This window comes from Streptomyces sp. LARHCF249 (assembly GCF_052871255.1).
Map to the genome: position 1 here is coordinate 706,028 of NZ_JBIXJQ010000001.1, position 222,176 is coordinate 928,203.

Consider the following 222,176-nt stretch of genomic DNA (forward strand, 5'->3'; position numbering starts at 1 on the left):
GTGCTGCCCCGTGCCGTGCCGCGGGGCTGGACCGAGCTGGTCTGCCGGCAGTTGGGCTGGTCCGGGGTGGAGGTGTACGACGGTCTGCTCGAGGGCGGTTCCGGCTGCCTGTCGGATGCCGTACGGGCACGGCCGGCGCTGGCCGCGCTGCTGACCGGGGCCGGGCTGCCGCTCGTACCGTGGGGGCGGACGCGGGCGTTCGGGGTGCTGGCCGGGCGGCCGTGGCGGGCCGGGGAGCTGCGGTACGAGTCCAAGTCGGCGGCGCACGGTCTGTTCGCCAGGATCCTGTCGGGCGGCGGACACCCCGGGATCGTGCTGCCCGCGCAGTGGCGGGCCGGCTCCCGGCGGGCGGCGGTCCGGCTCGTCGCGGCCCGGGCGAAGGCGGGCGAGAGCACCGTACTGAAATCGGAGCACGGGGTGGGGGGTTCGGGCACCACGGTGCTCACCCCCGCGGGAGTCCGGGCCGCGGGTGGGGCCCACGCCGTGCTGAGGCGGCTGCCGCGCGGGCCGCTGCTGGTGGAGGAGTTCGTCGGGAGCCGGGGCGGCGGCCCGGCGCAGGACGGCGGCGCGCGGGACCTCACGTACGACGGCTTCGTGGACGGCGAGGGCCGGTTGCACGAGGCCGGCGCGGGGCTCATGGACGTGCGGGACGGCTGCTACCGGGGTGCGACGGTGGGCCCGGGGGCGGTGCCCGGGTGGGCGCTGGAGCCGCTGCTGGCCTTCGGGGAGGCGGTCGGCCGGGAGCTGGCGTCCGCGGGCTACCGGGGCTGGTTCGACGTGGACTTCGTCACCGACGGCGCGGGGCGGCTCGCTCCGACCGAGACGAACCTGCGGCTGACCGGGCCGTCGATCGCCTTCATGGTGGCGGCCCGGCTCGACGCGCTGCGGGGCGCCGGCCACCTCGTACGGGTCGTCGACCGGGTGGAGCTCGGCGCACGGCTGCCGGACGCCCAGCTGGACGAACTGTGCGATGCCCTGGCGGAGGGCTGCGCGGAGCTCGGGGCGGTGTTCGTCCCCGCGATCCCGACGGCCGCGTTCGACCCGCAGCCGTGGCTCGGCGTGCTGGTGGCCGCGCGCAGCCCGGAGGTGCTGGACGCGGCCGAGGCACTGGTGCGGGCGCGGGCCCTGGCGGTCGGGGCGGAGTTCGGCGCCGCGCCGGAGCCGGATCAGTCGTCGGTGTCGAAGTGGGAGGCCGGCCTGCGGGCGACGTAGAAGGCCACGATGGCGGCCGCGATCATCAGCGGGATGTTGAAGGTGTAGACGAGCCCGGCCTGGCGCGGCCAGTCCTGTTTGGCCGCCAGCCGGTAGAGGTTGTCCTGCGGCCACCACGCCACCAGCAGGTACACCACGGCCAGGTGGGCCGCGGTGGTCAGGCCCCGGCCCCGGCCGTGGGCCCGCATCCGGGAGCGTCCCGAGAAGAGGAACATCACCCCGAGACCGAAGGCCACGCACTCGAAGAGGTAGAGGACGCCGAAGAGAAGCGCCCACGGGGCCGGCACCCCGGTGAGGTCGGTCGATCCGGGCCAGATGAAATGGGTGAGCACCCGCGCGACACCGCCCAGCACCAGCGCCCCGCAGCCGATGCCGAGCACGGTGAAGACCGCAACGTCCGCGGCCCCGGCCGCGGGCACGTGCGTGCCGCCGCCCTTGGCCGATCGCGCGGTGGGATGTGCGTCGCGCACCGGTTGCGGCCGTTGCGGCAGACCCGCCCGGTCCTCCTGGCCGGCCCGGCCGCGGGGCAGGGTCCGCAGCCGCACCACGGCGCGCGGCCGGTCCTCGGGGGGCAGCTTGCCGGCCAGGTGCGCGCGGAGCTCGTCGATGTCCGGCAGGCCGGAGCCCGGGGGCCATGACGGGTCGGCGGCCGGCGGGGAGGCGTAGGCGACCAGGCGCGGAACTCCCTGGAAGCCGGGCACCGCCGCCACCATCACCGATCCGATGCCCTCGTGGCCGCGGATCACCGATTCCAGCGGATGCGGGTCGAGGGTGCGCCCGTCGACGGTGATGCGGTCGCGGATCCGGCCGCCGAACTCCAGCAGCCCGTCGTCGCGCAGCCGCGCGAGGTCGCCGGTGGGGATCGCGTCGCCGCCGTCGGGCGGGGTGAGGCGGACCTCCCCGTCGCGGAGGTCGACGCGGCAGCCCGGGAAGGGAGTTCCGATGAGGGAGAACCCCTCCGGGTCGTCGACCGGGCCGGGCAGCTGCGGCAGCTCGAACCAGGTGCCGGTGCCCGCGGTCTCGGTGAGCCCGTAGACGTTGAGCACCCGGACGCCGGTCCGCAGCCGGTCCTGCAGGGCGGCCTGTTCGTCGAGGTAGAGCCGGGCGCCCGTGACGACGAGCAGCCGCAGCGAACGCAGCTGCGGGTCGGCTTCGCGGCGGGCCCGGGGTACGGCCGGCTGTGCGGCGGCGGTCGGCCCGGGGTCGCGCAGGAGCAGCCGGCTCGCGCCGACCGGGTCGGTGTGTACGACGGTGACCTGCTCGGACTCGATCGCGCGGCGGAGCGCGGCGGGCTTCCAGGGGGCCTGCTCGGGCAGTACGAGGGACCCGCCCGAGCACAGGGCCCGGGTCCAGCCCGCCGCGAACGCGGTGAGGGCCGATCCGGCGGTGATCAGGTGGCGGTCCTCCGCAGTCGGCCGGACCACCCCCGCCCAGCTGTCGTGGGCGGCGAGCAGGCGGGCGTGGCTGACGGGCACGGCGCGCGGTACCGCTCCCCCGGTGAAGAGGAACGCCGCGGTCCGTCCTTCCGCCGTGCGGGCGGGCGCAGAGGTGGGCCGACCGGCGATGTCCGTCGCTTCCGCCCCGAGGCGGATCACCCGCAGGCCGCTGCCGTCGTCGAGGCGGGCCTGGTGCGCGGCGTGCGTGAGCACCGCGAACGGCGGGGCGGCGGCCAGCTGCTGCCGCCCGGTGCGCGGCTCGTCGACGTCGAGGACGGTGTAGGTCCCGCCGGCTTTGAGAACGGCCAGGACCGCGACGAGGAGTTCGGCCTGGCGGTCGGTCCCGATCGCCACGAGGCCGCCCACGGGCAGCCCGGCGCCCTGCAGGTGGTGTGCCAACTGATTGGCCCGGGCGTCGAGCTGCCCGTAGGTGAGGCTCTCCGGGCCGGCTGTGACGGCGCGGGCGGCGGGTGTGTCCCGGGCCCACTGCTCGAAGCGGTGCAGGACGGTGTCGGTGGTGTGCTGACCGGAGCGTACGGACTCGGATCCCTGCGTCATGGACCGATGATGCCACCGGGCACCGACAGCGGCTGCGGGACGCGGATTTCCTTCGCTCGAGCCCGAGTTGACCCGCGTCGGAGCGGACCGCCCGCATGCTTGACCTCGACTTCGGTTGAGGTCCTAACGTTCTGGCCATGGACATGGAAGTCACCGCCTGGACCTCGCTGCACAGTGCGATCAACGCCCAGGAGGACCGCCGCCCGGTCTCCCGGGCCAGCCTGCGCCGGGTCGCCGCCTTCGCCCGCCCGCACCGCCGCGGGCTCACCCTCTTCCTGCTGCTCAGCGTCGTCACGGCGCTGCTCGCGGTGGCAACGCCGGTGCTCGCCAGCCGGATCGTCGACGCCATCGTGGGCGGACGGGACAGCGGCACCGTCACCCGGCTCGCCCTCCTCATCGCGCTGATCGCGGTGGCCGAGGCGGGTCTGGGGCTGCTGACCCGCCGGCTCTCCGCCACCCTCGGCGAGGGGCTGATCCTGGATCTGCGGACGGCGGTCTTCGACCACGTGCAGCGGATGCCGGTCGCCTTCTTCACCCGGACCCGGACCGGGGCCCTGGTCAGCCGGCTCAACAACGATGTGATCGGCGCGCAGCGTGCGTTCAGCAACACCCTGTCCGGGGTGGTCGCCAACACCGTGACCCTGCTCCTGACCCTCGTCGTGATGCTGAGCATCTCCTGGCAGATCACCCTGCTGGCGCTGGTTCTGCTGCCGGTGTTCGTGCTGCCGGCCCGCCGGATGGGGGCGCGGATGGCGGCCATGCAGCGCGAGGCCGCGGCGCTGAACGCCGCGATGGGCACCCAGATGACCGAGCGGTTCTCCGCGCCCGGCGCGACGCTCGTCAAGCTGTTCGGCCGGCCGGCCGACGAGTCCGCGGAGTTCGCGGCCCGCGCGGCGCGGGTGCGGGACATCGGGATCCGCACGGCGATGGCCCAGTCCGCCTTCATCACCGCCCTCACCCTGGTCTCGGCCCTGGCCCTCGCCCTCGTCTACGGGCTGGGCGGGTACTACGCCCTGCGCGGTACCTTGGACGCCGGTTCCGTCGTGGCCCTCGCCCTGCTGCTGACCCGGCTCTACGCCCCGCTGACCGCGCTCGCCGGTGCCCGCGTCGAGGTGATGAGCGCGCTGGTGAGCTTCGAGCGGGTCTTTGAGATCCTCGACCTGAAGCCGCTCATCACGCAGAAGCCGGACGCCCGCACGGTGCCGGACGGGCCGGTGGCCGTGGAGTTCGACCGGGTCTCCTTCGGCTACCCGTCCCCCGACAAGGTCTCGCTCGCCTCCCTGGAGGAGGTCGCCACCCTCGACGCCCGGGGCGGGACGCAGGTCCTGCACGAGGTCTCCTTCCGCGCCGAACCCGGCCGGATGATCGCCCTGGTCGGCTCGTCCGGCGCCGGCAAGTCGACCATCGCGCAGCTGCTGCCGCGGCTGTACGACGCCGACGCGGGCGCGGTCCGCCTCGGCGGGGTCGACGTACGGGACCTGACGGCGGATTCGATCCGCGAGACGCTCGGCATGGTCACCCAGGACGGGCACCTCTTCCACGAGTCGGTACGGGCCAACCTGCTGCTGGCCCGGCCGGAGGCCTCCGAGGAGGAGATCTGGGAGGCCCTGCGCCGCTCCCGGCTGGACGGCCTCGTGGCCTCGCTGCCGGACGGGCTGGACACGGTCGTCGGCGAGCGCGGCTACCGCCTGTCGGGCGGGGAGCGGCAACGGCTGACGATCGCGCGGCTGTTGCTGGCCCGGCAGCGGGTGGTGATCCTCGACGAGGCCACCGCGCACCTGGACTCCACCTCCGAGGCGGCGGTGCAGGAGGCACTGGGCGAGGCCCTGGCGGGCCGGACCGCGGTGGTGATCGCGCACCGGCTGTCGACCGTACAGGCGGCCGATCTGATCCTGGTGGTCGAGGACGGGCGGATCGCGGAACGGGGTACGCACGCCGAACTGCTGGCGGCGGGCGGCCGGTACGAGGAGCTGTACCGCACCCAGTTCGCGACGGGGGACACGCCCGCCGACGTGTCGCCGGACGGTGCGACGACCGCCTCTGGAGCATGATGCCGGTATGGACATCAAACTGGAGCTGGTCGCCGTGCCCGTCACCGATGTCGACCGGGCCAAGGCCTTCTACGAGAAGATCGGCTTCAACGCCGACCACGACCACACCGTCGGCGACGACGTCCGCTTCGTGCAGCTGACCCCGCCCGGGTCGGCCTGTTCGATCGCGATCGGCAAGGGACTGACCAGGATGGCCCCCGGTTCCCTGGACAACATGCAGGTCGTCGTCGCCGACATCGAGGAGGCGTACGAGGACCTGCGCGGCCGCGGTGTCGAGGTGACGGAGATCCAGGACCTGCCCTGGGGCTCCTTCGTCTACTTCTCCGACCCCGACGGCAACGGCTGGGCGGTCCAGCAGACCACGCCGCGCACGACCGCGCACTGACGCGCGTCGCGGACCGCGAGGCGATGGGTCTCGGGTCCGCGGTGCCGGCGAGCGTCCGCCCGCGCTCGCGGCGGGGTCAGCTCTCCGCGGCGGCGTGGTGGTGGTCGAGCTCCCACGCGTGGTGCTTGAACTCGTGGCGGAAGTCGGCGTGGTCCTCCCACTGGCGGGCGATGCCGCGCAGCACGTCCCAGTTGTGCTCCACCGACTGGTCGATGACGCGGCGCATGGCCGGGTCCGCCGACTCCCGCTGCGCGATGAGGCCCTTGATGGCGGAGGCCTCCAGGACGGCGTTGCGCAGCGCGCGCAGCGCACGGGAGGTGTCGTCCATCCCGAAGCCGTACTCGCTGCCCGTCTCCGCGTCGAACAGCGGGGTGAGCCGCGCCTCGATGAAGGCGGTGATCCGCTCGAAGTGCTGCACGTCCATCGGGGCTTCCTCTCCTGCCGGGCCACCACGTGTCCCCGGCGTCTCCAGTGTGCTTCTGCTGCTCACGGGCATTATCCCGCAGCGACTTTCCGATGATCTACGTTGGTGGTCCGCCGTGAGGAAGGAATGGGCCCCGTGGACGACAGTGCCCGGCTGACGGAGCGTTTCGAGGAGCACCGATCTCATCTCAGAGCGGTGGCCTACCGGATGCTCGGCTCGCTCAGCGAGGCCGACGACGCCGTTCAGGAGGCGTGGCTGCGCCTGGACCGCTCCGACACCGGTGACGTCGAGAACCTGGGCGGGTGGCTGACCACCGTGGTGGCACGCGTCTGCCTGAACATGCTGCGTGCGCGCGGGTCCCGGCGCGAGGACTCCCTGGACGCGTATCCCACCGACCCGGCGGCCTCCCGCGAGGACGCGGTCGACCCCGAGCAGGAGGCCGTGCTGGCCGACTCGGTGGGGCTGGCGCTGCTGGTCGTGCTCGACAGACTGGCGCCGGCCGAGCGGCTCGCGTTCGTCCTGCACGACCTGTTCGCCGTGCCCTTCGAGGACATAGCCCCGATGCTCGACCGCTCCCCTGCCGCCACCCGGCAGCTCGCGAGCCGCGCCCGCCGCCGCGTCAAAGGGGTTCCGCTGGTGCCCGAAGCCGATCTGTCCCGCCAGCGCCGCGTGGTCGACGCCTTCCTCGCCGCCACCCGCGCCGGGAACTTCGAAGCGCTCGTCGCGCTGCTCCACCCCGACGTGGTGCTCCGGGCCGACAAGGCCGTCGTACCCAGCCCCGCTCCCCTCCTCATCAGCGGCGCGGTCACCGTCGCCCGGGGTGCGATGGCCGCCATGCAGCGGGCGCAGGCCACCCGGCCCGCTCTGGTCAACGGCGTGGCGGGCCTGGCGATGGCCCCGCTGGGACGGCTGTTCCTGGTCCTCGGCTTCACGATCGAGGACGGCCTGATCACCGGGATCGACGTGATCGCCGAACCGGATCGGCTGCTCGAGCTCGATCTCGCCGTTCTGGAGGCCTGAGCCGGCCCCCGGCCCGGCGGCCCCTACGGGGCGAGGACGTCCAGCTCCTCGAGGGCGCCCACGGCGATCTGCCGGGTCAGCGCCTCGGCGCGCGCCGCGTCGCCCTCCCGTACCGCCTCGGCCACCTGTACGTGCAGGGTGACGGCCGCCGGGTCGGGATCGTGGAACATCACCGCGTGCTCGGTCCGGCCGGTCAGCACCTCTGCGACGACGTCGCCGAGGCGGGCGAACATCTCGTTGCCGGAGGCGTTCAGCACGACGCGGTGGAAGGCGATGTCGTGCCGCAGGTAGCCGTCGAGCTGGTGGCCGCGCGAGGTGCGGACCATGCCGAGGGCCGCTTCGGTCAGCTCGGCGCACTGATCGGGCGTGGCCCGGGCCGCCGCGAGCCCGGCCGCGACCGGCTCGATCGCGGAACGCAGCACGGTGAGCGAGCGCAGCTGTCGGGGCCGGTCGGTGCCGGCCAGCCGCCAGCGGATGACGCGCGGGTCGTAGACGTTCCACTCCTCGGTGGGGCGCACGGTGACCCCGACCCGTCGGCGCGACTCGACCAGGCTCATCGACTCAAGCACTCGGACGACCTCGCGCACCACCGTGCGGGAGGCCTCGAAGCGCTCGGCGATCTCGTCCGTACGGAGCACGCTGCCGGGCGGGTACTCCCCCGCCGTGATCGCGAGCCCGAGGGTGTCCAGTACGTGGGAGTGGAGCCCCTGTCCAGGACTGCCTTCGGTGGTCATGGCGTAAGCGTACGGTGACGCCCCGGCGAACAAAAGGTGCGATGTTTTGCCGCCCACCCCTTGAATAAGTAGTACTTAATAGGCTTCAGTGGTGCCCACACGGACCGATGTCGACGAGGACAGCGAGGTACGACGTGAGCTCCCAGCGCGTCATTGTGGTGATGGGCGTTGCGGGCACGGGCAAGACGACCGTGGGCCGGCTGCTCGCCGAGGCCCTGGCCCTTCCGTACGCGGAGGGCGACGCGTTCCACCCCGCGGCCAACGTCGCCAAGATGTCGGCCGGCACCCCGCTGGACGACGCCGACCGGTGGCCCTGGCTCGACGCCATCGGCGACTGGATTCGGGACCGGGCGGGGACCGGCGGCAGCGGCGGCGTGGTCGCGGCCTCGGCGCTCAAGCGCTCCTACCGCGACCGGCTGCGGACCGCGGCTCCCGCGGCGGTCTTCGTCCACCTGACCGGTGAACGCCCGCTGATCGAGCGGCGGATGGCGGCCCGCACCGGCCACTTCATGCCCGCCGCCCTGCTGGATTCCCAGTTCGCCACCCTGGAACCCCTCCAGGCGGACGAACGCGGCCTCGTCGTGGACGTGTCCGGCTCCCCGGAAGACATCGCCGAACGGGCGCTGGCCGCCCTGCGCCGGCTCCCCACCCCCGAGAACTAACGAAGGAAGCCCCACCGTGACCGGTCTCAGCGTCGAGACACTGGCAGCGGCCGGCACCGGACCGATCACCTCGGCCGGTAACACCCAGCTGGGCATCGCCGTCCTGGCGGGCATCGCCGTCATCGTCCTGCTCATCGCCCGCCTCAAGCTGCACGCCTTCCTGGCGCTGACGGTCGGCTCGCTCGCCCTCGGGGCGTTCGCGGGCGCACCGTTGGCCAAGACCATCACCAGCTTCACCGCCGGGCTCGGCTCGACGGTCGCGGGCGTGGGCGTCCTCATCGCCCTCGGTGCGATCCTCGGCAAACTGCTGGCGGACTCGGGCGGCGCCGACGAGATCGTCGACACGATCCTGGCCAGGGCCAAGGGCCGGGCCATGCCGTGGGCCATGGTGCTGATCGCCTCGGTGATCGGGCTGCCGCTCTTCTTCGAGGTCGGCATCGTGCTGCTGATCCCGGTGGTGCTGCTGGTGGCCAAGCGGGGCAACTACTCCCTGATGCGGATCGGCATACCGGCGCTGGCCGGCCTGTCCGTGATGCACGGCCTGATCCCGCCGCACCCCGGGCCGCTCGTCGCCATCGACGCGCTGCACGCGAACCTGGGCGTCACCCTCGGGCTCGGTGTGCTCGTGGCGATCCCGACCGTGATCATCTCCGGCCCGCTGTTCGCCCGGTACGCGGCACGGTGGGTGGACATCCCGGCGCCGGAGCACATGATTGCGCAGCGGCCCTCGGCGGATCCGGAGCACCGCCCCCGGTTCGGGGCGACCGTCTTCACCGTGCTGCTGCCGGTGGTGCTGATGCTGCTCAAGGCCTTGGTCGACATCGTGGTCAACGACCCGGCCAACGCGGTGCAGCGCGTCACCGACGTCGCGGGCTCCCCGCTGATCGCACTGCTGGCGGCGGTGCTGGTGGGCATGTTCACCCTGGGCCGGGCGGCCGGCTTCAGCAGGGCGCGGCTGTCGACGACGGTCGAGAAGTCGCTGGCTCCGATCGCCGGCATCCTGCTGATCGTCGGCGCGGGCGGCGGCTTCAAGCAGACCCTGATCGACGTGGGCGTCGGCCAGACGATCCTGGACCTGTCGAAGGACTGGGCCGTCCCGACCCTCCTGCTGGCCTGGCTGATCGCCGTGGCCATCCGCCTCGCCACGGGTTCCGCGACGGTGGCGACGATCTCGGCGGCCGGCCTGGTGGCCCCGCTCGCCGCGGGCATGTCCACCACCCAGACCGCGCTGCTGGTCCTGGCCATCGGGGCGGGCTCGCTGTTCTTCAGCCACGTCAACGACGCCGGGTTCTGGCTGGTCAAGGAGTACTTCGGGATGACCGTCGGGCAGACCCTGAAGACGTGGTCGGTGATGGAGACCGTCATCTCGGTGGTCGGCCTGGGCTTCGTCCTGCTGTTGTCGCTGGTGCTGTAGGGCCTTCTCCTACGGGTCAGGCGGCTCGGCCCGGCAGGCACTCCTCGCCGAGCTGGGCCGCCGCCAGGGTGAAGCCGTTCGCCGCGGTGGCGCAGCGGCCGGCGAGGACCGCGACCTCGGCGCGCAGGGCGTCGTCCTGCGGGACCCGCCAGGCGGGTGCGGCCATCGTCGCCCGCAGCCGTACCGCGTGGGACCGGAGCGCGGAGGCGTGGCCGCGCAGGCTGCCCGGCCGGTGCGGGTGCCGGTACGGGTCCGGGCCGGGCGGCTGGACCGCCCGCAGCCGGCGGGGCGCGGGCCGCGGTGGCCGCGCCGCGTCCCCGGCGGTTCCCCCGTCCGGGAGGCCGCCGGCGGGCAGACCGGGCCCGCGGTCGCAGAACGCCCGGAAGGCGGCGCCCAGCCCGAGGAGCGGTGCGGCGGGCACGGCCCGGCCGGTGGCGATCTGCCAGCCCGCGTGGTCGTTGAACGGGTTGGCGTCGGTCAGCGCGTGCCAGGCCAGGATGTCGGCGAAGGCCGGGGTCAGCAGTGAGAAGGCGTGCTCGGCGCCCCGGTCGCGCACGATGCCGCGGAACAGGCTGACGGCCTCGGCCTGTCGGCCTTGCGCGACGGCCCCGAGGACGGCCGCCGCGCCGGGATCCCGCAGGAGCTCCGGGCGACGGGCCTGCGCGGCCCGGATCCGGGCCCTGAGCCCGCACACGGCGACGCTGATCGCCAGATTCTCGCGTCCCGTCAGCGTCCCCGCCAGCCGCCCGGCCCGCGCCGCGACGCCCCGGCCGCGCGGCGCCCAGCCGAGGCCCGCCGGGTCGGTGAGGGTCCGCAGCAGGGTGCGCCAGCCGTGCCGGCGCAGACCTCCGCGGGTGAGTGCGGTGGCGGGCAGGCGGGCGCCGAGGGCCAGCCCGGAGGCGTAGCCGGCGGCCTCGCCGACCGCGTCGGCGGCCTGGGCGAGTTCACGGCACAGGTCGTCGAGCAGGTCGAGGTCCGTGGTGTCGGGCGCGGAGGTCACGGCGTCGGGCATGGGGGTCCTCGCGTGGTCAGCGGCGGTGACATCGGCTTCACCGTACGTCGCTCCCGCGGCCCCCGCGCTCCGAGCGCCAGGCCACTAGGCCGTGGCGAAGGCGGCGTCCCGGAAGGCGGAGCGGAGGGCGGTGGGGCAGCCGGGCGAGAGGGTCGGCAGGATCAGCGCCCAGCGGTGGCGGCCCGGACAGACCCACAGGGCCGGACCGGTGGCCGCCGGGGCGGGGTGGGCCCAGACGCCGTGCGGGGCCGGGTGCCACAGGAGGCCGCGGGCAGGGGTGAGTTCACCGGTGCGGATGCGCAGGGACTGGGCCGTCCAGGCGCGGCTGATGCCCGTCGGGCCGTCCGTGTCGGCCGGGGCCAGCAGGTGGCTCAGGAAGCGGACGAGGTCGGCGAGGGGCGCGTGCAGGGTGCCGTCGGCGAACCGGATGCGGGTCATGCCCAGGGGGTGCCAGACCCGGGCCGCGGCGAGTTCCGCGAGCGGGCTGCCCGAGAGGTGCTCGGCGAGACGGGTGAGGGCGGCGGTCCCGTCGGCGTGGGTGAGCAGGTGGTGGGCGGTGGTGCCGGCGGGGGTCCCGGCGGCGGCCTCGACCCCGTAGGCGGCGAGCGGCGTGTGCAGCCGCAGCGCGCCCTCTTCGACGAGGCTGCCGACGGCGGGCCACAGCGCGAGGACCGCGGCGAGGGCGCCGACGTCGAAGACCGCGTCGTCGCCGGCGTGCGACACCGCGTGCGCGCCGTCGGGGCCGCCCACGGCCCAGACCGCCCCGGGGTCGGCGGAGCCCACGAGGGCCCGGATGTCGTCGGCCTGGTCGCTCAGGAGCGTCATGGTCGGTCAGGCTAGCGAGCCCGGCGCGGCTTCCCCGGCGCGTCGGTACGGAGTCGGGGCTCCCCCACCCGAATGCGCCCGCCCGCACCCGCCGCGGAGGCGGGACGCCCTGGAGCGCCCCGCCCCGCGAGTCGTGCGGTCAGCTCTGGTCGGGACGGTCGGTCACCCGGAGGGTGTTGAGCAGGGGCTTGCCGAACCCGGTGTGCGTGACGAAGCGGACGTTGAGCACCCCGTCCGTCACCTTGACCGTGTACGTACGGGTCAGGGCCGTGTACGTGCCCGCCTCCAGGGAGATGTCCAGGGAGGGCAGGACCTGCACGCCCTCGGCCAGTACGTCGAAGACGCGCTTGTTCGGCCGGGTGGACGAGAGCTCGGCGAAGCCCAGTTCCACCGTGTACGTGCCGTTCGGCACGTTGTCGAAGCGGTACTCGTACATGCCCTCGCGCGCGTTGCGGAACAGCCGCTGGTCGTCCGTGCCGGCGATGGTGCGGCTGGTGGTCCGGGCGGAGGTGCTGCCCTGGTAGCCGTACGAGCCCGCCGTGTACTTGCGGTCCGGGGACCAGCCGTCGCCCAGGACGTCCGTGCCCGCGGAGTCGGAGCCCGCGTCCAGGGCGACCTGGTAGCGCGGGACGACGACCTTGACCGGGACGGTCAGGACCGGGGTCCGGCCGCTGGCCGACGTGATGGTCAGGTTCGCGGTCAGGACTGACCCCGGGGTCAGTCCGGTCGTGTCCACCGCGAGGGTGAGCGGGGTCCTGCCACCCGTCGGAAGGTTCCCGGTCCCCGGTGTGGCCGTCAGCCAGGCCGCGTCCTCGGCGACCGTGAAGGCCGTGCCGAGGCCCGGGTTGGTCAGGTCCAGGGTCCGGGTCCGCTGCTGGTCCGCCGGGAGGACGACCTCGACGGCGGGCTTGGACGCGGTCACCCGGCCGGTGCGCAGCGACCGGGTCACCGTCGTGACGTCGGCCGCCTTGACGTCGACGGTCGCCTGCCCGGCCTCGTACTGCGGCGCGGACAGCGAGACGGCCCGCGAGCCGGACGGGCTCTGGACCACGTAGCCGCCGTCCGCCGCCGTGGTGGCCGATACGGCCGCGTCGCCCGTGCCGACGGTCACCGTGGCACCCGCCACGCCGTTGCCGTCGTTGGCGTCGAGCACCCGGCCCGCCACCACACCGCTCTTGGTGGTGCGGAAGGAGATGCCCAGGCCGTCGGTGATGACGGGGGTGTTGAAGGAGTACCTGAAGGCATCGGTGCCGGTCGCGTTCTCCACGCCGACCGTGGCCGTGGAGCCGCCCTTGATGCCGTTGCCGCCGGTGCCCTTGTAGGCGTAGGAGACGCTGCCGTCCTCACCGATGGACGCCGAGAAGGAGAACCTGTCGGCCTGCGCCGACCAGTGGGACACCTGGCGCCACTCGATGACGTAGCTGCGGTGCGGGGCGGTGCCGGTGACGGCCGTGAAGACACCGGAACCGGTGCCCGCCGCGCCGACGACCAGGTCGTCCCAGAAGGGGTAGAGGGCCGCGTTCGGGGTGGCCGTGCTCGGCAGGTCGCCGTTGATGTCTGCGGTGTTGTTGCCGCCGAAGCTGACGGTGCCGTTGGTCCCGATCCAGGCCTGCGCGTACGTCTTGCCGTACAGCGGCAGCGGGAAGGGGAGGTCGACGCGCTCGGTGGTGTTGTCGCCGGTCAGCGCGAGCTGCCGGCTGCCCGCGGGGTACGGGCGGTCGCCGGCGGTGGCGCAGGCGTAGCCGTAGCCGTCGGTGCGCTCGGGCAGGTTGACCGTGACGGTGGCGTCGCCCGCGACGGTGGCCTTGGCGGTACCGCCGGTGACGCAGCGGGAGGAGTGGGCGGCCCGCACGTCGTAGGTGCCGTGGGGCAGGGTGACCTCGAAGCGGCCCTGCGCGTCGGTGGTCGCGGTCACGGGGGTGTCCGCGATGGTGACGGAGGCTCCCGCGGCGGGGCCGGAGGCGGCGGTGACGGTTCCGCTGAGCTTGCCGGAGGCGGCCTGTACGAGGGTGAAGTCGCCGGTGGCGGTGGCGTTCTCGGTGACCGCGACCGTCGCCGCCTGCGGCCCGTAGCCGAACTTGGCGGCGGTCAGGCTGTAGTCGCCCACCGACAGGGCGGCGAACCTGTACGTGCCGTCGGCCGCGGTGGTCGTCGTACGGTCGATCGGTCCGTCGGCGGTGACCGTGGCCCCGGCGACGGGCGCGCCGTCGGAGCGGACGGTGCCGGCGAGTGCGCCGATCGCGCCGCGCGGGGCGCCGTTCACGGCGGCGAGGGCGTCGAGCCTGCCCTCGCCGAAGACGTTGTTGTCGGCGGCGTTGCCGCCGCACTGGGCGCTGTCGGTGTCCTGTGCGGTGCCGTCGAGCAGGGCTTCGGTCTGCGCGATGTCGCCTTCGAGGGCGGGCGCGGCGGACCAGAGCAGGGCCACGGTGGCCGCGGTGTGCGGCGAGGCCATGGAGGTGCCGGAGAAGGCCTCGTAGGCGCCGCCGGGGACGGAGGAGCGTACGTTCACGCCCGGGGCGGCGATGTTCGGCTTGATGACGCCGCCGGGGCCCGCGCCGCGCGAGGAGAACGACGCGATCGCGTTGTTGATGTCGAAGGCGCCGGAGCTGTAGGAGCTCGCGTAGTCGCCGGGCGAGCCGCTGGTGGCGCAGCTCGGCCCGGAGTTGCCGTTGGAGAAGGCCGGGAAGATGCCGGCGGCCCGCCAGGTGTCGACGATCTGCTGGTACCAGTCGTCGTGCGCGGCGCTGCCCCAGGAGTTGTTGACGACGTGCGGGGCGAGGTCGGGTCGCGGGTTCTGGCCGTTCTGGTCGGTGGGGGCGACGATCCACTGGCCGGAGGCGAGCAGCGAGGCCTCGGAGCAGGAGTTGGTCTCGCAGCCCTTGGCGGCGATCCACTTGGCGCCCGGGGCGACACCGATCTTGTTGGCGCCGCCGTCGTCGCCGACCATCGTGCCCATGGTGTGGGTGCCGTGGTCGTTGTTGTCGCAGGGGGCGGCCGCGGCGCAGACTCCGGCGGGGTCGAACCAGTTGTAGGCGTGGGTGTAGGTGCCGTCCGCGTTCTTGCCCCGGTACTGGTTGTTCACTGCGGGGTGGGTGTGGTCCACCCCGCTGTCGATGTTGGCGACGACTATGCCCTCGCCGCGCACTCCGGCCTGCTCCCAGACCTGGGGAGCCTTGACGCGGTCGACGTTCCACTCGACGGCGTCGGCCGCGGCCTGCTCGCGCCGGCCCTCGGCGGGCTTGGGCAGGTCGACCTTGTCGTCGGCGTCGATGCGGGACACCTCGGGACGCTGCGCGAGGGTGCCGGCGAGCTTCTCGCTGCCGACGACGCGGACGGCGTTCACGATCCAGTACGAGGTGTACTCGGCCTTGGCGCCTTCGAGGGCCTTGACCACCTCGGCCTGGCTGCGCGCGGCGTGCTCCTGCTTGGTCCGGAGCACGGTCTCGGCCTTGGCGGCGCGGGTCTGCTGCTTCCCCGCGGCGGTGAGGTCGGCGGCGCTGTCGAGGTAGACCCAGAAGACTGCCTTGTCGGAGCCGTCGAGCTGGGCGCGGAGCTTGGGTTCGATCTTGCGTTCGGCCGCCCCGGAGGCGGGGCCGCCCGCTCGGGGGTCCGCCTCCGGGGCGGCCGCGGCGACGCCCGCGCCGAGGGGGAGGAGCAGGACCGAGGTGAGGGCGGCGAGCGCCGCGCGTAAGGATCGCCTGTTGCGTTGGGCCACGTGTTGTCTCCTCGTACGCCGTGTGCAGGTTGTGCGGGAAGAGGGTGCGTGATGTGTGTGATGTGCGCGGGTCATGGTGATTGAGCGACATGTCCATTACAAGAGCGCCTATTGAGCCGTTCAGCCGTTCCCCGGACCCGGCACCCGCCCGGTGGCCCCCCGCGTCCCGGCGGGCCAGCCTGGAGTCATGACCACACCCGCCCGGCCGGCCGAGCCCGGTGTCCCGCTCGCGTCCGCGCGGGGCCGCTGGATCCTGCTCACCACCGTGCTCGGGTCGAGCATGGCCCTGCTGGACTCGACGGTGGTCAACGTCGCCCTCCCCCGGATCGGCCGGGACCTCGACGCCGACCTCGCCGTCCTCCAGTGGACGGTCAACGCCTATCTGCTGACCCTGGCCGGGCTGATCCTGGTCGGCGGGGCGCTCGGCGACCGCTTCGGGCGCCGGCGGATCTTCGTACTCGGCGTGGTGTGGTTCGCGGTGGGCTCGCTGCTCTGCGGCATCGCGCCGAACGCCGCCGTGCTGGTGGCGGCCAGGGCCCTCCAGGGCATCGGCGGGGCGCTGCTGACCCCCGGTTCACTCGCCCTGATCCAGGGCTCGATCCGGGCGGAGGACCGGGCCAGGGCGGTGGGCCTGTGGTCGGGGCTGGGAGGGGTGGGGGCCGCCGTGGGGCCGTTCCTCGGCGGCTGGCTGGTGGACGGGCCCGGCTGGCGCTGGGTGTTCCTGCTGAACGTGCCGCTGGCCGCACTGTGCGTCCCGGTGGCACTGCGGCACGTACCGGAATCGCGCGATCCGCAGGCGCACGGGCGGTTCGACGTGGCCGGTGCGGTGCTGGGGGCGGCCTCGCTGGCGCTGCTCACGTACGCGCTGATCGAGGCCCGGTCCGCCACGGCGCCGGTGGTGGCCGCGGCCGTGGGCGGCGTACTGCTCGGCGGCGCGTTCGTCCAGGTCGAGCGGCGGCGGGCGGACCCGATGCTGCCGCCGGAGATCTTCGCCTCCCGGCAGTTCACGGCCGTCAATCTGGTCACCCTGTGCGTGTACGCGGCCCTCGGCGGGTTCTTCTTCCTCGTCGTGCTCCAGCTCCAGGTGGTGTCCGGATACTCCGCACTGGCATCCGGGGCTGCGATGCTGCCGACCACCGCGCTGATGCTGCTGCTGTCGGCCCGCTCCGGGGAGCTCGGGGAGCGGATCGGGCCGCGGATCCCGCTCACGGTCGGGCCGCTGGTGTGCGCGGCCGGGACGCTTCTGATGCTGCGGGTGGGGCCGGATGCCTCGTACGCGCAGGACGTGCTGCCTGCGATGGCCGTGATGGGCCTGGGCTTGGTGATCCTGGTGGCGCCGCTGACGTCGACCGTGCTGGCCTCGGTGGACCCGGGCCGGGCGGGGCTGGCCAGTGGGATCAACAACGCCGCGGCGCGGGCGGCCGGGCTGCTCGCGGTGGCGGCGCTGCCGCTGCTGTCCGGGATGGCCCCGGAGTCGTACCGCTCGGCGACCCAGTTCGACACCGCCTTCGGGCGGGCCATGCTCTGGTGCGCGGGGACGTTCGCGGCGGGCGCCGTCGTGGCGTGGGCGACCGTGCGGTCCCCCGCGCCCGGGGCCTGCCACCCGGAATGCCAGACCCACTGCGCAGTGGCCGCCCCGCCGCTCGAACCGCCGAGGGAGGCCGGCGAAAGGCCTGCGGGAGGGCACAGGGGAGGAGAGGGCAACCTTGACTGAAAATTCAGTCAGTGCGAGAGTCTGTACCTCCCCTCCCCCTCCTTCGGAGGCCCGCATGGAACCCAGCCGCAGAACGGCCCTGCGCTCCGCGGACGCGGCGGCCGCCGGGCGGATCAGCGTGCCGCCCGACGACGTGCGGCACGTACGCACCTGGATGGCCTGGCCCTCCAAGCGCGCGATCTGGGGCCGCGACCTCGCCGGAGTGCAGCAGGACATCGCCCTGATCGCCCGCACCGTCGCCCGCTACGAGCCGGTGCTGATGTGCGCGGCCGACGAGAGCACGGCCGCCGCAGCCCGGGCCCGCTGCGGCTCCGCCGTCACCGTCCTGTCCTCGGTCCCGGTCGACGACCTCTGGATGCGGGACACCGGCGCGGTCTTCCGCCGCGACGGCACCGGGGCGGTGGACGCGATCGGCCTGAACTTCAACGGCTGGGGCGGCAAGCAGGCCCACCGCAAGGACGCCGAAGTGGCCCGGCTGCTCGCGGCGCACGAGTCCCTGCCCTTCACGGCGGCCGATCTCGTGGGCGAGGGCGGCGCCGTGGAGACCGACGGCGACGGGACCCTGATGGCCACCGAGAGCAGCCTGGTCAACAAGAACCGCAATCCCGGGCTGGACCGGGCCCAGATCGAGGCCCGGGTGCTCGCCGCCTACGGCGCGGACAAGATGATCTGGACGCCCGGGATCAAGGGGCAGGACACCACCGACGACCACATCGACGTCACCTCCCGGTTCGTGCGGCCCGGCGTGGTGATGGTCCAGGTTCCGCCCGCGGACCGCACCGACATCTGGGCGAAGGACGCCCGCGAACAGCTCGCCGTCCTCTCCGCCGCCACCGACGCCAGGGGCCGCCGGCTCCAGGTCATCCGGGTGGACGGGCCGCGGACCCTGCGCTCCGACCACCCCGGCTTCGTGGACTCGTACCTGAACTTCCACCTCGTCAACGGCGCCGTGATCACCTCCCGGTTCGGGGACGAGGCCACGGACGCGGGAGCCCGGCAGGCGCTGGCCGCGGCCTTCCCCGGCCGCGCCGTCGTGCAGCTCGACGTGGACCGGCTGATGGGCGGCGGCGGGGGCATCCACTGTTCGACCATGCAGCAGCCGGCCCCGACGTGATGTACCACCATGTGACGTGACGCCATGTGCTGGAGCGCGACGGCAGATCTGACGGCGGGCACGGTCATCACCGCCGTCGGAGTCGTGTGCGCGGCGCGCACCGCGCGCGCCCGGCGGACCCGCGACCTGCCCGTCGCCGCGCTCCCGCTGCTGCTGGGCGCGCACCAGCTGGTCGAGGCCGCCGTGTGGAGCTCGGGCGGCGGCTGCTCGGCGGCCGCGACGGCCTGGGCCGTGATCGCCCTGCCGCTACTGGCCGTCTGGGTGCCGTTCGGGGTGCTGGTCGCGGCCGGGCCCGGGACCCGGCGCCGCCTGTGGGGGCCGCCGGCCGTCGGCCTCGCCACCGGCGCCGTCCTCTCGTACGGCCTCGCGACCCGGCCGGTGACCGCGGAACTCCGCGGCCACACGGTCGGCTACGGCGTGGACGTGCCGTACGCGCCGCTCGTCGTCGCGGGCTACCTCTTCGCCACGCTCGGCGCCCTGCTGCTCGCGGGCGACCGGCGGCTTCGGCTGCTCGGGGCCCTGCTGGCCGCGGGCGCCGCGGTCTGCGCGGCTTTGTGGAGGCTGGAATTCGCCTCCACCTGGTGCGCGTTCGCCGCGGTCGCGTCCTTGCTGGTCCTGGGCTGGGTACGGCGCCCCGGGGCCGCGGATTCTGCGGCACGACCGGCTTGAAGGCACGAAGTTACCTCGAGGTATCTAGTGACTTCACACGCGCCTAGCAGTAGAACTCGTTCCCATTCAACCGAGAGTGAGGAACGTCACATGAGCGCCAATGGCGTGCCCAGACACGGTCCCAACGGTTTCTCCCGTCGCGGATTCCTCGCGAGAACAGGTTCTATTTTGGGGGCTGTGGCCCTCTCCGCGCAAGTCACCTCCGCTCATGCGGCACAGGCCGCCGCCACCGCAGCCGCCATCGACGACGGGGCCCGCGTCCCGGTTCTGGTGATCGGCACCGGGTACGGCGGATCCGTCGCCGCCCTGCGCCTGGCCCAGGCCGGCGTCGACGTCCACATGGTGGAGATGGGCATGGCCTGGGACACCCCGGGCAGCGACGGCAAGATCTTCGCCCACACGACCAATCCCGACTACCGCTCGTACTGGCTGCGCACCAAGACCAAGGCGCCGCTCAGCAACTTCCTCGGATTCCCGATCGACAAGGCGGTCCCCAAGTACACGGGCATCCTCGACGCCGAGGAAATGGGCGGGATCATCGTCTACCAGGGCCGCGGGGTCGGCGGCGGCTCGCTCGTCAACGGCGGCATGGCCGTCACCCCCAGGCGGGCGAACTTCAGTGCCGTCCTGCCCTCGGTGAACGCCGACGAGATGTACAACACCTACTACCCGCGCGCGAACGCCGGGCTCGGGGTGGGCCTCATCGACCCGGCCTGGTTCGACACCGTCGCCTGCTACCAGTACGCCCGCGTCGGCCGCAAGCACGCCCAGCGCTCCGGATTCCCCTTCGTCTTCGTCCCCGACGTGTACGACTGGGACTACATGAAGCAGGAGGCGGCCGGCACCGTCCCCAAGTCCGCCGTGGACGGCGAGATCCTCTACGGCAACAACTACGGCAAGAAGTCGCTCCAGCAGACCTACATCGCGGCCGCCAAGGCCACCGGCAGGGTCTCCATCTCCCCCCTGCACCAGGTCACCTCCGTCGCCCCCGCCTCCGGCGGCGGCTACACGGTCACCATGAACCAGCTGACCACCGACGGCACCGTCTCGGCCACCAAGACCGTGACCTGCGACCGGGTGTTCTTCGCCGCCGGCAGCGTCGGCACCAGCAAGCTGCTCGTGAAGCTCAAGGCCACCGGCGTCCTGCCCCTCCTCAACGACGAGATCGGCAAGGGCTGGGGCGACAACGGCAACGTCATGTGCGGCCGCGCCAACCACATGTGGGACCCGACCGGAAAGGTACAGGCCGCCATCCCCTGCGGCGGCATCGACAACTGGGACGCGGGAGGCGCCTTCGCCGAGGTGGCGCCGCTCCCGACCGGGATCGAGACGTACGCCTCCTTCTACCTCTCCATCACCAAGAACCCGCACCGCGCCCGGTTCTCCTGGAACGCGGCGGCGGGCAAGGTCGAACTCGACTGGCAGACGGCGTGGAAGCAGCCGTCCATCGACATGGCCAAGACCATCTTCGACAAGATCAACTCGAAGGAGGGGACGATCTACCGGACGGACCTCTTCGGCACCAACAAGATCTGGGGCGACCACCTCACCTACCACCCGCTCGGCGGCGCGGTGCTGAACAAGGCCACCGACAACTACGGCCGCCTGCACGGCTACACCGGCCTGTACGTGATCGACGGCGCGCTGATCCCCGGCAACACCAGCGTCAACCCGTTCGTCACCATCACGGCCCTCGCGGAACGGAACATCGAGAAGATCATCGCCACCGACCTGTAGCCCCGTACGTACGCACGACCGCCAGGTCCGTACGCACGACGGCCAGGTCCGCTACGCACGACCGCCGGGGCCGATCGGAATCACCGAGCGGCCCCGGACCCGTGTCAGTGACCCGGCAGCATGCAGACGCTGTCCAGGCCGAGCACGTGGTTGAGCCGGCCGAAGGCCAGCCAGGACCCGATGCTCATGGTCAGCTCCACGATCTCGAGCTGGCTGTAGTGCGCCGTCATCCGGTCCCAGAACTCGTCGTCGAGTCCGTGGTGGTCGAGGGTGTACCGCTCGGCGTACTCCGCCGCCAGCCGGGTGCGGTCGTCGAAGCGGTCGGTGGTGCGCCATTCTGTGACGGCGTCGGAGAACTCCTCCTCGACCTTCTCCCCCTCCCGTTCGGTGCGCCAGTCCAGGCAGAAGACGCAGCCGTTGATCTGCGCGACGCGCAGCCGGGCGGCCTCGAACTCGCGGAGCCCCAGGGTGGTGTGGGCGTACACGGACAGCGAGAAGTTGGCGGCGGCCATGCCGATGCCGGGGACCATGTCGCCCCACACGTACTCGATCGGGTGCTGGCCTTCGGGAATGTCGATCCTCATGACTGCTTCCTTCCGAGTTTGCCGATGGCGGGGCGCAGCGGGACGTCGAGGGCGTCGTAGAGCCCGGGTTCCGCCGCGCTGAGCCAGTCGATGGCACTCACCAGGCGCCCGACGGCGGTGGCGTTGCCGCCCGCCGATCGGTTCTCGCCCTCGTCGGTGGCCTCGACGGTGACCTCGATGCGCGGGCGGCCCTCGATGACGACCCGGTGGGCGCCGTCACCGCCGTCGGGCGGGGTGGGCCAGTCCGGGGCGCACGAGGCGTGGATACGGGTCACGTGCTCGATGACGATGCGGGGTTCCCCCTCGACGATGCCCTGTACCTCGAAGCGGATCGCTCCCTGGGTGCCGGCCTCGAACGCGCCCATCGTCCGGGTGGTCACGGTGGTGTCGAGGGGCCGCCGGTCCACCGTCTCGCGTATCTCGTCCAGCTCCACTCCGAGGGCACGGGCCATCATGCGTATCTGCCCGCCCCAGACCATGGCCGGGACCGAGGGCATGAGCATCATCGGCTCGTAGTCCATGGGCTGGCCCATGCCGACGAGGTAGCGGACGGAGTCCGGCTGGTCGTAGGTGGAGTAGTCGAAGATCTCCTGGCAGCGGATCGCGTCGATCGTGGTGCCGAGGCCGCTGAGCAGGAGCGGGAGGACGTCGTTGCCCCAGCCCGGGTCGACGCCGGAGGCGAAGAGCGAGCCGCCGCCCTCCGCGATGGCCGCCAGCACCGGATCCCGGAACTCCGGCGGTGCGCTGCGGTGGTCGTAGAGCGGGTACAGCGCGGGGCTGACGACCACCGCGCCGGAGCGGATCGCCCGGGTGATGTCGGCGAGGGCGTCGTCGGGCCGGACGTCACCGGACGCGGCGTACACCACGGCCCGGGGCCGGGCGGCCAGTACGGCTTCGATGTCGTCGGTGGCCTCGACGCCCAACAGGCGGCCGAGCCCGCCCAGTTCACCCGCGTCGCGGCCGACCTTGGCTGGATTGTGGACGATGACTGCGGAGAGCTTCAGCGCGGGATGGGCCTCGACGGCACGGATGGCCAAACGGCCGACGTTGCCGGTACCCCAGACAACCGTGGAAATCATGCGCGGAGGGTAGCCACAGGACCTGCACGTTTCCAGAGCCGTGCGGCCCCGGTCGTGCGGCCGGGAGCTCCGCGCCCGACGGCGTCACTGGTTCTCGGCGCCCAGGACGAAGAGGAGGTAGACGAAGAAGGCGAAGAGGTGGCCCACGAACAGGTAGGCGACCAGCCGGATCACCAGGCTCCGCGGGAACTTGCTCTCGATGCGTGCCCGCACGGAGGCGGCGGGCTTCTCTGCCTGTGACATGGGTACGGCTCCTCGGTTAGCGGTGATGAGTGGTGGTGGTGGCGCCGCCGCCCAGGCACAGCCCGGCAAGGCTGCTCTGCAGCAGGGTGTGGACGAACAGCAGGTCCGCTCCGCCGGCGTCGGCCCCCGCGATGCGGTGCGGGGTCAGCGAGTCGAAGTGCGCGCTGTCGCCGGGTTCCAGGAGGTGCTCGGCCTCCCCCAGGTGCAGGCGCAGCCGCCCGCCCAGTACGTACAGCCACTCCTCGCCGGGATGGACGCGGACCAGCTCGCCCGGGCCGCGGCCCTGCGGGACGTGCACGCGCAGGGCCTGCATCCCGCGCCCGGAGCCGCCCGCCTGCCAGTACGTCCATCCGTCGGCCTCGCGGGCGCCCGGACCGCCGGCCCGTACGATGGGGTCGGCGACGGCCGGGCTCTCGCCGAGCAGCTCGGAGACGGTCGTCCCGTAGGTCCGGGCGAGCGCGAGCAGCAGCGGCAGCGAGGGTTGGCGCCGGCCGGTCTCCAGGCGGGACAGGTGCGCGGGAGAGAGTCTGGCCCGCGCGGCGGCGGCTTCCAGGGTGAGCCCGGCTCGGCGGCGCAGGTCGCGTAGTTGCGGGGCCACGGCGGGCAGCTCGTCGCCCGCTTCCTCGGGGGCAAGACCGGGGTTCATGCCCCGATTGAGCCAGAGTCTTGCCTGCCTGGCAATCCGCTTTGCCTCTGAGGCAAAATCCTGTGCCGAGTCACCCGCCGCTGCCGCCTTCCAGCACCGTTTCCACCGTGTCGGCCTGCTCCGCGCTCTTGTCGGGGCGGTGTCTGAGCACCCGCGCGAAGCGCAGTGCTACCCCGGCCGGATAGCGGGAGGAGCGCTGCAGGCCGTCGTAGGCGATCTCGACCACCAACTCGGGCCGCACCCGCACGGTGAAGCCGTCGTCCGAGGTCGCCAGCGCGGTCAGCGCCTGCGTCTGCCAGCGCAGCATCTCGTCGGTGAGCCCCTTGAAGGTCTTGCCGAGCATCGCGTACGTGCCGTCGCCCGCCCGCGCCCCCAGATGCAGGTTGGACAGCAGCCCGGTGCGCCGCCCGTGGCCCCATTCGGCGGCCAGCACGACCAGGTCCAGGGTGTGCACCGGTTTCACCTTGAGCCAGTTCTTGCCGCGCCGGCCCGCCGCGTAGGCGGAGTCGAGGCCCTTGACCATCACCCCCTCGTGGCCGCGGCGCAGGGTCTCGGCCCAGAACTCCTGCGCCTGCGCACCCTGCGCCACCGGGTCCTCCACCTCGAGGCGCCGGACCCGGGCGCTCTCCGGCACCAGCGCGGCGAGGGTCCGGTACCGCTCGCGGACCGGGAGGTCGAGCAGGACGTCCGGCCCGGCGGCCAGGACGTCGAAGAAGTAGGGGACCACCGGGAGCGTGCGCCGGGCGGCCGCTACGTCGACGCGGGAGCCGACCCGGCTCGCGATCTCCTGGAAGGGGACCGGGCGGCCGTCGCCGGCCCGGCCGATGACCTCTCCGTCGAGGATGAACCGCTCCCCCGGCAGCGACCTGGCCAGGTCGGCCACCTCCGGCAGCCGGCCGGTGATCTCGTCCAGGGAGCGCGTGTACACCCGCACCTCGTCGCCCTCCCGGTGGACCTGGACCCGGATCCCGTCGAGCTTCTCCTCCACGGCGCAGGGCCCGAGCGCGGCCAGGGCCTCGGCGACCGATTTCGCGGTGCTCGCCAGCATGGGCTGTACGGGCTGCCCGACACGCAGGGTGAAGCCGGCGAGCGCCGCCGCGCCCCCGGCCAGGACGGCCGCCGCCACCCGGGGCAGCGAGCCGTCCAGCATCACCGCCCGGCGCAGGTCGGCGGCCGGTACCCCGGCGGCCGCGGCCACGCCCTCCAGGGCGACCGCGTCGAGCGCGCCCTGGCGCACCTCCCCGGACAGCAGGCTGCGCAGGAACCGCTGCTCGGCCCCGGTGGCCGCGCCCAGCAGTCCGTCGAGGATCCGGCGCCGCCCGGCCTGCGATCCCGCGCCCGCGACGGCGGCCAGCTCGGTCACCGCGTCGTCCACCGCCCGGACGGTGAGGGTGGGCTCCGGCGCGGGTGCCACGTCCTGTCCGAGGGCGCGCCAGCCGATGCCCGGCCGTCCTTGCGGGAGGCGCCCGGCGAGGTACGAGATGACCAGCGCGGCCTCCTCCGGGGACGTGGCGGCGAACAGCTCCGCGAGCAGGGCGGTCTTCCGGGACCGGGCGGAGGTGTCGGCGACCTCCCGGGACACGCGCGCGACCTCGGCCAGCAGCATGCGGCCATCCTCGCGCCGGACGGGGCTCCCCGCAGGTCGGGATCCGGCCTCCCGGCATACCGCGGGCGCGGTACACGGGGCGGACGGTGTACTCCTGCGGAAGGTGGGGACATCCCCCTGGGGACGCTCGGGTGCGGGGCGCCTGGCGATTAGGGTTCCCATATGAAGCTCCGACTGCCCAGGCGCCGCCGGGTCCGCCTGCTCGCCGGCGCCGCCGCCCTCGCCGTCGTCGCGGGAGCCGGGCCCTCGCTCGTGTCGGCCGCGGCCGGGGAGACTCCGGCCGTGCACCGCGAGGACCGCGTGGTGGACATGCCCGGCGCCGCGATCGACACCTCCTACTTCACCGCGGACGAAGGCTCGGGCAACGGCTCGGGCAACGGCTCCGAGGGGAAGAAACGTCCCGCTGTGCTCCTCGGACACGGTTTCGGCGGCAGCAAGGAGGACGTGCGCGCCCACGCCGAGCAGCTGGCCCGCGACGGGTACGCCGTCCTGACCTGGTCGGCGCGCGGCTTCGGCCGCTCCGGCGGCCGGATCGGGCTGAACGACCCCGAGTACGAGGTCAAGGACGTGTCCCGGCTCATCGACTGGCTCGCCACCCGGCCCGAGGTACGGCTCGACGCGGAGGGCGACCCGCGCGTCGGCGTGGCCGGCGCCTCCTACGGCGGGGCGGCCGCACTGCTCGCCGCCGGGTACGACCGGCGTGTGGACGCCATTGCCCCGCAGATCACCTACTGGAACCTGGCCGACTCCCTCTTCCCGAACGGGGTCTTCAAGAAGCTCTGGGCCGGGATCTTCTTCACCACCGGCTCCTCGGGCGGCATGCAGCCCGCGCAGCAGGGCCCGCAGGCGGGCGATCCGCTCGCCGCCCCCGGCTGCGGGCGCTTCCAGCCCGAGCTCTGCGCGATGTACGAGCGGGTCGCGGTGTCCGGGAAGCCCGACGCCGAGGCCCGGGCGCTGCTGGAGCAGCGCAGCCCGTCGGCCGTCGGCGCCCGGATCAAGGTGCCGACCCTGATCATGCAGGGGCAGGACGACTCCCTCTTCCCGCTGGACCAGGCCGATGCCATGGCCAAGGCCATCGCGGCGAACGGCGCGCCCGTCTCGGTGGACTGGGCGGCCGGCGGGCACGACGGCGGCATGCGCGAAGCCGACCGGACCGCGGCCCGTACGGCGGCCTGGTTCGAGCGGTACCTCCAGGGCGACGAGGCCGCCGACACCGGCCCGGCCTTCCGGGTCTCGCGCTCCGGCGGCATCGACTCGACCGACGGCCAGGTGCAGCTGCGCGGCGCGAGCGGTGAGCAGTACCCCGGACTGGCTTCGGACCCCAAGGAGTTCGCCCTCACCGGGCGCGAGCAGAGCTTCGCCAATCCGGCCGGCGGCGCGCCTCCCGCGCTGTCCTCACTGCCGGGCATCGGCGGGCAGCTCGCCGCCTTCGGAGCCGGACTCTCGCTGGACTTCCCGGGGCAGAACGCCCGGTTCGAGTCGCAGCCGCTGGCCCAGGAGGTACGGATCACCGGGGCGCCGACCGTCACCCTGAAGGTGAGGTCGACGGCCGCGGACGGTTCGGCCGTGCTGTTCGGCAAGGTGTACGACGTCGGCCCGGACGGCCGCCAGCAGGTGCTCCCGAGTCAGCTGGTGGCCCCGGTCCGGGTGGAGAACGCCCAGCAGGAGACGGCCGTCGAGCTGCGGCTGCCGGCGATCGACCACGCCGTCGAGGCGGGGCACCGGCTGCGGCTGGTGGTCGCCGCGACCGACCTGGGCTACGCGAGCCCGGCGGCGCCGGCCACCTACACGGTCTCGGCGCAGGGACCCCTCTCCGTGCCCGTCGCGTCGGGCGTACGGACCGCCTCGGCCGGGCTGCCCGCCTGGACGTGGGGGCTGCCGCTGGGCGCGGCGGCGCTGGCCGCGGCGCTGCTGGGGATCCGCAGGACCGGCCGGGGCAGTGCGGGGGCGGGGATGCGGGGACCGCAGCCGGACCCGGCGCTGGCCGGCGTACCGCTGGAAATCACCGGGCTGACGAAGCGCTACGCGAAGGCGGAGGACCGGTACGCGGTGCGGGACCTGTCGTTCCGGGTGGAGAAGGGGCAGGTGCTGGGGCTGCTCGGGCCCAACGGCGCCGGGAAGACCACCACCCTGCGGATGCTGATGGGGCTGATCTCGCCGGACGCCGGGGAGATCCGGGTGTTCGGGCACGCGGTGCGGGCCGGGGCGCCGGTGCTGTCGCGGGTCGGGGCCTTCGTGGAGGGCGCGGGTTTCCTGCCGCACCTGACGGGCCGGGCGAACCTGGAGCTGTACTGGCAGGCCACCGGCCGCCCGGCCGAGGACGCGCACCTGGCGGAGGCCCTGGAGATCGCCGGGCTCGGCGACGCGCTGGAGCGCGCGGTGCGCACGTACTCGCAGGGCATGCGGCAGCGGCTCGCGATCGCCCAGGCCATGCTCGGGATGCCGGATCTGCTGATCCTCGACGAGCCGACGAACGGTCTGGACCCGCCGCAGATCCGGGAGATGCGGGACGTGATGATCCGCTACGCGGCGGGCGGACGGACGGTCATCGTCTCCAGCCACCTCTTGTCGGAGGTGGAGCAGTCCTGTACGCACCTGGTGGTCATGGACCGCGGCAGGCTGGTGCAGGCGGGAGAGGTCGCGGAGATCACCGGCGGCGGGGACACCCTGCTGGTGTCGCTGGCGGGTCCGGTGGAGGCGGTGGTCGTCGAGAAGGTGGCGGCTCTGGAGGGAGTGGGTTCCGTGGTGGCCGCCGATGACGGGCTCCTCGTACGGCTCGAAGGCGTGACGGCCGCCGGGCTGATCGCCGAACTCGTGCGGCTGGAGGTGCCGGTGAGCGGAGTCGGGCCGCACCGGCGGCTCGAGGACGCGTTCCTGACCCTGATCGGAGGTGCGGCATGAGCGCCGTACAGGAGGTGGCCCCGGGCTACCACGCCGGCCGTACGCTGCCGCTGCGCGTGGAGGCGCTGCGCCAGTGGCGCAGGCGGCGGACGCTGGTGATGTTCGGGGTGCTGGCCGCGCTGCCGTTCATCATGCTCATCGCCTTCGCGGTGGGCGGCGGACCGGACGGCCCCGGCGGGGGCAGCGGACGGATCACTCTGATCGACACGGCGACGGCCTCGGGCGCGAACTTCGCGGCGACCTGCCTGTTCGTGTCGGCGGGCTTCCTGCTGGTGGTTCCGGTGGCGCTGTTCTGCGGGGACACGGTGGCGTCGGAGGCGAGCTGGTCCTCGCTGCGCTATCTGCTGGCCTCGCCGGTGCCGCGGGCACGGCTGCTGTGGAGCAAGCTGGTGGTGGCGCTCGGGTTCAGTCTGGCGGCGATGGTGCTGCTGCCGGTGGTGGCGCTGGCGGCGGGCACGGCCGCGTACGGCTGGGGGCCGCTGAAGCTCCCGACGGGCGGTGCGCTGGCCGCCGGGGACACCGTGCCGCGGCTCGCGCTGGCGGTCGCCTTCGTCTTCGTGTCGCAGCTGGTGACGGCGGGGCTGGCGTTCTGGCTGTCCACCCGGACGGACGCGCCGCTGGGCGCGGTGGGCGGCGCGGTCGGGCTGACGATCGTGGGGAACGTGCTGGACGCGGTCACGGCGCTGGGGTCGTGGCGCGAGTTCCTGCCGGCGCACTGGCAGTTCGCGTGGGCGGACGCGCTGCAGCCGCAGCTGGAGTGGGGCGGGATGGTCAAGGGGGCGGCGGTGTCGGTGTCGTACGCGCTGGTGCTGTTCGCCCTCGCCTTCCGGGGGTTCTCCCGCAAGGACATCACGTCCTGAGCGGGAGAACCCCGGCGGGTCACGGCAGGACGCGGACGGGTGAGCCGTCGAGGAACGCGGCGACGTCCTCGACGGCTTCGCCGTAGTACGTGGCGTAGTTGGCCCGCGTGACGACCGGGGACCAGTCGGCGAGCGAGGTCGCGGCCTCCTGGTAGTCGTCGAGGACCGCGCAGCGCAGCGTGCGCGTCACGCCGGGACGCCCGGCGCCACGGCGTCGATCGCGGCGAGCAGTTCGGCGTCCAGCGGGCGGTCGGCGACGGCCGCGTTGGCCCGTACCTGTTCGGCGGAGGTGGCTCCGGCGATGACGGAAGCACAGCCGGGCTGGGCGGCGAGCCAGCCGATGGCCAGTTCGAGGACGGTGCGGTCGTGCTTCTCGGCGAGGGAGGCCAGGGCTTCGACCACGTCCAGCCGTTCCTCCGTGAGGTACGCGTCGCGGCCTTCGAGGCGGGAACCGGGCGGGACGGGTGCGCCCCGGCGGATCTTGCCGGTGAGCAGGCCGTTGGCGAGCGGGAAGTACGGGAGCACGCCGACGCCGAAGTGCCGGGCGGCCGGGACCAGCTCGCGCTCGGCCGACCGCTCCAGCAGCGACCACTGGTTCTGCGCGGAGACGAAGGGCGCCGAGCCGGTCTCGCGGGCGACGTGGGCGGCTTCGGCGAGCTGCCAGCCGGCGAGGTTGGAGTGGCCGATGTAGCGGACCTTGCCCTCGGCGACGAGCTCGGTGAGCGCGGCGAGGGTCTCCGCGATCGGGGTGGCCGGGTCGGGGCTGTGCAGCTGGTACAGGTCGATGTGGTCGGTGCGCAGGCGGCGCAGGGACTCCTCGACCGCCCGCCGGATGTAGGCGCGGCCGCCGCGGGACCCGGCGGCGGGCCCGTACTTCATGTCCATGCCCGCGTAGCCGAACTTGGAGGCGAGCACGACCTGGTCCCGGCGGCCCTTGAGGGCCTGCCCGAGGTGGTTCTCGGAGCCGCCGAGGCCGCCGTAGATGTCGGCGGTGTCGAGGAGGGTGATGCCCGCGTCGAGCGCGGCGTCGACGACGGCGCGGGTGGCCTGGGCGTCGAGGCGGCCGCCGAAGTTGTTGCAGCCGAGCCCGACGGCGGACACCTGCAGACCCGAACTGCCCAGGGAGAGATAGCGCATGCGATTCGTGCCTCCGCACTCGTGCGATGCCTGACCGGCCGTCGGATCAGTCTAGAAGCCGCCCGGCGCGGCCGGCGCGGGAGGGCGGTCACCCGGGCGCGCGGCCAACGCGGACGTGCGGCCGGCGCGGGGTTCGGCTGGCTCAGGCGTGCGGCTAACTCAGGCGTGCGGCTCCCGCCGACGGGGATGCCGCCGTGATGCGGGGCGGCGCGTGGCCCGCCCGCCGGAAGGCGTCCGTCACGGCGCGCGTCACCGCGGGTTCGGCGGCCGCGTCGATCAGGGCGAGGGCCGAGCCGCCGAAGCCGCCGCCGGTCATCCGGGAACCGTAGGCCCCGGCCGCGTCGGCCGTGGCCACCGCCAGGTCGAGCTCCGGGCAGGAGACCTCGTAGTCGTCGCGCAGCGAGAGGTGCCCCTCGGTGAGCAGCGGGCCGGTCTCGCGCAGCCGCCCGGCGCGCAGCAACTCCTCGATCCGCAGGACCCGTTCGTTCTCGGTGACGACGTGCCGGACCCGTTTGCGGGCGACCGGGTCGTCGAGGCGGCTCAGCGCCCGCTCGAGCCCCTCGTACGGGAGGTCGCGGAGCGCGGGTAGGCCGAGGGTCGCGGCCGCCCGGTGGCAGGAGGCCAGGCGCTGCGCGTAGGCCCCGTCGGCCAGGGCGTGCTTGACCCGGGTGTCGATGACAAGGAGGCGCAGGCCCGCGGCCGCGCAGTCGAAGGGGATGTGGCGCTGTTCGAGGCTGCGGGTGTCCAGGTGGAGGGCGTGGCCGTCGGTCGCGCACGCCGAGGCCATCTGGTCCATGACCCCGCAGGGGACGCCGACGTACGCGTTCTCGGCGCGCCGGGCGGACGCCGCCAGTTCGGGGCGGGTGAGCGGAAGTCCGTACAGGTCGGCCAGGGCCAGAGCGGTGGCCACCTCCAGGGCGGCGGAGGAGGACAGGCCGGCGCCGGTCGGCACGTCGGACCGTACGTGCAGATCGGCGCCCCTGACCGGAAGATCAGCCTCCCGCAGGGCCCAGAACACCCCGGCCGGATATGCCGCCCAGCTCTCGGCGCCCTGCGGAGGGTGCGCCGGATCCAGTGCGGCGAGGTCGAGGGTCACCACACCGGCCGGGGTGTCGGCGGAGTGGAGCCTGAGGATCCCGTCAGTTCGCGGGGCGGCGGCCACCTCGGTGCGCTGCGGGAGGGCGAAGGGCAGCGCGAAGCCGTCGTTGTAGTCGGTGTGCTCGCCGATCAGGTTGACCCGGCCGGGCGCCGCCCAGACCCCCTCGGGCGGGTAACCGTACAACGCGTGGAATTCCTGGGCCGTCCCGGTCAAGGGGTCGCCACCTGCCTCAGCCGCGCGGCCGCGTCCTCGGGCCGGACGTCGTTCATGTAGGCCTCCATCCCGGATTCGGTCCCGGCGAGGTACTTCAGTTTGTCCGCGGTGCGCCGGACCGTGAACAGCTCCAGGTGGAGCGCGAAGTCCTCGCGGCCCTCGCCGAGCGGGGCCTGGTGCCAGGCGGAGATGTACGGGGTCGGGTCGGTACGGCCGAAGAGCCGGTCGAAGCGGCGCAGCAGCTCGAGGTAGATCCGGGGGAACTCGGCGCGGGCCGCGTCGCCCAGCGCGGGCAGGTCGGGGACCCGGTGGTGCGGGTAGAGGTGGACCTCGTACGGCCAGCGCGCCGCGTACGGCACGAAGGCGGTCCAGTGCTCTCCGGTGAGGACGGTCCGCGAGCCGTCGGCGCGTTCGGCGGCCAGCACCTCCTCGAAGAGGTTGCCGCCGGTGCGCGCCCGGTGCGCGGCGACGGTGGCGAGCATCCGGGTGGTGCGCGGGGTGACGAACGGGAAGGCGTAGATCTGGCCGTGCGGGTGCGCGAGGGTGACGCCGATCTCGGTGCCCCGGTTCTCGAAGCAGTAGACCTGGCGGACGCCTTCGCGGACGGAGAGTTCGGCGGTGCGGTCGGTCCATGCGGCCAGCACCAGCGCGGCGCGCTCCTCGTCGAGCTCGGCGAAGGAGGTGCGGTGGTCGGGGGTGAAGCAGATGACCTCGCAGCGGCCGGTGTCGCCGGCGAGGGAGGGGAAGCGGTTCTCGAAGACGGCCACCTCGTAGTCGGGGGCCGGGATCTCGCTCGCGCGTCCTTCGGTGGAGGGGCACAGCGGGCAGGCGTCGGCGGGTGGGTGGTAGGTGCGGCCCTGGCGGTGCGAGGCGATGACGACGCTGTCGCCGAGCAGCGGATCGCGCCGTACCTCGGAGGTGCTCGCGGTGGCCGCCCCGAGCGGGCGGGTGTCGGGGACGGCGCGGGCCGCGCCGTCGTTGGTGTCGTAGTAGAGGATCTCGCGGCCGTCGGCCAGGCGGGTGCTCGTGCGCTTCACGTGAGGATCCTCTCTCACTGGAGGGTGACGACCGTGCGGCGGCCGAGGTCGGGCCGGTCGCGCAGCGGCAGTTCGGTGCCGGGGCGCTCCAGTTCGAGGACGACGATCTCGTTCCCGCCCGTGTTCCACAGGGGGCCGGGGGCGTAGAGGGTGCGCTGGGGGCCGCGCGGGGTGTCGTGGTGGCCGAGGAGGAAGCCGTTCAGCCAGACCAGGCCGGTCCCCCAGCCGGACATGTCCACGAAGGCGTCGGCCGGTGCGCCGGTGAGCTGGTGGGTGAAGCGGTGGAAGACGGGCCGGCCTTCCTCGGAGTCGCCGGGCGCTTCGGCGGCGAAGTCGAGTCCGGTGAGGTCGGTGAGCGGCAGTGGGCGGATCTCCCACTCGAACAGCTGCTGGTGGCCGTGGCGTACGCCGCGCCAGATGCCCTTGCGGTCGTCGAGGAGCGGACCGTAGTTGACCCGGCCCTGCGCCCTGACGAGGACGTCGAGGACCAGGCCGGCCTCGCCGACGGGCAGGTCCAGTCCCTCGTCGGGGGCGTTGCGGTCGAGTACGCCCAGCGGCACTCCGTCGGCGAAGAGGTACGCGCGGTCGCCGAGGCCGTCGATCTTCACGGGCATGGCGGGGCGCGGGCCGGTGATCGTGGTCCGGTAGTGGATCATTCCGTGGCTCTGGCCGAGGCGTTCCATGGGCTCGGGAGCCGGGCGCAGCACCGGCGGCCCGCCGAGCAGGTCGAGGGCCGTCAGCAGCGGCGCGCGGCCCGCCGGGGTGGCGAGGGCGGGGGTGATCCGCGGTGGCGGCTCGGGCAGGGGGGCGTCGGGCAGCGGGACGTACCTGCCTATGACCTCGCGGAACGCATGGAACTTGGCGGTGAGTTCGCCGGCTTCGCCGATGGGCGCGTCGTAGTCGTAGCTGGTGACGGTGGGCTGGTAGCCGGCTTCCCCCGGGCGGGACCCGGTGTGGTTGGCGCCGGCCCAGAAGCCGAAGTTGGTGCCGCCGTGGGCCATGTAGAGGTTGACGGAGGCGCCGGTGGCGAGGAGTTCGTCGAGGGACGCGGCGGCGTCCTCGACGGCGCGGACGTGGTGGTCCTCGCCCCAGTGGTCGAACCAGCCGATCCAGAACTCCATCGCGGCGAGCGGGCCGGTCTGCTGGTAGCGGCGCAGGACGTCGAGCCGCTCGGCGGGCCGGGCGCCGAAGGTGGCGGTGGCGAGGCGGCCGGGGACCGTGCCGCCCTGGAGCATGGCGTCCTCGGGGCCGTCGGCGGTGAACAGCAGGCAGTCCACGCCGCGTTCGACGAGGGCCTGCTCCACGTGGGCGCGGTAGCGGCTGTCGTTGCCGTACGAGCCGTACTCGTTCTCGATCTGTACGGCGACGACCGGGCCGCCGCGGCTCGCGAGGAGGGGCAGCAGTTCGGGGACGACCAGGTCGAACCAGCCGTCCGCCTCGGCCTCGAAGCGGGGGTCGGAGCAGCGCAGGCGGAGGTCGTCGACGGCGAGGAGGCGGGCGGGCAGGCCGCCGAAGTCCCACTCGGCGCAGATGTAGGGGCCGGGGCGGACGATGGCGTCGAGGCCGAGGTCCCGGGCGGTGCGCAGGAAGCGGCCGAGGTCGCGCGGGCCGGTGAAATCGGCCTTGCCGGGGGCGGTCTCGTGGAAGTTCCAGGGGACGTACGTGTCCACGGTGTTCGCGCCCATCGCGCGCAGCCGCTTCAGCCGGTCCTCCCACAGGTCCGGGTGGACCCGGAAGTAGTGCAGGGCCCCCGAGACGATGCGGTGGGGGCGGTCTGCGCGCCGGAATCCGTCCTGGTCGTGCGTGAGCATGCGCTGACTCCCGAGAGAGGGTCGTGATGCCGTGAGGTGCGGGACTCCGCCGAATATATGAACGCTCCGACCGCGCCGTCAATGACAAGTTGATCGGAATCGATCGAATCGATCGGTTCGATTGCCTATGATGGCGCTGACGGAACGGCAGACCGCAGGGGGACCCCTTGAGACCACACGTAGACCAGCGTCAGGCACAGGTGCTCGCCCTCGTCCGGGCGCGGGGCAGTGTGCGCGTCGCGGAGCTGGCCCAGGAGCTGGGCGTCTCCCCCGTCACGCTGCGGCGGGACATCGAGGCGATGGCGGCGCGGGGCGAGATCCAGCGGATGCACGGGGTGATCAGCCGGGTGGAGGCCGGATCGGCGCCGGCGGCCGGGCGGGCGGGTGCGGGCGAGGCCGGGGCCTCGGCCTCGGCCGCCGCCGGTCCCGGGTATGCGGCCGGTGGCGGCGAGGGGCTCGTGATCGGGATGGTGGTCCCCACGACCGAGTACTACTACGCCGATGTCGTACGGGGGGCCCGCGCGGCCGTGGAGGCCCGCGGCGCGCGGCTGACGGTGGGCCTGACCCGCTACCTGCCGGGTGAGGACCGCACCCAGGCGGACCGGCTGCTGTCCACCGGGGCGCACGGACTGCTGCTGACCCCGAACTGGGAGGCCGGGTCGCCCGGGCCCGGGGAGGGGGGCTGGACGGTGGAACTCCCCGTTCCGACCGTCCTGGTGGAGCGGTGGGCGCCGCCGGGGCATCCGGCGGCGGCGCTGGACCGGGTGGCCTCCGACCACGCGCACGGCGCGGCCCGGGCGGTGCAGCACCTCGTGGGGCTGGGGCACCGGAGGATCGCGCTGGCCAGCCGGACCACGCCGACCACGGCGCGGCTGCGGGCCGGGTACGAGGCCGCCGTGGCCGCGCTCGGGCTGGAAAGCGCGCCGCCGTGGCCGCCGGCCGGGCCGGGCCCGCTTTCGGACGCGGACGCGTTCGCCCGGACCCTGGAGTACCTGTGCGACGCGGTGACGGCGGGCGGGGTGACCGCGGCGCTGATCCACAGCGACACCGATGCGATCATGCTGATCCCGCGGCTCCAGGCGCGGGGTGTGCGGGTGCCCGAGGACCTGGCGGTGATCACGTACGACGACGAGGTCGCCGGGATGGCCGACGTACCGCTGTCTGCGGTGGCGCCGGCCAAGCGGGAGGTGGGCACCCGGGCGGCTGAGCTGCTGCTGGACCGGCTGCTGGACCAGCGGTCGGGCAAGAACCCGCAGGACAGCCCCCGGCAGCACCTGGAACTGCTGCCGCGGCTGACCATCCGCACCTAGTGCTGTGGCGCGCTGAGCCGAGGCGCGGCGCGCTGATGCCGAACCGATCACTTCGATCGGGTTGCCCATGCGGGCTCGCATGTGGGCCGGGATGGCGGGCCTCGGACCCGGGGCGCTCCCGCCGCCCCCTGCCTGGCCCCGGCCGAGGTGTTTCCGGCCCTGGCTCAATAGCTCCTGGACTGGGCCCCGCGCACGGCGCAGACTGCGGTGAGCGTTCGCACGGGGGGTGGGGCGCACAGCGAGGGGGGACGGCTCGGTGCTGCGCATTCACTTCACCGCCGAGGACCTGGCCCGGACCCGGGTGGCCGCCACGATCGGCGCGGCCGCGGAGACCATGTACGGCCTGAGGCTGCTGCGTGACTGCGCCACCGCCGCCCTGCCCTTTCACCCTTGGAGGGCGACGGTGCGCGGGCGGCTGGGTGCGAGCGCGCGCCCGTTCACGAGCCTGCTGGCCGTCAACGGCCCGGACATCGACCTGACGACGCTGATGGGTGACACGCCGTCCATCGAGGAAGGGATCGACAACCTGATGCGGGCATCGCCCGCCCGATTGCGGACCGAGCTCGATCACATCGCCTTCCATCCCTCGCAGTTGTCGTGGGCCCGGAGCCTGGCGGAGGGCGGTCTCGAAACCCGCCGGCACTTCGCCGAAGGGCTCGCGGCCTGCAACGAGGCGATCGTCGCTCCCTACTGGAGCAGCGCGAGATCCCATGTGGAGGGAGTACGGGCGGCCTTCGCACGGACCATGCTCGACGGCGGGGTCGAACGCCTTCTGGAGGGGATGTGCGTCCCGCTGGTGCGGTGGCGGGCGCCCGTGCTGGAGGTGCGGTACCACCGGCATGTCGACGTCCGGCTCGCAGGACGCGGTCTCGTCATCGCGCCGACGGTCTTCCTGTGGCGGGACCCGGCGCTGCTGTGGGACCCGCAGGACGAGGCCTCGACGCCCACGCTCGCCCTTCCCACGATCGGTGACGCCAAGGCGGGCGCCGCGCTGTGGGGTGCTGCCGAGGCCGCCGACCGGTCGCTGGGCGCACTGCTGGGGCGCACCCGGGCCGCCGCGCTGAAGGTGGCCACCGAAGGGTGCAGCACCACCGAGCTGGCGCGGCGCCTCAACCTCTCGGTCGCGGCGGCCAGCGAGCATGCGACGGTACTGCGCAACGCCAACCTGATCACCACCAGCCGACGCGGCAAATCCGTGGTGCACACCATCACCCCGTTGGGCACGGAGCTCCTGGGAAGCCCGCCGGCCGAACACGGGTGATCTCGTGAGCAGTCTCGGGGGGCGGGGGAATCACCGCGTCGATCCGGCACGGCCTCCCTGGACCGTCTCTTCCGGACCGCGGCCCGCCACCAGTTGGGCCAGGTACTCGCGGCCTGTCGCGAGCTGACCGGGCAGCTCGGCCGCCTCGGGGTACCAGCGTTTCTCGTACTCCCAGCAGAGCCAGCCGTCGACCGGTGCGGCGGTCACGGCTTCCGCCACCGCCTCGGCCAGCGGCAGCACTCCGGCGCCGAGGCCGAGCGGGGTGAGTTCCTGCGCCGAGGCCACGTCCTTCACCTGTACGTAGCCCAGGTGCGCGGCCAGGGCCTGCCGCGACCGCTGCGGCGTCTCGCCCCCGAGCCAGGTGTGCAGTACGTCCCACAGCGCGCCCGCGCCCGGGTGCGCGACCCGGTCCAGCACCCGGGCGGCGGCGACCCCGGTCCGATGGGAGTCATGGGTCTCCAGCAGGATCCGCACAGCGTGCCGCTCGGCGAAGGGCGCCGCTGCGCGCAGTCTGCGTACGGCGTTGGCATCGGCGGCCGCCGCGGGCAGGTCGCGGCCGCCGGGGAAGACCCGTACGTACGGGGCTTCGAGGTCGGCGGCGAGCCGGACCAGCGCGCGCAGTTCGGCGAGGACCGGCTCGTCGGGACCGGCCGCGGCCACCGCGGCGTAGCCCGCGACTGCGAGGACGGCGACCCCGGCGGCGGTGAGGGTGCGCCGGCCGGCGGCGCGCTCGGCTGCGGGGCTGTCGGGGTGCAGGGGCTCCTCGGGATGGGCGCGCAGTTCCAGGCCGTCGAAGCCGTGGGCGGCGGCGAGGGCGGCGCTGCGTCCGAGGGGGGTTCCGGGCAGGCCGAGCGTCGAGAAGGCGTACTTCACGGGCGGCTCCCCATCGCCGGGGCGGGTCCGGTGGAGGCGCGCACCATCAGCTCGGTGGGAAGGGTGGTGATCCCGCCCGGAGGCAGCGGTCGGCGGCCGGTGACCAGTTGGGCGGCGAGTGCGCCCGCCTCGCGCAGGGGCACCCGGACGGTGGTGAGGGCCGGGGCGGTGTCCACGCAGAACGGCAGGTCGTCGAAACCGGCGACGGACACGTCCTCGGGAATCCGCAGTCCCGCCTCGCGCAGGGCGGCGGCGACGCCGGTGGCGACGGTGTCGTTCGCCGCTGCGACTGCGGTGAAGGGTGCCCCGCGGCGCAGGAGTTCGCGGGTGGCGTCGTAGCCGGCGGAGCGTTCGAAGGCGGCGTGCACGGTCAGTTCGGCGCAGGCCTCCGGGAGGCGGGGGTCGTGCCGCAGCAGGGCGGCGCGATGTCCGGCGAGCCGCTCGCGGGTGGTGCTCAGTCCGGGCGGGCCGGCGACGGAGGCGATGCGCCGGTGCCCGAGTGCCAGCAGGTGCTCGGCGAGGCGGAAGGCACCGCCGTGGTCGTCGAACGTCACGGTGGCGACGGGCAGTTCGGCGGGCATTCCGGTGGCCATTGGGGCGGGCGTTGGCGTGGGCAGGGGCAGCGGGGGCCGCCCGCACAGGACCACGGGCGCGCCGGTCGCGGCTATCCGGGCGACGCGGGCGGCGAGGGCGGCGGTGTGCTCGGGGTCCTCCGGGGCGCCGCCGGTCAGGACGACTCCGCCGGCTCGCTGGCCCTCCAGCAGGGCGAGGTAGGCCAGTTCGGCCGCGGGGTCCCCTTCGGTGTTGCAGACGACCGCGAGGCGGCGGGCGCCTCCCCGCCCGGCGGGCGCCAGGGCGCTCTGCAGGGATCCGGCGAGGATCCCGAAGAAGCTGTCGGCGACGTCGTGGACGAGGACGCCGACGAGGTCGGAGGTGGCGGCCGCGAGCGCGCGGGCGGGCCCGTTGGCGATGTAGCCGAGTTCTTCGACGGCCTGCTCCACGCGGGTACGGGTGCCGCCGGCCACCGGATATCCGCCGTTGAGCACGCGCGAGACCGTGGCGGGCGACACCCCCGCGCGCGCCGCGACCTCGGCCAGGGTCACCGCCATGCCGCACCATCCCTTCTTTCCGTTCCCGGGTCATCGTCTCATTCGGTGTGTGGATCTCCATACTCCCAGATTGGGAAAGCGCTTTCTATCACTCGTAAGAGTGTTGCGCTGGCGGTGATCGCGGTTCTAGCCTGAACGGAGTGAAAGCGCTTTCTATCGTTCCATCGCTCTTCATCGAACGGGGAGGACACCGTGGACCGCAGGACCATCAAGATCGCCATGAACGGCGTGACCGGGCGCATGGGCTACCGCCAGCACCTGGTCAGGTCGCTGCTCGCGCTGCGTGAGCAGGGCGGGCTTCCGCTGGGGGACGGCACGGTGCTGTGGCCCGAGCCGGTGCTCGTGGGGCGCCGGGAGCCGGCCCTGAGGGAGATCGCCGCACGGCACGGCCTGGAACACGTCAGCACCGACCTGGAGGAGGTGCTGGCCGATCCGGAGGTCGAGATCTACTTCGACGCCCAGGTCACCAGCGCCCGTGAGACGGCGGTCCGGCAGGCCATAGCGGCCGGCAAGCACGTGTACTGCGAGAAGCCGACCGCCCTGACCTTCGACTCCTCCCTCGAGCTGGCGCGGCTGGCCGCGGCCGCCGGGATCAAGCACGGCGTGGTGCAGGACAAGCTGTTCCTTCCCGGGCTGCTGAAGCTGAGGCGGCTGATCGCGGGCGGTTTCTTCGGCGAGATCCTCTCCGTGCGCGGTGAGTTCGGGTACTGGGTCTTCGAGGGTGACTGGCAGCCCGCGCAGCGGCCCTCGTGGAACTACCGCGCGCAGGACGGCGGGGGCATCGTCGCCGACATGTTCCCGCACTGGGAGTACCTGCTGCACGAGCTGTTCGGCCGGATCCGCACCGTGCAGGCCCTCACCCGGACCCACATCGGCCGCAGATGGGACGAGGAGGGCAAGCCGTACGAGGCGACGGCCGATGACGCCGCGTACGGAGTCTTCGAGCTGGAGGGCGGCACGGTCGCCCAGATCAACTCCTCGTGGGCGGTAAGGGTGCACCGCGACGAGCTGGTGGAGTTCCAGGTGGACGGTACGCACGGGTCGGCCGTCGCCGGGCTGCGGGGCTGCCGCATCCAGCATCGCGGGGCGACGCCGAAGCCCGTGTGGAATCCGGATCTGCCGCAGACCGAGCCGTTCCGCTCCCAGTGGCAGGAGGTGCCGGACAACGCCCCCGCCGACAACGGCTTCAAGGCCCAGTGGGAGCTCTTCCTGCGCCATGTCGTCCTCGACGAACCCTGGCAGTGGGATCTGCTGGCCGGGGCGCGCGGAGTGCAGCTCGCCGATCTCGGCCTGCGCTCCTCGGCGGAGGGGCGGCGGCTGCCGGTGCCGGAGGTGGTCCTGTGAGCATCCGGCTCCCTTCCACGGACGGCGGATACCGCCTGCACCGGCCGAACACCGAACCCTTCGCACCGCTCACCTGCGGTCCGGCCCGCAGCCGCAGGTTCTACTCGGCCGCGCACGTGGTCGCCGACCCGCAGACCCCGCCGGGCGCGGCAGGGTCCGGGGTGGACTGGGACGCGACGCTGGCCTTCCGCCGCCGGCTGTGGGCACAAGGGCTCGGGGTCGCCGAGGCCATGGACACGGCGCAGCGCGGAATGGGCCTGGACTGGCCGGCCGCCGCGGAGCTGATCCGGCGCTCGGCGGCGGAAGCCAGGGCCGTCGGCGGCCGGATCGTCTGCGGGGCTGGCACCGACCAACTCGCTCCGGGTCAGGCGCACTCACTGGCGGCGATCACCGCCGCGTATGAGGAACAGCTCGCGCACGTCGAGGCCTGCGGGGCCGGCTCCGTCCTGATGGCCTCGCGAGCGCTGGCCGCCACGGCCCGTGGCCCCGAGGACTACCTGGAGGTGTACGGGGGCCTGCTCCGGCAGAGCGCGCGGCCGGTCGTACTGCACTGGCTGGGGCCGATGTTCGATCCGGCGCTGGTCGGCTACTGGGGTCACGACGACCTCGACGCGGCCACGGAGGTCTTTCTGAGGATCATCGCCGACTGTCCGGAGAAGGTGGACGGGATCAAGGTCTCGCTGCTGGACGCGGAGCGGGAGGTGGACATCCGGCGGCGGCTGCCGGCCGGTGTGCGCTGCTACACGGGAGACGACTACCACTACCCGGAACTGATCGCAGGCGACGGCGAGTTGGCCAGTGACGCGCTGCTGGGCATCTTCGACCCGATCGCCCCCATAGCGGCGCGGGCGGCGCTGGCCCTGGACCGGGGGGATGGCGCGGGCTTCCGGGAGCTGCTGGATCCGACGGTCCCGCTGTCGAGACATCTCTTCGCCCCGCCGACCCGCTTCTACAAGACCGGGGTGGTCCTGCTGGCCTGGCTGGCCGGGTACCAGGAGCAGTTCCGGATGGTCGGCGGGCTGGAGACGGCGCGTCCCCTGGCCCATCTGGCCACCGCCTACGAAGTAGCCGACGGGCTGGGGCTGTTCCCCGATCCCGAGCGCGCCGAGGACCGGATGCGCGGACTGCTCGCGCTGCACGGGGTGGCGTCGTGAAGCCGGCACCGGCCCCGGCGCGGCTCAGCGTCAACCAGGAGACGATCCGCCAGTGGTCGCTGCCCGAGCTGGTCGCAGGGTGCACGGCGGCGGGGGTGGGCGCGGTCGGGCTGTGGCGCGATCCGGTCCGGGAGTTCGGGGTGCGGGAGACGGCGAAGCTGGTCGCCGGGGCGGGGCTGCGGGTCAGCTCTCTGTGCCGGGGCGGCTTCTTCACCGCGGCCGATCCGGCCGGACGGGCGGCCGCGCTCGACGACAACCGCCGGGCCGTGGAGGAAGCGGCCGAACTGGGCGCGGACACCCTGGTCCTGGTCTCGGGCGGGCTGCCCTCGGGCGACCGGGACCTGGTGGGCGCGCGCGGGCGGATCGCCGGGATCCTCGGCGAGCTGGCACCGTGGGCCGCCGCGCACGGGATACGGCTGGGGATCGAGCCGCTGCATCCGATGTTCGCCTCGGACCGCTGCGTGGTCTCCACGCTCGGCCAGGCCCTGGACCTGGCCGAGCAGTTCCCCGCTGAGCAGGTGGGGGTGGTGGCCGACTCCTATCACCTGTGGTGGGATGAGCGGCTGCCGGCCGATCTGCTGCGGGCGGGCGAGGGCGGGCGCATCGTGTCCGTCCAGGTGGCCGACTGGGTGACGCCGCTTCCCGAAGGCGTGCTGCTCGGGCGCGGACAGCTGGGCGACGGCTCCATCGATCTGCGGGGCTTTCGCGAGCTGGCCGACGCGGCCGGATATCGGGGGGCGGTGGAGGTCGAGATCTTCAGCCCGGGCCTGTGGGCCCGGGACGGCACGGACGTGCTCCGGGAGGTGATCGACCGCTACCGCGAGCACGTCGACTGAAGGGTGGGCCGCTGGGGCGGGTCGGTTCTCTTGGCCGTACTTCCTCCCGATGTCCAGCGTTCCCCGGGCCGGGAGGAGGCCGGCTCCGACGACGTCGAGGACCGCCTGGAGGCGGTGTACCGGGGGCATGAGCGCGGGCGGCCCCTCGGCGCGCTGGGCCGGAACCCGGTGGACTTCACCCGCCGGGGCTGTTTACGATCGTGGTCGCGGCATCGCGTGTCGGTCACCGGCTGGGTGAGGCATGGAGGTCGCCGCGAAGTGCCTTTCGGAGGCATTCACCCATGTCAGTCGCACTGAACCACACGATCATCCACTCCCGTGACAACCGGGAGTCCGCCGAATTCCTGGCGCACGTCCTCGGTCTGCAGGTCGGGACCGAGTGGGGCCCCTTCATTCCGGTCGAGACCGCCAACGGCGTCACCCTGGACTTCGCGACCATCCCGGCCGGGTCCATCACGCCGCAGCACTACGCGTTCCTCCTCTCCGAGGAGGAGTTCGACGCGGCCTTCGAGAAGATCCGGGCCGCGGGGGTCGCGTACTACGCCGACCCGCACGGGAAGCACCCCGGCGAGATCAACCACAACGACGGGGGCCGGGGCGTGTACTTCACGGACCCGGCCGGGCACGGGATGGAGATCATCACCCGCCCGTACGGGTACCAGGAGGACGGGACCGCGTAACCAGGGACGGTTCGGCGACCATCCGGTCCATGACGGCGGGCGGCAGTGCGGGATTCCGCACGGCCGCCCCTGCCGTCTCCACGCCGCCGAGCAGCCCTACCAGTACCGGGACGGGCAGCCGCGGGCGCTGCGCGGCGTACGCCCGTACGCCGCTGTCCGGATCGCCGAGGAGCCGTACCGCGGAGTCCGCGGACACCCGGGGGCGGGTCGCGGCGCGCCTGCGTGTCGGCCTTCGGGTAACTTCCCGTTCTTGGAGCCACGGAGCCTTCTTACTGCCCCTGGTCCGTGAGCTCTTCACCGGTAGCGATTGAGCGGCTCGGCCGCGTATGTGCCGTCGGACAGCACTGCGTCGGTCAGCTCGAACCGTTCGCGGCTGCGGAGCCACGGACGGTGGTGCTGTCGGGTTGGACGGCTCGGCTCCGGCGGAGCCAGGCCCACGCGGCGGCCGCCGCCAGCACGGTGAGGCCGCCCAGGGTTTCCGCGGTCCAGCCGGTGAGTACGTCGCTGAGCATGTCGGTGTCCTTCTTCTACATCGTGAGGAGAGGCGGAGCATGAGGAGACGTCAGAGCTTGCGTCGCGTCCTGGGCCGGCACAGTGCGGGACCGGGGGGGGTTGGCCCCGCAACCCTTGCGGGTCGGTGCTCCGTACGCCCTCCGGGACTTGCAGTGAGCGCACTCTTGGGTGTGCTTCCTTCAGCCGGTCCGCGAGGGAGAGACTCCGTCGACCGCGCCATGGCCGCCGTCGCCGTCGCGCACCAGGCCGCCGGCCTCGTCGCCCAGCCGAACCGGACCGGAGCCCGTCTCGTGCTGCGCGGCTAGGAGGCTGAGCTGAAGGCGGCCAAGGACCCGCGGGGCAAGAGTCGCGAGGCCGCTGCCGCGACCCCGCGCGTGCTGCGGCAGATGATCGCCGTGCAGGCCGGTGTCCTGCGCGCGCTCGCCGCGGGCGGCTTTCGGGTAGCGACCGGCGGTCCCAGGCAGGACCCGCTGGCGGAGCGGAGGCGCCCGGGTGCGGGTTGAGCTTCGGGAAGGAGAGTGCAGGAGCGAAAGCCTGACGTGCTGGACAGCCGATTCCGGATGCCCGAGAAACCCCCTTGCACAATGGTCAAGAAGTGTTGACCATTGGTGCATGCCCACCGATGATCTTCCTGAGACGTTCCACGTCACCACTGACGAGCAGCTGCGCGCCGTCTCCAATCTCACGCGTCACCGGATCATGGCCGTGCTCCGCTTCGAGCCCGCGACGATCACGCAGATCGCCGAGCGGGTGGGCCTGGCGAAGGGGAGTTCCAGCTATCACGTACGCCTGCTGGAGCGGGCCGGCCTGGTGAAGGTGGTACGGACGCGGAAGGTCCGGGGGGTCACCGAGCGGTACTACGCGATGGCCGCGCGGGCGCTCGTGCTGCCGGATCCGGGCGAGGGGGGGCCGGATGTGCTGATGCGCCATGCGGTGGCGGATCTGGAGGCGTCGCCGGTGGATGGCGAGCGGCACGTACGGATGGCGCATCTGCGGCTCACCGAGGAGCAGTTCGCGGAGCTGGGGGCGCGGTTGCAGGCTCTGGCGGACGAGTACCGGGAGCTGTCCGATCCGTCGCTGCCGGACGCGTCACTCGTCTTCGCACTGTTCCACCCGTCACCGCGCGAGCAGGCCGAGGGGGGCGCCAAGTGACCTCAGGCGTTCGGAAGTTGCCGACCGGGTTCGGACGGCTGTGGACTGCGCAGACGGTGTCCTCGCTCGGTGACGGGGTGACGCATGCCGCGCTGCCGCTGCTCGCGCTGACGTTGACGCGGGATCCGATGGCGCTCGCCGTCGTCACGGCCGCCGGGACGCTGCCGTGGCTGCTGTTCGGGGTCCTCGGCGGTGCGCTGGTGGACCGCTGGGACCGCCGCCGCACGATGTGGGTCGCGGACACGGCTCGTGCGGTGCTGCTCGCGATACCCGCGGCGGCGGCCGTGCTCGACGTGCTGAGCATTCCGCTGCTCGCGGCCGTCGCCTTCCTGCTCGGCCTCGGCGGACTCTTCTTCGATACGGCCGCCACGGCCTATCTCCCTGACCTGCTCGGCCGCGACCCCGCGCTCCTGGAGCGCGCCAACTCCCGCTTGCGCGGCGCCCAGACCGCCATGTCCGGGTTCGCGGGGCCGCCCGCGGGCAGTGCGCTGCTCGCGCTCGGACGGGCGGTTCCGCTGCTCGCCGACGCGGTGTCGTTCATGATCTCCGCGCTACTCGTACGTACGCTGCCCGCCATGCCCCGGCCCGTGCCGGAGGTCCGCGAGTCGCTGCTCCGGCAGGCGCGGGCCGGGGCCTCGTACGTCTTCCGGGACCGGTTGCTGCTCGGGCTCGCGCTGCGTCCGGCGGTCGGGAACGTCGCCTTCCTGGCGGTGGAGACCGTCCTCGCCCTCTTCGCGCACGACCGCCTCGGCATCGACACCTACGGCTTCGGCCTGCTCCTCACGGCGGAGGCCACCGGCGGTCTGCTCGGTGCAGGCATCGCCTCGTACCTTGGCCGACGACTCGGCACGGGCACCGCACTGACCTGCACTGCCGCTGTCGAAGGGCTTGCCATCCTGGGCCTTGCCGCTGCCCCGAACCCGTACGTGGCCGGGCTCGCTCTCGCCGTCTGCGGAGCGGCCATGGGCGCCACGATGGTGCTCGGGCCCTCCCTCCGGCAGGCGATCGTCCCGGCCCACCTCATGGGCCGGGTCGCCTCCACCTCCCGGATGCTGGCCATGTGCGCCGCCCCCATCGGGGCCTTCCTCGGCGGCTGGCTGGCCACCGCGTACGACATCCGCACCCCGCTCTACGCCGCCGCCGTACTCCTCCTGGCGATGACGGCCATCACGGCATCCATGACCAGCAACCGCCGGGTCGAAGCGGCGCTGCGTGCCGCCGCCCCGGCCGGTGATCCACAGCGTGCCCTTTAGGGCACCGAGAGGTCGCTGAGCCAGGCGGGTGTCCCACAGCCGCCTGCTGACGGCCTCCCCGTACCGCGGCCCGGCCCACTCGTCACTGCTTCCCCGCGTGTTCCCCATCCGAGTGGAGGTAGACGACGTTCGGCGCGCCCGTGTCCGGGTGGATTCCGATGCGGGTGCGCACCCCGTACACCTCGGCCAGCAGCTCCTCGGTCAGTACCGCGGCGGGCGGGCCCTCGGCCACCACCCGGCCGCCGTCCAGCACGTACAGCCGGTCGCAGAAGGCGGCGGCGAGGTTGAGGTCGTGCAGGACCAGCAGGCCGGTGGCGGGCAGGGCGCGGACCAGGCCGAGGATCTCCAGCTGGTAGCGGATGTCCAGGTGGTTCGTCGGCTCGTCGAGGGCGAGCAGGCCGGGATCCTGGACGAGGGCGCGGGCCACCAGCGCGCGCTGGCGTTCGCCGCCGGAGAGCTCGTCGAAGCGGCGCGCGGCGAAGGCGCCCGCACCGACGGTCTGAAGGGCCTCGGCCACCCGCCGGACGTCATCCGGGCCGTCCTGCTCCCAGAAGCGCTTGTGCGGGCTGCGCCCCATGGCGACGACCTCGCGGACGGTCAGCCCGAAGGTGCCGCTCGCGTCCTGGGGGACGACCGCCACGCGCCGCGCCCGGTCCTTGACCGTGAGCGCGCCCGCGTCGGCGCCGTCCAGCAGGACCCGGCCGGCGGTGGGCCGCAGGGTGCCGTAGACGCAGCGCAGCAGGGTGGTCTTGCCGCTGCCGTTGGGGCCGACCACGCCGACCGTCTCGCCGGGACGGGCGGTGAGCTCGACACCGTGCAGCAGCGTGTGCCCCTCGGTCTCGTAACGCACGCCCTGGACGGCGAGTTCCAGCGCCGTCGAATGCGTCCGCGTCCGCGTCTGCGCCTGCGCCTGCGCCTGCGCCGCGTTCCCGGTCATCCGGTCATCCCCTCGGTGCGGGTGGAGCGCCGCAGCATCCACAGGAAGAACGGCCCGCCGACGAGGGCGGTGACCACGCCGACCGGGATCTCCTCGGGCGCCGCGGCCGTACGGGCGACCAGGTCGGCCAGTGTCAGGAACACCGCGCCGCCCAGCGCGGCCACCGGCAGCAGCGCCCGGTGCCCGGCGCCGACGACCATCCGGGCGGCGTGCGGAATCATCAGCCCGACGAACCCGATCGCCCCGCTGTAGGCCACGAGTACGCCGATGACGAGGGAGGTGAGGACGAACGCGGCGGCCCGGAAGCGCCCGGTGTCCAGGCCGAGGGTGTGCGCGCCCTCCTCGCCCGCGAGCAGCAGGTCGAGCGGCCGGGCTAGGGCGACGAGCAGGCCGGTGCCCGCGAGCAGGGCGACGGCGGGCAGGGCCAGTTCCTCCCAGCGGGCCCCGCCGAGCCCGCCGAGCGTCCAGAAGAGGACGGAGCGGACCTGGTCGGGGTGCGCGGCGAGCACCAGGACGAGGCTGGTGAGGGCGGACAGGATGTACTGGACGGCGACCCCGGCGAGGATCAGCCGGCCGGTGGTCATGGCTCCCCCGCGCCGGGCCATGGCGTAGACGGCGGCGAGCGCGCCCAGCGACCCGGCGAACGCGGCGGACGGCACGCCGAGCCGGCCCAGGAAACCGGCCGTGCCCGCCGCCCCCGCGACACCGGTGCCCGCGCCGAAGACGATGACGAGGACGGCCCCCGCCGAGGCCCCGGACGAGGCTCCGAGCAGGAAGGGGTCGGCGAGCTGGTTGCGCACGAGGGCCTGGAGCACGGTGCCCGCCACGGCGAGCCCGGCGCCGACGACGGCCCCGAGGAGCACCCTCGGCATCCGGACGTCCCACACGATGGAGGCGAACGCCCCGGTGCGCCTCTCGCCCGTCAGGCCGCCGAGCACGATGTCGATGACCTGGCCGGGCGCGATCCGTACCGGCCCCAGGGCCAGCCCGGCGACGGCGGACGCCGCCAGCAGGGCTGCGAGGAGGACGAGGACGGCCGGGGTCCGGCGCCGGCTCACGCGGCGTCGGGGTGCAGCTGGCGGCCCAGTGACTCGACGGCGTCGGCGACGCGCACGCCGAGGACGGCCGAGGAGAGCGGAAGGACGACGAACCGCTGGTTCTTGATCGCGGGAACCTGGGCGAGGGCCGGGTCGTTCAACAGGCGCTGCTTCTTGGCTTCGACGGTGGTGCTGCCGTAGTCGTAGATGAGGACGACCTCGGGCTTGCGCTCGATGACCTTCTCCCACGACACGTCGCCGAAGGTGTCCTTGAGGTCGGCGAAGACGTTCGTCCCGCCGGAGAGCGAGACGATCTCGTTGCCGATGCCGTCGCCCCCGGCGGTGTAGGCGGAGGCCTCGCCGGAGTCGTAGACGAAGACGGACGGCCGGGGCTTTTCCTTCACCCGGGCGGTCACGGTGTCGATGCGGCGCTGCTCGTCCTCGATGAGCTTCGTGCCGCGCTCGGGCACGCCGAAGGTCCGCGCCACTTCGGTGATCTCGGTCTTGAGCTGGTCGAGGCCGACCGGGCCTCCGGCGCAGTTCTCGACGTTGAGCCGGGAGTTGATGCCGGTCTTGGCCAGCCCCTCACGGTCGCGGCCCTGCCCCTTGTCGAAGGCGCTGGAGTAGCCCCCGTAGACGAAGTCGGGGTTGGCGCCGAGCAGGATCTCCTTGGAGGGGTACCCCTTGGCCAGCACCTTGATCCTGTCGTATGCGGGCCGGTAGGCGGGCAGCACGGCGTCGTCGAGGTAGGCGGAACCGGCGATCCGGTCCTCCAGGCCGAGGGCGAGCAGCACCTCGGTGGCGTGCTGGTTCATGGTCACGGCGCGCTGCGGCGGTGCCTGGTAGGTGCTGCTCACGCCGCAGTTGGTGACGGTGTACGGGAACCCGGGCGCCTCGGCGGACGATCCCGCGGCCTTGGCCTGCCGTTCGGCGGGGGAGCCGGCGCAGGCGGCCAGGGGTATCAGGAACGCGAGGGGGGTGAGCGCGCGCAGGACGGCGCGGGCGCGGTGACGCGACATGGCAGAGCCTCTCCGGGGGATCCGCGTCCCCTGGTCGACGTGAAGGAGCGAGCAGAGGCGGTGCGTCAGTGTCTGACTCCCGGCCTTCCCCGCGGGGAGGGCCGGTCACAGTGGCGGGACCGCACCGGAATCGCACCGGTTTCCTGTCCTGCACCGCCTTGGTAACGCGGCCCAGTCTGCCAGAGTGGATCTTCCTGGGTGGCGGGACCCCCGGGCCGGGGAGGATCGTGGACAGGGTGATCGGTGGATCAGCGGGTGCCCCCGCGCCCCGGCGCTCCCTGCGCGGCGCGCCGGCCGCGCTGGCGCTCGTGCTCGTGCTCGCGCTCCTCGGCCTGGCGCTGCTGGGCGCGGCCCCCGGCGGGTCGGGGGAGACGGTCTCCCTGGCGGGGAACGAGCCCGGCCAGCGGCTCGACGTCACCCTGGTCCAGGTGGTGGACCCGGCGAGCCCGGCCGATCCGGAGGGCCCGGCTGCCGACGCGTCGACCCGGCTGCTGGCCGTCCGGTTCCGCCTGGAGAACACCGGTACCGCCGTGTACAAGGACTCCCCCGCACCGTCCGCGCACGTGCTGGACACGGCCGGGAAGCGGTTCGCCGGGCTCAACAGCCCGACGACGGCCGGGGCCTCCTTCCCGGACACCGTCACCCTCAGCCCCGGCGGATCGGCCGAGGGCTTCGTCACCTTCAGGCTTCCGGAGGACGCCGCCCCGGCGGCCGTCCAGTTCGCCCTGAACGGCGGCCTGGCCGACGACGTCGGCCAGTGGAGCCTTCCGTAACCCCCGTAACACCCGTGCCACCCGTGCCACCTCGTGCACCCCGTAACACCACCCGTGGCAGGCGGGTTTCCGCCGCCCCCTTGACCGCTCTGGTCCAGACCAATAGTTTCCGGCATGCACCGCGCACGCGCTCACGCCCCGCTCCCGCATCCGCAAAGGAAGCCCATGCGCCGCAGCATGCTCGGCAGGCTGGCCGTCGCCGCCTGCTCCCTCTCCCTGCTGACCGCCTTCGCACCCGCCGCCGGCGCGGCGCGGGACGAGGCGGCGGGCGGTCACCACCGCTCGTACAAGAAGGTCGGCTACTTCACCCAATGGGGCGTCTACGGACGGGACTTCCAGGTCCAGGACCTGGAGAAGAACGGCTCCGCCGGCAAGCTCACCCACATCAACTACGCCTTCGGCAACGTCAGCGCCGAGGGCAAGTGCTTCACCGGGAACGTGCCCGGCGAGGCCGACGCCTGGGCCGACTACGTCCGCCCGCTCGACGCCGAGAACTCCGTGGACGGGGTCGCCGACACCTGGGAGCAGCCGCTCGCCGGCAACTTCAACCAGCTCCGCGAGCTCAAGGCCAAGCACCCGGGCCTCAAGGTGCTGATCTCCCTGGGGGGTTGGAGCTGGTCCACGCACTTCTCGGACGCCGCGCTGACCCCGGCCTCCCGCAAGGCGCTCGTCGAGTCGTGCATCGACCTCTACATCAAGGGCAACCTGCCGCAGGACGGCGCCCGCGGGGGCGCGGGCGCGGCCGCCGGGGTGTTCGACGGGATCGACCTCGACTGGGAGTGGCCCGGCTCCGCCGGTGACACGGACACGAAGTTCCGGCCCGAGGACAAGCGCAACTTCGCCGAGCTGGTCAAGGAGTTCCGCACACAGCTCGACGCGTACGAGCGCAGCCGGAACCGGCCGTCGCCGTACGAGCTGACGGCCTTCGTCCCGACCGCGCCCGCCAAGATCGACGCGGGCTTCGACGTCCGCCGGATCATGCGCGACCTCGACTTCGTGACCCTCCAGGGCTACGACTTCCACGTCTCCGGCGAGCCCACGACGGCCCAGCAGTCCGCGCTCTACGCCCGGGGCGACTTCAGCGTGGACGGCACGGTCGACGCCTGGCGGCGGCGCGGCGCGCCCGCGCACAAGCTGGTGATGGGCATGCCGTTCTACGGGCAGGGATGGACGGGCGTCAGCGGCGGCGGGGACGGCATGGGGCAGCCGGCCACCGGACCGGCGCCGGCCACCTGGTCGGCGGGGTACGAGGACTACAAGGCGCTGAAGAAGCTGGCCGGCTCCGGGACCTACCAGATCCACCGGGACCGGCGCGGCGGGCACGCCTGGCTCTTCGACGGCACCACCCTGTGGACGTACGACGACCCGCAGGTGCTGCGGACCAAGACCGGCTACATCCGCGAACACGGCCTCGGCGGCGCGATGTTCTGGTCGCTGGACGCGGACACCGCCGACGGCGAGCTGTTGACGGCCGTGGACCGGGGCCTGCGGGGCCGCTGACCCGGGTCTGCGGGCCCGCACTGACCGGCGCCGCCGGGCCGCGACTTCGGATCCGGCCCGGCGGCGCCCTCCAGGTGCGCCGCCCCGCGTGCGTCCGCCGCGCCGGCTCAGCGGGGAGACGCGCCGATCCGTACGCGGTCGCTGTCGTGGTCGGAGAGGAACGACGCCAGCTCACTCCCTTCCTCGGCGACGGCGGCGCGGTCGCCCCGGGAGAAGCGGCGCAGCGGGGTCACACTCACGGTGCCGTCCGTCACGCTCCAGGTCGCGGCGACCCGGCCGTCGACCAGGACGACGCGGGCGCCGGCGACCGACAGGCCGCGGTGGGCGTCGTCGATGATCCGGGTGCGGTCGTGGTAGCCGAGGAGCGCGTTGTCGAACGCCGGCAGGAAGCGCACCGGGGCGGGGGTGTCGGGGTCGGGGCGCGGCGCGTCCGGGAGGTCCAGCAGTTCCCGTCCCCGCTCGTCGCGGAAGGAGGCGAGCTCCTCGCGGAGCGCGGCGACGGCGGCCGGCAGTCCGGCGAGGCCGCACCAGGCACGCAGGTCGGCCGTGGCGGCCGGGCCGTAGGCGGCCAGGTAGCGCCGTACGAGCGCCCGGCCGACCGGATCGGAGCCGTCCGGGCACGGCGGATCGATCTCGCGGCCCAGCCAGGAGGAGAGCAGTACGTTGCGCACGCCCGCCCGCGTCCGCCACAGCCCGCGCGGCGGCAGCTGCGCCACCGGGAGGAGGGCGGCGATCAGCATCTCCCCCAGGGCCCGCGTCCCCGGCGCCGGCCAGCGCCCGGCGAGGGCCCGCGCGAGCTCGGTCATCGAGCGCGGCTCGCCGTCGGCCATCACCGCCCGGCCCGCCGCGGCGAGTTCCTCGAGGTCCGTCCCGGCGAGCTCGCGGCGGTAGGTTCCGAGCACCCGCTGACGCAGCATGCTGTCGTGGCGGGCCCGCCAGGCCAGGGCGTCCTGCGCGGTGACGAGGTGGACGGTGCGGCGCATCAGATGGGTCCGCACCACCCGCCGCCCGACCAGGTGGTCCGAGAGCTCGGCCGGGTCGAACGCCCGCAGCCGCGACCAGAGCCCGGTGAACGGCTCCTGCGGTTCCTGCGCCTGCAGACCGCCGAGGTGCGCGACGGCGTCGAGGACCGGTACGCCGGCGCGCTCGAGCAGCAGCTGCCGGGCGAGCGTCGCGCGGCCCAGCGCCCGGGAGTCGAGAACGGTCATCGGGTCCTTCCGGTGGTTCGTGTGGTCCGGCACGGGCCCGACCCTCGCAAGAGAAGCGGACAGGATGTGACCGCTTCTCGGGGCAGCATGGAGTCATGCAGAAAACCTCAGCGCGACTGCTGTCGCTGCTCTCGCTCCTCCAGGCGCGCCGTGACTGGCCGGGGGCGCTGCTGGCCGAGCGGCTGGACGTCAGCCCGCGCACCGTCCGCCGTGACGTCGACCGGCTGCGCGAACTCGGCTATCCCGTCGTGGCCTTCAAGGGGCCCGACGGCGGGTACCGGCTCGAGGCGGGCGCCGAGCTGCCGCCGCTGCTGTTCGACGACGAACAGGCCGTGGCCCTCGCCGTGGCCCTCCAGGTCGCGGCCGCCACCGGCGCCGGCATCGAGGAAGCCGCGGCGCGGGCGCTGGCCACGGTCCGCCAGGTCATGCCCGCCCGGCTGCGCCGCCGCATCGACACCCTTCGGTTCACCGCCGTCGAGCGCGCCACGACCCGCCCGGACCCGCAGGCCGACAGCGGCGTGCTCATGGCGCTCAGCGCCGCCGTCCACGCCCGCGAGGAGCTGCGCTTCGACTACGCCTCCGTCCCCGTCTCCCCGCCGGGAGCGGACGATGCCCCCGCCCCGCTGCCGCCGCGCCGGGCACAGCCCCACCACCTCGTCACCTGGGGCGGGCGCTGGTACCTCGTCGCGTGGGACCTCGACCGCGAGGACTGGCGTACGTTCCGCGCCGACCGGATCACCCCGCGCACCCCCACCGGGCCGCGTTTCGCACCGCGCGAACTGCCCGGAGGGGACGTGGCCGCCTTCGTGACCAGCCGGTTCCAGGGCTCCGACGGCTACGGCGGCGACCGGGCCTGCCGCGGCGAGGTGATCCTCGACCTCTCCGCCGCCGACGTGTCCCGCTACGCGCACGACGGGGTGGTCGAGGAGCTCGGCCCGGACCGCTGCCGGCTCGTCCTGGGCTCCTGGTCGTGGCCCGGTCTGGCCGCCACCATCGGCCGGTTCGACGCCGACGTCGAGGTCATCGGCCCGCCCGAGCTCAAGGACGCCTTCGCGCGCCTGGCCCGCCGCTTCGCCGCCGCCGCCGCGACCGGCTGATGCCCGCTGCGGGGCCGCTCACCAGGCCCTATACCCTGCGCGGATGACCTCAGAAACGATCACCGCGGCCGCCGCGGGCACCTGGCGACTGGGTGACCTGGCCATCAATCGGCTCGGCTTCGGCGCGATGCGGCTCACCCACCTCGCCGACGGCTCCCCCAGCGACCGCGAGCGGGTGACCGGCGTGCTGCGCCGGGCCGTCGAGCTCGGCGTGAACCACATCGACACCGCCGCCTTCTACTTCTCCCCGCTGCGCTCCGCCAACGAGCTGATCAACCGGGCGCTGGCCCCGTACGCCGACGACCTCGTCATCACCACCAAGGTCGGGCCGGGCCGCGACGCCGCCGGGCAGTGGTGGTGGGCCGAGCCCGGGCAGTTGCGGGGGCAGGTGGAGGAGAACCTCCGCCAGCTGGGCCGCGACCACCTCGACGTGGTCAACCTCCGCGTCCCGCGCCGGGAGACGACCGGGTCGGTCGCCGAGCACTTCGGGGCGCTCGCCGAGCTCCGCACGGCCGGTCTGATCCGGCACCTGGGCATCTCCAACGCCCGCCCCGACCACCTGGCGCAGGCGCAGGCCATCGCGCCGGTGGTGTGCGTGCAGAACCCGTACGGGATCGGCTCCCCGGCCGAGGACCACGCCTTCCTGGACGCGTGCGGGGAGCAGGGCATCGCCTTCGTGCCGTTCTTCGCGATCGCCGGCGCCGGCAAGGAGGCGGGGGCGAGCGCCGAGGACAGCGCAGAGGTACGCGCCCTGGCCGAGGCCCACGGGGTGTCGGCGGCCCAGCTGCGCCTGGCGTGGACGCTGAGCCGCGGTCCGCACGTCCTGGCGATCCCGGGCACGGGGAACCCGGACCACCTCGTCGAGAACGTCGCCGCCGGCTCCCTGCGCCTCACCGCCGAGGAGGTCGCGCTCCTCACCGCCGGGTGACCCGGCGGTGCCGCGCCGCCAGCGCCGCCGTCTCCGCGAAGGCGGGGACGCGCCCGGTGCCGCCTCGGCCGGACACGGAGAGGGAGGCGGCCGCCGCACCGTAGGCCACGGCGTCTGCGAGTCCGTCGCCGAGGGCGAGCCGGGCGGTGGCGGTGCCCGTGAAGCAGTCGCCCGCGCCGGTCGCGTCGACCGGCGCGGGGTTCTGGGGCACCGGCTGGTACCGGGCGCCCGCGCCGTCGTCCAGCAGCAGTCGGCCGGCGCCCGCGGTGACCGCGACGGTACGGGCGCCCAGCGCGCGGCAGCGGGCGGCGGCGGTGCCCGGGTCGTCGGTGTCCACGAGGGCGAGGGCGTCGGCCGGGCAGGAGGTCTTGAGCAGCCCGGTCAGCGGGGCGATCCGGGCGAGCAGGTCCCGGGCCCGGTCGCGGCCGGTCAGCCGGGGGCGGAAGTTGGGGTCGTACGAGAGGTGCCCGCCGGCCGCGTGCACCAGGTGCGCGGCGGCCAGCACTGCGTCGTGGCTGCTCGGTGACAGGGCGCCCGTGATGCCGCTGGTGATCAGCGCGGTGGAGGCGGTGAGCAGCGCGCGCCAGGACTCGATGTGAGCGGGCGCGAGGGCGGAACCGGCGCTGTGGGCGCGCCAGTAGACGAAGTCCCGGTCGCCGTCGGTGTCGGCGGACAGCAGGTAGGCGCCGTTGGGCCGTGGGGCGCGGCGTACGTGGGAGACGTCCACGCCGAGTGCGGCGGCGCGCCGCAGCAGCGGGGTGCTGAGCGCGTCGTCGCCGACGACGGCGAGCAGGGCGGTCCGGGCACCGGCTGCCGCGGCGGCCGCCGCCGCGTTCAGCGCGTCGCCGGAGTAGGAGATGCGGGCCGGGGTGCCGTCGGCGACCTCGCTCAGCGGGGTTGCGGCGTGGATCTCGACGAGCACCTCGCCGAGCACGAGGACGTCGTAGACGGGGGCCGTCACGGCCGGGGCTCCGGCTCGGCGCAGTCGCCGCGGCCGCAGCACGGACCGGCCAGCGCGGCGAATACGGCGGCCAGTTCGGCCGGGTCGGCGGGCAGCCCGCTGCCGATGCCGACGGCGCCGGCCCCCGCGGCCAACCACTGGGGGACCTCGCCGGGCGGGATGCCACCGGTCGGGATGATCAGCCCCTCGGGAAGTACGGCCTTGAGGGAGCGGATGAACCCCGGGCCCCCGACGTGGGCGGGAAACACCTTGGCGGCGCCCGCGGCCCGGACGGCGGAGGCGATCTCGCCGGGGGTGAACCCGCCCTCGATGAAGACGGCTTCGCGGCGCGCGGCGACCTCGCGGACCTCCGGGGCGGGGTGGGGGGAGAGCAGGAAGCCGGCGCCCGCGTCCAGGGCGGTCTCGGCCTGCTCGGCGGTGGTCACGGTGCCGACTCCGACGAGGGCGGGGCGGCCGCGCGCGTCGGTGAGCGGGGCGGTGCGGGTGACGGCGGCCGCCCAGCCGGGGGTGGAGGTGGTCAGCTCGACCGCACGGCATCCGGCGGCCAGCAGGGCGGCGGTGTGTTCCGCGGCCTCGTCGGCGTCGGCGTTGCGCAGCACCGGCAGCAGGCGCTGGGCGGCTATCACCGCGTACGGGTGGCAGGACAAGGACCCTCCCGTTTGTTCCACGTAGTGGAACGGCATATTGTGTAGCGGAACCATGTGGTCTAGACCCTACACAGTCCGGGAGTTGTCGTGTCAACGGATGGGTCCCCGGAGCCCGGGGAGGGCGGCGCGCCGCGCGGAGGGCGGAGCTCCGCCGCGGGATCGGCACTGGAGAAGTCCCTGCGCATCCTGGAGGCGGTGACGGCGCCCGGCGGGCCGCACCGGCTCGCCGAGGTGACGGCGGCGGCCGCAGTGCCCAAGTCCAGCACCTTCCGGATCCTCGCCTCGCTGGCCGAGCAGGGCTTCGTGCGCCAGGACGGCGACGGCCGGTACGGGGTGGGACCGCGGCTGCGCGGGCTGTCCGCCCTGGTCGGCGGCGGGGAGCCGGCGAGCATCGGGCGGATCCTGGACGAGCTGCGCCAGGCGACCGGCGGCCAGACCGTCCATCTCGCCCTGCACAGCGGGCAGACGATCACATACATCCGGAAGCTGGAGAGCGAGCAGCCCTTCCGGACGGCCTCCCGGGTCGGCATGCACATGCCGCTGCACACCACCGCGATCGGCAAGAGCGTCCTGGCGCACCTGCCCGAGGCGGAGGTGCGGGAGTTGATCGCCGCCACCGGGCTGCCGGTTCGGACTCCGCGGACGGTCACGAGCGCGCAGGCGCTGTACGCGCAGCTGGCGGAGGTCCGCGCCCGCGGCTTCGCCCTCGATGACGAGGAGAACGAGGCGACCATCCGCTGCATCGGCGCGGCGGTCCTCGGCCCGGGCGGCCGGCCGGTCGGCGGGGTGAGCATCACCACCGTCACCTTCCTGGTCGGCCGCGAGGAGGTCGAGTCGTTCGCGCCCGCTCTGCGGGCGGCCACGGAGGCGCTGGCTCCGCTGCTGTGAGCGGAGCCGGCGCCTTCGCGGATCAGCGCCCGGCCGCCTCGACGGCCGACGCCGACGCCGACGCCGACGCGGCCGGCGCGCCCGGCCCGGGTCGCGCCCCGGAGCCGCGCCGCAGGGCGAGGGCCGCTCCCGCCGCGACCGCGACGGCCAGCCCGGCCGCCGCGCCCAGGGTCACCCCGTCCGGCGCGGTGAGCGCCTGCCCCCGCAGGGCCTGCCAGGCGGTCAGGGCCACCAGTCCCGCGTACCCCGCCGCCGCGACCAGGACGAGGCGCGTGCGCACGGCCGGGACGGCCGCCCAGCCGTACCGCCGGGCCGCGAAGGTCAGCGCCAGCGCCAGCAGCGGCAGCGCCTGGAGGGCGTGCATCCCGGCGAAGTGGGCGATCCGCAGATCGCCCCCGGTGGCGGCCCAGCCGGTGACCGGCAGGTGCGGTCCGCCGTCCGGGACGCCGACGCTGTGCGCGCCGACCGTGTCGGTGATCTGCGCGGCGAGCTGCGCCTCGGTGGGCTGGACCATCAGGAAGCCGATCGCGAGTCCGGCGAGCGCGACGACCGAACCCGTCCGAATGGCCCACGCGGTGGCCCGGTCGGCGAGCGGCTGGCGCCACAGCACCACCGCCATCAGCAGGGCGGCCAGCCACAGCACGACGACCGTCGCCCCCATCACGGCGAACAGGCCGCTGTCGAAGGGGGTTTCCTGGTTGAAGTGGCTGCGCTTGCCCCGCACCACCTGGCCCACGATCACGGCCATCTCGATGGCGCTCGCCGCCGCGATCACCGCGCCCGCCCACCAGCCCGCCCGGCGGCCGCGCGTGAGCAGCGAGTACATCCACGCCAGCGTCAGCCCGTAGACGGCGAACGAGACCGAGAACTTGAACGGCTTGTGCCAGATCGGGGATCCGACCAGCACCCGGTCGTCCACGATCAGCCCCACCCCCGAGACCAGCGCGAGCACTCCCATGGCCGCCGCGAAGACGAACAGCGGCCGATGCCATCCTTCGATGTGGTTCCGCATCCTGCACCCCCCATAATGGATACCGGCACTACCCGCTATCCGATAGTGCCACTGTCCATAATCCAGCCCGCCCGCGCAAGCCCCGGGCCCCACCGAAAGAGAGAATTCACTTTGCGCATGGGAGAGTTGAGCCGGACCGCCGGCGTACCGGTGCCCACCATCAAGTTCTATCTCCGCGAAGGCCTGCTGCCCGCCGGTGAGTTGACCAGCCCCAATCAGGCCCGATACGGCGAACAGCACGTCCGCAGACTGCACTTGATCCGCGCCCTCACCGATGTCGGCGGACTGCCGCTCGCCTCCGTCGGCAAGGTGGTGGAGGCTCTGGCGGACCTCGACCGCCCCCTGCACGACCTGCTGGGCGACGCCGCCGGCACCGTCCGCCCCGCCGACCCGCCGGAGGTCGACCCGGCGAACGGCGCGCAGGCGCGCGCCCTGGTCGAGGAGCTGATCACGCGGCGCGGCTGGCAGGTACCGCTCGGCGACCCGTCCGCGCTGGCGCTCACCGCCGCCGCGTCCTCCCTGTTGGCGGTGGGGCAGGGGGACTATCTGGACTACCTTGACGAGTTCGCCGCGGCCGCGGAGCGGATCGCAGCCGCCGACCTGGCCTTCGTCGGGCGCCGGACGCAGCGGGAGGACATGGTGGAGCGGGTGGTGGTGGGCACCGTACTGGGGGATGCGATGCTGGCTGCGCTGCGGCGGCTCGCCCAGACCGACGCCTCGGCGCGGCGCTACCCCCTTCCGCCCGCAGCGGATGCCGGGAAATCATTTTCCGGATAAGTGTTATCGAGGCCCCTTTCGACGGTCTCCCAGACATTGGGCATCATCGACCGCCGGTACGGACAGGGAACATCACATGAGCACTCAGCACACGGCAGCGCTGGTGGCAGCGGCGCGCGCGGGCGATCCCCGCGCGCAGGACGAACTCGTCGGCACCCACCTGCCGCTCGTCTACAACATCGTCGGCCGGGCCCTGAACGGGTCCTGCGACGTGGACGACGTGGTGCAGGACACGATGCTGCGGGCCCTGGACGGGCTCGGCGGGCTGCGCGCGGACGAGAGCTTCCGGTCCTGGCTGGTGGCGATCGCGATGAACCGGATACGGGCGTACTGGCAGGCCCTGCAGAGCGGCTACGGCGAGAGCACGCTGGAGGCGGCCGGCGAGGTCGCCGACCCGGGGGCCGACTTCGTCGACCTGACGGTCGTCCGCCTCAACCTTGCGGGTCAGCGGCGCGAGACGGCCCGCGCCACGCGCTGGCTGGAGCCCGACGACCGGGCGCTGCTGTCGCTGTGGTGGCTGGAGTGCGCCGGGGAGCTCACCCGGGCGGAGGTGGCCTCCGCGCTGGAGCTGTCCCCGCAGCACGCGGCGGTACGGGTGCAGCGGATGAAGGCGCAGCTGGAGGCGGCCCGGGTGGTGGTGCGCGCCCTGGACACCCAGCCGGTGTGCGAGGAGCTGCGGGGGCTGCTGGCGGGCTGGGACGGCCGGCCCTCGGCGCTGTGGCGCAAGCGAATAGCCCGCCATGCGCGGGACTGCGTACGCTGCTCCGGCCTGTGGAGCGGCCTGGTTCCGGCGGAGGGGCTGCTGGCCGGGCTGGCGCTGGTGCCCGTCTCCGCGGCCCTGCTGGCCGGGATACGCGCGACCGGTGCGGCCGACTTCGACCTCGCGGGCGCCGCCTTCGCCGCCGGCGAGGGCGCCGGCACGGGCCCGGGCTTCGCCGACACGGCGGCCCAGGCGCACCTCGCCCCGGACGTGGCGACGGCGGGCGGCGGTCGCGGCGCGCTGCGCAGGCGCAAGCAGAACCGGCGCCGGGTGATCGGCGGAGCGGTCCTCGCGGCCTGTGTCGCGGGCGGCGGCCTGGTGTACCTCGGCACGCTCCCCGGTTCCGGCGACACGAAGACGGGCGACGCCGCCGCCCCGGCCCCGCTGGCCGCACTCTCGGCCTCCGAGTCCGCGCTCCCCTCGGAGCCGCCCTCGCCGTCCGCCTCCGCCTCCGCCTCGCCCTCCGCGTCCCCGTCGCCGACGCCGTCGGCCTCCGCCTCGCCGACCCCGGCCGCGAGCCCGACCCCGGCACCGAGCCGCAGCAGCTCCCCGAGCCCGAAGCCCCCGGCGCCGGCCCCCGCCCCGCCGGGCATGGCGGGTCAGGTCCTGGCCCTGGTCAACTCCGAGCGGGCGGCGGCGGGCTGCGCTCCGCTGAAGGAGGACGCGCAGCTGCGCGCGGCCGCCCAGGGCCACTCCGAGGACATGGCGCGGCGGGACTTCTTCTCGCACACCAGCCCGGAGGGAACGGACCCGGGCCAGCGGACCACGGCCGCCGGATACCGCTGGTCGACGTACGGGGAGAACATCGCGAAGGGCCAGCAGTCGGCCCAGTCGGTCATGGACGCCTGGATGAAGAGCCCGGGCCACCGCGCGAACATCCTCAACTGCTCCTTCAAGGACCTCGGCGTCGGCATCCACCAGGGCTCGGGCGGTCCCTGGTGGACGCAGAACTTCGGCGCGAAGTAGCCGGCCCGCGAGTGCGGTTCAGGACTGGATGCCGCGCAGCTTCTGCGGGTTGATGACGAAGCGCAGCGCGGTGATCCGGCCTTCGGCCGCCTCGAAGGTGGCCGCGCCGAAGTTCACGCCGCCGACGGCCAGCAGCAGTCCGGCCTCGCCGTTGATCTCGGCGATGCGCATCTCCACGCCCTGGGCCTCGGGTTTGGCCAGGACGCCCAGGAGCCAGCGCGCGACGTGGTCGGGTCCGCGCAGGGGGCGGCGGGCGGCCGAGACGACACCGCCGCCGTCCGACCAGGAGACGACGTCGGGGGCGAGGAGCGTGAGCACCTCGCCCAGGTCCCCGCCGGCGCAGGCCGCGAGGAACTTCTCGGCGACCTCGCGCTGTTGGGAGGCGCCCGCGGTGAACCGCGGGCGGCGGGCCTGTACGTGCTCGCGGGCCCGGTGCGCGGACTGGCGGACGGCGGCCTCCGACTTCCCGACGACCTCGGCGATCTCCGCGTAGGAGTACCCGAACACCTCGCGGAGCACGAACACCGCGCGCTCGACCGGGGTGAGGGTTTCCAGCACGACCAGGACCGCCATCGAGACGGTGTCGGCCAATTCGGCCCCCTCGGCGACGTCGGGCGAGGTCAGGAGGGGCTCGGGGAGCCACGGGCCGACGTAGGCCTCGCGGACCGCCTGGGCCGACGTCAGCCGGTTCAGGCTCAGGTTGGTGACGGTGCGCACCAGATAGGCCTTGGGGTGCTGCACGGCCGTCCGGTCCGTCCGGTTCCAGGCGAGCCAGGCGTCCTGCACGATGTCCTCGGCGTCGGCGACGCTGCCGAGCATCCGGTAGGCAGTGCCGAAGAGCAGTCGCCGGTTCTCCTCGAACGTGTCGGTCATGGGTCCCACCGTCGCATTCGAACGCCAGTTGATCAAGAACTGGTTTCCTGCCCGTGAGACAAAGCAGCCCCGCCGGATGTGACACCCGTGTTCCGCGATGCGCACCCCCGATGCATCAAAGTGGAGGCAGGATAGGAGCTGGAGCAGTATCGGCTGATCACGAGGGTGAGCGAGACACATGGCGAGGAAGGACCTTCGTCCGCACCAGCGCGAGGCCGTCGATGCCGTGGTGCGGGCGCTGGAGGTGCCCGCCGGGGGCCGGGTGCCCGAGCGCGGGCTGCGCACCCAGGTGATCATGGCCACCGGTTCGGGGAAGTCCCTGGTCGCCGTCCGCTCGGCGGAGGAACTGCGGGCCGGGAGGGTGCTGGTGCTGGTTCCCTCCCTGGACCTGCTGGTGCAGACCGTCACCGCCTGGCGGGAGGGCGGCCGCGCCGGGCGGTCGCTGGCCGTGTGCTCCCTGCGCGCCGAGGACGCGGGCGTACCGACCACCACCGATCCGGCCGAACTGGCCCGCTGGGGCGGCCCGCCCGCGGACCGGGCGACGGTGTTCGCGACGTACGCCTCGCTGGGCCTGGGCACCATCGAGCGCGCCCATCTCGCAGGGCTGCCGGGCTGGGACCTGGTCGTGGTCGACGAGGCGCACCGGACCTCCGGGCGGATCGGCAAACCCTGGGCGGTGGTGCACGACAACGCGCGGATCCCCGCCGTGCGGCGGCTCTACCTGACGGCCACGCCCCGCGTCTGGCAGGACGGCGAGGAAGAGGAGGCGGAGGCGGAGGCCGGGGGAGGTACCCGGGGGCGCGGCGAGCTGGTGGCGTCCATGGAGGACGATCCGCGGGGGCCGTTCGGCGCGCGCTGCTACACGCTCTCGCTGTCCGAGGCCATCGACCGCGGGATCTGCGCCCCCTACCGGGTGGTGTGCGTGGACGTGACCGACCCGCAGTTCCGGGCGGCCGTGCTGCTGGGCCGCGACGGCCGCTCGGACGCGGTGCGCGGGGCCCGGCTGGCGGCCCTGCAGACCGCGCTGGTGAAGGCGGCCGCCCAGGAGGGGTTCCGGCGGACGCTCGTCTTCCACCACCTCACCAAGGAGGCCGAGGCCTTCGCGGCCGGGCTCCCGGCCGTGGCGGAGCGGCTGCGGCTCAGCGCCGGCAAGGGCAGCGGCGGCCCCCGGCCGGCGTATCCCCGCACCGTGTGGGCGGACTGGCTGTCGGGGCAGCACTCCGCCGCCCGACGGCGGCAGGTGCTGGACGCGTTTTCGGACGGCCGGGTCGCCGAGAAGGCCTTCCTCGGCAGTGTCCGCGTGCTCGGCGAGGGCGTGGACACCAAGGAGTGCGACTCCGTCTACTGGGCCGACGTACGGGGCTCCATGCCCGACCTGGTGCAGGCGGTCGGGCGGGCGCTGCGGATCCGGCCCGGGGAGGGGAAGGTCGCCTCCCTGGTGGTCCCCGTGCTGCTGGAACCGGGTGAGACGCCCGAGGCGATGCTCACCTCGCGGGCGTACGGGGACCTGGCGCGGCTGCTGGAGGCGCTGCGGGCACACGACGCGCGCCTGGTGGAGGCACTGGCCCAGCCGCAGGCGTCGAGCCGGACCGCGGCCCCGGCGGCCGGCTCCGGCGCGCAGGAGCTGCTGAACTTCTCCACGCCCCGGGATCCGGCGCTGCTGGCCGCCTTCGTACGGCTGCGCGTGCTGCATCCGGAGCACGCGCACTGGCGGCGCGGGGTCGAGGCCGCCCGGATCTACGCCGCCACGGCCGGGGACCTCAGGGTGCCGTTCGGCTTCAAGGTGCCGGCGGACGACGGGGCGTGGCCGCCGGGGCTGGCCCGGTTCCCGCTCGGCCAGTGGATCGCGGACGCGCGGCGCACGTACCGCCGGGGCGCGCTCGGCCGGGAGCGGGCGGCCGTGCTCGACGAACTCGGCATGGTGTGGAGCCACTTCGACGTGGCCTTCGAGGAGGGGCTCGCGGCGGCCCGCGGCTGGGCCGCGGAGCACGGCCACCTGCTGCCGCCGGCGGACGCCACGTGGCGGGGCGCTCCGGTCGGGATCTGGGTGAAGAACCAGCGGGCGGCGGCCCGCCGCGCGGGGCCCGGGGGCCTGTCGGAGGAGCGCCGGGAGGCCCTGGAGGCGGTCGACGCCTCCTGGTGCCCCGCCTGGGAGATCTCCTGGCAGCGCGCCTTCCACCTGACCCGCGTCCACCTGGACGCGGGCGGCCGCCTCCCGCTCGCCCCCGGCGAGGTGGTGGTCCAGGGCGAGGACCTGGGCGGCTGGGTGCGCGCGCAGCGACTGAACTGGGAGCGCCTGTCATGGGCGCAGCGCTGGCTGCTGGAGCACACGCTCGGTGTGACGCGGGCGCCGGAGGACGAGCGCCCGAGGCCGCGCCGCAGCCACGCCGAGGCGTGGGCGGACCACCTGGAGGCGGCCGAGCAGTTCCACCTGCGCGAGAAGCACCTGCGGGTGCCCCGTACGCACGTGGAGCTGTACGGCGACCAGGAGTACCGGCTGGGTGCCTGGATCGCCAACCAGCGCTCCCGCGCGGCCTCGCTCACCCCCGAGCGGGTTGCCGCCCTGACCGCCCTCGGCATGCGCTGGTCGGCGAAACCGGCTCAGTGATGGAAGCCGGACCGCGGCTCGGCGGCCGGGGCGGACGGGGGTACGGCCTTCAGGTGCTCCACGGCGCGGCGCAGGTCGGCGACGAGCAGGGCGATCTGATCGCGGGTCACCCCGTGCCGGACGAGGACCCGCTGGATGACGGTGTCGTCCCGGTCGGCCGGCAGCGGGTACGAGGGCACCTGCCAGCCGCGCATCCGCAGCCGGTCGGAGAGGTCGTAGAGGCTGAAGCCCGCTCCGGCCGGGTCGGTGAGCGTGTAGGAGACGGCGGGGAGGGCGCCGCGGCCGTCGTAGAGGAGGGTGAACGGGCCCATCCCGGCGATCTCGGCGGCCAGGTACCGGGCGGTGTCGGCGCAGGCCTGCTGCACACGGCGGTAGCCGCCCCGGCCCAGTCGAAGGAACAGGTAGTACTGGGCGACGACCTCGCCGCCCGGGCGGGAGAAGTTGAGCGCGAAGGTCGGCATGTCACCGCCCAGGTAGTCCACGTCGAAGACGAGGTCCGCGGGGAGCAGGTCGGCGGTGCGCCAGACGATCCAGCCGACGCCGAGGGGCGCGAGGCCGTACTTGTGGCCCGAGGTGTTGACGGAGGCGACGCGCGGCAGCCGGAAGTCCCAGACCACGTCGGGGTGGAGGAAGGGGGCGACGAAGCCGCCGCTCGCGGCGTCCACGTGGATGGGCACGTCCCAGCCGTGCTCGGCCTGGATGCGGTCGAGTTCGGCGGCGATGTCGGCGACGGGTTCGTAGTCGCACGTGTAGGTGACACCGAGGATGGCGACGACGCCGATGGTGTTCTCGTCGACGTACGCGGCGAGCTGGTGGGGCCGCAGACCGGTGGCGCCCTGCTCCAGGGGGACCTGGCGCAGCTCGACGTCGAAGTAGCGGGCGAACTTCTCCCAGCAGATCTGGACCGGGCCGCACACCAGGTTGGGGCGGTCCGCGGGAAGGCCCTGCGCGCGGCGGCGGGCGCGCCAGCGCCATTTGAGGGCGAGTCCGCCGAGCATGGCGGCCTCGCTGGAGCCGGTGGTGGAGCAGCCGGTCGCGGCGGCGCCGACGGGGGCGTTCCACAGGTCGGCCAGGATGTTGACGCAGCGCGCCTCGATCTCGGCGGTCTGCGGGTACTCGTCCTTGTCGATCATGTTCTTGTCGAGGCAGTCGTTCATCAGGCGGTGGACGCCGTCGTCGGACCAGGTGGTGCAGAAGGTGGCCAGGTTCTGCGCGGCGTTCCCGTCCAACAGGAGTTCGTTGCGGATGAGTTCGTAGACGACCTCGGTGGGCGCGTGGTCTTCGGGCATCCGGTACTTGGGGAGGATCTGGCCGCTCAGCGCGGACGCGAACACGTCCGTGTCGGCGTCGGGTGCATGCGCGTCCTTCGTCTCATGAAGAGCCATATCGGCACTATAGGTGAGTAACAGACATATCCACCCGAGGTCACGCCACACCTTCCGGCCGACTCGGCAGTGTGACCCCCTCCACAGCCGGCCCGCGGAACAGAAGAAATTACCGCCGAGTAGCATCGACACGACAGAACTTCCCGTCGAAGTCGCCACACTCGGCCCCGACCGGAAGAACGTGCGATTCGTTCTAAACCAAACTTATCCACTGATGTCCGGATAGTGGTCAACTGCCGCTGCTGCCCTGGTAGTTCTTCGGTCATGAACAAGATCACCCGTCGGCAGGCCTTGGGCACCACTGCCGGCGCACTCACCGTCCTCGGCCTGGCGGGCGCCACCGCGCACGCCGCCGCCACCGACTCCCGGGCCGCCGCCCCCGCCGGCACGGTCGACGAGGTGTACAAGGGCCGACGCATCCGGATAACCCCCGGTACGGGAGGCGGCCATCACGGCGGCCACCACTCCCCCGGTCTGCCCACCGTCCGGATAGACGGCCGCGAACTGCACGTGATGCGGAACGCCGACGGCACCTGGATCAGCGTGGTCAACCACTACGAGACCTTTGCCGACCCGGCCTCGCTGGCCCGCGCCGCCGTGCGCGAGCTCCAGGGCGCCGTGCTCGCCCCGTTCGCCCCGATGGGAGGCACGGCATGACCGTCCGCAAGAACCAGGCCGCGCTCACTGCCGAGGAGAAGCGCGCCTTCACCAACGCGCTTCTGGAGCTGAAGCGCACCGGCCGCTACGACCGCTTCGTCACCACCCACAACGGCTTCATCATGAGCGACACCGACGCGGGCGACCGGGTGGGGCACCGCTCCCCCTCCTTCCTGCCCTGGCACCGCCGGTTTCTTCTCGAGTTCGAGGCTGCTCTGCAGGAGGTTGACGCGAAGGTCACGCTCCCGTACTGGGACTGGACGGCCGACCGCACCGCCCGCTCCTCCCTCTGGGCCGCCGACTTCCTCGGCGGCACCGGCCGGGCCCGCGACGGCCAGGTCCTCGACGGACCCTTCGCCTACGCGACGGGCAAGTGGAACATAACCGTACGGGTGGACGGGCGCGCCTACCTGCGCCGGGCGCTGGGCCAGGGCGTCGCCGAGCTGCCGACCAAGGCGGAGGTGGACGCCGTCCTCGCCATGCCGGTGTACGACGCGGCCCCCTGGAACAGCTCCTCCAGCGGTTTCCGCAACAACCTGGAGGGCTGGCGGGGCGCCAACCTGCACAACCGGGTGCACGTGTGGGTCGGCGGGCAGATGGGCACCGGGGTCTCCCCCAACGACCCGGTGTTCTGGATGCACCACGCCTTCGTGGACAAGCTGTGGGCCGACTGGCAGGCCCGCCACCCGCAGTCCACGTACCTGCCCGCGGCCGGCACCCCGAACGTCGTGGACCTGGGGGACACGATGCGGCCGTGGAACGACGTGACCCCGGCGGACCTTCTGGACCACCGGAAGTTCTACACGTTCGACACCGAGCCGGTCGCCGCCGCCAGCCAGCGGTAGTGCAGTTCGGGGCGGCCGACCTGGCCGTACCGGGGGGTGCGGTCCGCGCGGCCGGTGTCGACCAGGTGCTCCAGGTAGCGGCGGGCGGTGATCCGGGAGATCCCGGCCGCCTCGGCCGTCCCCGCCGCCGTCAGCCCCTCGGGGGCCGACCGCAGCAGCGCGGCGACCCGGTCCAGGGTCGGCGCGCTCAGCCCCTTGGGGAGCTCCGCCGGGCGCGGAGCGCGCAGGGCGGCCATCGCCCGGTCCACGTCGTCCTGGCCGGCCGCCTCGCCCGCCGTCGCGCGGAACTCGGCGTAGCGCAGGAGCCGTTCGCGCAGGGTCGGGAAGGCGAAGGGCTTCAGCACGTACTGGACCACGCCGAGCGAGACGCTCTCGCGGACCACGGCAAGGTCCCGCGCCGAGGTCACCACGATCACGTCGACGGGGTGCCCGGCGGCCCGCAGCCCGCGCGCGAAGCGCAGGCCGTGCCCGTCGGGCAGGGTCAGGTCGAGCAGCAGCAGGTCGACGCGCGTCCGCTCCAGGGCTCGGGTGGCCTCGGCGAGCGAGTGCACGGTACCGACCGCGGTGAAGCCCGGAACCCGGCCCACGTAGAGCGCGTGCGCGTCGGCGGCGACCGGGTCGTCCTCGACGATCAGGACCCGCACCCCGGACCCGCTCACGGTGTCCCGCCCGAGGCGGGGCCGGGACCCGCGGGCTCGCGCGCGCCGCCGGCCGGACGGCCGAGGCCCGGCGGGCGCTCCGGGTACGGTGCGCCGCGGCCTGGCGCCGCGGCCGCCTCCCCCTGCCCCGGCACGGGCGCCGGCAGCCGTACGGTGAACTCGGCCCCGCCGGACGGGCCCGAGGCGGCCTCCGCCGTGCCGCCGTGGCGCTGCGCCACCTGCCGTACGAGGGCCAGGCCCAGGCCGCGGTCCTCGCCCTTGCCGGACCAGCCGCGCCGGAACACGTCCACCCCCTCCGGGAGGCCGGGTCCGGTGTCCGCCACCCGCAGCAGCAGTCCTTCCCCGTCGCGGCGCACGGTGACCGCGATCCGGCCGCCCGGGACGCCGGTGAGCGCGTCCATGGCGTTGTCCACGAGGTTGCCGACCACGGTGACCAGGTCCCGGGCCGACGGGGTCCCGGGCCCGCCGTCGATGGCCGTGCTGTCGGGGGTGACCAGCAGCTCGACGCCCCGCTCGTGCGCCTGGGCGGCCTTGCCGAGCAGCAGCGCGACGAGCACCGGCTCTCCGACGGCGGTGACCACCTCGTCGGTGAGGGCCTGCGCCAGCTCCAGTTCCGCGGTGGCGAACTCGACCGCCTCGTCCGCCCGGCCGAGCTCGATCAGCGAGACCACCGTGTGCAGCCGGTTCGCCGCCTCGTGCGCCTGGGAGCGCAGGGCCTGGGTGAACCCGCGTTCGTGATCCAACTCCCCGGCCAGCAGCTGGAGTTCGGTGTGGTCGCGCAAGGTGACCACGGTGCCCCGGCGACCGCCGCCCGCGACGGGCGAGCTGTTGACGACGAGCAGCCGGTCGGCGGTCAGGTGCACCTCGTCGACCCGCGGCCGGTCGGCGAGCAGCGCCCCGGTGAGCGGCGCGGGCAGCCCCAGGTCGGCGACGCCGGTTCCGGTCACCGCGCCCCGCAGGCCCAGCAGTTCGCGCCCCGCGTCGTTGACGAGGGTGATCCTGCGCTGGCCGTCGAGCATCAGCAGCCCCTCGCGCACACCGTGCAGGGCCGCCTGGTGGTAGTCGTACATCCGGCTGAGCTCGGCCGCGTTCATCCCGTGGGTGTGGCGGCGCAGCCGGGCGTTGACGATGTAGGTGCCCGCTCCGCCGAGGGCGAGGGCCGCGGCCGCGACCCAGACGAGGGCGGTGAGCTGCTCGGCGAGGCGCGCGCTGACCGCCCGGACGGTGATCCCGGCGCTGACCATGCCGACCACGCGCCCGTCGTCCGTCAGCGGGGTGACCACCCGGATCGAGGGCCCGAGGGTGCCGGTGTAGGTCTCGCTGAAGGTCCGGCCGCGCAGGGCGGGGCCGGTATTGCCCATGAAGGGCTCGCCGATCCGGCGCGGGTCGGGGTGGGTCCAGCGCCGCCCCGCCGGGTCCATGATCGTCACGAAGTCCACGCCCGCGTCGACGCGCACCCGCTCCGCGTACGGCTGCAGCCGGGCCGTGGGATCGCTGCCGCGCACGGCCTCCCGTACGGCCTCCAGGACCGACGGGGAGTCGGCGACCGCGCGGGCCACGGCCCCGGCCTGGCGCCGGGCCGCGTCCTCGGCCTGGCCGCGGGCGGTGGCGTAGGCGAAAACGGCGCACCCGGCCACGACCACGGCGACCAGCAGCACCTGCATGGCGAAGAGCTGGCCGGCGAGGCTGCGCGGCGGCCGGGGCAAACGGAACATGTCGCTCAGTGTGCACCGGCTCGTGAACTCAATGAACGCAAGGGTGACCGGGGTCACAACGGCGCGCGATGGTCCTCCCGGAACGTTTTCACCACCAGGAGGCATCGTGGCCGCCACGCGCGACAGAACGCACTATCTCTACATCGCGGTGATCGCCGCGGTGCTCCTCGGCATCGCCGTCGGCTTCGCCGCACCCGGCGTGGCCGTGGAGCTCAAGCCGCTGGGCACCGGCTTCGTGAACCTCATCAAGATGATGATCTCGCCCGTGATCTTCTGCACGATCGTGCTGGGCATCGGCTCGGTCCGCAAGGCCGCCAAGGTGGGGGCGGTGGGCGGGCTCGCGCTGGGCTACTTCATGGTGATGTCCACCGTGGCCCTCGCCATCGGCCTGCTGGTCGGCAACCTGCTGGACCCGGGCAGCGGGCTCCACCTGACCGAGGCGGCCAAGTCCGCCGGAGAGGCCCAGGCCAAGGCCGGCGGGGCGAAGACCACGCCGGAGTTCCTGCTGGGGATCATCCCGACCACGCTGGTGTCCGCCTTCACCGGCGGCGAGGTGCTCCAGACGCTGCTGGTGGCGCTGCTGTGCGGGTTCGCGCTCCAGGCCATGGGCACGGCGGGCGAGCCCGTGCTGCGCGGGATCGGACATGTACAGAAGCTGGTGTTCCGGATCCTGGCGATGATCATGTGGGTGGCCCCGGTGGGCGCCTTCGGGGCGATCGCGGCGGTGGTCGGGGCGACCGGCATCGACGCGCTGAAATCGCTCGCCGTCATCATGATCGGCTTCTACGCGACCTGCCTGATCTTCGTGTTCGTGGTGCTGGGCACGCTGCTGCGGGTGTGCACGGGGGTCAGCGTGTTCTCCCTGCTGCGGTACCTGGGGCGGGAGTTCCTGCTGATCCTCTCCACCTCCTCCTCGGAGTCCGCGCTGCCGCGGCTCATCGCGAAGATGGAGCACCTGGGGGTGTCCCGGCCGGTCACCGGCATCACGGTGCCGACCGGGTACTCCTTCAACCTGGACGGGACCGCGATCTACCTGACGATGGCCTCGCTGTTCGTCGCGGAGGCGATGGGCCAGCCGCTGGCGCTGGGCGAGCAGATCTCCCTGCTGCTGTTCATGGTCATCGCCTCGAAGGGCGCGGCCGGGGTGACCGGCGCGGGCCTGGCCACGCTCGCCGGCGGACTCCAGTCGCACCGGCCGGAACTGGTGGACGGGGTCGGCCTCATCGTCGGCATCGACCGGTTCATGAGCGAGGCGCGGGCGCTGACCAACTTCGCGGGGAACGCGGTCGCGACCGTTCTCATCGGGACGTGGACCAAGGAGTTCGACCGCGGACGGGCCACCGAGGTGCTCGCCGGGCGGCTGCCGTTCGACGAGACCACGCTGGTCGACGACGCGCCCCGCGAGCCGGCGGGCGTCCCGTCCCAGCCGGAAGGCGCCAAGGACGGCGTACCGGTGTAGCCGGTGGGCCCACTCGGGCCGGCCGGGCAGGGCTCGCCCCCACGGTGCCCAGCCCGGTCGGCCCCGACTTCTCCTGTTATAGGCGCTTTTCGGCCACAGGCCGAAGAACGCGCGTGCGGTAAAAGGTACTTCCGTACCAGGGCACGCGTCTGACATCTTGCGTTCGACCACTTGTTTCGTACGACCCGTAGGTGCCACCCGCACCGCCGGGTCTTCGGAGGACGCATTGATACCCCACATATCCAGCCGACCTCGACGTGCCCTCGTGCTGGCCGCAACCCTCGGTGCCGCACTGACCTTCGGGGCCCCCGCCGCACTCGCCGGCACCGACCCCGTCTCTCCCTCCGGCCCCGCCTCCGCCCCGGCGGCCGCGGCGGCTCCGCAGGCCGCGGCCCCGACTTCCCAGAGTGCGACCTGGGTTGCCGGCACCCGCGCCTACTTCGTGATCACCACGCCCGGTGACACCTCGGCGGTCCGCGCCGCAGTCGCCTCCAACGGCGGCTCGGTCTTCGCGTCCTACGACGCGATCGGCGTCATCGTCGCCCACTCGGCCTCCGGCACCTTCGCCGCCACCATGCGCGGCGTGAGCGGGGTCCAGCAGGTCGGCGCCACCCGCACCTCGGACGTGCCGGCGGACGCCTACAACCCGGCGCTGCCCGCCAACCCGGCGCAGTCCACCACCCCGACGGGCGAGCCGGTCCGCGCCGACATGACCCAGATCAAGGCCGACCAGGCCTGGGCCGTCACCACCGGCTCCGCCACCGTCAAGGTCGGCATCCTGGACACCGGTGTGGACGACCAGCACCAGGACCTGGCGCCGAACTTCAACGCGGCTGACTCCGCGTCCTGCGCGTACGGCAAGGCGGACACCCGCGCCGGCGCCTGGCGCGACGTCGGCACCCACGGCACGCACGTGGCCGGTACGGTCGCGGCGGCCAAGAACGGCAAGGGCGTCATCGGCGTGGCCCCGGGCGTGAAGATCTCCTCGGTGCGCATCGCCGAGCCGGGCTCCTCGCTCTTCTTCGCCGAGAACACCGTCTGCGGGTTCATGTGGGCCGGTGACCACGGCTTCAAGGTCACCAACAACAGCTACTACACCGACCCGTGGCAGTTCAACTGCCCGGACAACGCCGACCAGGCCGCGATCATCGAGGGCGTCAAGCGCGCCCAGGAGTACGCGGAGAGCAAGGGCTCGCTCCAGGTCGCGGCGGCCGGCAACTCCAACCTGGACCTGGCCAACAAGACGACCGACACCGAGAGCCCGAACGACTCGACGCCGGTCACCCGCACCATCACCAACGCCTGCCTGGACATCCCGACCGAACTCCCGGGCGTGGTCACGGTGTCGGCGATGGGCACCACCGCGAAGGCCTCGTACTCCAACTACGGTCTGAACGTCATCGACGTGACGGCCCCCGGCGGCGACGCGACCGGCATCTACAGCACCCTGCCCGGTGGCAAGTACGGCAGCATGAGCGGTACCTCGATGGCCTCCCCGCACGTGGCCGGTGTGGCCGCCCTGCTGGCGAGCACCAACCCGGGCATCACCCCGGCGCAGCTGCGCGACAAGCTGGCCGTCCAGGCCAACGACGTCGCCTGCCCGTCGGACACCCGGTGCAAGGGCACCACGACGAAGAACGGCTTCTTCGGCGAGGGCCAGGTCGACGCGCTCAAGGCCGTCGGCAGCACCCCGCCGCCCGGCAAGTACTTCGAGAACCTCGGTGACGTCGCCATCGGCGACAACACCACCGTGGAGAGCCCCGTCACCGTCAGCGGGGTGACGGGCAACGCCCCGGCCACCCTCAAGGTGGGCGTGAACATCGTGCACACCTACATCGGTGACCTGAAGGTCGACCTGATCGCGCCGGACGGCACCGTGTACACGCTCCACAACCGGTCCGGCGGCAGCGCCGACAACATCAACCAGGCCTACACCGTCAACGCCTCCTCCGAGGTCGCGAACGGCACCTGGAAGCTCCGGGTGAACGACAACGCCGGCGGCGACATCGGCAAGATCGACGCCTGGAACCTCACCTTCTAGTTCCTTCCGCCGCGGGGCCCCCGGGAGCACGCGCTCCCGGGGGCCCTTGCCGTTTCACCGGGTCCGCAGCACGCAGTCCCCGCAGAAGCCGCCGCCGGGCACCCGGTAGTAGAGGCAGCAGCTGCGCCGTACGAAGGCCACCCCGAGCCCTTCCTCGTGGACGAAGGTGCCCGTCCCGGCGAGGGCCCCGCCGTCGGCCAGCAGGGCCGCCGCCAGCTCCACGGCCGCGGCGCCGGGCACCCGGTCGACCAGCACCCGCAGGGCCCCGACCAGTCCCGAGGCGGTGTTGCCCCGCAGGACCTTCGGCGACACCCCGAACCCCTCGCGGACGGCGGCGTCGAGCAGTTCCAGGTGGCCGAGCACGTTCTCGCCGAGCGCCTCGGCCGGCAGCTCCTGCGGCTCGGGCAGCCACAGTTCGAGCGATCCCGCACCGGGCAGCCGCCACCACACCCGGTCGGCCGCGAGATCCGGCACCCGCCCGGCCAGCGCCGCGCAGCCCAGCCCGATCGACCAGAGCCGCGCCGCGATGCCGAACTGGGCGGTCGAGGCGGCCACCCGGCCCGGCCCGCTGCGGTTGCGCCGCCCCACCTCGGCGACGTAGGTCGCGAGCTGCTCCCCGTACAGCACGGTCAGCGGCCGGAAGCCGGGGCCGGGCGGCGGCTCCTTGCCGTACGCCACGGTGAAGAAGGGCCCCACGGACCCCAGTTGCCTCAGTACGTCGTCCACGTCGGTCACCGTATCCGCAGCCGGGGCCTCACCCCGGCTGTACGAGGGCCCCCGCGGGCCCGTCCTGCTGCCGGACCGCCCCGGCCCGGCGCACCGCCGGGCCCATCCCGTACGAGGCGGCCAGCAGGATCGCGCCGAGCAGCAGCCACCCCGGGATCTTCCACACCAGGAGCAGCCAGGTCAGCACCAGCGGACCGGCGGTCCTGGCCACCGGGACCCCGGTACCGAAGAACCCCTGGTACTGGCCGATCCGGTCCGCGGGAGCCAGCGAGAAGCCGATCTGCCAGGACCCGGCGGACTGCCGCATCTCGGCGTCCGCCTGGAGCACCGCGCCCACGACCAGCAGCGCGGCGGCCGCCCAGGCCGGGCCGGGCAGCGCGGAGACCGCGAACACCGCACACGAGGCGGCCATGACCAGCCCCGACACCCGCACCGCCCGCCGGGCGCTGTCCAGGTCCGTGACCGGCCGGGCCATGCGCACCTGGAAGAGCATCACGGCGACGGTGTTCAGCACGAACAGCGCCGACACCAGCCAGCCGGGGGCGTGGGTGCGCTCCGCGATCCACAGCGGGATGGCCAGGCTGAGCAGCGGCATCCGCAGCAGCAGGACCGCGTTCAGCAGGGTGACCAGCGCGTACGGCCGGTCGCGGAGCACGGCCAGCCGGGGCTCCCCCGCCGCCCGACCGGTCACGCGCGCCACCGCGGGCAGCCGCAGCAGCACGGCGGCGCAGACCAGGAAGCCCACCCCGTCCAGTACGAACACGGCGAGGTAGGCCCGCTCGGTGTCCGCGCCCAGGGCGAGCCCGCCGAGCGCGGCCCCGAGCGCCAGCCCGCCGTTGAGCATGGACTGGAGGTGGGCGAGGACACCGGTGCGCTGCTCCGGGGGGACCAGGCCCGCGAGCAGCGCCTGCCGGGAGGCAGCGAGTCCGCACTGGGCGGTGGCGTAGACGACGGCGGCGATCAGGAAGGCCCAGAAGGACCGGATGGCGAGGAAGGCGAAGACCGAGGCCGCGGTGGCCACCGCCAGGGCCGCCGAGGTGCCCCGGGGGCCCCGCCGGTCGGCGAGCGCTCCCAGCGGCACCCCGGCGACGGAGCCGAGGGCCCAGGCGATCGTCAGCCCCAGGCCGATCTGCGCGGGCGAGAGACCGACCACTCGGATGAAGTAGAGCGCCGAACACACGTAGTAGGCGCCGTCCCCGACGGAATTGCTCAGCTGGGCGGCGGCCAGTCGGCGCGGTGCGCCGGGCGGAGGCAGGATCCGTATCGTCACGAGCCCATTGGATCAGCCGAACGGCCCCCTCCCGTGGGCCATTGGCGGCTCGGCGGCCCGGTCCAATCGGCCGTGCGTCAGAGGCGGGCGAGGAACGCCAGCAGCGCCCGGTTGAAGGCCTCGGGCTGCTCCACGCCCGGCAGGTGCCCGGCCCGCTCGATGACGGCGAGCGTGGAGTCCGGGAGCAGCGCGTGCAGGGCCTCGGCCGCCGCGACCGGGGTGTAGACGTCGTCGGCGCCGACCACGACCAGGCAGGGCTCGGCCGCCCCGGCGAGCACGGGCCGGTAGTCGGGGCACTCTGCGCGGCCGCGCAGGGCGGCCGCGGCGCCCTCGGGATCGGTCGCGCGCATCATCGCCAACACGTGCGCGGCGGCCTGCGGCATGCCGGTCACGTTGTAGGGCGCCAGCATCTTGTCGATGACGGCTTCGGCGTAGGGCGCCATGCCCTCGGCGAGCAGCCGGTCGGCGGCCTCCAGGCGGGCCTTGCGGGCCTCCGCGGTCTCCGGCACGGCGGTCGTGTCGGAGAGGACCAGGGCCCTCACCAGACCCGGGTGGCGCAGTCGCAGTTCCATGGCGATCTGCCCGCCCATGGACACACCGCCGACGACCACCTGTTCGATGCCCAGGCGGGCGAGGAGGCCGGCGAGGTCATCGGCGAAGTCGGCGAGCAGCGTCTTGCCCGGGAGGACCGGACTCTCTCCGTATCCTCGCAGGTCAGGGGCGATGACACGGTATCCGGCGGCGGTCAGGGCGGCCGTCTGGGGGGCCCACATGGTGCGGTTGAACGGATGTCCGTGGATCAGGATTACGGGCGCTCCGCCCCGGGGACCCAAGTCGTCGAAAAAGACGTTCACGCCATTGCCAAATTGGGGGTTCATGAGAGGACATTAAGGGGCTACATTGAGCCACTCGCGTTCACGTGACAGCCCGTTGCCTTTCACCCGTGTTTTGCACGGGGGGCGACGTCAGGGACGCAGACTGTGCAACCACCCCACCGCCTAGAAGGACCGAAGGCTCCGTGCCCGTACCCGTACTCCTCGCCGGCCGCACCGTGCGGCTCGAGCCCCTCGCACCCCACCACACCGAGGCCCTGGCCGTGGCCGGTGCCGAGGATCGTACGACTTACGCCTTCACCCCCGTACCCCATGGGGTGCAGGCGTCCCACGAGTACATCGACCGTGCCCTCGCCGATCAGGCGGCGGGTCGATCCCTCCCGTTCGCGGTGGTCAGAGCCACCGACGGCCGGGTGGTCGGTTCGACCCGGTTCCTGGAACTCGACTACTGGCAGGGGCCGCTGGTGTGGCCCGCCGTGCCCGGCGTCCCGTTCGGCGATCCGGCGACGGCGATCCCCGATGCCGCCGAGATCGGCAATACCTGGCTGTCCCCGGGCGCCCAGGGCACCGGCATCAACACCGAGGCGAAGCTGCTCATGCTCCGCCATGCCTTCGAGACCTGGGGTGTGCGGCGGATCTCGCTGCGGGCGGATGCCCGCAACGGCCGCTCGCGGGCCGCGATGGAACGTCTCGGCTTCACCTGCGAGGGGGTCCGCCGGGCCCACTCGCGGGGGCTCGACGGGGCGGTCCGCAGTACGGCCTTCTACTCGATCCTCGACGAGGAGTGGCCGGCCGTGCGGTCGATCATCGAGCTGAGGCTGTCGGCCGGCGCGCAGCGCAAGCGGCGCCGCCGCACGCTGATCCCCGCCTAGTCCGCGTGGCGTAACGCTCCTGCTCCTCCCGCGGCGGTCCTCCCCCGGCCCCTCTCCCCGGATTCATCCGAGGAAGGCCGGGGAGAGGGCCGAGGCCATGAGCCGGGCGGGGGCCCCGCTGCCGTCGGCCGGTACGGAGTACAGGTCGGCTCCGAAGTCCCCCGGCAGGGAGTAGACGACCGTGCGGTCGTCCGTCCACACCACCTGGTCGTCCACGCTCCGCTCCTCCGCGAGCGGGGCCTCCGTTCCGGAGGCCAGGTCCAGCACGTGCAGCCGCCACGGCGCCTCGGCCGGCAGGCCCGGCATCCGCTTCTTGAACACCACCCGGGTCCCGTCGGGCGACAGGGACGGGCACTCGGCGTTCTCGCGCAGCGTGGTCACGGTCCGCTCCGCCAGGTCCCCGCGGACCAGGTGGGTGCGGCCCGCGGTGCCCAGCGTGGCGTAGAAGGTCCGCTCGTCGGCGGTGAAGGTGACTCCCCAGAAGTTCACGTCGGCGCTGCGGTACGGCTTGCCGTCCTTGAGGACGGTGAAGTCCTCCAGCGAGGCCTCGAGCCGGCCGGTGCGCAGGTCGAGCACCGAGGTCCGTGTGGAGAAGCCGGTTCCGGCGTACGAGTCCCCGCCGACGAAGACCGTCCAGGCGGCGAGCCGGCCGCCGGGCGAGACCCGGGCGCGGGTGGGGATGCCGGTGAGCGCGTGCGCGGAGACCTCCGCGAGGCGGGCGTCGAGGACGACGGCCCGGTAGCGGTCCGGGACCCCTCCCTTGTCGGCCTGGAGGCAGATCCCGGTCCCCGCCGCCGCGTGGAAGCGCAGGCAGGCGACCCCCGAGGAGGTGCGGTCCTCCTCCGGCGCGGCGGCCGGGACGGTGGCGAGCTCGTCGCGGTGCGGGCCCCAGGCCATGTTCCGGAACACGATCCGCGGGCTTCCGCGGGCCGGGTCCAGGGAGACGGCGCCCCGGGTGACCTGCGGTCCGTCGGTCCGCGTCCGGTTCTTCTCCTCGGCCCGGGAGGAGGCCCGCACGAGGGCCGTCACGGCCACGGCGGCGAGCAGCACGACGGCGGCGGCCAGGATCAGGATCCGGCGCTGGAGGGTCAAGGGGTCCACTCCTCTCGCGGGGCGGGGGCACCTTACCCATTGGCATGCACATGAGCCAGGCCCGTCCGGCGAACAGCGCCTGAACGCGACAGGGCGGTGCCGACGGCGGGCAACGGCCTTCCCCAGAAAATCCCAAGAGAAGGAAAAATGCGGAACCCCGGGATGCTTTCGTTCATCTTTCGAACGGACGGATCAAGCCCGCCAGACCACCGCCAGACCACCGCCCCCGCCAGACCACCGCCAGACCACCGCCAGACCACCGCCCCCGCCGGGCCAGCACCAGCCGGAGAGCCACCGCACATGTCGTACGCACCCGAAGGGCAGCAGTACCAGCCGCCGTACCGGCCGGAGGGGCAGAACCCGCAGCAGCCCTACGGCGACCGGTACGGAGAGCAGCAGTACGGGCAGCAGCCTCCCTACGGACAGGAGCCGTACGCGGCCTACGGGCAGGAGCCGGAGCACGAGCCCCGCCGCACGTCCAAGGTCCGGCGCTGGGTGATCGCGGGTGTCTCCGTCCTCGCGCTGGCGGGCATAGCGGCCGGCGTGATGTACCACTACGAGATACCCCCGTTCACCGACAAGGGATCGGCCGTGTCCTTCGGGACTCCGCCCGCCGGCGGCGACGGCAAGAAGAACCCGGCCCCCCAGCAGCCGGCGAACTCCAAGATGCTGATGCCCACCGGGCCGCAGGCCGAGTTCAAGAACTCGATGACCCTGCCCGACGGGACGCACGTGGCCGTCACCACGCTCGACGGCAAGAAGTCCGGCTTCAAGGGCAAGGTGTGGGTCTGGGCGCCCAAGGAGTACAACGACCCCAAGTTCGCCAAGAGCGGCTTCCCCGTCATGATCGCCCTGCCGGGCGGCGCCGGTTACCCGAGCAACTACTGGATGGGCACCGACCTGGGCCTCCAGACCAGCATCGCCAAGTGGTACGGCGAGGGGAAGAGCAAGCCGTTCATCCTGGCCATGCCGGTGCTCAACCCGGGCCCGGACGACAAGGGCATCTACTGGGACGGCTCCGACATCCCCGACCAGCCCAAGATGGGGACGTGGCTGACCGAGGACGTGCCGGACCTGGTGAAGGCGAACTTCAGGACCGTGAAGTCCCGTGACGGCTGGGCCTTCATGGGCTCCTCCACCGGCGGGTTCGCCGGCCTGAAGGCGGTGCTGAAGCACCCGGACAAGTTCAAGGCCGTGATCGCCTCCGGCCCGGACATCGTCCCGGACTCCTCCCTCTGGAAGGGCCACGACAAGGAGAAGGCCGAGAACAACCCGGAGGTGCTGGCGAAGCAGCTCATCGACCGCAAGGGTCCGGACGTCTACCTCGCCTTCCAGGTCGGTGACAGCGAGAACAACAAGAAGACCCTCCCGGACGTGCAGAAGTTCATCGCCACCTTCGGCAACAAGGGTCCCGTGCACACCGAGCTGAGGATCATCAAGGGCGGCCAGCACAACGCCAAGACCTACGTCCCGAACATGGGCGAGGGGCCGATCCAGTACATCAGCAAGGTCATGGAAGGACCCGTCGAGTAGGTTCCGGCGCCTGCGCCGCGTCCCGCGCCCCGCCCTTCGCCTCCGGCCCGCCGAACACCCTCGGCGGGCCGGAGCCGTTCCAGGGATCCCAGCCCGGATCGCCGGTCACCGCGAAACGCACCCAGGCACGGTGCATCTCGTCGGCCAGCGCCTGCGGAGCGTCCGGCCCGGCCAGCCAGGCCGCCTCCGGCGCGTCCAGCGTGTCGAACACGAAGCCCAGCTCCAGCGCGTGGCAGGCGCCGAGCCCCGGGACACCGGAGCGCCACGCGAACTCGTACAGGAAGCTCGGCGCCGCCCGCCGCGCCCCGGCGAGCCGCCGCAGCGGGTCGCGCAGCAGCCGGTCGGTGAGCAGCTGCCCCGCGAGGTCGGCGGGGCCCGCCCCGGGCAGGGCGGCGCGCAGCGCCCGTACGGCGGCCAGGTCCTTGCCGCTGCGCCACCGGGCCAGCGCCACGGCGAGCGGGCCCAGCCGGTCCAGCAGCCGCATCGTGCCCGTCGGGGCCAGCCAGAGCCGGTACTCCTCGGTGGTCCAGCCCAGCAGCAGCGGTACGCCGGCGGCCCGGGCCGCGTCGAGCGGGTCTTCGGGCAGCGTGTCCGGGTCGGCCACCAGGCCGAAGGCGGGACCGCCGGCGAGGGGGCTCGATCGGCGCAGCACGGCGGCCTGGGCGGCGAGCAGGGTCGGCAGGGCGGTGGCGCCGAAGGCCTTTGCGGTGGACTCCGTCTTCAGCAGCGAGGCCATCCGCCGGACCACGGCACGGACCCGGTCCCGGTGCAGCACCTCGGGGGCGCCGCTCTGCAGGGCCGCCTGCGCGAAGAGCCCGGCGGCCCTGGGGGCTGCGAGCAGGGCGCCGATGCTGATGGCGCCGGCGGACTCGCCGAAGACGGTGACGCGGGCGGGGTCGCCGCCGAAATCCCGGATGTTGTCCCGGACCCACTCGAGGGCGGCGATCTGGTCCAGCAGGCCCCGGTTGGCGGGCGCGTCCGGGAAGAGCCCGTAGCCGAGGACGCCGAGGCGGTAGTTGAGGGAGACGAGCACGACGCCGTCGCGGGCGAAGGCCGAGCCGTCGTAGACGGGGACGGCCGAGGAGCCCCGGGTGAGCGCCCCGCCGTGGATCCACACCATGACGGGCAGCCGGGCGCCGGGCGCCGGATCGGGGGTCCACACGTTGACGCTCAGGCAGTCCTCCCCGGAGACCTCCGGGTCGGCGAGCAGCGCGGCGAACCTCGGCGGGTAGGGCACCTTCGGCGCGGTGGGGCCGTAGGCACCGGCGTCGCGTACGCCGTCCCAGGTATCCGGGGGCGCGGGCGCCGCGAAGCGCAGGGCGCCGACGGGCGGGGCGGCGTAGGGGATGCCGCGGAAGACGGCGATGCCGTCCGGCCCGGTGCGGCCCTCGACCACGCCGTACGCGGTCCTGGCCCGGGGCCGGCCTCCTCTGTCGCCGCCCGCTGTGCTCATCCGGTCCTCCCGCGGTACGCCGCGCGCACGCGCGCGCGGTGCGCGCACGGTCGCACAGCGGCCCCACGGGTGACAAGCCGTGACCCTGACATCACCAAGTAGGACCAGCGGCCGTGACCCCCCGGGCCTCCCCGCGTTGTACGCCATGTCAAACGCCGCACACCTGCGGCGCCCCATTGCTCATGAGGAGATCTTGATGTCGCGTATCGCGAAGGCATTCGCCGTCACCGCTGTCGCCGGTAGCGTCGTGGCCGCCGGAGCGGGTCTGGCCGTCGCCGATGCCGGAGCGCACGGTGCGGCGGTCGGCTCCCCCGGTGTCCTGTCGGGCAACCTGGTCCAGGTTCCGGTGCACGTCCCGATCAACGTCTGCGGCAACACCGTCAACGTGATCGCCCTGCTGAACCCGGCGTTCGGCAACACCTGCGTCAACGCGTCGGGCGGCAACGGCGACGACCACCACACCGAGGGCGGCTACGGCCACTGATCGGCTGATCGGCTGATCTGAAGGTAGGGCCCCCGCCGTCCGGCGGGGGCCCTACCCGTATATCCGCCATCTGCCATCCGCTATTCGTAGCGGTAGAGGCCCCGGTGGCTGAGCATCTGGCGCGGGGTGACGTCCCACGGCGGCATCGGCTCGTCGAGGGCGATCACCCGGCCGCGCTGGAGGTCGCCGACCGGGAGCGGTGCGGCGGGCAGGTAGCCCGAGCCCGGGTGCCTCTGCTGCCAGCGGGTCCAGATCAGGTCCACGAAGGCGTGGTGCAGCCAGAAGGCCGGGTCGTTGGGCGCGGTGCCGCCGGTCATGTGGCCGCCGATCCACTGGTGGACCTTGTTGTGGTTGCGCCAGCGCTCGCTCTTGGGGGCGGTCCAGCCCTCCAGCTTGTTGCGGAAGCCGCCGGCGTTGGCGGTGGAGTCCCAGGGCGAGACGTCGTAGACCGGGTCGTCGAGGGCCCACTGCAGTTCGGCCGGAGTGGGCAGGGCGATCGGGTTCTGCGGCCGGCCGAGGTTGCGGGTGAGGAAGCGGGCTTCCGAAATGCCCACGGTCACCGTCCAGTTGCCCTTGTCGTAGGCGAAGGGCCCGGTCATCACCTGCCGGTCCGCCCCGCGGCCGGTGCCGCCGAGGAAGTCCTCGGCCCACAGGGAGGAGACCGGGCTGGTGTCGGTGGTCCAGTCCCAGTACGGGATGGAGACGCCCGGGTCGACGGTCTGCAGCTGCCTCTCGAACTCCAGCAGGTAGTAGCGGTGCCACGGGAAGAAGGACGGGGACATGTGCCCGACGCGGAGCTTGCGCTCGCGGTCGGGCACGAAGTACTTGCCGTGGGTGCGCACGAAGGCGTCGTAGACGCCGTTGCGCTTGAGCTCCAGTACGGCGGCCGTGAACCGCTTCTTCTGGGCGCTGGTCAGGTTCTTCTGGTTCTGCCGGATGTACAACGCGGGGCTCCTTCCGTCAGCCGTGGTGCGGGGCGGACGCCGACACCAGCTGGGCCGTGCCCAGTTCGTCGACGGCCGCGCGGGCCAGTTCCAGCGGTGTCCCGAAGGACTGGAAGTGGTTGACCCCGCTCAGATAACTGCCGTCGGCGCGGCGCATGACGTGCAGCGGGCGCCCGTCGATGCGGATCCCGGCCCGGTCCACGGCGATGTACCGGCCCCGGTACGTCTCCTCCGCGAGCGGTGCCGGGGTGAGCGTCTGCCGGGGGCGGCGGGCCCGCAGCACGGGAGCCAGCGCCGCCGCCGTCCCGGCGAGCACGGCCGCGGTGAAGGCCGTACGGAGCAGGGCGCGGCGGGTGGGAAGTGCGGCGGGTGCTGCGTACATGGGGTCTCCCTCGCTCGGTGGCCGGCGGCTACGGGTCTAACGCGGCGCGGCGGGCGAGGTCACCCCTGAGGGTGCTTGTAGAAAAGGGTAGTGGGGTGCAGTCGGCCGTCGGGGTCCGTGGCGTAGTCGGGGATGGTGCCGACCTCGGTCCAGCCCGCGGACCGGTAGACGCGCTCGGCACCGCTGCCGGTCTCGGTGTCGAGGAACAGCAGCACCACCCCGGCCCCGGCGGCCGCCGCCTCGGCCTCGGCGAGCAGGGCGCGGGCGGTGCCGCGGCCGCGGGCCGCCGGATGGACCATCAGCTTGCGCAGCTCGGCGCGGTGGCGGCCGTTGGGCTTGGATTCCCGGTACCAGCTGACGGTGCCGTCGACGCGGCCGTCGTCCGTACGGGATATCCAGAGTGCGAGGGAACCGTCCTCGACGGCGGGCAGCAGGGAGTCCCACCAGGCGGCTGCGGTCTGGTGGTCGAGCCCGGCGAGGAAGCCGAGCGAGGAGCCGCCGTCGACCACGTCGAGGAGGAGGGCGGCCAGCTGGTCGCGGTGCGCGCGCAGTCCGGCGGCGGAGAGCCGGGTGATGGTTGCCGTCATCCGGCGAGGATAGGGACACGCCGCGAGGTGCTGGGGGCGGGGCTGGTGCAGGTCCTGGAAAGATCGCGGCCGTCCGGAGTGCGAAGACGAGGCCGTTCGGCCGTGCCGCTTCCGGATCTTGCCTGACCCGCGCCGCCTTGCGGTGCACGGCACCGGACGACGCGGGCTTGACTGGGGGCACCTCCCAGCGGTGGCTGGGGGAGCAAGATCCGAAAGAGACGGCCTAGGGCACGGGCAGTTCCGCGAACTCGGCGACCAGGCCGCGGTGGTGGCCGGCCGTGCCGAGGGCCAGGGAGTCGGCCTTGGCCCGCTTGAGGTAGAGGTGCGCCGGGTGCTCCCAGGTCATGCCGATGCCGCCGTGCAGCTGGACGCACTCCTCTGCGGCCCGGACGGCCACGCCCGAGCAGTAGGCCTGGGCGACGGCGACCGTGAGCGGTGCGTCCGGGGACGCGGTGGCCAGGGCGTCGGCCGCGGCCCTGGCGACCGCCCGGGCCGAGGCCACGTCGAGCCAGAGGCGCGCGAGGCGGTGCTTGAGGGCCTGGAAGGAGCCGACGGGCCGGTTGAACTGGTGGCGGACCCGGAGGTACTCGACGGTCTCCGTCAGGCACCACTCGGCGATGCCGAGCTGTTCCGAGGCGAGCAGCCCCGCCCCCGAGAGCAGGGCCCCGGCGACGGCGGCCCGGGCCGTGGCGGGGTCGGCGAGCCGGGTGCCGGCGGCGGCTTCGAGGGTGACGGTGGCCAGCGGACGGGTCAGGTCGAGCGGGACCTGCGGGGTGAGCTCGGCCGAGGCGGCGGGGACGGCGTACAGCCCGGTGTCGGCGAGCACCAGCAGCACGTCGGCGGCCACCGCGTCCGCGACGGAGGTGACCGTACCGGTCAGCGTCCCGCCCCCGGAGTCGCGGACGGCGGCCGGCAGCGGGGCTCCGGGGGCGAGGGTCAGCGGCACGGCCGGTACGCACACCTGCCGCCCCGAGGCCAGCTCCCGCAGCAGCGGAACGGCCTCCTCGGTGTCGCAGCCGAGCAGGATCTCGGTGGCGAGCACCGCGCTCGTCAGGTACGGGGCGGGCGCCACGGCCCGGCCCAGCTCCTCCAGGACCACGGCCGCCTCGCGGTGGCTCGCGCCCTGGCCGCCGAGCTTCTCCGGTACGAGGAGCCCGGCAGCGCCGATCCCGGTGGCGAGGGGCCGCCACAGGGCCGGATCGTGGGGCCGGTCGGTTTCGATCCGGGCGAGGACGCCCGCCGGTGCGCAGCGGGCCTCGAGGAGCGAGCGTACGGCGGCGCGCAGTTCCTCCTCGGCCTCGGAGTAGAGCAGGTCCGTCGAGTTGGCCGCGGTCGTCGGGGTCGTCATCGAGCGAGGTCCTTCCAGGCGAGGTCCTTGTCGTCGCGCGGCTCGGAGGGCAGGCCCAGCACGCGTTCGGCGACGATGTTGAGGAGGACTTCGCTGGTGCCGCCCTCGATGCTGTTGCCCTTGGCGCGCAGGTAGCGGTAGCCGGCGTCGCGGCCGGTGAAGTCGACCAGTTCGGGACGGCGCATGGTCCAGTCCTCGTACGCCAGGCCGTCCTCCGCGAGGAGTTCGACCTCCAGTCCGCTGATCTCCTGGTTGAGGCGGGCGAAGGTGAGCTTCATCCCGGATCCCTCGGGGCCGGGCTGGCCGACGGCGAGCTGCTGGCGCAGACGTTCGCCGGTGAGGCGGGCGACCTCGGCCTCCACCCACAGTTCCAGGAGGCGCTGGTGGAGGGCGTGGGTGCGCAGTTCGGGGCGTTCGCGCCAGGCGGCGGCGACCGGCGCGATCATGCCGCCTTCGCGCGGGATGCGCATGCCGCCGATGGAGACGCGCTCGTTCATCAGGGTGGTGCGGGCCACCGCCCAGCCGTCGCCGACGGCGCCGAGCCGGTGGGCGTCGGGGATGCGGACGCCGGTGAGGAAGACCTCGTTGAACTCGGCCTCGCCGGTGATCTGGCGCAGCGGCCGGACCTCGACGCCGGGGGCGTGCATGTCGCAGAGGAAGTAGGTGATGCCCCGGTGCTTGGGCTGCGCCGGGTCGGTGCGGGCGATCAGGATGGCCCAGCGGGCGGTGTGGGCGCTGGAGGTCCACACCTTCTGGCCGTCGACCACCCACTCGCCCGCCTCCGCGTCGAGGACGGCGCGGGTGCCGAGGGCGGCGAGGTCGGAGCCGGCGCCGGGCTCGCTGAAGAGCTGGCACCAGACCTCCTCGCCGACCCACAGGGGGCGCAGGAAGCGCCGCTTCTGCTCCTCGGTGCCGTACGCGAGGATCGTGGGCGCGGCCATGCCGAGGCCGATGCCGATCCGGCGCGGGTCGTTGTCGGGGGCTCCGGAGGCCTCCAGTTCGGCGTCGACGACGCCCTGCAGGGAGCGGGGCGCGCCGAGGCCGCCCAAGCCGTCGGGGTAGTGGACCCAGGCGAGTCCGGCGTCGAAGCGGGCGCGCAGGAAGTCCGTACGGGACGTGGTGGCGGGCGGGTGGGCGGCGAGCAGGTCCCTTACGCGGGCGCGCAGTTCCTCGGCGGTGACGGCCGCGGCGGTCATCGGGTGCCTCCGTCCGGGGCCGGTACGACGACCAGCCGGCCCGTGGTGGTCCCGTCGGCCACGCGCTGTACGGCGTCGGCGGCGCCGGCGAGCGGGACGCGTTCGCTGATCAGCGGTTTGACGGCGCCCTCGGCGGCGAGCCGGGTGAGTGCGGTGTGGCAGTCGAGGATGGATCCGGGGTCCTTGGCGGCGTACAGACCCCAGTGCAGGCCGAGGATGCTGTAGTTCTTCACGAGGGCGTGGTTGAGCGCGGGGGTGGGGATGGTCCCGCTGGTGAATCCGACGACGACGATGCGGCCCTCGAAGGCCACGCACTTGGTGGAGGCGGTGTAGGAGTCCCCGCCGACCGGGTCGTAGACGACGTCGGCGCCGCGCCCGCCGGTGAACTCCTTGACCCGGGAGACGAGGTCCTCGGCCGTGCGGTCGATCACCAGGTCGCAGCCGAGCTCCTCGGCGGTGCGGGCCTTGGCCTTGCCGCCGACCACACCGATGACGGTGGCCCCGGCGGCCTTGCCCAGCTGGACGGCGGCGCTGCCGACCCCGCCCGCGGCGGCGTGCACGAGGAGGGTCTCGCCGCTCTGCAGGCGGGCCCGGCGGTGCAGGCCGAACCAGCCGGTCTGGTAGCCGATGTGCAGGGCGGCCGCCTCGGCGTCGTCGAGGGTCTCCGGGGCGGGGAGCAGGGCCCGCGCGGGGGCGGTGACGTACTCGGCGAAGCCGCCGTGCGGCAGGCTCGGGTTGGCGATGACCCGCCGGCCGTCCTCGGTCTCGCCGCAGATCTCCACACCGGGGGTGAAGGGGAGCGGCGGGCGGATCTGGTACTGCCCGCGGACCAGCAGCGCGTCGGGGAAGTTGACGTTGGCGGCGAGCACCCGGAGTTTCACCTCGCCCTCGCCGGGGACCGGTTCGGGGACCTCCTCGAGGCGCAGGGCCTCACGGGGCTCGCCAGGGGTGTGTACTCGCCATGCCTGCATCCGGGGCCTCCAGCCGCCGTCGAGGAACCACGCTCCGCGGGCATACTAAGCGGTCGCTTGCCCTCCTGTGAACCCGTCGGGGACGCGCCCGGACAACCGGGTGATCTTTCCGGGTCTGCAGGGATAGCATCAACAGGCGTATGCCATCCGGCACATGACGCGCAGCATCAGGGGGGAACCGTACGATGAACAGAAGCCGCATGAGACGTACCACGTCCGCAGCCGCAGCCGCGATCGCTCTCGCGGGCGTCGTCACGGCGGCGGGCCCGGCCGCGGCGGCCACCGCTCCGTGCACGCCGGACATCATCAAGCTGCCCGGCATCAACAGCGACTCCTCGGGCGGCGGGCGGCTGAAGGACTTCGGCGCGGGCGGCCTGGCGGTCGGCTCCAGCGCCAACCTGCCGGTGTACTGGACCGCGGACCGGACGGCCCACGCCGTGCCGCTGCCCGAGGGCTTCCAGTCCGGCGAGGTCAAGGCCGTGAACTCCAAGGGCCTGATGGTCGGCACCGTGGAGCGCAGCGCGGACCGCGCCGTCGCCGCGTTCACCTACCAGCAGGGCGCCGACGCCGTCCAGCTGCTCGATGCGGGTGCCACCGGCACCGTCGCGCTGGACGTCAACGATGCGGGCCGCGTCGTCGGCCGCGGCGCGGACGGCGCCAAGGAGTGGCTGAACGGCGCGGTCGTGCGCGAGCTGCCCGTCCCCGCGGACGCCCACCCGAGCACCAAGATCATCTCGGTCGCGGGTATCAACGCGCGCGGTGACATCGCCGGCACGGCGCAGACGGAGTACTACGACGCGGACAACGACCAGACCGTCACCAATACCTTCCCCGTGGTCTGGCCGGCCGGGGGCGGCTACCCGCCCTACAGCCTCCGGGTCTGGAACGAGGGCCACTGGAGCGTCGGCACCTACGCGCGGGACATCGACGACCGCGGCCGGGTCGTCGGGACCGAGGACTTCGGCTACCGGGACGACCAGCGGCGGACCGCCGCCGTCTGGAAGAAGCCGTACGACGCGCTGCCCGCCGACCCGGGCAAGGTCTCGGGGTACGAGCACCTCGAGCTGGCCGCCGGCAGCCCGGCCACGAACGTCGCGGTCGGCACCGCCGTCACCTTCGTCGAGGGCTACCCGAACCACATCCGGGCCGCCTACTGGCCGGGCCAGGGCCCGGCACTGGCCCTCCCCCACCCCGCGGGGGCGAGCAAGGACTCCCGCAGCGAGGCCTCCGCGGCCTCGGACGACGACCGCGTCGGCGGCTATTTCTTCGACTGGGACACCGGCGTGTCCAACGCCGTGATCTGGACCTGCGCGAGCGGGCAGGCGTACGCACCGCAGGGCTGATCCCGTCCGGGGCATGGTGATCTGAGCGCCCGCGCGCTATCGATGGCGCATGGAGAACCCCTTGCGCGGCCTGCCCGCGCCACCCCCGCTCGGCGCCGCCGCCCTGCCCCCGGGTACGTACGCGGGGCAGGTGGTCCTCGTGACCGGCGGCGGCACCGGGCTGGGCAAGGCCGTCGCCGCCGAGTTCGCGCGGCTCGGCGCCGATCTGGTGATCGCGAGCCGCCGGGCCGAGCAGCTCGAGGCGGCGCGGGAGGAGCTGGCGGCCGTCCCCGGCGCGGGCCGGGTGGCGGCGGCCGTGTGCGACATACGGGACCCCGAGCGGGTCGCGGAGGTCTTCGACGCGGCCCAGGCCGCCTTCGGGCTGCCGGACGTGCTGGTCAACAACGCGGCCGCCAACTTCCCCTCCCCTGCCGAGGACCTGTCGCCGAACGCCTGGCGGGCGGTGGTGGACATCACGCTGACCGGCACCTGGTTCATGACCCGGGAGTTCGGACGCCGCCACCTCGCCGCGGGCGCGCCCGGATCGATCGTGAACATCGGCGCCTCGTACGCCTGGACGGGCGGGCCCGGCTTCGCGCACAGCGCGGCCGCCAAGGCGGGGGTGAAGAACCTGGTGGAGACCCTGGCCGTCGAGTGGGGCCCGTACGGCATCCAGATCAACGGGCTCGTGCCGGGACTGTTCCCGCACCCCGACATGACCGGGGACGTCCGGGACGGCCTGGACCGCGCCGCGCCCGACGACCGGGCCGGGCGGCAGCCGGCCCTGCGGGTGGGCGAGCCCCGGGAGCTGGGCTGGGCCGCGACCTTCCTGGCCTCGCCGTTCGCCCGGTTCGTCACGGGCCACACCCTCGTGGTCGACGGCGCGAACTGGCAGCGCCGCGCGCTGGTCAACCCCGAGGTCGTGCCGGTGCGCGAGCAGCTGGGGCGCGGGCCCTTCGGTGGGCCCTGAGCGGCCTCGGGGAGACCGCTCAGCCTCCCGTGAAGTGCGGGGGGCGTCGGGCGGCCTTGGCTCCGTAGCCCTCGCGGCAGTCGTCCGAGGTGAGGGTGAGGGCGGCCGTCATGGCGACGCGGTCGAGGGCCGAGGGCAGGGCCGCGTCCGCGTAGGCGTCGACCGCGCGCTTGATGCCCTGGACCGCGAGGGGGGCGTTGGCGGCGATCTCCGCCGCCAGGCCCCGGGCCGTGGCGTCCAGCTCCGCGCCGGGCACGACCAGCTGGACCAGGTTCAGCCGCTGCGCGGTCGCCGCGTCGATACGGCGGCCGGTCAGGGCCAGGTACTTGGCCCAGCCCGCGCCCGCCTCCCGGGCGACGCGCAGGTCGCCGCCCGCGTCCACGGCCACGCCCAACCGGGCTTCGGGGAGGGCGAAGACGGCGTCCTCGGCGGCCACCCGGATGTCGGCCATCAGGGCCAGCTCGAAGCCGAAGCCGAGGCAGTAGCCCTGGACGGCGGCCACCACCGGCTGCGGGAGACGGGCGAGGACCGCGAACCGCTCGTGGACCCAGCGGATGCCCTCGTAGTAGTTGCGGGTCCGCTCGGCCGCCGATCCGCCGGTGATCGCGCCGCCGGGAGCGGTCACGTCGATGCCCGCGCAGAAGGCCCGGCCCTCGGCGCGCAGCAGTACCGCGCGGACCGAGGGGTCGAAGCGGATCCGGTCCGCGAGCAGCCCCAGCTGGCGGGTGGACTCCCAGCTCCATCCGTTGAGCTTGTCGGGGCGGCACAGGGTGAGGACCGCGAGGCCGCCGGCCGCGGTCTCCAGCCGGATCCGCTCCTCCCCCTCCGCGATCTCCGTGGTGACGGTGTCGATCACGCCGGATGCACCCCCGTAAGACGTCTGACGGAGCGTCAGACTAGAGGGTGCCCGGTCAGCGGGGGAAGACCTCGAACGGGACCGCCGGACGGCCGCCGAACCGGGCGGCCGCCTGCTGGGCGTTGCCGGTGAGGAAGGTGCGGACGTACTCCGCCGGGTCCTGGTCGGTGAGACCTTCGATGTACGACTTGTGCTCCAGCAGGGACTCGATCGACCGCAGCAGGCCCGGACCGGCGTCGGCCGCGTGCGTCGGCGTGCTGGAGCCGGACACCGCGACCCAGCGCACTCCGTTCCACGGCTCCAGGCCCTGCTCGGTGAGGAGTTCGGGGAAGATCCACCGGTTCCCGGCGTCACCGGCCGCGTCCAGGGTGGCCCGGCCGACTGCCTTGTGGTCGGGGGTGTTCCAGTAGCCGCCGCCCTGCGCGCCGCCCCACGTGTCGCGGTGGTTGAGCGTCACCACCAGCTCCGGACGGTGCCGGCGGATGGCCGCCGCGATGTCCCGGCGCAGGTCGAGGCCGTACTCGATGACGCCGTCGCGGTAGTCGAGGAACTCCACCTCGGACACGCCGACGACGGCCGCGCTCGCCCGCTGCTCCGCCTCGCGCAGCGGGGCGCAGTCGGCGGGGGCGAGGGTGTCGATGCCCGCCTCGCCCCGGGTGGCGAGCAGGTAGACGACCTCGCGGCCCCCGTCGGTCCAGTCCGCGATCGCGGCCGCGCAGCCGTACTCCAGGTCGTCCGGGTGGGCGACGACGGCGAGGGCGCGCTGCCAGTCGGTGGGCATGGGCTGCAAGGGCGCCGGCTGATCACGCTGTTCGGTCATGCCTCGCACCCTAAACGAACGGCCCGGCCCGGTGCGGGCCCCGACGCGACCCGGTCAGGCCTCGCCGCGCACCAGGGCCAGCAGCCGGTCCAGGACGCGCGGTCCGCCCGCGCGGACCCCGTCGTGCTCGAACTCGTCGGTCACCCAGGTCCGCAGGCCCCGTACGGCCCGTGCGGTCTCCAGGGAGTGCGCGGTGTCCACGTACATGTCGTCGTGGTAGACGGCGGCGGCCACCGGCACCTCGTTGGCGGCGAGCCCGGCCTGGTCGTAGAGGGGTTCCCAGCCGGTACGGGCGGCCAGCAGGTCGGCGGTCTCGCGCAGCGGGGCGAGGGAGGGGTCCACGGTGAAGTGCCAGGGGTGGATGGTCTCGCCGGTGAAGAGGAGGGGCTCGTCGCCCGCGAGGGTCTTGGCGGCGTCGAAGCGCGGCTGTCCGGCGCGCACCCGCTCGGCGGCCCAGGCGGTGGGCACGGCCGGATCCTGGGCGTAGATCGCCTCGTGGACCAGCGCGTAGAGGGGGTGCCCGGCGAAGGAGAGCAGCGCGCGGGCGCCCTCGAGGAAGGCGTCGGAGAGGGCGGGGCCGGCCGGGGTCCGGACGAACGCGTCCTCCAGCAGGTAGTGCAGCTGGTGGCTGCCGTCTCCGGAGCCGAGGAGCAGGCCGAGGGACTGGAAGGCCTCGACGGTGAGGCGGTAGCCGCCGGGGAGTTCGGCCGGGCGCTCGGCGAGGTGGGCCGCGATCCGGCGGGCGCGCTCCACGTCCATCGGGTACCGGTGGTAGTGGGCCAGGTTCTTGCGCTCGATGCGGGGGTACGCGGCCTCGTACACCTCGTCGGCGGTGGCGGTCAGGGACGGGAGGCCGCCGGTGATCAGGGCGGCGGTGAGGCCTTCGGGGGCGGCGGCGAGGTAGCGGGTGGTGCAGAACCCGCCGAAGCTCTGGCCGAGCACGGTCCACGGGGCACCGCCGGTCAGGGCGGGGCGGATGGCCTCGGCGTCGCGCACGATGGAGTCGGAGCGGAAGTGGGCGAGGTACTCGGCCTGCTGGGCGGGGGCGCCGCGCAGCGGCAGGGTCTGCCGGTTCAGCGGGGTGGAGCGTCCGGTTCCGCGCTGGTCGAGCAGGAGGACGCGGTAGTCGGCCAGGGCACGCTCCAGCCACGCCTGGCGGCCGGTGAACCGCCGGGCCCCGAAGCCGGGTCCGCCCTCCAGGTAGAGCAGCCACGGCAGGGCAGCCGGGTCCTTGCCGGAGGCGACGACCTCGCGGGCGTACAGCTCGATCTGCTCGCCGTCCGGGCGCGCGTGGTCCAGGGGTACGGCGAACCGGTGGTCGGTGAGGACCGTTCCGGGCTGGCGGTAGCTGTGCTCGATGGTCACGGACGGCCCCTGGGGTACGAGGTACGGAGACCCGCGCCCCGGCCGGGTCGCGGCGCGGGGCACGGGTGTGGCGTGTCCGGTGAGTCTAGTACGGGTCCCAGAACGGGCCTGGGGCTTACGGGAACTCGACCACCGAGCGCAGGACCTCGCCCCGCTCCATCCGGGCGAAGGCGTCCTCGACCCCGTCGAGGGGGATGGTCTCGGAGACGAAGGCGTCCAGGTCGAGCCGGCCCTGGAGGTAGAGGTCGACCAGCAGCGGGAAGTCCCGCTCGGGCAGGCAGTCCCCGTACCAGGAGGACTTCAGCGCCCCGCCGCGGCCGAAGACGTCCAGCAGCGGGAGTTCGAGCTGCATCTCCGGGGTCGGGACGCCGACCAGGACCACGGTCCCGGCCAGGTCGCGGGCGTAGAAGGCCTGGCGGTAGGTCTCCGGCCGGCCCACGGCGTCGATGACCACGTCGGCGCCGTTGCCGCCGGTCAGGCCCTGGACGGCCTTGACCACGTCCTCGCTGCGGCCGTTGACGGTGTGCGTGGCGCCCAGTGCGCGCGCCCACTCCAGCTTCCGGTCGTCGAGGTCCACCGCGATGATCTTCGACGCGCCCGCCAGCCGGGCCCCGGCCACGGCCGCGTTGCCGACGCCCCCGCAGCCGATGACGGCGACGGAGTCGCCCCGTCCGACGTTGCCGGTGTTCAGGGCGGCGCCGAGGCCTGCCATCACCCCGCAGCCGAGGAGCCCCGCGGCGGTCGGCGCGGCGGCCGGGTCCACCTTGGTGCACTGGCCGGCCGCGACCAGGGTCTTCTCGGCGAAGGCGCCGATTCCGAGCGCCGGGGAGAGCGGGGTGCCGTCCTCCAGGGTCATGGGCTGGGTCGCGTTGTGCGTGGCGAAGCAGTACCAGGGGCGTCCGCGCTTGCAGGCGCGGCAGGTACCGCACACCGCACGCCAGTTGAGGACGACGAAGTCGCCGGGGGCCACGGAGGTGACGTCGGGGCCCACCGATTCCACGATCCCGGCGGCCTCGTGGCCGAGCAGGAAGGGGAACTCGTCGTTGATGCCGCCCTCGCGGTAGTGCAGGTCGGTGTGGCAGACCCCGCAGGCCTGGACCCGGACGAGCGCCTCGCCCGGACCCGGATCGGGCACGAGGATCGTCGTCGTCTCCACCGGTGCGCCCTTGCTCCGGGCGATGACCCCTCGTACGCGGTGCGTCACGTCGTAACCCCGTTCTACTCTCGTCGGTCCCCGACCAGAACGTACACGGGCGCCGCCCGGTAAGGGAGTTGCCTCACTCCGCAGCGCGGGATCCAGCCAGCTCAGGAGGTACGGACGCGCGCAGGGCGGCGCCGAAGGCGGCCACCGCGGGGTGGGCGCCGGCTCCGCTGCGGAAGGCGAGGTTGGTACGGCGCCGCATGCGCAGGCGGATGAGGCGGACGGCCGGATCCGCGGGGCCGGCGACCCCGAGCTGCGGCACGACGGCCACCCCCTGCCCGGCCGCGACCAGGGCGAGCACGGTGGCGAACTCGTCGACCCGGTGGCGGACCCGCGGGGCGAACCCGGCGGCCTGGCAGGCCCGTTCGGTCATGGCGTGGCAGAGGGTGCCGGGGGTCGCGGTGATCCAGGGGTCCTCCGCGTGCGCGCGCAGGACGGCGCCCTGGTCGTCTCCCGGGGGTGGTTCGGGGGCCTGCGCCGCGGGCGCGGCCAGGTACATCGCCTCCCGGTACAGCGGCTCGGTGGCCAGCCCGGGCTCCGGGGCGGCGGGCACGAAGTCGTAGGCGTGGACGAGGGCCACGTCGAGGTCGCCCGAGCGCAGGGCGTGCGCGACCGCCGCCGGGTCGGTCTCGCGGACCATCGGCTCGAGTCCCGGGTGGCGCCGGGCGAGGACGGTCAGGGCGGCCGGGACGATGGCCCGGGTCGCGGTGGGGAAGGCCCCGATGCGCAGGGCGCCGGCCAGGCCGCCGCGCGCCTCGGCCAGATCGGACTCGGCCTGTTCCAGCCGTTCGAGAACGGCCTCGGCGTGGCCGACCAGGTGGTGCCCGGCCGGGGTGAGGCGGACCCGGCGTCCGGTGCGCTCCAGCAGCGGCAGCCCCGCTTCGCGTTCCAGGACGGCGAGTTGCTGGGATACCGCCGAAGGGCTGAAGGCGAGGGCTTCGGCGACGGCGGCGATGGTCCCGCGGCGGGCCAGTTCGCGCAGCAGTCGCAGGCGTCGTACGTCGAGCATCGGCTCAGCTTACGGGTCGGGTAAGAAACGCGAACTGGATTCGGGGCTCGGGGCGGGCGAGGCTCGACGGCATGGCACAGGACATCACCGACATCACCGAAACCACCGGCGGGGACCTCGACGCGGGTCTCTCCCTGCGCGGGATCCACGTACCGCTCGTCACCCCCTTCACGCGCACCGGGGACATCGCCGCCGAGGCCCTGGAGGCGCTGGCCCACGAGGTGCTCGACGGGGGCGCGGCCGGGATCGTCGCCCTCGGCACCACCGCCGAGACCGCCACCCTCGACGGGGCGGAGCGCGACCTGGTCACCGGCATCTGCGCCCGGGTCTGCGAGGAGCGGGGCGCCCTGCTGACCGTGGGCGCGGGGGCCAGCGGGACCCGGGCCGCCGAGGCCTCGCTGGCCCGGCTGACGCGGTGGCCGCGGGCGCGGGCGGCGCTGGTGACCGTACCGCCGTTCGTACGGCCCTCGGCGGCGGGGGTGCTGGCACATTTCGCGCGGCTCGCCGAGGTGAGCCCGGTACCGCTGATCGTCTATCACATCCCGTACCGCACCGGGCAGCCGCTGGATTCGGCCGCGCTGCGGGCGCTCGGCTCGCTGGACGGGGTCGCCGGTGTGAAGTACGCGGCCGGCTCCCTCGGGCAGGACGCCGTGGCGCTGCTCGGGGACCTGCCGGCCGGGCTCGAGGTGCTGGCCGGGGACGACGCGTACCTCTCGCCGCTGCTGGCACTGGGCGCGGCGGGCGGGATCCTGGCCTCGGCGCATCTGGCGACGGCCCGGTTCGCGGAGCTCGCCGACGCCTGGCGGGCGGGTGACGCGGCGCGGGCGAGGCCGCTCGGGCACGCCCTGGCCCGGATGTCTGCGGCGGTCTTCGCCGAGCCGAATCCGGCGGTCGTCAAGGGCGTGCTGCACGCCCAGGGGCGGATCCCGGCACCGGACGTACGGCTCCCGCTGCTGCCGGCCTCCGGGGCTGCGGTGACGGCCGCCCTGGAGCAGCTCGCGACTCTGTGAGGACCCGGGGCCGGACCGGGCGGGGAGGGGCGGCGCGATGGACGGAAAACGTCCATGATGGGCGATTCGCCTGCAACGCACCTGTCGCCCGAATCCGGCCAGCGGACAGCGGACTTGTCCGTATTCACCAAGGGCTCGAAGCAGGGCCTCCGGCCCGTGATGTGAGTCACTCCGAACGCGTCAACATCATTTCCCTCGCGGGGTCGATTCCCTTTTCCCGGAAAGAAAATTGGGTATGGCGCGAAGCGCCCGCCAAGGTCATTTTCGGGGTGGAAGGCAGGAAGTCGATCTACCGGTGGAAATCGGGCCTTGTTCGGGCCCGGCGGGCTCGCCTACGGTCACCCTCATTCCCGGTGGTCCACAGCCGAAACCGGCCACCCCGGGGCCTCTCCGTCCCCCCACGTGAGGAAATGCGCCATGCCCGCAAAGGGAAAGCACCGTCGGCCGAAGCACCACCCGATCACCCGCAAGCTGGCCCTGGCCGGCACGGGCAGCGCGGCGCTCGCCCTCCCCCTGATCAGCACGACCACCGCCGGGGCGGCGGAGGCGGCCACCGTTCCCGCGGCCCGTTCCGCGGTCACCGCTCCCGTGAACGCCGCTCCCGCGACCTATTCCGTGGTCGCCGGCGACACCCTTTCCGAGATCGCCGCGGAGCATTCCGTGAGCGGCGGCTGGAAGAAGCTCTACGCGGCGAACCGGAGCGTCATCGGCGAAAACCCGGCGATCATCCGCCCCGGTATCAAACTGAACCTCGGCACCCAGGACGAGACCGCCCGCGCGAGCAGGTCCGCCGCCCGGCCCGCCATCAAGCCGGCCGCCAAGCCCGCCTACGCGAACAATCTCGACGGCTGGATCCGCGAGTCCCTCGCCGTGATGGCCAAGCACGGAATTCCCGGAACCTACAACGGAATTCACCGCAACGTGATGCGGGAGTCCTCGGGCAACCCCCTCGCCATCAACAACTGGGACATCAACGCCCAGAACGGGATCCCGTCCAAGGGCCTGCTCCAGGTCATCGACCCGACGTTCAAGGCCTACCACGTGCCGGGTACCTCGCTGGACTCCTACGACCCGGTCGCGAACATCACGGCCGCCTGCAACTACGCGGCCGCCCGCTACGGTTCCATCGACAACGTCAACGGGCCCTACTAGAAATCCTCAGGGCCCGGGCTCGGAGCAGGGTGCGCAGGGGGGCCGCGAGGCCGTACCCGACGTCCCTGCGCAGGGCGGTGACTCCCGCGCGCTGCACGGCGGTGAGCTGGTGGGCCATCAGCTCCGCCATGGTCGCGGTCACCGGGCGCAGCCCGGGGTCGACGAGGTCGAGGATGCCGTCGGTGGCGTCGAGGGCGGCTCGGGCGCGGCCGGTTTCGGCGGCGAGCAGCGCGCGTACGGCAGGGGTGTCGCGGGCCTGTTCGAGATCGGCACGGGTCACGGAATGCTCCTCGAGGCGGGCCCGCGGGATGCAGAGCCGGCCGTCGGCCAGGTCCCCGGCGAGGTCCGCGAGGAAGTCGACCCGCTGGGCGGCGTCGACGAACCGCCGCCAGCCCGCGGCCTGTTCCGCGTCGGGGCCGCCCTGGTACTGGAGGCCGGTGAAGACCAGCACCCCCGGCCAGGCGTAGGCGTCGAGGTAGTCCTGGAAGTCCTCCTCGGCGGCGAAGCCGTCGAAGGCGGCCTCCGCGGTGGCGGCGCCTTCGAGGAACCGGGAGACCCACTGCGCGGGCAGGCCGCGGGTGTCCACGGCGTGCGCGTAGGCGCGCAGCACCGGGTCCGGGCTGTCCCCGGTCTTCAGGGCCGCTTCGACGCGCTCGCTCAGCGCGGCCAGGTTGGCGGCCCGCTCCGCCGGGGTGCCGGTCTCGGCCACGTCGTCGACCAGGTTCATGAAGGCGAGGCCGGCGGCGAGCCAGGGCACCAGGGGCGGCGCGGCGAGCAGGCGCAGCGCGAGGTACGGGGCGGGTTCGCGGCGGAGCACCCGGCGGGCGGCGTGGGTGTAGTCGTCCCGCAGCCGGGTGCCGGAGATCCCGGCGGCCGTGAGTGTGGTGCGCCAGCTCGGCATGGTGGTCCTGCTCCCTGGAAACGGTGCGGAGATCAGGATCGCAGACCCCGGGCGGCGGGCTTCGGCCGCCTCAGGAGCGGTAGACCTTCCTGACCTTGCCGTCGGTGCCGGCCAGGACGTAGCCGCCCTGCCCGTACTCGTCGCTGAGGTAGGGCCGCATGGACGGGCTCTGGTCCATCATCCAGGGCTCGACGATCACGTAGCGGGAGGTCGGGTTCGCCACGCCCAGGTCCTGCTTGGCCTGCTCCAGGAGGGCGGGCAGGGTGTCCCATTCGACCGTGGCCATGTCCATGAGCGGGGCGCGGTCCTTGACGGTGCCGGCGGGGCCGGTGCGGGTGACCCCGCCGTCGCGGTACTGCCAGGAGTCGACGGTCTTGGCTCCGGGGGCGGTGGGGACGTCGGCGATGACGTAGGAGTCGTAGATCCGCAGGTTCACGAAGCTGGTGGTGCCGGTCTGCTGCTTCAGGGCCGCCAGGGCGGTCCGGATGCCCGCGGGGGTGAGCAGGCTGCCCTCGGCGGCGGCGCCCTTGCCCGTGCTCGCCTTGGGGCCGGGGGCCGGGGGAACGACGGGGACCGCGCTGCCGGAGGGGGCGGCGCTGCTGACGGTGCCGCCGGGGCGGCCGCTGCCTCCCTTCGCGCCGCCGCCGGAGCCGGTGCCGTCCGGCAGCAGCTTGACGATCCCGACCGTGCCGGCGACGAGGACCGCCGCGAGGGCTGCGCCGAGCAGGACCGGGCGCTTGCGCGGGGCCGCCGCCGGGAGGGGCGCGGTGGCCGCGTACGGGTGGGGCACCGGGCCGAACGGCGGCGGCGTGGGCGGCCCGTACTGCCCGACGACCGGCGGAGCCGCGGGGGTCGCGGGGGCCGTGGTGAGAGCGGTGCTCGCATCCCGGAGCAGCTGCTCCAGCTGCGCCGCGTCGGGCCGTGCGGCCGGATCCCGTACGAGCAGCCGTTCCAGTACGGCCGCCAGCGGGCCGGAGCGTACGGGCGCCGGGATCGGCTCGTCGAGCACGGCCACCACGGTGGCGAGGCTGGTGGCCCGGCGCAGCGGGTGGACCCCCTCCGCGGCCACGTACAGCAGCATGCCGAGCGACCACAGGTCGGAGGCGGCCAGCCCCTCCTCCCCGCGGACCCGCTCGGGTGCGATGTACTCAGGCGAGCCGATCAGCACGCCGGTGGAGGTGAGCCCGGTCGAACCGTGCAGGGCTGCGATGCCGAAATCGGTGAGCACCGCCGATCCGTCGGGCCGCAGCAGCACGTTGGCCGGTTTCACGTCCCGGTGCAGGACCCCCTCGGCGTGCGCGGCGCGCAGGGCGGACAGGAGGTCGAGGCCGAGCCGGAGCACGTCCGCCACCGGCAGCGGGCCGGACGCCAGCCGGTCGTGCAGGGAACCGCCCTTGACCAGTTCCATCACGATCCACGGATGGCCGTCCGAACCCTCGGGGGGCTCCACGATGTGGTGGATCGTCACCACGTGCGGGTGGGCGAGGCGGGCCAGCGCCCGGGCCTCGCGGACGGCCCGTTCGCGCAGCTGGCCGGCGAGACCGGGCTGGGCGGCGGCGGTCGCCGGGTCCGGCGGGCGCACCTCCTTGAGCGCGACCTCGCGGTGCAGTGCGATGTCGCGGGCACGCCAGACCGTGCCCATGCCGCCGCTGCCCAGGGGCGCCACCAGCTCGAAGCGCCCGTCGATCGGCTGTCTGCCGGCCTCACTCGTGTCCATGGCCGGTCATCGTAGGGGGCTGCGGTGTCAGCAGCGCCGGCGGTCCACCGTGAGGGTGCCCTGCACGGCGGTGACCGTGCGGTCGTAGCACCCGCCGGGCGCCGAGGACCCGTACAGGCGGGAGCGGGCGGAGGTGGTGGCGACCGCGTGCCGCTGGTCCCGCGGGACGTTCGCGGTGTAGGTGGCGTCTCCCGTGTACCGGTCGTCGAGCCGGGAGGAGTCGACCTTCCGCCCGCCGCGCACGGTGGCGGTGTCGGCGCGGTCGCCGAGCGAGAGGACGGTGCGCAGCCGGTCGCCGGCGCCGAGGGTGGTCTCGCCGTCCATCGTGTAGGTGCGGTGGGTGCGGGTCGCGGTGGCCCCCCGGGTCACCGTCTCGTCGTCGGTCCAGGTGGCGGTGAGCGCGTCGCGGTTCTCGCCCTCGGTCCAGCGGTGGGCGGAGGTGTTGTGCACGGCGCGGGTGACGGTGGTGGTGACCCGCCCGTGGGAGGTGTCGAGGTGCCCGGCGACGGTCAGCCGGTGGCCGCCCTCGGTGTCGAGGCGGTGTTCGCCGCCGGGTGCGGCGGGAGTCCAGCGGGAGGAGCTGGCCGGGTCGCCCTGCTCGTGCCGGGTGAGGGCGCCGGTGACGACCTCCCGTGCCTCGTCCTGCCACAGCAGCAGGTTGGCGGGGGTGCTCCAGCCGCTCTGCCCGGCCGGCACCCCGGCCACGGACACCTCGATGCGGTGCGGGCGGCCGTCGTTGAGGAGGGCGGCGTAGGGGGTCAGGTCGTAGCGGATGGGCTGCACGTCGAAGGCGCGGGGGCCGGGCGTGACGTACCAGAGGAAGGGGTTGGACCAGCCGCCGGTCCAGACGGTGGGGAAGGGGGCGGCGATGCCGGCGAGCTGTCCGTCGACGGAGACGCGGACCTCACGGTAGGGGCCCCCTTCCGCTTTGCAGGAGTACGGGGCCGCGTCCGGGGTGGTCATGTACCAGTACTCCTCGCAGCCGCCGCCGGAGCCGGTGGCGTACACCTCGGCGAGGAGGCGCTCGGTGTTGCGCGGGGTGGTGACGGACGGGGCGGTCAACGGCAGGACGCGGTCCGGGGTGTCGGACGCGGCCGGGGTGCGGCCCTCGGCCGCGTAGAAGGTGAGGGTGACCTTGACGTCGATGACCCCGGTGTAGGTGTCGTTGACGACGTTGCCGATGAGCATCTCGACGGACTGCGGGCGGGCGAGGGTGTCGCGGTAGCGGGTGACGTCCTTCTCGACCGACCAGGTGATGCCGTCCGGCGAGGGCTGGGGGGTGGAGGTGCGCAGGATCTCGACGCCGCCGAGGGAGAGGTGGCCGAGGCGGTCGTACTGGCGGCCCTTGACCTTGCCGTCGAGGCGGAGCACCACCGCGGCCCACTGGTCGGCGCCGCAGCCCTCGGGCGGGGCGTAACTGCCCCGGTACGGGGTGAAGTCACGGAACTGCGCCTCCGCGAGGGTGACTTCGCAGGACCGGCTCCCGGGCCGGGCCACGGGCGGGGCGGGGGTGAGGGGGTCGTGCCAGTCGGTGCCGAACTCGGCGGGCGGTGATTCGCCTCCGGGGGCGGAAGCCGGTGCGGGGTCGGCGGCGTTCGCGGGTCCCGCGGTGCCGGCCAGGGTGGCCGCGGCGAGGGTCAGCGCGCCGAGCAGGCCCATGATCCTGTGTCGTCTCATGGGCCAGCAGTGAAACCGGCCCGCCCGGGCGGCGCCAGATCCGATGCCCCGGCCCTGGCTTGAAATCGCCGGTCGGTCGTCGTGGTCGCCGGCGACCGGGAGCGCCGCGCCCCGGCGCCGCTTCCGGTCACGGCGCTAGCGCTTCAGCGCGCGGTACCGCTTGAGCAGCGCGGTGATCTTCTCGGGATCGGCCTTTCCGTTCAGCTCGGCGAGGAGGTCGTCGGGGCAGAGCTCGTAGAGGTCGCCCCACCATCGGCCGCCCTTGGTCTTCCAGATCCGGTAGCCGCCGGGAACCCCGCGTGCGACGTACGCGCGTCGGCTCATGCCCCGTCCCTTCCCCGCCCGCCGCGTCCGGACACTCAGTCGCGGGAGTTGCCGAAGAGGATCCGGTAGCCGATCAGGAGGACCAGCGAGCCGGCGATGGCGGAGCCCCAGGTGGCCAGGTCGAAGAACTGGGTCTGGACCGGGCGGTCCAGGAACTTCGCCGAGAGCCAGCCGCCGGTGAAGGCGCCGGCCACACCGATGAGGGTGGTGCCGATCAGGCCGCCCGGGTCCCGGCCCGGCAGCAGGACCTTGGCGATGCCGCCGGCCAGCAGTCCCAGGATGATCCAGCCGATGATCCCCATGTCCATGCGCTCCGTTTCGGTGTTCGGGTGGTTCGCCAGGGAGGACGCGACCGGGGCCGAAACGGTTCTCCGGCACTCAGCGGTGGCGGGCCGGAGCGAGCACGCCGAGCGGTGCACCGGGCGCCGGGACGGGAGCGGACGCGGGAGCGGGTGCCTGGGCAGGAGTCGGGGCCGAGGTCCGGACGGGAGCCGGACCGGGCGGCGTACGGGTCAGCAGGAGGACACCGCGCGTCGCGGCCAGGGCGCCTGCCGCGGCCAGCAGCACCCCCACCGCGCCGCCCTGGAGGCGTTCGCCGAGCAGGACCATGCCGATGGCGGCCGCGGCCAGCGGGTTGGCCAGGTTCACCACGGCGAGCGGGGCCCCGAGCCCGCCGCGGTAGGCACGCTGCGACAGGAGCATCCCGCCGACGGCGAACACCACGACGAGCAGGCCCACGGCGACGACCCGGGCGCTGAACAGGGATCCGCCGCGGCCGCCCGCCACGGCCACGGTCTGGGTGAGGGCCGAGGCGGCCGCCGAGGCCAGCCCGGAGGCGGTGGCGTGCCGCAGCCCGGAGCGGGGGTCCTTGACGGCGGTCAGCAGCAGGATCACCGCGGCCGTGGTCCCGGAGACGGCGAGCGCCTCGGCCAGGGTGAGCGTGTCGTCGGGGGCCGGCCCGGAGGCCGGGAGCAGCAGGAGCCCCAGGCCCGTGACGGTGGCCAGGGTGCCCCGCCATTCGGTGGCCGCCACCCGCCGGCCGGATCCGCGCGCCCCCAGCGGGACGGCGGCCACCAGGGTCAGCGCGCCTAGCGGCTGCACCAGCGTGAGCGGCCCGTACCGCAGGGCGGCCGCGTGCAGCAGGGCCGCGGCGGCGTTCAGTCCGGCCGACCACCACCAGGCGCCGTTGCCGAGCAGGGCCTTGGCCGTGCGCGCGGCTCCGGCGCGGGCGAGCCGCTCCTGGGCCACGGCGGCGGCCGCGTAGGCCACGGCGGAGGCGAGGCACAGGCCGACGGCGAGGGCGGTGGCGTTCACCGGTCGGCCCCGACGGGCGCGGGCGCGGCGCGCCGCGGACGGGGCAGCCCGCGTACGGGGACAGCGGCGGTTCCCCGGCGCGGGACCAGCAGCAGGGCCGCTCCCAGGAGCAGGGCCGCCACGATGGCGTCGAGCCAGTAGTGGTTGGCGGTGCCGACGACCACGAACAGGGTCAGCGCGGGGTGCAGCAGCCACAGGGCGCGCCACCGGCCGGAGGTGGCGGCGATCATGCCGAGCGCGAGCATCAGGGCCCAGCCGAAGTGCAGGGAGGGCATCGCCGCGAACTGGTTGGCCATGGTGTCGGTGGCCGGCGCGGCCCCGTAGACGCTGGGCCCGTAGACCTGTCCGGTGTCGACCAGGTGCGCGGCCCCCAGCATCCGCGGGGGCGCGAGCGGGAAGGCGAGGTGCAGGGCGAGGGCGGCTGCGGTGAGCACCGCGAGCACGCGGCGCGCCCAGAGGTAGTGGTCGGGCCTGCGCAGGTAGAGCCAGATCAGGAAGAGCGCGGTCGCCGGGAAGTGGACCGCCGCGTAGTAGGTGTTGGCGGTGTGGACGAGGGCGTCGCCGTGCAGCAGCAGGCGCTGTACCCCTCCCTCGCCGGGGAGGCGCAGGGCGCGCTCGGCGTCCCAGATGCGCGCGGCGTTGCGGAAGGCCTCCTCGGTGCGTCCGGTCGAGAGGGTGCGGCCCGCCTTGTAGACGGTGAACAGTCCCGCGACGAGCAGCAGCTCGCGTATGAGGCGGCGGCGTGCGGCCTTGCGGTCCGCCGCCGCCCCTGCGGGTGTGGTCTGGGAGGTCATCCCCCGGTCTCTCTTCCTGTTGCGCACAGATCGACACGCCAGTGTATCGATACATTCGCGTATCGATACGAGGGTGTACCGATACGCTTGCGTTCCCGTACACTCGCACTGGAAGATGCCGCCGAGGCGCCCCAGAGGAGAGCCGCACCCCATGACGTCGACGCCGACCACCGCGCGCCGCTCCAAGATCACTCCGGAGCGGGAGCAGGAGTTCTTCGACGCCGTCCTGGAGCAGCTGCGCGAGCACGGCTACGAGGCCCTGACCATGGAGGGCGTCGCCGCGCGGGCCAGCTGCGGCAAGTCCACGCTCTACCGGCAGTGGAAGACCAAGCCCCGGCTCGTCGCCGCCGCCCTGCGCGCGAACCGGCAGGGCACGCTCGTCGCGGTGGACACCGGGACACTGGCCGGCGACCTGCGCGAGGCGGCCCGAATCGCGGCCTGCACCTCGGGGCGCGACACCCGGCTCATGCAGGCCCTCGGGCACGCGGTGCTCAGCGACGCGGAACTGCAGGCCGCGCTGCGCGAGGCGCTGGTCGAGCCGGAGCTGGCCGCCTTCGCCGCGATGGTGGAACGGGCGGTGGCGCGCGGGGAGATCACCGCGGACCACCCGGCCGTGGAGTTCCTGCCCGCGCAGCTGATGGGTGTGCTGCGCATCCGGCCGGTGCTCGAAGGGCGCGACGCCGACGCCGACTACCTGCTCCGCTTCGTCGAGGCGGTCGTGCTCCCCTCCCTGGGCCTCACACCGCCGGGAACCTCCCGGACTCCCAGGACCCCCGGGGCCCACTGAACCGGCGGGCCGCCGTCCCGATGACCGGACGGTGACCTGCCCGCGCTGCCTCGTGGGGACGGCGGCAGCGCGCCAGTTGGACCGGGCGGCGGTCCCTCACTCGAGGAGTGACCGCCGTCCGGTCCGATCGGCCGCGGAAGAGAGGTGGCCCGCCGTCAGCGGAGCACGCCCATGGTGCGGGTGAACTCCTCCGGGTCGGAATCGAAGCCGTGCAGGCGTGCGTCGAGGGACCAGGCTCCCGAGGCGTCGCGGGTGAACTCGGCGACCGTCGCCGCGGTGGCGGACGGGACGGAGCCGAAGTCGCCCTGGGCGAGATCGGTATATCCCTCGCGGATGCGCAGGCCGGTCCCGGCGACATCGGCGAAGGTGATGGCGCGCTCCGCGCCGGTGTCCTGGATGATGACGCCGACCACCACGCGCTGCAGATCCGGTGCCATCCGGTTGAGTTCGAGGGTCATCACCTCGTCGAAGCCGAAGCCCTGGCCCGTGTGGCTGTCCCGGTTCAGGGTGATGGTGCCGTCGGGTGAGCGGCTGCCGAAGTGGACCAGGTGGACGGGTACCCCGTGCAGGTCCGCGGCGCCGAAGACCGCGGCGACGATGTCGAGGTCGTGCGCGGGCGTTCCGGCGGGGCTGGGGTCCCACCGCAGCCCGATCTCGACCTTGGCCAGGCCCTTGCGTACACCAGTCACGGAACTCCCCCTTCGCTTACGGGTATTGCCCGGCCATGCTCCCACGTGTCCCCCGCCGCGGTCCGAACGACCGTACGTTCCCGGCCAGTACGCCGTTCACGTGGCGAGGCCGACCCGTACGCTCTCCACCCAGGCCGGGGGCGCGGGCGGGTCCTCCCCGAGGAGCGCGGCGATGAGCCGGCAGGACGGTGTCTCGTCCGGCCACGGCGTGTAGCCGTCGGTCAGCACGATCACCACGTTCGGCCGGTCGGGCAGGGCCAGCGCGGCGCTGATGCCGACCCGCATGTCCGTGCCTCCGCCGCCGGCCAGGGTCACCTCGCCGGCGCTGCGCACCCGGGTCACGGCGTGTACGTCGGCGTCGCAGGCGAGGACGGCGACCCGGTTGCCGCCGAGCCCCGCCTCCCGCAGCACGCCGGTGACTTCGGCGAGCGCGGCCGCGAGGTCGTCCGGGCCCATCGATCCCGAGGTGTCGATGACGACGGCCACCCGCGGCAGCGGCCTGCGCAGGCTGGGCAGCACCACCCGGCCACCGAGCGCGGGGGTGCGGCGCGACGGGCGGCGGTACGTGTAGTCCACCGCGCCGGCCGCCCAGGCGGCGGCCTCGCGGACGGCCCCGGACAGGGCTTGGCGCCAGTCGACGGTGGGCTCCAGCAGCTCCTCGGCCCACCGGGCCCAGCCTTCGGGGATCCGGCCCCGGGTGCGCTGGTGGGCCCGTACGGCCTGGGCGGTCTGCCGGCGCAGCGCCTCCGCCTCCACCGGGCCGACCCGGGCGGGGCCGCCGTCCTCGCCCAGCTCCCAGGGCGCGGGGGTGCCGTGTGCGCCGGAACCGCAGTCCGGCCCGCGGGGTGTGCGGGGAATCGCCGGGAGGTAGGTCTCGAACAGGCCGCCCGTGGGCAGGCCGTAGAGCCTGGGCTCCATCCGCCCCTCGGGCAGTGCCAGCCCGTCGGCGAGCAGGTCGTCGTTGATCTCGCAGTCCTGGGCGATGTTGACCCGGACCGGATCGCGCTGGTCGGCGGCCGGCAGGCGCTCGGCCCGGCCGTGGTGGTCGCGCAGCAGGTGCGCCACCTCGTGGATCCACACCCCGGCCAGTTCGACGACCGGGGTCGCCTCGACGAAGGCGGGCGAGACGTAGCAGCGCCAGTGCCGGTCGACGCCCATGGTGCGCACCCCGTCCGAGGGGACCACGGTCAGGGCGTACAGCGCGGAGGCGAGGTAGGGGCGGGCTTCGGCGGCCTTGTAGCGGGCTGCCAGCAGCTTCGCGCGGTCCAGGGCCGGGCGCACCGCGGGCCCGGGCTCAGTCGCCGCCCGGCAGGGAGCCGGACAGCTGGAGGAGTTCCACGAACGCGTCGATGCCGGCGGGCACCGGCCAGTCGAGGTCGCGCATCGCGGCCAGGTCGGCGGCGGCGCGGGCCGCGACGTCGGGCACGCCGGCGTCCACGGCCTTGGCGAGGACCGCCCAGCCGGCCTCCCAGCGGGGGCGGGTGAGCTCGCTCTGCACGGCGGCGACCACGGCGATGAGGAAGGCCAGCTGCCGGTCGCCGCGCTCGGGCAGGGCGAAGGCGTCCGGGTCGGCCAGCACCCGGTCCGGGTCGGGCAGGTCGAGGTGCTCCAGGTACGAGAGCAGCTCGATCCCGGCGGCTTCGCCGACGGCGCCGGTGAGCGCGGCGGCCAGCGCCTCCCGGCCCGTCGAGGCCGCGTACCCCGTGGCCAGCAGCCGCAGGGCCATCTCCCAGGTGCGCGGGGAGGGCCAGCCGCGGCCCCGTCCGGCGGCCTCGGCCGGCATGTGGTGGACCAGGCCCGGCCGGGCGGTGAGGAAGCCGGAGACGGCGCCGCGGGCCCGGGCGACCGAGCCGGAGGCCTTGGCGGGGTCGACGGCCGGGATGGCCACCTCGGGCCAGGTCCCGGCCATGCCGCGGGCCACGGTGCGCGGGTTGTGCGTCCAGTCGAGGTGGACGAAGCGGTTGGCGAGCGGCGGGCTGAGGTGCCAGCCGTCGGCGGCGCTGGCGGGCGGATTGGCCGCGGCGACGATCCGTACCGCCGCCGGGAGTTCGAGGCTGCCGACCCGGCGCTCCAGGACCACGCGCAGCAGGGCCGCCTGCACGGCCGGCGGGGCGGAGGACAGCTCGTCGAAGAACAGCAGGCCGTGGCCGGTGCGGGCGAGGCGCACCGCCCAGTCCGGCGGTGCCATGGGGACGCCGGTGGTGGCGGGGTCCTCGCCGACGATGGGCAGCCCGGCGAAGTCGGAGGGCTCGTGGACGCTGGCGATGACGGTCTCCAGCGGCACGCCGAGCGCGGTGGCGAGCTGCTCCATGCCGGCGGACTTGCCGATGCCCGGCTCACCCCACAGGAGGACGGGCTGATTGGCCGTCACGGCCAGGGCCAGCGCCTCGAGTTGGGGGTTGGTGGCGGGTTCGGTGCGGGTGGCGCCCAGCCGGGCGCCCAGGGCGTCGGCGGCGGCCAGGGCGCGGGCGGGCTGGGGCTGGGTTGCACTCATGCGGCGTCGTCCTCGTCCTCGGCGTCGTCCTCGGCGTCGTCTTCCTCGTCCTCGTCTTCCTCGCGGTACTCCATGTGCTCGTCGAACCAGTCGGCGCCGATGCCCGGGAACTCCTCGTCGGCGCGGTCCCGCAGGAAGGCGAGGTCGGTGCGCTTGTAGCGGCGGATCTCCTGGGACAGCGACAGCTCCATCTCGTCGACGACGTCGATCCGGGAGCCGGCCGCCAGCAGGGCCCTGACCAGGTCCGCCGAACCGCCCCAGTGCACCGCGGACAGCAGCGGGGTGCGCTCCGCCTTGTCCCGCGCCTCCAGGTCGAGTCCGGCGGCCAGCAGCCGGGGCAGCAGCGCCTCGTGGTCGAGCAGGTGGAGGGTGTGCAGCAGCCCGCGTCCGCGTGCGTCCCGGATCCGCGGGTCCACGCCCGCGTCCAGCAGCGCCAGCACACCCGGGGTGTCGCCGTGCTGGGCGCGCAGGAAGAGCTCGTGCCGCTGGGCCTGGAGGGCGCGCGGCAGCCGCCCCTCGCCCGTGGTCCAGATCTGCTGCACGGCGAAGCATCCGGAGACCGCGCCGCCGAACGCCCGCATGGCACGCTCCCGTCGCTGCTCCTCGGGGGTGTGCGGTACGTCGAGTACGCCGCCTCGCGAGCGCACCTCGTGCCAGCCGCCGCGGCAGCGCACCCGTACCGGCCTGCCGGTGTCGGGGCCGGGCGGTCCCGCGGCCGGTCCGGCGCCGGGGAACAGCGCGCCGGCCACCAGCGGGTGCAGCTCGCGCGGTGTGATCCGGCCGGTCCGTACCAGTTCGAGGTCGGGGAGCCGCTGCCAGGCGTAGCGGGGCAGGGGCGGGACGGCGAGTGCCTCGGCCTGCTCGACGACGCGGGCCCGGAGCCGGTCGGGACCGGCGGATTCCAGCAGGAGGTAGCTGCGCCAGGTGGCCGCGATCCGGTAGCGGTCCCCCGCTCCGGCCGCCACGAGGCGCGCCACCTCCGGCGCGAGCCGGGTGAGCTCGAGGGGCATCTGCGCGAGGAGGGCCTCCGGGTCCGCCGGGCGCTGGTACGGCTGCGGGGTGGGGACGGCCAGGTCGCACTCGATGCCCGCCGCCGCATGGGCCTCGACCACGTCTCCTCGGGCCCGCAGCTCGGCGACCCGCTCGGCGAGGCCGTCCGGTCCGGCGAAGCGGGCGCCCAGCTCGGACGCGCAGCGGGCGTCCCAGAACGGCCGGACCGCGGTCCAGTCCTCGGATATGAAGCCGTGCCCGGTGTAGACCTTCCACTTCTTGGTGACGACCGGCGCGCAGTGCAGGCGCAGCCGCTGCGGGCCTTCGGTCATCAGGGGTGTGGTGACCGACAGGGTCGGGCCGCCGGGGCCCCCGTACCGGGCGAGCAGGATCCGCAGCGCGGGGGCGATGGTGGTGCGGCCGCCCAGGAGCCGGGGCAGGTGCCAGCGCAGCAGGTCCGGGGCGAGGTGCCGCAGATCCTGCGCCACGGCCTCGGCGACGTCGGCGCCGTAGCGCGCCTCGAGTTCGGGCAGCTCGAAGCCGATGTCCACGGCGGCGGCGGCGCAGGCCTTGCGCCAGTCCCCGGCGAGCCGGTGCGCGGTGGCCCGCTCGATCATCCAGCCGGGCACGGCGTAGCGGCGGATCCGCTGCCATGCCGGGCCGTCCTCCGGCCGGAAGCCGCCGTGCAGTTCGGCGTTCTCCACGCTCACCGGTACACGCTGCCGATGGCGCGCAGGTCCGGGTGGGCGGCCCGGGCGGGACGGAGCCGTTCGGTGAAGGAGCGCTTCACGCGGCGGGGCAGGCCGGGGCCCAGGCCGACGTACTCCAGGGGGCTGTTGTCGGGCACCGCGGCGAGCAGGCTCTTCGCGCCGCGGCCGGTGAGGCCGGTGTGGCGCAGCTCCAGGCGGCGCAGGGGGCTGCCGGGGAGGGCGGCGGCCAGGGCGTACGCGCCTTCGTCGCCGGGCTCGTTGCCGGGGGCTCCGAGGCTTCGCTCGGACATGGTCCGGCCGAGGTCCAGGGCCTCGATGCCGCCGAGGGACGCGGCCAGGGAGCGCGCTCCGGCGGCGCCGATGCCGTTCCCGCCGAGCCCCAGGCGGACCGGGTGCGCGGAGTCGGCCGCGGCGCGGGCGAGGGTCGCGGCGCCCTCGTCGCCGAGGTGGTTGGCCGGCACGTACAGCTCGCGCACCCCTGCCTCCCGGATCAGGGCGGCGAGCAGCGGGGCGGCGTCGGGGCCGAGGCCGTTGCCGCCGAGGAAGAGCCGTTCCAGGGGCTGTCCGCGGTCCAGCAGGGCGTCGAGCAGGAGGCGTACGCCGTCGGCGCCGGTCCCGGTGTTGACCAGGTCGAGGGTGCGCAGGGCGGTGTTGCGGCGCAGCAGCGCGGCCAGGGTGCGGGCGCCGTCCTCGAGGAGCGGGTTGCGCTTGAGCCACAGGGCGCGGACGGTGGTGTCGTCGGCGAGGGCGCCGGCCAGGGCGCTCAGCCCGTCGGGGCCGATGCGGTTGCAGCCGAGGTAGAGGGTGTGCAGCCGGTGGCCGCCGGTGAGGGCGCCGGCCAGGGTGCGGGCGCCCGCGTCGCCGATGGCGTTGGTGCCGAGCAGCAGGTGGGTGGCGTGGGCGGAGGCGGCCGCGGCCGGCAGCAGCCGGGCGGCGCCTTCCGGGCCGAGTCCCTGCTTGCAGAGGTCGACGCGGCCGTCGGTGCGCAGCGTGCCGAGCGGGAAGGTCTCGTCGGTCTCGACGGGCCGGTCCGCGGCGAGCCGGGCGAGCAGCGGGTCGAGGCCGGCCGGGTCGGCCGGCGGCAGGTCGGGGTGCTCGATCGCGGGGCACCGTACGGGTGTCGGCTGTGTCATCACCACTCCACCGGTTCCTTCGCCGGTGCCCGGCGTCGATCATGACGTGAAGACGAGAACTGCAGAAGTAGACGCAAGACCGGCCGGATTCGAACCGGCGTCCTCCAGCTCGATGCGTGGGCGCGACGACCTCTGCGCTACGGCCTTGCTGCGGGCGATCATACCGGCCCGGCGGCCGGAAATCGATCACCAGTTTGGGTGATCGATTCCCGACTGCCCTGATAGGTCTACCAGTTGCCGTCCTGTACGGGTTTGCCCGGCCTCGGGGCGTTTCCAAGTGGCTTGACCTGCGCGGGACCCGGTTCCGCCCAGGGGGCGTGGTCGTCGCCGAGCCACTCCCCCACCGGCTTGACCCCGGCCAGGGGCGCGGTGGGCGCGAGGTCGGCGCCGGACTCGTCGTAGTAGTCGAACCAGGGCAGCCCGGCCTGGGTGTAGGCGGCCCGGTCCACCGGCGAGGGCGGCGCGTCCTCCCCGGTGATACGGCGCCACGCGGGCGGGGTCACCAGGTGGACGAAGACCCGCGCGGCCGGCTCCCCGGCCCAGGCGGAGAGCGGTCGGTCGTCCCGGTAGACCTCCTGGCGCATGGAGCCGCCGACGCCGAGCCCCATGGCCGGAGCCGCGGGCGGCGCTCCCGCGGCGGGGGCCGAAACCGGCGCGGGCAGGCCGCCCGGCGGCGCAGCCGCCATCGGCATGGGCGGGGGTCCGCCGTAGCCCGCGAAGCCGCCGGGGGCCGCCGGGCCGGCCCCGGGCTGCCGGGGCCCCGCCCTGCGGGCCTCGCGCTGCGCGCGCCGCCATTCGGCGAGCGCCTGCTCCCCCAGCGGGAACGCCTGGAGCTGCACCCCGCCGGTGGTCTCCTCGCCGGTCACCTGGCCCTCGACGGTGGCGCCGAGCCCCAGCGGTACGGCGACGAACTGGCGCACCGTCCCGTCGCCCGAGTTGATCCCGTCCAGCCACGGCTGGCGGGGCAGCACCACGTAGTTCTGCGGGTCGCGGCCCAGCCGCCCCGTCCAGCGCTCGCCCGACACCGCGCACACCTTGCCGACCCCGACCTGGAGCGCGGCCGGTTCGGCGCTCCGGCCGAAGCTCAGCCACATCGCCTCGCGCAGGTACACCGGCAGCATCACGCCGCCCTTGGCCAGCCACTCCGGCGGCGCCGTGTCCGGGTAGTCCTCGACCCGCCGCAGCGGGAACTCCCCCAGCCCCGGCGGCAGTGCGTGCGTACCCGATTCGGGCAGCCGCAGCGTCCGGATGAAGCGGATCTGCACCCCTTCTCCCAAAAGCAGCGCATTGCCCTCGACCCGTACCGAACCTGTCCCCATCCCCGCCCTTTCTCCCGTTCCGGCCCGGACCCGCCACAGGATCTGCGGTCGGGCCGGATCGTTATGCTCAAGTTTTGCTCAGATCTAGTGACGCTGCGCCCGTCGCCTTCCTAGCTTCCTCGTACACGTGTCTTGACGTCCCCCCACGTACCCGCGGTTCCGCGCGCCCCAGCGACCCTGTCGGCCGTCCCGCGTTTTTCGAGGAAAGAGTGCAGCAATGAAGGTTCCCCAGGCCGGTGCGGTTGCCGCAGTGATCGCCCTCGCCCTGACCACCTCCGGGTGCGGCGGTGACGACCAGGCCAAGGGGACCCTCTCCGTCGGCATCAAGTTCGACCAGCCGGGCATCGGACAGCGCGAGCCCGGCGGGATCTTCACCGGTTTCGACGTGGACGTGGCCACGTACGTGGCCAAGGAGCTCGGCTACAGCGCGGACCGGATCGAGTTCAAGCAGGTCTACAGCAACGACCGCGAGCTGCTGCTCCAGTACAACGAGGTGGAGTTCGTCGCCGCGAGCTACTCGATCAACGACAAGCGCAAGGAGAAGGTCGACTTCGCCGGGCCGTACTTCGTGGCCCACCAGGACATCCTGGTCCGCGCCTCCGACACCTCCATCGCCAAGCCGGAGGACCTCAACAACAAGCGGCTCTGCTCGGTCTCCGGCTCCACCTCGGCGGACAACATCAGGAAGGGGCTCGCCCCCAAGGCGAGCGTGCTGGAGCTTCCCGGGTACTCCGAGTGCCTCGTCGCCCTCCAGGACAACATCGTCGACGCCATGACCACGGACAACTCCATCCTGGCCGGGTACGCGGCCAGGAAGGGCAACGAGGGCAAGTTCAGGCTGACGGGCCAGAGCCTGAGCACCGAGAACTACGGCATCGGCGTGAAGAAGGGCGACAAGGAACTCCAGACCAAGATCAACGCCGCGCTGAAGAAGATGGTCGAGGACGGCTCCTGGGAAGCGGCCGTGAAGAAGAACTTCGGCCAGGACTACAAGTACGAGCCGGCCCCGCCGATCACGACGGTCAGCTGACGATCGCCGGGGCGGCGGCGGGCCCGGCCCGCCGTCGCACCCGTCCCCGGAACCGGCCGGGCCGCCCCGGCCGTTGGGCCGGGCACGTCAGGCCACCGGGGCCTTGCCGCGCAGCACCGTCAGGAACTCCCGCATCCAGCGCGAGTGGTCGGGCCAGGCCCGGGCCGACACCAGCGTGCCGTCCACCACGGTCTCGGAGTCCTCGAACGCGGCCCCGGCCGCCTTCATGTCCAGCTCCAGGGCCGGGTACGCGGTCACCCGGCGGCCCGCCAGGCCTCCGGCCGCAGCCGTGATCAGCGGGCCGTGGCAGATCTGGGCGATCGGCTTGTCCGACTCGGCGAAGCCGGCCAGGATCCGCCGCACCTCGGGGTCGTTGCGCAGGTACTCCGGCGCCCGGCCGCCCGGGACGACCAGGGCCGCGTAGTCCTCGGTGACCACGTCGGCGAAGGCCAGATCGGCCGGCCAGGTGTAGCCGGGCTTCTCGGTGTAGGTGTCGAAGCCGTCCTCGAAGTCGTGGACCACGAAGCGCAGCTTCTTCACCGAGGGCGCCGCGATGTGGACCTCGTACCCCTCCTCGCGCAGCCGCTGGTACGGATACAGGACCTCCAGCGACTCCGCCGCGTCACCGGTCACGATCAGGATCTTCACTGCCATGGGCTGCTCCATCAAGGGCTCTTCACGGTCGGACGGGCCCCGAGGGGCCACCGCTACCCTGCCCGCGGCGGACGGACGGCACACACCAAGGTCCGCACTCCCGACACATGGTTTTTACCTGTAGGGCACATGACAATGTGAGCCTCGCTCTGCCACCTGACACCCCGCCAATTCCCCGGGCGGGGACGGTGCGTGTGGAGAGGTCCCCCACGTGATGAGAATCTCGCGCCTGACTCCCTGGGCGGCCGACCTCGCGGCGGCCGCCCTGTTCGCCGTACCGGCCGCCGCCTCCGCCGGTCAGCAGCGGACGGCGGAAACCCAGACCGCCGCCGTCTCGGTCGACAGCTACTACGCCGCCGCCGAGGGCAAGACCGGAGCGGCCCTGAAGTCCGCCCTGCACGGCATCATCAAGAACCAGTCCAAGGTCAGCTACGACGGCGTGTGGAACGCCCTCAAGGTGACCGACCAGGACCCGGCGAACCCGAACAACGTCATCCTCGTCTACTCCGGCCGCTCGCAGTCGAAGTCGACCAACGGCGGCGACCCCGACGACTGGAACCGCGAGCACGTCTGGGCCAAGAGCCACGGCGACTTCGGCACCGCGACCGGTCCCGGCACCGACCTGCACCACCTGCGCCCCGAGGACGTCACCGTCAACAGCACCCGGGGCAACAAGGACTTCGACAACGGCGGCGGCCCGGTCGGCGAGGCACCCGGCAGCCTCACCGACGCCGACTCCTTCGAGCCGCGCGACGCGGTCAAGGGCGACGTGGCGCGGATGCTGCTCTACATGGCCGTGCGCTACGAGGGCGGCGACGGCTTCGCGGACCTGGAGATGAACGACCGGGTCGGCAACGGCTCCGCTCCCGCCCACGGCCGGATCAGCGTGCTCAAGCAGTGGCACCAGATGGACCCGCCGGACGCCTTCGAGCAGCGCCGCAACCAGGTCATATTCGATGTCTACCAGCACAACCGGAACCCGTTCATCGACCACCCGGAGTGGGTCGCCTCCATCTGGTGACCGCACGCCGCGGCCCCGGAGCGGTTCCCTACAGGGCCGGGTAGTCCGTGTACCCGCGGGCATCTCCGCCGAAGAAGGTGGAGGTGTCCGGGGTGTTGTACGGGCCCTCGGTGCGGAGCCGCTCCGGGAGGTCGGGGTTGGCCAGGAACAGGGCCCCGAAGGCAAGCAGGTCGGCGGTGCCGTCCTCGATCAGCGTGAGGGCCCGGTGGTCGGTGGGGCCCTCGGTCGCCGGGTTCAGCACGAGCGGGCCGGAGAACTGCTTGCGCAGCGCGAGGGTGGTCGCCCGGGCCTCGGGGCCGTGCTCCAGGACGTGCAGGTAGGCCAGTCCGAGCCTGTCGATCTCCTTGACCAGCGCCTCGTAGGCGGGCTGCGGGTCGGGCTCGGAGATGTTGTTGTACGGGTTTCCGGGCGAGATGCGCAGCCCGGTGCGCTCGGCGCCGATCGCGGCGGCGACCGCCTTGACCACCTCCACGGCGAAGCGGATGCGGTTCTCGGTGGTGCCGCCCCACTCGTCGGTGCGCCGGTTGGAGCCCGGGGCCAGGAACTGGTGGATCAGGTAGCCGTTGGCCCCGTGCAGCTCGACGCCGTCGAAGCCGGCCTCGACGGCGTTGCGGGCGGCCTCTGCGTAGTCGGCGATGGTCGCCCGCACCTCGGCGCCGGTCAGCTCGCGGGGGGTCACGAAGTCCTTGAGGCCGTCCCCGGTGAAGACCTGCCCCTCGGCGGCGACCGCGGAGGGTGCCACGGGCACCAGACCGTCCGGCAGCAGCGTGGGGTGGCCGATCCGGCCGGAGTGCATGATCTGCGCGAAGATCCGGCCGCCCGCGGCGTGCACCGAGTCGGTGACCTCGCGCCAGGCGGCGACCTGCTCGGCGGTGTGCAGGCCGGGGGTGAAGGGGTAGCCCTGGCCGACGGCGGAGGGCTGGATGCCCTCCGTGATGATCAGGCCGGCGGAGGCGCGCTGGGTGTAGTACTCGGCGACGAGGCCGGTCGCGATCCCTCCCTCCCCGGCCCGGCTCCGGGTCATGGGCGCCAGGGCGATGCGGTTGGCGAGGAGTCCACCGGCGATGCGGACGGGTTCGAATGCGCTGGTCATGTCTGCCCCACAGAGTTAATTGGTCGGCCAATGATTGCTTCGGGGTGCAGCGTACCGCATTACTTGGCCGACCAAGGTAAAATTTGTCCGGCGGGTAGGATTCCCAGTCCGAGACGAGAAGAGGACCGCCGCCATGACCGCGCAAGCAGCCGGGGAACCGCGTACCGAAGCCGCCTGTCCGGCGGTACCCGGCGCCGTGCTGGACGGGCCGGTCAGCCACGCCATCAGCCGCGTGGCCCGGCTCCACCGGATCGCCGCGGGCCGAGCCCTGCGCAAACTGGGACTGCATCCGGGGCAGGAGTTCCTGATGATGCACCTGTGGGACAGCGGGGCGGTGCGCCAGTCCGAGCTGATCAAAGCGGTGGGCCTCGACCCGTCCACGGTGACCAAGATGCTCCAGCGCCTCGAACAGGCCGGACACGTCCGGCGCCGCCCCGACCCGGCCGACCGCCGCGCCTCCCTGGTCGAGGCCACGGACGCCAGCTGCGGGCTGCTCGTCGAGGTGCGCCGGGCCTGGGGCGAACTGGAACGCCAGACCCTGGGCGGCCTGGACGCGTCCGAGCGTGCCGAACTGACCCGTCTGCTGGGCACGGTGGAGAGCACCCTGTGCGCCGAGCTCTCCGGGAGCGGCGACGGGGACTGCGACAGCGCCTGTTAGGACGGGCGGGCCGTCACGGCGGGTCCAGGCGGTCGGCGAGGCTCTGGAAGCCGGTCCACGGCAGGGCCGGGGTGCGGGCGTCCCAGACTTTCTGCGAGAGCGCGGCCAGCGGCAGCCGGATGCCCGCCGCCACCTGGGCCTGGGTCTGGGCTCCGGCCAGATCGGACCACACGGCGAGCCGGGCGCCGAGGATCTGGTCCGCGTACCGGGCGGGCACGGGGGTGGTGCCGCGCAGGACCAGGGGGGTCCACTGCTCGTATATGCGCCGGCCGGTCGGGTAGGTGAACTGGTTCGGCTCGCCCAGCACGTAGTAGAGGTACTCGTCGTTGAGGTTCACGACCTTGCGGCCCTCGCGCAGGTACTCCAGCGGCGGCCGGGCGCCGATCTCCTTGCCGGTCCAGTACTCGACCTGGATGTCATCGGCCGCCTTCGCGATCCCGCCGGCGAAGAACCCGTCGTTCCACGCCTTCAGCGCCTTGCCCGACGGGCGCACGGTGTCCGCGCGGTCTTCGAGCCAGCCCGTGGCCAGGTCCTGCACCCGGGCCGTGGGCCCGTACCGCTGGCGTGCCGCGGCGGCGAGCTGCGGGAAGGAGGCCTCCGGGTCGCGGACCACCAGCGCCTGGTACTCGTCGGCGCCCAGGTGCCAGGCCCCGCCGGGGAACAGCGGCAGGTACTCGCGGAGCAGTTCGTCGACGAGCTTCGCGGCGGCCGGGTCGGATATGTCCACCGCGCCCTGCACCGCCCTGCCCTGTACGTCGCGCAGCTGCAGCCCGGGGTGGGCGCGCAGCACCGCGCCGAGGTGTCCGGGCGAGTCGATCTCCGGGACCACGGTGATGTGCAGGCGGGCGGCGAGGGCGGTGATACCGCGCAGCTGGGCCTTGGTGAGGTGCGTGGCGGAGACGATCTCGGGGTGGCTGTCGGACTCGATGCGGAAGGCCTGGTCGTCGGAGAAGTGCAGGCCGAGCTGGTTGAGTTTCAGATCGGCCATCTCGCGCAGCCGGTCCTCGATCCAGTCGGGGGTGAAGTGCTTGCGCGCGATGTCGAGGTTGAGGCCGCGCTGCGGCTCGGCGGGGCCGTCGCGCACGGTTCCCTCGGGGGCCGAACCGGCGCTGCGCACGGCCTGTTTGAGGGTACGGGTGCCGTAGAAGACCCCGGCCTCGTCGGGTCCGGTGATGCGGACCCGGCCGTTCTTGACGTCGAGGGTGTACGACTCGGGCGTGCCCGAACCCTTGGCTGCGAGGGACAGGTGCACGTCGCCGGGGGCCGGCTCGGCCGATTCGGCGTATCCCATGCGCAGTTCACCGGCCAGCAGCCTGCCCTCGTCGCCCAGGGCGGCCGTGTCGCCCGGCGCGACGACCACGCGGGCCGCGGGGGCGGGCTTCCATCCGGGCCCCCGGGCGGGAACGTGCTCCCGTACGGCCGGGATGGTGCGCGGGGCGGTGGACAGGGCGTAGGAGGGCGTCGGGGAGGGGGCGGCCGCGGTGGGCACCGGGGCGGGCGCCGCCGGGCCGGGCGGGGTGCTCGCGCCGGGGGTCGGTGCGGCCGGTGCGGCCGGTGCGCGGGCCTGGTCGGAGCCGGCCGTGCAGCCCGGGACGGCAAGGGTGACCAGTGCGGCGACCGCCGCCGTCGCTATGACGTGGCCTCTCACGTGAAACCTCGGATCTCGCCTCATGCGCCCGCGTCCGATGCGCCCGTGTCCCCCGTACCAACCTGGCACGGGGGACACGGGAGCGCGACCCGGCGGTCTCAGACCGGGGCGTCGAGCGCGGCGGCGGCGAAGCCGTGGTCCTGGTCGGGGGCGCCGCCGCCGACGCCGATGGCGCCGATGAGGCGGCCTTCGCGGTGGACGGGCAGCCCGCCCGCGATGAAAAGCAGCGGACGGTCGAGGGCGGTGGGCAGGGTGTGGAAGGGGCCGCCGGGCTGGACGGCGGCGACCAGGTCGGCGGTGGGCGCGTTCAGCTGGAGCGCCGTGAAGGCCTTGCGGGTGCTGGTCTCGCCGGAGATCAGCACGGCGCGGTCGTCGCGGCGGAAGGCGAGCAGGTGGCCGCCCGCGTCGAGGACGGTGACGCTGACCGTGACCCCGGCCGCTCCGGCGGCCGCGTCGGCGGCGGCGACGAGCAGCTCGGCGTCCTCGGTGGTCAGCGGGGCGACGGCGGTGCGGGTGGTGCTGGACATGCGGGTCTCCTCGCGGGGCGGGGTCGTACGGCGGGTGTCCGGGCGGGCATGGAGGGCGGGCCGGGGCGGGGGTGTGCGGGAAGCGTCGGCGGATCAGTGGCGGGCGGGTACGGCGGCGGCCGCCCCGGGGGCTGAGGCGGCGGGCACCCTGCCGCCGTGGGCCGCGCGTCCCTCCGTACGGCGCTCCAGGGCGCCGGAGACGAGGGCGAGCGCCAGGGCGGAGGCGGCGAGCGCCGCGCCGACCCAGTTCGGGGCGGTCCAGCCGAGGCCCGCGGCGATCACCAGGCCGCCGAGCCAGGCGGCGAGCGCGTTGCCCAGGTTGAAGGCGCCGATGTTGACGGCGGAGGCCAGGGTCGGCGCGCCCGCGGCCTGGTCGAGGACCCGCTTCTGGAGCGGGGGCACGGTCGCGAAGCCGAGGGCGCCGATGAGCACGACGGTGACGGCGGCGCCCGCCTTGGTGTGGGCGGTGAGCGTGAAGACGGCCAGGGTGACGGCGAGCGCGCCCAGGGAGACGTACAGCATCGGCATCAGCGCACGGTCGGCGTACCGGCCGCCGATGAGGTTGCCCGCGACCATGCCGAGGCCGAAGAGGACGAGGAGCCAGGTCACGGAGGAGTCGGCGAAGCCGGCGACGTCGGTCATCATCGGGGTGATGTAGGTGATCGCGGCGAAGACGCCGCCGAAGCCGAGCACGGTCATCGCCATCGCGAGCAGCACCTGCACGTTGCGGAAGGCGGCCAGCTCGCCGCGGATCCGTACGCCGCCTTCGGGGCGGGGCAGCTCGGGGACCAGGCGGGCGATGCCGAGCAGGCCGATGACGCCGAGCCCGGCGACGACGAGGAAGGTGACGCGCCAGCCGAGGGTCTGGCCGACCAGGGTGCCGAGCGGGACGCCCACCACGTTGGCCACCGTCAGGCCGGTGAACATCATGGCGATGGCTCCGGCCTTCTTCTCGGGGGCGACGAGTTCGGCGGCGACGACCGCGCCGATGCCGAAGAAGGCGCCGTGGGCGAGCGAGGCGACGACGCGGCCGGCGAGCATCATTCCGAAGGCGGGGGCGAGCGCGGACAGCACGTTGCCCGCGATGAACAGGCCCATCAGCAGCATCAGCATCCGCTTGCGGGGGATGCGGGTGCCGAGGACGGTCATCAGCGGCGCGCCGAAGACCACGCCGAGGGCGTAGCCGGTGACCAGGAAGCCCGCGGTGGGGATCGAGACGCCGTAGTCGCCCGCGACCTCGGGCAGCAGGCCCATGATCACGAACTCGGTGGTGCCGATCCCGAAGGCCCCGATGGCGAGGGCGAGGAGGGCGAGAGGCATGAGGGAAGGTGTCCTTCGGCGGGGAGGGCGACACGTTGCTGCCGCTGCTTACAGGCGTCCACATTAATTGCAGACGCGGGATACTTGCAAGCGCGGGCTATTGCGCGGGGGCCCTATCCTGGTGCCCCACCCGCTTCGAAGGAGGAGCCCATGACGGCCACGGACAGCGCACTCACCGCCCTCTCCCAGGGCTGGTGCGCCCTCTCCCTCCTGCACGGGCGCATCGAGTCGCACATCGAACGGGCCCTGCAGGCGGGGCACGGCCTCAGCGTGCGCGAGTTCTCGCTGCTGGACGTCCTGAGCCGCCAGCACAACGGGCCCGGCGGCCACCTGCGCATGCACCAGGTCGCCGACTCGGTGCTGCTCAGCCAGAGCGCGACGACCCGGCTGGTGAGCAGGCTCGAGGACCGCGGTCTGCTGAGCCGCTACCTCTGCGACACCGACCGGCGCGGCATCTACACCGACGTGAGCGAGGCGGGCCTGGCCCTGCTGGCCGCCGCCCGCCCGACGAACGGCGCCGCGCTGCGCGAGGCACTGGACGAAGCCGCCCGCAATCCCCAACTGGCCCCGCTGGTCGCGGTGGTGGAGCACGGCGGCCCGGCGGCCGCCTAGATCCGAATGCCAGAGCCCGAGAACGCCGAAGCGGCGGGCACTCGTGTGAGTGCCCGCCGCCTCGGGGGCCAACGGGATCCGCTCCTGCGGACCGGCCGTGACCACTCGCGGTCAGGTGTGCCCGTCCGCCCCTGCTTCCAGGAACTTGCTGTAGACCAGATGCAGCAGCGCCGCGTAGGCGTGCTGGGAGCGGGCGATCTGCTGCGTTTCGGGATCCGCGGTGTCGCCCAGCCTCTCGGCGCGCTCCAAGATCTCGTCGAGGAGCGCCAGAGCGTCCGGAACCACCGGCTTGAAGACACCGTCCTCAACGAAACGGATCACTGTTGTCACGTATTGATCCGCGAGCACCAGATCACTGCGGATGAGTACGGATTCCTCAAGAGGTCCGCTTCGAGGGAACGGCAGGGACCTCCACAGCGTGTAGGCGTCCACGAAGCTCAGCATTGGTCTTTCCTTGGCGATTAGTGGTCGTTGTCGTACCAGAAGGTGACGACCTTCCCGTTGGAGATGATGCCTCCGGGGCCGCCGTTCGGATCCGTGAACTTGATGCCCTTGGAGCCGTCCTCCATTTCGACGAGTTTCTGATTGACCCTACTGCGGGCCGGGTTCGACTCGAGCCACGCCTTGGCGTCCGCCTGGTACTGCTCGGGAGTCTTGCCGAGCGACAGGCCGTGCTTGTCGAAGTGGTACTTGAACGAGGCCTCGGGAGAGGTGAAGGTCGCGGTGTGCCAGGTGTCCCTGACGCCGACGGGGCACGCGAACGTGTTGTGGACCAGTACCGGCGTCGCGCCGGCCAGCACGTAGTAGGTGTGGATCTCGTCGACCGTCAGGTTGTGCACCCGCATCGGCTCGGTCCACGCCCGGACGCCGACGAGTTCCTTGAGCTCGCCCTCGGGGGTGCGCAGCCGGTCGCCGGCCTTGAGGTCAGCGGCGTCCACCCACTCGTGGCGGTTGTCGACCCAGAACGGGTGCCCGTCCGTGGCCGTGATGGCGCCGGTGGCGCTCCCGGCTGCGCCATCGGTGTCGACCGTGAGTTCCCGCAGCGCCTTCTGGCCCTCCCCGACGATCAGGTCGGTCACGGCGCGGCTCTCGGTCCGCCCGGTCCCGGGGTCGGTCGCGATGACCCGCTCGCCGACTCGGACCTCCTCGATCGGCTTGCGCGTACCGTCGGCCATGAGCACCAAAGTGCCCGGTGCGAAGCTGTTCTTGACCTCGCACGGCGGGTTCTTGCGGATCTTCTCGAGGAGCTCGTTGCTCTTCTCGATCACCTTCTTCGCCTTGGCGGAGTTCTCGAGGAAGTCGTCCAGGCCGCCGACGATGCGGACGAGGGCCTTGGCGATCGCCGGCGTCTCCTTGATGACCTTCAGCGCCTTGCCCCAGGGAAGGGCGCCGACCACGGCCCAGAAGCAGCTCTCGAAGTTGCCCTCGGTGAAGCACTTCTTGATGTCCTCGAAGAGGAGGTCGACGATGATCTCGCCGCCGTTCTCCATGAGGAAGTCGGCGAGGTCCTTGTTCTCGAGTTGGCGGGCCTGCTCGTACTCCTCCGGCGTAATACCGGCGAGCTTGAGTGCCTGGAGCTCCGCTTCGGTCAGCTTCGGGGCTTGGCCCTTCTGCGCGGCGGCCTTCGCCGCCGCCTCCCGGGCCTTGCGCTCCTGCTCGCGCTGGTACTCCTCGGCCTTCTTCGCCGCCTCGTCCGCCTCGCGGGCGTACGTGTTGGCGTTCTTGGCCGCGGCCTCCGCCGACTTGGCGTGGCCCTCCGCCGACTCCGCGAACTTGTTCGCGTCCGCGGCGTCCTTCTCCGCCTGGGCGGCAGCGCCCTGGGCGACGGTCGCCTCGTGCTCCGCCAGGTTGGCGGCGCTGTTCGCGGCCACCGCGTGGCTGTCCGCCTCGGCCGCGGCGCCCCGGGCACGGGCTGCCTCCGCCTCCGCCTGGTTGGCGGCGTTACGGGCCGCGGTCGCGTCCGCGTAGGCCTGTTTGGCGGCCTCGCGGGCGAGCGTGGCGTCGGCCTGGGCCTGCGCGTCGGCCTGGTTGGCGCGGGCCGCGGCCGCGCGGGCCTTGGCACCGTCCTCGGCGGCCTGCGCCGCCGACTTCATCGCAGCCGCGGCGGAACGCGCGGCGTTCGCGGACGAACGCGCCGCCGCCGCGGCGGCCTTGAAGGCCGGAGCGACCTGGGCGTTGGCCCGCTGGGCAGCGGCCTCGGCGGCGTCGGCGGCCTTGACGGCCTCCGCGGCCTTCGCCTCGGCCGAGGCGACCTGCTCCGCGCCCATCTGCTCCGCCGCGGCGGCGACCTCGGCGGCGAAGTCGGCGTCGACGTCCTTGCCGGCGAACGGCGCGGTCAGCTCGATGGCCATGTTGGCCGGCTCGGCGATGCCGGCGGCCGTGCTGCGGGCCCCCGCCGCCGCCTTGACGGCGATGGTGGACTGGACCCGCGCCATCGCGGCCTCGCGAACAGCGCCCTGGGCCTCCTCCTTCGTGCGGTTCGCGGCCTGGAGGGAGTTGTTCGCGTGCATGGCGGCGAGCCCGGCCAGACGGGCGGCCTCGTGCGCGGCGATGCCGGCCCGGGCCTCCTGGGCCGTGGCCTCCGCGGCCTTCTGGTTGGCGCGCTGCGCGGCGGCGTGCGTGAGGGCGGCCTCGGCCTCCGCCTTGTTCGCGGCGGCGTCGGCGGCCGCGGCGGCCGCCTCGGCCTTGTTCGCCGCGGCGCTCGCCCGCGCGGCGTGCGCGGTGGCCTCGGCCGCCGCGGCCCGCGCCCGGGCGGCCGCACCCGCGGCCTCCGTCGCGGCGGAACGCGCCCGTACGGCCGCACCGCTGGCGGTGCCCGCGGCGCTGCGGGCCTGACCGGCCGCCTGGCCCGCGGTGTTGGCGTCGGCGCGCGCCTGGTCGGCGGCTGCCCGGGCCACACCCGCGTCGATCGTGCCGCGGCCGGAGGCGGCGATCGCCTCGGTCGCCTTGGCACGGGCCTCCGCCGCGTCGTGCCGCTGCTCGGCCGCGAACGCGGAGTTGCGGGCGTTGCGGGCGTTGGTCTCCTCGTCCCGCGCCTTGCGGTCCGCCTCGGCGGCGATGCCGTCCTGGTGGGCGGCGGACGCGCGCGCGGACGCCGCCGTCGCGGCGGCCGCCTGCGCCTGCGCGCGGGCGGCGGAAGCCGTACGGGCCTCGGCCTCGGCGCGCGCACGCGCAGCCGCGGCGATGTCCCGCTCGCGCTCGGCCCGGGCCCGGGCCGCCGCGGCGAGGTCGCGCTCACGCTCGGCGATCTTGCGCTGCTCGGCCGCGATCGCGGCCTGGCGCTGCGCCTCGATACGGGCCTCGCGGGTCTTGCGGGCGTGCTCCCACGCCTCGCGCTCCGCCTGCTCGGCCGCCACGCGCGCGTCCTTGGCCCGCGCCGCGGCGGTCGCGGCGATCTTCGCCTGCTTCTCGGCGGCCTCGGCCATCCGGGCCGCGGCCCGGGCCTGCTCCTCGGCGTTCGCCCGCCACTTCTTGGCCTGCTGCTCGTGCAACTCGGCCTGGTTCTGGGCGTTCAGGCCGGCGGCGTCGGCGGCGGTGGCGTCCACCGCGTGCTGGGCCGTCTGGGCGGCCTTCACCGCGGCTTCCGCTGCGGCGGCGATGCCCGAGGCGACCTCGGACCACTGGGTGCCGTGCTCCAGGCCGGTCTGCACCAGCACATCGGCCTGGATCTTGGCCTGCGCGGCCGCGACCTGAGCGGCCTTGGAGGCGTCCTGGCCGTACCCGACCTGACGTGCGACCTCGGCCTTGACCTGGTCGTAGTTGGACAGGCGCTTGCCGGCCCGGTCGGCCGCCAGCATCCGGTCCGCCTCGCGCGAGGCGGACGCCGCCGACGACATGGCGTTGGAGGCCTTCTTGAGCGCCTTCACGGCGTCGCCGTGCGCGGCGATCAGCTTGGTACGGGCCTCGGCGGCGACGGCCGCCTTGCGGGCCAGCTCACGCAGCTTCTCCGCTGCCTCCTGGGCCTCTTTCTGCGCCTTCTCGTGCGCGGCCCGGTCGTCGGCGTCCTGCTGCGCCGCGACCTGGTAGCCCTTCTCCAGGAACTCCGCGATCACCGCGTCGTTCTTGGAGTCCAGCGCGGCCCGCGCGGCCTGCTTCACCGCGGGTCCGCCCACCGACGCCAGCATCTCGACGCGCTTGCGGTTCTCCTCGGCGCGCTTGGCGGCGTTCTGCTTGTCCGCCTCGTCACGCTGCTTGGCGATGTCCGCGCCGAAGGCCAGGAAGTCGGCGCGGTCCTGTGCCGTGCCCTTGAGGACCCGCTCGACCTCGGCGTTGAAGAACGGGCCGCCGGTGCCGCGCAGCTTCTCGATCTGCTGGCGGTTCGCGGTGTCGGCACCGGCGCGCTTGTCCTTGGCACGCTGGCGCGCCTCGGACTCGCCGCGCTCCAGGAACTCCCGGACGGCGTTCGGGTCGGTGCTCTGCAGCGCCTTCCTGGCGGCCTCGCGGACCTCTTCTTCCTCGTCGAACTCGGCGAAGTCCTCGACCAGCTGCCGGTCCCGCTCGTCGCTGATCCGCTGGAGCTCGGACTTCGCGGCGGGCGCCGCGCCGGACGTCTTCGGCTTGAGCGCCCCCGCCAGCTGGTCGAGCGACGCGAGCGTCTTCGTCAGCGACGCCTTCTCGTTGTGTACGGCGGCGGTCGCGGCAGCGGCCTCGCCGGGGGCGGGGGCCGGGGGGGGGGGGGGGCCCACCCCGGCCACGACGACCGCTGCGGCCACGGCCTTCCGTACGTTCGCGGCCGCGCCCACGCGCAGCCTTCCGGCCCTGGGCCGGAACCTTCCCCTCACGGGAACCCCCTAGACGAATGGATCAAGAAACCCCCGCCCAGGTCAGCGGACGGGGTGGTCGAATGCAGTCCGGCCGGCCCGTCACGGGCCGGCCGGATCCTCGGGATCAGCCCCGGGCGCGGTTCTCGCCGTCCTGGGCCCGCTCGAACATGGCCTTCCAGAACGCCGCCGCGTCGACGGCCCCGGCCTGCTCCCCGGCCCAGGCGCCCTGGTTGGTCTCGGCGGTACCCGAGACCGCCTTCCAGAGCTGCTCCGCGGACTCCCGGGACAGCAGGGCAACGGCCCGCCAGTTCTCCGCCTGCGCAGTGGCGGCGGCCTGCTCGGCCAGCCACGCGCGCTGCGCCGCGCCGGCGTGTTCGGACACCGCCTTCCAGGCCCGCTCCGCTTCGGCGCGGGCCCGGGCCGCGTCCGCCGCATCCTTGACGGCCGCCTCGGCCGCCGTGGCCTCCCGGATCAGGAGCGTCAGCGTGTGGTGCCGCATCGTCTCTCCGTCGGCCACACGCGTCCGATACGCCTCGAGGTCCAACGCCGCGCCCGTGGCCCACCCGTAGCCGAAGAACTCCGCCACGTCGGTGTCCGCGGCACCCGGTCGCAGCGCCCACTGCGCCGCGACCCGTACCTGCTCGCCCGGGTCGTTCTCACCAAGGGTGCGCACGAAGTCCCGGTCCTTGGCGGCAACTTCCAGCCGCTGCTGTTCGGCGGCCTCGCGCACGGCGCGGTCGCGCTGCTGCGCGTCGGCGTACCCCGTTTTCACGAACGCCGCCTGCTCGGCGACGCTCCCCTTCAGCGCCCGCGCGGCGGCCGCCCGCACCTCGGGGGAGAATCCCGCCGTGTGCGTGGCCACGACGCGCTCGCAGAACGCCTTGTTCCGGGCGCGCGTGTCCCGCGCCCGCTGCTTGGCGTAGTCGAAACCGCCGGCGGGCGCGAGCCACTCGAGGAGCGCCTCGTCGCCGCGGGAACTCCGCAGCGCGTTCCACGCCGACGTCCGCACCTCGGCGGCCGGGTGCGTCTTCGCCATCGACGTCACCCGTCGGCGCGCCTCCTCGACCGCCGCGGCCAGCTCGGGCGAAAGCGCCTGCTCCGCCTGCACGCCCGCAACGACCGACGGCGCGGCGGCCGCGATACGGGCGTCCGCCCACGCCGGGGCCGTGCCCGCGATCGCGATCCCGCCGGCCAGCACGCCGGCCGCCGCCGTCCGCGCACCCCACCACTGACGACTCAACTGAAGACCCCCTTGGGAAAGAAGAACGTGTTCACAGCCGAAGAGGGGCAGGGCCGTACGCCCGGCCCTGCCCCTCCGCGACTTCAACGGGCGCGCTCGCGCGCCCCCGTTCGGCAGGCCTACTTGACCTGCTGGACCTGCCACAGCTGGGCGTCGGACCGGTTGCAGGTGTACAGCTGCGTGTCGACGCCGTTGTCCTTCTTGGCGCCGGGGACGTCCAGGCACATGCCGGCGGCGTGCATCGGCGTCACCTCGTACAGCTTGCGGACGCTGTCGACCAGCACCAGCTGCCAGCGCTGGTGCGCGCCCTGCCCGCACTTGAACTGCTGGACGGCCGCGCCGTTCTTGGCGCCCTGCTGCTGCACCTCGAGGCACTTGCCGGTGAGGACGGAGCGCAGCTCGAAGCTGCCGCCCGTCGCGGCGACCGCGCTCCACTTCTGGGCGTCGCTGCCGTTGCAGGTGTACTGCTGGGTGTTGATGCCGTCCGTGGTCTTGCCGCCTTCGACGTCCAGGCACTTGCCGCTGTGGGCAGCCGTGAGCGTGATGGCCGCCGGCGCCATCGCGGCGCGGGACTTGCCCTCCTGCGCTGCGGCATGCGCCGAGAGCGCAGCCTCGCGGGCCGCTTCGGCGGCGTCACCGCTGGCGGCCTTCCGTGCCGCCTCGGCCGCGATGCGAGCGGCTTCGGCCGCGGAACGGGCATCGGTGTCCGTGTCGGCCTGTACGGCGGTCGCGGTGCCGGCCAGCACGGCGAAGGTGGCGCCTACGGCCAGGGCGGCCCGGATGATCCGAGACATGATGGGATCGGTTTCCTCTCGCGGGTTGACGGTTGCTCAGGCTGCGGTGACCGGCTGGATGCGCCACTTCTGGGCGCCCGAGCCGCTGCACGACGCCAGCTGCGCGGCGGCGCCGTCGTCCTTGCCGGCGGACGCGATGTTCAGGCAGCGCTGCGCGTTCGCTGCCGTGTGGGCGGGCCGCAGCTCGTAGAGCTCGTTGGCGATGTCGACCATGACCAGGCGCCAGCGCTGGTTCTGCGCGCCCACGCACCACCACTGCTGGACGACCGTGCCGTTCGCGGTGCCGGCGCTCTCCGCGTCGAGGCACTTGCCGCTGTGCTTGAACTTCAGCTCGAAGGTGCCCGCACCGGAGGGCACCATGTCGAACTTCTGGTTCTCGGCGTCGTCGGCACAGGTGGCCTGGCCGGCGTTGATGCCGTTGCGCAGGCCGGCGTTGCCGATCGCGAGGCACTTGCCGCTGTGCTCGGCCTTGAGCTGTACGGCCGAGGGCGCCGCGACGGCGGCGGTGACGGACGACGCGGTGACGGACATGGTGGACGGCTCTGCGGCGGCGACGGCGACGGTCACGCCGGCGGCGAGCACGGCGGCACTGGCCCCGATGGCCAGAACGGATCGGACGATCCGAGACATGGGGTGTTTCCGTTCTTCTCAGGTGGAAGGAAAGGATTCTGCTGCGGCTGCGGCTGCGGCTGCGGTCAGCGCGCGAGCGGGGTGGCGACCTTCCAGGTGGCGTCCAGGGCGAAGTCCTTCTCCGCGTCGCCGCGGTTCTTGCCGCTCTTGTCGGCCGCGTACAAGTCGCCCTGGTACTGCCGCAGGAAGCGGCCCGGCTGGCCCGCCGACTCGAACGACGTACCGGAGCCGACCAGGGGCTTCTTCGCGCACCAGGTGGCGTCCTTGCGGAATTGCGCGCTGTTGTCGCTGGCGGTCAGCCGGACCCGCAGGTCCTTCTGCATCAGGTAGTGGCCGGGCTTGCGGGCCGACTCGAAGGAGTAGCAGTTCGGCTGACCGCCCAGGGCGGGGACCACGACCCAGGTGGCGTCCTCGCGGTCGGCCTGCTTGGAGCCGGCGGACACGGGAGCGATGAACGCCTCGCCGGCGTCGACACCGGACTGCCGGATGGCGAAGCCGGGCAGTTTGGCGTTCACCGGCTGGAGCGTCTGCCGCTTGGCCCGGTAGAGGCTCTCCTCCTTGAGGAACTGCGCGACGGCCTCGTCGCTGCCGGCCAGCGCCGTCTTCGCGGCCGCAACCAGGTTCGGGTTCACGCCGGTCTTCTCCGCGGCGGCCCGGATCTGCGTGACGAGCAGACGGTTGGCATCGGCGATCTTCTTGCGGCGAGCCTCGTCGTCCTTCTTGTACGCCTCTACGGCGCCGGTGTGGATGAACTGCTTCCACACGGCCGGGTCAGGGCTGAGGACCGCGCGCTGCGCCGCCGCGTACAGCTCGCTCTCCTTGGCGTCGGCCGGTGCGACGCGCAGCAGTTCGCGGATGAAGTTGTCGTCGCTGAGGACCAGCATGGCCTCGCTCGCCGTGACGCGGAACAGCGCGGCCGCGTTGGCGCGGGCCGCCTGCTCCTTGCGGCGCTCGGCCTCCTCGCGGTTCCGCTCCTCCAGCTCCTTGAGCTCCTTGGCCACGTCGCGCTGGTGGGCCTCGCGGGCGCCGTTGGTGATGAACTCCCGCCAGGCGGCGGTGTCGCCGGCCAGGGCCGTCGCGGCGGCGGCGCGGACCTCGGGACCGGCCGCCTCGTGCCGCATCACGGCGCGGATGAAGTTGTCGTCGCTGAGGTCGAGGAGGTCGGGGCTGTTCGGGATACCCACCGCGATCAGAGCCTGGGACTTGGCGAGCCGGGCGTCGCGGGCGGCGTCGGCCTTGTCCTTCTCGCGTTGCTTGTCGACGGCATACGCCTCGTGGATGCCGGCGGCGATGAACGCGACGTGCTCGTCGGCCACGTCGCTGATCATGGCGCCCTCGGCGGCCAGCCGCACGGCATCGAAGGCCTCCCCGCCGTCGCGGGCCTTCTGCCAGAGGGCATGGACGAAGTCGATGTCGCTGAGCAGCAGTACGTCCGGGCTCGGGTCGAGGCGCACGACGGCAGCGGCGTCGACGCGCTGCTTGTCGGTGGTCCCGATCCCGGCGGCGGCCGCGGCGGCCGACGGGGCGGCGAGCGCGATGAGCGGCGCGGCCACGCCGCTGACGGCGGCCAGCGCGGTGGCCGTCACGAGCCCGCGCGTCACGGCCTTCGACATGCGACGGGAGATCGAGTAGCTCTTCTTCATTCTGCTTTCGGTTTCCCCCTGCTAGGTCCCGCACGCAGTTCCCCATGCGTGCGGGATGGTCGGTGGGCGCAGTCTTGAAGATCACCAAAGGTCAGTCAAAACGGAATTGACCGCTCCCGCCCGGTTGCCGCCAATCTGGCGATTTATTGAGGGGTTTTCAGTCAACTTTCCGCTGAAATCAGCCTTGAGCGGGGCAGCGAAAGCCGGAAGGTAGTGCGAAATGCCCTGATTTCACGCACGGGGGAAGAGCCAGGGCCCGCCGACCCGTTCCGCCCTTCCCGCGCCCTCCCCACCCAGTCGGCACACCGGCTCCGGGAGCGCCGGCCCGTCGCCGAACGGCCTTGACCGCCCGTCGGCGACAGGACACAAGGGCAAGGTGTGGGCTGGTACACACCAGGATTTGTATGTTACTGACGGGTTATACTCCGTCGCTTTTCAGCCGGTCGTGGGGGACGGACTCGGGGACACCGAGGCCGGTGCGGAGCCGGGGTTCGCGGGCTGGGCCGCCGAGGGGGTCGCGGACTTCGACGGCGGGAGCGGGGCTCCCGTGAGGGTCGGCGCCGCGGAGGGCGAGGCGCTCGGTTCCGGGCCCGGCGCCGAGTTCGGCACGGAATTCGGCCGCGGAGTCGTGGACGGCGTCGGCGTCGGGGTCGGTGTCGGGGTCGGGGAGCCGATCTCGGGCGGGGCGGCGGGCGGCACCGGGCGGACCGGTCCGGGGTCCGGGGCGAGGACGAGGTAGCCCACCGCGGCCGCGGCGGTCGCGGCCAGCCCGGCCAGGGGCAGCCCGAGCCTGCGCAGCCGCAGCACGGGGAACCTCCGTACGTGCGGCCCCGGCGGATCGGCGGGGCGCAGCTCGCGGACGGTGATCCCGGCCGCACGGGCGTCCAGGGCCGCCCGCAGCCTGCGCTCGACGGGGCGTTCGCCGTACGTCATACCCGTCCCTCCAGAATCCGTTCCAGTGCGTCCAGGCCCCTGCTCGCGTTCGACTTCACCGCTCCCCGGCTGATCCCGAGGGTGCTCGCGATCTCCGCCTCGCTGAGGTCCGCCCAGTACCGCAGCACCAGCACCTGGCGGCGGCGCGGGGTCAGCCGGCCGAGCGCGGCGAGCACTTCGCGGTGCGCCTCGTCCAGGACCACGTGCGCCTCCGCCGACGGTACGTCGGCCGGCGCGGGCGGGGTCCAGGCCCGGGCGGTCCGCCGTCGGCGCAGGACCGAGCGCGAGGTGTTGACCACGGCGGTGCGCAGGTAGCCCAGGGCGTTGTCCACCTCGCCGATGTGCTCCCCGTGGCGGCGGTACAGGGCCGTGAAGGCGTCCTGGACCACGTCCTCGGCGGTGGCCGGGTCGTCGACGAGCAGCACCGCGAGCCGGACCATGCGCAGCCGGTGCGCGTGGTAGAGCGCGGTGACCGTGGGCGGCTGGTCTCCCGGGCCGCCAGGGGTGTCATGGCCGAACCGGCCCGCGTACGGGCCTCCGTACGAGCCCCCGTACGGCCGGGGCCCGGCGGCCTGGGCGGAACGGTCGCGGCGCAGCAACGACCACAGGCCCCGCCACGCCCGGGCGAAACCGGGCGTGAGGGGGCCGACGGGTGGTGCGAGGTGGAGCACGGGAATCCTCAGCCGTTGGCGCGGCGCCGCACGGCATACAGGGTCCCGGCGCCGGCGGCGACGAGGCCGGCGGCTCCGGCCCCCAGGGCGGCGGTGGTCGCGGAGGAGCCAGTATGGGCGAGCTCGGGCCCGGCGGGCGAAACCGAGGGCTGCGGGGCGCCGCTGGGGGCCGCGCTCGGCACCGCGCTCGGAGCCTTCGTCGGGGCGGTGCTCGGGGCCGCGCTCGGGGCCGCGCTCGGCTGGGCGCTGCCGGGCACGCTGACGGACGGGGTGGGCGCGGCACTCGGCGACGCGCTCGACGCGGGCGCGGGCCCGGGCGCGGACGCGGCGGAGCCCCCCGCGGCGGACGCCGGTCCGGCGAGGGCGACGACCGCCCCGGCGGCGGCCGCGGTGACGGCCGCCCGCCGGACGGTGCGGGGGACGCGCTTCAGGTTCATCACGGTGGTTCTCCACGGTCGGGTCGAGGGCAGGGCACGGAACCGCACCCTTCACCCCCGCACGACGCGCGACCCCCGGCGAGGTTGCCGCCGATCCGGAAGAATTTTCCGCAGGGCCGTGCCCAGTGTCGCGACGCCCTCCTCGATCTCGCCCGCGGAGCCCGCCGCGTAGCCCAGGATCAGGCCCGGCGGGCCCGGGGCGAGGCGGTGCCACGACAGCGGGTGGGTCTTGACCCCGAGCGCCAGGGCCGCCGAGGCCAGGGCGGTGTCGTCGAAGTCGGCGCCGTCGAAGGTGACCATCAGGTGCAGCCCCGCGGCCGCGCCGTGCACGCGGGCCCCCGGCAGCCGGTCCGAGACGGCCCGGAGCATGGCGTCGCGGCGCCGGCGGTGGCGGCGCCGGACGAAACGCAGGTGCCGCTCCAGCTCCCCCGAGTCCATCAGCCGGGCGAGGACCAGCTGGGCGAGGACCGGATTGCCGAGGTCGGCGTACCGCTTGGCGGTGGTCACGGCCTCGCTCAGGCGCGGCGGGACCAGGAGCCAGCCCAGGCGCAGGGCCGGGGCCAGGAGCTTGGACACGCTCCCGGCGTAGCAGACGCCCTCCGGCAGCAGGGCGCGCAGCGCGGGGACGGGGGCCCGGTCGTAGCGGTGCTCGGCGTCGTAGTCGTCCTCGATGACCAGTCCCCCGTCGGCCGCCCAGCCGAGCAGGTCCCGGCGGCGCTCGCCGTCGAGCACCACCCCGGTCGGGAACTGGTGCGCCGGGGTGAGCAGCACCGCCCCGGCCCGACTCGCCCGGAGCGCTGCCACGTCCAGCCCGAGCCCGTCCACCCGTACGGGAACCGTCTTCAGCCGCCCGTACTCCAGCTGCTGCCGGGCCCCGAGCGAACCGGGGTCCTCCACCGCGACGCGGCGCACCCCGTCCTCCCGCAGGACCTGCGCCAGCAGCCCCAGCGCCTGGGCGACCCCCGCGACGACCACCACCTCGTCGGGGTCGGCGCGGATCCCCCGGTTGCGGGCCAGCCAGCCGACGACGGCCTCGCGCAGCGCGGGCGCGCCCTGCGGGTTGCCGTAGCCGAAGTCGGCGGGGGTGAGCCCGGCGAGCACCCGGCGCTCGGCCTGGAGCCAGGCGGTCCGGGGGAAGGCGGTCAGGTCGGGCACCCCGGGCGAGAGGTCGATCCGGCAGGGCACCGCCCGCAGGGCGTCGACGAGCCCGCCGCGGGCGGGGGCGGCGGCGGGCGCGGCGACCGGCGGCGGGGCGGCGACGACGACCGTGCCGCCCCGGCCGCGCCCGGACACCTGGCCGGTTTCCGCGAGCCGCTGGTACGCCTCGGTGACCAGCCCCCGGGAGACGCGGAGTTCGGCGGCGAGCACCCGGCTGGCCGGGAGCCGGCTGCCGACCGGCAGGGTGCCGTCGGCGATGGCGGCGCGGAGCCGGCCCGCCAGCCAGTCGGTGCGGCCGCCGGGCGGGGCCTGGCCGATGTCGAGCTGGAGGAAGTCGGATCCGCTTTTGGACCCCTGCTTCGCGCCTTCATTGGACCTGCTCACCGGACCATTGTGCCGCGAGGCTGGACGGCATGAAGAGCATGAAAGCCACGAACCCGGTCAAGGCCGCGCATGAGGCGCATGCCGTGAAAGCGGTGAGCGCCGCGAGTTCCCCGTCCGTCGCCTTCCGGGACCTGGCGCCCGGAATCATCGGGATGGCGCTGGTGGGCAGCAGCGTCACCGTCTCCCACTCCCTCGTCGACGTCCCGCTGTTCGCCGTGCAGGCCGTCCGGTACGCGGCCGCGGCCCTGCTGCTGCTCGCCCTGGCCCGGGCCGCCCGGGTGCCGCTGCTGCGGCCGCGCGGCCGTGAGTGGCTGTGGCTGGCCGGGGTCGCGGCGACCGGGCTGGTGCTGTTCAACGTGGCCGTCGTACGCGGGGTCGCGCACGCCGAACCGGCCGTCATCGCCGTCGCGGTGGCCTCCGTACCGATTCTGCTGGGGCTGATCGGCCCGTTCCTGGAGGGCCGGCGGCCCAGTCGCCAGGTGCTGCTGGCGGCGCCCGTCGTCGTGGCCGGGGCCGTCCTGGTGGAGGGGACGGGCCGGACGGACGCCGCCGGGCTGGCCTGGGCGGCGCTCGCGCTGGGCTGCGAGGCCGGGTTCACCCTGCTCGCGGTGCCGGTGCTGCGCAGGCACGGCCCGTGGGGGGTGTCCGTGCACGCGGTGTGGATGGGCGCGGTGATGCTGGCGGGCCTCGCGCTGTGCTTCGAGCATCCCGCCGGCCTGCGGGAACTCGGCGCGGCCCAGTGGGCGGCCGCCGCGTACCTCGCCGTGCTGGTGACGGCCGTGGCGTTCCTGCTCTGGTACCGCACGGTGGCCGCCGTGGGCTCCGGCCGGGCCGGACTCCTGACGGGAATCGCGCCGCTCGCCGCGGCGGGCACCGGGGTCCTCACCGGCGGCGGAGTCCCGGGTCCGGCGGTGTGGCTGGGCCTGGTGGTGGTCATCGCCGGGCTGGCGGCGGGGCTTCGGCCGGCGCGCCGCACCGCCGCGCCGCTCCCCCGGCGGGAGCCCGCCTCCCCTTGAGGGCGCCGGGCCTTGTGGATCACAATCCGCAGATGGCGACGCCCTCGTACAGCAGTCCTCCGTACAGCAGTGCCCCGTACAGCAGCTGGATGCGGTACTTCTCCCCCACCGCCAACCACCGCAGACTCGGCCTGGTCTGCCTGGGGGTGGGGGTGCAGCAGGGCGAACTGCCGGTCGTGGGGCCGCGCTTCCTCGACCACCACGTCGCCGTGGTGGTCACGCGCGGCCGGGGCTGGTTCAGCCACGGCGGCCGGCCGGCCCAGCCGGTGACCGCGCCCGCGCTGCTGTGGCTGGTCCCGGGGGTGGAGCACCACTACGGGCCCGATCCGCGGACCGGCTGGGACGAGTGCTTCGTCGACTTCGCGGGCAGCAGCGTGGAGGCGTACACCGACCTCGGCTACGTGACCCCGGACCGGCCGCTGGTGCCGCTGAGCGGGACGGCCGGGGTGCAGCACGTGGTCGACGGGATCGTACGGGCCGCCCGGCGCGGCGGCCCGCTGCTGGAGGTCGAGGCCGCGGCCGCCGTGCACGGGCTGCTGGTGGCGCTGCGCTACGCCCGGGCCGAGGTGTCCCGGCACGGGGACACCGTGATGGACACCCTGGCCCGGGACGCCCTGCTGCCGATATCGGTGGCCGAGCACGCGGCCCGGCTCGGGATGCCGCTGCCCCAGCTGCGCTGGGCGGTGCGGCGCAGTACCGGGGAGGGGGTCAAGGAGTACCTCCTCGGGATCCGGCTGAGCCGGGCGAAGGAGCTGCTCGCCCGTACCGACCTGCCGGTCGCCGGGATCGCCCGGCGGGTCGGTTACGAGGATGCGTCCTACTTCAGCCGGCTGTTCAGCCGCCGGGTCGGCATGGCGCCCGTGCGGTTCCGGGCGCAGCAGTCGGTGCGCGGTCCGATCCGCTGAGCCCGGTCACGGCCGCCGGGCGTAGCAGAAGAGGTGCTCCTCGGGGACGCCGAGGCCGTCGGCGGGACGGAAGGAGGCGGTGTGGTGGTGCAGCACCTCCAGGCCGCTCTGCGTCAGCCGGGCCAGGTGGTCCTCCGTGGAGAGGCTGCTGACGGTGACCTCGTGGCCCATCCACTCGATGTCGAGGCCCCGGATGTCGCCCGGGACCGTCGCCATCACGAAGTACCCGCCCGGCGCGACCCAGGACGCCATCCGGTCCAGTGCCGCCGCGACCTCCGGCTGGTCCATCACGAGCAGCGGGAAGAAGGAGCACACCGCGTCGAACCCGCCCGGCTCGGGCGTGTAGGTGCGCACGTCGGCCTGTTCGAAGCGTGCCCCCGGGACCCTGGCGCGGGCCAGTTCGACCATGGCCGCCGAGACGTCGATGCCGGTCACGGCGCAGCCGGCCCGGTCCAGTGCCTCGGCGGTGGGCCGTCCGGTGCCGCTGCCCACGTCCAGCACCCGGGCTCCGCCGGGCAGCCGTCCGATGAGCCAGTCGAGGGCTTCGAGCTGACCGGGCAGCTGTCCGAACGCCGCCTCGTAGCGCTCGCCCAGCTCGTCGAACACCTCTGCCGCCGACTTGCGCTGACCCATGGGACCGCCCCTTCGTCTCCGGGGGACCACCGTACAAGGGAGCCTGGTTCAAGGGCGGTAGCCGATGTTCAGTTCCGCGACCGCGGTCCAGGGGTTGCCGTCCACCTCCCGCGTGGCCTTGAGCCGGACGTAGCGCGCGGTGCGGGCCGTGAAGGAGACGTCCTGCTGGGCGGTGGTGTCCGGGAAGGTCCCGGAGGCCGCCGCGGTCCCCCAGGTGACGCCGTCGGTGGAGGTGAACACCTGGTAGTCGGCGATCCGGCCGTTGCTCTGCGTCTGCCGGGGCAGGTAGTGGAGGGCGGAGACGTTGTAGGAGGCGCCGAGGTCGAGGGTGATCTCGTGCGGCATGGGCGCGGTGGCGGCGTACCACTGGGTGTGCCAGATGGTGGAGCCGTCGCCGTCCAGGACGTTGGCGGCGCTGCCGTTCTCGCCGGCGGTCTCCTGGCTGTCGACGGCCTTCACGCTCATCTGTCCCTGTGGTACGAGGAGTTCACCGCCGCCGACCGGGCCGAGGTCGTCGACGGTCAGGTCGTCGAGGATCAGGTCGGCCTCGTTGTGGGAGTTCTCGGGGGTGATCTTGCGTACGCCGATCCACGCGTCGGCCCCGGCGGTGAAGGTCTTGGTGAAGGTGGTGGGGGTGCGGGCCTGGTTCAGCGCGCCGGCGGTCTCGGTGGTGCCGGATCCGGTGATGAACTGGTAGTCGCCGCTGAATCCGGTCTCGTAGCCGAAGGTCACCTTGTAGGAGCGGCCGGCGGTGAAGCGCAGGGTCTGGGGCAGGGTGCGGTAGACCAGTCCGGTCCGCTCCTCGTGCGACTTGAGGGAATTCTGGCCGCCGATCACGTCGTCGACCAGCTTCCCGCTCCACCCGGCCTGCGTGTACGGGGCGTTGCGCTGGGCGATGTGGGTGCGCGGGTCGGTGGCCGAGCCGCCCGCGCCGCCGAAGGCGAAGGGGCCCCAGCCCGCGTCGGTGTTCTCGAAGTCCTCGGCGAACCAGTGCCCGGCGAGGGGGGTGCGGGCGGAGCGGACCACGCGGACGTCGTCCAAGTACACCGTGCCCGATCCGGCGGCGGCGGACAGCTCGAGGGTGGCGGTGGACTGCCCGGCGGGGACGTCGAAGAGCACCTTCATGCGCTGCATCCTTGTGCCGTTCTTCTCGCTGCCGCCGAGGCTGTTCGTCAGCGGTGAGGAGTCGGCGTACACGGAGGCGGCGGCGCCGCCGGCGGGGGCCACGGTGAGGGTGGTGGCCCGGCCGGCGGGGGTGGAGACCCATACGGAGGCGGCGTAGGTGCCCGGGGCCAGGCCGGTGAGCTGCTGGGAGACGGCGGGGGTGGTGCCGGGGGCGAAGGTGAGCTCGCTCTGGCCCTGGGCGTTGCGGGTGACGGCGGCGCCGGTCCCGGTGACGGTCCAGGCGTTCAGGCTGCCCGAGTAGAACGAGGGGTCCTTGACCGGGGTGCCCTCGCCCCAGGCGGGGTCGGCCGGGGCGGGCGCCGTGCCGTTGGTGACCACGTAGGCGGTGCGGGCGGCGGCGTTGATGGTGACCTGGCCGCCCGGGCCCACGGTGAGTCCGCCGGCCGGCCGGCGGCCGGTGTCGGTCAGTTGGTACAGCTTGGGGGCGCTCCAGCCGGCGGGCAGGGTCCAGGTGGTGGAGCCCGCCTTGTCGTTCCAGTGGTAGAGCTTGCCGTCGCGGGGCAGCAGGTAGGCGTCCCCGGACAGGACGGTGCGGCCGGCCGTGGTGATCCGGCGCTTGCCGCCCGCGGTGGTGGCGGTGGTGCCGTTGGCGAGGGTGGCCGTGTCGGCGGTCCACTTCACGATGGGGGATTCCTGGAGGTACTTGGTCGGCAGGTTGACGGCGAAGGTGGTGTTCAGGAAGGCGGTGAAGTCCTTCTTGCCCTGCCACCCCTCATACGCGGTGACCTCGGCGCCGCCGAGCAGCGGGCTGCGGGCGATCCAGTCGTCCTTGGCGTGGTTGGCGATGAACCGGGCGATGGTGGAGTTGATGCCCTTCAGGTCGCTGCCGCCGTAATTGACGTCGGTGGCCCAGTGGTGCCAGAGGGACTGCTCGGTCAGCGTGTTGGGGAACTCGGTGGTCAGCTGGAGCCCCAGGCCGCTGATCTCGCGCTGGAGCCTGCGCGAGACGTAGCCGTCGCCGTACCAGACGTCCACGTAGAGGAAGTCCAGGCCCGGGGCGGCGGCCTTGAGGTCCTGGAGCCGCTTCAGCCGGTGCCCGGACTGGCCGTCCTTCCGGGTGTCCACGTAGTACGACTGGTCGAGCCAGTCCCAGCCGAGTCCGCCGCTGTGGCGGGCCGGGTCGAAGGTGGCCGAGACCGGGTACTCCTCGGTGGCGTTGACGTGCACGCCGAAGTCGGCGTTGTAGGCCTGGCCGGCGGTGGTGAGGGTGTTCAGGTCGACGGCGCCGCCGAGTTTGGAGCCGATGTTCTTGTAGTCCATGTGCGCGGAGTCGTGGCCCTCGGAGCCGTAGCCCTTGAGGAGGACGAACTGGCCGAGGCCGTCGGTGGCGCGGTTGACCCGCTTGGTCTCGTCGAGGGTCTGCGCGAAGGGGTGGGTGGCCTGGGAGGCGAAGTTGAAGGGGATCCGCTGCACGACCCGGTCGGCGGTGTCCTGCCAGCCGGTCGGCGGGGTCCAGATGTCGCGGTACGCGACGGCGGCGTCCTGCCAGTCGACGGCGGAGTCCGCGTTGCGGTCCGCCGTGATCGCGACGCGGACGTACGGCAGGGGCTCGGTATCGGTGTCGGCGGCGCCCGCGGCCCGGTACAGCCAGGCTCCGCTCCACAGGCCCGCGCGGCGGTAGCCGCCCTGGTCCGTGACCCGCTTGGATATCCGGCCGTTCTCCCGCGCGGTGCCGCCCGAGGGCGTGTCGTACAGGGAGTTGGAGTCGATGGCGGCGGCCAGTTTCCCGGTGTTGGCCAGGCCGTACATCACGGTGGTCGCGGCGGGGTCGACGGGGGTGGTGGCGGTGACGGGGGTGAAGGTGTCGCCGGTGCCGGTGGTGGCCGTGTGCATGTTCGCGGTGGCCAGCGCGGCGCCCGGCTGGTCGCTGCGGACGCTGACGAGGTGGTGGTCGGGGATCGCGAGGGTCCGTACGCGCAGGGCGGCGGTGTCCTCGATCGCGGTGACCTTGAACTCCACGACCGAACCCGCCACCGAGAGGCGGGACCTGATGGTCACTCCGGAGAAGGCGAGTGCGTAGTCCACGCCCGAGGCGGAGGCCGTCGAGGTCACGGTGGGAGTGTGGCTGGTCCCGTTGACGAGGACGGTGTTCAGCGGATCCTCGTTGCCGTGCAGGACGTCGCCGGTGGCCCGGCGGGTGTAGCCGATGACGCGGGGGAAGCCGCTGTCCACGCTGACGGACAGTTCGGGCGAGGTGATCGTCACGGGTGCGGCCGCCGCGGCGGGGGCGGCGGGGGCGGCCACGACCAGGGTGGCGACCAGGCCGGCCACCGCGGCTGCGGCCGGCCAGAGGGGGGTTCGCATCGGACCTCCGGGAGTCGGCGCTTCCTTGGCGGAAGACCGCTCGGAAGCGGTCCGCTCACTGATCTGACAGCTTGCGGACCGCGACCGGACAGGCCCATGGACAAAGCGGAGCGCCGTCCTGGACTTACGTGCTCGGGAGGTGTGCGCGGAGCTCAGGCAGAGGCCGGGACCAGGATGACGGCAGTCCCGTAGGCGCACACCTCGGTCCCGGTGGCGGCGGCGTCGGTCACGTCGAAGCGCATCATCAGGATGGCGTTCGCGCCCCGGGCCTTCGCCTGCTCGATGAGCCGGTCCATGGCCTGGTTGCGGGTCTCCACCAGGGTTTTGGTCAGCCCCCTCAGCTCGCCCCCGACCATCGACTTCAGGCCCGCCCCGATCTGGCTGCCCAGGTGGCGGGAGCGCACGGTGAGCCCGAAGACCTCCCCGATGACCTGCTCCACCCGGTAGCCGGGGACGTCGTTGGTCGTCACGACGAGCACACCGGTCTGCTCGGCCCCGGGCCCGCCGCCGTAGTCTTCGATACCCATGGCACCCACTCTCGCCCGGCCCGCCGCCGCCCGCATCCGGAGCGGCCGCGATCAGGGCATTCGGGCAGCGAGACCGAACTCGTGGGCCACGACGACCGCCTGGGCGCGGCTGGACAGTCCCAGCTTGCTCATGCAGCGGTGCACGTGGGTCTTGACGGTGGCGGCGCTCAGGACGAGCCGCTCGGCGATGGCGGCGTTGGGGAGGCCGGCGCCGACGAGGCCGAGCACCTCGCGCTCGCGCGGGGTCAGCGCGTCCAGCCCCGGGTGCGGGCGGCGGACGACCGGGGCGGCGTACGTGTCGATCAGTCCGCGCAGGGCCCGGGCGCTGAACAGCATCTCCCCGGCGTGCACGGTGGCGATGGCGGCGAGCAGCCGGTCGGGCGGGGTGTCCTTGAGGAGGAACCCGCTCGCGCCGACCCGCAGGGCGCGGAAGACGTACTCGTCGGAGTCGAAGGTGGTGAGCACGAGCACCTTGGGTCCGCCGTCGGGGCCGTCCGGGCTGTCCGGGCCGTCCCCGCGTGCGGCCACGATCCGCTCGGTGGCGGCGATCCCGTCCGTGCCGGGCATCCGGATGTCCATGAGGACGACGTCGGGCCGGGTCTCGGCGGCGAGCCGGACCGCCTCCTCGCCGTCGGCCGCCTCGCCCGCGATCTCGAAGCCGGGAGCGGCGGTGAGCAGGGCGGTCAGTCCTGACCGGATCAGGAACTGGTCATCGACGACGAGCACGGACGGCATCCGCGTCTTCCCCTCCCGGTCGGGGCACGGGGATCCGCAGGCTGACTTCGAAGCCGCCCCCGGGGGTCGGCCCCGCGGTCACCGTGCCGTGGTAGATCGTCGCCCGCTCGCGCATACCGATCAACCCCTGACCGGCAGTTCTTCCCGGTCCGGCCGGTACGCGGGCCGGTATGCGACCCCGGCCGTCGTCGTCCACGCGCACCCGGACCTCGTCAGCGCCGTAGTGGACCCCGACGGTGGTCCGCGCCCCGCGGGCGTGTTTGATGACGTTGGTCAGGGCCTCCTGGACCACGCGGTAGGCGCACAGGTCGATCCCGGGCGGCAGGTCGTACGCCGTCCCCGTGACCCGTACGCGCACGGGCACCCCCGCCTCGCCGACCCGTCTGACCAGCTCGTCGAGCCGCCCCAGCCCGGCCACCCGGCCGTGGTGCTCCTCCGGGGCCGGCTCCGGTCCCTCCTCGCGGAGCACCAGCAGCATCCGGCGCATCTCGGCCAGGGCCTCGCGGGCGCTGTCCCCGACGGTGTCCAGGGCCTTGCGGGCGGTCGTCAGGTCGGAGGAGAGCACGTAGGAGGCGAGGCCGTTCTGCACGGAGATCACCGAGACGTGGTGCGCGATCACGTCGTGGAGTTCGCGGGCGATCCTGATGCGTTCCTCGACGACGGCCCGGCGGGCCTTCTCCTCCTGCTCCAGGCGCAGTTGCCGGGTGAGCTCGCGCAGCCGGCGGGAGCCGTCCCCGGCGACCCAGCAGACGACGGTGGCGACGGTGACGAAGGCCATGCTCATCGGTACGACGCCCGGTTCGGCGAGCCGGGTGCCCCACAGGAGCACGGCGAGCGCCCCGGCCGCGGCCTTCGCCGAAACCCGGCGGGGGCACCAGGAGGCCGCGGTGTACAGGGCGGTGAGCACCCCGCACGCGGCGACCACGTGGTAGTAGCCGAGGGTGAAGTAGACGCCGACCCAGAGCCCGGTGTTCAGCAGGACCGCCACGGGGTAGCGGCGGCGGAGCACCAGCGGCAGGTAGATCACGGCGAGCAGGGCGTAGGCGAGCGCGTCGGTGTCGCGCCAGTAGCCGTGCGGATCGGGCCAGTTGTGGAGCAGCGTGGACGACATCCACATCGATCCGGCGGCCCATACGATCTCGCCGACGGCCGGAAGCGCGGCGCGGATCCGGACCATCGCCGGATGTGCGGACAGCTGCACGTCGATCCCCCTTGTGTACACCCCTGGTTGTACAGGGTCGCCACCCCTTGGGGTAGGCCGGATTCAACCCGTGGACGGTCGCGGCCGGTGGTGGCCCGCCCGTAGGTTCACAGGGCCGGTTCACCGGCCGGCACGGCCTCTCCCCCCGGGGCCCCCGCCGCGCGGCCGTGCCCGTTCGGGGGCGGGCACGGCCCCGCTCGCGCGTGGGCAGTCGCCGCGGGGTCAGGCCGGCCAGGCGGTGGAGCGGGTACCGAGGGGGCGGAAGCGCGCCGCGGCGACCTCGTAGAAGAACAGGCCCGCGCCCGTGTGGGTGCCGTTGGCCCGCCCGGGGGGCGGCCCGGGGGGCGGCGGGGTCGGCGGGGTCGCCGCACGCCGCATGACCGCCCCCTGACCGCTCACCGGACCCAACGGCGCGGTGATGAAGGGGGCTTGACTCGACCGCCGGGCACTTCGCGGGTGCCGGGGCAGCCCCGGAAGCGAAAACGCCTGCTCCGCCCGACGGAGGTACAGATTGGGCATATCGGGCTAAAACGCGGTGAGTCGCGCCCGCGAATCGCGCCGCCGTCGCCATAGTCGTCCCTGGCAACCGCCAGGTTGCCGCCCCGTGCCGCGCGCCGCGGCCGGGCGGATGTCTTCGTAGAGGAGCCGGCTCATGCTGAAGCCCACCAGGACCATCCTCGCTCTCGCCGCCGGAAGCCTGGTGCTCGGCCTGGTCGGGGCCGGGGCCGCGGTCGCGGACGAGGAACCGATGGCAGACACCGCGTCGCAGCAGAACGTGGCCGAGGTCCGACGGCACGCGATCGGCAAGGTCGTCTCGCACGGCCCGCTGAAGGTCCGCAGCAAGCCGACCACCGACTCGCGGATCGTCGGGGAGGTCTACCCGAACCGCACGGTCGAGATCAGGTGCAAGAAGTACGGCGAGTCGGTCGACGGCAACCGCCTGTGGTACCGCCTGTACAGCGAGGACCACTCCGACCAGAACGGTTCCGACGAGAACGGCGGCTGGCCGGGCAGCACCACGGCCGACAGCAGCGACAGGGCCGCCGCCGGCCACAAGCGCTGGGTCGCGGCCCGCTACGTCAAGAACCTCACCTCCGTGCGCTACTGCCGCTGACCCCGCACGATCCGGTCAGCGGTCCGGGCGTACGGTGCGCGGCCCCACGCAGCGCACCCCGTACGCCCGGACCCGCTCGCGCAGTGCGCGGTCGGCCGTGACCACCACACAGCCGCGGTCCGCATGGGCCGCGGCCAGTTCCACGATCAGGTCGTCACCGCTGCCGGGCGCCTGGGCCACCCGTACGCCGGGAACGGACGCGACGCCCCGGGCGGCGCCTTCGACGACGAGGATGACCTCCTCGTCGCCGCCCCGCGCCGCCAGCAGGTCGCGCAGCCGCTCGGCCGCGCCCCGCCGGTCCCGCCACCAGCCGTCCGGTACCGAGCCGACGACGTTCGCGCCGTCCACGATCAGCACGTACCCCATCGAAGCGCCCTAGAAGTCGCCGTAGTTGACCTGCCAGGTGGGCAGGCCCATCCGGCGCCAGACCGCCACCACCCGGTCCCGGTCGTCGAGCGAGACCCGTACCGCGTACCGGTGCCGGACGTGCGCGTCGAAGAGCTCCGCCTTCACCACGTCGTCGCGGCGGGTGTCGCCGGCCGCGCGCATCCACAGCTCGTCGTACGGAACCCGGTGCCGCCGCAGCCAGGACTCGGTCTGCGGCCGGTGCTCCTCGCTCCGCCCCGACAGCAGCACGATCACGTCGCCGTCGGCCCGCCGGAAGGCGTCCAGGGCGCGGCGCACCGGCTCGTTGAGCAGGTCGAGCTCGCAGCGCGAGAAGTCGTACGGGCCGCGGTCGCCGGTCAGCGCGAGCGTTCCGTCGATGTCGCACATCACCGCCGCGGGCAGGGCCGGGTCGGGCACGTACTCCGTCACGGACGGGATCCCCGCCCCGGAGGCGGTGCCGTTGAGCCACTCCGCCGTCAGCCGCCAGCCGCCCTTGCGGGCCTGCCGGTGCTTGTCGGCGAGGATCCGGATGATCTCTTCCCCGACCGGGTTCTCCCGGGCGGCGTCCCGGCGCAGGCACTCCTCCAGCGGGACGTCGGTGAAGTCGTGCACGACGAACGTGGCGAGGCCGCCGACCGCCGCCTTGAGCCGCTTGGGGATGTGCCTGGTCAGGTGGGTGTTGTCGACGACCACGTCGAAGCCGCCCTCGACGGCCGCGCGGACCGCCGCGTCCTGGACGGCCAGCACGGTCTGCTCGTGCGCCCACGACCGGCCCCGCTCGGGGTCCGGCAGGTCGAGCATGCTGCGCAGGTCGTCCAGGTTGACCCGGCGCATCCGGCCGCCGGCCTGCGCCTGCAGGGCGCGGGCCGCCGTGGTCTTGCCGGAGGCCGGCAGACCGGTCATGAGGTGGACGACGGGCAGCGGGGGCTCCTGCGCCGCGACGTCCACCGGCCGGTCCGCCGCGGGCGCCGGGACGCGCGGCGCCGCCTTCGGCGCGGGCACGGAAGCGGGCGCGGGCGCGCGCTTCTCCTCGGACACGGTCTGGTTCTCCTCGTCGGTGATGTACGGGTCGGCGGTCTCCGGTCGGACCTGGCGCCACGTGGTGAGTTCGGTGGGCCGGCCGTCGAGCCGCATGAACATCGCGGGGCGGACCGTGCGGTCGCCCAGCTCGTTGACCGCGCGGGCGAAGGCCCCCCGGTCGCCGGCCAGGTGCACGAGGCCCGCGTAGGCCTCGTCGATCGCGCGCTCGTGCCGGGCGGCCTCCTCCTCCAGCCGGTCGATCACCTCGCGCACCCAGGTGTCGAACTCGTCGGGCACCTGCTCCAGCAGCGCGTCGAGCGGCTTGCCGCCGGAGGCCTCGATGTCGGCGACCGTGCAGTTCAGGCTCTGGGCGAGCTGCTTGGCGGGCAGGGCGGAGAAGCGCTGGATGCCGTGGCCGCGCCAGATGTCCCGCTCGGTGACACCGGTGAGCACCTTGTGGAGCCGTACGTACTCGGACAGCTTGGCCTTGGCGCGCACGCCCGAGGCGAAGCGCAGCACGAAGCCCTCCGCGTCCATGCCGTTCGCGGCGGCGCCGCCGGGCAGCGTGCTGGACTCGGTGAGCGCGATCAGCTCGTCGAGGGGCATCGCGGGCCAGAGGGTGACGACGGAGCCGATCCCCTCCCAGTGGGGCGCGGCCTCGGCGAGCGGGACCTCGGTCCCGTCCGCGCCGAAGGCGGCGAGGAGGACGAGGTCGCGGCGGCCGCCGTAGTCGACGACGATGCGGTTCTGGGGGTACAGGATCTCGGCGAGGTAGGTGGTTCCGGGGCGCAGCCCCGTGGTGTCCCGGGTGTCGAGGAGGCGCTGCGCCCAGGTGGCCTGGGCGCTGGTGAAGGAACCCTTGGAGGCGACCCGCCAGCGGTCCGCGTAGTGGAAGACCACGGCGAGGCTGCCGTCGACCTTCTCGTACACCTCGAACGGCTCGTCCGGCAGGGCGGGCGCGTAGGGCTGGCCCGACTCGTGCTCGCCGACGTTGAAGAACTTCGGCAGCGGCAGGGCGACGATCGCGCCGGTGGTGTCGTCGGCGACGAGTCCGCGGCAGCGCGTGGTGACCTGGTTCCAGACGCGCTCGTACTGGGCCGTCCGCGTGTAGGTGTAGATGGACAGCGGCAGTTCGGGGTGCGACTTGCGGGTCACGTACCCGGCGTCGATCGAGTCCGCCAGTGCCTGTGCGGGCAGCAGGTCATGGAGAGTCAGGCGGTCCTGGCTCATGGGTTCCTCCCGGTTTGAGATGGCTGATTCTCTCGTGCGGGAGGGTCTGCCCGGTACTCAATTATGCCTGGTCGCGGGGGCGCCCAGGCGGTTGATGTCCTTCGGGCGCAGGATGCGGCCGGTGACCTCGGTGCCGGGTGAGGCGACGGCGATCATGGCGCGGCCCAGCGCCTCGCTGGTGATGACGAGGTCCGGCGCGATCCGGCGGACGAGCGGGATCAGGGGTGCGGTGACCGCGTAGAGCGTGCGGTAGAGCCGGGTCTTGGATGGCACGCCGCGCACCGGCTGGACGATACCCGGACGGAACATGTAGGCCCGGAAGGGAAGTTGGAGCAGGTCGTTCTCGGTCCTCCCCTTGACGCGGGCCCACATGGACCGGCCCTGCCCGGTGCTGTCGGTGCCCTCGCCGGACACGTAGACGAAGGTCAGGCGGGGGTTGGCGGCGGCGAGGGGGCGGGCCACCGCGAGCGTGAGGTCGTGCGTGACGCGCCGGTACGCCTCCTCCTTCATCCCGACGGAGGAGACGCCCAGGCAGAAGAAGCAGGCGTCGTACGCGGCCAGGTCGAGCTCCGGGGCGGAGAGGTCGGACGGGTCCTCCTGGACGCGTTCGCGCAGTTTGGGGTGGGTGAGGCCGAGCGGGGTGCGGCCGATGGCGAGGACCCTGTCGACGGAGTCGTCGCGCAGGCATTCGCGGAGCACTCCCCGGCCGATCATCCCGGTGGCGCCGAAGAGGATGACGTTCACGCGGAGTCCGTCTGGTGGGTGATGCAGAGCTCGTTGCCCTGCGGGTCGGCGAGGGTGGTCCATGCCGAGGGGCCCACCCGGCCGTCGTGGAGGAAGGTCGCGCCCTTGGCGAGCAGCCGGTCGACGACGCTCTTCGGGTCGTCGGATCCGATGCGGACGTCGAGGTGGACGCGGTTCTTGACGGTCTTGGGCTCGGGGACCAGCTGGAAGAGGATCCGGGGGGCGCGCTCCAGGCCCTCGGGGTGGCGGATCGCGGCGCCCAGCTTCCACACGAGGGTGCCGCGGTGGGTGGTGGTGTCGTCCTCGGTCGCCCGGCCCTCGGCGACCATGCGGCGGATGAACGCCTCGTCGCTCGGCTCCACTTCCCAGCCGAGGGCGTCGGCCCACCAGTCGGCGAGGGTGTGCGGGTCGGCGGAGTCGACGGTCACCTGGAACGTATAGGCCATGCCGGGACCCTACTGAGCGCGGACCACCGCTGCCACAGGAACGGGGCGTGCCCGCAGTGGCGGCGTGTCACGCGTGGCGGCGGTGGGCGGTCCAGCGGGTGGCGAGGAACGCGGCGCAGGTCAGCAGCCAGGCGCCCACGGCGATCCAGAGCAGGACCTCGCCCAGCGGGCGCAGCGGGGGCAGGCCGGTCGGGTCCGCGGCGGAGAGGCAGGCGGTGGCCGTCATGCCGAGCGGGAAGACCGTGGCCCAGCGCCGGATGTCGTAGCGGGGGCGGGGGTGGCGCAGTTCGGCGCCGAGCAGGACGGCGTACCAGAGGAGGGAGAGGGCCAGGGCCGTCAGCGTGGCGGCCCGCAGGGCCGTGTGCACCGCACCGGTCCAAACGGGTGACGCCGTGAGCTTGGAGCCGGCCAGGGCGGAGATGGAGAGCGCGCCGCCCGCCACCCAGTGGTCGCCCGCTCCGCCGATGACCTCGCGGAGGTCGAAGCGGACCAGGGCCACCCCGTAGAGCAGCAGCCCCAGGCAGAAGGCGGCCAGTGCCGCCCGGGCCAGCCAGTCGTGGTGGCCGGCGGCGGCCAGGACCGCCGCGAGCACGGCCAGCCCCTCGGTGGCGACGCAGCCGAGGAACACCGCCCCCGGCATGCGCCGGCGCCAGTGCCGTACGACGGCCGCGAGCAGCCCGGGCCAGAGCGCCGCGGCCAGCGCCAGCAGCGCCGCGGCCGCGCTCTGCCACCCGAGCGCGGAGAGGCGGGTGCCGAGCACGGTGGTGGCGGCGACGGCGGTGAGCGCGGCCGGGGTGTCGGCCTCGGCCCGGAACCTTCCGCGGTCCCCGAGCAGGCGGGCCGTGAAGTCGGCGGCGAGAACCAGCCACAGCGCCCCGGACAGGGCCAGTGCCACCAGCGAGAGGGCCTCGTACCCGGTCAGGTGCAGGCCGACGGAGAGGATGCCGGCGGCCATCACGGCGGCTCCCGCCGCCGGCGGGAGACCGGTCCACCAGCCGCGATCGGGAGGGGGGCTCACTCCTCCAGCGGACCCCACCCTTCCGCGGGCCGCCAGCGGACGGGGCCGCGCCGGTCGCCTCCGCGCGCCGTCGGCGTCGTCCCGCGGCCGCGGGGTAGCCTCGCCACCGCTCGGCCGGTGGCCGGAACCCGATCTTGCCAGAGCAATTAGGCATACCTAACGTTTGGCTCGCCCGGTGTGCATCCCCCCCATCCGCGCACCACACCGGCCACCACTTCGGACCCCGTCCCCACCGAAGGAGCCCCCCACCATGACCCCCCTCCTCGACAGAAACCAGCCGTACGCCATCGGCCTGTTCCGGATCGTCACGGGACTGCTGTTCGCCTCGCACGGCGCCGCCTCCCTCTTCGGCGTCCTCGGCGGCGCCCACGGCGGCGGCACGGTCCCCGCCGGCGCCTGGCCCGGCTGGTACGCCGCCGTCATCCAGCTGGTCGGCGGCGTCCTGGTCCTCGTGGGCCTCGGCACCCGGGCCGCCGCCTTCGTGGCCTCCGGCTCGATGGCGTACGCGTACTTCAGCGTCCACCAGCCGGACGCCCTCTGGCCCTTGCAGAACGGGGGCGAGACCTCCGCCCTGTTCTGCTGGGCCTTCCTGCTCCTGGTCTTCACCGGCCCGGGCGCACTCGCGGTGGACGGGCTGTTCGCCTCCCGGACCGCGGCGGGCCGGAGCCGGGACGAGCGCAGCCCGGAGGCAGTGACCGCCTGAGGAACCGCTTCCCGGCCGGCGGCCTATAGCGTGGGCCCATGGACGAGCTCGACGGAGTGGAGATCATCGCCTTCCCGGACGCCGTGGCGTTCGAGAGCTGGCTGGCCGCCCACCACGCGCGCCACGAGGGCGTGTGGATCAAGGTGGCGAAGAAGCGGTCCGGCATCCCGTCGGTGACCGATGACGAGCTCGTCGACACCGGTCTGTGCTACGGCTGGATCTCCGGGCAGCGGCGGGCCCTCGACGCGACCCACTACCTGCAGAAGTACGTGCCGCGCCGGCCCCGCAGCCTGTGGTCGCAGGTGAACGTGGACAAGGTCGCGGCGCTCACCGCCACCGGGCGGATGCGCGAACCGGGACTGGCCGAGGTGCGCAAGGCGCAGGCGGACGGACGGTGGGGCGGGGCCTACGCGTCGCAGAAGACGGCGGCGGTACCGCCCGACCTCGCGGCGGCGCTCGACTCGAACCCCGCGGCCCGCGCGGCGTTCGAGGCCCTCGACAGGACCGGCCGCTACCTGGTGGCGCTGCCGCTGCTCCAGGCGCTCACCCCGGAGGCCCGGCAGGTCCGGCTCGACCGGGCGGTGCACATGCTGGCGACCGGCGAAAGGGCGTAGACGGCAGAAGGCAGGGCGAAGTCAGGGGGACGGCGGGCAGAAGGCAGCGGGCCCGGCTCCCCGAGGGGTGCCGGGCCCGGTGAGCGGGCGCGGGTCAGGAGCCGGCGTTCTTCGCCGCCTGCTCGGCCTGCTTCTCCTTGATCCGGAGCGCTTCCTTGCGGACCTCGGCCTGGGTGGCGCGCTCGCGCTGGAGCCACTCGGGAGATTCCTGCTTCAGTGCTTCGATCTGCTCGGTGGTGAGGGGCTCGGTGACCCCGCCGCGGGCGAGACCGGCGATGGAGACCCCGAGCTTGGCCGCGACCACGGGGCGGGGGTGCGGGCCGTTGCGCCGCAGCTCCACCAGCCAGGCCGGCGGGTCGGACTGGAGGGCGTTCAGCTCGGTGCGCGAGACGACACCCTCCTGGAACTCTGCGGGGGTGGCCTCGAGGTACACACCCAGTTTCTTCGCCGCAGTCGCGGGCTTCATCGTCTGGGTGCTCTGGTGCGACGTCATGGTGTCAAGAGTATCGAGCGTGTGCGCTACCTCCGACCACGACCGGTAGCCTTGCGGGGTGACAGGCTCGGAAGTACCCCATGCGTTCCGGCTCGCTTACGTCCCCGGGGTGACACCCACCAAGTGGATCCGGATCTGGAACGAGCGACTGCCCGACGTCCCGCTGACCCTGGTCCCGGTGTCCCCCGCCGAGGCGTTCGGCGTGCTGCGCGAAGGCGCCGCCGACGCCGGTTTCGTACGGATGCCGGTGGACCGGGACGACCTCAGCGCGATCCCGCTCTACACCGAGACCACGGTCGTAGTGATCCCCAAGGACCACCTCGTGGCGGCGGTCGAGGAGGTGGCCACGGCGGATCTGGCCGAGGAGATCGTGCTGCACCCTCTCGACGACACCCTCCCCTGGGAGCAGCTGCCGGGACGGCCCGCGATCGAGCGCCCCGCGACCACCGCGGACGCGATCGAGCTGGTGGCGGCCGGGGTGGGCGTCCTCGTCGTCCCGCAGTCGCTCGCGCGCCTGCACCACCGCAAGGACCTCACCTACCGGCCGGTCACGGACGCGCCCGAGTCGCGCGTGGCGCTGTCGTGGCCGCAGGAGGAGACCACCGATCTGGTGGAGCAGTTCATCGGCATCGTCCGCGGCCGGACCGTGAACAGCACACGGGGCCGCCCGGCCGCCGCCCCGCAGCCGAAGGCCACCGCCAAGGCGAAGGCCAAGGCCAAGCGCCCGGAGGCGGGCGGCGGCACGCCGCGCAAGCCCGCGCCGGGCGGCCGGACACCCAAGGGCGGAAAGAGCGGCAAGGGCGGCACGGGCGGAAAGCCCCGCCGCCGCTCGTAGCCGCTCGCAGCCGGAAGGAGCCCGGCGCGAGAAGGGAAGCCCGTGACGGCCGGGTCTGAAGGCCGGCGATCCCCTCGCGGTGTATGCAGGGAGGATGGATCTCCGGCCGCCGCTCGCGTCCCACCCACGGTCCCGGCAGGTGCGCCACGCACAGCTGGCGGTTCCGTTCGCGCTGATCGCCCTGGTCACGGTGGTGGACGTACTCGCCCCGCCGGAGGTCCACCTCGGGCCCTTCCTGGTCGCCGCACCGGCTCTGACCGCCTCGTTCGCCGGGCCGAGGATGACGGGGTTCGTCGGGCTGGTGGCCGTGCTGGCCCAAGCGGTGGTGGCGACGGTGCGCACGACCCTGACCGATCTGAACCACACGTTCCAGATCGGCGCGCTGATCATGATCTCGGTGTTCGTGACCTTCTTCGCCCACCTGCGGGAGGTGCGCGAGCGGGAGCTGGTGCAGCTGCGGTCGGTGGCCGAGACCGCGCAGCAGGTGGTCCTGCGGCCGCTGCGCGACCGGATCGGTCCGCTGGGCGTGGCCTCGCTGTACCTGGCCGCCGCGGCCGAGGCCCGGATCGGCGGGGACCTGTACGCCGCCGCCCGGACGGCCACGGGGACCCGGCTGATCATCGGCGATGTCCGCGGCAAGGGCCTGGAGGCGGTCGGGGACGCCGCGCTCGTCCTCGGCGCCTTCCGGGCCGCCGCCCACCAGGAGGCCGGCCTGCCCGGGCTGGTGGCCTACCTGGAGGCGGCGGTCTCCCCCGACCTGGACGACTCCGGGGACCAGGGCGAGAGCTTCATCACCGCGGCCGTCCTGGAGATCCCCGACGACGAGCCGGTCCTGCACCTCGTCAGCTGCGGCCATCCGCCGCCCCTGCTGCTGCGCGGCGGCCGGGCGGTCCCCCTCGACGTGGACCATCCCTCGCCGCCGCTGGGGCTGGCCGGGCTGGTGGAATCCTCCGTCACCGCGCAGACGTTCGCCTTCGAGGCGGGCGACGTCCTGCTCCTGTACACGGACGGCGTCCTGGAGGCGCGCGACGCGGCGGGCACGTTCTACCCCCTCGCGGAACACGCGGCCGCCTGGTCGGGCGCCCACCCGCGCGCCCTGCTGGACCGGCTGTGCGCGGATCTGCTGTCACACGCGGCCGGCAGCACCCTCGGCGACGACGCCGCGATGGTGGCGATCGAGCGGCTCCCGCGGTGAAGCGCGCCTTTGCCACAATCTGATCATGCTGAGCATCGGAACGATCGTGATGGGCGCCTCGGACGTACGCAGGGCGGCGGAATTCTGGGGCCGGGCGCTGGGGTACGTCCCGCGCGACGGCGAGGTGAAGGACGGCTGGACCGTTCTCGTCCCGGCCGACGGCACCGGGCCGGGCCTGGCCCTCGGGCGCAGCGTCTCACCCGTACAGGAGCGCCCTCGGGTCCACCTCGACCTGTACGCCGCCGACGCGGCGGAGCAACGGGCGGAGGTGGACCGCCTGGTGGCCCTGGGGGCCCGGCACGTCGACTGGGACTCCTACCCCGAGGACCCCGATTTCGTGGTGCTGGCCGACCCGGAGGGAAACCGCTTCTGCGTCATCGACACCAGCCACGGCTGAGACTTAACGCCTGCCGATCGCTTCCTTAAGCGGAACCTAAGGCTCTCAAGCGTCGCCCCGAAACGAACGAATGTCCGTTTCGGGGCGGCTAGCGTGCTGCCGCACCCAACTCCCCAGTAACGCAGAGGCAGGCACGCGATGAGCAGGACAGTCGGTCACCGGCGCAGGACGAGCCGTACGGCGAAGGTCACGGGCGCGGTCGTCGCCGCGGCGGTGATCGGCGGCGCGGCCTTCGCGTTCGCCGGAACCGCGCAGGCCGGCTCCGTCGGAGCCGTGTACACCAAGTCCAGTTCCTGGAGCGGCGGCTACACGGGCCAGTACGTCATCACGAACGACAGCGGGCGGAGCCGGTCCGACTGGACGCTCCAGTTCGAGCTGCCGCCGGGCGTGCGGATCGACTCGCTGTGGAACGGGGTCCACACGGTGGACGGGCAGCGCGTGACGGTGAAGCCCGCGAGCTGGAACGGGCAGTTGGCGGCGGGTGCCTCCGTCACCGTCGGTTTCGTGACGAGCGGCCCGGGCACCCCCGGCGACCCGACCGGCTGCCGTATCGACGGGCTCACGTGCTCGGTGGACCAAGGCGCCACGGCCGGCCCGAGCGGCCGCCCCACCGTCCGTCCCAGCTCCGCGCCGACGGCGGCGCCCACGTCCACGGCCACCGCCGCCCCGACCGCGAGCTCCGCCCAGCCGACCAGGACCACCTCGCCCGCCCCCACCGGGACCGCCCCGGGCGCGCCCGGCGCGCGGTTCGCCCCGTACGTGGACACCTCCCTGTACCCCGCGTACGACCTGCTCGACACCGCGGCGAAGACCGGGGTGAAGGAGTTCCACCTCGCCTTCATCACCTCCGGGGGCGGCTGCGCGCCGCTGTGGGGCGGTGTCACGGACCTCGCGAGCGACAAGGTCGCCGCCCAGATAGGCGCCCTGCGGGCCAAGGGCGGCGACGTACGGGTGTCGTTCGGCGGGGCCGCCGGGCACGAACTGGCGCTCAACTGCGCCACCGTGGACGAACTGGCCGCCGCCTACGGGAAGGTCGTCGACCAGTACCGGCTCACCAAGGTCGACTTCGACATCGAGGGCGCTGCCCTGCCGGACACCGCGGCCAACGCGCGCCGCGCCCAGGCCATCGCCCGGCTGCAGAAGTCGCACCCGGGCCTGGACGTGGCGTTCACCCTGCCCGTGATGCCGGAGGGCCTGACCCAGCCGGGCGTGGCGCTGCTGGCCGACGCGAAGAAGAACGGCGTGCGGATCGACGCCGTCAACATCATGGCGATGGACTACGGGCCCGCCTACAGCGGGGACATGGGCCAGTACGCCATCCAGGCCGCGACGGCCACGCAGGCCCAGCTCAAGGGGGTGCTCGGGCTCTCCGACGCGGCGGCCTGGAAAGCGGTGGCCGTCACCCCGATGATCGGCGTCAACGACGTCGTGAGCGAGGTCTTCACCGTCGCGGACGCCTCCCAGCTGGTGGACTTCGCGGCGTCGAAGGGGATCGGCCGGCTGGCGATGTGGTCCTCGGCGCGCGACCGGCAGTGCGCGGCCGGAGCCGTCAACCACGCCGACGCCACGTGCAGTTCCATCCTCCAGGAGCCGCTGGCCTTCACCAAGGCGTTCGCCGCGTTCAGGTAGCGAGGACGCCCGCGCGCGCGGCGAGGGCGAGTGCCGTCTCCAGCCGCGGCGCGGGCCCGTCCACGCCCCGGGCCGGTGCCAGCAGCGCCGCCACGGCGGCCTCGTCTGCCGTGCGCTCCCGCGCCGTCTCCACGAACCGCTCGACGGCTTCGGCCAGGGTCCGCCGCCGCGCGTACGGGACGTCGCGCGAGTCCACGGCCAGCTCGAGGAACTCCTCGTGCGAGCCGGCCCAGGGCGCGGCGCCCTCCAGTCCGTCCTCGCCCAGCCCGTCCGGGTACGGGATGCGGTGCCACGCGCCGTCCTGCCACCAGTAGACGAAGCCGAAGAGGTTGCCGGCGGCGTCCTCGCGCAGCAGGTCCCACGGCAGCCATGGGGGGCCGCCCGCGAGGAAGTCGATCTGCCGGCCGTCGACATGGGTGTGGCTGCCGTCCGGGTCCTGGCCGCAGAACACCGCGCGTGCCCCGTCGAGCACCGTCAGGCGCCACCAGCCGCCGGCGCCGGTGGCGTGGCACCACACGCCGTCTTCGTCGACGGCGAACTCGGTCCGGTCGCCGCAGGCGGCGTCGAGCACGGCCAAAGTGGCCGCCCTGGCCCAGAGCAGCTCGGGGTGGTCCAGGTCTTCGGGCCGGCTCGGCGTGTGCATGTGCGGGGGTCCCTCCCGTACGGCCGGGCTGGGCGCCGGGCCTGTGCTCCGTCCTTCGTGCCGGACAAGATTCGCACGGCCGCGCCTCGGCCGGGGCACCCCGGCCCTCAGCGGCCCGGCGCTCGGCTGACCTGTGCCAGGACCAGGACCGTGTCGTCGGCCGGGGCGCCGGGGAGCAGGTTCGCGAGGATGCGGTCGGCCGCCGCCTCCATCGTGCCCCGCGCCTGCCGCAGCTGGTCGCGCAGCGCCTCCATGCCCGCTTCGATGTCCCGGCCCCTGGCCTCGATGAGGCCGTCGGTGTACAGCGCCAGGGTGGCCCCCTCCGGAAGGTCCAGTTCCGTCGTGGCGAACGGGAACCCGCCCACGCCCAGCGGCACTCCGGGCGCCTGCTCCACCGTCCGGACCGTGCCGTCCGGCAGGCGGACCAGGAGCGGCGGATGGCCCGCATTGGCCATGCGGGCCCGCCCGGTCGCGGGGTCGTAGAGCAGGTAGAGGCAGGTGGCGAGTTCGATCCCGGCCTCCCGGGCGCAGGCGTCGAGTTCGGCGAGCAGCTCGCCGGGGTCCGCGTGGTGCCGGGCCAGCGCCTTGGCGGTGATGCGCAGCCGGCCCATGGCCGCCGCCGCCCGCACCCCGTGACCCATCACGTCGCCGACCACGAGGGCCACCCGGTCGCCGGGCAGGCTGATCACGTCGTACCAGTCGCCGCCCACCTCGGTGACGGGCCCGGCGGGCAGGTACCGGTGGGCGACGCGCACGTACGGCCCGGCGCCCGTGGCACTGGGGAGCAGGGCCCGCTGGAGGGTGAGCGCGATGTCCCGGACCCGGCCGTAGAGTCGCGCGTTGTCCAGGCAGAGCGCGGCGCGGGAGGCCAGCTCCCCGGCCAGCCCGAGGTCCTCCTCCGTGAAGGCCGGGCGGCCCGCGGCCCTGCCGAACATGGTGATGCCCTGGACGGTCCCCCTGGCGATGAGCGGGGCGATCAGGATGTCCGCCAGCCCGACGGCGAACAGCAGCCTGGCGCGCTCCTGGTGGATGACGGTGCGGGTCGCGAACTCCTCGTCGACGGGGACGGTCAGGGGGCGTCCCGTGCGCAGCATGGCGTGGATGCTGGATCCCGGCGGGTAGGTGACGTGCTCCAGCCCGCCGACGAGTTCGTCCGCGGGCGGCGGCAGGACGGTCCCGGCGGCGATGCGGCGGGTGACCAGCGGGAGTTCCGGGTCGAACACCTCGGGCTCGTCGGGCGCCCGGTCGACGAGTTCCACGACGGCTCCGTCGCAGAATTCCGGGAGCACGGTCTCGACCAGTTCCCGTGCGGTGACGCGCAGGTCGAGGGTGGTTCCGATGCGGGCCGCGGCGCGGTCCAGCAGGGCGAGCCGCCCGCGGGCGGCCGTCGCCTCCAGGATGGCGTGTTCCCGGTCGGTCACGTCCACCAGCAGCCCGCCCACTCCCGGGCGGGTGTCGCCGGCCCCGCTGAGCGCGAAGAGGCTCACGGACCGGACCTGGTCGCGGTCGGGCCGGGCCGGTGTGCGCAGGCCGACGAGGGCGCCGACCACCGGGCGGCCCTCCCCGGCCACGGCCCGCAGCGTGCGCTCGTACGCGCCCCCGTCGGAGGTGAGCATCACGTCGGTCATGCGGCGTCCGAGGTGTTCCCCGATGGACATCCCGTCCATGTCTGCCAGGGCCTGGTTGAGGTGGACGTACCGCAGCTGTTCGTCGAGCATGACCAGGCCGATGGGGCAGGTCTCGAAGAGGGCGTCGAGGAACGCCAGGTTCGTCTTGACCCGGTCGAGGTCCGCGCCCCTGCTGGCCAGGGCCATGATCACGGAGCTGCCGCCGGGGCCCGTGACGGGGAAGACCCGGAAGCCGCAGTCGAAGACCGTCCCGTCGCGGTGCACGGCGGGCATGCGGACCCGCCAGTAGCCCAGGGTGCGGCCGCGCTCGGTCAGCTGCGCGGCCGCACCGGGGCGGCCCGGGGGCGGGGCGGGGAACAGGGCGTCGGCGGATCGGGAGAGCACGGCTTCGGGCGGGTATCCGAAGAGGTTCTCGGCGCCCGGTCCCCAGTAGCGGACGCGGCCCTCGTCGTCGAGGCCGAACACCGCCACGGCCACGTGCTCCAGCAGCGTGCCGGGCTCCGACCTCAGGAGGCCAGGGGACTGCTCGCGCTCGCCCCCCGGCGGATCCGTCGGCACCAGACGCCCCCTTTCGGGCTTCCCGGCTTCCCGGCCTCCCGTCAATTCTGCCCCCACCCCGTCCCTCGGACCCACTTGCGCCCGTTGATCGCTCGGACGCGCGCGCACGTAGACGGCTGCACGTACGCCGACGGCCGCGCGTCCGCCATCCGCTGCCGACCGAGTCGAGGAACGACATGCCCCTGTCCCTGAACCGAAGGCTGGCCCTCGGTGCCGCCCTGCTGGCCGTGCTGGCCGGCGCGGCACCGGCCACCGCCGCCCACGCCGCCGAGCCGCCCGCCGACCTCCAGGCCCTGGTCCGGGCCCTGCGCCAGACGACCGACGCCGGAGCGCCCGGGGCGATGGCCCGGATCACGGGCCCCGGCGGGGTCCAGTCCAGGGCGGTGGGAGTGCGCGACCGGGCCACGGGCGCGGCCATGGACACGCGCTCCCGCTTCCGCATCGGCAGCGTCACCAAGACGTTCTCCGCCGTGGTGCTGCTGCAGCTGGTGGCCGAGGACAAGCTCCGGCTGGACGCCCCGGTCAACCACTACCTGCCCGGGCTGCTGCCCGACGACCGGATCACGGTGCGCCATCTGCTGAGCCACCGCAGCGGGCTGGCCGACTACACGGACGCCATGTTCGCCCGGACCGTGCCCGGTTTCGAGGCCGTGCGCACGAAGGTGTTCGGCTACCGGGAGCTCGTGGACCTCTCCCTGAAGGAGCCGAGGACGACCGCGCCGGGCGCGGCGTACGCGTACTCGAACACCAATTTCGTCGTCGTCGGCATGCTCATCGAGAAGGTCACCGGGCACCGGGTGGGCGAGGAGTACGAACGCCGCGTGATCAGGCCGCTGGGCCTGCGGAACACCTCGTACGTGCACCCCCGGACGCGGATCGAGGGACGGCACGCGCGCGGCTACCTCCATCCGGACGAGGAGGGCGCGCCGCTGGTCGACTCCACCGAGCAGACCGTGTCCTGGGCACAGTCCGCCGGGGCGGTGATCTCCGACCCGGCCGATCTGAACACCTTCACCTCCGCGCTGCTCGGCGGCAGGCTGCTGACGCCGGGGATGCTGGACGCCATGCTGGAGGCGACCCCGACTGACGCCGCCCGCACCCGCTTCTACGGGCTGGGCCTGCGCCGCTACGACCTGTCGTGCGGCACGTCGGTCTACGGCCACACGGGCACCGTGCAGGGCTTCTACACCTACGCGTTCAGCACCCGTGACGGACGGCGCAGCCTGACCGCCATGGCGAACACCTCGAACCGGGGCGCCGCGAACACGGCCCTGGGCGGCACGCTCGAAGCCGCCTTCTGCGGCAAGCGGTCCACGTCGGCCACCGCGCGCGGCTTCGCCGTCGCGCCGGCCGAGGTGGATCTGCCGGAGCACCGCGCGCGCTGAGCCGCGGTGCCGCCCGTGCCCCGTCCGGGGGGTAGCCCGCGGACGGGGCGCCGGGGATCATGACAGGACGCCGGCCCGCCGGCCGCGCGCCCTGCCACCGAGCCCTGGAGATACGTGTGTCCTCCGCGTCGAGTTATGCGTCCGGTGCCTGCGACGTGCCGCTGCTGGGCGACACCATCGGTGAGAACCTGGACCGCACCGTGCGGCGGTTCCCCGGGCACGACGCCCTGATCGACCGGGCTTCCGGGCGCCGTTGGACGTACGCGGAGCTGGCGGCCGATGTCGACGCCCTCGCGCTCGGCCTGCTCGGCCTCGGCATCACCCGGGGGGACCGGGTCGGGATCTGGGCGCCGAACCGCGCCGAGTGGGTGCTGGTGCAGTACGCCACCGCCAGGATCGGGGCGGTCCTCGTCACCGTGAACCCCGCCTACCGCTCGCACGAACTCGAGTACGTCCTGCGGCAGTCCGGGATGCGGCTGCTGGTCGCGGCGGAGCGGTTCAAGTCCTCCGACTACGCGGGCATGATCGCGGAGGTCCGGCCGCACTGTCCGGAGCTGGAGTTCACCGTCCTGCTGGAAGGGCCCGAGTGGACCTCACTGCTGGAGCGCGGGCGGCAGGGCGACCGGGCCGGCCTGGTGCGGGCGCAGGCGGCGCTCAGTGCGGACGACCCCATCAACATCCAGTACACCTCGGGGACCACGGGCTTCCCCAAGGGGGCTACCCTCTCGCACCACAACGTCCTCAACAACGCCTTCTTCGTCGGCGAGTTGTGCCACTACACCGAGCGCGACCGGGTCTGCATCCCGGTGCCCTTCTACCACTGCTTCGGCATGGTGATGGGCAACCTGGCGTGCACCAGCCACGGCGCGGCCATGGTGATCCCCGCGCCGTCGTTCGACGCCGCGGCCACCCTGGCCGCGGTCGAGGCGGAGTCGTGCACCTCGCTGTACGGGGTCCCCACGATGTTCATCGCCGAGCTGGCGGACCCCGGGTTCGACGGGTACGACCTGTCCAGCCTGCGGACGGGGATCATGGCGGGCTCGCCCTGCCCCGTCGAGGTGATGAAGGAGGTCATCGAGCGGATGGGCATGGCCGAGGTGTCCATCTGCTACGGGATGACGGAGACCTCTCCGGTGTCGACGCAGACCCGTGCGGACGACTCGGTCGAGCGCCGGGTGTCGACCGTGGGCCGCGTCGGGCCGCACCTGGAGGTGAAGGTGGTCGATCCGCAGTCCGGCCGGACGGTGCCCCGCGGCGAGCCGGGCGAGCTGTGCACCCGCGGCTACTCGGTGATGCTCGGCTACTGGGGCGAACCGGAGCGGACCGCCGAGGCCGTCGACGCGGCGCGCTGGATGCACACCGGGGACCTGGCGGTCATGGACGACGACGGCTATCTGAGCATCACCGGCCGCATCAAGGACATGGTGATCCGCGGCGGGGAGAACCTCTACCCGCGCGAGATCGAGGAGTTCCTCCACACCCACCCGGACGTCCTGGACGTCCAGGTCATCGGCGTGCCCGACCCGAAGTACGGGGAGGAGCTGATGGCGTGGGTACGGATGCGCGAGGGCGCCGAGCCGCTGACCGCCGCGGACGTGCGCGCGTTCTGCGACGGACGGCTCGCCCGTTTCAAGATCCCGCGTTACGTGCACGTCGTGGAGGAGTTCCCCATGACGGTCACCGGCAAGATCCGCAAGGTCGAGATGCGCGAGGCGGCGGCCCGCCTGCTGGACCTTTCGTCCGACAGGCGCTGAGGGCCGCCGCCCCGCTCCGGTGGATCAGCCCTTGCCGAGGAGCCCGTTCATGGTGGCGATCTCGGCGCTCTGCGAGCTGATGATGGCCTCGGCCATCGTCTTCGCCGCGGGGAAGGCGCCTTCGGCCCGCTCCGTCGCGGCCATCGCGACGGCGCCCTCGTGGTGCTTGATCATGAGCTCCATGAAGGCGGTGTCGAACGCCTTGCCGGAGGCCTTGCCCAGCTTCTGCATCTCTTCGGCGGTCATCATCCCGCTGCCGGCGCCGTGGCCGGAGTGGTCGGCGGCGCCCGGGGCGGGCACGTGCTCGCCCCACGAGGTCAGCCACCCGGACAGGGTCCTGATCTCCGGGTCCTGGGCCTTCTTGATCGCCTCGGCGAGCTTCTTCACCTCCGCGGACTCGGCCCGGGAGGGGGCGAGGTCCGCCATCTCCACGGCCTGGCGGTGATGGGGGATCATCCCCTGGGCGAAGGCGACGTCGGCGGCGTTGTGCTGCCCCTGCGCGGCGGGCGCCGAGGCCGACGGGGACGGGGACGCGGCCACATGGCCGCCGTGCCCGGCGGTGGCGCCGTCGTCGGCCGCACCGCAGGCGGCGAGGAGGAAGGAGGCCGTGGCGGCGGCCGCGACGGCGGCGGTACGGCGGATCGGGGAACGGTTCTTGCTCATGGTGGTACGACTCCTTGACGCGTGAGGACAGGGCGGAGCGCGGCAGCCCCGGGAAGGGGCGCCGTGCGGGCCGCTCTAAATGCGCAGGAGCTGCAGTTCGGCGAGGTCCGGCGGGGCGCGCCCGCTCTCGGCGGGCGCCGACGCGCGGGTGGCGAACACCGCGGCCGCGGGCGCGCCCGGGAGGGCGGCCTCGAGGGCGGGCGGCACGTACGGGGTGGCGGTTCCGGTCGCGGCGCAGGTGGCGTCCGCGTGGTGGACGTGGCCTCGGCCGTCGGCGCCGTGCGAGCAGTCCTCTGCCGTCTCGTGGTGGCCGGACCCGTGCCCGGCGGCGACCGCGTGCGCCCGTTCGGGCATGACGGGCGTTCCCCCGGTCCCCAGCCCGTGCATGGCCAGTACACCGGCCAGTACGGCGAGCACGAGCAGCAGGCGGCCGGGCCCTGTGGGGCGGCGGCGCGACGGCTGCGGGACGGGGATCATGCGGTCATCCTACGGTTCTCCTCCGCCCGCGTCCCGGCGGGAGTACTCCGACGGCGCGACCGCGCCGGAGCGATGGGACCTTCCGACCACGATCGGCGCCGCGCGATCGGGTCTTCCGACAATGTCCGGATCAACGCCGTCCATCACGGCGAGGGGACGCTACGATCACGGCATGATCACAGCCGGCCCCCGACGCACCTCGCGCGTCGGCCTGTTCGCCGGCATCCTGAGCGCGCTGCTCTTCGCGGTGCTGCACTGCTCCTTCCATCTTCCCGGCGACGAGCACGCGGCGTCCGGCACCACCTCGGTGTCCGTCCCGGCCGGCGCGGCTGCCGCCGAGACCGCCCCTCAGCACCCGGCCCATCCGGCCCGCCCCGATCATCCGGACCACCACGCCGACTGCCTCTCCCCCGGCCTGGCCCCGCAGGCGCAGAACGAGACCCGCCACCCGGCGGACGCGGAGCCCCCGCTCCCCCTCACTCCCGTCGCCGACCCCGCGTCGGCGGATCCCGCCGCACCCCGCGGCGCCGGCGCCGCACGGGCGGCGCGGACCGGCCGCTCCACGCTGACCAGCGTGTGCCGATGGCGCATCTAGACCGCTCCCGTACCGCATGAGCGACGTCCTGACGCATCATCGAACGAGAGCGGACCCATGGATTCCTCCACCACCCACGTGACACCCCCCGCCCGAACCGCCCTGTCCGGGCTGGTCGGCAACACCCCCCTGCTGCGCGTGTCGGAGCCGCTGGCCCCGGCGGGAAGCGGCTTCTGGGCGAAGCTGGAAGGCTTCAACCCCGGCGGCATCAAGGACCGCCCCGGCCTGCACATGGTCGAGCGGGCCCGCGCCCGGGGCGATCTGAAGCCGGGCGCCCGGATCATCGAGTCCACCAGCGGCACCCTCGGTCTGGGCCTCGCCCTGGCCGGCATGGTCTACGGACACCCCGTCACCCTGGTCACCGACCCCGGTCTGGAAGGGTCGATGACCCGGCTGCTGACCGCCTACGGAGCGCAGGTCAACGTCGTCGGCGAGCCGCACCCCACCGGCGGCTGGCAGCAGGCCCGCCGGGACCGCGTCACCCAGCTCATGGCGCGGCACCCCGGTTCCTGGTGCCCCGACCAGTACAACAACCCCGACAACACCACCGCGTACACCCCGCTGGCCATGGAACTGGCCACCGAACTGGGCCACATCGACGTCCTGGTGTGCAGCGTCGGCACCGGCGGGCACTCCGCGGGGGTCTCCCGCGTCCTGCGCCGGCTCTACCCCGGCCTCACCCTGGTCGGGGTGGACACCGTGGGCTCCACCATCTTCGGCCAGCCGGCCCGCACCCGGCTGATGCGCGGGCTCGGTTCGAGCATCTACCCCCGCAACGTCGCCTACGACCAGTTCTCCGAGGTGCACTGGGTCGCCCCGGCGGAGGCCGTGTGGGCCTGCCGTCGGCTCGCGACCTCCCACTACGCCACCGGCGGGTGGAGCGTCGGGGCGGTCGCCCTGGTGGCCGGCTGGCTGTCGCGCACGCTGCCCGCGGACGCCCGGATCGCCGCCGTCTTCCCCGACGGCCCGCAGCGCTACCTGGGCACCGTGTACGACGACGACTACTGCGCGGCCCACGGTCTGCTCGACGGCCCTCCGGCCCCCGAACCCGACGTGATCGGCCGGCTGGACGAGAAGGAGGTCACGCGGTGGACCCGCTGCGCCTCCGTCGTCGACCCGCTCACCCTCGGCGAGGCCGGCGCGCGGGAGCGGACCCGGTGAAGGGGACCCTCGCACAGGTACGTTCGTACGAGCGCAGCGTCCGGCTGCTGATGGTCAACCAGTTCACCATCAACCTCGGCTTCTACATGCTCATGCCCTATCTGGCCACGCACCTGGCCGGGCCGCTGGGGCTCGCCGGGTGGACGATCGGGCTGATCCTCGGCGTGCGCAACTTCAGCCAGCAGGGCATGTTCCTCATCGGCGGGACGCTGGCCGACCGCTTCGGGTACAAGCCGATGATCATTGCCGGGCTCGCGCTGCGCGTCGTCGGCTTCGCGACCCTCGGCCTGGTCGACTCCGTGCCCGCGCTCATCGCCGCCTCCGCGGCGACCGGACTGGCCGGGGCCCTGTTCAACCCGGCCACCCGGGCGTACCTGGCCGCGGACGCGGGGGAACGCCGGGTCGAGGCGTTCGCCCTGTTCAACGTCTTCTATCAGGCGGGGATCCTGCTGGGCCCGCTGGTGGGCATGGTGCTGACCGGGGTCGACTTCCGCCTCACCTGCCTGGTCGCGGCGGCGGTCTTCGCGGTGCTCGGCATCGTGCAGATCCGGGCGCTGCCGGCCCGCCGCGGCAATGACGCCCCGGACCGGGAAGGGGGCCCGCGCGAGGGCGTGTTCGCCCAGTGGCGCGGCATCCTGGCCAACCGGCCGTTCCTGCTCTTCTCCGCCGCCATGGTCGGTTCCTACGTCATGACCTTCCAGGTCTACCTGGCGCTCCCGCTGGACGTCAGGCGGCTGATGGGCGACGGCCCCTCGGGTACGGCCGCGGTGGCCCTGCTCTTCGCCGTGTCCGGGCTGAGCACCGTGCTCTTCCAGACCCGGGTCACCGCCTGGTGCAAGGCCCGGATGGAGCCGGGGCGGGCCCTGACCCGGGGGCTGCTGGTCATGGCGGGGGGCTTCCTGCCCCTTGCGGTGGCCGCGGCGCTGCCCGTACCGGAGGGCGGCGCCGGGCGGTGGCTGCTGGCGGCGGTGCCCGCCGCGCTGTCCGCGCTGCTGCTGGCCCTGGGCACGATGATCGCCTACCCGTTCGAGATGGACACCATCGTCCGCCTCTCCGGCGACCGGCTGGTGGCCACGCACTACGGGCTGTACAACACGGTCTGCGGCGTGGGCATCGCCCTCGGGAACCTGCTCACCGGTGCGGTCCTGGACGCGGCCCGGGCGGCCGGGGCCTCCGTGCTCCCCTGGCTGGGACTCGCCGCGCTCGGCCTGGGCTGCGCGGCAGCCCTCCACGCCCTGCACCGCTCCGGCCGCCTCGATCGCGCCCCGCAGGGGGCACGCGCCGAAGCGACGGCTGCCTGACGGTCCGACCGCAGGTACGTGCAGTGCGGGGGCGGCCACGCGTCCGCCCCCGCACTCGCACAGTGCCCCTGCCCGCATGCCGAGACCTTTCCCGCTCTCATCCGGCCTGCTCCCGTGCGGATCACGCCATTGCGCCGGACGAGTCAACTCCTTTACGGAAAAGGCGGGTTACGGTCCCGCCATGAATTCGAACACGCGGAGACCCGCCGCCTACCCGCCCAGCCGCCGCACCCTCCTGCGCTCCGCCGTGGCGGGCACGGCGGCCGCCGGGGCGGGGCTGGCACTCGGACCGGCGTTCCCCGCCTCCGCCGCCACCCCGGAGGCGGAGACCGCGGACCGCCCGGTCACTCCCGCCCAGGCACTGCGCCGGCTGGCGGCCGGAAACGAGCGCTGGCGCCGCCAACTGCAGCAGCACCCGCACGAGTCCGCCGCCCTGCGCCGCCGGCTGGTCCTGGGGCAGCACCCGTTCGCGATCGTGCTGGGCTGCGTGGATTCGCGGGTACCGCCGGAGCTCGTGTTCGACCAGGGCCTGGGCGACCTCCTCACCGTCCGGTCCGCCGGTGAGGTGCTCGACGAGGCCGTGCTGGGCAGCATCGCCTACGGGGTCCTCGAACTGCACATACCGCTGGTGCTCGTACTGGCCCACCAGTCGTGCGGAGCCGTCGCCGCGGCGGTCCACGCCGACGAGACCGGTGAGCCGCTGCCCGCCCACATCCAGTACCTGGCCGACCAGATACGGCCCTCCATCGATCACGGCCGGCACGGCGAGGCCCGCATCGACGCCACCGTCAACGGGCACGTGCGCCGGGTCCGCGACCGCCTGGCGGCCGAGCCGGACCTCGCCGGAAAGGTGGCCTCCGGCGAACTGGCCGTGGCGGCCGCCCGCTACGAGCTCACCGACCAGCGCGTGCGCACCCTCTCCTAAACCGTCTCACGGCCGAGGTCCGGCGTGGTGGTGGCCGCCAGGTCGTCCACCACCGCGCGCAGGCTCCCCGTACGCCGGAACACCGCTCGCTGGCGCTCCGCGCCGGTGCCCCGCCGGCACAGCTCGCCGAAGAGCCGCTCGGCCTCGGCGAGATCGCCCGTCGCGGCCAGCCCGGGCTCGGCGCGGCGCAGGAGCGCGGAGGTCAGGGTGTGGGCGGGCACCGTGTCGCCGGTCAGCGGGTCGATCCCCTCGCCGTGGTGGCCGTAGCGGGCGGCGAAAGCGTGGGCCGCCCTGAGCCGCCGGGCCGGGACGTCGGGCGGGGGGCTGCCGTGCGCCTCGCTCTCGGCCGCCAGTGTCGTGCACAGGCCCCTGATCAGCAGGGCCAGCAGCACGGTGGTGTCGACGTCGGCGCTGACGTCGGCGATCCGGATCTCGAGGGTGGGCACGTGCTCGGACGGGCGGGCGAACCAGTAGATCATCCCGCGGTCGAGGATGACGCCCGAGCTGACCAGGGCGTCGGCGGTGGACTCGTAGCCGGCCGGGGTCAGCAGTGGCGCGGGTCCCGCCGTCGGCCAGCGTCCGAACTCCACCGAGCGCCAGCCGGCGAAGCCGCTCTCCAGCCCGCCGGCGAACGGGGAGTTCGCCGCGAGCGCCTGGAGCGCCGGAAGGTACGGGCGCACGCGGTTGGCCAGGTCCAGGGCCCCGGCGTGGTCGAGGGTGCCGATGTGTACGTGGCAGCCGCACACCGCCCCGAGCCGGCCGTCGACCACCGCACGGTAGGCGCCGGCCATCCGCCGGTAGCGCGGGCAGTCGGTCACCGGCACGGGATCGTCCGGCGGGACCACGGCCGTGCCCGTACCCACCAGCAGGCATCCGGACTCCCGTGCGGCGCGGCCCGCGGCGGTCCGCAGGGCGGCCAGCTGGTCGCGCAGCTCCGTGCCGGTGCGGACGGGCTGGGTACAGACCTCGAGCTGGCAGGTGTAGAACTCGGCCTGGGCCTGTTCACCGAGCTCGGGAATGAGCGCACCGAGCACCTGCGGCGCCCGGGGCGCCGGCGCCCGCGTACGGGCGTCCACGAGGAAGAACTCTTCCTCGACTCCCATGGTGAGCACGACAACCCGCCTCCGTCGTCAGACGTGCGACCGGACGGCACCCCCACCCCGATTCAGGCTCCCGCGCCATCGTCGCCCGGCCGCCGTCGTGGCAGGCGTCTGCCCTCTACAGTCTGCTCCATGCGCGGCCGAAGAGCGCTCCGGGGCAGGTGGACGGATATGGTCACCGTACGGAACGAGTCAGCCGCGGATGGTCACCAACCCCTGCCTGGCCAGGCGGTTCGGGGAGTCGAGTAGCGTTCGGTGGATGACCACACCGCCGCCCCAGCAGCCGCCGCCGGGTCCGTACGGCCCCCCGCAGTACCAGCAGCCATACCAGCCCCCTCACCCCCAGCAGTACCCGTACCCGTACCCGGGGCAGCAGCCCTACCCGCCGCCGCGCAAGAACCGGACCGGCATGGTGGTCGGGATCGTCGCCGCCTCGCTGGCCGGGCTCGGCGTCCTCGCCTTCGCCGTGAGCCGGATCGCCGGGGCCGGGGCCCTGTCGAGCGGGTCCGGCTTCCCCGAGGCCGAGTACCGGCTCACCGTGCCGCAGACCCTGCTGAACGGCGAGTACGAGCTGGCCCAGGACCTGTCGCAGACGGAGGGCGCCGCTGCGCTCAAGGGCGCGTACGACCCGAAGATCCGCAACCCGGAGCCGGTGGTCGGCCAGTACACGGCCGAGTCCCGGAAGGGAATCAGCGCACTCGTCTTCTCCGGGATGTACGGCCAGTTCAAGGACCCCGCGGCGGCCCGGAAGAAGATGCTGTCCGGCGCCGCGGACGCGAAGGGCGCCACCCTGGCGGTCCCCGCCCGGGAGATCACGGCCTCCTCCGGGATCACCGTCTCCTGCCAGGTGCTGACGATGACGCAGGAGGGCGCGAGGACCACCCTGCCGATGTGCGCCTGGGCGGACGAGAACACGGGCGCGTCGGTCGGCGTCGTCACCCCGGAGACCGCGCTCCAGGATCCCGAGTCCGTGGACCTGGTCAAGCTGGCCGAGACCACGCTCCAGGTCCGCACGGAGGCCAGGCAGCCGATCGGCTGAGGAGCAGAGCAGCGCCCCGCAGACCGGCTGGCCTGCGGGGCGGGGGTCACGGCACTAGGTGCGGCGCGGGGCTCCGAAGCTGGTGAACGCGCTTCGCTTGGGCAGGCGGTAGGCCTCGCGGCCGGTGACGGCGTTCAGGATCGTGGCGTTGCGCACCGCGCCGATGTCCAGGTTCGGCGAGGAGACGCCGTGGCTGTGGGTCTCGGCGTTGGCGACGAACACGCGGCCGGTGACGCCTTCCGCGAGTTCGACCGAGTGGTCCAGGCGCACCCGGTGACGGCCGCGGCCGTCCCGCAGCAGCAGGTCCTCGATCGGTTTCAGGAAGGCCGGCGGGCGGTTGCGGTAGCCGGTCGCGGCCACCACCAGGTCGGTGGTGTGCTCGAAGGTCTGGCCGGTGTCGCGGTGCCGGCAGGTCAGCACCGCCCGCCCCGCGGCATCCGTGGCGGCGGACTCCACCGTGACGCCGAACCGCAGTTCCGCCTCGGCCAGTCCGTGTTCCAACTGGCGGCGGTAGAGCAGTTCGTGGATCTGCTCGAGGGTGTCGGTGGAGATCCCCTTGTAGAACTGCCACTGCTCGCGGGTCAGCCGGTCGCGCACCTCCTCGGGCAGGGAGTGGAAGTACTGCATGTACGCCGGAGTGGTCATCTCCAGCACCATCTTGGTGTAGTCCAGCGGGGCGAACGACGCGGTGCGGGTCAGCCAGCTCACGGCGGGCCCGCCCTCGAGGTTGCGGCCGAGCAGGTCGGCCGTGACCTCGGCCCCGGACTGGCCCGAGCCGATCACGGTGACCTTCGCGGCCGCGTCCACGTCGGACGCCCGGTAGAGGTAGTCGGCGGTGTGCAGCAGCCGCGACGGGGGCAGCGCGGCGAGGGCGTCGGGGAGGTACGGGGCCGTGCCGATGCCCAGGACCAGGTTGCGGGCGTGCATCCGCAGCGGCGTGCCGTCGCCGCGTACGGCGTGCACGGTGAAGCGTTCGCGCGCGGCGTCCCAGTGGACCTCCTCGACGCGGTGCGAGAAGTGCACCGAGGGAAGTTTCGCCGCGGCCCAGCGCAGGTAGTCCTCGTACTCGCGGCGGGAGGGGAAGAAGTTCTCGCGCACGGTGAAGGTGTACAGCCGGTCCATGTCGTGGAGGTAGGTGAGGAACGACAGCGGATGGCCGGGTGCGACGAGGGTGACGAGGTCGGCGAGGAAGTTCACCTGCATCGAGGCGTCGCCGAACATCATCCCGCGGTGCCAGGTGAGCTCGGGCTGCTCCTCCAGTACGACGAGGTCGAGGCCGTCCACGGCGGAGGCGAGGGCGGCGAGTCCGAGGTTGAAGGGGCCGCAGCCGACGGCCACCACGTCGTGTTCGCTGACGGGTTCGCTGACGGGCTGGCTCATCGGGGCAGGTCCTCCTCGCGGCGCGGGTGGATGAGCAGGGCGGCGGTCTTGTCCGGGAAGACGACCTTGCCGACCTGCCGGAAGCCGGCGGCGGCGAACGCCGTGAGGGAGGCCGCGTTCTTCACGTCCGGCTCGGCGGCCACCCGGGCACACACGGGGTCGGCGGCCAGCAGGCCCTCGGCGAGGGCGCGCAGCAGGGCCCGGCCCAGGCCCTTGCCGGTGCGGCTCTCCTCGCCGACGGCGATGTGCAGGCCGAGGTCGTGGGGCAGGTGCGGGTAGTGCCCGGCGAGGCGGTCGCGCATCACCCGGTAGACCTCGATGTACGCGAACGGCCGGCCGTCCAGGCCGATCAGGACGGGCAGGACGGCGTCGCCGGCGAGGTGTCCGGAGATCTCCTCGGCCCAGCGTTCGCGGGGCCATGCCTGGTGCCAGAAGGCGTCGATGTGCGGCGACTGCATCCATCCGTGCACGAGGACCAGGTCGGCCCCTTCGGCCTGGGCGACGCGCGCCGACCAGGGGCCGCTCAGCTGCGGGAGCGGGGGGCCGGGGACGGTGGCGGCGCGCTGGGACGCGTCGTGGCGTAACGGCTGCGCCGGGCTCATGCGGCGGCCTCCTGGAGGGGGTTGGGGGCGTCGAGGTAGACGGACTGGGCGTCGAGGGGGGCGAGGACCTCGTCGATTCCGTGCAGCCGGGTGAGCAGGTTGCCCTTGCAGGGCAGGGTGTCGGCCTCGAGCCAGCGGCGGGCGAGCCGGTCGCCGTCGGGGCCGGCCGCGGCGAGTCCGGGCAGGGCGGCGCGCAGCCGGGCCGCGACTACGGCGAGCAGGTCGCGCTCGTCGGCGAGGCCGTCGACGGCGAGCCGGCCGACCACCGACAGGGCCTGGTTGCGCAGCAGGTAGTACGAGAGCCGGTCGTCGACGAGGGCGTCCTCGACCACGGCCAGCGTGGAGGAGTCGGCGCCGAGCCGCCCCAGCAGACCGGGGAGGTACGAGGAGGCCAGGTAGTAGCCCTGGTTGTCGCGGAAGGTGCCGCCGGTGACCCGGCCCCGCTCGTCCAGCCGGACGAGGGTGTTCTGCTGGTGGGCTTCGAGGCCGATGCCGGTGGCGGCGTACAGGTGCAGCATCGGGACCAGCACCTTGTCGGTGTAGTCGGCCGTCCACTGTTCGGCGGCTCCGGCGCCGAGGCCCGCCACGAGGTCTCCGAGCAGACTGCGGCCGAGGCCGGGGCGGGGTGCCACCAGGCCCACCAGGCAGCGCAGGTCGGCGATGCCCGGAGGCACTTCGCGTACGGCGACGTCGAGGCCGGTGACCTCCGGGCCGTCCGGGCGCCCGGGCTCGTCCACCGCGAGCCAGGCGGGGTCGCGGGTGATGGCGAAGCCGGGGTGGGCCCGGAAGGTGCTGTCCACGTACCCGGCGTCGAGGAGGCGGTTGATCTCCAGGCCGCGGCGCAGTTCCGTACGGGTGGACTCGCGGCGGGAGTTGGTCAGCCGCAGGCCGAGCGAGAGCTTCAGCATCACGTCGGCGCCCGGCCGGTACACGGTGCGCACACTGGAGGTCGGCCACCACTCGGGGCCCAGCTCGCCGAGCGGTTCGAGCGCACCGGAGTCGATCAGGGCGGCGATGCGCGGACGGTGCAGCAGGTCGCGGGCCTGCCAGGGGTGTGCGGGGACGAGGACGCGGCCGTCGTGCAGCCGGCGGCCGGCGAGTTCGGCGAGGAGGGCGACGGTGTCCTGTCCGGCGAGGGACGGGGCCTTGTCCACGGCGTCGTGCGAGACCACGGACTCGTCGGCGGCGAACCAGTGAAGCCGGAAGGAGCCGCGCAGTTCGGGTGAGAAGGCGGCCGCGTCGTGGTCCGAGATGCCGTCGCGGCTCTTGGGCGCGGGGTGGTTCAAGTGGCCGAGGATCAGGGCTTGTTCGGCGTCGAGGAAGCCGTCCACCTCCGGCGGTGGCTGCGGGTGGGCCCGGCGGTCGGAGATGAAGGAGGCGACGCGGCGCACGGACTCGGCGGTGCGCTCCACGAGGTCGGCGACCTCGCCCGCCGGAACGCCGCCCGGGCGGCTGCCGCCGCGTACGGCGGCCTCGGTGGAGAGCAGCGCGACGGCGGTCACGGGGTCGGCGCTCGCGCCGAGCGGGCCGCCGGGCCCCTCCAGGCGGGCGGGGGCGAACCGGTGCAGGCCGGTCGGCGAGCGGTGGGTCACCTCGGTGACCAGGGCCAGCCCGGCGGTGGGGAGTTCGATCCGCAGCGGGCCGGGCGGGACGGGTGTGCCGGTCTCGAGCAGCCAGCAGCGCAACAGCGCCTCGATGTGGGCGTGTTCGGCGGCGGCCCGGGCGTCGGGCGCGTGCAGCGGATCGCCGCCGGCCGGATGGCCCTCGGCGGGGACGGTCGCGGGGGTGGGGGTGGAAGCCGCGGCGGTGGTGCTCATGCGGCGCTCTCCTCTACGAGTCGTTCACAGGTGCGGCCGGCGTCGAGGACGACGTCCACGAGGCCGTCGATGTCTTCCGGTGTGGCGGTCGGGTTGAGCAGGGTGAACTTCAGGCACACCCGGGCCGGGGAGCCGGCTCCGGCGGTGCGGACCTCCGTACGTCCGATCAGGGCGGTGCCCGAGTCCAGGAGGCGCCTGCGCAGGGCGCCGTTGAGCTGGTCGGCGGTGCTCGGATCGGCGCCGCGGTAGCGGAAGACCACGGTGGTCAGCGCGGCCGGGGAGACGAGTTCGAGCTCCGGTTCGGCGAGGATGCGGCGCTCGGCGTACCGGGCCAGGCCGTGGCAGGTGTCGACCATCCGGCCCATTCCGGCGTGGCCGTACGTCAGCAGGGTGGCGGCGGCCTTCACGGCGTCGGGCCGCCGGGTGGTCTGCAGGCTGCGGCCGAGCAGGCCGTCGTAGCCGGCTTCGGAGTCGTCGGCCGGGTTGAGGTAGGCGACCTCCCGGTCGAGCGCGGTGAAGGCGGTGGGGTCGGACACCAGCAGCACGCTGGTGGCGGCGGGCTGCCAGCCGATCTTGTGCAGGTCGAGGGTGATGGAGTCGGCCAGTTCCAGCCCGGCGAGCCGGCCGGCCAGCCGCTCGGAGAACAGGGCGCCGAAGCCGTACGCGGCGTCCACGTGCATCCAGATGCCGTGCCCGGCGGCGATCTCGGCGATCTGCGGGAGCGGGTCGATGGAGCCGAAGTCCGTGGTCCCCGCCGTGGCGACGACCGCGAGCGGGGTCCGTCCGGGGCCGAGGCCGTCCAGGGCGGCGGCCAGGGCCTCCGGCCTCATGCGCCACCGGTCGTCGGTGGGCACGAGGCGGACGGCCGACTCCCCGAGTCCGAGGGCGGCGCAGGCCCGCTGCACCGAGAAGTGGGCGAGTTCCGAGCAGAACACGACCGGTCCGGGCAGGGCGGCCACCCCGTCCTGGCGGGCGTCCACCCCGCGTCGCAGGGCCGCGGCGTCCCGGGCCAGCAGCAGGCCGAGCAGGTTGGACAGCGAGCCGCCGGGGGTCAGGACGCCGTCGGCGCGCTCCCCCAGTCCGGCCAGGCGGGTCAGTACGCCGATGAGCCAGCGTTCGACGGCGATGGCCGCGGGGCCGGAGTCGTAGGTGTCCAGCGAGGCGTTGGTCACGCTGGCCAGGGTGTCCGCGGCGACGGCGACCGCCAGCGGCGGGGGCTGGAGGTGGGCGGCGGCCCGGGGGTGGGACAGGTCGATGCCGTGTTCCATCAGCAGGGTGGCGAGCAGCTGGAGCGCGGCCTTGGCGCCGAGCCCCTCGGCGGGGAGCCGGGCCGGTCCCAGGGCCTGGGCGGCCGATGCGAGGACGGCGGAAGGGGCGCCGGCCGGTAACGGCCCCACCGGGCGGTGGGCGCCGAGGGCGGCGTCGATGGCCTCGCCCACGGCGGCGGCGACCTCGGTGAGTCCCTCGCGGGAGCCGGCCAGCAGGTGGGGCGGGAGAAGCGGCAACTCGGTGAGCGGTGCCTCGGTGAGTGGTGTCACGCCCTGCCTCCTCAGGCTTCTGCCAGCGGGTTGGGGTGAGTGCCGTTCGGATACAGCGCGTGCCGCAGGGCGCGGTCGCCGTACCGGGTGACGACGATCCGGTCGCGGTTCAGGCCGTACCGGGGGATCTGGGGGGTGAGCAGGTCGTACTCGGCGAACCGTTCGGACAGTTCGGGGAAGCGGCGCTGGAAGTCGAGGATGGTCTGGCGGACCATGCGCCAGAAGGTCTCCTCCGGTACGCCGAGCTGCTCGGCGCACAGCGGGGCCAGGTAGCGGAAGTGGCCGACGAAGACCTGGTCCATGACGTGCTGCTTGATGATGGAGGGGTCCTTGCGGGGCAGGACGTGGTCGTGGCCGTCCGGCTCGGGTCCGCGTTCGGGCACGTCGGTGAAGGACACGCACACGTCGTCGACGAAGTCCTTGAGGTACAGGCGCGTCGGTACGTCGTTCTCGTCGTAGCCGATCAGGGTGTTCTGGCCGTGCGGGTTGAAGGTGACCCCGTACCGGTAGAGCACGTGCAGGATCGGGACGAGCAGCGTGTCGAAGAGCCGTCGCAGCCATTCCTGCGGGTCGAGGCCGCCGGCGCGGACGAGTTCGGCCACGAAGGCGTCGCCGGTGTGGTCGACGTGGAGCAGCGAGGCGAAGGTGCGGACCCGCTCGCCGGGGTCCTTGCGGGCGGTGACGGAGTCCCGCCAGATGCAGCCCAGGGCTTCCAGGTGCTGGTAGGGCGCGTCTTCCAGCTTGGAGAGGTAGGGGTGGCGGACGGTGACGGACGCGACCTCGCCGAGGAACACGGTGCGGCATTCGTCGGTCAGGAAGGCGTCGCGCTCCACCAGTCCGCGCAGCCACTGGGTGACGACGGGGGCGCCCATGGTGCAGTGCGGCGGTATGCCCCGCCAGACGAGGGTGTTGAGGATCTTCAGGGGGAGTTTGACGTCGTAGCGGTCGGGGACGGTGACATTGGCCATGGTGCGGATGGACTGCCCGGGCAGGTACGCGTCCGGGCTGTCGCCCAGCGGGATGATGCGGCGCTGCGCCACGTCGGCCGCGTGCAGGGTCTGGACGGCGTGGTCCCACTGCCAGGGGTGCACGGGCATCCACACGTAGCCCTGCGGGTCGACTCCGGCCGCCTCCAGCACCTCGGTGAAGCGGTTGCGGGTGGATTCGTCCAACTCTCCGGCCAGGATGCCCTGTTCGGATAGTTCCGAGGTGCCGCGGAATTCGGCGAGGCCGCGGTGCACGGCCACCCACTGGAGCCTGAGCGACTGGGCCGACTCGGGAGCGTAGTGCCGTACGTCGGTGGCCGAGAAGCCGATCCGGCCCTTGTTGGCGACGAGGAGGTTGTGCCCCGTCATCCGGCATTCCAGTTCGGTGTGGCCGAGGGCGCGGAGCTCGGCCACGGTCTCGCCGCCGTGCGTCATGCGTGCCGCGTCGACGGCGAGGGTGGCGGACAGTTCGGTGAAGTAGGTGGCGATCGTCGATGCGTCGCTGCCTAACGTGGAGGCGGCTTCGAGGAGGAACTGCTGGGCGTCCCATGCCGGTTCCGCCACGGAGTTGCCGAGCATGCTGGTGGCGGTGCGGGTGATGGACTGCGGGTCGACCCGCAGCCATCCGAAGGCGCCGGGTTCGGCATGGAAGGCGTAGGTCGTACCGCTGTCGAGGTCGACGCGGTAGCCGCCTTGGCCGGTTTCCGCCGCTTTGAGCATGTCCTCGAAGCACCACTCGCCCAACGCCTTGGCGAGAAGCCGGCGGTTGGCCTCCCGCCAGGCCGCGGGGCCTACTTCGGGAAGGGTGGGGACGGGATGGTCGGGGGGGATGGACATCAATCGCTCCGTGGTCGCTGGATCGGCTCACCTGGGCAAGAGCGGCCCAGGCATGGGTCAGATTAGGTAAGGCTCACCTAACCGACAAGGCCAGCTTCCAGCCATAGCGTCGACATGACACACCATCAAGATTTGCCTTAGGTTAGGCTAACCAAACCGTTATTCTTCCGGGATTCTTCTTCGAGGTGATCAGCGGTGCCCTCCTGCCGTCGCACTCCCCGATGGACGTTCGCCCTGGTCAGCGCCGGCGGCGTGGTGATGACCCTGGACGTGACCGTGGTCAATGTCGCCCTCTCGGACATCGCCCGGGACCTGGACGCCGGGCTCGGCCGGGTGCAGTGGACGGTGTCCGCGTACTCGCTGGCCTTCGGCGCCCTGCTGCTCACCGCGGGGGCCCTCTCCGACCGAATCGGGCGGCGAGCGGTGTTCACCGCCGGGATGGCGCTGTTCACCCTCGCTTCCGCCGGCTGCGGACTGGCCCCCGACGCCGGCGTCCTGATCGCCGCCCGGGCGGCCCAGGGCCTCGGCGGCGCCATGGTGTTCGCACCGACGCTCGCCCTGCTGGCCGCCGCGTACGAGGGCGCCCGCCGCCAGGCGGCGATCGCGGCCTTCGCAGCCATCGCCTCCGCCGCGGGGGCGCTGGGGCCCGTGGTCGGCGGCGTCTTCGTCCAGGGACTCGGCTGGCGGTGGATCTTCCTCGTCAATGTGCCGATCGGCGTACTGGTCGTGGCCGGCGCCCTGGTCCGTATGCCGGAATCCGCCGCGCCGGCCGAAACGCGCCGACGCATCGATCCACTGGGCGCGGCACTCGGTATCGGCGCCCTGCTGGCCCTGCACTATCCGCTGGTCACGGGCCCGGAGGCGGGCTGGACGGCGCCGGAGGTACTGGGCTCCGCCGTCCTCGGCATCCTGCTCGCGGTGGCCCTGGTGGTCAGCCAGCGGCGCGGGGGCGGGCTGATCGACATGGCGCTACTGCGGATCCGCGCCTTCTCCGGAGCCGCAGTCATGGGGTTCCTCGCCCGGATGTCGAGCCTGGGCGTCCTCGCCTTCACCACGCTGTGGCTGCAGAGCGCCCACGGGTTCTCGGCGCTCGAAGTCGGCCTGTACCTGCTGCCGCTGACGGGCAGTCTGCTCGTGGTCGGCCTGTTCGTCGCACGGCTGCAGCGGATCTTCACCCCCGACGTCCTGGTCTCCGCGGGCTTCGCCCTCCAGGGGCTCGGCCTCCTCGCACTCGCCGCCGCCTCGGGAGCGGACGCCGGGCAGGCCGCCACGGTCGCCGGGCTCGTGCTCCTCGGAGCGGGCGGCGCCGTCATCTTCCCGCCGCTGATGGGCGTGGCGGTGGGGGCGGTGCCCGCCGAGCGGGCCGGGATGGCCTCGGGGCTGACCAACTCCTGCTACCCGCTCGGCACCGCGGCGGGTGTCGCCGTCTTCGGGGCGCTGTTCTCCGCCCGGGTGGAGACGGCGCTGGCGAAGGGGCTGGAGACAGGGCTGGAGTCCGGTCCGGACGGCCTCGCAGCGGCACGGACGGCCGTGGAGACCGGGCGGTTCGAGCTCCTCGAACCGGCGCTGCGGCCCCTCGCCCGGTCGGCCTTCTCCGGTGCCTTCAGCGCCGTCTGCCTGGCCTCGGCCCTCGTCTGCCTGCTGGGCGTGTTCACCGCCCGCACGCTCAGGGCCGAGGCGCGAACCCTCGGCGGCGGCGCCGCGAAGCGCCGCCGCCGGTCCTCGCTCGCTCAGAGCCCGCTGAATCAGACCTCCTGAGTCCGGCGCAGCAGCCACACCAGGTACGGGGCACCGACCAGGGCCGTCACGATGCCCACCGGGATCTCGGTCGGGGCGAGCAGCCATCGGCCGAGCGCGTCCGAGGCGACCACCAGGACCGCACCCAGCACCGCGGCCATGGGTACCATCCGCGCCGTGCTGTTGCCGACGATGCGCCGGGCCAGGTGCGGGGCGACCAGTCCGACGAAGCCCACCGCGCCCACCGCCGCGGCCGTACCGGACGCCAGCACGGCGCCCGCGCCCAGGACGAGCAGCCGGGCCCGGCCCAGGTCCAGGCCGAGCGCACGCGGCAGTTCGTCGCCGAGGGCGAGCAGGTTCACCGGCCGGGCCGCGATCACCAGCCCCGTCGCGACCAGCGCGGGCAGCACGAGCCAGCCGAGTGCGGTGAGGTCCCGGGCGTACGTACTGCCGGACAGCCAGCCCAGTGCGGCCGAGATGTTCATCTGCGCGCCGACCACCATGATGTTGACCAGTGCCATCGAGGTGGCGGCTGCGCCGAGGCCGACCAGCACCACGCGGGTCGGATCCAGTCCGGTACGACCTCCTTCCCTGCTCCCCCGGGCCACGAAGACCACGAGGGCGAGCATCAGCACGCCTCCGATGCCCGCGGCGGCCGGGAGCGCGGCGAGCGGCGCCGAGGGCACGAGGAGGATGACGAAGACGGCGCCGAGGGAGGCCCCGCCGGTCACGCCGACCAGCCCCGGTTCCGCGAGGGGGTTGCGGACGACGGCCTGCACGGCGGCGCCGGCCACGGCCAGGCAGGCCCCGGCCAGGGCGGCCACCAGGATCCGCGGCAGCCGGTACGACACCACCGCCTCGGTGATCTGCTCGGCGGAGCCGAAGAGCGCCGCGCCGAGCTGGCTCCAGCCGATGTGCACGTCGCCGACCCGCAGGGACAGCACCATCGCGACGGCCAACGCGATGAGCCCGCCCCCGATGGCGAGGGTGTACGCGGGGGTCCGGCGGCCGTCCGAGACCGCGACCGCCGCACCCGTGTCGGCGTCGCCCGTGCTCACCCGGCGGGCGAGCAGCATGAAGACCGGGCCGCCGATCAGCGCGGTCACCACGCCGACCGGGATCTCGGAGGTGTAGACGGCGGAGGGCGGCACGGCCAGCTGCGCGGCGGCGTCGGCCGCCAGCAGTACGGTGGCGGCCAGCACGGCCGCCATCGGGATGAGCAGCGCGTGCTTGCGGATGCCCAACTGCCGCACCATGACCGGTGCGATGAGTCCGACGAAGCCGATCGGGCCGGCCAGCGACACCGCCGAAGCGGACAGCAGGACGGCGATCAGGAAGGCGGCGGGACGGATCCGCTCCACGCGGACGCCCATCGCCTCGGCCGTCTCGTCGCCCAGGGCCAGCAGGTCGAGCGGGCGCGCCAGCAGCGGCGCGGCCAGCGCGCCCAGGGCGACGACCGCGCCGAGCGTGAGCGGGCGTTCCAGCCCGGACTGCATCAGGGTGCCGTTGCCCCAGAAGAACAGTCCGCGGGTGGCCTGGAGGTCGAGCATCTGCAGGAACTCGGCGGCCGCCGTGCCGGCGAGGGCGACGGTCGCCCCGGCGAGCAGGACCCGTCCGGGGGTGAGGACGCCCCTGCTGCTGAGCAGGTAGACGAGGGCGATGGCGAGGACGCCGCCGAGGAAGGCGGCGCCCCCGGCGGGCAGAGGGCCCAGGCTCACGCCGGTGAACGCCACCAGCACCACGGCGAAGTAGGCGCCGGCGTTGACGCCCAGGGTGTCGGGGGCGGCCAGCGGATTGCGGGTCGCCCCCTGGACGAGGACGCCGGAGACGCCGAGCGCGACGCCGACGACCAGACCGGTCAGTGTGCGCGGCAGCCGGCTGCCGACCAGGATGTCGCGGGTGTGCGGATCGCCGTGGCCGGCGAGCATGGCCGCGAAGTCGCCGATGTCCACGCCGGAGGCGCCGAGACCGAGGTGGACCACGGTGACCAGGCACAGGGTGATCGTGAGGGCGCCGCCCACGAGCACGGCTCGTGGGCGGTCGCCGGACAGCCGGCCGGGTAAGCGGCCGGATAGACGGCCGGACGGCCGGGCGGGCAGACGGGCGGAGAGCGTCATCAGACCTTCAGGGCCTTGCCGGTCTCGTCGAGGATGTGCAGCGCCGAGAGCGGGCCGCCGAAGAGCCAGGTGCCGGGGTCGAGCGGGAGGACCCGGTCGTTCTTCACGAACTCCAGCCCCTTCCACACCGCGTTGGAGGCGAGGTCGCCGGTGAACGGGTTGTCCTTCGCGCTGGCGACGTAGAGGAAGGTCGCGTCCGGCTCGGTCTTGGTCAGGCCCTCGACGCCGACCGTGGTCATGCCCCAGGCGTCGGGTTCGCCCTTCCAGCCGTTCTTCAGCCCCGCGAGGTTCAGTACCTGGGGGGCGATGGCGTCATCGGTGAGCATCCGGATCGACGCGGTGCCGTTGGCGGTGAAGCCCTGTGCGACGGCGTACTTCAGGCCGCCCTTGCCCGCCTTGTCGAGGCGGGCCTTGAGGTCGGCGGCCTTGGCGTCGATCTGCCGGTTGACCTCGGCCGCCTTGTCCTGCTTGCCCACCGCCTTCGCGAGCTCGGTGAAGTTCTTCTTCATCGTCTCGAGCTGCGGCTTGGTGGTGTACTTGAACGACACGACCGGGGCGATGCCCTGGAGCGCCTTGAGGTTGGCCTTCGACCGGTCGTCGTCGATCACGATGAGGTCGGGCTGCAGGGCCCGGATCTTCTCCAGGCTCGGCTCGTTGCGGCTGCCGACGTCCGTGGTGCCTTCCGCGAGAGCGGCGCCCTTCGCGGTGATCCAGGTGCCGTACCCCTTGCTGTCGGCGTTGCCCACCGGGGTGACGCCGAGCGCGACCAGTTCCTCGGTGTACGTCCACTCCAGCGTCACCACCTTCACCGCGGGCTTGTCCAGGGTGATCTGCCCCTGTGCCGTGTCCACGGTGATCTTGCCGGTCGCTCCCTTGTCCGCGGCCGGCTTGTCGGCGGCGGGCTTGCCGCCCGCCGCGTCCCCGGCGGTTCCGGAACCGCAGGCTGCGACGGACAGTGCGAGTGCGGCGGCGGTACCGGTCGTCGCGAGGGCGCGCAGAATCCTCTGCATGGCGAACTCTCCTTGTGTGCGGGGTGGTTCTGCTTCAGGAAGTGGCGCTGGACCCGGCGGCCGCGGCGGCCTCGTCGGAGCGCCGGGGGAAACAGGCGAGGTATCCGCTGCGCGGATCGCGTACGACGGTGACGCGCAGGCCGAAGGCGTCGTGGATGACGTCCGGGGTCAGCACCGCGTCCGGTACGCCGGAGGCCGCGACGGCGCCGTCGGCGACGACGACGACCTCGTCGGCGTACGCCGCCGCCTGCATCAGGTCGTGCAGCACCACGCCGCAGGCGATGCCGTGCTCGCGGGCCAGCCGGCGCACGACGTCGAGGACCTCGAACTGGTGGCGCATGTCGAGGTAGGTGGTGGGCTCGTCGAGCAGCAGGACGCCTGCCCGCTGCGCCAGCACCATGGCCAGCCAGGCCCGTTGGCGCTCGCCGCCGGAGAGCTCGTCGAGGCGGCGGTCCACCAGCGGGGCCGCGTCGGTGACCTCGAGGGCCCACTCGATGGATTCGGCGTCCTCGCCGGTGTGCCGGGCGAGCGCGCCCCGATGGGCGTACCGGCCGTGGCGCACGAGCTCTCGTACCGTCACCCCGGCGGGGGCGTGCGAGGTCTGGGGAAGGAACGCCAGACGCTGGGACAGCGCACGACGGGCCAGCGAACGGAGCGGCACGCCGTCGATGCGCACCTCACCGCCGATGGGCGGGAGGAGGCCTGCCACGGTCCGCAACAGGGTGGACTTGCCACAGCCGTTGGGACCGACCAATACGGTGATCGCGCCGGCCCGCAGCGACAGATCCACCTGTTTCAGCACCGGGCGACCCGCATGCCCGACGTCGAGAGCGTCCGCCACCAGACGGACGTCACCTAAGGACACCACATGCCTCCCCATCGCCGGCTTGTCGGCGCCACCTTATAACTTAGGTAAGGCACACCTAAAGCAACGGACAGGGTTTGCGCGGCTTGTGATCAGGTCGAGATCGTTCGCACCACCACGCGCCCCCCTTCTCGCGCGCACTCCCCCTTGCACAGACTCGGCCTGATCATCCGTCAATTTCCGCGCCCTTCCAACCGGTTGGCCGCGCACCGCACGACACCCGGGGTCGGGGCGTCTTGTGCCCGGTGATCCGCGATCGCTAGCCTCGCGCCCCGGGCATCCCCGCGCAGGGGTGCCCACACACCCCTACTCAGGGAAAGCGGGACGGATGCCCTCCGGAGTCACTCTTGCCGTCGTCGGTGCCGGGGACCGCGGAACCGCTCACGCGGCCTGGGCCCTCGCCCATCCCGAGCGCGCCCGGGTCGTCGCGGTGGCCGAGCCGCGCGAGCTCCGGCGCAGCCGGCTCGCAGCCGCTCACGGCCTGGACTCCGGTGCGGCGGTGGACGACTGGCGGGCTCTGGCCGCCCGCGGCCGCGTCGCGGACGCGGTGCTGATCTGCACGCTGGACCGCGACCACCTGGAGCCGGTCCTGGCGTTCGCCGCACTCGGCTGCCACATCCTGCTCGAGAAGCCGATGGCGCTGACCGAGGAGGAGTGCCGGCGCATCGTGGCAGCCGTCGAGGAGGCCGGGGTGATCCTCTCCGTCGGCCACGTCCTGCGGTACACCCCCTACACGCAGGCGCTGAAACGCGTCCTCGACTCCGGACGGATCGGAGACGTCGTCAGCGTCCAGCACCTCGAGCCGGTCGGCTTCTGGCACCAGGCCCACTCCTTCGTGCGCGGCAACTGGCGCCGCGAGGACCAGGCCACCACCATGCTGATGGCGAAGTCCTGCCACGACCTGGACTGGCTGCAGTACGTGCTCGGCCGGCCGCCCGTGCGCGTCTCCAGCTTCGGACGCCTCTCCCACTTCCGGCCCGAGGCCAGGCCGGCGGGCGCCGCCGACCGGTGTCTGGACTGCTCCGTGGAGAACACCTGCCCCTACTCCGCCCCCCGCGACTACGGCGACCGGCTCGCCGGAGGCCGGCACGGCTGGCCGCTGAGCGTCGTGATCGACGAGTTCACCCCGCACGCCCTGGAGACCGCGCTGCGCGAAGGACCGTACGGGCGCTGCGTGTACGCCTGCGACAACGACGTGGTCGACCACCAGGTGGTCGCCATGGAGTTCGACTCCGGGGCCACGGCCACGTTCACCATGACCGCCTTCACCGAGCACGCGGACCGCCAGACCCGAATCTTCGGAACGCGCGGCGAGCTGAGGGGGGACGGCAGGCGGCTACGGCTCTACGACTTCCTGACCCGCAGGGAGGAGGCCATCGGCTTCGGACCGGAAGGAGCGACGGACGCCGCCGGCGGTCACGGGGGCGGCGACGCGGGCCTGATGGACGCCTTCGTCTCCGCCGTCGCCACCGGTGACCCCCGCCTGGTGAAGTCCGGCCCGTACGAGTCCCTCACCAGCCATCTGACCGTGCTGGCCGCCGAACGCGCCCGGCGGGACCACACCGTCGTGGACATCCGGATGTGAGCGTTGGGATCGATCGATCCATACGATCACGCAGTTGTGTGAACGGCCCATCCTTACGCGCCTCTTGAACGATATTTCGCGCGCATGCTAGAAACCGGTCAGCGGGCGCCCCCTCCCACCCCGCTCCCCCGCGTGTCACCGCCTCACCGCCGAGCGGTCGCCTCCTGCTGCGCGCAGACCTGCGCACGGCACGGCCCGCCCTCCGGCGATCCGGCCGCGCCCCAGTTCTGGAGGCTCCATGTCCAGTCCATGGTCCCGCCGTTCCTTCCTCATCGCCGGCATCTCCTCGGTCGGCGCCCTATCGCCGACCGGTACCGCAGCCGCATCCGCCGCGGCCGATGAATACGACACGCTCCGTCTCACATGGCGCGGGATGCTCCTGGGCAGCGGATTCGACCCGGCCGCCGACCCCTTCGCCGGGAAGCTGGCCCTGCTGGGCACGCAGGCTTCCGAACACCGCTCGACCATGGCCGCCGTCAGCGGCTCGCTCTGGCCGGACCTGCCCCTGACCATCTCGGCCTCGATGACCGGCAGTTACGCCCGACTGGCCACCATGGCCCAGGCGTACGCCCAGCCGGGCACCGGGCTGACCGGCAGCGCCCCGCTGCTCGCCCAGATCACGACCGGTCTCGACCACCTGTACCAGCAGGTCTACCACCCGGCGAAGAGCCAGTTCGGCAACTGGTGGGACTTCCAGATCGGTTCCCCGCAACTCCTGCTGGACATCAGCGTGCTCCTCCACGACCAGCTCGGCGCCGGCCGGCTCGCCAACCACCTCGCGGCCGTCGACCGCTTCGTCCCCGACTCCTCGGTCGGCAGCTACACCGGCACCAGCACCGGCGCCAACCGGGTGGACCTGTGCCGCTCACTGGCCCTTCGCGGCGTCCTCGGCAGGAACGCGGCCAAGGTCGCGCTGGCCCGCGACGCCCTCTCCCCCGTGTTCCCCCTCGTCACGACCGGAGACGGCTTCTACGCGGACGGCTCCTTCGTCCAGCACACCCACCTCTCCTACACCGGCTCCTACGGTGCGGTGCTGCTCGGCGGCCTGGCGGGGCTCTTCTCCCTGCTCAGCGGCTCGACGTGGGCGGTCACCGACCCGAAGCGGCAGCTGGTCCTCGACTCGGTGGAGAAGTCCTACGCGCCCTTCCTCTACAACGGCCTGATGATGGACGCGGTGTCCGGGCGCGCCACCAGCCGGGGCAACCCGAGGAGCACCCCGTACGGGTTCCAGGGCGGCGACCACGGCCGCGGCCACGGCGTGCTCGCCTCGATCGCCCTGCTGGGCAGCGCCGCGAGCAGCGCGGAGAACCAGCGCTGGCGCGGACTGGTGAAGGGCTGGATGCAGCGGGACTACTACAGCCCCGTGCTCGGCGACACCGACCTGAGCGTCGCGGCACTGGCCAGGCTCAAGGCCGTGCAGGACGACAGCGCTGTCACCGCCCTGGCCGAGCCGACGGCCCACCGGCTGTTCCCGAGCATGGACCGGGCCGTCCACCGCCGGCCCGGCTGGGCGGCTTCGATCAGCATGGCCTCGAAGAGGATGGGCCTCTACGAGACGGGCAACGGGGAGAACCTCCGCGGCTGGCACGCCGGGGCCGGGATGCTCCAGTGGTGGGGGAACACGTACGGCAACGGCCAGTACACCGACGCCTTCTGGCCGACCGTGGACCCGTACCGGCTGCCGGGGACCACCGTCTCCCGCAAGGTGCTCGCCGACGCCGAGGGCGGCGCCTGGGGGCTGCCGAGGCCGGACGTCAACTGGGTCGGCGGCGCCACGGACGGGGAGTTCGCCTCCCTGGGCCAGTTCGTCCGCGGGCTGTCCAGCACGCTGTACGCCAAGAAGTCCTGGTTCTGCCTGGCCGATTCGATCGTCTGCCTGGCGGGCGCCGTGCGGAGCACCGACGGCGCCGCGGTCGAGACCGTGGTCGAGAACCGCAACCTCGGGGCCACCGGCACGCAGGCCCTCACGGTGGACGGCGCCGCCCAGTCCACCGCCCTCGGCTGGTCGGCGACCTTCACCGGCGCCGGCTGGGCGCAGATAGCGGGACACGGGGGGTACGTGTTCCCCGGCGGTGCCACGGTGACGGCGCGGCGCGAGGCGCGCACCGGTTCCTGGCGCGACATCAACACCGGCGGCACCACGGACCCGATCACCCGCCGGTACGTGACGCTCTGGTTCGACCACGGCGTCGACCCGGTGGACGCCGCCTGCTCCTACATCCTGATGCCCGGCGCGGGGACGGCCGCCACCGCCGCCCGGGCCGCCGATTCCGGCTGGCTGACCGTCCTGGCCAACGACAACGGCCGCCAGGGCGTCGAGGTCGCCTCGCTCGGCGTCACGGCCGTCAACTTCTGGTTCGCCGGGACGGTCGGCGCGCTCAGCGCGGACAAGCCCGCCTGCGTCCTGGTACGGGAGCACGGCGACGGCACGGCCACCGTCTGCGTCTCGGACCCGATGCGGATGCAGACGGACCTCACGGTCACGTGGAACCGTCCGGTGGCGTCCGTGCTCTCCAAGCCGGCCACGGTCGTCTCGGCCACCACCGGCTCCGCGCTCACCCTCACGTTCGCGGACCTCACCGGCCGGGCGGGAGCCACCCAGAAGACCACCGTCCGGCTCGGCTGAGCAGGGGCCCCGCAAAGGGGTGGGTTGATAATGGGATCCATTTTCATATACCGTCCGGCGGAGTCGCTCCCACTCACCCCAGGAGGTACCCATGGCCGTTCCCAAGCGGAAGATGTCCCGCAGCAACACCCGCCACCGCCGCGCCCAGTGGAAGGCCGCCACCCCGCAGCTGGCCCCGGTCACCGTTGACGGCTCCGTGTACCTCGTGCCGCAGCGCCTGGCCAAGGCCTACCAGCGCGGCCTGCTGCGTCCCGAGGGCTGACCGCCGTGGCGCACGACGGGCTGCCCGTCACCGTCCTGTCCGGCTTCCTCGGTGCGGGAAAGACCACCCTGCTCAATCACGTCCTGAGCAACCGCGAGGGCCTGCGCGTCGCGGTGATCGTCAACGACATGAGCGAGATCAACATCGACGCCGCCCTCGTGCGGGGCGGCGGGGCGGCCCTGTCCCGTACCGAGGAACGCCTGGTCGAGATGACCAACGGGTGCATCTGCTGCACCCTGCGCGACGACCTGCTGGAGGAGGTCGACCGGCTCGCCCGCGAGGGCCGCTTCGACTACCTGCTCATCGAGTCCAGCGGCATCTCCGAACCGATGCCCGTCGCGGCCACGTTCGCCTTCCCCCGGGACGACGGCGCCACCCTCGGCGACCTCGCCCGGCTCGACACCATGGTGACCGTCGTCGACGCCGCGAACTTCCTGCCGGAACTCGCCGGCGGGGACGGCCTGGCCGAGCGCGGGCTCGCCCCGTTCGAGGACGACGAGCGCACCGTCAGCGACCTGCTGATGGACCAGATCGAGTTCGCCGACGTCATCGTGCTCAACAAGCTCGACCTCGTCGACGAACGGAGCGCGGGCCGGCTCCGGGCCGCGCTCACCCGTCTCAACCCCGTCGCCACGATCGTGCCCGCCACCCGCGGACGCGTGGAGCTTCGCGAGGTGCTCGGGACGGGCCTCTTCGACCTGGAGCGCGCCCAGCAGGCCCCGGGCTGGGCGAGGGAGCTCAACGGCGACCACGTGCCGGAGACCGAGGAGTACGGCATCTCCTCGACCGTCTTCCGCTCCGCGCTGTCCTTCCACCCGGGGCGGCTGTGGAACTTCGTCACCAAGGGGCTCGACAGCGGAACGTACGGGCGGATCCTGCGCTCCAAGGGGTTCTTCTGGATGGCCAGCCGTCCGCACGTGACCGGCCTGTGGTCGCAGGCGGGCTCCGTGGCCCGTTTCGAACCCTCCGGTGCCCGCGACGCGGACACCGCCCAGGGCCAGGAACTGGTCTTCATCGGGACCGGATTGCGCTCCGAGGCCCTGCAGGCGGCCCTGGCCGGCTGCCTGATGGCCGACGGGGAGACCCTGCCGCCGGGCGACCCGTTCCCGGCCTGGGACACCTACGGGATCGACGACGCCTGCGAGCACGAGCACCTGGAACCGGTGCCGCAGGCCTGAACACTCCGGGCCGGGCGGTGGTCGCAGCCACGGCACCGCCCGGCCCGGTACCGGCCGTCAGACCGTCAGGCCGCCGCGGCGGCCCGGGTCCACGCGGCGTCGCGCAGCAGGCGCAGGCCGTTGAGGCCGACGATGACGGTCGACCCCTCGTGGCCCAGCACGCCCAGTGGCAGCGGCAGGTGTCCGACCAGGTCCCAGACGACCAGGACGGAGATGAACACCCCGGCGACGACCAGGTTCTGCACCACCAGGCGGCGCGCGGCGCGGGAGAGCGCGATCACGGCCGGTACGGCGGCCAGCTCGTCGCGGACGACGACGGCGTCGGCGGTTTCCAGGGCGAGGTCGGATCCGGCGCGGCCCATGGCGATGCCCGTGTGGGCGGCGGCCAGCGCCGGGGCGTCGTTGACGCCGTCGCCGACGACGAGCACCCGGCGTCCGGCCGCCTGCTGTTCCCGGACCGCGCTGACCTTGTCCTGCGGCAGCAGCCCGGCGCGGACGTCGGTGATGCCGAGCTCCGCGGCGAGGCGGCCCGCGGCGCGCGGGTTGTCTCCGGTCAGCAGCACCGGCGCCGCGCCGGTCAGGGTGCGCAGGGCCGTGACGGCGGCTGCCGCGTCGGGGCGCGGCCGGTCGGCGAGCCCCAGCACGCCGACGGGGACCCCGTCGCGCTGGACGAGGACGGCGGTACGGCCGCTGCCCTCCAGTTCGCCCGCCACCTCGGCGGCGTCCGCCGTGGCGGCGCAGTGCGGGGAGCGCTCCAGCAGCCGGGCCGGTGCTCCGGCGGTGATGACGTGTCCGTTCACGGTGGCCGTCACGCCCGATCCGGGGACGGAGCCGAAGTCGGTGGCGGCGGCCAGGTGCAGGCGGCGTTCGCGGGCCGCGCCGGTGACGGCGCGGGCGAGGGGGTGTTCGCTGGGGCGTTCGGCGGCGGCCGCCAGGGCGAGCAGGGCGTCCTCGGTCAGTCCGGCGCCCGGCAGCGGCCGGACGTCGGTGACGCGGGGGGTGCCTTCCGTGAGGGTGCCGGTCTTGTCGAGTGCGACGGCGTCGACCTGGCCGAGGCGTTCCATCACGACGGCGGACTTCACCAGGATGCCGTGGCGCCCGGCGTTGGCGATGGCCGACAGCAGCGGCGGCATGGTGGCCAGCACCACGGCGCACGGCGAGGCGACGATCATGAAGGTCATGGCCCGCAGCAGGGAGCCGGTGAGGTCCGCGCCGAACGCGAGCGGGACGAGGAAGACGGCCGGCGTGACGACGACCATGCCGACGGAGTAGCGCTGTTCGACCTTCTCGATGAACAACTGGGTCGGCGCCTTGGTCCCGGAGGCTTCCTCGACCATCGCGACGATCCGGGCGATCACGGAATCGGAGGCGTCGCGCTCGACGGCCACCCGCAGGGCCCCGGTGCCGTTGAGGGTGCCGGCGAACACCTCGTCCCCGGCCTCCTTCGCCACCGGCAGCGGCTCGCCGGTGATGGTGGCCTGGTCCACCTCGCCGGACCCTTCCAGGACCCGCCCGTCGGCACCGATCCGCTCTCCGGGGCGGACCAGGAGGATGTCGCCGACCACGAGGTCCTCGATGGCGACCGTCTCCTCACGGCCGTCGCCGGTCAGCCGGGTGGCGGTGGCCGGGGCGAGGTCGAGCAGAGCGCGCACCGCGTCCTGGGTGCGGGCGGTGGCCAGTGCCTCCAGGGCGCCGGAGGTGGCGAAGATGACGATCAGCAGCGCGCCGTCCCTCACCTGCCCGATCGATGCCGCCCCGATCGCGGCGACGATCATCAGCAGGTCCACGTCCAGGGTCTTGTCCCGCAGCGCCCGCAGCCCGGCCCAGGCCGGCTCCCAGCCGCCGGTGGCGTACGCGGCGGCGTACAGCGGACCCCACGCCCACGCCGGGGCTCCGGTCAGCTGGAGCGGCAGGGCGGTCAGGAAGAGCAGCAGGGCGGCCGCGGCCCAGCGGGCCTCCGCCAGTGCGAACACGCGCGTACGGCGCCGCGGAACCGCCGGGGAGGCGGCCGACGGCGCGCGTTCGGGACGCTGGAGCAGGACTGGTGGCATGACGGGACAACCCTTCGCGGGCCAGGGGACGGCTTCTTCTCCACCGTACAGGAACATCTGAAGAGGTCTTCATATGTCATCGGTAGGATGGTCTCCATGGGCCACGGAACGGACGCCAAGAACACCGCCACGACGCGCGAACGCCTGGACGCCGTGGGGACCGCGGACGTGGCGGCGACCCTCCAGGCCCTGGCGACCCCCTCGCGGCTGTACATCCTCGCCCGCCTCCAGGAAGGTCCGTGCGCGGTCGGCGACCTCGCCGAAGCGGTCGGCATGGAGCCGTCGGCCTGTTCCCATCAGCTGCGCCTGCTGCGCAACCTCGGCCTGGTAGCCGGTGAGCGGCGGGGCCGCTCCATCGTCTACTCCCTCTACGACCACCACGTCGCGGAACTCCTCGACCAGGCCCTCTTCCACGTGGAACACCTGCGCCTGGGCCTGCACGACAGGGTCGCCACGGAAGCACACTGAGGCCCGCGGGTGGCGGCGCCGCCGCGCCACCACCCCCGGAACGCGGTTCTACCAGGACGACTTGGTGACTCCGGGCAGGAATCCGGCGTGCGCCTGCTCACGCATCCGGACCCGGGAGAGCCCGAACTTGCGCAGGTGGCCGCGGGGCCGGCCGTCCACGCTGTCGCGGTTGCGCACCCGCGTCGCACTCGCGTTGCGCGGCTGCCTCCGGAGCTCCGCCAGCGCGGCGCGGCGCTCGGCCTCCGTCGAGGAGGGCCGGCGCAGGACCTCCTTCAGCTCGGCGCGCCGGGCGGCGTAGCGCTCGACGATCGCCTTGCGCTTCTCGTTCTGCGCGATCTTGCTCTTCTTCGCCATCAGACCTTCACTCCTCGGGCCCGGATCCGGGCCACGGCCGCCTCGACGCCGATCACGTCGACGGTCTTGATCGCCTTCGCGCTGAGGGTGAGGCGCACGTGCCGGCCTTCGCTCGGCAGCCAGTAGCGCTTGCGCTGGATGTTGGGGTCGAAGCGGCGCGAGGTGCGCCGGTGCGAGTGGGAGATGTTGTTGCCGAAGCCCGGCTGGGCGCCGGTCAGCTGACAGTGGGCGGACACGGTGTTACCTGCCCCTCTCTGAAACGGAAGAGTTATTGGAAACGATTTCCATTCCCGTATAGTAGCGGCATGGCACGCAACGAAGTACGCCCGATCGTCAAGCTCCGCTCCACCGCGGGCACCGGCTACACCTACGTCACCCGCAAGAACCGGCGGAACGACCCGGACCGCATGGTGCTGCGCAAGTTCGACCCGGTGGTCCGCCGGCACGTCGACTTCCGCGAAGAGCGCTGAGCCAGCCCGCCCACACCACCCCGAAGGACACCGCCATGAAGCCCGGCATCCACCCCGCCTACGGCCCCGTCGTCTTCCGCGACAAGGCCGCCGACTTCGCCTTCCTCACCCGCTCCACCGCCACCAGCGAGAAGACGGTGGAGTGGGAGGACGGCAACACCTACCCCGTCATCGACGTCGAGATCTCCTCGCAGAGCCACCCCTTCTACACCGGCACGGCCCGGGTGCTGGACACCGCCGGCCGCGTCGAGCGCTTCCAGCGGCGGTACGGGAGCACGGCGTGAGCCTGGCCGTCGTCATCGTCGGCGGGCTGCACTCCGACGCCCGCCACACCACCGTGGAACGGCTGCTCGCCACCGTCCCCGGCAGCGTGGCCCTGCACCACGACCTCTCCACGGCCGCCGAGGGCACCGTCCGGCGCACCGTGCGCGACGCCTCCGGGATACTCGGCTCCGGTGCGGCGCCGCTCGTCAACGACTGCGCCTGCTGCGCCCTGCGCGAGGACCTGGTCCCCGAGCTGTGGCGGCTCGCCGACGGCGGGCTGACCCGGCTGGCCGTCGTCGAGCTGTGGGACTCCGTCGAGCCCCGGGCGATGGCCGAGGTCGTCGCGGCGCACGGCGGCGAGCGGCTGGACCTCACCAACGTGATCACCGCCGTCGACCCCGCCCTCGTCCTGCCGTACCTGTCCAACGGGGACGACCTCGCGGAGGCGGGGCTCGCGGCGGCGGCCTCCGACGGGCGGACGGTCGGCGACACCTGGGCCCGGCAGCTCGAGTACGCACCCGTCCTGGCCCTCGTCGACAGCCCCGACGCGGACGACGAGGACCGGGCCCTGCTGGAGCAGCTCCACCCGACCGCCCGCCGGGTGGAGACCGGATCCCCCGAGCTGGCGCGGCTCGCCTTCGCCGGATTCGACACCGAGGCCGCTGCCGCCGCGCAGCACCCGGCGTGTGCGCTCCTGCCGCAGGAGGCCGACGAAGCCGGGGTGGCCACCCTGGTCTGGCACCGCCACCGGCCGTTCCATCCGGAGCGGTTGTACGAGGCGCTGGAGGACCTGGCCTGCGCGGCCGCCCGCAGCCGTGGCCGGTTCTGGCTCGCCGACCGCCCCGACACCCTGCTCGCCTGGGACGCCGCGGGCGGCGCGCTCTGCGTGGAGGACAGCGGCCCCTGGCTGGCCTCGCTCCCGGACGCCGCCTGGGAGACGGTGCCGCCGGTGCGCCGGGCGGCCGCCGCACTGGGCTGGCACCCGGACCACGGCGACTGCTGCCAGTACCTGGTGTTCACCTCGCCCGGGCTCGACCGCGACGGGCTGGAGCGGCTCCTCGACTCCTGCCTCCTGACCGACGCCGAGTTCACCGCCGGCCGCGAGGGGTGGAAGCGCCTGCCCGCCGCCTTCGACGCCCTCCTCGCCCCCGTCCCGTAAGACCCGTACGACTCCTCAGCTTCAGATCCCAAGGACTCCCCATGACCCGACGCGTCATCCCCCGCAAGCCCGTGAAGTCCCGCCCCAACCCGCTGGACGCCGCGAAGATCACCTACATCGACTACAAGGACACCGACCTGCTGCGGAAGTTCATCTCCGACCGCGGGAAGATCCGCAGCCGCCGCGTCACCCGCGTCACGGCCCAGCAGCAGCGACGGCTGGCCGCGGCGATCAAGAACGCCCGTGAGATGGCCCTGCTCCCTTACGCCGGCAAGTAGGCGGGCACCTGCCGGGCCCGTGGCAGACCCGAAGCGTCCACGGGCCCGAAGTCCGCCCCGACCGTCCCGATTCGGCCGTCGGGCGTCGTGAAGCAGTCCCTCCCCCGCCGGGCCGGGCCCAAAGGGGCCCGCGCGGGTTACGGTCGTATGACCGTTTGCCGAAACCGGTACGTATTCCTCGTCGGGGAGGAACAGCTGGGATGAGCAACGCACCTCTGTACCTGGAACCGCGACTGGCACCGCGGCTGGCGTCCTTGCTGGATGCGGCCTCCTTCCTGCACGCGCTCGTGGACGGGCTCGGATCGCCCCTGAACCTCGTACTTCCCCAGCAGTTCGCCGAGAACGTGGCGAGATTCGGCTCCGTCCTGCGCCGCCACCACCTCGGCGGCCGGGTCTGCTTCGCGCACAAGGCCAGCCGCTCCCAGGCCCTGGTCCGGCACCTCGCCACGACCGGCGCCGCCCTCGACGCCGCCTCGCTCGGCGAGTTGAGGCAGGCGCTGGGCGCGGGATTCACCGGGGACCGGATCGTGGTGACCGGCCCCAAGGACCCGGAGACGCTCTGGCTCGCCGCGCGCTGCGGGGCGGTCGTCAACGCCGACGGGGCCGGGGAACTGGAGGACGCGGCCCGGATCGTCGGCGCGTTCGGCCTGCCCCGGCTCCGCGTCGTCCTGCGGCTGTCCGAGTTCGAGACCTCCGGCACCAGGGTCCTTTCCCGCCGCAGCCGGTTCGGTACGGCCGTGAAGTCGCTCAGCGACCTGCTCGACGTACTCGAACGGCACCAGGACGCGCTGGAGCCGATCGGGGTGGGCTACCACCTCGACACCACGAGCCTGGACGAGAAGGCCACGGCCCTCGAAGGGTGCCTGCGGGCGATGGAGGAGCTGCAGATCCGGGGGTTCCAGCCGCGCGTCGTCGACGTGGGCGGCGGCTTCGGCGTCAACTACCTCGCGCACGCGGGACAGTGGGACCACTACACCACCGAGCTCGCGCACGCCGTCATGGGCCGGCGCCCGCCGCTGACCTGGGGCGGCCACGGGTACGGCCTGCGCGTCGAGAACGGCACCCTGCGCGGTTCCCTCGGCCTCTATCCGGCCCACCGCCCCGTCGCCGGCTCCGCCTACCTCGACGAGCTGCTGTCCCGTCCCGCGCCCGGTCTCGGCCGCCCGTTCGGCACCCTGCTCCTGGAGAGCATGTACGACCTGTACACCGAGCCCGGCCGGGCCTTGGCGGACCAGTGCGGGCTCACGCTCGGGAGGGTGCAGGAGGTCCGGGCCGGCGGGGCCGGGGAGCACCTCGTACGGCTCGCCCTGAACGCGGGGGACGTGGGCCTGGAGGACCACGGCGTCCTCATGGATCCCGTGCTGCTCCCCCGCGGTGACGCCCCCGGTCAGGAGACCGGACCGGTGGGCGTGTACCTGATGGGCAACCTGTGCCTCGAGGGGGACCTGATCACCCGCCGGATGGTGTTCCTGCCCCGGCTGCCGCGGCCCGGCGATCTCCTCGCCTTCGCCAACACCGCCGGCTACTGCATGGACTTCACGGCCACACGGGCCCAACAGCAGCCCGTGGCCCGCAAGGTCGCCGTCCGCGAGGAGGACGCCCAGGAGGACGCCCGAGGAGGGAGAGGGACCTGGAGTTGGTGCCTCGACGAGCAGTACTGGCCGGTCACAGCCACGGGGGGACGGCGGACATGAGGTACGACAGCATCACCGAGGCCATCGGCGACACCCCGCTGGTCCGCATCGACCCGGCCGTGCACGGCCTGCGGCACATCGACCTCTACGCGAAGCTGGAGATGCTCAACCCCTTCGGCTCGCTGAAGGACCGGGCTGCCTGGCACATGGTCCGCTCCGCTCTGGAGGACGCCCGGTCCGACGGCGCCACGGTCGTCGAGCTGTCCAGCGGCAACACCGCCAAGGCCCTGGCCCTGATCGCGGGCCTGCACGGACTGCCGTTCAAGAGCGTCACCAACCGCATGCGCATCCCGGAGATCAAGGATCTGCTCCTGCTGCTGGGCGCCGAGATCGAGGAGCTGCCCGGGCAGAGCGAATGCCTCGACCCGGCCGACACCGAGGACCCGCTGACGCGTTTCCACCAGCGGCTCAGCCGCCCGGACAGCGCCCTTCTGCACACCGACCAGTACTTCAACCCCCTGAACGCCGAGGCGCACGCGCAGGGCACCGGGCCGGAGATCGTCGCCGATCTGGACGGCCGGGCCCCGGACTGGTTCGTCGCGTGCGTGGGCACGGCCGGCTCCTCCAGCGGGGTCGCGCGCGCCCTGCGCGCCCACGACCCGGCCGTGCGGGTCATCGGGCTGGTCGGGGAGAAGTCCGACTTCATCCCCGGCATCCGCACCCTCGACGAGGTGCAGGAGGTCGGCCTCTTCGACCCCGCGACCTACGACACGATCGAGGCGGTGAGCTCGGCGGACGCCATCGACGGGATGGTGACGCTGATGCGCCGGTGCGGCCTGCTGGCCGGTCCGACCGGCGGGGCCGCGTACCTCGGGGCCGTGCGCCATCTCCGGCCGCTGGACGCCCCGTCGGCCGACGGGCGCAGGACGGCCGTGTTCATCGTCTGCGACCGGGCGGAGAGCTACCTCGGCTACGTGCGGCAGCGCCGTCCGGAACTGCTCGGCAGGCCCCCGGCGAAGAACTCGGTGGCCACGCTGACCGGGGCCGAGGTGCGCTCGGCCGCGGTCATCGAGGTCGCCGAGGCACAGAAGTGGATCGAGGACCGGCGTCCGCTGGTGATCGACCTCCGCGGCCCGTTCGCGTACGCCGCGCTGCACATCGACGGCGCGGTCAACATCGTCGACGAGCTCTTCGACGAACTCCTGCGCGGCGGCCTGCCCTTCGGCACCCGGCAGCCGGTGCTGCTCACCTGCCCGGTCGGCGAGAAGTCCGCCCGGTACGCGGCCCTGCTGACGCGCATGGGCCACCCGGACGTCCGCAGTCTCGCCGGCGGCATCGTGGCCTGGCGGGACGCCGGAGCCCCTCTGGTGCGTGACTGACGTGGCGGCCGACCCCGCCGGGGAGATCGGGGAACTGGCCGCGTGGCAGCGCGGGCTGCGCGCCCAGTTCCCGATCATCGTGGGACACCCCCACCTGGCCTACCTCGACAGCGCGGCCACCGCACAGAAGCCGCAGGCCGTCCTGGACGCCGTCCACACCTACCTCACCACTTCGAACGCCAACGCGGGCCGGGGCTCCTACCCTTGGGCCAACACGACCACCGCCCTGGTGGAGGGCGCCCGCGACCGGGTCCGGGAGTTCCTCGGCGACCCGCGGCCGGACCGGTCCTCGGTGCACTTCACCACCGGTGCCACGGACGGGCTGCGCACGGTCGCACGGGAGTGGCTGCCCGAACTGCTGGCGGACGGCGACGAGATCGTAGTGCCGTTCGCCGACCACGAGGCGAACCTGTCGCCGTGGCTGGAGGCGCGGGAGCTGCTGGCCCGCCAGGGGGTCCGGATCCGGGTGCGGGAGCTGCCCTGCCAGGCGGGCTCCGGGGACTACGATCCGGCGGCCCTGGCGGGGATCGTCGGACCGCGTACCCGGTTCGTGGCCGCCACGCACGTGCACCACGTGTACGGGGCCGACATGAACGTGCACCGCATCCGGCAGGTGGTCGGGCCCGATGTCCCCATCTGTCTGGACGCCGCACAGAGCATCGGCCACCTCCCGGTCTCCGTGGCCGAGCTCGACGTGGACTTCGTGGTCTTCTCCGGGCACAAGGCCCTCGCCCTGCCCGGAACCGGCGCGGTCTGGGCGCGGGACCGGCGGGGCCCCGCCTTCCGGCCCGGCGGGTGGAGCGGCACCCCGAACACGGCCGGCATCGCCTCTCTGGCGGCGGCCCTGGACTGGCTGGATTCCGCCGGAACCGACCGCATCGAGCGCTGGACCGTGGCACTGACCGCCCTCCTGACCGAGGGGCTCGGACGACTGCCGGCGTACGAGGTCCTCGGCTGCCGCTCGAGCCTGGCGACCGCCTCCGAGGTGCAGCGGCGCCGGAGCATCGTCACCTTCCGGCACCGCGAGATCACTGCCCAGGACCTCGGGTTCATCCTGTTCAGCCACGGCTTCATGGTGCGCTCCGACGGCCACTGCCAGGCGGGCGGCGGCGCCAGGGAGTCCTCGGTACGGGTGAGCCTGCATATACACAACACTCCTGAAGAGGTCAAGCAGTTGCTCACCGCGCTCGCTAGTCTGCAATGATTTCCATTATGGAGATGAGCACGATGACGGCCCTGACGGCAGCGCGCTGGGTGGAGCGCTGGGAGAGTCAGCAGCAGCGGTACGCCGTCGACCGCGAGGAGAGGTTCACGGTCATCACCGACGTGGTCGAGCAGGTGACGTGCGGCCGCCCCGCCCCCCTGGTCCTCGACCTGGGCAGCGGCCCGGGAGCCCTCGCCTCGCGACTGGCCGCCCGCCTGCCGGACGCCGAGGTGCTGGCCGTCGACGCCGACCCCCTGCTCCTCGAACTGGGCAGCTCCCACTACGGACCGGCGCTGCGCTACGTCGAGGCCGTGATCGGGAAGCCCGGCTGGCTGGACGCGCTCGCCCTGGACCGCCCGGTGGACGCGGTGGTCTCGGCGACGGCCCTGCACTACCTCGGGGAGTCCACCCTGCGGCGGGTGTACGGGGAACTCGCCGAACGGCTGCGCCCCGGCGGCGTCCTCGTCAACGGCGACCACATCGGCCCGGACGCCCCGCGGATCGCCGAACTGGCCCTCCACGTCGGGGAACGCCACTCCGAGCGGTACCTGGACACCACCGAGGACTGGGAGTCCTGGTGGTCGGAGGCGGCCGCCGACCCCGAGCTGGCACCTCGGCTCGCCGGCTGCGGGCCCGACCGGCATCCGCACTGCGAGGGAAACGACCTGACGCTTTCCGGCCATGTCACCCTGCTGCGCGAGGCCGGATTCACTCAGATCGGCACGGTGTGGCAGTTCGGCCACAGCCACGTGCTGGTCGCGGTCCGCTGAAGTGCCCCGCGCGGACGCGCCGCGCCCCCGGCCGGTGTCTCGGTCGGGGGCGCGGCGCGTGCGACGGGGTGCTGCCGGGCCTCAGAAGAGGTCGGTGAAGAACCGGTAGCCGGTGGGGTCGCCGGGCATCTGCCAGTGGAGTCCCTGGAGGAAGAAGCAGGCGACGAGGTTGCTGACGGCGAAGAAGGCCAGGACGCCCAGGGTGACGCCGGCGGTGCGGCGCAGGGCGGGCGAGGTGGCGGCGGCGTCCAGGGGCTGGGCCCCGCCGGCCAGGACGAGGTTGACGCCTGCGGCGAGGGCGGCCAGGAAGAAGGTGATGGCGGCCCAGGTGTACAGGTGCAGTCCGAAGAGGGCGCCGGCGTAGCCGGGGTCCGGGGGCACGATGTGCATCAGGACCTGTGCGCCGGAGACGGTGCCGCCGATCAGCGCGGAGACCAGGGCGACGCCCCAGCCGGAGGCGAACTCGGCGGTGGTCACCGCCCCCTTGCGGGAGCGGGCGATGATCATGGCGGGGCCGATGGCGCTGAGCAGCATGAACATGCGCTGCAGGAGGCACATGGGGCAGGGGTACTCCCACAGGCCGAACTGGAAGACGTAGGCGCCGCCGATGGTGGCGCACATGCCCAGGACGTAGGCGTGGGCGAACCAGAGGCCGAGGCGGTTCGAGAGCCGGGCGGCGGGAGCTGCAGGGGCGGCGGGGCCGCCGGTGACGGGGGTGGTGACGGTGGACATTCCTGCTCCTCCTCAGAAGCTCAGGTTGAAGGCGCGGTCGAGGTGGGGGAGGAACGCGAGGATCGTGACGCTCAGGGTTCCCGCCCACAGCAGCAGCCGCTGCCGGCGTGGCCAGTCCCGCAGAACGGCCAGGACGCATATGGCGATCAGGAGGAAGAGGATGGTGTACATGGTGTCCCTGCTTCATCGGGGGGTTACGACTTCATCCTCCGACGGGGAGTTCCGGCCCGGTAGCGGCAACGGATCGATGCATCCATAGAGCGGCTCTATGAGCTCGCAGCCCGTCGCGGGCTGTTTCCGGCGCCGCCGAGCGGCCTGCGGGCGAGGGCGTACAGGTCCCTGGCCGGCCCCGTCGGGCGCTGGCCGGTGGGCCATACGGCGCGCAGCGACCGGGACAGGTCGAGACCGGTCACCGCCGGGGACCGCAGGGTACCGGCGGCCAGTTCGTCGGCGACGGCGAGCGAGCTGAGGACGGCGGGGCCGCCGCCCCCGGCCACGGCGGTCTTGATGGCGGTGGTGGAGGCGAGTTCCAGCAGGGCGGAGGGCTGCCAGTCGGGGAGGTGGGCCGTGATCGCCCGCTCGAAGGCGGTGCGCGTGCCGGATCCCGCCTCGCGCTGGATCAGCGAGGCCGCGGCGAGTTCCTCGAGGGTGATGGCGGTGCGCCGGGCCCAGGGGTGCGCCGGGGCCACCACGACGACGAGATGGTCCCGGGCCACGGCATGGCTCTCCAGGCCCTTCGGCGCGCGGGGACTTTCGATGAAGCCGATCTCGGCGCGGCCGTCCAGGACGGCGCGGGCCACGTCGGCCGAGTTGCCGGATTCCAGCGCGACGCTGGTGGCGGGATGCTGCGCCCGCAGGCCGATGAGCCACTTGGGGACCAGGTACTCGGCGACCGTCTGGCTGGCGGCCACCTTCAGGTGGGAGCTGCGCTGTTCGCGCAGGGCGCCGATGCCGGCGTCCAGTTCGTGCGCGGCGTCGATCACGGTGCGGGCCCACTCGGCGATCAGTGCGCCGGCCGGCGTGGGCTTGGAACCGAGGGCGGAGCGCTCCAGTACGGGCAGGCCGACGAGCTTCTCCAGGTAGCGGATACGGGAGCTGGCCGAGGGCTGGCTGATGCCGTGCTCCGCGGCGGCGCGCCCCAGGCTGCCGAGCTCGATGACGCTGAGCAGCAGGTCGAGGGCGGGCAGGTCGGGAACGCGCGGAGAGATGGGCATAGAGCCATTCTATGGACGCATCGATCGGAAGCCGCTACCGCGAACCGCCGCGGCGGCCGAGGGGCGGGGCATGAGCACCAAGACCGCACCCCCTGGCACTCGCGTCGGAGACGATGGCCCGCCGGCAGTTCGGCATCACCACCGGGATCGTGCAGGAGTTCCAGTTCGGCATGAACCGGTCCGACCACTCGCGGTTCGTCGGTGACGTCTTCTGCGTCGCGACCGTGGCGGCGACCGCCACCCCCTGTTCCCCGATGTGATGCCGTCGTCGACCGATCCCGACTGGAGCCTGACGGTGGCCGGTTCGGCCGCGAGCCCGTACACGCTGACGATCCTGACCTGGGTCGCGTCCTTCACGGCCCCCGTCGTCCTCGCCTACAGGCGTGGACCTACTGGGTCTTCCGCAAGCGTGTCGGCACGCCGTGACGCGACCGCGACCCGATGGCGATGACGAGCGCGATGACGATGAGGACCGCCGCGACGGCGAAGGTGATCCGCATACCGGTGGCTACGGCCTCGGGGCGCGCGGTGGTCACGTCGGTCGTGGTCGACGCGAGGGCGAACACGGCGCCCATGGCGGACGCCCCGGTGACGAGGCCGAGGTTGCGCGACAGGTTGAGCATGCCGGAGACGACCCCGCGCCGGTCCGGGGCGGCGTCGGCCATGACGGCGGTGTTGTTGGCCGTCTGGAACACCGCGTAGCCGGCCGTGACGACGACCATGGGGGCCGCGTAACCGGCGACGCCGGACCCCGCCGGCAGCGTGGCCAGGACGGCGGCTCCGGCCGCCATGGCGCCGAGCCCGGCGACGGTCATGCGGGGCGCGCCGAAGCGGTCCGCGATGCGGCCTGCCGGTACGCCGGTCAGGGCGGCGACGAGCGGACCGGCCGACAGGACGAGTCCGACGAGTGCCTCGTGGAGCCCGAGGGTGCGGGAGAGGTAGAACGGCCCGACCACGAGCGTCGTCATCATCACCGTCGAGACGAGGGCGCTCATGGCGAGGCCCCCGCTCAGCCTCGGATCGCGGAGCGTCCCCAGCCGGATCAGCGGGGCCGCCGCTCTCGCCTCGACGCGCGCGAAGAGGCCGACTCCGCAGGCGGCGGCCACCAGCAGGATCCCGTTGAGGGCACCGAAACCGCCGCGCCCCAAGGTCACGGCGAGCGCGTACGCCGCGAGGGCCGACGCGAGCAGCAGCGTGCCGGCATGGTCGAAGCGGGCCCGGCCGTCCGTGGGACCGCGCTGGTCGGCGGGCAGGTGGCGGTGGGCGAGCAGCAGGGCCAGGATTCCGAGCGGGGCGTTGACGAGGAAGAGCGCCCGCCAGCCGAACCCGGAGATCAGGACTCCGCCCAGCGAGGGGCCGAGCGCGGTGCCGATCGCGGACATCGTGCCGAGCAGCCCCATGGCGCTGCCGGTTCTCGCCTTGGGAACGGTCTCTGCGACGAACGCCATGGTGAGGGCCATCATGACGGCCGCGCCGAGGCCTTGCGCCGCGCGGGCGGCGATCAGCAGCCAGAGCGCGGGCGCCGCGCCGCACAGGACGGAGGCCACCGTGAACAGGAGGATTCCCGCCAGGAGCAGCCGCCGGCGGCCGACGATGTCACCGAGGCGTCCGGCGCTGACGATCAGTGTGGTGAGGGCGAGGAGGTAGGCGAGGACGATCCACTGGACCTCCTGGAAGGAGGCGCCGAAGGCCTGTGCCAGCGTCGGCAGGCCGACATTGGCGATGCTGGTGCCGAGCGAGGACAGCAGCATGGAGAGCGAGAGGGCCGCGAGCACCCGGCGCACCGCGGGTCTCCGCGGGGCCACTCGGGCTGACGGCTCGGAATCACTGTGCGGGTTCATGCGCAGGAGCGTGCGCGTGCCGCGCGGTATCGGCAAAGATCTTTGCCGATACCGCGAAAAACAGCCGTACGGGCGGTCCCCCCGCGGCCGCCACACGGCGGCCCCAACCGCCCGGCCCGACGAGGCCGTTCAGCGGCCGTCGGCGGTGAGGGTCGCGGCGGCCGCGAAGAGGCGGGCGCAGCGCTGCGTCATGGCCGCCGGGGTCTGCTCCGGGTGCTTCACCCACCAGCGGACGAGGGTGGCGACCAGGTCCCGCCAGACGTACGTGAGCGCGTCGGCGTCCAGCGGGTCGGCGGACCCGGCCGCGCGCAGCAGTTCGGCGGTGCCGCCGGCGGCGAGCCGGTCGATGGCCGACCAGTACTCCGCGGCCCGGCGCGCGGCCTCGCCGCCGGGCGGCAGCGAGGTGTCGTACAGCACGAACCACGCCTCCCGCTGCCCCTCCAGCGCCGTGAAGATGCTGTCGAGTACGCGCAGCGGCGTGTGCGGCGTGGTCCCGTCCGGGCCCATCGCCGTACGGATGGCGTCCAGGAGCCGGTCCCCGACGGGGACCAGGCAGGCGAGGTAGATGTCCTCCTTGGTCCCGACGTACTGGTGCAGCAGCGTTTTGGTGACGCCGACGCGCGCGGCGATCGCGGGGAGCGACGCGGCCGCGTAGCCGCGGGTGCCGAACTCCACCGTGGCGGCGTCCAGCATCTGCTGCCGGCGGTGGTGCCGGGGCACTCCCTTGGTGCCGGCCTTCGAAGGAGGGGTCGGGGGGGTTGCCATGAACAGATATTATCAGTAGGTAATTTACCTCAAGGTAAGTTACTTCGACCCCTGGAGCGCCTCCATGGCCGCCACCACCCCGCAGCCGACGTCCCGCACCCGCTCCTGGTGGGGCTGGGGCTGGACGGACGCGCATCCGGACGACGCGGAGTGCGCCGCGATGGGCGCGCTGCTCCCCGGCACCCTCAGCCGCCCGCTCCCCGTGCCCCGCGTCCGCGACCTGCGCATCGGGAGCCCCGCCGCCGAACCCCCGCGGAGCCTCGCCCACCTGGTCACCGCCGACCCGGGGGACCGCGCCGCCCATGCCATGGGAAAGGCGTACCGCGACGTCGTACGGGCGCTGCGCGGGCGCCCCGGCCGCATTCCCGACCTCGTCGCCCGGCCGACGGACGAGCAGGGTGTGGCCGACCTGCTGGACTGGGCCGGTGACCGGCAGGTCGCCGTCGTCCCGTACGGCGGGGGTTCCTCGGTCACCGGAGGCGTGGAGTACCGCGGCGACGCCCACCGGGCGGTGTTGTCCCTCGATCTGACCGCCATGGGCCGGGTCCTGGAGGTCGATACCGAGGGCCGGGCCGCGCGCATCCAGGCCGGCACCCTCGGGCCGAGCCTGGAGGGCCAGTTGCGGCCCCACGGCCTCACCCTGCGGCACTTCCCGCAGAGCTTCGAGTTCTCGACCCTGGGGGGCTGGCTCGCCACCCGGGCCGGCGGCCACTACGCCACCGGCCGCACGCACGTCGACGACTTCGTGCAGGCGCTGCGCGTGGTCACCCCGGCCGGTACGAGCAGCTCCTGGCGGTTGCCCGCCTCCGGGGCGGGCCCCTCCCCCGACCGCCTGTTCCTGGGCTCCGAAGGGGCCCTCGGCGTCATCACCGAGGCCTGGGTCCGGCTGCAGGAACGCCCCCTCCACAAGGCGTCCGCCGCGGTCGCCTTCGCCGACTTCCACGACGCGCTCCGGGCGGTGCGCGCACTGGCCCAGTCCGACCTGTCCCCCGCCAACTGCCGCCTGCTGGACGCCGGCGAGGCCGCGCTGTCGGGCGCGGCCCGGGACGGCTGCGCCGTGCTGGTGCTGGGGTTCGAGTCGGCGGACGAGCCGGTGACCGCCCGGCTCGAACGGGCCGTCGCGCTGGCCCGCTCGCACGGCGGCCGGTACGGCGGGGCCGCCCCCGGCCCGGAGGCGGCCTCGGCCGGCGCCCCGGCCGGTGACGTGGCCGTGAGCGCCTGGCGTTCGGCCTTCCTGCGGATGCCCTACCTCCGCGACGGCCTGGCCAGGATGGGCGCCGTCGCTGAGACCTTCGAGACGGCCGCCACCTGGGACCGGATCCCCGGCCTGATCGAGGCGGTGCGCACCGAGGTCGGCGAGGCGGCGCTCAAGGCCACCGGACATCCGGCGACCGTCAACTGCCGTCTGACACATGTGTATCCGGACGGCGCGGCACCCTACTTCACCGTTCTCGCCGCCGGACGCCCCGGGGACGAGGTCGCCCTCTGGGACGACCTCAAGGCCGTCGCGGGCGAGGTCCTGTACCGCCACCGGGCCACCATCACCCACCACCATGCCGTCGGCCGCGACCACCGTCCGGGCTACGACCGCCAGCGCCCCGAGCCCTTCGCCCTCGCGCTGCGGGCCGCGAAGGGGGCCCTCGATCCGCGGGGCATCCTCAACCCCGGCGTGCTGGTGGACTGACCGGGGCCGCAGGCGACGTGCGCGCCGGATGGGACCGTGCCACGCTGGTCAGAGGCCGGTGGCCTGGTGGCGCGGCCCATGTCCGGCGAGCCGAACGGGGCATGCCATGGTCCGAGGAACGCACACCCGAGCGTGGCGGCGCCGCGCGGGCGCCGGATGCGCGGCCCTGCTTCTCGTGGCCCTGATGTCGGGGACGGCGGACGGAGCGGCACCGACGCCCACGCCTTCACCCACGTCTGCGCCTGCACCTACGCCCACACCGTCCGGCGACGAAGGTTCCGCCCCGCTCGACCCGCGGATCACGGAGATCATGCGGAAGCCGGAGTACCGCCACGCCCAGTGGGGCCTGCTCCAGAAGGACCCGGACTCCGGGCGGGTGATCCACAGCATGTTCCCCGGACAGTTCTTCATCCCCGGTTCCACGGCCAAGCTGTTCAGCGTGTCCGGGCCGTGGAAGACCCTCGGCGCAGGCCACCGCTTCGAGACACCGGTCTACGCGGTCGGCGAGCGGCGCGGCCCGACCCTCACCGGCGATCTCGCGCTGGTCGCCCAGGGCGACCTCACCATGGGCGGCAGAACCGCCCGCGACGGCTCGGTCTCGTTCACGGACCTCGACCACACCTACGCCAACGACGTCCCCGGCGCCACCCTCACCCCCGAGAACCCGCTCGCCGGGATCGACCTCCTCGCCCGGCAGGTACGCCGCTCCGGCATCACCCGCGTGGACGGGAACGTGATCGTGGACGACCGGCTGTTCGCCCAGGATCCGGTCCTCGATCCGACCCCCACCCCGCTGATCGTCAACGACAACCTCATCGACCTGACGACCACGCCCGGGGACCGCCCCGACGCGCCCGCGCGCCTGGACTGGCGGCCCAAGGTCGCCCCGTACGAGGTCACTTCGACCGTGAAGACGGTGGCGGCGGGCAAGCCGACCGACCTCACGGTGACGACCTCCCGGAACGGCACCCGGATCCAGGTGTCCGGCACGATCGCGGCGGGCGCCGGGCCGGTGCTGCGGGTGGCCCCCGTCACCGACCCGTCAGCCTTCGGACGCACCGCGCTGATCGAGGCGCTCGGACGGGCCGGGGTGGAGGTCACCGCCGCCCCGACGGGTCCCAACCCGGTGGGCGAGCTGCCCCGCACGTACGAGGGCCGGCCGCGCGTGGCCGTGTACACCTCGCCCCCGTACGCGCAGTACGCCAAGCTCATCCTCAAGGTCAGCCACAACCTGGGTGCCAACCTGGGCATCTGCCTGATGGCCGTCACGACAGGCAGCCGCGACTGCATGGACGGCTTCCCCGTACTGGCCGCCTTCCTGGACCGGGCGGGCGTCGACCGCAAGCAGGTGCAGCTCCTCGACGGACGCGGCGGCAACCCCGTCGACCGGTCCACGCCGGAGGCGGAGGCGCAGATGCTGACGTACTGGCTGCACGACCCGGAGGCGAAGCTCTTCCGGGAGGCGCTGCCCGTCCTGGGCGTCGACGGCCTGCTGGCGGACAACTGCCGCGACTGCCCCGCGCGCGGAAAGGTGTTCGCCAAGACCGGCGCCGCCGTCGGGGAGGACGCCCTGAACGACCGCCTGGGCGTCGGAGCCGTCACGATCGCCGGCTACCTGGACAAGGGCGGCGGCCGCTACGACATCTTCTACGCGGGCGTCACCGGCGCCTCCACGCCGACGACCGACCCGAGCGGCATCGTGAGCATCGCCAACGACCTCGCCATGGTCGCCGCCTACCTCCAGGAGAAGTGAACGGGCGGGCGGAGCACCGCGATGTCCGGGCCGGAGGTGGATCAGTACGCCACGGGGTCGAGCTCCCGCCGGACGGCCTGGCCCGCCGCACGCTGCTCGGCGGCCGCGGTCGGATCCGTCTCGTCCAGCACGGTGGCGATCCCCTCGTGGGCCAGCGCCTCCTCGTACCGGTATCCCAGCCTCGGGGCCAGCTCCAGCGCCTGCCGGTGCAGGCGCAGGGCCTCCTCGGGCAGGCCCGCGAGCCGGCAGGTCTCGGCGTAGCCGTTGAGGAAACGGACCTTCCAATGGTCCTCGAACAGCTCGTCCAGCAGCGCGAACGCTTCGCGGTGACTGGCCAGTGCCTCCTCGTACCGGCCCATCCGCCGCAGCGCGACGCCCAGGCAGTTGAGGGACCACGCCTCGTTGTTCATGTGCCCGTCCTCGCGGGCCAGCGCCAGCGCCCGGTGCAGGTGCTCGACCGCCTCCTCGGGCGCCTCGTCCGCGAGGGCCACGCCGAGGGTGATCCGGGCCGTAAGCGTCGGCGGCCATGCGGGGTCCGCGTGGGGAACGTCCAGCACCTCGCGGGCCCGCCGCGCCGCCTGATCGCGCTGCCCGAGCTGCAGCATCGCCCAGGCCTCCGCCGCGGCCGCATGGGCCGCGCCCGTCGGACAGTCGGCCTGCTCGTACAACGTCCCTGCCAGCCCGAAGAGTTCGAGCGGCTCCTCGGCATTGCCCTCGTCCCACCGCAGATAGCCGCGACGCAAGGCCAGTTCGGCTTCCGCGCGCACGTCCCCGGCCTGCGACACCCGCAGTCCGGCGGCCTCGTACGCGGCCGCCGCGTCCGCCGTCCGGCCCGCGTTGTAGCGGGCGAAGCCCAAGTCGCTGTACGCCTCGGCCAGTTGCAGTGGATCGCCGAGGCGCTCCGCGGCGGCGAGCGAGCGCTCGAAGAGGTGGTTGAGGTGCGTCGTGCCGCAGCGCCGCGCGAAGTACGCCCGCAGGAAGCGCGGCAGCTCGCACACGTGCGCATCGGCCCCGACGGCGACCGCCGTCTCGAAGGCGGCGATCATCGCCTCGTACTCGGCGACGAGCCAGGCGAAGGCCGTGTGCTTGTCCGCGAACCGCGGCAGTTCGGCCGGAGGCCGACCCGCGGAGGGCGAGCGGCCGGGCGACAGGACCGGCATCGCGGCGTCCGCCGCGGCCGCCGCGTGCACGTAGTAGTCGAGGAAGCGGCCCAGCGCCCGTTCCCGCTCGGCGGGCGGGTCCTGCTCGGCGCAGGCCCGGCGTGCGTGCTGGTGCACCAGGTCGTGCAGCCGGTAGCGGCCGGCCGTCGGCTGCTGGACCAGGTGCGCGTCGACCAGGTCCTCGAGCATCTCCCGGGCGCTGTACAGCGGCACGTCGGCCATGGCGGCCGCCAGGTACTCGTCGAAGGAGCCGCCGGGCAGCAGGCCCAGCATGCGGAACAGGCGGGCGTGGGCCCGGTCCAGCTGCTTGACGGACATGGCGAACGCGGTGTCGAACTCGCTCGCGCCCTGTCCCATCCGCTCGACGAGGATGCCCACCGTCCAGCCCGGCCGGTGCCGCAGCCGGGCCGCGGCCAGCCGCAGGGCCAGCGGCAGATGGCCGCACAGCCGCAGCACCTCGGCGGCGGATTCCGGCTCGCGGGCCAGCCGGCCTTCGGGGCCGCCGGGGTCGCCGCTGGCACGGGCCAGCAGCTCCGCGCTCTCCTGCGGGCTCAGCACGTCCAGCGACACCGGGGGCACCTCGTCCAGGCCGAGCAGCCGGTTGCGGCTCGTGATCAGGACGACGGAGGGGCCCGCGCCGGGCAGCAGCGGGCGGACCTGATCGGCGTCGGCGGCGTTGTCGAGGACCACGACCGCCCGCCGGCCGGCCAGTTCCGCCCGCCAGCAGGCGGCCAGTTGTTCGACGCCCTCCTGGGGGACCTTCTCGGACGGGACGTCGAGCGCGCCGAGCAGCATCCGCAGCGCGGAGTCGGGATCGAGCGGTTCCCGGCCCTCGGTGAAGCCGTGCAGGTCCACGTAGAGCTGGGCGTCCGGGTAGTCGGCGGCGAGCCCGTGCGCGGCGTGCACCGCCAGGCAGGTCTTGCCGACGCCTGCCATGCCGTCGACGGCCACCGCCCGGTGGCTGTCCACCGCGGCGAGCACGGCGGCGAGTCCGGCCTCGCGCCCGGTGAAGTCGGGTACGTCGCGCGGTAGATCGTTGCGGGGCCTCGGCTGCATCTGGCGGCTGGCCTTCGGCGGCGCCGGCAGCGGGTTCGAGGACCGTTCCCACAAGGGGCGCAGGGGGCGGGGGTCTCGCTTGACCAGGCGGCACAGGGCGATCACCGCGGGCCAGGGAGGCACGGTCTGGCCGCTGAGGTAGCGCGACAGCGACGAGGAGCTGAGTCCGGTGTCCCTCGCGAGGGCCCGTACGCCGAGCCCGGACAGCTCCTGGATCAGGCGCAGCCGGGCTGACAGCTCCTCCTGCGGGTCACCGCCGTTGGCCGTCCGCTGTTCCGCGTCCACTGTTCCCCCGTCTCCCCTGTCCCGCCCCGGCAGGAGTATTCCGGGCCAAGTCACCGCTGGTCAAGGCTGGTTCGGCTGTCCCAGGGCGTCCCATCGGCGTCGTCACGGCACGCCGGAACGGCTGTCATGGAGTCACACCCCGGGAGACGGGGCACCGACCGGAAGAAGGAGCAGACTCCGTGCAGTCTCGTATGCAGAACCCCGCCGTCGTCCTGTCCGACGCGATGCAGCCCATCCAGGAGCTCTTCAAGGCCGTGCACTCCGGCGGGGTGGACGGGCAGACCCTGGAGCTGGTGCACCTGCGGGTCAGCCAGATCAACGGCTGCAGCGCCTGCGTCGACGGCGGCGCCAAGACGGCCCGCAGGGCCGGAGTGAGCGACGAGCGGCTGGCGACGGTGGCCGCCTGGCGCGAGGCCCCGTACTTCACCGACGAGGAGCGGGCGGCGCTCACGCTGGCCGAGGCCGCGACGCGGCTGGCCGACCGCCCCGACGCGGTGAGCGACGAGGTCTGGGACACGGCCGCCACCTACTTCGACGAGAAGCAGCTGGCCGCGATCGTCCTGATGATCGGCGTCACCAACCTGTTCAACCGGCTCAACGCCACGACCCGCCAGATCGCCGGTGCATGGGGCTGACCGTCCCCTTGGCATGACAATCTCCCACATACCGCCATGCACCGTAAGGAATCCCACCATGGATAACACCCAGAAGCCCGCCAAGCGCACCGCCGCGACCTCGACCGACAGGACCTCGGAGGGATTCACCGACGAGGAACGCGGTGCGATGAAGGAGCGTGCCAAGGAGCTGAAGGCGTCGGCGCGCCGGATCTCGCGCGCCGAGAAGGCGGCCGAGGAGGAAGCCGCCGTGCTCGCGAAGATCGCCGAGATGCAGGACCCGGACCGGGTCATGGCCGAACGGCTCCACGCGATCGTGAAGGCCGGCGCACCGGAGCTCGCGCCGAAGCTCTGGTACGGGATGCCCTCGTACGCCAAGGACGGCAAGGTCGTCTGCTTCTTCCAGAGCGCGCAGAAGTTCAACACCCGGTACGCGACGCTCGGCTTCAGCGACAAGGCGAACCTCGACGAGGGCACCATGTGGGCGACCTCCTACGCCCTGACGGGCCTGACCGCGGCCGACGAGGCGAGGATCGGCGCGCTCGTGAAGCAGGCGGCGAGCTGAGCCCGGACCCACGGGGTCGCGCAGGGGCGGCTCAGGCGCCGGGCAGGCCGAGGGCTGCGGACGGTGACGGCGCGCGGCGGCAGGCCTGGGTGTTTCGGCCGACGGCCACCTGGGCCCCCCGACAGCCATCGCGCCGCCGAACTCGCCGGCGCCCTCGAGGTCCTCGGCGCCGGGGAGCCGCGCATGCTCGGCTACGCCGACCTCCGGGTCCCCGGCTCGGCCGCCGGGCAACCCCGGTTCTGCGACGCACCGCTGGACGAGCACGCGTACGGGTACTCGCAGATCACCGACCGGTGTGGTCACCGGTGCCCGCCTGCCGTCCGTGGTCGCGGGCGAAGGCGTCCAGGGCCTGCCTGGGCGGGCCCTGGGTGTGCAGGAAGCGATCGTCCAGGATGGTGGCGAGATCGTCCAGCGCGGTGCGCAGCACCGCGGAGGCGAGCCGGACATCCGGATGCCTGGCGTCCGCGGCCTGCTCGGCGATGTCGAGGGCGTAGCCGATCTGGCGGGCGAGGGAGGTGCGGTCGTCGCCGTCGTGGAAGTAGTAGGACTCCGCGTACTGGAGGAAGTCGACCGCCGCCACGGATAGAGCTGTGGCCAGGCTGTGCAGCATGGCCGCCCCGGCCGGGGAGTCGACCTGCTCCCTCGAGGGATGGGTGCGCGAGAGGTGGGAGAGCCGCAGCGCCAGCGCCCTGCGGCGGGCCAGGGCCGGATAGATGCCGAGGATCCAGGAGACCGTCGCGGTCAGGAGGGCGAATCCGACCAGCGCCTCCAGGGGTGCGAGGAGGCGCAACCCCCCGGCGGCGGGTGCGATGTCGCCGAGGCCGAGCGTGGAGAGCGTGACCAGCGAGACGTACATCGCGTCCAGCAGGCCCGCGTGCTCGGCGGGTTCCAACCCGCCCGCGAACACGAAGGCGCCGGGCATGTGGGGCCAGTAGATCAACGCCCACCCCAACGCCACCGTCAGCGCCCACAGCGCGACGACGGACACCATGGCGAGGGGGCCGGCCAAACCGGACGCCGCCCGCCGCGAGTTGAGGACGGAGGACAGCCTCCACAGCGCGGTCATCACCAGCCGGCTCAACCCGCCGTGGCGCGTCGGGTGCCACAGGGTGTGGAACACGTCCCGCAAGATCAGCAGCACCAGGGCCCCGCCCGCGCCCGTCACCAGCCATTCCATCCGGTATCCCCTCTTCCGTCACGCTCCGCCCAGGCTCCCGCACCACCCCCTCCCCTGAGCGCAGCACGCGCCGGTTCCGGGGCCGGCTCACACGGCAGGTCCGCATGGCCGCCGCCGCCCCAGCAGCGACGACCGCCGCGTGAACGCAGGGGCGGCATGCGCACACGCGCATGCCGCCCCCTCGCGTCGGCCACCGGAGCGTCGAGCGGGACGGTCCGGCGCAGGCGGCTACTTGTTGAGGAAGCCGTCGCGCAGGCGCATCTCGTTGAAGCCGTTCTGGTCGTAGTCGTCCGAGTACGTCAGGGAGAGGCGGCCGGTCGGGGCCAGCGCCACCGCGACACCGGACTGGTGCCCTCCGGTCACCACGTTCATCCGGGTGACGGGCAGCCGCCCGGCGGTGGTGCCGTCGGCGTTGAAGCCGGTGGCCCACACGTCGTGGAACCCGTCGACATACGACTCCTTCCACGCCACGACGAACGTGCCGTCGCCGGAGACCGCCACGTCCGGCTCGGACTGCGCACCCACCGGACGGCTGGGGTCGACCGGCTCGGCTGCGCTCCCGGTCTCGGAGATGGTCCGCGCCTCGGCGGCCGCCGGCACGCCGTCGGCCGCGAAGACGCGGTGGTAGATCCGCTCCGGGCGCACGAGCGTCCCGCTCCCGGTGGTGTACTCGTCGCTCCAGGCGACGACGATCCGGCCGTCGGCGGTCTGCGCCACCGCGGGCTTGGACTGCTGCCCATCGGTGAGGGAGTTGGCGACCGTGCGGGCCACCGCGGACCCGCCCGCCGTGTTCAGCTTGGCCAGGCCGATGTTGATGCCGCCGTTGCCGTCGGCGTCCTCTTCCCAGACGATCGCCGTGTTGCCGGAGGAGTCCATCGCGGCGTCGGGGCGGCGGTTCGAGCCGGCCGCACCCGCGACGATGGTGCTGACCTTGACGTCCTGGTAGCGGACGGCGCCCGCCGCGTCCCAACTGCTCGCGAAGACCTGATTGAGGGTGGAACCGTCGGCGGTGTTTTCCCAGGCGACGGTGTACGCACCGCCGGCGTTGACGGCCACGGTCGGGCGGAGCTGGTCACCGTCGCCGGAGGCGTGCGGACGGGGCAGGCTGGTGACGGTACCGCTCGGGCTCACCTTCCGTACGGCGATGTCGCCGTACTTGTTCCCGTCGGGGTCCGCCGCCCACACCACGACCGCGTTTCCGTCGTCGTCGATGCCCACGTCGGGCTTCTGGTTGGACCAGGTGGCATTGGTGCCGCTGGTGCTCAGCTTCTTCTCGTCCCACAGCGGGACGCCGTCCTTGTACATGCGGATGTACACGTCGGTGCCGAGCTCGGTGTCCGCCGGGTCGTGCCGGTCGCCGCTCTCGTACACCACGGCCGTGTACGCGGTCGTTCCCGAACCGCTCGACGCCATCGCGCTGTAGTGCTGGTCGCCCGCCGCGGCCACGTTCACCCGCGAGTAGTGCTCGGGAGAACTGCCGTACTTGGCGGCGTCGATGTCGACGGCGGCGGTGCGGACCTTGTCGAAGTTGTCGACGAAGGACTGGTAGACACCGGGATCGTCGATCCGCAGGAGGGTCTCGTCGTTGCGCTTGAGCGCGCCCGCGGTCCAGTTGTGCGAACCGGTGTAGACGTGGCGGACCTGCTGGCCGGCCGCGTCCTTCCATTCGGTCAGCAGGTACTTCGAGTGAACGGTGGCGCGATTGCAGGAGTATCCGCGGATCTTGTAGCGGCAGCCGCCGGCCCGGAGTCCGTAGGCGTTGATGTCCAGCGCGGTGAGTTCGTTGATGCCGTTGTTGCCGCCGCCGCTGCTGAAGTCGCGCGCGATGGCGTCGACGGCGCAGCCGGCCTTCCGCTTGCGCTCCAGCGCCTCGTACACGGCCGGGCGGGTCGACCTCTGGTCGAGCTCGGCCGCCGCGATGCGGATGCGGCCTGCGCTGCCCGCCGTGCAGACGACCTTGTCGATGAAGGAGGCGAGGATGTCGGCGTTGCCGTAGTGGGCCGCGTCCGAGGCGGTGTCGCGCGGGAAGAAGATCGCCTCGACCGGGGCCGCGGGGTCGTCGCTGGTGTGGTCGTACGTCGTGTGCAGCGAGTCCCCGGCGTGCTGTACCTGCCGGTTGAAGGCGGAACGGAAGCGCGTGGCCAGCGCCGAGTTCCCCACGATGGTCACGGCGTTGTTGATCTCGCCGTCCTGGCCGCCCGCCATGTTCTGCGAGGACTGCCAGACGACGTTCTTGCGTCCGTCGCTCAGCGAGTCGAACACGGCGAACTTGTTGTGGGATATCGCCGCTTCGTCGCCGGCACCGTTGCCGAGGCAGCTGTTCTGGCACAGGGTGAGGGAGCTGCTGCCCGTGAGCTTCGACGCGAAGGTGTCGAGGGAACCGCTGACGGACTTCTCGACGGAGATCTTCAACGTCACGCCGCGCGCCTGGGCGGCGAGCAGCTTGTCCTGGATCCCCGTGCCGTTGTTGAGCCAGAACATGCTCATGTGGACCGTGCCGGAGTCGGCGAGGTCGATCAGGCCGTTCAGGTGGTTGGAGATCGAGAAGTCGTAGGTGCCGTTCACGGTCGGGTAGTTGAAGACCGCCGTGTACGGCCCGGACGGAACGGTCTCGGCCTGTGCGGCTGAGGGCGTCAACAGTGAGAGAGCCACTGCGGCAGGGGCAACAACCGCCAGTGCGCGGCGAATTGCTAGGTGCATGGTGTTCCTCAGACGGTCCTGTGAAAACGGAATGGCGCACTCTAACCCACGCGCAGGACCAGAGGAACGAGGGGGGCGGGCACCCTTACGTGACGGGCTCCGGAGCCGGGACGGGACCTGGCAGCGGACCCGGCTGGGGGCCGGGCTCCGGCGGCGGGACGGGTGCCGGCCGGGGATCGGGTTCGGGCTGGGGCGGGGCCGGCGGCACGGGGTCGGGCCCGCCCGGAGCCGGGACGGGACCCGGCACCGGCCCGGGCTGCGGACCGGGGCCGGGGCCCGGCGCCGGCGTGGGACTGGGAGGAACGGGATCGTTGGGAGGGGTACCCATGGCTGCTGCTCCCTGGAATCGGGAAGGAGGGCGACTACCGGGGCGGAGGTGTCGGCGGGGGTTCAGGTACCGGCTCCGGTCCGGGGACGGGCCTCGGGATCGGCCTCGGTGTGTGGGGATCGCCGGGGAAGGGGCGTGCCGGCGTGTCTGCGTTCGTCATGATGAATCCCGTTCGTCACAGATTGCCTTTCTCACGTCCGCGCCTGCCCGGTCTCATCCGGCCGAACCTTCGCTGCCGTCCGTCCAGCCGGATCCCGTTCGCGCTCCGCCGCCCGGGGGCCCTCCGCCGTGTCGCCGTGGGGCCCGGCCGGTCTTGGCACGAGGATGTGGCCGACGATTCCCGACTCGGCAGGAGCCTTCCCGTGCTCGAACGCAAGCGCCGCAAAGGCGGCAACGCCAACGGCCACACGGAGATCACCTTCGTCCTGCCGGCGGACGCCCCGCCCGGGCCGGTCAGTGTCGTGGGCGACTTCAACGACTGGCGGCCGGGCGTGCACGAACTGCGGCCGCGCAAGGACGGCACGCGCGCGGTCACCGTCGCCCTGCCCGGCAAGACCACGCACGCGTTCCGCTACCTGGCGGCGGGCGACCACTGGTTCAACGACGAGGGCGCCGACGCGCTCGACGGCTCCAACAGCCTCCTGCACACCTGACGGACCGTGCCCGTACCCGCACGTACCGTCTCCGATGGCGATACGAGTACCGTGGGAGGGGCTCCCGGGGGCGCAGCTGCGGATGGGGTTGACCGTCGTGTCGACATCGAGTCATGAAACATTCGGCGTTCCCTGCTGGGTCAGTCTCATGGCCCGCGACCTCGGCGCGGCGAAGGAGTTCTACCGCGCGGTGCTGGGCTGGGAATTCGGGCCCGCCCGTCTCGGAGAAGGGTTCACCGTCGGCTTCAGCGACGGGGTTCCGGTGGCCGGCCTGGGCGCCCTGCCCGCGACGCTCACCGTCCCCGTCGCCTGGACCCCGTACTTCGCCGTGGACGACGCCGATGTCACGGCGGCACGCATCCTCGAACGCAGTGGAACCGTCGCCGTCGGCCCCCTGGCCTTCGGCACCGGACGGGCGGCCCTCGCCGCCGACCGCGACGGGGCGGTCTTCGGGATCTGGCAGGGCGACGCCATCCCCGACTGGGGTATGGGCGGCGATGCCGCTCCGGCGTGGCTCGAACTGCGCACCAGGAACGCCTTCGACGCCGCCATCTTCTACGGCGAGGTCCTGGAATGGGCCTGCGACCACGCCGGCTGCTGCGAGGTCGCCTACGTGGAGGAGGACAACCGCATCCTGCTCCGCCACACGGGCCGGACGGTGGCCCGCCTGCACGGCGGGCCGCTCGCGGAGGAGCCCGACCCACACCTGCGGCCGCGCTGGCACGTCCACTTCCGGGTGCCCGACGTCGAAACCGCGGTGAAGGCGGCCGTCGCACTGGGCGGCAGCACCGGCACCGTGCCGGACTCCGGCCCCTTCCCCGACGAGATCACCGTGCGGGACCCCGAAGGCGCCGCGTTCACGGTCGCCGGCCCGGCCGGGTACAGCCGCTTCCGGCCGTCCGCCGACGCGCGTGCGCGGCCCCGGCGCGGGTAGGCGCACCGCAGAAGCGAAGGCACCTCAGCAGGAGAGGGGGGCCTCGCCATGGACGGCCCTGAACTCTCGCAGCAGGAGCAGAGAATCCTCAACGACATCGAGCAGGAGCTGCGCGCGGACCAGCTCCTGGACCGCACGCTGCGCACCCTGCACCGCGGTATCCGCCCCTGGGCACCGAGGGACTGGCACCGCCCCCACGGGCTCGGGCTGTGCACGGCGTTCCTGGGTCTCGCCTGCGCGGCGCTCTTCGTGCGGGCCGTGTCCACCTCGTCCACGGGCCTGATCTGGGCCTTCGCCGCGGTGTGGGTCCTCACCCTGGTGTGCCTGCTCGTGCTCGTGATCCGCTGGTGCCGCAAGGCCGCTGCCGGGGGCGGCGCCGCCTCGGCCGACCGCGAGCGGGGCTGACGGGCAATACCCGTCGCCGCCTGTCATCGCGCTGCCACGCCGGAACCGGTCTGGGCGCGCAGTGCGCCGAGGAGGTCCTGGGCCCTTTTCAGGGAGCGGGGCCGCGGGGGGTCCTGCCAGGGGTTCTCCTCGAGGAGCCGGTCGACGGTGGTGAGGGTCCAGCGGCGGGCGGTGAGCTCGGGATCGTCGAGATCGGTCCAGGACAGCGGGGCCGCGACCGGGGCGCCCCGGCGGGCGCGGACGGCGTAGGGCGTGACGGAGGTCTGGGCGTAAGCGTTGCGCTGTACGTCGAGGTAGAGGCGGCCTCGGCGGGCCTTCTTCCGGGGTTCGGTGGTGAACCGGTCGGGGTGGCGGGCGGCGAGGACGTCCGCGGCGCCGCGGGCGAAGGCCCGTACGTCGTCGAAGGGCGCTCGGCGGTCGAGGGCCACCACGACGTGCAGGCCGCGCGAGCCCGTGCTCATGAGCAGGGAGGGCAGCTCCAGCTCGTCCAGCAGCGCGTGGAGCCCGGTCGCCGCCTCGCGCACCAGGGCGAAGTCCTCGCCGGGAGGGTCGAGGTCGAAGACCAGCCGGTCGGGGTGATCGGGCCGGTCGGCCTTGGACAGGAAGCGGTGCGGGGTGATGCACGCCTGGTCGGCGAGGTAGAGCAGGGTGGCCGTGTCGTCGCAGACCGCGTAGGTGACGGTGCCGCCCTCCTTGGGCAGCTCGGCCCGGTGGATCCAGTCCGGGACGTGGTCCGGGAGGTCCTTCTGCATGAAGCCCGGCCCGTCGATCCCGTCCGGGTGCCGTTCGAGCATGAGAGGTCGTCCGCGCAGGTGGGGCAGCATCCGGCGGGCCACCGTCCGGTAGTGGCCGGCGAGGTCGGCCTTGGTGATCCCGTCCTCGGGGAACAGGACCTTCTCCGGGCGGCTGATGTCGACGGTGCGCCGGCCGGCCCGTACGCGCTTCGGCTGTTGCTCCGCTGTCATCGGGTTCTCCCGGCCGGTTGTTCACGGACCACCTCGCGTGCGGGTTTGTCCTCGCGCAGCCCCAGGTAGCGGGGGTGGCGCAGCAGACCGGCGGTGGTCCATTCGGTGAAGGCGACCTGCGCGACCAGCTCGGGGCGCACCCAGTGCGCGCCCCGCTCCCGCACCTCGGCGCCGGCGAACGGCCGCTGCTCCTGTTCGAGGCCGTCGAGGCGCCGGCGCAGGCCGCGCAGGGTCGCGGTGTCGTATCCGGTTCCGACCTTGCCGGCGTAGCGCAGCAGGCCGTCCTGGTAGTAGCCCAGGAGCAGCGCGCCGAAGCCGACCCGCTCGCCGGCCGGTTCGGTGAAACCGCAGATGACGAACTCCTGGCCGCCCGAGCACTTGAGTTTGAGCCAGTCGGTGGACCGGCGGTGGAGGTAGGGGGCGTCGGCGCGTTTGGCGATCAGGCCCTCCCAGCCGCCGGCGCACGCCTGGTCGAGGAGGGCGGGCTCGTAGCGGTTGCGGTGCGGGGTGAAGCGCAGCGGCGGGCGGAAGGCGAAGGCCTCGCGCAGCAGCGCCTTGCGGGTGCGCAGCGGGAGCCGGGTGGTGTCGTGGCCCTCCAGGCGCAGCAGGTCGAAGAGGTAGTACGTGACACCCACCCGACTGGCCCGGACGGCTTCGGGGTCGGTGAGCTGCATGCGCTGCTGGAGCAGCGCGAAGTCGGTGCGGCCGCGGCGCAGGGCGACCAGCTCCCCGTCCACCGTGAAGTCACGGCAGTCCTGGGCCGCCAGCGCCTCGGCGATCTCCGGATAGGTGGCGTTCAGCGGCTTCCCCGTGCGGGAGAGCAGCCGCGGCTCGTCCTCACGGCGGGTGGCGAGCACACGGACGCCGTCCAGCTTGCGTTCGAAGACCCAGCCCTCGTCGAAGTCGCGGCGCGCGCTGAGCGTTGCGAGCATCGGGGTGCCCGGCGCCGTGCCTGCCGGACGCAGCAGACTCCGCTGGTCATCGGGCAGCTGCTCCAGGGCCCCCTTCACCGGCGGTCACCCGCCGCCCGCACGGCTGCGGCGACCTGCCCGAGCGTGCGGCCGGTACGGGCCGACCGCGCCCGCCGGGGGTCGGGCGTACCGGTGGAGGCGGCCCGCTCGTCGGCGTGCTTGACCAGGAGCCACGCCTCTCGGCCCCCGCCCTCCCCGGTACGGATGCGGGTGAGCGAGTAGCCGCCGTGCAGTTTGCGGCCGTCGAGCCAGAACGAGGCGTGTCCCCGCTCCAGCGCCTCGGCGAGCGGGATCTCGTGGCCGGCCCGGTCGGACGAGACGTTGCGGTACGTTCCCTCGTCCCACACGATCACCGCGCCGCCGCCGTACTCGCCCGGCGGAATCACGCCCTCGAAGTCGCGGTACTCCAGCGGATGGTCCTCGGTCGGCGTCGCGAACCGCTTGTCGTGCGGATCCCTGGACGGCCCTTTGGGCACGGCGAAGGACTTGAGCACGCCGTCGGCTTCCAAGCGGAAGTCGAAGTGCATGCTCCGCGCGTCGTGGATCTGCACGACGTACGAAGGCGACCCGTTGGACGACGGCTCCGCGAGCCGCCCCTCCGGCTCGGCCGTCTTGGAGAAGTCACGCCGCCGGTGGTACCGCGCCAGCGCTCCCTTGGCCGCCATCGCATCCTCCTCCCGCCGTTCGTGGAGGCGCCTACTGGGGCAGCTACCCAGCTCTGCCCTCGCCACCCGGGTCTTCCGCCCTCCATTCGGCCCACGGTGGCGGCGCTGCGCCTTACAGGGGAGTCGTCGGAGCGCCACCCGCGCAGCCCCCCGGGTGCGGGTCAAGGTGAACAGCCAGCACAGCGGTGACGAGCGAGGAGAGCGGCCATGGCGAACGAGGACATCTGGGGTTACCGCACCGATTCCGGCTACGAGAGGGGAACCGATCTGATCGGGTTCAAGGTCGAGGCGACCGACGGAAGCATCGGCAAGGTCGACGAGCACACGGACGAGGCCGGAGCCGGCTACCTCGTCGTCGACACCGGCATGTGGATCTTCGGCAAGCACGTCCTGCTCCCCGCCAGCACCATCCGGCGCATCGACCGCGACGACGAAACGGTCTACGTCAACCGCACGAAGGACCAGATCAAGGACGCACCCGAGTTCGAGCGGGAGAAGCAGCCCCGCGACCCCAGCTACCTCGAGCAGTTCGCCAAGTACTACGGCATGCCCCACATGTGACTTCCCCGAAGCGAGCTGGGGCTTCGGCCACCGGCCGGTCGTGACCACACATCAGTGACCGCCGTGGGCGCCTTCGCATCCTCCCCACGCCCAGCGGACCGGATGGCGCAACGCCTCTGGCTCTCGTTCCGGACATCGGCCAGCATGAGGACAGCGGGACCGGAGGACGGGATGGGCACGCATGCGCGCCACTGAGAGCAACCAGGGCTATCCCTTCGCCGTCACGAACACGGCCGCGGCGCTGCTGGACGATGCCGGGACGGTCATCGCCTGGACACCGGCGGCCGAAGCCCTCCTGGAGCGCCGGTCCGCGGACGTGTGCGGCCGGCCGGCACGGGACCTCCTGGCGGACGCGGGCAGCTGGGAGGCCGTTCTGGCTCAGGGCGGGCAGCGGGAGCGGGAGGGGTGGGAGGGCCGGGCCACGCTGAGGCACGGCTCGGGGCGCGAGCTGAAGATCGGCTTCCGCGTCATCCCGCTGACCGACGGCGCGCCTGGGGACGCGGCCCGCTGCCTCGTACTCGGCGCACCGCTGGAGCTGGTCGCCCAGTGGCGGCAGGACCACGCCTTCACCCACGAACTGTTCCTGCAGGGCCGAGTGGGCCTGGCCGTCTTCGACGCGGACCTGCGCCTGCTGCGGACGAACACGCACCTGTTGCCGTACACCGGGGTGCCCGTCGAACTGAAGGGCCGGCGCCTGGCGGACTTCCTGTGGGCGCAGGACGCGCGGATCATCGACGACCGGCTGCGGGAGGTCATGCACAGCGGGAACCCCCTGATCGGCTTCAACACGATCGCGCGCACCTTGGACGACCCGAAAGGCGGCCGGGTGATGACCATCCAGGCGTTCCGGCTGCAGGAACCCGACGGACATCCGATGGGGGTGGCGGCGGTGTTTACCGACGTCACCGACCACGAGCGGTCGCGTGGGCGCCTGGACCTGCTGTACCGCGCGACCGGAGCGCTGGGCGGTTCGCTGTCCGTCCTGCGCACCGTCGAGGACCTGGTCAACGTGCTGGCGCCCACGTTCGGCGACTGCGCCGCGGTGGATCTCGCGGAGACCGTGCTGACCGGCGGCGAACCACTCGCTGACGGGCATCTCACGCCTTTGATCCGGATGGCCGTCGCCGGAGCGGACGCCGCGGAATCAGATGCGCTGCGCACTGGTACGGCCCGGTTCACGGCTCCTCTCGCCACGGCCGTTCCGCACCCGACCGTGACGGAGGCGGGCGGGCCCGGACCGGCCGCGCCCGCGGCCCGGGAGTGCCGGGGAGAGCTGATCACCGGTCTCGGAACCCGGGCCAGGGGAGCCGGGGGCGACGCGGCCCCGGAGTGGGCCACCACCGTCCCGGGGGCGCATTCGGCGATGACGGCGCCGCTGTGCGCACGGGGCATCGGGTTCGGGAGGCTCACGCTCTGGCGCACGGGGGACACTCCCCCGCTGGAGGAGGACGACCTCGCACTTCTGGAGGAGATCGCGGCCCGTGCGGCCGTCGCCGTGGACAACGCGCGGCGGTACACCAAGGAACGCCGCACCGCTGTGGGCCTGCAGCGCAGCCTTCTGCCGCCGGCCACCTCGGAAACTCCTGCGCTGGAAGCCGCCTGCCTCTACCTGCCCGCCGATGCCGACAGCGGAGTCGGCGGCGACTGGTTCGACGTCATCCCCCTGTCATCGGCCCGTGTCGCCCTGGTGGTGGGGGATGTCGCCGGTCACGGGCTGCACGCCACGGCCATGATGGGCCGCCTGCGCAGCGCCGTGCGCGCGATGGCGGACTTGGAACTCGAACCCGAGGAACTGCTGGCGCACGTGGACGACATGGTCCTGCAGGTCGCGGCCGAGGCCGAGAGCGACTACGCGGACGACGGCGAGGCGGGCACGCCGGTGCCCGGCGGACCGGCCGGGGCCACCTGCCTGTACGCCGTCTACGACCCGGTCAGCCGAAGTTGCGTCATGGCAAGCGCCGGACACCCGCCTCCGGCCGTGGTCAGCCCGGACGGAACCGTGGAGTACGTCGAGCTGAGCCCCGGCCCGCCCCTGGGGGTCGGTGGCTGGCCCTTCGAGCCGGTCGAACGCGATCTGCCGCCGGGGAGCGTCCTCGCCCTGTACACCGACGGGCTGATCGAACGCGGCGAGGGGGACATCGACCAGGGCATGCGCGACCTGGCGGACCGGCTGCTGCGCGCGGACGTACTCGGCCGGCCGCTGCGCCGGGCTCGGCACGACGTCGTGGAAGGGTTGCCGCCGGGCAGGCTGAGGGACGACGTCACCCTTCTGCTGGCCCGTACCCGGGTGGTGGATGCCGGCTCCGTCGCGACATGGCGGCTCGACGCCGATCCGGCGGTCGTCGGCGAGGCGCGGCATCTCGTCCTGGCCCAGCTGACCGCCTGGGGCCTCGACGAGCTCGCCTTCAGTACCGAGCTCATCGTCAGCGAGCTGGTCACCAACGCCATTCGCCACGCCGGCGGCCCGGTCCGGCTCCGGCTGATCCGGGCGGACACCCTGACGTGCGAAGTCTCGGACTCCAGCAACACACAACCGCGGATGCGGCGTGCGAGGAGCTCCGAGGAAGGCGGTCGCGGCCTGTACATCGTCGCCCAGCTCTCGCACCGCTGGGGCAGCCGCTACGCCATCGAAGGCAAGACCGTCTGGTCCGAACAGAACCTGCCCCTCGCTTGAAGCCGCGGCCCGGACCGGTCCGGACCGTGGCTTGCGGGGCGGTGACCCCTGCCCCATAGTCCGAGGTATGGACGCGCGCGAGGCAGCGCTCCGACAGGCACACAGCCATGCCGTCCGCTGGCTGGCGAGCCTGAACGACCGCCGGGTCCCCGCCCGCGCTTCGGTCGACGAGATCGTGCGCGTGCTCGGCCGCGAGCTGCCCGACGCTCCCAGCACTCCCGCCGATGTCGTCGACCTGCTCGCCGCGGCCTGCGAGCCGGGGCTCACCGCGTTCCCCAGCGGCCGCTTCTACGGGTTCGTGGTCGGTGGCACGGAACCGGCCGCGCTCGCCACGGACTGGCTGGTCAGCGCCTGGGACCAGAACTGCGTGATGCGCGCCGCCTCGCCCGCGTACGCGGCGGTGGAGGAGGTCGCCGGCGCCTGGTTGCTGGATCTGCTCGGCCTGCCGGGCAACAGCGCCGTCGGCTTCACCACGGGTGCCACGATGGCCAACTTCACCTGCCTCGCCGCCGGGCGTGACGCGGTGCTGCGGCGCGCCGGCTGGAACGTCGCCCGCGACGGACTCACGGGTGGGCCGGCCGTACGCGTCATCGCCGGCGAGGACCGCCACATGGCCATCGACCTGTCGCTTCGCTACCTGGGACTCGGGCAGCCCGAACTGGTGACGGCGGACGGGCAGGGACGCATCGAGCCCGCGGCCCTGCGACACGCCCTGGCGGCCGGCGGGCAGCGCCCCACGATCGTGGTCCTGCAGGCCGGAGACATCCACTCCGGGGCCTTCGATCCGTTCGTCGAGACGATCAGTGCCGCTCGCGGGGCGGACGCGTGGGTGCACGTCGACGGCGCCTTCGGACTGTGGGCGGCCGCGTCCCCCCGGTACGCGCACCTGACGGCGGGCTGCACGGACGCCGACTCCTGGGCGACGGACGCCCACAAGACCCTGAACGTCCCGTACGACTGCGGCCTCGCCATCGTGCGCGACCCGTCCGCGGTCCGGGCGGCGATGGGTCTGCGCGGCGACTACCTCATCCAGGACGAGCAGGGCGACCCCGTCGACAAGGTCCCCGAGCTCTCCCGGCGCGGCAGGGCCTTCACCGTGTGGGCGGCGCTCCGGTCCCTCGGCCGGTCAGGCGTGGCCGACCTCGTCGACCGGCTGTGCCGGCACGCCGGCGCGTTCGCCGCCGGCATCGCCGATACGCACGGTGCGACCGTCCTCAACGACGTGGTGTTCACCCAGGTCTGCGCCGAGTTCGGCGACGACGCGCGCACGGAACGGGTACTCACCCGACTGCTCGACGACGGCACGGCATGGATCAGCGGCTCCACGTGGCGCGGGCGGCGCGTGATGCGCATCTCGGTGAGCAACTGGTCCACGACCGACGACGACGTGGCGCGCGCACTCGACGCGATCCGGCGCGCCTCCGTCGGCCCCTGACGGCATCAGACAGTCCAGCGCAGCACGGCCCCCAGTCCGCCCGCCGGGCCGCCCATCCCCGCGGGAACCAGGAGGACGTCGCAGTCGGCCGCCGCCGCGGCCCGCAGCACGGCGTCGTCCGCTCGCGCCTGCTCGGGGCTGGGCACACCCATCGCCCGTGCCTCCCCGCGCTGCACGGCGACCTCGTCTACGCCCGGTCCGATCCAGACCTGGCGACCTCCGTCGGACGCGTCCGGCGTCATCAGCACGGTGGCCACCTGGTGCTGGCGCGCCGCGTCCACAACGGCCGGAATCCCTTCCGCCGCCTCCCCCGGTCCCGTGTCGACGGAGGACTCGCGGTGCTGGCCCGGCTTGCCCCGGCCACTGCGGAATCGCTCCAGCGTCGTGCGGAGCCTGTTCTGCATGAGCCTCTGACCCGCCTGGGCGATCTCCCGGTCGAGCCCGGCGGTCGAAGCACCCGTCGAACGGCTGCCGCCGTCCGCCTCGACGGTGCCGGGCAGCATGCCTTCCGGCAACCGGTTGTACACGGCCCGCCGCTCGCGGGGATCACCGGTGAGGACCAGCAGCTCGGCGCCGCTGTCGGACCATCGCCGGACGATCTCCTCCACGATGACGTCGGCGGTCTCGTTCCAGGTGTTCTCGACCTTGTTCCGGTAGCGCCACTCGTGCCGGTCCGCGGGGATGCTGCGGTGTCCGCGGCCCTGCCACTCCTTGCCGTCCGCGCGGCCGACGGCCTCTCGGCGGTACCCGTCCCGGAGCTCCAGATCGGCGCCGGTGCGGTCGATGTACGCCACCAGGCAGGCCGGCGCGTCGCCCCGCAGGCCGACCAGCGGCGCCACATGCGGAAGGACGGACCACGTCGCCTCGCCGACGGGCGGCGGGACGCTGAGCGGGATGTCCAGGACGACCTCGGCCCCTGTGGCGAACAGGGCCCGGCCCGGCGGCGTGCCCGATACGGGCTCGTTCGCCAGTCGCTCCATCACCGCCCGGGTGGTGTAGGCGTCGGCACCGGCGTCGATCAGCTGACCCGCTATGGCGCGCTCACGGAGTTCTTGCACTTTGGCCCCGCCCTCGGTCCTGCGCGTGGTCTCGATGTAGACCGAAGCCCAGGGGCCCGGCCGAGCGAAGAGTGGCTTGAGAAAACCGAGTTCCATGATGTCCCCCAGACCTGTCGACGCCGTGTACAGCGGTCGTGACGACCCGCCGCAGTCGGTGCCTGCTCATACGCATTCGGAGCGTGGTGGTCGGGGACGGTGTCCCTGCCGCCCGCGCTCTTCCTCGTGTCTGGCGCGTGCCCGCAAGCCCCCGCGGCAAACCGCCGCGCCGGACGGGGCCGGAGGCCCACCGTCCGCGCCATCCGTGTCGCCCGACGCCACATGGGTAGCCGCGTACGGGGAGCCCCTCTCCGAGCCCGCACGATGGACACCTCCCCCCGGACAGTGGGAAGGAGCGTTCCCATGGAAGCCGCCGACGTGATCACACGGCTGCTGCGCGAGCACGGACGGACGTATGCCGACGAAGCCGGCATCACCCTGCGCGACAAGCCGGCCCCGCTGTACCAGCTGCTGGTGCTCACGGTCCTGTGCTCGATCCGCATCAAGGCGGAGACGGCCACCGCCGCCGCCCGGGAGCTGTTCGCGGCTGGATTGCGGACGCCCCGCGCGATGGCGGACTCCGAGTGGCAGGAGCGCGTGGACGCGCTCGGGCGGGCGCACTACGTCCGGTACGACGAGAGCACCGCGACCGCACTGGGAGACGGTGCGGAGCTGCTGCTCGACCGCTTCGGCGGGGACCTGCGAAGACTCCGCGAGCAGGCCCGCGGTGACGTGGGAGAACTGCGCGAACTGGTGCAGGAGGTGCCGAGGATCGGACCGGTCGGTGCGGACATCTTCTGCCGGGAGGTCCAAGCCGTGTGGCCGGAACTGCGCCCGTTCTTCGACGAGCGCTCCTGCCAGGCCGCTGACGGGCTCGGGCTCCCGCACACCCCGGGCGGCCTGGCGGAGCTGGTGCCGCCGAAGGATCTCGCACGGCTCGCCGCCGCCCTGGTACGCGTCAGCCTGTCCAAGAGCGCGGCAGAGGAGCTGCGGGCCGCGTAAGCGTTGCGCATCCGCGGTCAGCGGTCGGCCTGCCGGCGTTCCAGGATGTCGACCACCTCCCGGTCGGGGACCTGGGCGAAGTCCTCGTACCAGACGCCGACGGCGTGCAGGTACTGGTGGGGCTGCAGGCAGACGACCTGATCGGCTTCCCGGCGGAGCTCCTCGGCGGACCGTGTGCTGCAGACCGGAATCGCGAGGATGGTCCGGGCCGGGTGCTCGGCGCGGACGCGGCGCAGCGCGGCGTGGGCGGTGACGCCGGTGGCGAGCCCGTCATCGACGAGGATGACCGTGCGGTCCCGCAGCACCGGTTCGGGCCGGTTCTTGCGGTAGAGGCGCTCGCGGCGGTGCAGCTCGGCCCGCTCGCGGGCGACGTCCTCCGCGAGTTCGTCCGGGGTGATGTCGAGCAGTTGCAGGGCACGGCGGTCGAAGAAGGGCGGGTCGTCACCCGCGATGGCGCCGATTCCGGCTTCCGGCTGGCCGGGCGCGCCGATCTTGCGGGCGACCAGTACGTCCAGGGGCGCGCCGAGGGCGGAGGCGACTTCGGCGCCGATCGGGACGCCGCCGCGGGGAAGGGCCAGTACGACCAGGTCGGCCCAGCCCTGGGCGTCTCTCAGCTCCGTCAGCCGCGCGGCCAGTTGCCTGCCCGCGTCCTTTCGGTCGAGGAACCGCATCGCGATCTCTCCTTCCCGTTCACCCGGCGCGGTCACATGCCGGTGGGCCAGGTCTCCCGCGATGACGACCGGCTGGAGGCGTGGGTCGGGCGCTTCCCGCCGACCGGGCCCAGCAGGAAGCAGCGATCAACGTCATGGGCCCGGGCCGCGACTGCCGCGGCCGCCGCGGCCGGGAAACCGGCCCCCGCTTCGTGCAGCGCCTGCCCCTGCCACTTGCTCCCAAACAGCCCGGCCGGCGGGTGGCGTCGACGCGATGCCGAAGGGTTACCCGGCTGCCGGCTCCTTTCCCGCCTCGGCCGCGGGGAGCGCGCGGTTCTCCATGGAGGTGCGGCAGGCGGTCATGCAGCGGACGCAGTAGCGTTCCGCCGCCCCCTCGGACATCAGTGCGGTGACCGTCCGCTCCGGGGGCAGCCGGTAGCCGCACAGGGTGGCGGCAGTCTGCCCTCTGGCGAGGACGTGCCAGAGCGTTTCGAACTGGCCGGGGACGGAGTCGGCGCGCATCTCGTACATGGGCCGTGCCTTTCTGCTCCGGCGGCCGGATCGGA

203 protein-coding genes, 4 pseudogenes and 1 riboswitch (1 of these 208 cut by a window edge) are annotated in these 222,176 nt (G+C 73.5%); of the genes and pseudogenes, 89 read left to right on the forward strand and 118 right to left on the reverse strand.

What is annotated here, in order from left to right; translation table 11 throughout:
* Positions 1-1,212 carry the 3' portion of a GNAT family N-acetyltransferase gene (locus tag ACIPUC_RS03440; protein WP_446586496.1) on the forward strand. The gene continues 609 nt to the left of window position 1, outside the view, so 1,212 of the gene's 1,821 nt are visible here — the last part of the coding sequence; its start codon lies beyond the left edge, outside the window; it ends in the stop codon at positions 1,210-1,212.
* On the opposite strand, the gene ACIPUC_RS03445 is transcribed toward ACIPUC_RS03440, so the two are convergent.
* Complete coding sequence (locus ACIPUC_RS03445; RefSeq protein WP_446586497.1) at positions 1,167-3,206, reverse strand: AMP-binding protein; 2,040 nt, start codon at positions 3,204-3,206, stop codon at positions 1,167-1,169. The two genes, ACIPUC_RS03440 and ACIPUC_RS03445, sit on opposite strands and share 46 nt — an antisense overlap.
* A gap of 137 nt (positions 3,207-3,343) precedes the next feature.
* Here ACIPUC_RS03445 and ACIPUC_RS03450 point away from each other — a divergent pair, with 137 nt between their 5' ends.
* On the forward strand, positions 3,344-5,257 hold the full coding sequence (locus ACIPUC_RS03450) for an ABC transporter ATP-binding protein (protein ID WP_446586498.1): 1,914 nt from the start codon (positions 3,344-3,346) through the stop codon (positions 5,255-5,257).
* Positions 5,258-5,264: 7 nt separating this feature from the next.
* Positions 5,265-5,642 carry a VOC family protein gene (locus ACIPUC_RS03455; RefSeq protein WP_446586499.1) on the forward strand — a complete coding sequence of 126 codons (378 nt, stop codon included), beginning with the start codon at positions 5,265-5,267 and terminating at the stop codon, positions 5,640-5,642.
* 76 nt (positions 5,643-5,718) lie between these two features.
* Here ACIPUC_RS03455 and ACIPUC_RS03460 read toward each other — a convergent pair whose 3' ends face one another.
* The gene (locus tag ACIPUC_RS03460; protein WP_446586500.1) at positions 5,719-6,066 is read right to left on the reverse strand and encodes a hypothetical protein; all 348 of its coding nucleotides are present in this window, start codon (positions 6,064-6,066) and stop codon (positions 5,719-5,721) included.
* A gap of 126 nt (positions 6,067-6,192) precedes the next feature.
* Here ACIPUC_RS03460 and ACIPUC_RS03465 point away from each other — a divergent pair, with 126 nt between their 5' ends.
* On the forward strand, positions 6,193-7,086 hold the full coding sequence (locus tag ACIPUC_RS03465; protein ID WP_446586501.1) for a sigma-70 family RNA polymerase sigma factor: 894 nt from the start codon (positions 6,193-6,195) through the stop codon (positions 7,084-7,086).
* Between the two features lie 23 nt (positions 7,087-7,109).
* Here the strand turns inward: ACIPUC_RS03465 and ACIPUC_RS03470 are convergent, their stop codons facing one another.
* Positions 7,110-7,820 (reverse strand): FadR/GntR family transcriptional regulator, encoded by a 711-nt coding sequence (locus ACIPUC_RS03470; protein WP_446586502.1) that lies wholly within the window; start codon positions 7,818-7,820, stop codon positions 7,110-7,112.
* 107 nt (positions 7,821-7,927) lie between these two features.
* Here ACIPUC_RS03470 and ACIPUC_RS03475 point away from each other — a divergent pair, with 107 nt between their 5' ends.
* Together ACIPUC_RS03475 and ACIPUC_RS03480 are read left to right on the forward strand one after the other, a co-directional pair.
* On the forward strand, positions 7,928-8,482 hold the full coding sequence (locus tag ACIPUC_RS03475; protein WP_446586503.1) for a gluconokinase: 555 nt from the start codon (positions 7,928-7,930) through the stop codon (positions 8,480-8,482).
* Positions 8,483-8,498: 16 nt separating this feature from the next.
* A complete protein-coding gene (locus tag ACIPUC_RS03480) occupies positions 8,499-9,896 on the forward strand; it encodes a GntT/GntP/DsdX family permease (protein ID WP_446586504.1) in 1,398 nt (465 codons plus the stop codon).
* Positions 9,897-9,912: 16 nt separating this feature from the next.
* Here ACIPUC_RS03480 and ACIPUC_RS03485 read toward each other — a convergent pair whose 3' ends face one another.
* The 3 genes from ACIPUC_RS03485 to ACIPUC_RS03495 form a co-directional block, all read right to left on the reverse strand.
* The gene (locus tag ACIPUC_RS03485; RefSeq protein ID WP_446586505.1) at positions 9,913-10,908 is read right to left on the reverse strand and encodes a hypothetical protein; all 996 of its coding nucleotides are present in this window, start codon (positions 10,906-10,908) and stop codon (positions 9,913-9,915) included.
* Between the two features lie 84 nt (positions 10,909-10,992).
* Entirely contained in the window at positions 10,993-11,733 is a 741-nt protein-coding gene (locus ACIPUC_RS03490) for a hypothetical protein (RefSeq protein ID WP_446586506.1), read from the reverse strand.
* Positions 11,734-11,872: 139 nt separating this feature from the next.
* Entirely contained in the window at positions 11,873-15,448 is a 3,576-nt protein-coding gene (locus ACIPUC_RS03495; protein ID WP_446586507.1) for a S8 family serine peptidase, read from the reverse strand.
* Between the two features lie 187 nt (positions 15,449-15,635).
* Here ACIPUC_RS03495 and ACIPUC_RS03500 point away from each other — a divergent pair, with 187 nt between their 5' ends.
* The 4 genes from ACIPUC_RS03500 to ACIPUC_RS03515 all read left to right on the forward strand — a co-directional run bounded on the left by ACIPUC_RS03500 (position 15,636) and on the right by ACIPUC_RS03515 (position 20,682).
* Positions 15,636-17,162 carry an MFS transporter gene (locus tag ACIPUC_RS03500; protein ID WP_446586508.1) on the forward strand — a complete coding sequence of 509 codons (1,527 nt, stop codon included), beginning with the start codon at positions 15,636-15,638 and terminating at the stop codon, positions 17,160-17,162.
* Between the two features lie 55 nt (positions 17,163-17,217).
* Positions 17,218-18,276 carry an agmatine deiminase family protein gene (locus ACIPUC_RS03505; RefSeq protein ID WP_446586509.1) on the forward strand — a complete coding sequence of 353 codons (1,059 nt, stop codon included), beginning with the start codon at positions 17,218-17,220 and terminating at the stop codon, positions 18,274-18,276.
* A gap of 24 nt (positions 18,277-18,300) precedes the next feature.
* Positions 18,301-18,945, forward strand: coding sequence for a DUF6629 family protein (locus ACIPUC_RS03510; protein ID WP_446586510.1), 645 nt, complete (start codon positions 18,301-18,303; stop codon positions 18,943-18,945).
* Between the two features lie 90 nt (positions 18,946-19,035).
* Entirely contained in the window at positions 19,036-20,682 is a 1,647-nt protein-coding gene (locus tag ACIPUC_RS03515; protein ID WP_446586511.1) for a GMC oxidoreductase, read from the forward strand.
* Positions 20,683-20,786: 104 nt separating this feature from the next.
* Here ACIPUC_RS03515 and ACIPUC_RS03520 read toward each other — a convergent pair whose 3' ends face one another.
* The 5 genes from ACIPUC_RS03520 to ACIPUC_RS03540 form a co-directional block, all read right to left on the reverse strand.
* On the reverse strand, positions 20,787-21,266 hold the full coding sequence (locus tag ACIPUC_RS03520; RefSeq protein WP_446586512.1) for a carboxymuconolactone decarboxylase family protein: 480 nt from the start codon (positions 21,264-21,266) through the stop codon (positions 20,787-20,789).
* The gene (locus tag ACIPUC_RS03525; RefSeq protein ID WP_446586513.1) at positions 21,263-22,345 is read right to left on the reverse strand and encodes an NAD(P)H-dependent amine dehydrogenase family protein; all 1,083 of its coding nucleotides are present in this window, start codon (positions 22,343-22,345) and stop codon (positions 21,263-21,265) included. The genes ACIPUC_RS03520 and ACIPUC_RS03525 overlap by 4 nt, the downstream gene beginning before the upstream one ends.
* A gap of 84 nt (positions 22,346-22,429) precedes the next feature.
* On the reverse strand, positions 22,430-22,588 hold the full coding sequence (locus tag ACIPUC_RS03530; RefSeq protein ID WP_446586514.1) for a DUF6126 family protein: 159 nt from the start codon (positions 22,586-22,588) through the stop codon (positions 22,430-22,432).
* Positions 22,589-22,604: 16 nt separating this feature from the next.
* Complete coding sequence (locus ACIPUC_RS03535; protein WP_446586515.1) at positions 22,605-23,234, reverse strand: helix-turn-helix domain-containing protein; 630 nt, start codon at positions 23,232-23,234, stop codon at positions 22,605-22,607.
* A gap of 70 nt (positions 23,235-23,304) precedes the next feature.
* The gene (locus ACIPUC_RS03540) at positions 23,305-24,840 is read right to left on the reverse strand and encodes an ATP-dependent DNA ligase (protein WP_446586516.1); all 1,536 of its coding nucleotides are present in this window, start codon (positions 24,838-24,840) and stop codon (positions 23,305-23,307) included.
* Between the two features lie 162 nt (positions 24,841-25,002).
* On the opposite strand from ACIPUC_RS03540, the gene ACIPUC_RS03545 reads away from it, so the two are divergent.
* Both ACIPUC_RS03545 and ACIPUC_RS03550 read left to right on the forward strand, forming a co-directional pair.
* A complete protein-coding gene (locus ACIPUC_RS03545) occupies positions 25,003-27,741 on the forward strand; it encodes an alpha/beta fold hydrolase (protein ID WP_446586517.1) in 2,739 nt (912 codons plus the stop codon).
* Positions 27,738-28,601 (forward strand): ABC transporter permease, encoded by an 864-nt coding sequence (locus tag ACIPUC_RS03550; protein WP_446586518.1) that lies wholly within the window; start codon positions 27,738-27,740, stop codon positions 28,599-28,601. The genes ACIPUC_RS03545 and ACIPUC_RS03550 overlap by 4 nt, the downstream gene beginning before the upstream one ends.
* Before the next feature lie 19 nt (positions 28,602-28,620).
* On the opposite strand, the gene ACIPUC_RS03555 is transcribed toward ACIPUC_RS03550, so the two are convergent.
* The 5 genes from ACIPUC_RS03555 to ACIPUC_RS03575 all read right to left on the reverse strand — a co-directional run bounded on the left by ACIPUC_RS03555 (position 28,621) and on the right by ACIPUC_RS03575 (position 33,898).
* Entirely contained in the window at positions 28,621-28,791 is a 171-nt protein-coding gene (locus ACIPUC_RS03555) for a hypothetical protein (protein ID WP_446586798.1), read from the reverse strand.
* The gene (locus ACIPUC_RS03560; RefSeq protein ID WP_446586519.1) at positions 28,788-29,738 is read right to left on the reverse strand and encodes an aldo/keto reductase; all 951 of its coding nucleotides are present in this window, start codon (positions 29,736-29,738) and stop codon (positions 28,788-28,790) included. Before ACIPUC_RS03560 ends, ACIPUC_RS03555 begins: the two co-directional genes overlap by 4 nt.
* Before the next feature lie 154 nt (positions 29,739-29,892).
* Positions 29,893-31,050 (reverse strand): galactokinase, encoded by a 1,158-nt coding sequence (galK, locus tag ACIPUC_RS03565; RefSeq protein WP_446586520.1) that lies wholly within the window; start codon positions 31,048-31,050, stop codon positions 29,893-29,895.
* A complete protein-coding gene (gene galT, locus ACIPUC_RS03570) occupies positions 31,047-32,087 on the reverse strand; it encodes a galactose-1-phosphate uridylyltransferase (RefSeq protein ID WP_446586521.1) in 1,041 nt (346 codons plus the stop codon). Before galT ends, galK begins: the two co-directional genes overlap by 4 nt.
* 14 nt (positions 32,088-32,101) lie before the next feature.
* Positions 32,102-33,898: a glycoside hydrolase family 35 protein gene (locus ACIPUC_RS03575; RefSeq protein WP_446586522.1), complete on the reverse strand. Its 1,797-nt coding sequence runs from the start codon at positions 33,896-33,898 to the stop codon at positions 32,102-32,104.
* A gap of 167 nt (positions 33,899-34,065) precedes the next feature.
* Here ACIPUC_RS03575 and ACIPUC_RS03580 point away from each other — a divergent pair, with 167 nt between their 5' ends.
* The gene (locus tag ACIPUC_RS03580; protein WP_446586523.1) at positions 34,066-35,208 is read left to right on the forward strand and encodes a substrate-binding domain-containing protein; all 1,143 of its coding nucleotides are present in this window, start codon (positions 34,066-34,068) and stop codon (positions 35,206-35,208) included.
* Positions 35,209-35,464: 256 nt separating this feature from the next.
* Positions 35,465-36,469, forward strand: coding sequence for an ArsR/SmtB family transcription factor (locus ACIPUC_RS03585; protein WP_446586524.1), 1,005 nt, complete (start codon positions 35,465-35,467; stop codon positions 36,467-36,469).
* Positions 36,470-36,499: 30 nt separating this feature from the next.
* On the opposite strand, the gene ACIPUC_RS03590 is transcribed toward ACIPUC_RS03585, so the two are convergent.
* Both ACIPUC_RS03590 and ACIPUC_RS03595 read right to left on the reverse strand, forming a co-directional pair.
* Positions 36,500-37,342 (reverse strand): sugar phosphate isomerase/epimerase family protein, encoded by an 843-nt coding sequence (locus tag ACIPUC_RS03590; RefSeq protein WP_446586525.1) that lies wholly within the window; start codon positions 37,340-37,342, stop codon positions 36,500-36,502.
* Complete coding sequence (locus tag ACIPUC_RS03595) at positions 37,339-38,451, reverse strand: LacI family DNA-binding transcriptional regulator (protein WP_446586526.1); 1,113 nt, start codon at positions 38,449-38,451, stop codon at positions 37,339-37,341. The genes ACIPUC_RS03590 and ACIPUC_RS03595 overlap by 4 nt, the downstream gene beginning before the upstream one ends.
* 219 nt (positions 38,452-38,670) lie before the next feature.
* On the opposite strand from ACIPUC_RS03595, the gene ACIPUC_RS03600 reads away from it, so the two are divergent.
* The 4 genes from ACIPUC_RS03600 (at position 38,671) to ACIPUC_RS03615 (ending at position 42,465) form a co-directional block, all read left to right on the forward strand.
* Complete coding sequence (locus ACIPUC_RS03600) at positions 38,671-39,795, forward strand: Gfo/Idh/MocA family protein (RefSeq protein ID WP_446586776.1); 1,125 nt, start codon at positions 38,671-38,673, stop codon at positions 39,793-39,795.
* Complete coding sequence (locus ACIPUC_RS03605) at positions 39,792-40,949, forward strand: dihydrodipicolinate synthase family protein (RefSeq protein ID WP_446586527.1); 1,158 nt, start codon at positions 39,792-39,794, stop codon at positions 40,947-40,949. The genes ACIPUC_RS03600 and ACIPUC_RS03605 overlap by 4 nt, the downstream gene beginning before the upstream one ends.
* Complete coding sequence (locus tag ACIPUC_RS03610) at positions 40,946-41,785, forward strand: sugar phosphate isomerase/epimerase family protein (protein WP_446586528.1); 840 nt, start codon at positions 40,946-40,948, stop codon at positions 41,783-41,785. The genes ACIPUC_RS03605 and ACIPUC_RS03610 overlap by 4 nt, the downstream gene beginning before the upstream one ends.
* Before the next feature lie 281 nt (positions 41,786-42,066).
* Positions 42,067-42,465: a VOC family protein gene (locus ACIPUC_RS03615; RefSeq protein ID WP_446586529.1), complete on the forward strand. Its 399-nt coding sequence runs from the start codon at positions 42,067-42,069 to the stop codon at positions 42,463-42,465.
* Here the strand turns inward: ACIPUC_RS03615 and ACIPUC_RS03620 are convergent.
* Positions 42,425-42,661, reverse strand: coding sequence for a hypothetical protein (locus ACIPUC_RS03620; RefSeq protein ID WP_446586530.1), 237 nt, complete (start codon positions 42,659-42,661; stop codon positions 42,425-42,427). The genes ACIPUC_RS03615 and ACIPUC_RS03620 overlap by 41 nt on opposite strands.
* Positions 42,662-42,818: 157 nt before the next feature.
* Positions 42,819-42,977 (reverse strand): hypothetical protein, encoded by a 159-nt coding sequence (locus ACIPUC_RS03625; RefSeq protein WP_446586531.1) that lies wholly within the window; start codon positions 42,975-42,977, stop codon positions 42,819-42,821.
* A 171-nt stretch (positions 42,978-43,148) separates the two neighbouring features.
* On the opposite strand from ACIPUC_RS03625, the gene ACIPUC_RS03630 reads away from it, so the two are divergent.
* The 3 genes from ACIPUC_RS03630 to ACIPUC_RS03640 all read left to right on the forward strand — a co-directional run bounded on the left by ACIPUC_RS03630 (position 43,149) and on the right by ACIPUC_RS03640 (position 45,383).
* Positions 43,149-43,283, forward strand: a complete 135-nt coding sequence (locus tag ACIPUC_RS03630; RefSeq protein ID WP_446586532.1) for a hypothetical protein — start codon at positions 43,149-43,151, stop codon at positions 43,281-43,283.
* Between the two features lie 307 nt (positions 43,284-43,590).
* Positions 43,591-44,130 carry an ArsR/SmtB family transcription factor gene (locus tag ACIPUC_RS03635; RefSeq protein ID WP_446586533.1) on the forward strand — a complete coding sequence of 180 codons (540 nt, stop codon included), beginning with the start codon at positions 43,591-43,593 and terminating at the stop codon, positions 44,128-44,130.
* Positions 44,127-45,383 (forward strand): MFS transporter, encoded by a 1,257-nt coding sequence (locus ACIPUC_RS03640; protein WP_446586534.1) that lies wholly within the window; start codon positions 44,127-44,129, stop codon positions 45,381-45,383. The genes ACIPUC_RS03635 and ACIPUC_RS03640 overlap by 4 nt, the downstream gene beginning before the upstream one ends.
* Positions 45,384-45,465: 82 nt before the next feature.
* Here ACIPUC_RS03640 and ACIPUC_RS03645 read toward each other — a convergent pair whose 3' ends face one another.
* The 3 genes from ACIPUC_RS03645 to ACIPUC_RS03655 are packed head-to-tail and all read right to left on the reverse strand — an operon-like array spanning position 45,466 to position 48,376.
* Positions 45,466-46,320, reverse strand: coding sequence for an ABC transporter ATP-binding protein (locus ACIPUC_RS03645; RefSeq protein WP_446586535.1), 855 nt, complete (start codon positions 46,318-46,320; stop codon positions 45,466-45,468).
* A complete protein-coding gene (locus ACIPUC_RS03650) occupies positions 46,317-47,378 on the reverse strand; it encodes a FecCD family ABC transporter permease (RefSeq protein WP_446586536.1) in 1,062 nt (353 codons plus the stop codon). Before ACIPUC_RS03650 ends, ACIPUC_RS03645 begins: the two co-directional genes overlap by 4 nt.
* The gene (locus ACIPUC_RS03655) at positions 47,375-48,376 is read right to left on the reverse strand and encodes an ABC transporter substrate-binding protein (protein WP_446586537.1); all 1,002 of its coding nucleotides are present in this window, start codon (positions 48,374-48,376) and stop codon (positions 47,375-47,377) included. The genes ACIPUC_RS03650 and ACIPUC_RS03655 overlap by 4 nt, the downstream gene beginning before the upstream one ends.
* 46 nt (positions 48,377-48,422) lie before the next feature.
* Positions 48,423-48,562: riboswitch (cobalamin riboswitch) on the reverse strand.
* A 50-nt stretch (positions 48,563-48,612) separates the two neighbouring features.
* Between ACIPUC_RS03655 and ACIPUC_RS03660 the strand changes: the two genes are divergently transcribed.
* Both ACIPUC_RS03660 and ACIPUC_RS03665 read left to right on the forward strand, forming a co-directional pair.
* On the forward strand, positions 48,613-49,149 hold the full coding sequence (locus ACIPUC_RS03660) for a DUF4352 domain-containing protein (RefSeq protein WP_446586538.1): 537 nt from the start codon (positions 48,613-48,615) through the stop codon (positions 49,147-49,149).
* Positions 49,150-49,314: 165 nt separating this feature from the next.
* Positions 49,315-50,649, forward strand: coding sequence for a glycoside hydrolase family 18 protein (locus tag ACIPUC_RS03665; protein ID WP_446586539.1), 1,335 nt, complete (start codon positions 49,315-49,317; stop codon positions 50,647-50,649).
* A gap of 107 nt (positions 50,650-50,756) precedes the next feature.
* On the opposite strand, the gene ACIPUC_RS03670 is transcribed toward ACIPUC_RS03665, so the two are convergent.
* A complete protein-coding gene (locus ACIPUC_RS03670) occupies positions 50,757-51,857 on the reverse strand; it encodes a winged helix DNA-binding domain-containing protein (RefSeq protein ID WP_446586777.1) in 1,101 nt (366 codons plus the stop codon).
* A gap of 95 nt (positions 51,858-51,952) precedes the next feature.
* On the opposite strand from ACIPUC_RS03670, the gene ACIPUC_RS03675 reads away from it, so the two are divergent.
* Together ACIPUC_RS03675 and ACIPUC_RS03680 are read left to right on the forward strand one after the other, a co-directional pair.
* A complete protein-coding gene (locus ACIPUC_RS03675; protein ID WP_446586540.1) occupies positions 51,953-52,954 on the forward strand; it encodes a helix-turn-helix transcriptional regulator in 1,002 nt (333 codons plus the stop codon).
* Between the two features lie 43 nt (positions 52,955-52,997).
* A complete protein-coding gene (locus ACIPUC_RS03680; protein ID WP_446586541.1) occupies positions 52,998-53,882 on the forward strand; it encodes an aldo/keto reductase in 885 nt (294 codons plus the stop codon).
* Here the strand turns inward: ACIPUC_RS03680 and ACIPUC_RS03685 are convergent.
* Both ACIPUC_RS03685 and ACIPUC_RS03690 read right to left on the reverse strand, forming a co-directional pair.
* On the reverse strand, positions 53,869-54,843 hold the full coding sequence (locus ACIPUC_RS03685; RefSeq protein WP_446586542.1) for a PfkB family carbohydrate kinase: 975 nt from the start codon (positions 54,841-54,843) through the stop codon (positions 53,869-53,871). The genes ACIPUC_RS03680 and ACIPUC_RS03685 overlap by 14 nt on opposite strands.
* Positions 54,840-55,490 carry a bifunctional 4-hydroxy-2-oxoglutarate aldolase/2-dehydro-3-deoxy-phosphogluconate aldolase gene (locus ACIPUC_RS03690; protein ID WP_446586543.1) on the reverse strand — a complete coding sequence of 217 codons (651 nt, stop codon included), beginning with the start codon at positions 55,488-55,490 and terminating at the stop codon, positions 54,840-54,842. Before ACIPUC_RS03690 ends, ACIPUC_RS03685 begins: the two co-directional genes overlap by 4 nt.
* Before the next feature lie 87 nt (positions 55,491-55,577).
* Here ACIPUC_RS03690 and ACIPUC_RS03695 point away from each other — a divergent pair, with 87 nt between their 5' ends.
* Positions 55,578-56,378, forward strand: a complete 801-nt coding sequence (locus ACIPUC_RS03695; protein ID WP_446586544.1) for an IclR family transcriptional regulator — start codon at positions 55,578-55,580, stop codon at positions 56,376-56,378.
* A 22-nt stretch (positions 56,379-56,400) separates the two neighbouring features.
* On the opposite strand, the gene ACIPUC_RS03700 is transcribed toward ACIPUC_RS03695, so the two are convergent.
* Positions 56,401-57,390, reverse strand: a complete 990-nt coding sequence (locus ACIPUC_RS03700; protein WP_446586545.1) for a hypothetical protein — start codon at positions 57,388-57,390, stop codon at positions 56,401-56,403.
* 117 nt (positions 57,391-57,507) lie between these two features.
* Between ACIPUC_RS03700 and ACIPUC_RS03705 the strand changes: the two genes are divergently transcribed.
* Both ACIPUC_RS03705 and ACIPUC_RS03710 read left to right on the forward strand, forming a co-directional pair.
* Entirely contained in the window at positions 57,508-58,167 is a 660-nt protein-coding gene (locus ACIPUC_RS03705) for a MerR family transcriptional regulator (protein ID WP_446586546.1), read from the forward strand.
* Between the two features lie 76 nt (positions 58,168-58,243).
* A complete protein-coding gene (locus ACIPUC_RS03710; protein WP_446586547.1) occupies positions 58,244-59,893 on the forward strand; it encodes a sigma-70 family RNA polymerase sigma factor in 1,650 nt (549 codons plus the stop codon).
* Between the two features lie 18 nt (positions 59,894-59,911).
* Here the strand turns inward: ACIPUC_RS03710 and ACIPUC_RS03715 are convergent, their stop codons facing one another.
* Positions 59,912-60,766 (reverse strand): RNA polymerase sigma-70 factor, encoded by an 855-nt coding sequence (locus ACIPUC_RS03715; protein WP_446586548.1) that lies wholly within the window; start codon positions 60,764-60,766, stop codon positions 59,912-59,914.
* A gap of 178 nt (positions 60,767-60,944) precedes the next feature.
* Here ACIPUC_RS03715 and ACIPUC_RS03720 point away from each other — a divergent pair, with 178 nt between their 5' ends.
* Complete coding sequence (locus ACIPUC_RS03720; RefSeq protein WP_446586549.1) at positions 60,945-63,374, forward strand: Helicase associated domain protein; 2,430 nt, start codon at positions 60,945-60,947, stop codon at positions 63,372-63,374.
* Here ACIPUC_RS03720 and ACIPUC_RS03725 read toward each other — a convergent pair.
* Entirely contained in the window at positions 63,368-64,759 is a 1,392-nt protein-coding gene (locus ACIPUC_RS03725) for a glutamate decarboxylase (RefSeq protein ID WP_446586550.1), read from the reverse strand. The two genes, ACIPUC_RS03720 and ACIPUC_RS03725, sit on opposite strands and share 7 nt — an antisense overlap.
* Positions 64,760-65,023: 264 nt before the next feature.
* Between ACIPUC_RS03725 and melC1 the strand changes: the two genes are divergently transcribed.
* On the forward strand, positions 65,024-65,416 hold the full coding sequence (gene melC1 / locus ACIPUC_RS03730; RefSeq protein ID WP_446586551.1) for an apotyrosinase chaperone MelC1: 393 nt from the start codon (positions 65,024-65,026) through the stop codon (positions 65,414-65,416).
* Positions 65,413-66,261, forward strand: coding sequence for a tyrosinase MelC2 (gene melC2 / locus ACIPUC_RS03735; RefSeq protein ID WP_446586552.1), 849 nt, complete (start codon positions 65,413-65,415; stop codon positions 66,259-66,261). The genes melC1 and melC2 overlap by 4 nt, the downstream gene beginning before the upstream one ends.
* Here melC2 and ACIPUC_RS03740 read toward each other — a convergent pair.
* Together ACIPUC_RS03740 and ACIPUC_RS03745 are read right to left on the reverse strand one after the other, a co-directional pair.
* Entirely contained in the window at positions 66,216-66,920 is a 705-nt protein-coding gene (locus ACIPUC_RS03740) for a response regulator (protein ID WP_446586553.1), read from the reverse strand. The two genes, melC2 and ACIPUC_RS03740, sit on opposite strands and share 46 nt — an antisense overlap.
* Positions 66,917-68,635 (reverse strand): sensor histidine kinase, encoded by a 1,719-nt coding sequence (locus tag ACIPUC_RS03745; RefSeq protein ID WP_446586554.1) that lies wholly within the window; start codon positions 68,633-68,635, stop codon positions 66,917-66,919. The genes ACIPUC_RS03740 and ACIPUC_RS03745 overlap by 4 nt, the downstream gene beginning before the upstream one ends.
* Positions 68,636-68,741: 106 nt before the next feature.
* On the opposite strand from ACIPUC_RS03745, the gene ACIPUC_RS03750 reads away from it, so the two are divergent.
* The gene (locus tag ACIPUC_RS03750) at positions 68,742-70,094 is read left to right on the forward strand and encodes a cation:dicarboxylate symporter family transporter (RefSeq protein WP_446586555.1); all 1,353 of its coding nucleotides are present in this window, start codon (positions 68,742-68,744) and stop codon (positions 70,092-70,094) included.
* Between the two features lie 265 nt (positions 70,095-70,359).
* A complete protein-coding gene (locus ACIPUC_RS03755) occupies positions 70,360-72,135 on the forward strand; it encodes a S8 family peptidase (protein WP_446586556.1) in 1,776 nt (591 codons plus the stop codon).
* Between the two features lie 54 nt (positions 72,136-72,189).
* On the opposite strand, the gene ACIPUC_RS03760 is transcribed toward ACIPUC_RS03755, so the two are convergent.
* From ACIPUC_RS03760 to ACIPUC_RS03770, 3 genes are all read right to left on the reverse strand, one after another.
* Positions 72,190-72,861, reverse strand: a complete 672-nt coding sequence (locus ACIPUC_RS03760) for a (2Fe-2S)-binding protein (RefSeq protein ID WP_446586557.1) — start codon at positions 72,859-72,861, stop codon at positions 72,190-72,192.
* A 28-nt stretch (positions 72,862-72,889) separates the two neighbouring features.
* On the reverse strand, positions 72,890-74,131 hold the full coding sequence (locus ACIPUC_RS03765; RefSeq protein WP_446586558.1) for an MFS transporter: 1,242 nt from the start codon (positions 74,129-74,131) through the stop codon (positions 72,890-72,892).
* Between the two features lie 77 nt (positions 74,132-74,208).
* Positions 74,209-75,009: an alpha/beta fold hydrolase gene (locus ACIPUC_RS03770; RefSeq protein WP_446586559.1), complete on the reverse strand. Its 801-nt coding sequence runs from the start codon at positions 75,007-75,009 to the stop codon at positions 74,209-74,211.
* 140 nt (positions 75,010-75,149) lie between these two features.
* Between ACIPUC_RS03770 and ACIPUC_RS03775 the strand changes: the two genes are divergently transcribed.
* Entirely contained in the window at positions 75,150-75,836 is a 687-nt protein-coding gene (locus tag ACIPUC_RS03775; RefSeq protein WP_362585879.1) for a GNAT family N-acetyltransferase, read from the forward strand.
* 63 nt (positions 75,837-75,899) lie between these two features.
* On the opposite strand, the gene ACIPUC_RS03780 is transcribed toward ACIPUC_RS03775, so the two are convergent.
* The gene (locus ACIPUC_RS03780; RefSeq protein ID WP_446586560.1) at positions 75,900-76,928 is read right to left on the reverse strand and encodes a TolB family protein; all 1,029 of its coding nucleotides are present in this window, start codon (positions 76,926-76,928) and stop codon (positions 75,900-75,902) included.
* 300 nt (positions 76,929-77,228) lie between these two features.
* On the opposite strand from ACIPUC_RS03780, the gene ACIPUC_RS03785 reads away from it, so the two are divergent.
* Positions 77,229-78,461, forward strand: a complete 1,233-nt coding sequence (locus ACIPUC_RS03785; protein ID WP_446586561.1) for an alpha/beta hydrolase-fold protein — start codon at positions 77,229-77,231, stop codon at positions 78,459-78,461.
* Here ACIPUC_RS03785 and ACIPUC_RS03790 read toward each other — a convergent pair.
* Positions 78,439-79,914 (reverse strand): carboxylesterase/lipase family protein, encoded by a 1,476-nt coding sequence (locus ACIPUC_RS03790; RefSeq protein WP_446586562.1) that lies wholly within the window; start codon positions 79,912-79,914, stop codon positions 78,439-78,441. The two genes, ACIPUC_RS03785 and ACIPUC_RS03790, sit on opposite strands and share 23 nt — an antisense overlap.
* Before the next feature lie 196 nt (positions 79,915-80,110).
* On the opposite strand from ACIPUC_RS03790, the gene ACIPUC_RS03795 reads away from it, so the two are divergent.
* On the forward strand, positions 80,111-80,398 hold the full coding sequence (locus tag ACIPUC_RS03795; protein ID WP_446586563.1) for a chaplin: 288 nt from the start codon (positions 80,111-80,113) through the stop codon (positions 80,396-80,398).
* An 80-nt stretch (positions 80,399-80,478) separates the two neighbouring features.
* Here the strand turns inward: ACIPUC_RS03795 and ACIPUC_RS03800 are convergent, their stop codons facing one another.
* From ACIPUC_RS03800 to ACIPUC_RS03825, 6 genes are all read right to left on the reverse strand, one after another.
* Positions 80,479-81,342, reverse strand: coding sequence for a tyrosinase family protein (locus ACIPUC_RS03800; protein ID WP_446586564.1), 864 nt, complete (start codon positions 81,340-81,342; stop codon positions 80,479-80,481).
* Positions 81,343-81,358: 16 nt separating this feature from the next.
* A complete protein-coding gene (locus ACIPUC_RS03805; protein WP_446586565.1) occupies positions 81,359-81,724 on the reverse strand; it encodes a tyrosinase family oxidase copper chaperone in 366 nt (121 codons plus the stop codon).
* Positions 81,725-81,783: 59 nt separating this feature from the next.
* Positions 81,784-82,311: a GNAT family N-acetyltransferase gene (locus ACIPUC_RS03810; protein ID WP_446586566.1), complete on the reverse strand. Its 528-nt coding sequence runs from the start codon at positions 82,309-82,311 to the stop codon at positions 81,784-81,786.
* A 223-nt stretch (positions 82,312-82,534) separates the two neighbouring features.
* Positions 82,535-83,659 carry an acyl-CoA dehydrogenase family protein gene (locus ACIPUC_RS03815; protein ID WP_446586567.1) on the reverse strand — a complete coding sequence of 375 codons (1,125 nt, stop codon included), beginning with the start codon at positions 83,657-83,659 and terminating at the stop codon, positions 82,535-82,537.
* Complete coding sequence (locus ACIPUC_RS03820; RefSeq protein WP_446586568.1) at positions 83,656-84,855, reverse strand: acyl-CoA dehydrogenase family protein; 1,200 nt, start codon at positions 84,853-84,855, stop codon at positions 83,656-83,658. Before ACIPUC_RS03820 ends, ACIPUC_RS03815 begins: the two co-directional genes overlap by 4 nt.
* On the reverse strand, positions 84,852-85,826 hold the full coding sequence (locus ACIPUC_RS03825; RefSeq protein WP_446586569.1) for an NADPH:quinone oxidoreductase family protein: 975 nt from the start codon (positions 85,824-85,826) through the stop codon (positions 84,852-84,854). The genes ACIPUC_RS03820 and ACIPUC_RS03825 overlap by 4 nt, the downstream gene beginning before the upstream one ends.
* 200 nt (positions 85,827-86,026) lie before the next feature.
* Here ACIPUC_RS03825 and ACIPUC_RS03830 point away from each other — a divergent pair, with 200 nt between their 5' ends.
* Positions 86,027-87,169 (forward strand): hypothetical protein, encoded by a 1,143-nt coding sequence (locus ACIPUC_RS03830; protein WP_446586570.1) that lies wholly within the window; start codon positions 86,027-86,029, stop codon positions 87,167-87,169.
* Between the two features lie 49 nt (positions 87,170-87,218).
* Entirely contained in the window at positions 87,219-88,118 is a 900-nt protein-coding gene (locus ACIPUC_RS03835) for an SDR family oxidoreductase (protein ID WP_446586571.1), read from the forward strand.
* Between the two features lie 19 nt (positions 88,119-88,137).
* Here ACIPUC_RS03835 and ACIPUC_RS03840 read toward each other — a convergent pair whose 3' ends face one another.
* The 5 genes from ACIPUC_RS03840 to ACIPUC_RS03860 all read right to left on the reverse strand — a co-directional run bounded on the left by ACIPUC_RS03840 (position 88,138) and on the right by ACIPUC_RS03860 (position 93,369).
* The gene (locus ACIPUC_RS03840; RefSeq protein WP_446586572.1) at positions 88,138-88,974 is read right to left on the reverse strand and encodes an enoyl-CoA hydratase/isomerase family protein; all 837 of its coding nucleotides are present in this window, start codon (positions 88,972-88,974) and stop codon (positions 88,138-88,140) included.
* Positions 88,975-89,029: 55 nt separating this feature from the next.
* Positions 89,030-89,794: a PIG-L deacetylase family protein gene (locus ACIPUC_RS03845; RefSeq protein ID WP_446586573.1), complete on the reverse strand. Its 765-nt coding sequence runs from the start codon at positions 89,792-89,794 to the stop codon at positions 89,030-89,032.
* A 54-nt stretch (positions 89,795-89,848) separates the two neighbouring features.
* Entirely contained in the window at positions 89,849-91,153 is a 1,305-nt protein-coding gene (locus ACIPUC_RS03850; RefSeq protein ID WP_446586778.1) for an alpha/beta fold hydrolase, read from the reverse strand.
* Positions 91,154-91,274: 121 nt separating this feature from the next.
* Positions 91,275-92,363 carry an S-(hydroxymethyl)mycothiol dehydrogenase gene (locus ACIPUC_RS03855; protein WP_446586574.1) on the reverse strand — a complete coding sequence of 363 codons (1,089 nt, stop codon included), beginning with the start codon at positions 92,361-92,363 and terminating at the stop codon, positions 91,275-91,277.
* A gap of 73 nt (positions 92,364-92,436) precedes the next feature.
* Positions 92,437-93,369, reverse strand: coding sequence for a LysR substrate-binding domain-containing protein (locus tag ACIPUC_RS03860; protein ID WP_446586575.1), 933 nt, complete (start codon positions 93,367-93,369; stop codon positions 92,437-92,439).
* Positions 93,370-93,440: 71 nt separating this feature from the next.
* Here ACIPUC_RS03860 and ACIPUC_RS03865 point away from each other — a divergent pair, with 71 nt between their 5' ends.
* Entirely contained in the window at positions 93,441-94,379 is a 939-nt protein-coding gene (locus ACIPUC_RS03865; protein WP_446586576.1) for a dihydrodipicolinate synthase family protein, read from the forward strand.
* Between the two features lie 417 nt (positions 94,380-94,796).
* On the forward strand, positions 94,797-95,531 hold the full coding sequence (locus ACIPUC_RS03870) for a transglycosylase SLT domain-containing protein (RefSeq protein ID WP_446586577.1): 735 nt from the start codon (positions 94,797-94,799) through the stop codon (positions 95,529-95,531).
* Here ACIPUC_RS03870 and ACIPUC_RS03875 read toward each other — a convergent pair.
* The 7 genes from ACIPUC_RS03875 to ACIPUC_RS03905 all read right to left on the reverse strand — a co-directional run bounded on the left by ACIPUC_RS03875 (position 95,515) and on the right by ACIPUC_RS03905 (position 102,258).
* Positions 95,515-96,432: a squalene/phytoene synthase family protein gene (locus tag ACIPUC_RS03875; RefSeq protein WP_446586578.1), complete on the reverse strand. Its 918-nt coding sequence runs from the start codon at positions 96,430-96,432 to the stop codon at positions 95,515-95,517. The two genes, ACIPUC_RS03870 and ACIPUC_RS03875, sit on opposite strands and share 17 nt — an antisense overlap.
* Positions 96,433-96,502: 70 nt before the next feature.
* Positions 96,503-98,149 (reverse strand): serine/threonine-protein kinase, encoded by a 1,647-nt coding sequence (locus tag ACIPUC_RS03880; RefSeq protein WP_446586579.1) that lies wholly within the window; start codon positions 98,147-98,149, stop codon positions 96,503-96,505.
* A gap of 27 nt (positions 98,150-98,176) precedes the next feature.
* Positions 98,177-99,826 (reverse strand): peptide-N4-asparagine amidase, encoded by a 1,650-nt coding sequence (locus tag ACIPUC_RS03885; RefSeq protein ID WP_446586580.1) that lies wholly within the window; start codon positions 99,824-99,826, stop codon positions 98,177-98,179.
* 135 nt (positions 99,827-99,961) lie between these two features.
* The gene (locus ACIPUC_RS03890) at positions 99,962-100,150 is read right to left on the reverse strand and encodes a hypothetical protein (protein ID WP_384221577.1); all 189 of its coding nucleotides are present in this window, start codon (positions 100,148-100,150) and stop codon (positions 99,962-99,964) included.
* 35 nt (positions 100,151-100,185) lie between these two features.
* Complete coding sequence (locus ACIPUC_RS03895; protein WP_446586779.1) at positions 100,186-100,452, reverse strand: GlsB/YeaQ/YmgE family stress response membrane protein; 267 nt, start codon at positions 100,450-100,452, stop codon at positions 100,186-100,188.
* Between the two features lie 76 nt (positions 100,453-100,528).
* Entirely contained in the window at positions 100,529-101,464 is a 936-nt protein-coding gene (locus ACIPUC_RS03900; RefSeq protein ID WP_446586581.1) for a hypothetical protein, read from the reverse strand.
* On the reverse strand, positions 101,461-102,258 hold the full coding sequence (locus tag ACIPUC_RS03905; RefSeq protein WP_446586582.1) for a phosphatase PAP2 family protein: 798 nt from the start codon (positions 102,256-102,258) through the stop codon (positions 101,461-101,463). Before ACIPUC_RS03905 ends, ACIPUC_RS03900 begins: the two co-directional genes overlap by 4 nt.
* 151 nt (positions 102,259-102,409) lie before the next feature.
* Here ACIPUC_RS03905 and ACIPUC_RS03910 point away from each other — a divergent pair, with 151 nt between their 5' ends.
* Positions 102,410-103,045, forward strand: coding sequence for a TetR/AcrR family transcriptional regulator (locus ACIPUC_RS03910; RefSeq protein WP_446586583.1), 636 nt, complete (start codon positions 102,410-102,412; stop codon positions 103,043-103,045).
* 155 nt (positions 103,046-103,200) lie between these two features.
* On the opposite strand, the gene ACIPUC_RS03915 is transcribed toward ACIPUC_RS03910, so the two are convergent.
* From ACIPUC_RS03915 to ACIPUC_RS03945, 7 genes and pseudogenes are all read right to left on the reverse strand, one after another.
* Positions 103,201-103,734 carry a TerD family protein gene (locus ACIPUC_RS03915; protein WP_446586584.1) on the reverse strand — a complete coding sequence of 178 codons (534 nt, stop codon included), beginning with the start codon at positions 103,732-103,734 and terminating at the stop codon, positions 103,201-103,203.
* Positions 103,735-103,830: 96 nt separating this feature from the next.
* Positions 103,831-105,015 (reverse strand): vWA domain-containing protein, encoded by a 1,185-nt coding sequence (locus ACIPUC_RS03920; protein WP_446586585.1) that lies wholly within the window; start codon positions 105,013-105,015, stop codon positions 103,831-103,833.
* 13 nt (positions 105,016-105,028) lie between these two features.
* Positions 105,029-106,228, reverse strand: a complete 1,200-nt coding sequence (locus ACIPUC_RS03925) for an AAA family ATPase (protein ID WP_446586586.1) — start codon at positions 106,226-106,228, stop codon at positions 105,029-105,031.
* Entirely contained in the window at positions 106,225-107,928 is a 1,704-nt protein-coding gene (locus tag ACIPUC_RS03930) for an ankyrin repeat domain-containing protein (RefSeq protein ID WP_446586587.1), read from the reverse strand. The genes ACIPUC_RS03925 and ACIPUC_RS03930 overlap by 4 nt, the downstream gene beginning before the upstream one ends.
* Complete coding sequence (locus tag ACIPUC_RS03935) at positions 107,925-109,061, reverse strand: gala protein (RefSeq protein WP_446586588.1); 1,137 nt, start codon at positions 109,059-109,061, stop codon at positions 107,925-107,927. Before ACIPUC_RS03935 ends, ACIPUC_RS03930 begins: the two co-directional genes overlap by 4 nt.
* 74 nt (positions 109,062-109,135) lie before the next feature.
* A pseudogene (locus ACIPUC_RS03940) lies at positions 109,136-109,208 on the reverse strand.
* Between the two features lie 80 nt (positions 109,209-109,288).
* The gene (locus tag ACIPUC_RS03945) at positions 109,289-110,380 is read right to left on the reverse strand and encodes a hypothetical protein (protein WP_446586589.1); all 1,092 of its coding nucleotides are present in this window, start codon (positions 110,378-110,380) and stop codon (positions 109,289-109,291) included.
* 217 nt (positions 110,381-110,597) lie between these two features.
* Between ACIPUC_RS03945 and ACIPUC_RS03950 the strand changes: the two genes are divergently transcribed.
* Entirely contained in the window at positions 110,598-111,410 is an 813-nt protein-coding gene (locus ACIPUC_RS03950) for a glutamate ABC transporter substrate-binding protein (RefSeq protein ID WP_446586590.1), read from the forward strand.
* Between the two features lie 87 nt (positions 111,411-111,497).
* Here the strand turns inward: ACIPUC_RS03950 and ACIPUC_RS03955 are convergent, their stop codons facing one another.
* Positions 111,498-112,064, reverse strand: coding sequence for a DJ-1/PfpI family protein (locus ACIPUC_RS03955; RefSeq protein WP_446586591.1), 567 nt, complete (start codon positions 112,062-112,064; stop codon positions 111,498-111,500).
* Positions 112,065-112,278: 214 nt separating this feature from the next.
* On the opposite strand from ACIPUC_RS03955, the gene ACIPUC_RS03960 reads away from it, so the two are divergent.
* Positions 112,279-113,085, forward strand: coding sequence for an endonuclease I family protein (locus tag ACIPUC_RS03960; protein ID WP_446586592.1), 807 nt, complete (start codon positions 112,279-112,281; stop codon positions 113,083-113,085).
* A gap of 28 nt (positions 113,086-113,113) precedes the next feature.
* On the opposite strand, the gene ACIPUC_RS03965 is transcribed toward ACIPUC_RS03960, so the two are convergent.
* Positions 113,114-114,151, reverse strand: a complete 1,038-nt coding sequence (locus ACIPUC_RS03965; RefSeq protein WP_446586780.1) for an alkene reductase — start codon at positions 114,149-114,151, stop codon at positions 113,114-113,116.
* Between the two features lie 160 nt (positions 114,152-114,311).
* On the opposite strand from ACIPUC_RS03965, the gene ACIPUC_RS03970 reads away from it, so the two are divergent.
* Positions 114,312-114,836, forward strand: a complete 525-nt coding sequence (locus ACIPUC_RS03970; protein WP_446586593.1) for a MarR family winged helix-turn-helix transcriptional regulator — start codon at positions 114,312-114,314, stop codon at positions 114,834-114,836.
* A 13-nt stretch (positions 114,837-114,849) separates the two neighbouring features.
* On the opposite strand, the gene ACIPUC_RS03975 is transcribed toward ACIPUC_RS03970, so the two are convergent.
* From ACIPUC_RS03975 to ACIPUC_RS03985, 3 genes are all read right to left on the reverse strand, one after another.
* Entirely contained in the window at positions 114,850-116,508 is a 1,659-nt protein-coding gene (locus ACIPUC_RS03975; protein WP_446586594.1) for a beta-N-acetylhexosaminidase, read from the reverse strand.
* Between the two features lie 74 nt (positions 116,509-116,582).
* Positions 116,583-117,011 (reverse strand): GlcG/HbpS family heme-binding protein, encoded by a 429-nt coding sequence (locus ACIPUC_RS03980; protein ID WP_446586595.1) that lies wholly within the window; start codon positions 117,009-117,011, stop codon positions 116,583-116,585.
* Positions 117,012-117,104: 93 nt separating this feature from the next.
* Positions 117,105-118,331, reverse strand: a complete 1,227-nt coding sequence (locus ACIPUC_RS03985; RefSeq protein WP_446586596.1) for an MFS transporter — start codon at positions 118,329-118,331, stop codon at positions 117,105-117,107.
* Between the two features lie 150 nt (positions 118,332-118,481).
* Here ACIPUC_RS03985 and ACIPUC_RS03990 point away from each other — a divergent pair, with 150 nt between their 5' ends.
* Entirely contained in the window at positions 118,482-118,943 is a 462-nt protein-coding gene (locus ACIPUC_RS03990) for a MarR family winged helix-turn-helix transcriptional regulator (protein WP_446586597.1), read from the forward strand.
* A 111-nt stretch (positions 118,944-119,054) separates the two neighbouring features.
* Here the strand turns inward: ACIPUC_RS03990 and ACIPUC_RS03995 are convergent, their stop codons facing one another.
* The 10 genes from ACIPUC_RS03995 to pdxR form a co-directional block, all read right to left on the reverse strand.
* A complete protein-coding gene (locus ACIPUC_RS03995; protein ID WP_446586598.1) occupies positions 119,055-119,387 on the reverse strand; it encodes a hypothetical protein in 333 nt (110 codons plus the stop codon).
* Between the two features lie 17 nt (positions 119,388-119,404).
* Positions 119,405-123,628 carry a polymorphic toxin-type HINT domain-containing protein gene (locus tag ACIPUC_RS04000; RefSeq protein ID WP_446586599.1) on the reverse strand — a complete coding sequence of 1,408 codons (4,224 nt, stop codon included), beginning with the start codon at positions 123,626-123,628 and terminating at the stop codon, positions 119,405-119,407.
* Between the two features lie 202 nt (positions 123,629-123,830).
* Positions 123,831-124,946 (reverse strand): hypothetical protein, encoded by a 1,116-nt coding sequence (locus ACIPUC_RS04005; protein WP_446586600.1) that lies wholly within the window; start codon positions 124,944-124,946, stop codon positions 123,831-123,833.
* A 119-nt stretch (positions 124,947-125,065) separates the two neighbouring features.
* Positions 125,066-125,740, reverse strand: coding sequence for an RICIN domain-containing protein (locus ACIPUC_RS04010; protein WP_446586601.1), 675 nt, complete (start codon positions 125,738-125,740; stop codon positions 125,066-125,068).
* A gap of 36 nt (positions 125,741-125,776) precedes the next feature.
* Positions 125,777-126,370 carry an RICIN domain-containing protein gene (locus ACIPUC_RS04015; RefSeq protein ID WP_446586602.1) on the reverse strand — a complete coding sequence of 198 codons (594 nt, stop codon included), beginning with the start codon at positions 126,368-126,370 and terminating at the stop codon, positions 125,777-125,779.
* A gap of 65 nt (positions 126,371-126,435) precedes the next feature.
* Entirely contained in the window at positions 126,436-128,013 is a 1,578-nt protein-coding gene (locus ACIPUC_RS04020) for an AbfB domain-containing protein (RefSeq protein WP_446586603.1), read from the reverse strand.
* 435 nt (positions 128,014-128,448) lie between these two features.
* The gene (locus ACIPUC_RS04025) at positions 128,449-128,946 is read right to left on the reverse strand and encodes a hypothetical protein (protein WP_446586604.1); all 498 of its coding nucleotides are present in this window, start codon (positions 128,944-128,946) and stop codon (positions 128,449-128,451) included.
* A complete protein-coding gene (locus ACIPUC_RS04030) occupies positions 128,943-129,617 on the reverse strand; it encodes an RNA polymerase sigma factor (protein ID WP_446586605.1) in 675 nt (224 codons plus the stop codon). The genes ACIPUC_RS04025 and ACIPUC_RS04030 overlap by 4 nt, the downstream gene beginning before the upstream one ends.
* Before the next feature lie 8 nt (positions 129,618-129,625).
* A complete protein-coding gene (locus ACIPUC_RS04035; protein WP_446586606.1) occupies positions 129,626-130,054 on the reverse strand; it encodes an LAETG motif-containing sortase-dependent surface protein in 429 nt (142 codons plus the stop codon).
* 51 nt (positions 130,055-130,105) lie between these two features.
* Complete coding sequence (gene pdxR / locus ACIPUC_RS04040) at positions 130,106-131,596, reverse strand: MocR-like pyridoxine biosynthesis transcription factor PdxR (protein WP_446586607.1); 1,491 nt, start codon at positions 131,594-131,596, stop codon at positions 130,106-130,108.
* Between the two features lie 29 nt (positions 131,597-131,625).
* Here pdxR and ACIPUC_RS04045 point away from each other — a divergent pair, with 29 nt between their 5' ends.
* Together ACIPUC_RS04045 and ACIPUC_RS04050 are read left to right on the forward strand one after the other, a co-directional pair.
* Positions 131,626-132,612, forward strand: a complete 987-nt coding sequence (locus tag ACIPUC_RS04045; protein ID WP_446586608.1) for an EamA family transporter — start codon at positions 131,626-131,628, stop codon at positions 132,610-132,612.
* Between the two features lie 32 nt (positions 132,613-132,644).
* A complete protein-coding gene (locus tag ACIPUC_RS04050; protein ID WP_446586609.1) occupies positions 132,645-133,517 on the forward strand; it encodes a helix-turn-helix domain-containing protein in 873 nt (290 codons plus the stop codon).
* A 6-nt stretch (positions 133,518-133,523) separates the two neighbouring features.
* On the opposite strand, the gene ACIPUC_RS04055 is transcribed toward ACIPUC_RS04050, so the two are convergent.
* From ACIPUC_RS04055 to ACIPUC_RS04080, 6 genes are all read right to left on the reverse strand, one after another.
* A complete protein-coding gene (locus ACIPUC_RS04055) occupies positions 133,524-134,150 on the reverse strand; it encodes a class I SAM-dependent methyltransferase (protein ID WP_446586610.1) in 627 nt (208 codons plus the stop codon).
* Between the two features lie 48 nt (positions 134,151-134,198).
* The gene (locus ACIPUC_RS04060) at positions 134,199-137,639 is read right to left on the reverse strand and encodes an endo-alpha-N-acetylgalactosaminidase family protein (protein ID WP_446586611.1); all 3,441 of its coding nucleotides are present in this window, start codon (positions 137,637-137,639) and stop codon (positions 134,199-134,201) included.
* Between the two features lie 152 nt (positions 137,640-137,791).
* Entirely contained in the window at positions 137,792-138,166 is a 375-nt protein-coding gene (locus ACIPUC_RS04065; RefSeq protein WP_446586612.1) for a YbjQ family protein, read from the reverse strand.
* Between the two features lie 51 nt (positions 138,167-138,217).
* Entirely contained in the window at positions 138,218-138,901 is a 684-nt protein-coding gene (locus tag ACIPUC_RS04070) for a response regulator (RefSeq protein WP_446586613.1), read from the reverse strand.
* A complete protein-coding gene (locus tag ACIPUC_RS04075) occupies positions 138,876-140,102 on the reverse strand; it encodes a sensor histidine kinase (RefSeq protein ID WP_446586614.1) in 1,227 nt (408 codons plus the stop codon). The genes ACIPUC_RS04070 and ACIPUC_RS04075 overlap by 26 nt, the downstream gene beginning before the upstream one ends.
* 222 nt (positions 140,103-140,324) lie before the next feature.
* Positions 140,325-140,480: a hypothetical protein gene (locus tag ACIPUC_RS04080; RefSeq protein WP_446586615.1), complete on the reverse strand. Its 156-nt coding sequence runs from the start codon at positions 140,478-140,480 to the stop codon at positions 140,325-140,327.
* 274 nt (positions 140,481-140,754) lie between these two features.
* Here ACIPUC_RS04080 and ACIPUC_RS04085 point away from each other — a divergent pair, with 274 nt between their 5' ends.
* Positions 140,755-141,216: an SH3 domain-containing protein gene (locus ACIPUC_RS04085; RefSeq protein WP_446586616.1), complete on the forward strand. Its 462-nt coding sequence runs from the start codon at positions 140,755-140,757 to the stop codon at positions 141,214-141,216.
* Between the two features lie 15 nt (positions 141,217-141,231).
* Here the strand turns inward: ACIPUC_RS04085 and ACIPUC_RS04090 are convergent, their stop codons facing one another.
* The 5 genes from ACIPUC_RS04090 to ACIPUC_RS04110 form a co-directional block, all read right to left on the reverse strand.
* Positions 141,232-141,582, reverse strand: a complete 351-nt coding sequence (locus ACIPUC_RS04090) for an NTP pyrophosphohydrolase (RefSeq protein ID WP_446586617.1) — start codon at positions 141,580-141,582, stop codon at positions 141,232-141,234.
* Positions 141,583-141,591: 9 nt separating this feature from the next.
* A complete protein-coding gene (locus ACIPUC_RS04095) occupies positions 141,592-143,853 on the reverse strand; it encodes a phosphatase domain-containing protein (protein WP_446586618.1) in 2,262 nt (753 codons plus the stop codon).
* Positions 143,854-143,910: 57 nt separating this feature from the next.
* Positions 143,911-144,597: an epimerase gene (locus tag ACIPUC_RS04100; protein ID WP_446586619.1), complete on the reverse strand. Its 687-nt coding sequence runs from the start codon at positions 144,595-144,597 to the stop codon at positions 143,911-143,913.
* Complete coding sequence (locus ACIPUC_RS04105) at positions 144,594-145,043, reverse strand: VOC family protein (protein WP_446586620.1); 450 nt, start codon at positions 145,041-145,043, stop codon at positions 144,594-144,596. Before ACIPUC_RS04105 ends, ACIPUC_RS04100 begins: the two co-directional genes overlap by 4 nt.
* 67 nt (positions 145,044-145,110) lie before the next feature.
* A complete protein-coding gene (locus ACIPUC_RS04110) occupies positions 145,111-146,079 on the reverse strand; it encodes a tellurite resistance/C4-dicarboxylate transporter family protein (RefSeq protein WP_446586621.1) in 969 nt (322 codons plus the stop codon).
* A gap of 232 nt (positions 146,080-146,311) precedes the next feature.
* Between ACIPUC_RS04110 and ACIPUC_RS04115 the strand changes: the two genes are divergently transcribed.
* Entirely contained in the window at positions 146,312-146,764 is a 453-nt protein-coding gene (locus ACIPUC_RS04115) for a DoxX family protein (RefSeq protein WP_446586622.1), read from the forward strand.
* Between the two features lie 38 nt (positions 146,765-146,802).
* Positions 146,803-147,378 carry a YdeI/OmpD-associated family protein gene (locus ACIPUC_RS04120; protein ID WP_446586623.1) on the forward strand — a complete coding sequence of 192 codons (576 nt, stop codon included), beginning with the start codon at positions 146,803-146,805 and terminating at the stop codon, positions 147,376-147,378.
* Positions 147,379-147,472: 94 nt separating this feature from the next.
* On the opposite strand, the gene ACIPUC_RS04125 is transcribed toward ACIPUC_RS04120, so the two are convergent.
* On the reverse strand, positions 147,473-147,871 hold the full coding sequence (locus tag ACIPUC_RS04125) for a DUF5997 family protein (protein ID WP_446586624.1): 399 nt from the start codon (positions 147,869-147,871) through the stop codon (positions 147,473-147,475).
* Positions 147,872-147,929: 58 nt separating this feature from the next.
* Between ACIPUC_RS04125 and ACIPUC_RS04130 the strand changes: the two genes are divergently transcribed.
* The 4 genes from ACIPUC_RS04130 to ACIPUC_RS04145 all read left to right on the forward strand — a co-directional run bounded on the left by ACIPUC_RS04130 (position 147,930) and on the right by ACIPUC_RS04145 (position 151,927).
* Positions 147,930-148,706 carry a LysR substrate-binding domain-containing protein gene (locus ACIPUC_RS04130; RefSeq protein WP_446586625.1) on the forward strand — a complete coding sequence of 259 codons (777 nt, stop codon included), beginning with the start codon at positions 147,930-147,932 and terminating at the stop codon, positions 148,704-148,706.
* Positions 148,707-148,800: 94 nt separating this feature from the next.
* Positions 148,801-149,901, forward strand: a complete 1,101-nt coding sequence (locus tag ACIPUC_RS04135; protein ID WP_446586626.1) for a PP2C family protein-serine/threonine phosphatase — start codon at positions 148,801-148,803, stop codon at positions 149,899-149,901.
* 25 nt (positions 149,902-149,926) lie between these two features.
* Entirely contained in the window at positions 149,927-150,298 is a 372-nt protein-coding gene (locus ACIPUC_RS04140) for a VOC family protein (RefSeq protein WP_446586627.1), read from the forward strand.
* Between the two features lie 138 nt (positions 150,299-150,436).
* Entirely contained in the window at positions 150,437-151,927 is a 1,491-nt protein-coding gene (locus ACIPUC_RS04145) for a cellulose binding domain-containing protein (protein WP_446586628.1), read from the forward strand.
* On the opposite strand, the gene ACIPUC_RS04150 is transcribed toward ACIPUC_RS04145, so the two are convergent.
* Complete coding sequence (locus ACIPUC_RS04150) at positions 151,920-152,570, reverse strand: hypothetical protein (RefSeq protein ID WP_446586629.1); 651 nt, start codon at positions 152,568-152,570, stop codon at positions 151,920-151,922. The two genes, ACIPUC_RS04145 and ACIPUC_RS04150, sit on opposite strands and share 8 nt — an antisense overlap.
* 107 nt (positions 152,571-152,677) lie before the next feature.
* Positions 152,678-154,756 carry a SpoIIE family protein phosphatase gene (locus ACIPUC_RS04155; RefSeq protein WP_446586630.1) on the reverse strand — a complete coding sequence of 693 codons (2,079 nt, stop codon included), beginning with the start codon at positions 154,754-154,756 and terminating at the stop codon, positions 152,678-152,680.
* Positions 154,757-154,932: 176 nt separating this feature from the next.
* Here ACIPUC_RS04155 and ACIPUC_RS04160 point away from each other — a divergent pair, with 176 nt between their 5' ends.
* Together ACIPUC_RS04160 and ACIPUC_RS04165 are read left to right on the forward strand one after the other, a co-directional pair.
* A complete protein-coding gene (locus tag ACIPUC_RS04160) occupies positions 154,933-156,141 on the forward strand; it encodes a serine hydrolase domain-containing protein (RefSeq protein WP_446586631.1) in 1,209 nt (402 codons plus the stop codon).
* 104 nt (positions 156,142-156,245) lie between these two features.
* On the forward strand, positions 156,246-157,895 hold the full coding sequence (locus ACIPUC_RS04165; RefSeq protein ID WP_446586781.1) for an AMP-binding protein: 1,650 nt from the start codon (positions 156,246-156,248) through the stop codon (positions 157,893-157,895).
* Positions 157,896-157,919: 24 nt separating this feature from the next.
* On the opposite strand, the gene ACIPUC_RS04170 is transcribed toward ACIPUC_RS04165, so the two are convergent.
* Together ACIPUC_RS04170 and ACIPUC_RS04175 are read right to left on the reverse strand one after the other, a co-directional pair.
* Positions 157,920-158,558 carry a DUF305 domain-containing protein gene (locus tag ACIPUC_RS04170; RefSeq protein ID WP_446586632.1) on the reverse strand — a complete coding sequence of 213 codons (639 nt, stop codon included), beginning with the start codon at positions 158,556-158,558 and terminating at the stop codon, positions 157,920-157,922.
* A gap of 75 nt (positions 158,559-158,633) precedes the next feature.
* A complete protein-coding gene (locus tag ACIPUC_RS04175; RefSeq protein WP_446586633.1) occupies positions 158,634-159,035 on the reverse strand; it encodes a DUF6153 family protein in 402 nt (133 codons plus the stop codon).
* 172 nt (positions 159,036-159,207) lie between these two features.
* On the opposite strand from ACIPUC_RS04175, the gene ACIPUC_RS04180 reads away from it, so the two are divergent.
* The 4 genes from ACIPUC_RS04180 (at position 159,208) to ACIPUC_RS04195 (ending at position 163,017) form a co-directional block, all read left to right on the forward strand.
* Positions 159,208-159,630 (forward strand): hypothetical protein, encoded by a 423-nt coding sequence (locus ACIPUC_RS04180; protein ID WP_446586634.1) that lies wholly within the window; start codon positions 159,208-159,210, stop codon positions 159,628-159,630.
* Positions 159,631-159,687: 57 nt separating this feature from the next.
* Entirely contained in the window at positions 159,688-160,791 is a 1,104-nt protein-coding gene (locus ACIPUC_RS04185; RefSeq protein ID WP_446586635.1) for a PLP-dependent cysteine synthase family protein, read from the forward strand.
* Positions 160,788-162,092: an MDR family MFS transporter gene (locus ACIPUC_RS04190; protein WP_446586636.1), complete on the forward strand. Its 1,305-nt coding sequence runs from the start codon at positions 160,788-160,790 to the stop codon at positions 162,090-162,092. Before ACIPUC_RS04185 ends, ACIPUC_RS04190 begins: the two co-directional genes overlap by 4 nt.
* A gap of 181 nt (positions 162,093-162,273) precedes the next feature.
* Entirely contained in the window at positions 162,274-163,017 is a 744-nt protein-coding gene (locus tag ACIPUC_RS04195) for a carbonic anhydrase (protein WP_446586637.1), read from the forward strand.
* Here ACIPUC_RS04195 and ACIPUC_RS04200 read toward each other — a convergent pair.
* Positions 163,014-164,120: a carboxylate-amine ligase gene (locus tag ACIPUC_RS04200; protein ID WP_446586782.1), complete on the reverse strand. Its 1,107-nt coding sequence runs from the start codon at positions 164,118-164,120 to the stop codon at positions 163,014-163,016. The two genes, ACIPUC_RS04195 and ACIPUC_RS04200, sit on opposite strands and share 4 nt — an antisense overlap.
* Before the next feature lie 256 nt (positions 164,121-164,376).
* Between ACIPUC_RS04200 and ACIPUC_RS04205 the strand changes: the two genes are divergently transcribed.
* Complete coding sequence (locus ACIPUC_RS04205) at positions 164,377-165,156, forward strand: hypothetical protein (protein ID WP_446586638.1); 780 nt, start codon at positions 164,377-164,379, stop codon at positions 165,154-165,156.
* Positions 165,157-165,210: 54 nt separating this feature from the next.
* Here the strand turns inward: ACIPUC_RS04205 and ACIPUC_RS04210 are convergent, their stop codons facing one another.
* The 5 genes from ACIPUC_RS04210 to ACIPUC_RS04230 are packed head-to-tail and all read right to left on the reverse strand — an operon-like array spanning position 165,211 to position 172,316.
* Positions 165,211-166,536: a lysine N(6)-hydroxylase/L-ornithine N(5)-oxygenase family protein gene (locus tag ACIPUC_RS04210; protein ID WP_446586639.1), complete on the reverse strand. Its 1,326-nt coding sequence runs from the start codon at positions 166,534-166,536 to the stop codon at positions 165,211-165,213.
* Positions 166,533-167,138 (reverse strand): GNAT family N-acetyltransferase, encoded by a 606-nt coding sequence (locus ACIPUC_RS04215; RefSeq protein ID WP_446586640.1) that lies wholly within the window; start codon positions 167,136-167,138, stop codon positions 166,533-166,535. Before ACIPUC_RS04215 ends, ACIPUC_RS04210 begins: the two co-directional genes overlap by 4 nt.
* The gene (locus ACIPUC_RS04220) at positions 167,135-168,955 is read right to left on the reverse strand and encodes an IucA/IucC family protein (RefSeq protein WP_446586641.1); all 1,821 of its coding nucleotides are present in this window, start codon (positions 168,953-168,955) and stop codon (positions 167,135-167,137) included. The genes ACIPUC_RS04215 and ACIPUC_RS04220 overlap by 4 nt, the downstream gene beginning before the upstream one ends.
* Positions 168,952-170,493 (reverse strand): pyridoxal phosphate-dependent decarboxylase family protein, encoded by a 1,542-nt coding sequence (locus ACIPUC_RS04225; protein WP_446586642.1) that lies wholly within the window; start codon positions 170,491-170,493, stop codon positions 168,952-168,954. The genes ACIPUC_RS04220 and ACIPUC_RS04225 overlap by 4 nt, the downstream gene beginning before the upstream one ends.
* Positions 170,494-170,504: 11 nt before the next feature.
* Entirely contained in the window at positions 170,505-172,316 is a 1,812-nt protein-coding gene (locus ACIPUC_RS04230) for an IucA/IucC family protein (RefSeq protein WP_446586643.1), read from the reverse strand.
* Between the two features lie 195 nt (positions 172,317-172,511).
* Between ACIPUC_RS04230 and ACIPUC_RS04235 the strand changes: the two genes are divergently transcribed.
* Positions 172,512-174,074: an MFS transporter gene (locus tag ACIPUC_RS04235; protein ID WP_446586644.1), complete on the forward strand. Its 1,563-nt coding sequence runs from the start codon at positions 172,512-172,514 to the stop codon at positions 174,072-174,074.
* Here ACIPUC_RS04235 and ACIPUC_RS04240 read toward each other — a convergent pair.
* The 3 genes from ACIPUC_RS04240 to ACIPUC_RS04250 are packed head-to-tail and all read right to left on the reverse strand — an operon-like array spanning position 174,062 to position 178,045.
* Complete coding sequence (locus tag ACIPUC_RS04240) at positions 174,062-176,170, reverse strand: iron ABC transporter permease (RefSeq protein ID WP_446586645.1); 2,109 nt, start codon at positions 176,168-176,170, stop codon at positions 174,062-174,064. The two genes, ACIPUC_RS04235 and ACIPUC_RS04240, sit on opposite strands and share 13 nt — an antisense overlap.
* Positions 176,170-177,180 carry an ABC transporter substrate-binding protein gene (locus ACIPUC_RS04245; protein ID WP_446586646.1) on the reverse strand — a complete coding sequence of 337 codons (1,011 nt, stop codon included), beginning with the start codon at positions 177,178-177,180 and terminating at the stop codon, positions 176,170-176,172. Before ACIPUC_RS04245 ends, ACIPUC_RS04240 begins: the two co-directional genes overlap by 1 nt.
* Positions 177,181-177,214: 34 nt before the next feature.
* A complete protein-coding gene (locus ACIPUC_RS04250; RefSeq protein ID WP_446586647.1) occupies positions 177,215-178,045 on the reverse strand; it encodes an ABC transporter ATP-binding protein in 831 nt (276 codons plus the stop codon).
* A gap of 328 nt (positions 178,046-178,373) precedes the next feature.
* Between ACIPUC_RS04250 and ACIPUC_RS04255 the strand changes: the two genes are divergently transcribed.
* From ACIPUC_RS04255 to ACIPUC_RS04270, 4 genes are all read left to right on the forward strand, one after another.
* A complete protein-coding gene (locus tag ACIPUC_RS04255) occupies positions 178,374-179,630 on the forward strand; it encodes a Gfo/Idh/MocA family protein (RefSeq protein WP_446586648.1) in 1,257 nt (418 codons plus the stop codon).
* A 238-nt stretch (positions 179,631-179,868) separates the two neighbouring features.
* Entirely contained in the window at positions 179,869-182,256 is a 2,388-nt protein-coding gene (locus ACIPUC_RS04260; protein WP_446586649.1) for a polysaccharide lyase 8 family protein, read from the forward strand.
* Positions 182,257-182,347: 91 nt separating this feature from the next.
* Positions 182,348-182,518 (forward strand): 50S ribosomal protein L32, encoded by a 171-nt coding sequence (rpmF, locus tag ACIPUC_RS04265; RefSeq protein WP_446586650.1) that lies wholly within the window; start codon positions 182,348-182,350, stop codon positions 182,516-182,518.
* A 5-nt stretch (positions 182,519-182,523) separates the two neighbouring features.
* Entirely contained in the window at positions 182,524-183,696 is a 1,173-nt protein-coding gene (locus ACIPUC_RS04270; RefSeq protein WP_446586651.1) for a GTP-binding protein, read from the forward strand.
* A gap of 65 nt (positions 183,697-183,761) precedes the next feature.
* Here ACIPUC_RS04270 and ACIPUC_RS04275 read toward each other — a convergent pair whose 3' ends face one another.
* Positions 183,762-185,747 (reverse strand): heavy metal translocating P-type ATPase, encoded by a 1,986-nt coding sequence (locus tag ACIPUC_RS04275; RefSeq protein WP_446586652.1) that lies wholly within the window; start codon positions 185,745-185,747, stop codon positions 183,762-183,764.
* Between the two features lie 96 nt (positions 185,748-185,843).
* Between ACIPUC_RS04275 and ACIPUC_RS04280 the strand changes: the two genes are divergently transcribed.
* Entirely contained in the window at positions 185,844-186,215 is a 372-nt protein-coding gene (locus ACIPUC_RS04280; RefSeq protein WP_446586653.1) for an ArsR/SmtB family transcription factor, read from the forward strand.
* Positions 186,216-186,263: 48 nt separating this feature from the next.
* Here ACIPUC_RS04280 and rpsN read toward each other — a convergent pair whose 3' ends face one another.
* Together rpsN and rpmB are read right to left on the reverse strand one after the other, a co-directional pair.
* On the reverse strand, positions 186,264-186,569 hold the full coding sequence (rpsN, locus tag ACIPUC_RS04285) for a 30S ribosomal protein S14 (RefSeq protein ID WP_446586654.1): 306 nt from the start codon (positions 186,567-186,569) through the stop codon (positions 186,264-186,266).
* A complete protein-coding gene (gene rpmB / locus ACIPUC_RS04290) occupies positions 186,569-186,805 on the reverse strand; it encodes a 50S ribosomal protein L28 (protein ID WP_446586655.1) in 237 nt (78 codons plus the stop codon). The genes rpsN and rpmB overlap by 1 nt, the downstream gene beginning before the upstream one ends.
* Positions 186,806-186,874: 69 nt before the next feature.
* Here rpmB and rpmG point away from each other — a divergent pair, with 69 nt between their 5' ends.
* The 8 genes from rpmG (at position 186,875) to ACIPUC_RS04330 (ending at position 193,727) form a co-directional block, all read left to right on the forward strand.
* Complete coding sequence (rpmG, locus tag ACIPUC_RS04295) at positions 186,875-187,039, forward strand: 50S ribosomal protein L33 (protein WP_030162346.1); 165 nt, start codon at positions 186,875-186,877, stop codon at positions 187,037-187,039.
* A 35-nt stretch (positions 187,040-187,074) separates the two neighbouring features.
* Positions 187,075-187,323: a type B 50S ribosomal protein L31 gene (locus ACIPUC_RS04300; RefSeq protein WP_069922962.1), complete on the forward strand. Its 249-nt coding sequence runs from the start codon at positions 187,075-187,077 to the stop codon at positions 187,321-187,323.
* On the forward strand, positions 187,320-188,462 hold the full coding sequence (locus ACIPUC_RS04305) for a CobW family GTP-binding protein (RefSeq protein ID WP_446586656.1): 1,143 nt from the start codon (positions 187,320-187,322) through the stop codon (positions 188,460-188,462). The genes ACIPUC_RS04300 and ACIPUC_RS04305 overlap by 4 nt, the downstream gene beginning before the upstream one ends.
* 41 nt (positions 188,463-188,503) lie before the next feature.
* Complete coding sequence (rpsR, locus tag ACIPUC_RS04310; protein ID WP_446586657.1) at positions 188,504-188,740, forward strand: 30S ribosomal protein S18; 237 nt, start codon at positions 188,504-188,506, stop codon at positions 188,738-188,740.
* A gap of 200 nt (positions 188,741-188,940) precedes the next feature.
* Positions 188,941-190,434, forward strand: coding sequence for a Y4yA family PLP-dependent enzyme (locus ACIPUC_RS04315; RefSeq protein WP_446586658.1), 1,494 nt, complete (start codon positions 188,941-188,943; stop codon positions 190,432-190,434).
* Entirely contained in the window at positions 190,431-191,753 is a 1,323-nt protein-coding gene (locus ACIPUC_RS04320; protein ID WP_446586659.1) for a pyridoxal-phosphate dependent enzyme, read from the forward strand. The genes ACIPUC_RS04315 and ACIPUC_RS04320 overlap by 4 nt, the downstream gene beginning before the upstream one ends.
* A 1-nt stretch (position 191,754) precedes the next feature.
* Positions 191,755-192,957: an aminotransferase class V-fold PLP-dependent enzyme gene (locus ACIPUC_RS04325; RefSeq protein ID WP_446586783.1), complete on the forward strand. Its 1,203-nt coding sequence runs from the start codon at positions 191,755-191,757 to the stop codon at positions 192,955-192,957.
* A gap of 14 nt (positions 192,958-192,971) precedes the next feature.
* On the forward strand, positions 192,972-193,727 hold the full coding sequence (locus ACIPUC_RS04330) for a class I SAM-dependent methyltransferase (RefSeq protein WP_446586660.1): 756 nt from the start codon (positions 192,972-192,974) through the stop codon (positions 193,725-193,727).
* An 81-nt stretch (positions 193,728-193,808) separates the two neighbouring features.
* On the opposite strand, the gene ACIPUC_RS04335 is transcribed toward ACIPUC_RS04330, so the two are convergent.
* The 3 genes from ACIPUC_RS04335 to ACIPUC_RS04345 form a co-directional block, all read right to left on the reverse strand.
* Complete coding sequence (locus tag ACIPUC_RS04335) at positions 193,809-194,459, reverse strand: disulfide bond formation protein B (protein ID WP_446586661.1); 651 nt, start codon at positions 194,457-194,459, stop codon at positions 193,809-193,811.
* Between the two features lie 12 nt (positions 194,460-194,471).
* Complete coding sequence (locus ACIPUC_RS04340) at positions 194,472-194,630, reverse strand: hypothetical protein (protein ID WP_446586662.1); 159 nt, start codon at positions 194,628-194,630, stop codon at positions 194,472-194,474.
* A gap of 95 nt (positions 194,631-194,725) precedes the next feature.
* The gene (locus ACIPUC_RS04345; RefSeq protein WP_446586663.1) at positions 194,726-195,673 is read right to left on the reverse strand and encodes a LysR family transcriptional regulator; all 948 of its coding nucleotides are present in this window, start codon (positions 195,671-195,673) and stop codon (positions 194,726-194,728) included.
* 131 nt (positions 195,674-195,804) lie between these two features.
* On the opposite strand from ACIPUC_RS04345, the pseudogene ACIPUC_RS04350 reads away from it, so the two are divergent.
* A pseudogene (locus ACIPUC_RS04350) lies at positions 195,805-195,885 on the forward strand (cytochrome ubiquinol oxidase subunit I); the annotation flags it as partial.
* Positions 195,886-195,917: 32 nt separating this feature from the next.
* Positions 195,918-196,099 (forward strand): annotated as a pseudogene (locus ACIPUC_RS04355) (cytochrome d ubiquinol oxidase subunit II); the annotation flags it as partial.
* On the opposite strand, the gene ACIPUC_RS04360 reads toward ACIPUC_RS04355, so the two are convergent.
* Both ACIPUC_RS04360 and ACIPUC_RS04365 read right to left on the reverse strand, forming a co-directional pair.
* Positions 196,063-197,514: an MFS transporter gene (locus ACIPUC_RS04360; protein WP_446586664.1), complete on the reverse strand. Its 1,452-nt coding sequence runs from the start codon at positions 197,512-197,514 to the stop codon at positions 196,063-196,065. The pseudogene ACIPUC_RS04355 and the gene ACIPUC_RS04360 sit on opposite strands and share 37 nt — an antisense overlap.
* 129 nt (positions 197,515-197,643) lie before the next feature.
* The gene (locus tag ACIPUC_RS04365; protein ID WP_446586665.1) at positions 197,644-198,279 is read right to left on the reverse strand and encodes a TetR/AcrR family transcriptional regulator; all 636 of its coding nucleotides are present in this window, start codon (positions 198,277-198,279) and stop codon (positions 197,644-197,646) included.
* Positions 198,280-198,343: 64 nt separating this feature from the next.
* Here ACIPUC_RS04365 and ACIPUC_RS04370 point away from each other — a divergent pair, with 64 nt between their 5' ends.
* Both ACIPUC_RS04370 and dacB read left to right on the forward strand, forming a co-directional pair.
* Positions 198,344-199,963: an FAD-binding oxidoreductase gene (locus ACIPUC_RS04370; protein WP_446586666.1), complete on the forward strand. Its 1,620-nt coding sequence runs from the start codon at positions 198,344-198,346 to the stop codon at positions 199,961-199,963.
* Between the two features lie 184 nt (positions 199,964-200,147).
* Complete coding sequence (dacB, locus tag ACIPUC_RS04375; protein WP_446586784.1) at positions 200,148-201,716, forward strand: D-alanyl-D-alanine carboxypeptidase/D-alanyl-D-alanine endopeptidase; 1,569 nt, start codon at positions 200,148-200,150, stop codon at positions 201,714-201,716.
* A gap of 41 nt (positions 201,717-201,757) precedes the next feature.
* On the opposite strand, the gene ACIPUC_RS04380 is transcribed toward dacB, so the two are convergent.
* A complete protein-coding gene (locus ACIPUC_RS04380; protein ID WP_446586667.1) occupies positions 201,758-204,217 on the reverse strand; it encodes a tetratricopeptide repeat protein in 2,460 nt (819 codons plus the stop codon).
* Between the two features lie 179 nt (positions 204,218-204,396).
* Here ACIPUC_RS04380 and ACIPUC_RS04385 point away from each other — a divergent pair, with 179 nt between their 5' ends.
* The 3 genes and pseudogenes from ACIPUC_RS04385 to ACIPUC_RS04395 form a co-directional block, all read left to right on the forward strand.
* On the forward strand, positions 204,397-204,852 hold the full coding sequence (locus ACIPUC_RS04385; RefSeq protein ID WP_446586668.1) for a carboxymuconolactone decarboxylase family protein: 456 nt from the start codon (positions 204,397-204,399) through the stop codon (positions 204,850-204,852).
* 58 nt (positions 204,853-204,910) lie between these two features.
* Positions 204,911-205,396 (forward strand): iron chaperone, encoded by a 486-nt coding sequence (locus ACIPUC_RS04390; protein WP_446586669.1) that lies wholly within the window; start codon positions 204,911-204,913, stop codon positions 205,394-205,396.
* Between the two features lie 101 nt (positions 205,397-205,497).
* Positions 205,498-205,657, forward strand: a pseudogene (locus tag ACIPUC_RS04395) (PIG-L deacetylase family protein); the annotation flags it as partial.
* 22 nt (positions 205,658-205,679) lie between these two features.
* Here ACIPUC_RS04395 and ACIPUC_RS04400 read toward each other — a convergent pair.
* Positions 205,680-206,573, reverse strand: coding sequence for a potassium channel family protein (locus tag ACIPUC_RS04400; RefSeq protein WP_446586670.1), 894 nt, complete (start codon positions 206,571-206,573; stop codon positions 205,680-205,682).
* A gap of 228 nt (positions 206,574-206,801) precedes the next feature.
* Entirely contained in the window at positions 206,802-209,210 is a 2,409-nt protein-coding gene (locus ACIPUC_RS04405) for a phospholipase D-like domain-containing protein (RefSeq protein WP_446586671.1), read from the reverse strand.
* A 753-nt stretch (positions 209,211-209,963) separates the two neighbouring features.
* Here ACIPUC_RS04405 and ACIPUC_RS04410 point away from each other — a divergent pair.
* From ACIPUC_RS04410 to ACIPUC_RS04420, 3 genes are all read left to right on the forward strand, one after another.
* On the forward strand, positions 209,964-210,254 hold the full coding sequence (locus ACIPUC_RS04410; RefSeq protein ID WP_446586672.1) for an isoamylase early set domain-containing protein: 291 nt from the start codon (positions 209,964-209,966) through the stop codon (positions 210,252-210,254).
* A 148-nt stretch (positions 210,255-210,402) separates the two neighbouring features.
* A complete protein-coding gene (locus tag ACIPUC_RS04415) occupies positions 210,403-211,188 on the forward strand; it encodes a VOC family protein (RefSeq protein ID WP_446586673.1) in 786 nt (261 codons plus the stop codon).
* 48 nt (positions 211,189-211,236) lie between these two features.
* Complete coding sequence (locus ACIPUC_RS04420) at positions 211,237-211,593, forward strand: DUF3040 domain-containing protein (protein ID WP_446586674.1); 357 nt, start codon at positions 211,237-211,239, stop codon at positions 211,591-211,593.
* Between the two features lie 23 nt (positions 211,594-211,616).
* On the opposite strand, the gene ligD (ACIPUC_RS04425) is transcribed toward ACIPUC_RS04420, so the two are convergent.
* From ligD (ACIPUC_RS04425) to ACIPUC_RS04435, 3 genes are read right to left on the reverse strand one after another with little or no spacing between them, the layout of a single operon-like run.
* A complete protein-coding gene (gene ligD / locus ACIPUC_RS04425; protein ID WP_446586675.1) occupies positions 211,617-212,558 on the reverse strand; it encodes a non-homologous end-joining DNA ligase in 942 nt (313 codons plus the stop codon).
* Positions 212,555-213,568 (reverse strand): non-homologous end-joining DNA ligase, encoded by a 1,014-nt coding sequence (gene ligD, locus ACIPUC_RS04430; RefSeq protein ID WP_446586676.1) that lies wholly within the window; start codon positions 213,566-213,568, stop codon positions 212,555-212,557. Before ligD (ACIPUC_RS04430) ends, ligD (ACIPUC_RS04425) begins: the two co-directional genes overlap by 4 nt.
* Positions 213,565-214,194, reverse strand: coding sequence for a DNA polymerase ligase N-terminal domain-containing protein (locus ACIPUC_RS04435; RefSeq protein ID WP_446586677.1), 630 nt, complete (start codon positions 214,192-214,194; stop codon positions 213,565-213,567). Before ACIPUC_RS04435 ends, ligD (ACIPUC_RS04430) begins: the two co-directional genes overlap by 4 nt.
* A gap of 207 nt (positions 214,195-214,401) precedes the next feature.
* Here ACIPUC_RS04435 and ACIPUC_RS04440 point away from each other — a divergent pair, with 207 nt between their 5' ends.
* The 3 genes from ACIPUC_RS04440 (at position 214,402) to ACIPUC_RS04450 (ending at position 218,864) form a co-directional block, all read left to right on the forward strand.
* Positions 214,402-214,755 carry a PRC-barrel domain-containing protein gene (locus ACIPUC_RS04440; RefSeq protein WP_446586678.1) on the forward strand — a complete coding sequence of 118 codons (354 nt, stop codon included), beginning with the start codon at positions 214,402-214,404 and terminating at the stop codon, positions 214,753-214,755.
* 181 nt (positions 214,756-214,936) lie between these two features.
* The gene (locus tag ACIPUC_RS04445; protein ID WP_446586679.1) at positions 214,937-217,429 is read left to right on the forward strand and encodes a SpoIIE family protein phosphatase; all 2,493 of its coding nucleotides are present in this window, start codon (positions 214,937-214,939) and stop codon (positions 217,427-217,429) included.
* A 67-nt stretch (positions 217,430-217,496) separates the two neighbouring features.
* A complete protein-coding gene (locus ACIPUC_RS04450) occupies positions 217,497-218,864 on the forward strand; it encodes a pyridoxal phosphate-dependent decarboxylase family protein (RefSeq protein WP_446586680.1) in 1,368 nt (455 codons plus the stop codon).
* A gap of 5 nt (positions 218,865-218,869) precedes the next feature.
* Here ACIPUC_RS04450 and ACIPUC_RS04455 read toward each other — a convergent pair whose 3' ends face one another.
* The gene (locus ACIPUC_RS04455; RefSeq protein WP_446586681.1) at positions 218,870-219,922 is read right to left on the reverse strand and encodes a baeRF2 domain-containing protein; all 1,053 of its coding nucleotides are present in this window, start codon (positions 219,920-219,922) and stop codon (positions 218,870-218,872) included.
* A 399-nt stretch (positions 219,923-220,321) separates the two neighbouring features.
* Here ACIPUC_RS04455 and ACIPUC_RS04460 point away from each other — a divergent pair, with 399 nt between their 5' ends.
* Positions 220,322-220,960, forward strand: a complete 639-nt coding sequence (locus ACIPUC_RS04460) for an endonuclease (protein WP_446586682.1) — start codon at positions 220,322-220,324, stop codon at positions 220,958-220,960.
* A 17-nt stretch (positions 220,961-220,977) separates the two neighbouring features.
* Here ACIPUC_RS04460 and ACIPUC_RS04465 read toward each other — a convergent pair whose 3' ends face one another.
* Together ACIPUC_RS04465 and ACIPUC_RS04470 are read right to left on the reverse strand one after the other, a co-directional pair.
* A complete protein-coding gene (locus tag ACIPUC_RS04465; RefSeq protein WP_446586683.1) occupies positions 220,978-221,631 on the reverse strand; it encodes a phosphoribosyltransferase in 654 nt (217 codons plus the stop codon).
* Between the two features lie 264 nt (positions 221,632-221,895).
* On the reverse strand, positions 221,896-222,141 hold the full coding sequence (locus ACIPUC_RS04470) for a hypothetical protein (protein WP_446586684.1): 246 nt from the start codon (positions 222,139-222,141) through the stop codon (positions 221,896-221,898).
* Positions 222,142-222,176 lie beyond the last annotated feature (35 nt).

Coding starts and splice junctions, on each gene's coding strand:
- ACIPUC_RS03895 (WP_446586779.1), bottom strand. CDS start 100,452: ATGGGGATCATCGGCTGGATCATCCTGGGACTGCTGGCCGGCGGCATC.
- ACIPUC_RS03845 (WP_446586573.1), bottom strand. CDS start 89,794: ATGACCGAACAGCGTGATCAGCCGGCGCCCTTGCAGCCCATGCCCACC.
- ACIPUC_RS04090 (WP_446586617.1), bottom strand. CDS start 141,582: ATGGGGTACGTGCTGATCGTGGACGGCGCGAACGTCGTCGGCTCGGTA.
- ACIPUC_RS03645 (WP_446586535.1), bottom strand. CDS start 46,320: ATGACCGGGAACGCGGCGCAGGCGCAGGCGCAGGCGCAGACGCGGACG.
- ACIPUC_RS04045 (WP_446586608.1), top strand. CDS start 131,626: ATGAAGAGCATGAAAGCCACGAACCCGGTCAAGGCCGCGCATGAGGCG.
- ACIPUC_RS04015 (WP_446586602.1), bottom strand. CDS start 126,370: ATGTCTCGGATCGTCCGATCCGTTCTGGCCATCGGGGCCAGTGCCGCC.
- rpmF (WP_446586650.1), top strand. CDS start 182,348: ATGGCCGTTCCCAAGCGGAAGATGTCCCGCAGCAACACCCGCCACCGC.
- ACIPUC_RS03540 (WP_446586516.1), bottom strand. CDS start 24,840: ATGCTGCTGGCCGAGGTCGCGCGCGTGTCCCGGGAGGTCGCCGACACC.
- ACIPUC_RS03890 (WP_384221577.1), bottom strand. CDS start 100,150: ATGAGCCGACGCGCGTACGTCGCACGCGGGGTTCCCGGCGGCTACCGG.
- ACIPUC_RS03635 (WP_446586533.1), top strand. CDS start 43,591: ATGCCCACCGATGATCTTCCTGAGACGTTCCACGTCACCACTGACGAG.
- ACIPUC_RS03470 (WP_446586502.1), bottom strand. CDS start 7,820: ATGACCACCGAAGGCAGTCCTGGACAGGGGCTCCACTCCCACGTACTG.
- ACIPUC_RS04160 (WP_446586631.1), top strand. CDS start 154,933: ATGCCCCTGTCCCTGAACCGAAGGCTGGCCCTCGGTGCCGCCCTGCTG.
- ACIPUC_RS03950 (WP_446586590.1), top strand. CDS start 110,598: ATGAAGGTTCCCCAGGCCGGTGCGGTTGCCGCAGTGATCGCCCTCGCC.
- ACIPUC_RS04450 (WP_446586680.1), top strand. CDS start 217,497: ATGGACGCGCGCGAGGCAGCGCTCCGACAGGCACACAGCCATGCCGTC.
- ACIPUC_RS03785 (WP_446586561.1), top strand. CDS start 77,229: ATGTCGTACGCACCCGAAGGGCAGCAGTACCAGCCGCCGTACCGGCCG.
- ACIPUC_RS04080 (WP_446586615.1), bottom strand. CDS start 140,480: ATGCGGCGTGCGGCGACCCCGCCGACCCCGCCGCCCCCCGGGCCGCCC.
- ACIPUC_RS04400 (WP_446586670.1), bottom strand. CDS start 206,573: ATGGAATGGCTGGTGACGGGCGCGGGCGGGGCCCTGGTGCTGCTGATC.
- ACIPUC_RS04105 (WP_446586620.1), bottom strand. CDS start 145,043: ATGGCCTATACGTTCCAGGTGACCGTCGACTCCGCCGACCCGCACACC.
- ACIPUC_RS04170 (WP_446586632.1), bottom strand. CDS start 158,558: ATGAGCAAGAACCGTTCCCCGATCCGCCGTACCGCCGCCGTCGCGGCC.
- rpmG (WP_030162346.1), top strand. CDS start 186,875: ATGGCACGCAACGAAGTACGCCCGATCGTCAAGCTCCGCTCCACCGCG.
- ACIPUC_RS04335 (WP_446586661.1), bottom strand. CDS start 194,459: ATGTCCACCGTCACCACCCCCGTCACCGGCGGCCCCGCCGCCCCTGCA.
- ACIPUC_RS03550 (WP_446586518.1), top strand. CDS start 27,738: ATGAGCGCCGTACAGGAGGTGGCCCCGGGCTACCACGCCGGCCGTACG.
- ACIPUC_RS03820 (WP_446586568.1), bottom strand. CDS start 84,855: ATGACCGCCGCGGCCGTCACCGCCGAGGAACTGCGCGCCCGCGTAAGG.
- ACIPUC_RS04445 (WP_446586679.1), top strand. CDS start 214,937: ATGCGCGCCACTGAGAGCAACCAGGGCTATCCCTTCGCCGTCACGAAC.
- ACIPUC_RS03575 (WP_446586522.1), bottom strand. CDS start 33,898: ATGCTCACGCACGACCAGGACGGATTCCGGCGCGCAGACCGCCCCCAC.
- ACIPUC_RS04460 (WP_446586682.1), top strand. CDS start 220,322: ATGGAAGCCGCCGACGTGATCACACGGCTGCTGCGCGAGCACGGACGG.
- ACIPUC_RS04115 (WP_446586622.1), top strand. CDS start 146,312: ATGACCCCCCTCCTCGACAGAAACCAGCCGTACGCCATCGGCCTGTTC.
- ACIPUC_RS03485 (WP_446586505.1), bottom strand. CDS start 10,908: ATGCCCGACGCCGTGACCTCCGCGCCCGACACCACGGACCTCGACCTG.
- ACIPUC_RS04200 (WP_446586782.1), bottom strand. CDS start 164,120: ATGGGAGTCGAGGAAGAGTTCTTCCTCGTGGACGCCCGTACGCGGGCG.
- ACIPUC_RS03975 (WP_446586594.1), bottom strand. CDS start 116,508: ATGAGGCGAGATCCGAGGTTTCACGTGAGAGGCCACGTCATAGCGACG.
- ACIPUC_RS04440 (WP_446586678.1), top strand. CDS start 214,402: ATGGCGAACGAGGACATCTGGGGTTACCGCACCGATTCCGGCTACGAG.
- dacB (WP_446586784.1), top strand. CDS start 200,148: ATGTCGGGGACGGCGGACGGAGCGGCACCGACGCCCACGCCTTCACCC.
- ACIPUC_RS03535 (WP_446586515.1), bottom strand. CDS start 23,234: ATGAACCCCGGTCTTGCCCCCGAGGAAGCGGGCGACGAGCTGCCCGCC.
- ACIPUC_RS04280 (WP_446586653.1), top strand. CDS start 185,844: ATGGGCCACGGAACGGACGCCAAGAACACCGCCACGACGCGCGAACGC.
- ACIPUC_RS03945 (WP_446586589.1), bottom strand. CDS start 110,380: ATGGGGACAGGTTCGGTACGGGTCGAGGGCAATGCGCTGCTTTTGGGA.
- ACIPUC_RS03715 (WP_446586548.1), bottom strand. CDS start 60,766: ATGACCGACACGTTCGAGGAGAACCGGCGACTGCTCTTCGGCACTGCC.
- ACIPUC_RS03905 (WP_446586582.1), bottom strand. CDS start 102,258: ATGACCTCCCAGACCACACCCGCAGGGGCGGCGGCGGACCGCAAGGCC.
- ACIPUC_RS04230 (WP_446586643.1), bottom strand. CDS start 172,316: ATGTCCATCCCCCCCGACCATCCCGTCCCCACCCTTCCCGAAGTAGGC.
- ACIPUC_RS04050 (WP_446586609.1), top strand. CDS start 132,645: ATGGCGACGCCCTCGTACAGCAGTCCTCCGTACAGCAGTGCCCCGTAC.
- ACIPUC_RS03675 (WP_446586540.1), top strand. CDS start 51,953: ATGCAGAAAACCTCAGCGCGACTGCTGTCGCTGCTCTCGCTCCTCCAG.
- ACIPUC_RS03720 (WP_446586549.1), top strand. CDS start 60,945: ATGGCGAGGAAGGACCTTCGTCCGCACCAGCGCGAGGCCGTCGATGCC.
- ligD (WP_446586675.1), bottom strand. CDS start 212,558: ATGACAGCGGAGCAACAGCCGAAGCGCGTACGGGCCGGCCGGCGCACC.
- ACIPUC_RS03560 (WP_446586519.1), bottom strand. CDS start 29,738: ATGCGCTATCTCTCCCTGGGCAGTTCGGGTCTGCAGGTGTCCGCCGTC.
- melC1 (WP_446586551.1), top strand. CDS start 65,024: ATGAACAAGATCACCCGTCGGCAGGCCTTGGGCACCACTGCCGGCGCA.
- ACIPUC_RS03985 (WP_446586596.1), bottom strand. CDS start 118,331: ATGCCTCTCGCCCTCCTCGCCCTCGCCATCGGGGCCTTCGGGATCGGC.
- ACIPUC_RS03500 (WP_446586508.1), top strand. CDS start 15,636: ATGACCACACCCGCCCGGCCGGCCGAGCCCGGTGTCCCGCTCGCGTCC.
- ACIPUC_RS04275 (WP_446586652.1), bottom strand. CDS start 185,747: ATGCCACCAGTCCTGCTCCAGCGTCCCGAACGCGCGCCGTCGGCCGCC.
- ACIPUC_RS04340 (WP_446586662.1), bottom strand. CDS start 194,630: ATGTACACCATCCTCTTCCTCCTGATCGCCATATGCGTCCTGGCCGTT.
- ACIPUC_RS04390 (WP_446586669.1), top strand. CDS start 204,911: ATGGATAACACCCAGAAGCCCGCCAAGCGCACCGCCGCGACCTCGACC.
- ACIPUC_RS04315 (WP_446586658.1), top strand. CDS start 188,941: ATGAGCAACGCACCTCTGTACCTGGAACCGCGACTGGCACCGCGGCTG.
- ACIPUC_RS03910 (WP_446586583.1), top strand. CDS start 102,410: ATGACGTCGACGCCGACCACCGCGCGCCGCTCCAAGATCACTCCGGAG.
- ACIPUC_RS04140 (WP_446586627.1), top strand. CDS start 149,927: ATGCTGAGCATCGGAACGATCGTGATGGGCGCCTCGGACGTACGCAGG.
- ACIPUC_RS03705 (WP_446586546.1), top strand. CDS start 57,508: ATGGGAGAGTTGAGCCGGACCGCCGGCGTACCGGTGCCCACCATCAAG.
- ACIPUC_RS03520 (WP_446586512.1), bottom strand. CDS start 21,266: ATGAGGATCGACATTCCCGAAGGCCAGCACCCGATCGAGTACGTGTGG.
- ACIPUC_RS03700 (WP_446586545.1), bottom strand. CDS start 57,390: ATGCGGAACCACATCGAAGGATGGCATCGGCCGCTGTTCGTCTTCGCG.
- ACIPUC_RS04035 (WP_446586606.1), bottom strand. CDS start 130,054: ATGAACCTGAAGCGCGTCCCCCGCACCGTCCGGCGGGCGGCCGTCACC.
- ACIPUC_RS03710 (WP_446586547.1), top strand. CDS start 58,244: ATGAGCACTCAGCACACGGCAGCGCTGGTGGCAGCGGCGCGCGCGGGC.
- ACIPUC_RS04145 (WP_446586628.1), top strand. CDS start 150,437: ATGAGCAGGACAGTCGGTCACCGGCGCAGGACGAGCCGTACGGCGAAG.
- ACIPUC_RS03980 (WP_446586595.1), bottom strand. CDS start 117,011: ATGTCCAGCACCACCCGCACCGCCGTCGCCCCGCTGACCACCGAGGAC.
- ACIPUC_RS04060 (WP_446586611.1), bottom strand. CDS start 137,639: ATGCGAACCCCCCTCTGGCCGGCCGCAGCCGCGGTGGCCGGCCTGGTC.
- ACIPUC_RS04360 (WP_446586664.1), bottom strand. CDS start 197,514: ATGAACCCGCACAGTGATTCCGAGCCGTCAGCCCGAGTGGCCCCGCGG.
- ACIPUC_RS04175 (WP_446586633.1), bottom strand. CDS start 159,035: ATGATCCCCGTCCCGCAGCCGTCGCGCCGCCGCCCCACAGGGCCCGGC.
- ACIPUC_RS03865 (WP_446586576.1), top strand. CDS start 93,441: ATGGCACAGGACATCACCGACATCACCGAAACCACCGGCGGGGACCTC.
- rpsR (WP_446586657.1), top strand. CDS start 188,504: ATGACCCGACGCGTCATCCCCCGCAAGCCCGTGAAGTCCCGCCCCAAC.
- ACIPUC_RS04150 (WP_446586629.1), bottom strand. CDS start 152,570: ATGCACACGCCGAGCCGGCCCGAAGACCTGGACCACCCCGAGCTGCTC.
- ACIPUC_RS03595 (WP_446586526.1), bottom strand. CDS start 38,451: ATGGCGGTGACCCTGGCCGAGGTCGCGGCGCGCGCGGGGGTGTCGCCC.
- ACIPUC_RS03925 (WP_446586586.1), bottom strand. CDS start 106,228: ATGAGTGCAACCCAGCCCCAGCCCGCCCGCGCCCTGGCCGCCGCCGAC.
- ACIPUC_RS03860 (WP_446586575.1), bottom strand. CDS start 93,369: ATGCTCGACGTACGACGCCTGCGACTGCTGCGCGAACTGGCCCGCCGC.
- ACIPUC_RS03970 (WP_446586593.1), top strand. CDS start 114,312: ATGACCGCGCAAGCAGCCGGGGAACCGCGTACCGAAGCCGCCTGTCCG.
- ACIPUC_RS04245 (WP_446586646.1), bottom strand. CDS start 177,180: ATGCAGAGGATTCTGCGCGCCCTCGCGACGACCGGTACCGCCGCCGCA.
- ACIPUC_RS04125 (WP_446586624.1), bottom strand. CDS start 147,871: ATGACGTCGCACCAGAGCACCCAGACGATGAAGCCCGCGACTGCGGCG.
- ACIPUC_RS03665 (WP_446586539.1), top strand. CDS start 49,315: ATGCGCCGCAGCATGCTCGGCAGGCTGGCCGTCGCCGCCTGCTCCCTC.
- ACIPUC_RS03515 (WP_446586511.1), top strand. CDS start 19,036: ATGAGCGCCAATGGCGTGCCCAGACACGGTCCCAACGGTTTCTCCCGT.
- ACIPUC_RS04055 (WP_446586610.1), bottom strand. CDS start 134,150: ATGGGTCAGCGCAAGTCGGCGGCAGAGGTGTTCGACGAGCTGGGCGAG.
- ACIPUC_RS03830 (WP_446586570.1), top strand. CDS start 86,027: ATGAGACGTACCACGTCCGCAGCCGCAGCCGCGATCGCTCTCGCGGGC.
- ACIPUC_RS04020 (WP_446586603.1), bottom strand. CDS start 128,013: ATGAAGAAGAGCTACTCGATCTCCCGTCGCATGTCGAAGGCCGTGACG.
- ACIPUC_RS03835 (WP_446586571.1), top strand. CDS start 87,219: ATGGAGAACCCCTTGCGCGGCCTGCCCGCGCCACCCCCGCTCGGCGCC.
- melC2 (WP_446586552.1), top strand. CDS start 65,413: ATGACCGTCCGCAAGAACCAGGCCGCGCTCACTGCCGAGGAGAAGCGC.
- ACIPUC_RS03505 (WP_446586509.1), top strand. CDS start 17,218: ATGGAACCCAGCCGCAGAACGGCCCTGCGCTCCGCGGACGCGGCGGCC.
- ACIPUC_RS03880 (WP_446586579.1), bottom strand. CDS start 98,149: ATGGACACGAGTGAGGCCGGCAGACAGCCGATCGACGGGCGCTTCGAG.
- ACIPUC_RS04085 (WP_446586616.1), top strand. CDS start 140,755: ATGCTGAAGCCCACCAGGACCATCCTCGCTCTCGCCGCCGGAAGCCTG.
- rpsN (WP_446586654.1), bottom strand. CDS start 186,569: ATGGCGAAGAAGAGCAAGATCGCGCAGAACGAGAAGCGCAAGGCGATC.
- ACIPUC_RS03805 (WP_446586565.1), bottom strand. CDS start 81,724: ATGTACGCAGCACCCGCCGCACTTCCCACCCGCCGCGCCCTGCTCCGT.
- ACIPUC_RS04215 (WP_446586640.1), bottom strand. CDS start 167,138: ATGAGCCCGGCGCAGCCGTTACGCCACGACGCGTCCCAGCGCGCCGCC.
- ACIPUC_RS04205 (WP_446586638.1), top strand. CDS start 164,377: ATGACCACACCGCCGCCCCAGCAGCCGCCGCCGGGTCCGTACGGCCCC.
- ACIPUC_RS03825 (WP_446586569.1), bottom strand. CDS start 85,826: ATGCAGGCATGGCGAGTACACACCCCTGGCGAGCCCCGTGAGGCCCTG.
- ACIPUC_RS04470 (WP_446586684.1), bottom strand. CDS start 222,141: ATGTACGAGATGCGCGCCGACTCCGTCCCCGGCCAGTTCGAAACGCTC.
- ACIPUC_RS03870 (WP_446586577.1), top strand. CDS start 94,797: ATGCCCGCAAAGGGAAAGCACCGTCGGCCGAAGCACCACCCGATCACC.
- ACIPUC_RS03490 (WP_446586506.1), bottom strand. CDS start 11,733: ATGACGCTCCTGAGCGACCAGGCCGACGACATCCGGGCCCTCGTGGGC.
- ACIPUC_RS03960 (WP_446586592.1), top strand. CDS start 112,279: ATGAGAATCTCGCGCCTGACTCCCTGGGCGGCCGACCTCGCGGCGGCC.
- ACIPUC_RS03525 (WP_446586513.1), bottom strand. CDS start 22,345: ATGATTTCCACGGTTGTCTGGGGTACCGGCAACGTCGGCCGTTTGGCC.
- ACIPUC_RS03745 (WP_446586554.1), bottom strand. CDS start 68,635: ATGTTCCGTTTGCCCCGGCCGCCGCGCAGCCTCGCCGGCCAGCTCTTC.
- ACIPUC_RS04255 (WP_446586648.1), top strand. CDS start 178,374: ATGCCCTCCGGAGTCACTCTTGCCGTCGTCGGTGCCGGGGACCGCGGA.
- ACIPUC_RS04220 (WP_446586641.1), bottom strand. CDS start 168,955: ATGAGCACCACCGCCGCGGCTTCCACCCCCACCCCCGCGACCGTCCCC.
- ACIPUC_RS03625 (WP_446586531.1), bottom strand. CDS start 42,977: ATGCTCAGCGACGTACTCACCGGCTGGACCGCGGAAACCCTGGGCGGC.
- ACIPUC_RS03790 (WP_446586562.1), bottom strand. CDS start 79,914: ATGAGCACAGCGGGCGGCGACAGAGGAGGCCGGCCCCGGGCCAGGACC.
- ACIPUC_RS03455 (WP_446586499.1), top strand. CDS start 5,265: ATGGACATCAAACTGGAGCTGGTCGCCGTGCCCGTCACCGATGTCGAC.
- ACIPUC_RS03510 (WP_446586510.1), top strand. CDS start 18,301: ATGTGCTGGAGCGCGACGGCAGATCTGACGGCGGGCACGGTCATCACC.
- ACIPUC_RS04300 (WP_069922962.1), top strand. CDS start 187,075: ATGAAGCCCGGCATCCACCCCGCCTACGGCCCCGTCGTCTTCCGCGAC.
- ACIPUC_RS03600 (WP_446586776.1), top strand. CDS start 38,671: ATGAACGGCGTGACCGGGCGCATGGGCTACCGCCAGCACCTGGTCAGG.
- ACIPUC_RS04065 (WP_446586612.1), bottom strand. CDS start 138,166: ATGGGTATCGAAGACTACGGCGGCGGGCCCGGGGCCGAGCAGACCGGT.
- ACIPUC_RS03815 (WP_446586567.1), bottom strand. CDS start 83,659: ATGACGACCCCGACGACCGCGGCCAACTCGACGGACCTGCTCTACTCC.
- ACIPUC_RS04345 (WP_446586663.1), bottom strand. CDS start 195,673: ATGCCCATCTCTCCGCGCGTTCCCGACCTGCCCGCCCTCGACCTGCTG.
- ACIPUC_RS04010 (WP_446586601.1), bottom strand. CDS start 125,740: ATGTCTCGGATCATCCGGGCCGCCCTGGCCGTAGGCGCCACCTTCGCC.
- ACIPUC_RS04330 (WP_446586660.1), top strand. CDS start 192,972: ATGAGCACGATGACGGCCCTGACGGCAGCGCGCTGGGTGGAGCGCTGG.
- ACIPUC_RS04210 (WP_446586639.1), bottom strand. CDS start 166,536: ATGAGCCAGCCCGTCAGCGAACCCGTCAGCGAACACGACGTGGTGGCC.
- ACIPUC_RS04240 (WP_446586645.1), bottom strand. CDS start 176,170: ATGACGCTCTCCGCCCGTCTGCCCGCCCGGCCGTCCGGCCGTCTATCC.
- ACIPUC_RS03955 (WP_446586591.1), bottom strand. CDS start 112,064: ATGGCAGTGAAGATCCTGATCGTGACCGGTGACGCGGCGGAGTCGCTG.
- ACIPUC_RS03475 (WP_446586503.1), top strand. CDS start 7,928: ATGTCGACGAGGACAGCGAGGTACGACGTGAGCTCCCAGCGCGTCATT.
- ACIPUC_RS04365 (WP_446586665.1), bottom strand. CDS start 198,279: ATGGCAACCCCCCCGACCCCTCCTTCGAAGGCCGGCACCAAGGGAGTG.
- ACIPUC_RS04465 (WP_446586683.1), bottom strand. CDS start 221,631: ATGCGGTTCCTCGACCGAAAGGACGCGGGCAGGCAACTGGCCGCGCGG.
- ACIPUC_RS03465 (WP_446586501.1), top strand. CDS start 6,193: ATGGGCCCCGTGGACGACAGTGCCCGGCTGACGGAGCGTTTCGAGGAG.
- ACIPUC_RS04195 (WP_446586637.1), top strand. CDS start 162,274: ATGAATTCGAACACGCGGAGACCCGCCGCCTACCCGCCCAGCCGCCGC.
- ACIPUC_RS04420 (WP_446586674.1), top strand. CDS start 211,237: ATGGACGGCCCTGAACTCTCGCAGCAGGAGCAGAGAATCCTCAACGAC.
- ACIPUC_RS04320 (WP_446586659.1), top strand. CDS start 190,431: ATGAGGTACGACAGCATCACCGAGGCCATCGGCGACACCCCGCTGGTC.
- ACIPUC_RS03810 (WP_446586566.1), bottom strand. CDS start 82,311: ATGACGGCAACCATCACCCGGCTCTCCGCCGCCGGACTGCGCGCGCAC.
- ACIPUC_RS04025 (WP_446586604.1), bottom strand. CDS start 128,946: ATGACGTACGGCGAACGCCCCGTCGAGCGCAGGCTGCGGGCGGCCCTG.
- ACIPUC_RS03725 (WP_446586550.1), bottom strand. CDS start 64,759: ATGGCTCTTCATGAGACGAAGGACGCGCATGCACCCGACGCCGACACG.
- ACIPUC_RS03655 (WP_446586537.1), bottom strand. CDS start 48,376: ATGTCGCGTCACCGCGCCCGCGCCGTCCTGCGCGCGCTCACCCCCCTC.
- ACIPUC_RS03670 (WP_446586777.1), bottom strand. CDS start 51,857: ATGACCGTTCTCGACTCCCGGGCGCTGGGCCGCGCGACGCTCGCCCGG.
- ACIPUC_RS04370 (WP_446586666.1), top strand. CDS start 198,344: ATGGCCGCCACCACCCCGCAGCCGACGTCCCGCACCCGCTCCTGGTGG.
- ACIPUC_RS04070 (WP_446586613.1), bottom strand. CDS start 138,901: ATGCCGTCCGTGCTCGTCGTCGATGACCAGTTCCTGATCCGGTCAGGA.
- ACIPUC_RS04135 (WP_446586626.1), top strand. CDS start 148,801: ATGGATCTCCGGCCGCCGCTCGCGTCCCACCCACGGTCCCGGCAGGTG.
- ACIPUC_RS04260 (WP_446586649.1), top strand. CDS start 179,869: ATGTCCAGTCCATGGTCCCGCCGTTCCTTCCTCATCGCCGGCATCTCC.
- ACIPUC_RS04180 (WP_446586634.1), top strand. CDS start 159,208: ATGATCACAGCCGGCCCCCGACGCACCTCGCGCGTCGGCCTGTTCGCC.
- ACIPUC_RS03615 (WP_446586529.1), top strand. CDS start 42,067: ATGTCAGTCGCACTGAACCACACGATCATCCACTCCCGTGACAACCGG.
- ACIPUC_RS03445 (WP_446586497.1), bottom strand. CDS start 3,206: ATGACGCAGGGATCCGAGTCCGTACGCTCCGGTCAGCACACCACCGAC.
- ACIPUC_RS03545 (WP_446586517.1), top strand. CDS start 25,003: ATGAAGCTCCGACTGCCCAGGCGCCGCCGGGTCCGCCTGCTCGCCGGC.
- ACIPUC_RS03450 (WP_446586498.1), top strand. CDS start 3,344: ATGGACATGGAAGTCACCGCCTGGACCTCGCTGCACAGTGCGATCAAC.
- ACIPUC_RS04415 (WP_446586673.1), top strand. CDS start 210,403: ATGGCCCGCGACCTCGGCGCGGCGAAGGAGTTCTACCGCGCGGTGCTG.
- ACIPUC_RS03885 (WP_446586580.1), bottom strand. CDS start 99,826: ATGAGACGACACAGGATCATGGGCCTGCTCGGCGCGCTGACCCTCGCC.
- ACIPUC_RS03875 (WP_446586578.1), bottom strand. CDS start 96,432: ATGCCGAGCTGGCGCACCACACTCACGGCCGCCGGGATCTCCGGCACC.
- ACIPUC_RS03935 (WP_446586588.1), bottom strand. CDS start 109,061: ATGACACAGCCGACACCCGTACGGTGCCCCGCGATCGAGCACCCCGAC.
- ACIPUC_RS04435 (WP_446586677.1), bottom strand. CDS start 214,194: ATGGCGGCCAAGGGAGCGCTGGCGCGGTACCACCGGCGGCGTGACTTC.
- ACIPUC_RS03795 (WP_446586563.1), top strand. CDS start 80,111: ATGTCGCGTATCGCGAAGGCATTCGCCGTCACCGCTGTCGCCGGTAGC.
- ACIPUC_RS03680 (WP_446586541.1), top strand. CDS start 52,998: ATGACCTCAGAAACGATCACCGCGGCCGCCGCGGGCACCTGGCGACTG.
- ACIPUC_RS03990 (WP_446586597.1), top strand. CDS start 118,482: ATGACGGCCACGGACAGCGCACTCACCGCCCTCTCCCAGGGCTGGTGC.
- ACIPUC_RS04120 (WP_446586623.1), top strand. CDS start 146,803: ATGGACGAGCTCGACGGAGTGGAGATCATCGCCTTCCCGGACGCCGTG.
- ACIPUC_RS04185 (WP_446586635.1), top strand. CDS start 159,688: ATGGATTCCTCCACCACCCACGTGACACCCCCCGCCCGAACCGCCCTG.
- ACIPUC_RS03530 (WP_446586514.1), bottom strand. CDS start 22,588: ATGTCACAGGCAGAGAAGCCCGCCGCCTCCGTGCGGGCACGCATCGAG.
- ACIPUC_RS03460 (WP_446586500.1), bottom strand. CDS start 6,066: ATGGACGTGCAGCACTTCGAGCGGATCACCGCCTTCATCGAGGCGCGG.
- ACIPUC_RS03995 (WP_446586598.1), bottom strand. CDS start 119,387: ATGCTGAGCTTCGTGGACGCCTACACGCTGTGGAGGTCCCTGCCGTTC.
- ACIPUC_RS04095 (WP_446586618.1), bottom strand. CDS start 143,853: ATGAGCCAGGACCGCCTGACTCTCCATGACCTGCTGCCCGCACAGGCA.
- ACIPUC_RS03770 (WP_446586559.1), bottom strand. CDS start 75,009: ATGAACCCCCAATTTGGCAATGGCGTGAACGTCTTTTTCGACGACTTG.